This window comes from Bordetella genomosp. 2, assembly GCF_002261345.1.
Taxonomy (GTDB): domain Bacteria; phylum Pseudomonadota; class Gammaproteobacteria; order Burkholderiales; family Burkholderiaceae_B; genus Bordetella_A.
Map to the genome: position 1 here is coordinate 558,010 of NZ_NEVT01000006.1, position 226,214 is coordinate 784,223.

A 226,214-nucleotide genomic window follows, 5' to 3' on the forward strand; every position below is an offset into this window, starting at 1 on the left:
GCGCGTCTTGTGCACCACGGCCAGCAGCGCCCCCATGATGAGCGCCGCGATCGCCACGATGGCCAGCTGCAGCGTGCTCATGCGCGCGCCGCCCAGTTCGAATACCTGCGGCTGCAGCACCTGGGGGAAATTCAGGTAATTGCGGCCCCAGACCATCATGGCGATGTTCTGCAGGATGATGGACACGCCGATGGCGGTGATCAGCGCGGCCAACCGCGGCGCGCGGCGCAGCGGCCGGTAGGCCACGCGCTCGGCGGTCCAGCCCACGGCCATGCAGAGCGGCACCGATACCAGCAGGCCGACGGCCAGCACCGCGAAGGCCGAGACCGAGGGGTCGCCGCCCACCATGGCCGCGGCGACCATGGTGGCCGCCATGGCGCCGATCATGACGACGTCGCCGTGCGCGAAATTGATGAGGCCGATGATGCCGTACACCATCGTGTAGCCCAGCGCGACCAGCGCGTAGACGCTGCCCAGCGTCAGGCCATTGATGAGTTGCTGTATGAAGATGTCCATAGGGGCTCGGAGCCTGCGATCTGCTCACAGAGGGAAAAGCCGCGCCACGCGGACGCAATGGCCGCGCGGCGCCGGTGCTGCGGTGCGGGCGCGACGCGCGCCCGCGAGTGCGAGCCGGCCGCTCAGTTGGCCTGGCTGACCATGGTCTCGACCATTTCCCACTTGCCGTTCTTGACTTCGTAGATGGTGACCGAGATTTCCTTGAGATCGCCCTTGGCGTCGTAGGCGATGTGCTCGCTGGTGGCGCCCTTGCGCTCGAGCTGGGCCAGCTTGGGCAGGTAGTCTTGCGGATCGGCCGAACCGGCCTGCTCGATGGCCGTGATCATGTTCCAGGCGCCGTCGTAGGCATACGGCGCATACACGCCGGGCGCCTTCTTGAAGCGGGCCTCGTAGCGCTGGGCGAAATCCTTGCCGGCCGCCATTTTCTCGAGCGGCACGCCCGCGAGCGAGGCATAGGTGCCGTCGGCGGCATCGCCGGCCAGCTTGATGAAGGTGTCGCTGCGGGTCATTTCGCCCGAGACCAGCGGCGCCTTCAGGCCCAGTCGCACCAGTTGGCGCTTCATGGGGCCGGACTGCGCGTCCAGGCCGCCGTAGAAGATCGCGTCGGGTCCGGCGGCCTTGATGTTGGTCAGGATGGACGTGAAGTCGTTGGCCTTGTCGGTGGTGTACTCGCGGCGCACGATCTCGCCGCCGGCCTTCTTGACCGCCTTCTCGACCTCGTCGGCCAGGCCCTGGCCATAGGCGGTGCGGTCGTCGATGATGGCGACCTTCTTGGCCTTGAGGTTCTCGACGATGAACTTGCCGACCGCCGCGCCTTGCTGCGTGTCGCTGGTCATCATGCGGAACGTGGTGTCGTAGCCCTGGTTGGTGTATTCGGGCGAGGTCGCCATGGCGATCTGCGGCAGGCCGGCTTCGTTGTACACGCGCGAAGCCGGAATGGTGGTACCCGAATTGAAGTGGCCCAGGATGCCGTCGACGTCCTCGTCCACCAGTTGCTGGGCCACCTGCACGGCGGCGCGCGGGTCGGCCTGGTCGTCGCGCGAGACCAGCACGAACTTGGCGACTTCGCCGTCGACCTTGATGCCCTTCTTGTTGGCTTCCTCGAGCGCCATGGTCAGGCCGTTCTGCATGTCTTCGCCATAGTGCGACTGCGGACCGGTCAGCGGCGCGGCGAAGCCCAGTTTGATTTCTTCGGCCTGGACGGCGCCCGCCAGGCAGGCGGCGGCCAGGGCGGCCAGCAAGGCCGGACGGGAAAATGCGGATTTCATGTAAACCCTCCTGTGTGAATGGGGTAACAACCAGGACACGCCGCCGCTTGTGGCGCGGGAGCCCTTTATGAATCGGAATATTAATGTCAACGACCAGCCGCCCGGCGCCTGCCGCGCGGCCGGCCCGGGGTTACCGGAGGCCGGAAAAAGTTGCACCGGATTTTCGGTCAGGTGCAACCCCATGCGCTATTGGCGATAACCCGGTACAACCCGCCCGCTACAGGGCGGCCTTGAAGGACTTGTTCCAGTAGTCCAGGAAACTGGCCTTGGACTCCACCAGCGGCTTGAGGTCATAGGGGTGGATGCGCTCCAGTTCCGCGTCGGTGAAACCCACCCGCTTCTGCAGGTCGGCCGGCAGGCCGGCATTGCGCACGGTGGGCGCATAGCCCATGGCGCGGGCGAAATGCACCTGCCCGGCGGGCTCCAGCATCGCGTTCAGATACTGCCAGGCCGCCTCGTCATTGCGGGCATTGCGCGCCACGGCGGCCTCGAACGTCACGGGGATGGCCCCTTCCTTGGGAATGACGAAGTCCAGCGGCAGGCCGGCGTCCTGCCACTGCAGCGCGCGCGCCTTCCACATGACGGCCATCCAGATCTCGCCGGACTTGAACGCCGCCGCCACGGCCTCGTTGGACGGATAGACCCGCGGCGCGTTCTGCTTGAGCCGGTCCAGGAACTTCTTGCCGGGCTCGAAGCTGTCGGTGCGCTTGGCGCCGCCCACGAACAGGCCGTTGTACAAGTAGAGAATATCGGAAAAGCCGGTGCGGCCCTTGAACGCCGGATCCAGCATGACCTCGAGCGAATCCGGCGGCGAAGGGAATTTCTCGGTGTTGTACACCAGGGTCATCGCGCTGAAGATGTGCGGGATGGAGTACGGCGTCTTGAACTGGTCGTACACTTGCGCCAGGTTGGGCACGCGCTTGGGATCCACGTCCGCCAGCGTGTTCGAGCGCGCCGCGTCGAACATGTCGACCTCGCCCAGCAGCGCCACGTCCATGCTGCCGCGCCGCGAATTGCGCTCGGCGCGCAGCTTGGTCACCCGCGGCACCGCATTGCCGGTGTCAAACACCACATCGATGCCCTGCTTTTCCAGCAGCGGCGAGATGAATTGCTGCAGCAGGCGCTGGTAGTCGCCGCCCCAGGTGCCCACCACCACTTTCGACTCGGCCGCGCCGGCCAGCCCGGGCACGAGGGGCAGCGCGGGGGCCAGCGCCAGCCCGGAGGCGGTCTTCAGGAAGCTGCGTCGATTCAATCCGCTTGGTTTCATGATTTCCCTCTTTGTAGTGTCAACAGGCGGGTCCCTGTTGTTCAACGATGGCGGCGCGCCTCATGGCGCCCTGCCGCCTGGCTCGTCCGGGCAACATCCTGGCTGCGTGGGTTGCATCGGGGCATTCTCGATTCGGCGATACCTCAGGAATATTGGCGGAAACCCGCAAGCGCGGGCGGCGTGGCGCCGGCCGGCGCCAGCGCCACCGGCGCGCCCGGGCCCAGCGCGGCCGCCAGCTCGGCGGGATCGATGTCGCGCGCGATCACGACCACGGCTTCCTGGGCGTCGGCCAGCCGTGCCATGCGGCGCGGCATGCCATAGGTCGTGCCCACCCCCTGCACCAGGATCGGCTCGGCGCAATCGGTCACACGCAGCAGCGCCTTCACCCGCAACAGGCGTTCGCCGCAATAGCCGGCCAGGTCGTCCAGCCACTGTGCGACGTCGTCCCAGGCCACCGGCGCGCGCGCCTGTCCGGCCAGCACGCTGATGCGCGGGTGGCGCTGCGCCGCGCCGGCCGAGGCCGCCAGCGCCTGCGCCGCCAGGCCGGCGGCCGGCTCGCCGGCGACGCCCTCGAATACCTGGCGCAGCATGCCGGCGCGCCCGGCGCCGCCGACCACCTCGGCCAGCGGGTTGAACGCGGCGGCGCGCCGCTGCTGCGCCTGCAGCGCCTGCGGCTCGACCAGGTCGGTCTTGGTCAGCACGATGCGATGGGCTGCCGCCAATTGCGCAGCCGCCTCGTCGAAATGGCGCTCATGGGCGCCGGCCAGGCAGTCGTACGTCGAGACCACCGCCAGCCGGGGCTGGAACGCCGCCAGCACCGGATCGGCCAGCGACGCGATGATGGGGCCGGGGCGGGACAGGCCGCTGGTCTCCAGCACAATGCGCCGCAGCGGCCCGCGCCCCGACGGGCGCGGCGCGTCCAGCAGCGCGGTCACGGTGTCCACCAACCCGCTGCGCAGCGAGCAGCACACGCAGCCGTTGGACAGCATCAGCATGGGCGCCTGGCTGCCGGTGTCGGCCACGATCGCGCCGTCAATGCCGATCTCGCCGGCCTCGTTCACAATGACCCCGGTCTCGCCGGCCTGGTCCTGCCGCAAATAATCCACCAGCAGCGTGGTCTTGCCGCTGCCCAGGAAGCCCGACAGGATGATCAGGTCAACGGACATGGGGCGGACGCCGCGATTCATCGCCGGCCCAGCTGTCGCGCACCATGGCGCGCACATCGGCCAGGAGCTGCTCGGTGTCGTAGACGATGCCCGACTTGATGGTGTACTGCAGCGAGCGCCGCCACTCGACTTGGCCATTGGCGTCGTTCAGGCGCATGGCGCCGGTGCCGTACAGCAGCTTGAAGTCCTGCAGCGGGTTCTGGTCGTGCACCAGCAGGTCGGCGCGCTTGCCTACGTCCACCGAACCGGTGTCCTCGTCCAACCCCATGAGCTCGGCGCCCAGCGAGGTGGCGGCGCGCAGCACCTCCAGCGGATGGAAGCCGGCCTCTTGCAGCAATTCCAGTTCGCGCACCAGCCCGAAGCCGTAGATCTGGAAGATGAAGCCCGAATCGCTGCCGGCGCAGACCCGGCCGCCCAGGTTCTTGTATTCATTGATGAACTGCATCCACAGCCGGTAATTCTGCTTCCACTCGATCTCGTTGGTGGTGCTCCAGCGATACCAGTACGCGCCGTGGCCGCCGCGCTGCGGCTGGAAGTATTTCCAGACCGCGTTCCAGGTGTATTCGTCGTGCCAGTCGGCGCGCCGCGCCCGCATCAGGTCGCGGTTCGCGTCATAGATGTTGAAGGTCGGCACGAAGGTGTGCCCCAGTTCCAGGAACTGCTCCATGACCTCGCGCCACTTGGCGCTGCCGGGCTGGGCGGCCTGCATGAAGGTCTGTCCGGCCAGGGCGAAACGGTAGTATTCGTCGCCGTAGTTGTAGTCGGTGGGAAAGTCCTGCACCACGCGGTTCTCGAACAGCGCCTCGGGCAGGCCGTAATAGTGTTCGGAACTGGTCAGCCCCCAGCGGGCCGATTTCAGCGCGTTGACGCGCGTCACGGCCATCTGCGCATGGTGGCAGCCCGAGCGCAGGCCATGCTTGGCCGCTTCGTCCAGCGCCGCCTGCATCAGGGCCGGCGCCGCGCCGAAGAACTTGATGCCGTCGGCGCCGCGCGCATGGATGCTGCGCACCCACTCGCGCGCCTGGTCCGGCGTGTGGATGGTCTTGACCCGGTCGTTGACGGCCGGGAACACTACGTGCGAAACGATGCGCGGCGCGGCGATCTCGTTGCGCTCGGCCAGGGCGCGCTGCTGGAGCACCCAGCCGAGGCCGTTCATGGCGCCCATCTCGCGCACCGTGGTCACGCCGTGCGCCAGCCACAACTTGTAGATGTAGTCCGCTGGCGGCACCTCGCCGCTCATGGCGTGGTAAGGCGTGCCGATGTGCGCATGGGAGTCGATCAGCCCGGGCGTGACGAACTTGCCGTGGCAATCGATCTCGTGTTCGCCCGGCGGCGGGCGGCGATCCGGGTTGATCGGCTTGCCGGGCGTGCCCACCGCCGCCAGCGCGGCGATGCGTCCGTCCTCGACCACGATGTCGACCGGCCCCCAGGGCGGCGCGCCGGTGCCGTCGATCACGGTGGCGCCGCGCAAGACCAGCCGCTTGAAGGGCCCCGCGCCGCGGTCGCGCCGCGTGGCGGCCGCGGGCGGGTGCCAGCCCTTGGCCGCGTTGACATCGCGCGACTCTTCGCCGGGTTCGCTGTGGGCAAAGGGGTTGTCGAGCGCCATGAGGGATCCTTGGAATGAGGTGGAGGAATCAGCCGATGGACATCAGGCTGGCATTGCCGCCAGCCGCGGCGGTGTTCACGCTGATCGAACGCTCCGCCACCAGTTGCTCCAGCGCATAGGCGGCGCCGGCGGCCAAGGCGTCCGGCGTCAGCCCCTGCACCGCCAGGATCGGGCCGCCGCGGGCGGCGATGCGTTGATTCCAGGCGCGCAGCGCGTCGCCGTCGCCTTCGAACAGGACTCCATGGAACGCTGCCTCGTCGACCGCGTCGTCGGCCAGCAACTCGACCCCGGCCGTCGCGCCGCCCGCGCCCGCCTGCCAGGCGCGGGCGGCCGGCGTATCGAGGAACAGCGCGCGGTTGCCGGTGGCCTGCGCGGCGGCCCATTGCGCCCGCGCGCCCGCCTCGGTGGCGGCCACGCACAGCACCGCGCCGCGCGGCTGCAGCCGATAGGTATTCTGCTCGCCGGTCGGGCCGGGCAAGGTGAAGGTGCGCGGCAAGGGGCCGGCGCCATCGACCCCGGGCGGCAGGCCGGCCGGACGCGTGGCCAGCAGCCGGTACAGGTACAGGGGCCCGCCCGCCTTGGGGCCGGTGCCCGACAGGCCCTCGCCGCCGAAGGGCTGCACGCCCACCACCGCGCCGACGATGTTGCGGTTGACGTACATGTTGCCCGCGTGGACGCGTTCGGTGACGCGGCCGATGGTCTCGTCGATGCGGCTGTGCACGCCGAAGGTCAGCCCGTAGCCGGTGGCGTTGATCTGGTCCAGCACCTGGTCCAGGTCCTCGCGGCGATAGCGCAGCACGTGCAGCACCGGTCCGAACACTTCGCGCGTCAGCTCTTCGAGGCGGTCGATCTCGATCAGCGTGGGCGGCACGAACGTACCGTGCCGGCACTGCGGCCCGATCTCGACCTGGTCGACCCGGTGGCCCGCCGCGCGCATGGCCTCGATATGCCGCAGGATGCCGTCGCGCGCCTCGGCATCGATGACCGGCCCCACATCGGTGGAAAGGCGGTCCGGGTTGCCGACACTGAGCTCGCGCATCGCCCCGCGCAGCATGTGCAGCACATGGTCGGCGCTGTCCTCCTGCAGGCACAGCACCCGCAGGGCCGAACAGCGCTGGCCGGCGGAGTCATAGGCCGAGTTGAGCACATCGAACACGACCTGCTCGGCCAGGGCCGAGGAGTCGACGATCATCGCGTTCTGGCCGCCGGTCTCGGCGATCAGCGGGATGGTGTGGCCGCGGTCGTCCAGGCGGCCGGCCAGGGTGCGGGCGATCAGGCGCGCCACGTCGGTGGAGCCGGTGAACATCACGCCGTCGATGTCCGCGCTGCCCACCAGTTGGGCGCCCACCGTCTCGCCGCGTCCCGGCAGCAGCTGCACCGCGCCGGCGGGCACGCCGGCCGCGCGCAGCACCTGCACCGCCTGCGCGGCGATCAGACTGGTCTGCTCGGCCGGCTTGGCGATCACCGTGTTGCCGGCCACCAGCGCGGCCGCGACCTGCCCGGTGAAGATCGCCATCGGGAAATTCCACGGGCTGATGCACAGCACGGTGCCGAGCGGGCGATGGGTGTCGTTGTTGAATTCGCGCTCGGCCTGGTCGGCGTAATAACGCAGGAAGTCCACGGCCTCGCGCACTTCGGCGATGGCATTGGGCAGCGACTTGCCGGCTTCCCGCACGATCAGGCCGAGCAGCGTCTGCATCCGCTCTTCGAGCAGCTGGGCGGCGCGGCGCAGGCACTGCGCGCGCTCGCCGACCGGCGTGGAATGCCAGATCGGCGCCGTATTCGCCGCCGCGCGCAGCGCCAGCTCGACCTCGTGCGGCTGCGCCTCGATGACATGGCCGACCACGTCGCGATGGTCGGCGGGGTTGCGCACTTCGATGGCCCGGCCGGCATCCCAGGCGCCGTTGCCTTCGCCCAGCATGGGCGCCGCCTGCCATGGCGTGGCGGCGCTGGCCAGCAGTGCCGCCGCCAGCGAGCCCAGCCGGTGTTCATTGGTGAGATCCAGGCCCGCCGAGTTGAGGCGCGCGCCGCTGCCCGGCGCGCCATACAGCTCGCGCGGCAGCGGGATTTTCTCGTGCGGCGCGCCCAGCGGCGTGATGCGCAAGGCCACTTCGACCGGATCCGCCACCAGCTCGTCGACCGGAATATCCTCGTCGCCGATCAGGTTCACGAAGGACGTGTTGGCCCCGTTCTCGAGCAGGCGCCGCACCAGGTAGGCCAGCAGCGTCTCGTGGGTGCCGACCGGCGCATAGATGCGGCACGGCCGGTTCAGCTTGCCTTGCGAGAGCGGCCCCACCACTTCCTCGTACAGGGGCTCGCCCATGCCATGCAGGCACTGGAATTCGTACTGGCCGGGATAATAATTCTGGCCCGCCAGGTGGTACACCGCCGCCAGCGTGTAGGCATTGTGGGTGGCGAATTGCGGGTAGACGGCCTCGGGCGCGCCCAGCAGCTTGCGCGCGCACGCCAGGTACGCGACGTCGGTATAGACCTTGCGCGTGTAGACCGGGTAGCCCTCCAGGCCTTCGAGCTGGGCCTGCTTGATCTCGCTGTCCCAGTAGGCGCCCTTGACCAGGCGCACCATCACGCGGTGGCGGCTGCGGCGCGCCAGGTCGATCACATAGTCGATCACGAACGGCGCGCGCTTCTGGTAGGCCTGCACCACGAAGCCGATGCCGTTCCAGCCTTCGAGCTCGGGCTCGAAGCACAGCGATTCGAGCAGGTCCAGCGAGATTTCCAGCCGGTCGGCCTCCTCGGCGTCGATGTTCAGGCCGACGTCATAGCTGCGCGCCAGCACGGCCAGGGCCTTGACGCGCGGCAGCAGCTCTTCCATGACGCGCTCGCGCTGCGCCCGCGCGTAAGTCGGGTGCAGCGCCGACAGCTTGATGGAAATGCCCGGCCCTTCGTAGATGCCGCGCCCCGCGGCTGCCTTGCCGATGGCGTGGATGGCCTGCTCGTAGGACGCGTAGTAGCGCTCGGCATCCTCGCTGGTGGTGGCCGCCTCGCCCAGCATGTCGTAGGAATAGCGAAAGCCCCGGGCCTCGAGCTTGCGGTTGTTGGCCAGCGCCTCGGAGATGGACTGGCCCGACACGAACTGCTCGCCCATCATGCGCATCGCCAGGTTCACGCCCTTGCGCACCAGCGGCTCGCCGCCCTTGCCGATCAGGCGCGTCAGCGCCCGGGACAACGACTGCTCGCTGTTGACGGCGACCAGCTTGCCGGTCAGCATCAGTCCCCAGGTGGCGGCATTGACGAACAGCGACTGCGACCCGCCCATGTGCGAACGCCAGTCGCCGCGCGCGATCTTGTCGCGGATCAGCGCATCGCGCGTGGCCCGGTCCGGGATGCGCAGCAAGGCCTCGGCCAGGCACATCAGCGCCACGCCCTCCTGGCTGGATAGCGAGAACTCCTGGATCAGCCCCTCCACCCCGCCGCCGCCGCGCTTGTCGCGCAGCGTCTGCACCAGGCGCGCGGCCATGGCGTGGATCTTCTCGGGACTGGGCATGCGCGCCTGCCCCAGCAGCAGCGGCACGCATTCGGGCTCCGGGCGCCGGTAGGCGGCAGTGATGGCCGCGCGCAGCACCGACTGGGGCTGCACGTCCTGCCCGAACTCGAAGAACGGCGGCGTCGGGCTCGGCGGGCTCGACTCGGTGTCGTCGTCGTCGGTTTCCTCTTGCGACAGGTGAGAGATTTCCGCTGGTAGCTGGCCGCGCTCGATTCTGTCGAGATAAGCCAGGAGCGCCTGCTTGTGCAGCCAGTGCGGCGTGCAGTTCAATTGCCGCGCGGCGGCCTTCAGGCGATCGCGCAAGGTGTCGTCCACCTTGACGCCCAGTGTCGTACTGGCCATGATGAATTCAAGTCCTCAGTTCATTGTGAAAAATCTTGCCGTCCTTCATGACCAGCGGGATGCGTTCCCCCTGGCCCAGCAGGCAGGCGACGTCCTGGTATGGGTTGCCGTCGACCACCAGCACATCGGCCAGCGCGCCCGGCACCAGCCGGCCGAGCCGGTCTTCCATGCGCAGCACCTCGGCCGCGATGGTGGTGGCGCTCTGGATCACCTCGTAGGGGGACAGCACCTGGGTGCGGATGCGGAATTCGTCGCTCTGCAGGCGCTGCGACGGCCCCAGCAGGTCGGAGCCGAAACCCATCTTCACGCCGGCGTGCTTGTAGATTTCCAGCGAATGCAGGCCGGCGGTGCGCACGGTGGCGATCTTGGCCACGCTGTCCGGCGGCAGTCCGTATTCGGCGCCCTCGTTGGCCAGCGCCTCGTAGGTGACCAGCGTGGGCACCACATAGGCGCCCTTCTGCGCCATGAAGGCCGCCACGCGCTCGTCGACCAGGTTGCCGTGCTCGATGGTGCGCACGCCCAGCCGGACGGCGCGCTCGATGGCGTCGGCCGTATACGAGTGCGCCATTACGTAGGTCTGGCGGCCGGCCGCCTCCTCGACGATGACGCGGATCTCGTCCTCGGAATAGCCGAACGAGGCGATCGGGTCAGTGGGCGAAGCCACGCCGCCCGATGCCATGATCTTGATCTGGTCGGCGCCCATCTGCAGTTCCTGCCGCACCGCCTTGCGCACGTCCTCGACGCCGTCGGCCACCCGGCCGATGTAGCCGGCGCGGAAACAGCAGCCGCACAGCTCCATCGAGGGCAAATGGTCCGAGCGCGGGCGCGGGTCGCCGTGCCCGCCGGTCTGGCTGAGCGCATGGCCCGAGATGAACAGGCGCGGCCCCGCCACCACGCCCTCTTCCACCGCGCACTTCAGGCCCCAGCCCGCGCCGCCGGCGTCGCGCACGGTGGTGAAGCCACGCCGCAGCATGCCGGCCATGATGGGCACCGCCCGCATCATGACCAGCGCGTCCGGCAACACCCCCTGCGTGCTGAGATTGAGCTGGGTCGCCATGACGTGCGCATGCAGGTCGATCAGGCCCGGCATGAGCGTCTTGCCAGCCACGTCGATGACCTGCGCCGACGCGGCCTGCAACGGCCGGTCGGAGACCTCCTTGACCCGGCCGTCCTCGACCAGCACGTGGAAACCTTCCTGCAGCTCGGGGTTGGCGGGATCGAGCAGCGTGGCGTTCTTGAACAGGACCGCGGTCATCGGAAAATCTCCATGAAGAGAGTGTCAGGCACCCATCGTCTTGACATAGCGGCGATGGATCATCCAGTTCGACAGCAATGCCATGATCAGCGTGACGCAGACCAGCACCAGGGCCAGCGCCGCGCCGAACGGCCAGTTCGAGGCGCGCGCGATCTGGTCGTAGAGGGCCGGCGCCATCATGGTGAGCCCGGTGCCGCCCAGCAGCACCGGGGTGGCATAGGCGTTCATGCAGAGAATGAACACCAGCAGGGTGCCGGCCGCCACGCCGGGCGCGGCGATCGGCAGCACGATGCGGCGGAACGTGGTGAGGAAATCGGCGCCGAGGTTCTGGGCCGCCTCCTCGACCGAGAAATCCATGCCCTCCAGCACGCTCTGCAGGGTCAGGATCATGTACGGCATCACCACCGCGGTCATGCCGATCACCACCGCGGTGGGCGTGTACATGAGCTGCACCGGCTGGTCGACCCAGCCCAGGCCCACCAGCACCGCATTGACCACGCCGGCGTTGCCCAGCGCCACCATCCAGCCGGCCGCGCGCACCACGTTGCCGACCATCAGCGGGAACACCAGCAGGATGATGAACAGGCTCTTGTAGCGGCTCTGCGTCTTGGCCAGGAAGTAGGCGACCGGAAAGCCCAGCACCAGCGCCAGCAGCGTGCACAGGCCCGCCACCCACAAGGTGGTGAAGAGCACGTCGCGGTAGTAGGGGTCGGACAGGAACCGGACGTAGTTCTCCAGCGACAGCCCGGTCTGCATCATTTCGACTGGGTCGAAATGGTTGAAGCTGTAGCGGAACAGCTGCAGGATCGGCACCATGATGATCAGCAGCACCACCAGCGACGCGGGAAACGCCAGCGTCGCGCCAAACAGCCCGCCGCGCCGCCCGTCACGGGAAACCGGATTCATCGCGGCGTCCCTCATTGCGAGAACAGCACGCAATCCGCCGGCGCGAAGCACGCGTGGACGCGCGCGCCCTGCTCCAGCGGCACGTCGCGCGCGGCGCCGTTGACCACGCGGCTGCTGATGGCCTCGCCGCTGTCGAGCCGCACCCGGACTTCCAGCATGGAGCCCAGATAGACGGTGGATTCGATCGTGCCGGCCAGCGCGTTGGCGGCCGTCGCGTCGCGCGCCAGGCGCACGCGCTCGGGCCGCACGCCAAGGTGCCGCGCGCCGTCGCCCACGCCTTCGGCCAGGATCTCGTCGCCCTGCTCGGTGCGGAAGCGGCCGCCGCCCGCCGGCCCGCCGCGGAAGAAATTCATCTTGCCCAGGAAGTCGGCCACGAACAGATTGGCTGGCTTGGCATAGAGCTCTTCGGGCGCACCCAGCTGCTGCACCTTGCCGTCGTGCATGATGGCCATGCGGTCGGCCATCGCCAGGGCCTCCTCCTGGTCGTGGGTGACGAAGATGGTGGTCAGCCCCAGGCGCTGCTGCAGGGCGCGGATCTCCTCGCGCACCTCCAGGCGCAGCTTGGCATCCAGGTTCGACAACGGCTCGTCGAGCAGGAACACCTTGGGTTCGATCGCCAGGGCGCGGGCAATGGCCACGCGCTGCTGCTGCCCGCCCGACAACTGGCGCGGATAACGGTCGCGCAGCTCGGTCATGCGCACCATGTCCAGCACGCGGCGGATGCGGCCGTCGCGTTCGGCGGCCGGGACTTTGTGCATCTCCAGCCCGAACGACACATTCTCGGCCACCGTCATGTGCGGAAACAGCGCATAGCGCTGGAACACCATGCCGGTGCCGCGGCGATGCACCGGCAGCGCCGTCACATCGGTATCGCCGATGCGGATGGCGCCGGCCGTCGGCATGATGAAGCCGGCGATCATGCGCAGCGTGGTGGTCTTGCCGCATCCGCTGGGCCCCAGGAACGCGACCAGCTCGCCGTCGGCGATCTCGAGCGAGAAATCCGCCACCGCCACCGACGCCCCGAATTGCTTCTTCAGCTTTTCCAGTACGACCTTGGCCATTTTCTACACCACCTGACTGAGTTTGACGTAGCGGTCGGTCACCAGCATGATCAGCCCCAGCAGCAGGATCTGCACCGACGACACCGCGGCAATGGTTGGATCCAGCGTGAACTCCAGGTACTGCATGATGGCGATGGGCAGCGTCGTGCTGCCCGGCCCCACCAGCGACAACGACAGTTCCAGGTTCTCGAACGACACGATGAAGCTGAACAACGCCGCGGCCACGATGGCGGGCCGCAGCATCGGCAGCGTGACGCGCAGGAACGCCTGCCGGCCGTTGGCGCCCAGGTTGCGCGCGGCCTCTTCGATGCTCGGGTCCAGCCCCTGCATGCTGGCGGAGACCAGCCGCACCGTCCAGGGGATGGTCAGGCAGACGTGCGCGATCACCAGCCCGCCGTACGTGCCCACGATATCGGTGTCCAGCAGGTTCTCGGCGCGCAGGTAGAACAGGTAGATCGCGATGCCGGCCACGATGCCGGGGATCAGCAGCGGCGACAGCAGCAAGGTGTTGACCCACTGCCGGCCGGCATAGCGGTAGCGGATGATGCCCAGCGCCGCGACCACGCCCATGGCCACGCCGCAGCAGGCGGCCAGCAGGGCCACCTGCAGGCTGAAGATGAAGCCGTCGGCGAAGTCCTGGTTCTCCCAGGCCTTCACATACCATGACAGGGTATAGCCCGAGGGCGGGAAATAAAGAATGGCGTCTTCGAAGAAGCTCAGCCACACCACGAAGAACAGCGGGCACAGCATGAAGCCATACATCAGCAGCACGAACAGCCGGTGCAGCCAGCGTGCCAGCGGCCAGCGGCGCGCCCGGACGGGGGACTGGCGGATGCCCGCAACGCCCGGGCCAATGGAGTGGCTTGCCAAGTTGATTTCCTCGTGTCGGTCGTGCCTGCCGGCGGGTCCGCGCCCGGGGCAACCGAAATACTAAGGAAGATGCAACCCGCTTTGAATTGTGGTTAACCTTTAAGGGTTTACCCTGTTATTTGGTGCAACCCGCCAGTTGCACCTCCGCGCTCGGCGGGCTGGCCTCGCGGCCGCCCGCCTGGATGGCGCTGGCCATGGTGGCGCCCAGCAAGGCGATCGCGCGTTGCTGGGCCTGCACCAGCGGCGCCACGCCCGCGCCGGCGCCCGCGGGGACGGTCACGATGCTGCGGCACGCCAGGGTACTGGCGCCCGCCAGGTGCAAGGGCCGCACGCGCCAGGTGGCGTCGATGCGGGCCGGCCCGCCCTCGATCATGTCGAACCGCTGGACGTCCGCCTGCACGCGCCAGACCGGCGCGCCTTCGGCCGGCTTGATGGTGCGCACGTCCAGCGTGCCCAGGCTGCGCGTCAGCGTATCGGACAAGGCCGCGCCAATTTCGTCGGCCAGCGGCGCGCTCCAGCGGTCGGAATACAGCGGTGTCAGCGATCCGGCGTCGTTGCGCAGCATGATCTGCGGCTGGTCCGCCTGCATGGGCACGGAGACGGGCGCCACCTCGATCAGGTAATTGGCATGCCGGGTGCTGGCCGCCGCGTCGAGCGGCGCCTGCAGCGTGTGGTACCGGGCCGGTGGCGAGCCGCCGCAGCCCGCCAGCGCCGCGCCGAGCGCCAGTGAGGACAGGAGAAGCGGGAGGCGTCGTGTGGGCATGGATCAGTTCCTGGTAGTGCCGATGACCGGATCGTCCGCACGGCCGCGGATCAGCGCTTCGGGATTGGCCTGCAGGTAGTCGGCCAGCGCGCGCAGCGAGCGCGCCGCGCGGCCCAGCTCCTGCATGGCGCTCTCGGCGTTGACCGGCAAGGCGGCGTCGTGGGCCAGCAGCGCGTTGATGTTGTCCAGCGACTTGCGCGCCGCGCGCAGGGTTTCCCGCGCCTCGGGCGCCACCGTCTTGTCCAGGTTGGCCATCAGGCGCGAGGTGCTGGACAGCGTGGTGCGCAGGTCGCGTCCGATCTGGTCGAACGGGATCTTGTCGATCTTGTCGACGATGTTGGTGATCTGCTGCTGCAGTTGCTCGAGATTGCCCGGGATGGTCGGGATCATGATCGGATCCGACATGTGGAATTCGACCGGCTCGGCTTTCGGGAAGTGCTCGAGCACGATGTAGAGCTGGCCGGTCAGCAAGTTGGAGGTGCGCAGCTGGGCGCGCAGGCCGTACTTGATCATCGCGCCCAGCAGGCGTCCGCCGGCCGGATCGCCGGCCTCTTCGGAACGTTCCCGCACCCGGTCATAGACGGGCCCCAGCCGTTCGGGATACAGCACGGCATCGACCATCGCATAGAAGCGCTTCTTGTCGTTGTCGAAGTCGATCGAGATGCGCGAGACCTCGCCCAGCGCGATGCCCTGGAAGTCGATCGTGGCGCCCACCGCCAGCCCGCGCACGGACTGGTCGAAGCGCATGCGGATCGGGAACGGCTCGCCGCCCGGGTTGGCCTTGGCTTCGGTCTCGCTCGGATAGAGCTGGAATTCGCTGCGGGCGGCCGCCGGGTCATTGTCGTTGAGGTTGACGGGCGCGAACGCCACCCCGCCCAGGGCCAGCGACACCAGCGACTGGGTATGCAGCTTCAGCCCGCTGCCGTCGACCGACAGGTCGATGCCGCTGGCATTCCAGAAGCGCGCGCCCTCGGTGACGAACTTGTCATTGGGCGCGTCGATGAAGACCTCGACATTGACCGCCTCGCCGCTCTGGTCGAGCTCGTAGCCGATGACCCGCCCCACCGTGATGCGGCGGAAATACACCGGCGAGCCGATGTCCAGCGACCCCAGGTCGTGGGCCTTGAGGGTGAACCGCTTGCCGTCGCGGTCGTGCGTGACGGGCGGCGGCGTTTCCAGCCCCTGGAACTCGAACTTGGTGGCGGTCGTGGTGGCGCCCGCCCCGTCGGGCGCGTCCACGCCGATGTAGGCCCCCGACAACAGCGTGCCCAGGCCGGACACGCCGCTCAGGCCCAGGCGCGGGCGCACCACCCAGAAATTGGTGCCGTCGGCCGCCAGCCCGGCGGCCTCTTTGGCCAGCCGGGCCCGCACCAGCACCTTGGAGCGGTCCTCATTGAAATTGATGTTCTCGACCATGCCGACCACGACGTCCTTGTAGCGGACCTGCGTCTTGCCGACTTCCAGGCCTTCGGCCGTATTGAAGGATATGGTCACTTCGGGGCCGGCCTGGACCCAGGTGCGCACCACCAGCGACAGGCCGGCCAGCGCGGCCACCACGGGCACCAGCCAGATCCAGGAAATGCGTCGCTGTTTCTTGCGGTTCACTTCCGGAGCATCGATGCCCTGGTCGGGCGGCGGAGTCTGCTCGGCCATATGGGGTGGTCCTTAGTGTTCTTGTGGGGCGGCGCGCGGCCGAGGCGCGGCATCGCGGCGGCCCGCACGGGGCGCCGCCGCGTCATCCTTCGATTCGAGATCCCAGGCCTGGCGCGGATCGAAGCTCATGGCCGCCAGCATGGTCAGGATGACCACCATGCCGAAGGCGCCCGCCGCCGGCCCGGCGGAAATTTCCATCAGCGCGCCGAAGTGGGCCAGCGCCGACAACAATATCACCACGAAGACGTCCAGCATCGACCACTGGCCGATGAACTCGATCATCTCGTACATGCGGGTACGCTGGCGCAGGTTGAAGCGGCTGCGTCGCTGCAGGGCGATCGCCAGGGCGCCGAGCGCGAGGATCTTGGTCAGCGGCACCACGATGCTGGCCACGAAGACGATCAGGGCGATGTCCCAGGAGCCGGTGCGCCAGAGATCGACCACGCCGCCCAGAATGGTGTGGCCGCTGTCGCCGAAGAACACCGACCGGATATGCATGATGGGCAGCACGTTGGCCGGCACGTACAGCACCGCCGCGGCCAGCAACAAGGCCCAGGTGCGGCCCAGCGAGTTCGGCTTGCGGTAGTGCACGACGGCGTCGCAGCGCACGCAATGGTGCGTCGCGCCCTCGTCGTGTACCGGCAGCGCCTGCACCTGGCCGCACACATGGCAGCCGGTGAGGACCTGGCCAGGCTGGCGCAGCGGCACATGCACCGGCGCCACGCCGTTTTCCTCGGCATAGCGCCATATGGCATGGGGCGACAGGCGATCCAGGATCGTGAGCAGCACCGTCAGCGCGCCGAACGCGTACAAGCCGACGTCCGGCTTGACCGCCGCCATGCCGGCCAGCTTCACCACCGACACCACTACGCCCAACAGGAATACCGGCACCATGCACCACGGCCGCAGCAGGCCCAGCAGGCGCATCGCCGGCCGCAACCCGCGCGGCTCCCGTCCGTGCGCCAGCGGCACCAGGACCCATAGCAGCACGCACAATTGCAGCAGCGGCAGCGCGAACCCGGCCAATCCGGTCATGATGGCCGCCGCCGCATAGCCCTGCTGCCAGGTCATGCCGACGGCATCGAGCAGCGAGGCGCGGCTGGTCATGCCCTGCACCGACATACTGATGACGGGATACGCGTTGGCCGCGATGAACACGATCAGCGCGGCCAGCGCAAGCGCCAGCCACGCCGACAGGTTCAGGCGGCTATAGCGCCACAGGACCGTGCCGCAGCGGGCGCAGGAAGCCGTCTCCCCAGGCTGCAATTCGTGCCGGCGGAACACACTGGCGCAGTGCTCGCACGAAATCAGGGGCTGAGGACTCAAGATCAATCGACCAGTTCGACTTCCTGTTTGTCGGGTGCGCCGGAGCCGGACGACTTGCCGGGGCCATCGAACGTGAGACTGACCTTGCCGGCCTCGTCGAGGTCGACCGTGACCGTCCCGCCGTCCGCCAGCTTGCCGAACAGCAGCTCGTCGGCCAGCGCCCGGCGGATGGTGTCCTGGATGAGGCGCTGCATGGGACGCGCGCCCATGAGGGGATCGAAGCCTTCCTTGGCGAGGTGTTCGCGCAGGGCCTCGGTGAAGACGGCTTCGACGCGGCGCTCGTGCAACTGGTCTTCGAGCTGCATCAGGAACTTGTCGACCACGCGCAGGATGATCTCGCGCGACAGCGGCGCGAACGGGATGATCGCGTCGAGCCGGTTGCGGAACTCGGGCGTGAACATGCGGCGGATCTCGGCCATTTCGTCGCCCACGACGCGGCTGTTGGAAAAGCCGATGGCGGGACGGTTGAGCGTTTCGGCGCCCGCGTTGGTCGTCATGATGATGATGACGTTGCGGAAATCGGCCTTGCGCCCGTTGTTGTCCGTCAGCGTGCCGTGGTCCATGACCTGCAGCAGGATGTTGAACACGTCGGGATGCGCCTTCTCGATTTCATCGAGCAGCAGCACGCAGTGCGGCTGCTTGGTGATGGCCTCGGTCAGCAGCCCGCCCTGGTCGAAACCGACGTAGCCCGGCGGCGCGCCGATCAGGCGCGACACCGCGTGGCGTTCCATGTATTCGGACATGTCGAAGCGCAGCAGCTCGACCCCCATGGTGAACGCCAGCTGGCGCGCCACTTCGGTCTTGCCCACGCCGGTGGGGCCGGAAAACAGGAACGAGCCGATCGGGCGGTCCGGCTTGCCCAGCCCGGAGCGCGCCATCTTGATGGCGGCCGACAGGGCCTCGATGGCATTGTCCTGGCCGAACACGACGGTCTTGAGGTCGCGCTCGAGCGTGGCCAGCTTGCTGCGGTCGTCGTTGGACACCGACTGCGGCGGAATGCGCGCAATCTTGGAGACGATGTTCTCGATGTCGATCTTGCCGATGACCTTCTTCTGGCGCGAACGCGGCAGCAGCCGCTGCGCCGCCCCGGCCTCGTCGATGACGTCGATGGCCTTGTCCGGCAGGTGCCGGTCGTTGATGTAGCGCGCCGACAGCTCGGCGGCGGCGCTCAGGGCGGCGGCCGAATAGCGCACGTTGTGATGCTCTTCGAAGCGGCTCTTCAGGCCGCGCAGAATCTGCACGGTCTGCTCGACGCTGGGCTCGGAGACATCGATTTTCTGGAAGCGCCGCGACAGCGCATGGTCTTTCTCGAACACGCCGCGGAACTCGGTGTAGGTGGTGGCGCCGATGCACTTGAGCTGGCCGGAGGACAGGGCCGGCTTGAGCAGGTTGGACGCATCGAGCGTGCCGCCCGAGGCCGAGCCCGCGCCGATCAGGGTGTGGATCTCGTCGATGAACAGGATGGCATCGGGATTGCCGCGGATCTGCTTGAGCACGCCCTTGAGGCGCTGCTCGAAGTCGCCCCGGTACTTGGTGCCGGCCAGCAACGCGCCCATGTCGAGCGCGTACACGTGCGCGGCCTGCAGGATCTCCGGCACCTCGCCGCGGGTGATGCGCCAGGCCAGGCCCTCGGCGATGGCGGTCTTGCCGACGCCGGCCTCGCCGACCAGCAGCGGATTGTTCTTGCGGCGCCGGCACAGCACCTGGATGACGCGCTCGACCTCGTGCTCGCGGCCGATCAGCGGATCGATGCGGCCGGCCAGCGCGGCGGCGTTGAGGTCGTTGGCGTATTGGTCCAGCGGCGATTGGCGCGCCTCGGCGGATTCCTCCATGCCGGGCTGCTCCTTGGGCGTGGCGGCGGACTCCTCCTGCGGCTGCTTGGTGATGCCATGTGACAGGAAATTGACCACGTCCAGCCGCGTGACGCCCTGCTGTTGCAGGTAGTACACGGCATGGGAGTCCTTCTCGCCGAAAATGGCCACCAGCACGTTGGCGCCGGTGACCGGCTTCTTGCCGGTGCCGCCCGCCGACACGTGCATGATGGCGCGCTGGATCACGCGCTGGAAACCCAGCGTGGGCTGGGTGTCCACCTCGGCGCCTGTAGGTATGACCGGCGTGTTCTCGGACACGAACTGACGCAGATTACGGCGCAAGTCATCCAGATTGGCGGCGCAGGCGCGCAGGACTTCCACGGCCGACGCGTTGTCGAGCAGCGACAAAAGCAGGTGCTCGACGGTAATGAATTCATGCCGGGCCGAACGGGCCTCGACAAAAGCCATGTGCAGGCTGACTTCAGGCTCTTGGGAAATCACGCTTCCTCCGTAACGCATCGAAGCGGTCGAAATACACGATTCATATTCTAAGCCGATCAGGGCGTAACACCAGAGATTTCAAAAACCACACGGTCGTATCGGCCTTGCGCATCCATGGCGGTCAATGTGTACCGTCCATTGTGCACCAAGGCCAATTGCAGCGGCGCGGACGGCTCGCCGCGCTGTTTCACGCGGCCGTCCAGCATCCACCATACTTCTCCGCGCGCACCCTGCACGCTTACATCCAGTACTACTTCCTGCCGGCCCGGCACCGGGCGCAGCACCGAGCCGTCGGCCACGCCCTGCAACCGCAACGGCCCGCGCGCCGCATCGGCATAGCCGGCGAAGGTGGGCGGCACCGTCTGGTCCAGCGCCCACGCCGAGCGGGGCTGCGAACATGGCTGCGCCGGCATGCCACCCTGGCGCCAGCCCTGCGGCCAACAGGCGATCACCGGCTGTACGCTGGCCGGCCGCCGGCGCGGCTGCGGCGTCCCGGCCGGCAGGGTCGCCGCGATGTCGCGCAACAGCGGCGCCGCCACGTTGGCCCCGAAAAAACCCGGATTTGGGGTGCCGTCCGGACGCCCGACCCACACCCCGATGGTCCAGCGGTCGGTCACGCCCAACGCCCAGGCGTCGCGGAAACCGAAGCTGGTGCCGGTCTTCCAGGCCAGCCGGCGCCCCGGCGCGCCATCCTGCCAGAGCGGCCGGTCGGGATGCCCGCCGCCCTCGAGAATGTCGCGCACGATCCAGGCCGCGCCTGCGCTCATCATACGGGACTCGACCCGGGGCTGTCCCGGCGCCAGGCGCGGACGGCCGGCCAGCCCGTCGCGCGCCAGGGCGCGGTAGGCGCCGACCAGTTCTTCCAAGGTGGTGCCGGCCCCGCCCAAAATCAAGCTCAGGTTGGGCGCGGCGCCATCCGGCATGCGCAGGCGCACCCCGCCGGCCAGCATGGCGGCGGAGAAACGCGCCGGCCCGACGCGGTCGAGCAAATCGACCGCCGGCACATTCAACGACCGCTGCAGCGCCTGGGCGACACTGACCGGCCCCGAGAATGCCGCCTGGAAATTGCCCGGCGCGTAACCGCCGAACGACAGCGGCGCGTCCAGCAACAGGCTTTCCGAATGGATCAATCCGTCGTCGAGGGCTTGCGCATACAGGAATGGCTTGAGCGTGGACCCCGGCGAACGCACGCCCCGCACCATGTCCACATGCGCGTAGCGGCTGGCATCGGAAAAATCGGCCGAGCCGGCGTAGGCCTTGATTTCCAGCGTATCGTTGTCCATGGCCAGGGCCGCCATCGACACTTTGGGCGGCAGCCCGTCCACCCGGTCGAGCAGCATGCGCTCGACGGTGGCCTGGATATCGGCGTCCAGGGTCGAGGCCACCACCGCCGGGCGCTTGCCGCGGCGTTGCTGGCCGGCCATCAATCGCTGGGCGGCCAGCGGGGCCAGCCAGCGCGCGCGCAGCGGTGGCGCCATGACCGTCTCCAGCTTGGCGTCGGCGATCGCCGCCGCGCTCCAGCCGCGCGCCGCCATGCGGTCCAGCACCTTGTCGCGGGCGGCCTGGGCGGCCTGCGGATGGCGATCCGGCCGCAGCCGGGACGGCGCCTGCGGCAGCGCCGTGAGCAAGGCGGCCTCGGCGCGGCTGAGGTCGCGGGCCGATTTGCCCAGCCACAGGCGCGCGCCCATTTCCACGCCCTCGACGATACCGCCCATCGGCGCATGCGCCAGATAAAGCCCCAGGATTTCGTCTTTGCTGAAATGCCATTCGAGCTGCACCGCCCTGGCGATCTGCAGCAGTTTCGCGGCCGGCGAACGCGACGGCAGCGCGGCCAGGCCCGGGTCGACCAGCCGGGCCACCTGCATGGTCAGTGTCGAGCCGCCGGAAACGATGCGCCCGTGCGCCAGCCATTGCCAGCCGGCGCGCGCCAGCGCCACGGGATTGAATCCCGGGTGCCAATAGAACCAGCGGTCTTCATAGCCGAGCAAGGCTTCCAGGTAGCGCGGCGCGACCTCGCCCGGCGTGACCGGATAGCGCCATACACCGTCGCGGCTGGGATAGGTGCGCAGCGGCGTGCCGTCGGCGGCCACCACCACCGCGGCCGCGCCGCCGCCCGGGGGCGGCAGCGGATACAGCCAGTCCAGCGCCAGCAGCGCCGCGGCGAGGGCCAGGAAGCCGCCCGCCAGCCTGGCCAGCCGGCGGCGCCCGCGTGCGGCCAGCATCAGGGGCGCGTGCCGCGGTCGCGGATCTCGATCGGGCTCCATTGCTCGCCCACGCCACGCAACTCGGGACGGTACATATCCTCGGCCGCGGCCGACGGCACCGCGTAGCGCCCGGGCGTGACCACGCGCGCCATGTAGAAGATATCGACCGCGCCGCGATTGAGCTCGACCGCCGCCACATAGCGGTCGTCGCGGAACTCCCGGTGCTTGATGGCGGAATTGGCCAGCGCGTCGGCCACGCGCGTGCCGCCGATCTCCCAATCCTGCATGTCGGGGCTTTGCGACAGGTTCAGGTTCTCGACTTCGAAACCGGCGGGCACGCGGTCGACCAGCAGCGCGTCCGGCAGCAACTGGTTGGCCGAAGCGCGCAGCTTCACCACGAGCAGGTCGCCCGTGTGCAGCACGCCGCCGTCCCAGGGCCTGCCGTCGGGCGTGTACCAGCTGCGCTGCAGGCGGATTACGTCGCTGCGCGGCGCCGGCGGTTCGCGCCGCGTGCCCTGCAGGTCGAATTCGGCGAACAGGGGCTGGGTGCCGGTATTGGTCAGCCGCAGGGCCGGCAGGTCCGCGCCGCGCAGCGCCAGCGCGCGATCGGCGGCGCCCTGCAGCGCCTGGACGCCGGCCGCCGTGGCCAGCTCGGCCGACCAGGGCGCCTCGGCATCGCCGCCGGCCGCGCGCGCGGCCAGCACCAGCGCCATCTGTTCTTGCGTGGACAGGTAGGAACGGCCCTGCAGCCGGCCGTCCAGCTGCGCCAGCAGGGCTTCCCTGCCCTCGTCCAGCAACCCGTACTGCGCGGCCAAAGCGTAGCTCAGCGCGTAGTCGCGCACCGCGCTGCCGTAGTCGCCCAGCCAGTCGTCGCCATAACCGGCCCGCCCATCGTGCCGGCGGAAGCCGTAGGCCCGCTGCGCCGCCAGGCCGGCGGCCTGCTCCATGCGCCCCGCGTCGCCCATGAGCTGGAACGCCGCGGCGAGCTGGATCAGCGGCAGCGGCGACAGCGCGCGTTCCTGGTAGCGGTCGAGCAATTGCCGCACGGTGGACAGCGGCGCCTGGCGGTCACGCGCCAGCGCCAGGGCCGCGGCGGCGTAGCCCGCGAAGCGCCGATGGTCGTTGCGCAGCGTATCGATATCGTCGCTGGCGATGCGCCCATTCTGCAGGCCGCGCCGCAACCGGTCGGGCCAGGTGCCGAAGCTGCCGGCGCTTTGCTGCAATTGCTCCAGCAGCCATTGGCGCGGACGCGCCAGCGCCGCTTCCGGCACGCTGAAGTCATGGTCGCGCGCGTCCTGCATGAAACCGACCGCATACGCCGTCAGCCAGACATCGCGCGCCGACGCATCGCCCCACAGCGAATAGGCGCCCGCGGCATTGCGCATGCCGGCCAGGCGGGACAGCGCGCCGGCCACTTTCCCGGCCCGTTCCTCGCGGCTATGCGCCGGCAGGCCGAAGCGCTTGCCGTCTTCGTCGCTCACCAGCACCCATGGCAGGGCCGCGCTGATGGTCTGCTCGGTGCAGCCGTACGGATAACCGAGCAGGCGCTCCACCAGCCGCGCGACGTTGATGGGCGGACGATTCGACAGGCTCAGGCTGGCCGTGACCGAATCGGGGTAGTAGCCCGCCAGCGCGTCCGCCCCCGGCGCGAAGCTCTCGCCCGGCGCCAGCCGCAGGCGCCGCACCCGGCTCTCGGCGGCGTGGGCGGGTTGCACTTGCAGGACCGCCTCGCGCACGATGTGCACGGGCTTGGGCCCGCCCGCGCCGTCGACCTGCAGCCGCAATTGCCCCAGCCCGTAGGAGCCGGTGGTAGTGGCGGTGAAGCGCAGAGTGGCGCGCTGCCGGTGCTTGAGCGTGAGCGTGCGGGCGCCGTCGGCGATCGCCAGCGGGTCGAGCGCGCGCAAGTCGACCTTGACCTGCTGGGTGGCGCCGCTCAGGTTCGTGACATCCAGCGCCACGGCGGCCTGGTCGCCCGGCGTCACGAAACGCGGCATGCTGAGCTCGGCCACGATCGGCGCCGCCACCACCATCTCGGCCTCGGCGCTGCCGTATTGCTCGCCGGTGAACGCGACCGCCATCAGCCGCAGCGTGCCGTTGAAGTCCGGCAGGTCCAGCGCGATCTCGGCCTCGCCCCGCTCGTCCAGCGCGACCGGGCCGGAGAACAGGTCCACCAGCTTGACCTTCTTCGGCAGGCTGCGGCTGTCGCCGCGCAGCGCCGCGTCGCCGCCCCATTTCAGCCGCCCGCGGGTGCCGTCCATTTGCTCGATCAGCTTGCCGTACATGTCGCGCAGTTCAGCGGCATAGCGATGCTTGCCAAAGAAGAAATCGAGCGGATCGGGCGTCGCGTACTGGTTGATGTTGAGGATGCCCACGTCGACCGCCGACAGCGTCACGGTGGCGCGCCGGCCCTGCGCGCCGTCCACCTTGACCCGCACGGTCGAGCGCGCCTCGGGCTCGACCTTGGCGGGCGCCGCGATGGCGACGCCGAGCCGGCGCTCGTCGCTGGCGATGGGCAGGAATGTCAGCCCCAGCGCACGGGCCGGCGTAATGCGGTCGCCGGCGCTGCCCGGCCGGAACACCACCGCCGATACGTACAGATCGTGACGCTTCCATGCGGGATCGAGCGCGATCTCGACCGGCGTGCCCGAGGCCTGGACCGGCACCCAGCGCGACCACAGCATGCGGTCCGCCTCGACCGTGATGAGCGCCTGCCCATCGTGCGGCGGCGTGACCGTCAGCTTCACCGTATCGCCGGGCCGGGCCGGCACGCCTTCCAGTTTCATCTGCACCCGATCGGGGCGGTTGCCTACCGCCTCGGCGTCCTGCGCGCCCCAACCCGCATAGAAGCGGTAGCGCAATACCTGGCCGGTCTGCGGATCGGCGATCTCCAGGCGATAGCGGCCCCAGTCCACCGGCAAGGCCAGCGGCGTGCGATCCGGCAGCGCGATCTGGCGCGACTCGACCAGTTCCTCGGTCTCGGTGTAGCCGCTGTTCCAGCCGCGCTGATCGTCATAACGCCAGTAATAGTTCCGGTGCTCGCGATACAGGCGCAACTGCGCCTGCTCCAGCGGCGCCACCTTGCCGGCGGCGTCCACCCGCACGGCTTCGAAGCCGGCCGGCGCGCCTTCCCGCGCCACGTCATCCTCGAACAGGGGACGCACGGCGATAAGCCGGTCGGCCGGCCACACGGAACGCTCCAGGGAGCGCACCACCGGCCGGCCGCCGGATTCCAGCAGGCTGGCCGACAGCCGCACGCGCAGCGGCGAATGCGCCGCGCCGCCCTGCGGATCGATCTGCAGCGCGGCGCGCCCCTCTTCGTCCAGCGTGGATTCGGGGAGTTCTTCGTAGTGCCGCAGCGCATCGTCAGCCACGTCGCCGAAGATGAAGCCAGGCCATTGCTGCGCCAGGGCATAGCGCTCGCGCTTGACCTGGAAGCTGGCCAGCAGGCGATTGCCGGCGGCCGGCGCGCCATACAGGTAATCCCCCTGCACGGCCACTTGCCAGGTTTCGTCGGGCGCCAGCACCGCCTGGCTGGAGTCGAGCCGCAGCTTCATCCGCTCGGGCAGGAATTCCTCGACCTGGAACCACCACGCGGCGTCGGGCGCCCGGGCCGCGGGATCGACCCGCAGCTCGAGCAGCCACTTGCCGGTCTGCGCATCCACCGGCAGCTCGATGGCGTGTTCCACATAGCCGGCCACCTGCGCGGCGGGCTGCCAGAGCTCGCTGCGCACCACGCGGCCGTCCGGCCGCTTCAGGGTCGCGGTCAGCGGCGCGGGCGGCAGCAGGCGGCCATCGGGATCGCGCGGCAGCACCGAGACCCGGAAGGTTTCTCCCGGCCGGTACAGATCGCGGCCGGCATACACGAACAGGTTGGTATTGCGCGCGGGATGGCCGCCGATGTCGTATTCCGACAGGTCCAGTGCCGGCTCGCCCAGCGCCAGCACCGTCAGCTCGCGTCCGCGCACGGCGCGCACCAGGCGCGCATCGGCATGCGCTCCCTCGAAGCGGGCGTGGCCGGACGCGTCGACCGGCGCGCGGGCCAGGACCTTGCCGTTGCCGTCGATCAGTTCGACATCCGCGTCGCCGATGGGCTCGCCGCGGGTCAGCGACACCGCATAGGCCTCGATGCGATCGGGATAGCGGCGCGTGTGCAGGCCGATGTCGCTGACGTAGAAGTACGTCACCTGGTACTCATAGCGGAACCGCCCGGGCTCGCTCATCACCGCCACGTAGATGCCCGGCTGCTGCAGCTCGGCGATGGTTTCGACCGGCAGGAAGGTCACGTGGCGCCGGTTGGGCTTGTCGTCGGTCAGGAAGCGGCCCTGATAGACGCTGGTGGTCAACTGGTGCAGGCGGTCGAGGTCCCAGTTGCTGACCGAGCCCTTGAGGCTGCGGTTGTCGGCATAGCGCCAGGCATCGTCCTCGTCGTCGGCCTCGTCGCTGTCCTCGCCGCCGGCGCCCCGGCCGTAGCCGAGCACATCGTCGAAGAATTCCGGCATGCGCTCCGGGGCCACGCGCAGGAACTGCACGTCGACCTCCGGCATGTTGACCGTGGCCACCGGCAGCCCGCCATTCTGGCCCGCCGGCAGCACCACGCCCCGGCTGGCGAAATAAAACGAAGGCGGCATGGCGTCGGTCTGCACGGCGCACTGCATGTCCGCGCCCAGCGTCGCCCCGCCCTGCGCCGGCAGCGCGGCGCGCAACTGCACCGCGTAGTTGCGCTGCGGCTGCACGTACGGGAAATAAGCCATGCGCGGGTTGTCGCCGACCACCCAGCCGCCTTGGACCGGCTTGCCCTGCGGCGCGGCCGTGCCCGCCTGGCGCGCCACCGGCGCATTGGCGGCGGCCGGGGCCGGCGGGCCGTCCGACGGGGCGACCGCCGCGCCGGTATCGAGCACGCTGAGATAAGAATCCAGGCCGGCCTTGCGGTCGACCGGCTGGCTGAATGTAACGGCCAGTGCCAGGCTGTCGTTGTATTGCCGCGCCTGGCAGTCGACGGCGCTGAAAGGATCGGGCTGGCCCACGGTCGCGGCGGGCAGCGGCGGCGCCGTCCGCGCCGCCGGCGCGGCGGCCGGCTCGGGGGCTCGCGCCGCCGGCGGCGCCGCACCCGGCACGCCGCCGCGTCCGGCCCACCAGCCCAGGCCTACCGCGATGGCGAGCGCCACCGCCGCGATTCCGACCGCCCCACCCCTGTCACTCATGGCTTGCCCCTGTACAGCCAGTTATGGGCGCCTCGCGCCCGATCGACGGGCCGGTTGGTCGCCCGGCCCGCCGCAGATATTAGCGCGCGGTGATGCTGTCCCGGCCGCCGGCTAAACGGGCTCCATGACGCATTGCAGCGGATGCTGGCGCGCCCGCGCGTACTGCGCCACTTGCGCGATGCGCGTGGCCGCCACGTCGCGCGGGTACACCCCACAGGTGCCGCGACCTTCGTGATGGACTTGCAACATGATGCGCGTGGCATCTTCCTGGTTCTTGCCGAAGAACTTCTGCAATACCTTCACCACGAACTCCATCGGGGTGTAGTCGTCATTGAGCAGCACTACCTGGTACATGGGCGGCGGCGCCGTGCGGGCCGGGGCCTTCTCCACGGTCAGGTCGTGCTGGGTATCCACGGTCGAACTCATAGGGCGGCTATTCTATTGAAACAGGGACAGGCATTGCCCGGACTTACCCAAAATTACACGCAGAAATGCGTAGTTTCCATACTTGACGCCGGAAAGAAAAGCAGAGCATTATCCACGCATTCGGGGGCCCTCGTCTGCATCAGGGGCGTCCGGAAGCCGGAAGGTCGCCGGTCCAGGCCGGACTGCCTTCTGTCAACATACGATTCAATGAGGCAGTCCGCATGTCTGATACGACCGCAACCGCCGTCCAAGGGGACAATCCCAAATCGACGGGTACCGTCAAATGGTTCAACGATGCGAAGGGGTTCGGCTTCATTACGCCCGATGACGGCGGTGAAGATCTGTTCGCGCATTTCTCGTCCATTCAGATGAACGGGTTCAAGACCCTGAAAGAAGGCCAGAAGGTGGCTTTCGAGATCATTCAAGGCCCTAAAGGCAAACAGGCGCTGAACATCACGTCGGCCTGACGCCCAGTATCTGTATCGCGCCGCCCGCGTGCCGGACGCCTCCGGTTGCGGGCGGCGTTTTTGCCCGGGCGGGGCACCATGCCCCGCCCTGTTATTTTCCGCTGTTTCGCTGCTTCATGTCGACCCGCCACGCCCCGCCGCCTGCCCGCATTCCCGCCCGGGCCGCCGCGGCCGCCGCCCTGCTCGGCGCCCTGGCCTGCCTGCCCTCCGCCCGGGCGCAAAGCCCGCAAACCGGCCTGCCGGTCACCCAGCTGTCGGCGGGCATCCACATCATCCGCGCCGAAGTGGCGGATACCGAAGCCACGCGCCGCGTCGGGCTGATGCACCGGCAGAGCCTGCCAGGCAACGGCGGCATGCTGTTCGTGTTCGAATCGCCGGACCTGCAGTGCTTCTGGATGCGCAACACGCCGCTGCCGCTGTCGATCGCCTTCATTGCCGACGATGGCTCCATCGTCAATATCGCGGACATGGCGCCGCAGACCGACGATGCCCATTGTTCGGCCCGGCCGGTGCGCTACGCCCTGGAGATGTCGCAAGGCTGGTTCGAAGCGCATGGCATCCAGGCCGGCAACCGGATCGACGGCCTGCCCTGACCCGGTTCGCGCCCGACAAGAAAAAGGGAGCCGCGCGGCTCCCTTTTGCCATGGCGCGGCCGGTCAGACGCGCTCGAGGACCAGCGCGATCCCCTGCCCCACGCCGATGCACATGGTGCACAGGGCGTAGCGGCCGCCGGTGCGGTGCAACTGGTTGATGGCGGTGGTCGCCAGGCGCGCGCCGCTGGCGCCCAGCGGATGGCCCAGCGCAATGGCGCCGCCATTGGGGTTGACGCGCGCATCGTCGTCGGCGATGCCGAGCTGGCGCAGCACCGCCAGGCCCTGGGCGGCGAAGGCTTCGTTCAGCTCGATCACGTCCATCTGGTCCAGCGTCAACCCGGTCAGCTCGAGCACTTTGCGGGTGGCCGGCGCCGGGCCGATGCCCATGATGCGCGGCGCCACGCCGGCGGTGGCCATGCCCACCACGCGGGCGCGCGGCGTCAAGCCATGGCGGGCGGCGCTGCGCTCGTCGGCCAGCAACAGCGCCGCGGAGCCATCGTTCACGCCCGAAGCGTTGCCGGCGGTAACCGAGCCGCCCTCGCGCACCACGCCTTTCAGGCGTGCCAGCGCCTCGAGGCTGGTCTGGCGGGGATGCTCGTCCTTGGACACCACGATGGGGTCGCCTTTCTTCTGGGGGATCGAGACCGGCGTGATCTCGGCGTCGAACACGCCTTCCTCTTGCGCGCGAGCGGTCTTTTCCTGGCTGGCCAGGGCGAACTTGTCCTGGTCTTCGCGGCTGATCTTGAAGTCGTCGGCCACGTTCTCGGCCGTCTCGGGCATGGAGTCGACGCCGTATTGCGCCTTCATGAGCTTGTTGACGAAGCGCCAGCCGATGGTGGTGTCGTAAATGGCCGCGCTGCGCGAGTAGGCGCTGTCGGCCTTGCCCATGACGAACGGTGCGCGGCTCATGCTTTCCACGCCGCCGGCCAGCATCAGGCCGGCTTCGCCGGCGCGGATGGCGCGCGCCGCGGTGCCCACCGCGTCCAGGCCCGAGCCGCACAGGCGGTTGAGCGTGGCGCCCGGCACTTCGATCGGCAGGCCCGCCAGCAGCGAGGCCATGCGGGCCACGTTGCGGTTGTCCTCGCCGGCCTGGTTGGCGCAGCCGAGGATCACGTCGTTCAGCTCCTCCCAGTGCACGCCGGGGTTGCGCGCCATCAGCGCCTTGATGGGCACGGCGGCCAGGTCGTCGGCGCGCACCGGCGCCAGGGCGCCGCCGTAGCGGCCGAAGGGGGTGCGAATGGCATCGCAGATGAAGGCATGCACGGTCATGGATTCAAGCTCGAAAAGAAGAAAAAAAGCTGGATAGCGAACCTATCGATGTTACGCCACCCCGCCCGGGCGTGGCGGGCCGCGGTGCGCAGTCTGTCCGCATATCGGACAGTGTTTGCGCCATGGACACGCCGGCGCGGCTACGGCGCCCCGCGCGCCGCCCGGCCGGTCTCGACCTGGGCCTGGCGGCGGAAGCGCCCGGCGGCGAAATGATAGAACGGCCGCGGGCAGAACTGCCGCGCCACCAGCGACGCGGCCAGCGCGCCGACCAGCAGCCAGAACAGCATCGGCTGGCTGCCGGTCATCTCCATCACGATGACGCTGGAGGTCAGGGGCGACTGCGTGGCGGCGGCCAGGAAGGCCGCCATGGAAATCAGCACCAGCACGCGCCGGTCGATGTCGCCGCCGCTCAATTCCCAGAGGTGCTGCCCGATCCCCGCGCCGGTCGTCAGGGCCGGCGTGAAAATGCCGCCCGGAATGCCAGCCCAGTAGGACACTACCGTGGCGGCCAGCTTGGCCAGGCCGAATGCGGCCGGCCCCTCGGCTTCGCCCGACAGCAGGCCGCCCGCCACGGTGTAGCCGGTGCCGTACACCGTGTTGCCGCTGAGCGCGCCCAGGCAGGCCAGCGCCAGCCCCATGGCAGCGGCGGTCCAGATCGGATGCTGGCGGATCCAGCCGCGCCAGGCCGACGGCGCCACGCCGGAAGCGCCTTTGCTGAGCAGCCGGCCGAAGACCCCGCCGAGCACGCCGTTGACCAGCCCGCAAACCAGCACCCAGAGAACCATGTGGTGCGGCAGCGCCTGCCCGCCGAACGTGCCGAAATAAGGATTGTTGCCCGCCAGCGCGACCACCAGGAAGCCGGCCGCCAGCACGCCGATCAGCACCAGGCGCTGCCAGCGCAGCACCGTGCCGCGGCCGAGTTCCTCGATGGCGAAGATCACGCCGGCCAATGGCGCGTTGAACGCCGCGGCCAGGCCGCCGGCGGCGCCGGCGGCGATCAGCTCATTGGCATGAAAGCCGCGCAGCGGCACTCCATTGCGGCGCCAGAACCGCCCCCAGGCCAGCATCACGGCGGCGCCCACCTGCACCGAAGGCCCTTCCCGGCCGGCGGACGCGCCCGCGGCCAGGCCCAGGAAAGTGAGCGGGATCTTCCACAGGGTCTGGCGCGGCGATACCAGGCTGGACTGCGCCGGCCCCGGCGGCAGCGACAGGGCACCGATGACCTGCGGAATGCCGCTGCCGGCCGCATTGGGCGCCAGGCGCAGGGTCAGCCAGCGCAGCACGGCGAAGGCCAGCGGGATCAGTACGAATGCCAGCCAGCCGTGGCGCGCCGTCCAGGCGCCGTTCCATTCCAGCGCCAGGTCGGCCAGCCAGGCGAACCCCAGCGAGACCAGCGCCACCAGCGCCGCCCCGCCCAGCAGCAGCCCCAGTTGCAGGCTCTTGCGCGACAGCCTGCCCAATTGGCGCAGCTTGCGGCGCGCCAGGCGGCGCGCGCGGGAACCGAGGCGGCGTAACGTATCAGCGGTCGGCATGCGGGACGTGTGGGGCTGGAAAGCCGCTTACCTTAACATCCGGCGCGGCGGCGCGGCCGCGCACGCAAAAACGCCCGGCGCGGGGCCGGGCGTGGCGCGCCTGCGGGCGCTGCGTCGCTCAGGCGAAATTCTTGGCGGCGAAATCCCAGTTCACCAGGGCCCAGAAATTCTCCAGGTACTTCGGACGCGCGTTGCGGTAATCGATGTAGTAGGCGTGCTCCCACACATCACAGGTCAGCAGCGGCTTGTCGGCCGTGGTCAGCGGCGTGGCGGCGTTGCTGGTGTTGACGATGTCGAGCGAGCCGTCCGGCTTCTTCACCAGCCAGGTCCAGCCCGAACCGAAGTTGCCGGCGGCCGACTTGTTGAAGGCTTCCTTGAAGGCGTCGAAGCTGCCCCACTTGGCATTGATCGCATCGGCCAGCGCGCCGCTGGGCGCTCCGCCGGCGTTGGGAGCCAGCGAGTTCCAGTAGAACGTGTGGTTCCAGACCTGGGCCGCGTTGTTGAACACGCCGCCGGACGACTTCTTCACGATGTCTTCGAGCGAGGCGTTCTCGAACTCGGTGCCGGGGATCAGGTTGTTCAGGTTGGTGACGTAGGTCTGGTGGTGCTTGCCGTAGTGAAACTCGAGCGTTTCCTTGGAGATGTGCGGCGCCAGGGCGTCCAGCGCGTAAGGCAGGGGGGGAAGAGTATGTGCCATGTGGGGTTCCTTCTCTGTGTTGAGTGCACGATCAAGCGCACCCATTGTATCGGCAGTTTGCATGGGTGTTTGCGTTAACCCTGATCCGGCGCGGGGTTAACGCCGCCGCCCTCGCCGCGTGCGTCCAGCACCCGGACTTGGGCGCTGCCGTGCGAGAACGTCACGTCCAGCGATTGGCCCTGCGCCAGCACGGCCGCATCCCGCAGGATCCGCCCTTGCTCGTCGCGCACGATGGCATAGCCGCGCGCCAGGGTGTGGCGCGGATCGAGCGCGCGCAAGTGGGCCGCGGCGGCGGCCGCGCGCGCCTGGCTGGCCGCCAGCTGGCGCGCCTGCGCCTGGGCCAGGCGGCGTGCTATCGCATGCAGGCGTTCCGCCGCGCGTGCGGTGTCGGGCACGCAATGCGCCAGCCGTTGCGCCAGCAATCCGGCGCGCGCCGCGCGCCGGCCCTGCGGCCCGCGCCAGGCCGCGACCAGGCGATGGCGCAGGGTATTCAGGCGCTCGGCCTGGTGGGCTAGCCGGCGGGTCGGCGATATCAACTGCGAGGCGGCGCGGTCGAGCCGTTGCGCGGCCTGCTCCAGCCGCCGTTGCTGCCCGCGCGCCAGGCGCTGCGCCGCCTGGCCCACACGGCCGAGCAGCTCCGCGCGCGGCGCGCAGGCCAGCTCGGCGGCGGCGGTGGGCGTGGGCGCGCGCACATCGGCCACGAAGTCCACGATCGTGAAATCGGTTTCGTGCCCTACCCCGCTGATGACCGGAATAGCGCTGGCCGCCACCAGGCGGGCCAACGCTTCATCATTGAAGCTCCACAGATCTTCGATGCTGCCGCCGCCGCGCACCAGCAGCAGCGTATCGACCTCGTTGCGCGCGTTGGCCACCTGCAGCTGGACGGCCAGGCGGGCCGCCGCGTCGGCGCCCTGCACCGGCGCCGGATAGAGAATCACCGGCACCTGCGGCGCGCGCCGGGCCAGCGCCGACAGCACGTCGCGCAGCGCCGCCGCGTGCGGCGAGGTGATCACGCCGATGGCGCGCGGCAGCGCCACGGGCTGGCGCTTGGCGGCGGGGTCGAACAGCCCCTCGGCGGCGAGCTGCTCCTTCAGGCGCAGGAAAGCCTCGTACAGATTCCCCAGGCCGGCGCGCCGCATGGCGTCGGCCTGCAATTGATAGTCGCCGCGCGGCTCATAGAGCGACACGCGCGCGCGCACTTCCACCTGGTCGCCGGCCCGCGGCACGAAACCGACCGCCGAGGCGCGGCTGCGGAACATGACAGTGCGCACGGCGGCGCGGCTGTCCTTGAGGGTGAAGTACCAGTGCCCCGAGGCGGCCTGCGTGAAATTGGAAATCTCGCCGCGAACCCACAATGGCGGGATGTTGCGCTCCAACAATTGGCCCACCGCTTGATTCAACTGGGCAACTGTCATGATATCCCGCGCAAATACGTCGTTTCTTACGGGAAACTGTGCTGTCATAAGGCTTTCCAGGGGGATATCTGTCCACAGGGCTTGTCGCGCGGGCCTCGATGATATCTCAGCGCGGCCCCAACCCGCCGCCTGCCCGCAACGCCAGCAAATTCGTCGCAAGTATTTGTTTTTTTTATAGAAAAAACCCGACCGCCGATGGCCCGCCCGCGGCCAACCCAGCGCAAAACCAGCATTCATCCGTGTTTGGGGGGAGTTCTACACAGAATTATCCACAAAAACTGTGGATAGTTCCGGCGGCCCGGCGGCCTTGCCACGGTCCCGCTCCCCCCGTTACAGTTCGCCCTTGAATCGAGCGCCGCGCACCGCGGCCCTGCCACCGGGAGCCTTTCTCTTGCTGTCCATCATCCGCGAAGCCGGCTGGCCGATCTGGCCGCTGCTCGCCACGTCCCTCCTGGGCCTGGCGCTGATCGTCGAACGCCTGCTGTCGCTGCGCCGCAGCCTGGTGGCGCCGCGCGGGCTGGCCGAGCAGGTCATGGAAATGCAGCGCAACGGCCAGGACAGCCCCGAAGCGCTGGCCCGGCTCGAGCGCAATTCGCCGCTGGGCCGCATCCTCGCCGAAGTGCTGCGCCACCGTAGCCAGCCGCGCGACGACCAGCGCACCGCGGTCGAAGACGTCGGCCGCGCCGTCGCGCACGACCTGAACCGGTACATTCCGGCGCTCGGGACGGTGGCGGTCATCGCCCCGCTCATGGGCCTGTTCGGCACCGTGGTGGGCATGATCGAAATCTTCGGCTCGTACACCCCCAGTGGCGGCGACCCGGCCCAGTTGGCGCGCGGCATTTCCATCGCCCTGTACAACACCGCATTCGGCATCCTGATCGCCATTCCCGCCATGATCGCGCACCGCTACCTGCGCGGCCGCGTCGACACCCTGCTCAACCTCATGGAACAGATCGCCGCGCGCGTGGCGCGCGCCGCCCGTCCGGAGACCCGGCCATGAACTTCCGCGGGGCCCGCGGCGAGCGCGATGATCTCGAGATCAACCTGATCCCCCTGATCGACGTGCTGCTGGTCATCCTCATCTTCCTCGCCGCCACCACCTCGTTCGTCCGCTATACCCAGCTCAAGGTCGCCCTGCCCGAGGCGGCGGTCGAGCAGGACACGCCGCCCGCCATCGAAATCGCCATCAGCCGGGATGGCCGCTATGCGCTCAACGGCACGCTGGTCGACGCCGCCGACCCGTCCGCCATCGCCCAGGCCCTGGCGCTGGCGGCGGCGGGCAAAAGCCAGCCGGTGCTGGTCATCAACGCCGACGCCCAGGCGACCCACCAGTCGGTCGTCAACGTCATGGAAGCCGCCCGCCTGGCGGGCATCGGCCGCGTCAACTTCGCCGCCCAGAACGCCCGGTGACTCCCCCCGCTCCCCGCGCCGCCTTCCCGCAGCGCCACTGGCAACACGATGGCTGGCTGGCGAGGCTGCTGCGGCCGCTGGCCGCCGTGACGCGCTGGCATGTCGAACGGCGGCGCGCCCATTACCTGTCCGGCCGCCGGCCGGCCTACCGCGCCCCCGTGCCGGTGGTGGTGGTCGGCAACATCTACATCGGAGGCACCGGCAAGACGCCGGTGGTCATCGCCACGGTCCAGGCGTTGCGGGCGCGCGGCTGGAACCCGGGCGTCGTGAGCCGCGGCTACGGCACGCGCGTCGGGCCGCAGCCGCGGGTCGGCCAGGGCGAGCTCGATCCCGCCGACTACGGCGATGAGCCCGCGCTGATCGCCCGCGCCACCGGCGCGCCGGTGGCGGTGCACCCGCGCCGGGCGCTCGCGGCCCAGGCGCTGCTGGCCCGGCACCCGCAGGTCGATGTGATCGTTTCCGACGACGGCCTGCAGCACCTGGCGCTGGCGCGCGACGTCGAGATCGTCGTGCAGGACGAGCGCGGCGTCGGCAACGGCCGGCTGCTGCCGGCCGGGCCGCTGCGCGAACCCGCCGCGCGCCTGGGCACGGTGCACGCCGTCATCACGAACCGGCCGCGCGCGCCCGGCGCGCCGGTCGATGCCATTCCGGATGGCGTGCCGCGCCGCGCCGACATGTGGCTCGAGCCGGACGCCGCCCGGCACCTGCAAAGCGACGCCCGCCGGCCGCTCGCCGACTTCGTCCCGGGCGGGGCTTTCGCTGCCGTGGCCGCCGCCGCGGGGATCGGCAACCCGGCGCGCTTTTTCGCCACCCTGCGGGCGGCCGGCATCCGGCCCGACCCCAGCCTGGCCCTGCCCGACCACTACGACTACCGGCGCTCGCCGTTCGACGCCCTGGCCGCCGAGGCCATCCTGATCACCTCCAAGGACGCCATCAAGTGCCGCACGCTCGGCGATGCGCGCCTCTGGGAAGTGCCGGTGCAGGCGCGCTTTTCCGACCCGGCCCTGTTCGACTGGCTGGCCGCGCGGGCCCGCGCGGCCGCCGCCGCGCTGGCCCGCGAAAGCGCCGCCGGCCCGCACAAACTGCTTTAGAATCGCCCCATGGAATCCCGCCTACTCGACATTCTCGTGTGCCCGGTGTGCAAGGGCCGCCTCGACTACGACCGCGCCCAGGCCGAACTGATCTGCCGCGCCGACCGCCTGGCCTATCCGGTGCGCGACGGCATCCCGGTCATGCTCGAGTCGGAAGCCCGCCCGCTCGACGGCGCGCGCCCCGAACCGGCGTGAGCCGCGCCGTGAGCTTCGTCGCCCTGATCCCGGCGCGCATGGCCTCGACGCGCCTGCCCGACAAACCCCTGGCCGACATTGCCGGCAAGCCCATGGTCGTGCGCGTGGCCGAACGCGCCGCCCGTTCGCGCGCCGAGCGGGTCTGCATCGCCACCGACGACGCCCGCGTCGAGCGGGCCGCCGCGGCGCATGGCCACGCCGCCCTGCTGACCCGCGCCGACCACCCCACCGGCACCGACCGCCTGGCCGAGGCGGTCGAGCAGCTCGGCCTGCCCGACGACGCCATCGTGGTCAACGTCCAGGGCGACGAACCGCTGATCGACCCGGCGCTCATCGACGCCGTGGCCGAGTCGCTGCAGGTCCATCCGCAGGCCGACATCGCGACCTGCGCCTGCCCCCTGGCCGACGCCGAGGCCCTGTTCAACCCGAATGTGGTCAAGGTGGTGTGCGGCGCCGACGGACGCGCCCTGTATTTCTCGCGCGCGCCCATTCCCTGGGCGCGCGACGCGCTGGCGGGCGGCCAGCGGCTGCTGGCGCCGGGCCTGCCCGCCCTGCACCACATCGGCCTGTACGCCTACCGGGTCGCCTTCCTGCGGCGCTTCCCGACCTTGCCGCAGGGCGCACTGGAACGCTACGAAGCCCTGGAACAGCTGCGCGCCCTGGAACACGGCCACAGCATCGTCGTGCACCGCACCCCCCAGGCGCCGCAGGCCGGGGTCGACACGCCGGACGACCTGGCGCGCGTGCGAACCCTCTATGCAAATGGGTTATAAGGGGTTTTCCCTTGATCCGCGCGGCCACAACGGCTGCTGCATTGCGGCATAATCGTCCCCGGTCATAAAAATTCCCAATCATTCAGGAGCACCCATGCGTCTCATCCTGCTCGGACCGCCCGGCGCCGGCAAAGGCACCCAGGCCGCATTCGTCACCCAGCACTTCGCGATCCCGCAGATCTCCACCGGCGACATGCTGCGCGCGGCCGTCAAGGCCGGCACGCCGCTGGGACAGGCGGCCAAGAAGGTCATGGACGCGGGCGGCCTGGTGTCCGACGACATCATCATCGGCCTGGTGCAGGATCGCCTGAAGCAACCCGATTGCGCCAACGGCTACCTGTTCGACGGCTTCCCGCGCACCATCCCGCAGGCCGACGCCCTCAAGAACGCCGGCGTGGCGCTCGACTACGTGGTCGAGATCGAGGTCCCCGAACAAGACATCATCGAACGCATGAGCGGCCGCCGCGTGCATCCGGCCAGCGGCCGCAGCTATCACGTGCGCTTCAATCCGCCCAAGGCCGAAGGCCTGGACGACGTCACCGGCGAACCGCTGGTGCAGCGCGACGATGACCGCGAGGAAACCGTGCGCAACCGCCTGGCCGTCTACCAGAAGCAGACGCGCCCGCTGGTCGACTACTACGCCTCGTGGGCCGAGGCCGGCGACGCCGCGGCGCCCAAGTACCGCAAGATCTCCGGCGTGGGCGCCGTCGACGAAATCAAGGCCCGCCTGTTCCAGGCCCTGGCAAGCTGAGCCGGCGCCGCCGCTTTCGCGCGCCGCGGCCCGCCGCGGCGCTCCGTTGAACTCTTCCCGCTCAAAAGAACCGACATGGAAATCGCGAACAAGGTATTCATCGTCACCGGCGGCGCGTCCGGCCTGGGCGCCGGCACGGTGCGCATGCTGGTGGCCAACGGCGCCAAGGTCGTCATCGCCGACCTGCAGGACGAACCCGGCCAGGCGCTGGCCGACGAACTGGGCCAGCGCTACGTGCATTGCGACGTCACCCAGGAAGCCGACGGCCAGCGCGCCGTGGCGGCCGCGCGCGAGCTCGGCGCGCTGTTCGGCCTGGTCAATTGCGCCGGCGTGGCACCGGCCGCGAAGATCGTCGGCAAGAATGGCGCGCACCCGCTCGACCTGTTCCAGAAAGTCGTCTCGATCAACCTGATCGGCAGCTTCAACATGATGCGGCTGGCCGCCGAGGCCATGAGCGCCAACGCGCCGGAACCCACCGGCGAACGCGGCGTGCTCATCAATACCGCATCGGTGGCGGCCTTCGACGGCCAGATCGGCCAGGCGGCCTACGCCGCCTCCAAGGCCGGCGTGGCCGGCATGACCCTGCCCATCGCGCGCGACCTGGCCAAGACCGGCATCCGCTGCATGACCATCGCCCCGGGCATCTTCGGCACCCCCATGATCTTCGGCATGCCCCAGGAGGTCCAGGACTCGCTGGCCGCCAGCATCCCGTTCCCCGCCCGCCTCGGCCGCCCCGAGGACTACGCCAAGCTGGTCCACAGCATCATCACCAACGACATGCTCAACGGCGAAACGATCCGCCTCGACGGCGCGATCCGCATGCCGCCCAAGTAACGCCCTCCGCGCGGCCGCCCGCTCCAGGCCGGCCGCGCGTACTTTCCCGCCTCTCCATGGGTCTGTTCCGCTCGGCCGCCACCGTCAGCAGCTTCACGCTGCTGTCGCGCATTACCGGCCTGGTCCGCGACATCCTGGCCGCGCGCGCATTCGGCGCCGGCCCGCTGACCGACGCTTTCTGGGTGGCGTTCCGCATTCCCAACCTGTTGCGCCGCCTGTTCGCCGAAGGCGCGTTCTCGCAGGCCTTCGTGCCCATCCTGGGGGCGGCGCGCGCCGAGCGCAGCGACGCCGAAGTGCGCACCCTGCTCGACCGCGTGGCGCTGCTGCTGACCCTGGCCCTGATGGCGATCACGCTGTTGGGCATTCTCGCCGCCCCGTGGGTCGTCACCGCCATGGCCAGCGGCCTGCGCGACGCGGCGCGCGGCACCGAATTCGGCGCGGCCGTCTGGATGACGCGGGTGATGTTCCCCTACATCCTCTGCATGTCGCTGGTGGCGTTCGCCTCGGGCGTGCTCAACACCTGGCGCCGCTTCGCGGTGCCGGCCTTCACGCCCATGCTGCTCAACCTGGCCATGATCGCGGCCTGCCTGTGGCTGGCTCCGCGCATGGACGTACCCATCTATGCGCTGGCGCTCGGCGTCATGGTCGGCGGCGTCGCCCAACTGGCCGTGCAGTGGGCGGCGCTGGCGCGCCTCGGCCTGGTCCCGCGGCTGGCCACCAACCTGCGCCAGGCCTGGGGCGACCCCACCGTGCAGCGCATCCTCCGCCAGATGGCGCCCGCCACGCTGGGCGTGTCGGTGGCCCAGATATCCTTGCTCATCAATACCAACATCGCGACCTGGCTGGCGCCGGGCAGCGTGACCTGGCTGTCGTTCGCCGACCGGCTCATGGAGTTTCCCACCGCCCTGCTGGGCGTCGCCCTGGGCACGGTGCTGCTGCCCAGCCTGTCGGCCGCCCACGCGCGGCAGGACGGCGCCGGCTATTCCGCGCTGCTCGACTGGGGGCTGCGGCTGGTGCTGCTGCTGGGCCTGCCGGCCGCGCTCGGCCTGGCGCTGCTCTCCGACGGCCTGGTCGCCACGCTGTTCCACTACGGCGCGTTCCAGGCCCGCGACGTGGAGCAGACCCGCCTGGCGGTGGTGGCCTATTCGGCCGGCCTGATCGGCATCCTGGCAGTGAAGATCCTGGCCCCCGGCTTCTATGCCCAGCAGGACATCCGCACCCCGGTCAAGATCGCCATCATGGTGCTGGTGGCCACCCAGTTGATGAACCTGGCGCTGGTGCCAGCGCTGTCGCACGCCGGCCTGGCCCTGGCCATCGGCCTGGGAGCGACGCTCAACGCGCTGGCGCTGCTGGCCGGGCTGCTGCGGCGCGGCGTTTATCGGCCCGCGCCGGGCTGGGGGCGGTTTGCGCTGCGGCTGCTGCCCGCGCTGGCCGCCCTGGCGGCCGTATTGATCTACACCGACCGGCGGCTGGACTGGCTCGCCCTGCAGGCCCAGCCCGGCCAGCGCGCCCTCTGGCTGGCCGCCGTACTGGCCGCCAGCGCCGCCGCCTATTTCGGGGCGCTGTTCCTGTGCGGCTTCCGCCCGCGCGACTTCGGCCGCCGCCGCGGCTGACCCTTCCGCGCTCCACCGTCGCATCGCGGTTACAACATCACCCAAAATCAAAAAACTGCACGCAAATTATGTAATCTAAAGTAAAAAAAGCATTATTATTTAAGAATGCAATCGCTCGGCAGTCACTCGAGTTCGCTCATGGGGACGGATATCCCTTCCAGCCAGGCGCCGCCGCTGTCAGACCAGGTCATCGACTGGCTGCTGCTGCTGCGCTCTGGACGCGCGACCCAGCACGACTACGCCAATTTCCTGGCCTGGCGCAATGCCGATCCGCGCCACGACAGCGCCTGGCAGCAGCTCACCGGCACGCTCGGCGGCGCGGCGTTCGGCCGGCTGGGCGATGCCTACCCGGCGGCCGGCTACCCGGCCCATCCGCCATCCGTCCCCGCCGAAACGGTGTCGCACACGCGCCGCCGTTTCCTGGGCGGCATCGCGCTGCTGGCCGCGGGCAGCGGCTCGGCCGCCTATGTCGGCAACATGTTCTTCCCGCTCGGCAGCCTGGCATCCGACGCCGCGACGGCCACGGCCGAGCGGCGCCGCTATACCTTGTCCGACCGCAGCGAACTCCTGCTGGATGCGCGCAGCCGGGTCGACCTGACCTTTACCGCCAATTCGCGCCACCTGCGGCTGCAACAGGGCGCCGTGACCGTCACCGCGGCGCCGGACGACCGGCGACCCTTCACCGTACAGACCGCCGAAGGCATGATCCGCTCCTCCGGCAACCGCTACATGGTGCGGCAGCAGCCACACCGCACCCTGGTGGTGGCGCACGACGAGCCCGTCGAAATCGAAACCCTGGCCGGCGCCCGCGACATCCTGCGCCCCGGCCTCGGCGTACGCTTCGACTCCGTGCGCGTGGGCGTGCCGCGCGCCGAGCTGGCCGCCCAGGCCGCCTGGGAACGCGGCATGATCGACGCCCGCGGCCAGCCCCTGGCCGAAATCGTCGAATCGCTACGTCCCTATTACCCCGGCACCTTGCGCGTATCGATGGCCGCGGGCGGCCTGCCCGTTTCCGGCGTGTACCCGCTGGACGACGTCGACGTGACCCTGCAGTCCCTCGAAGACCGCATGCCCATCGACGTATGGCGCTTCATGCGCTGGTTCGTATCGATCGGCGTAGCCTCTGCCTAGGGTCGCTGCGCGGGCGTCTCTGGCCCGCCCCTGGGCTAAAGAGCTTGCAATCCGTTCGATACTTGCTACAATATCGGACTTTGCCGAATTCACTTTAATATCGCAACATGGCCAATACCGCCCAAGCCCGCAAGCGCGCCCGCCAATCGGTCGCGCGCAACAAGCACAATTCCAGCCTGCGCTCGATGCTGCGCACCGCCATCAAGCGCGTTCGCCAATCCATCGCTGCCGGCGACAAGGCGGCGGCCAGCGAAGTGTTCCAGAAAGCCACCAGCGTGATCGATCGCGTGGCCGACAAGAACATCATCCACAAGAACAAGGCCGCTCGCCACAAGAGCCGCCTGGCCGCCGCCATCAAGGCGCTGGCCTGAGCCATTCTGCCGCCCCGCGCGCCGGGGCTGCATGAATACGGCAAAACAAAAGGATGCCCGCGGGCATCCTTTTGTTTTGGATGACTCCCGGGTTCAGCTGGGAAAGGCCTCGCGCAGGGCGAACGTCGCCTGCTTGAAGACTCCCAGGTCGGTGCCCACCGCCACGAAGTGCATGCCCATTTCCAGGTAGCGGCGCGCATCGGCCTGCACGGGCGCCAGGATACCCACCGCCTTGCCCTGCGCGTTGGCGCGTTCGTACAAGTGCCGTATGACTTCCTGCACCTCCGGATGCCCGGGGTTGCCGATATGGCCCAGCGCGGCCGCCAGGTCCGACGGCCCGATGAAAATGCCGTCCACCCCTTCCACCGCGGCGATCTGGTCGACCGCCTCGATGCCGGGCCGGCTTTCGATCTGCAGCAGGACGCAGATATTGTCGTTGATGGTCTGCAGGTAATCCGGCACCGTGCCATACAGGTTGCTGCGCTGCGAGCCCGCCACGCCGCGCATGCCCTGCGGCGGGTAGCGGGTGGCGGCCACGGCGCGCCGCGCGTCGTCGGCCGATTCGACGAACGGGATCAACAGGTTGTAGAAACCGATATCCAGCAGGCGCTTGATCTGCACCGGGTCATTCCACGACGGCCGCCCGACCGGCGCGCTGGCGCTGCCCTGCAGGGCCTGCAGCTGCTGCAGGAACATCGGCACTTCATTGGGCGAGTGCTCGCCGTCGAGCAACAGCCAGTCGTAGTTGGCCAGCCCGGCCACTTCGGCGGTGATATGGCTGGACATGCACATCCAGAAACCAATCAGCCGCTCGCGCGCCAGGATGCGTTGACGGAAACGGTTGGGCAACGGTGAATTCATGGTGAGTCCTTGCGCTGGTGGAATCGGTCAATGGATTTCCGGCTCGCCGGCGGCCGCCTGCGGATGGCCGGTCTGCAGGAAATCGAAATCGCAGCCGGTATCGGCCTGCCCGATGTGTTTCAGGTAGAGCACGCCGTAGCCGCGCTCGAAACGCGGCGGCGGCGCCTGCCAGGCGGCCTTGCGGGCCGCCAGCTCCTGTTCCGACAACTGCACGTCCAGGCGCCGGTTGGGCACATCCAGCGTGATCAGGTCGCCATCGCGCACCAGGGCCAGCGGCCCGCCCACATACGACTCGGGCGCCACGTGCAGGACACACGCGCCGTAGCTGGTGCCGCTCATGCGCGCATCGGAAATGCGCAGCATGTCGCGCACGCCCTGCTTGAGCAGCTTCTGCGGGATCGGCAACTGGCCCCATTCCGGCATGCCGGGCGCGCCCTGCGGGCCGGCATTCTGCAGCACGATCACGCTGTCGGCGTCGACGTCGAGATCGGGGTCGTCGATGCGCGCGGCCATGTCGTTGTAGTCCTTGAAGACCACCGCCCGGCCGGTGTGCGTCTGCAGGCGCGCTTCCATGGCGGGCGGCTTGATCACCGCGCCATCGGGCGCCAGATTGCCGCGCAGCACTGCCAGGCCGTCGCGCTCGACCAGGGCCTGGGCGCGCGAGCGGATCACGTCGTCATTGAACACCCGCGCCCCGGCGATGTTCTCGCCCAGCGTGCGGCCGTCGACCGTTTTCTGCTGCAGGTCGAGCAGGTCGCCCAACTGCACCAACAGGGCGCGCAGGCCGCCGGCGTAATAGAAGTCTTCCATCAGGTACTTGCCGGCCGGCCGCAGGTTGGCCAGCACCGGCGTGCTGCGCGCCAGCCGGTCAAAACGGTCGAGGTCGAGCGGGAAGCCGCAACGGCGCGCCATGGCGATCAAGTGCACCACGGCGTTGGTCGAGCCCGACAGGGCCAGCACGGTGCGCACCGCGTTGTCGAACGAGGCTGCGCTGAGCAGGCTGGAGGGCGTGACGTCTTCCCACACCATCTCGACGATGCGCTTGCCCGACAGGCTCGCCATCTGGGCATGGCGCGAATCCGGCGCGGGGATCGACGAATAGCCGGACAGGCACAGCCCCAGCGCTTCGACGGCCGCCGTCATGGTGGACGCCGTGCCCATGGTCATGCAGTGGCCGGGCGAGCGCGCGATGCCGTCCTCGACCCCCTGCCAGTCGTCCTCGGTGATGTTGCCGGCGCGCAGCTCCGCCCAGTATTTCCAGGTATCGGAGCCGGAGCCCAGCGTCTGGCCGTTCCAGTTGCCGCGCAGCATCGGCCCGGCCGGCACGAAGATGGTGGGCAGGTCCATCGAGGCGGCGCCCATCAGCAGCGCCGGCGTGGTCTTGTCGCACCCGCCCATCAGCACACAGCCGTCGGCCGGGTACGAACGCAGCAGCTCCTCGGTTTCCATGGCCAGCAAGTTGCGGTAGAGCATGGTCGTGGGCTTCTGGAACGGCTCGGACAGGCTCATGGCCGGCATCTCGACCGGAAACCCGCCGGCCTGCCAGATGCCGCGCTTGACCTCCTCGACGCGCTGCTTGAAGTGGCTGTGGCAGGGATTGATGTCGCTCCAGGTATTGATGATGGCGATCACCGGCTTGCCCGCATAGTCGGAGCGGTGATAGCCCATCTGCGCGGTGCGCGAGCGGTGGCCGAAAGAACGCAGGTCCTTGACGCCGTACCAGCGGTGGCTGCGCAGATCCTCGGGGCGCTTGCGCTTGGGTGTGTCGGTCATGATGTAGCGGAGTCCTTCTCTTGTCGTGGTCCGGCGGGCCGCCGGGATGTCGGAGATGCCGTCAGGCGCCCAGCAGATAGGGCACGCCGCCGCGTTCGCACAACGCGCGCAGGCGCTGCTCGAGCGCGGCGGGGATGGGGATGCCGTCGCGCAGGCGGCGCGCGCGCTCGGCGGCCTCGGGCTCGCCGGCCACCAGCACCGGTTGCGCCGGGTCGGCGGCGGGCGTGTCATGCAGCGTGTCGATCACATCGTCCACCTCCTCCTCGAAAGACCCGGAATCGCGGAACGCGTCCGGGTTGAGCGCCAGGAAGAAATGGCCGATATCGTCGGGCTCGCCCGGCCGCCGCACTGCCGCATGGCGCGCCGCCATGGCGCTGCCGCCCAGGGTGCCGCCCAGGATCTGCGCCATGACCGCCAGGCCGTAGCCCTTGTGGCTGCTCATCGCGGCCGTGCCGCCCAGCGGGGTCAGGCCGCCCTCCGGGCGCTCGAAAATGTATTGCATGGCCTGCGCGGCGTCGGTCACGCTGCGTCCCTGGTCGTCGACCGCCCAGCCCTCCGGCAGGGTGCGGCCGTGAAAGTCATACACCTTGACCTTGTTGGCGGCCACCGTGGTGGTGGCCATGTCCAGCACGAACGGCTCGTTCTGCGCGGCCGGCGCGGCGAAGGCCAGCGGGTTGGTGCCCAGCATCGGCGCCGTGCCGCGCGTCGGCACCATGATCAGCGTGGTGGCGCTGCTGGTCACCAGGCCCACGGTGCCGCGCCGCACGGCGATGCGGGCGTAGACGCCGGCCGCGCCGAAATGATGCGAATTGCGCACCGCCACGGCCCCCACGCCGTGCGCCAGCGCCTTGTCGACCGCCAGGTGCATGGCCTGGGCCGCCACCGGGTATCCCAGCCCGCCCATGCCGTCGAGCAGCGCAGTGCAGACCGCATCGCGCACCACCCGCGGCCGCGCATCGATGCGCAGCGTGCCGGCGCGCAGCTTGGCCTCGTACGACGGCAGCATGGAAATGCCGTGTGAATCGATGCCCAGCAGATCCGTCTCGGTCATCAAGTCGGCCGTGGTGGCGGCCAGGTCGTCGGCCATGCCCCAGGCCGCGAGCACCCTGACGATCTGCTCGCGCACCTGCTCGGCGCGCACTCTTGCCACTTCCGTACTACTGCCCTGCACTGCCTGTCTCCTTCGGGTCGCTGCCCGCTGGCCGGCTCCGCTCGCGCGGAGCCGGCTGGTTGTTGTCCTGCCGCGCTACGCCGCCGGGCCTAGTCGCGTTCGCGATCGACCAGCCGGTGCCGGGCCTGGCCCAGGTGGAACTGCATGGCCACGCGCGCCCGTTCGCCGTCCTGTTCGCGGATGGCGCCGAGGATGGCCGCATGCTCGTCGGCCACCCGCTGGGCCCGCTGGCGCGAGCCCGTGCGCGTCAGGCTCAGCGTCAGCCGCATGAAGCCGCTGATCGATTCGTGGATGGATTCGAGCACGCCCAGGTAATAGTCGTTGCCGGTGGCCTGCGCGATGCTGGCATGAAAGGCCAGGTCCGCCTCGGGCGAAACATGGCCGTGCTCGAGCGCCTCGATGAACGCCGCGTGCGCGTCGGCGATCTTGCGCAGTTCGTCGTCGGTGCGCCGCAGCGCCGCCAGGCGCGCCGCATCGCCCTCGAGCGCGACCCGGACTTCCTGTGCGCGCAGATACGCGCCTACGTTCTGCACGTCGCTGAAGGTCTTCAGGCGCGGCGCGGGCTGGTGGCTGACGAACGTGCCGAGGCCCTGGTGGGCCGTGACCAGGCCGTCGGCGCGCAGCCGCAGCAGCGCCTCGCGCACCACCGGCCGCGACACGCCGAAGCGTTCGCAGATTTCGTGCTCGGACGGCAGCTTGTCGCCGACATTGAGACTGCCGTCGGCGATCTGCTCGAAGATCTGGCCATACAGCTGGTCGGCCAGCCGCACGCGCTGGCCGCGCTCCAGGACCAGCGTGCCGGCCTCCGGCGCCGCCGCGGCGGCCGCCGGCGCGCCAGCCGTTTTCTTGCGAATCACCTCACTCCCCTTCTTGTCCGTGCCACGAGACATCTATATACCACTGTGCGGGCCCGGCGGGCGCCGCCGCCGGGCCGGTCAGCCGCCCGGCGCCCCCTGGACGTTGACGTACAAGGCGTAGACCGAATGCGACGAGGCCATGAACAAGCGGTTGCGCGAGGCCCCGCCAAAGCACAGGTTGGCGCAGCGCTCCGGCAGGTGGATGTGGCCGAGCGGCTTGCCGCCCGGCGAAATGACCCGCACCCCGTCCTTGCCCTCGCCCATGCCCCAGCCGCACCACAGATTGCCGTCCGCGTCGCAGCGCATGCCGTCGATGGTGCCGCCCTGCGCGTCCAGGAACACGCGCCCATTGGCGGGACGGCCGTCGCCGCCCAGGTCATAGACGTGAATCAGGCGGTTCGGCGTGGCGCGCCCCTCGACCACGTATAGCAGCTTGCCGTCGGGGGAAAAGCACAGCCCGTTGGTGCCTTTCAGGCCGGTGATCATGGCCTCGCCCCGGCCCGTGGCCGCGTCGATACGGTAGACCGTGTGCGGCAGCTCGGCGACGGCCTTGCGGCCCTCGTAATTGCCGCCGATGCCGAACGGCGGATCCGAGAACCAGATCGACCCATCCGCATGGCAGATGACATCGTTGGGGGAGTTCAGCGGCTTGCCTTCGTAGCTGTCCATCAGCACTGTGATCGAACCGTCGTATTCGGTGCGCGTCACGCGCCGTGTCAGGTGCTCGCAGGTCACCAGCCGGCCCTGCCGGTCGCGCGTATTGCCATTGGCATAATTCGAGGGCTTGCGGAACTCGCTGACGGCGCCAGTTTCCTCTTCCCACTTCATGATGCGGTTGTTCGGGATGTCGCTCCACAGCAGGAAGCGGCCGTCGCCGAACCATACCGGCCCCTCGGCCCAACGCATGCCGGTGGCGATGCGCTCGACGCCGGCATTGAAGAGTCGATAGGCGTCGAAGGCCGGATCGAGGGTCTCGATGGCCGGATCCGGATACGCGGCGGCCGGCTGCCAGGCCAGCGCCCAGCCCGGCAGGGCGGCGGCCGCCGCGGCCATGCCGGCGCCCGCCAGCGCCCGGCGCCGCGCCGAATTGGCCGGCGCGCCGGCCGGCAACGACTGCGAATCTACCTCGGGCATGGATGTCTCCTTGTTGTAATCGTGGCGCGCGCCGGGCCGCCAGCGGCCCGGCCGGCAACGCGGTTCAGGCGGCGACGGCCTCCCGGTCCCATTCCAGCAGCGCGCGCGCCACCGGCGCCACGCGTTCGCGCTCCGCCGCCGACAAGCCGGTGAGCAACGGCAGCATCGGCCCCATGTCGGCCACGCCGGCCAGCGTCACGGCGTCATGCAGCACGCGGATCGGGCTGATTTCGTCGCGGCAGTCCTCCAGCCCCAGGTAGCGCGCGCGCACTTGCTCGGCCTCGTCGAAACGGCCTTCGTGCAGCAGGCGCAGCAGGCGCATGGAACCGCGCGGCGCCACGCATACCGAGCCCGAGGTGAAGCTCTTGAGCCCGAACTGGCGGAAGTGCGTGATGGCCGGACGCTCGCCGATGCCGCTGACCAGCCAGCGCGAATCCACCGCCGCCAGCAGGGCCGACAGGTAAGGGTCGTCGGCCGGATCGTCGCGCACCACGGCGTATTTCAAGGCCACGATGCGGCCCTCTTCGACCAGCCCGGCGACTGTCTGCGGCGCCAGGTAGCCGGACGATTTGAGATACACCACCACCGGCTTGCCCAGCGCGTCGCTGAAGCGGCGGATGCCGTCGGCCAGCCCGGCATCCGTGTACGGGAACGACATGGGCAGCAGCATGGCGGTCGGAAAGGCGCGCGAACGCAGGATGGCCGCCTGGTCGATCAGCTTGCCGTAGTCCGGGCCGGCCGACGGCAGCACCCAGGTGTCGTCGCCGGCGGCCTCGGCCAGGAAGTCGACCAGGCGCGCGTATTCACTGACCGCCACGTTGTAGAAGTTGGCGTTGCCGCCGTACATGACATTGCGCACGCCGCCCTGCTCCAGGTGGCGCAACAGGGCCTTGTTGGCCTCCGTGTCCAGCGACAGGTCGGGCTTGCGCGCCAAGGGCGGCACGGCGATGACGGAACGCTGCAGGTCGGCGGCAGTGACCGGGGTGGTTTTCATGCGGGACTCCTGGAAAGCCTGGGTTATCGGTGAAAGCTTGAAAAAAGTATACTTGGTTGACAAGTAAAAGCTCAATACCTATATTTGTTTTACAAGAAGGATTCGCCCATTGCAAAGATACGCGGCAACGCGCACAGAGGAGGCACGACATGCTTGTCAATTTTTCTGCCCGTCGCCTGCTGGCCGGGCTGGGCGCCGCGGCGGCGCTGCTGGGCGGCGGCGCCGCGACCGCCGCCAACGCCTATCCCGACCGCCAGGTCACTATCCTGGTGCCCTTCCCGGCGGGCGGCACTACCGACATCGCCGCGCGCGTCGTGGCCGCCGAGCTGGGCAAGCAGTGGCAGCAGCCGGTAGTCGTGGAAAATCGCGCCGGCGCCGGCGGCAACGTCGGCACCGCCGAGGCCGCCCGCGCCAAGCCCGACGGCTACACCTTGTTGATGGGCACCGTCAGCACGCATGCCATCAACCAGTCGGTCTACGCGCAATTGCCCTACGATCCGGTGCGCGACTTCACCCCCGTGACCCTGGTGATTCCCGTGCCGAACATCCTGGAGCTCAATCCCGCCTTCGCGGACCGCCACCAGATCCGCTCGGTGGCGGACTTGATCGCCTACCTGAAGGCGAACCCCGGCAAGGTCAACATGGCGTCCACGGGCAACGGCACTTCCACCCATTTGTCGGGCGAGCTGTTCCAGGCCATGACCGGCACCAAGATGACGCACGTGCCCTACAAGGGCAGCAGCCCGGCGCTGACGGACGTCATGAGCGGTTCGGCCGACCTGATTTTCGACAACCTGCCGTCTTCCATGGGGTTCCTCAAAGCCGGCAAGCTGCGGCCGCTGGCAGTCACCACGACCGAGCGCTCGCCGGCGCTGCCGGACGTGCCGACCATGGCCGAGGCCGGCGTGGCCGGCTACGACGCTTCCAGCTGGTTCGGGCTGCTGGCGCCGGCCGGCACGCCGCCGGCCATCGTCGAACAGGTGCAGCGCGACGTGGCCGCGATCCTCAAGCAGCCGGCGGTGCGCGAGCGCTTCGCCGCGCTGGGCGCCGTGCCCTCGGGCAATACGCCGGCGCAGTTCAAGCAGCTCATGGCCGACGAAACCGCCAAATGGGCCAAGGTGGTCGAACAATCCGGGGCCCGGGTCGACTGACCGGGAGCCTCGCCGGGTTTCCCCAAGCCGCCGGAGCGCGTGGCCGGCGGCCTTTCCAACAACACGCGCACCAGGAGACATCGTGAACAAACTGATCTGCGCCATCGCCGCCGCCAGCCTTGCCGTGCTGGGCGGCGCCGCCGCCCACGCGGCGTCCTATCCGGACAAGCCGGTCACCATCATCGTGCCCTTCGTGCCCGGCGGCTCCTCGGACATCACCGCCCGCTCGGTCATGCCAGGCCTGCAGAAGCTCCTCGGCCAGAGTTTTGTGGCCGAGAACAAACCCGGCGCCAACAGCGCCATCGGCGCCCAGGCGCTGGCGCGCGCCCCGGCCGACGGCTACACCATGATGGTCGGCTCGATCGGCACGTTCGCCATCAACGAAGCCCTGTACAAAGAGCTGGCCTACAACCCCAGCAAGGATTTCCAGTACCTGACCCAGGCCGTGCGCAACCCCAATATCCTGGTGGCCCCGCCGTCGTTCCCGCCCAACACCGTGGCGGAACTGGTCGAGTACGCCAAGAAGCATCCCGGCGAAGTGACCTATGCTTCGTCCGGCACGGGCTCCTCGGACCACCTGTCGGCCATCCTGTTCCGCCAGCGCACCGGCACCACCGGCGTGGACGTCCCCTATCGCGGCGGCGCGGCCGCCATCGCGGACCTGCTCGGCGCCCAGGTGAACGTATCGTTCCAGAACCTCGGCGCGGTGCAGAAGCACGTGCTGGCCGGCAAGCTCAAGGCGCTGGCCATCACCGGCGAGGCGCGCGTGCCCGAACTGCCCGACGTGCCCACGCTCGGCGAAGCCGGCATCAAGGACATGGTGGTGTACTCCTGGCAAGGGTTCGCCGTGCCCAAGGGTACGCCGGCGCCCGTGGTCAAGACACTGTCGGACGCGCTGCGCACCACCCTGCGCGAGCCGGACGTCACCAAGACGCTGCAGGGCCTGGGCTTCGAGGTCGTGGCCAGCTCGCCGGAAGAATTCGCCGCATTCCAGCAGGCCGAAGTCAAGCGCTGGAAGGAAGTCATCGCCAAGGGCGGCATCCAGCTGCAGTAGCCTGGCGCGGGGCCGGCGCGGCCAGGCCGCCGCCGCGCCCCCGAATCAAGTAGCATTTGCATTTTCCCACCTCGACTCCGCAACGACATGACCACCAAGCACCGCATTCTCCAGGTCGGCTCCCTGTCCGGCTCTCCTTCGGCCAACCAGCGCCTGGCCGACGGCTACGACGTTCTCGAGCTCTGGAAACATGCCGACCGCAAGGCGGCGCTGGCCGAACACGGCAAGGGCATCACGGCCATGGTCACCTCGGCGTCGATCGGCGCCGACGCTGACCTCATCGCCGCCTTGCCCGACCTGAAGGCGATCTGCAGCTGGGGCGTGGGCTACGAAACCATCGACGTGCAGGCGGCCCGCCAGCGCGGCGTGCTGGTCAGCAACACGCCCGACGTGCTGACCGACTGCGTGGCCGACCTGGCCTGGGGCCTGATGATCGCCGGCGCGCGCCGCATGAGCCTGGGCGACCGCTACGTGCGCGCCGGCCGCTGGGGCCAGGTGCATGGCAGCATTCCGCTCGGCACCCGTGTCAGCGGCAAGAAGCTCGGCATCGTCGGCCTGGGACGCATCGGCCAAGCCATCGCGCGGCGCGGCGACGGCTTCGACATGCAGGTGCGGTATCACAACCGGCGCGAACGCAGCGACGTGCCGTACGGCTACGAAGCCTCGCTGGTGGAACTGGCCCGCTGGGCCGACTTCCTGGTGGTGGCCACTGTCGGCGGCGCCGGCACCCGGCACCTCGTGGACAGCGCTGTCATCGAAGCGCTGGGCCCCAAGGGCGTGATCGTCAATATTGCGCGCGGCCCGGTCATCGACGAGCAGGCCCTGGTGGCGGCCCTCGAAAGCGGCAAGCTCGGCTGCGCCGCGCTCGACGTGTTCGAATACGAGCCCAATGTGCCGGACGCGCTCAAGACCAGCGACAACACCGTGCTGCTGCCGCACATCGGCAGCGCCACCTACGAGACCCGCCTGGCCATGGAAGACCTGATGCTGGAGAACCTGCAGGCCTACTTCCAGACGGGCAAGCTGGTGACCCCGGTCGAGTGACGGGCGCGCGGCCGCCCGGTCGCCGCACAGCAAAAAGCCGCGAATCCCTCGCGGCTTTTTGCTGTGCGGCCCGTCAGACTTCGCGCTCTTCGGTCTTGAGCTTGTTGTCGTGGGCGAAATCCACCACGAACTTGTAGGCCAGCGGTTCCAGGTCGCGCAGGCGCTGGTCGACCACGATGCCGCGCACGCCGTCGATCATGACCGGCAGCACATAGGGCGAATAGGTGAGGTGGCTGCCGGAGGATCCCGGGGGACGGAACTGGGCCATGACACCGGCCAGCCGCTCGGCCCAGTCGCTGGGACGGAACCGGGCGCCACTTTCGGTGACGCCGTGGATAACGAATTGTTTGACGCGATTTGGCATGAATTTTTCACTGCGGACGGCGCGCGCGGATCCCGGATCGGCCGCGCACCAAAGATGCGACCCGCGCCGCGAATTGTATATGATTGGTCTTTTGGCTTCGCCCCTTCGACCATGACACCTCCCACGCACCAGAACGGCCCCTTGCGGCACTTCCTGCAGTTCAAGGACTTTTCCTCCGCCGAGATCGCCTATGTGCTCGAGCGCGCGCGCCTGATCAAGGACAAGTTCAAGCGCTACGAGCCGCATATGCCGCTGCACGACCGTACCCTGGCCATGGTGTTCGAGAAGGCCAGCACCCGCACCCGGGTGTCGTTCGAGGCCGGCATGTACCAGATGGGCGGCTCGGTCATCAACCTGACTTCCAACGACTCGCAGCTTGGCCGCTCCGAGCCCATCGAAGACACCGCGCGCGTCATTTCGCGCATGGTCGACATCGTCATGATCCGCACCTTCGAGCAGACGCGCATCGAACGCTTCGCGGCCCATTCGCGCGTGCCGGTCATCAACGGCCTGACCAACGAATTCCATCCCTGCCAGATCCTGGCCGACCTGTTCACCTACATCGAGCACCGCGGCCCGGTCGCCGGCAAGACCGTGGCCTGGATCGGCGACGCCAACAACATGTCGTACACCTGGCTGCAGGCGGCCGAAATGCTGGGGTTCACCCTGCATGTTTCCACGCCGCCCGGCTACGAGCTCGACGCCGCGCGCGTCGGCCAGCCGCCCGCCGGCGTGCTGCGCCAGTTCGCCGACCCCATCGAGGCCTGCCGCGGCGCCCACCTGGTCACCACCGACGTCTGGACCAGCATGGGCTACGAAGCCGAGAACGACGCGCGCCGCGCCGCCTTCGCCGACTGGTGCGTGGACGCCGAAATGATGGCCGCCGCCGACCCGCAGGCCGTCTTCATGCACTGCCTGCCGGCCCACCGCGGCGAGGAAGTCACCGGCGAAGTCATCGACGGCCCGCAGAGCGTGGTCTGGGACGAGGCCGAGAACCGCCTGCACGTGCAGAAGGCCCTGATGGAATTCCTGCTGCTCGGCCAGATCGACTGAGCTTCCGGCGGCGCCCACACACCTCCCGGTAAAGGTGTCTGACACCCCAGGGGTGTCAGACACCTGCCGGACGATCTCGAACACCCCGCCCCGGGCCTTCCGTCGGTAAAGGTGTCTGACACCCCCAAGGGTGTCAGACACCTGGCGGGACAGTCTCGGGCCGCCTGCCCCAGGCCTTCCGTCCCCCGTCCGCAAAAGCGGTAAAATGCCCGGTCGAACCGCATCGGGCGCGGCACGCTGCCGCCCTGCTCCCGTCAGTCCGTAGGCGCTTTAGATCACACAATGACCACTATTCTCCCCAACCTTCCTGTCGGCCAGAAGGTCGGCATCGCTTTCTCCGGCGGCCTGGACACCAGCGCGGCGCTGCTCTGGATGCGCAACAAGGGCGCCATTCCCTACGCCTATACCGCCAACCTGGGCCAGCCCGATGAATCGGACTACGATGCCATCCCGCGCCGCGCCATGGAATACGGCGCCGAGAACGCCCGCCTGATCGACTGCCGCGCGCAACTGGTGGCCGAGGGCATCGCCGCGCTGCAGGCCGGCGCGTTCCATATCTCCACCGCCGGCATCACGTACTTCAACACCACGCCCATCGGGCGGGCCGTCACCGGCACCATGCTGGTGGCCGCCATGAAGGAAGACGGCGTCAACATCTGGGGCGATGGCAGCACCTACAAGGGCAACGACATCGAGCGCTTCTATCGCTATGGCCTGCTCACCAACCCGGACCTGAAGATCTACAAGCCCTGGCTCGACCAGTTGTTCATCGACGAACTGGGCGGCCGCGCGGAAATGTCCGAGTACATGCGGCAGGCCGGCTTCGACTACAAGATGTCGGCCGAGAAAGCCTATTCGACCGACTCCAACATGCTGGGCGCCACCCACGAAGCCAAGGACCTCGAACACCTGAACTCCGGCATCAAGATCGTCAAGCCGATCATGGGCGTGGCGTTCTGGCGCGACGACGTCGCGGTCAAGGCCGAGGAAGTCACCGTGCGCTTCGAGGAAGGCCAGCCGGTCGCCCTGAACGGCGTCGAATACGGCGATCCGGTCGAGCTGATGCTCGAGGCCAACCGCATCGGCGGCCGCCATGGCCTGGGCATGAGCGACCAGATCGAGAACCGCATCATCGAGGCCAAGAGCCGCGGCATCTACGAAGCCCCGGGGCTGGCGCTGCTGTTCATCGCCTACGAGCGCCTGGTCACCGGCATCCACAACGAAGACACCATCGAACAGTACCGCGAGAACGGCCGCAAGCTGGGCCGCCTGCTGTACCAGGGCCGCTGGTTCGACCCGCAGGCCATCATGCTGCGCGAAACCGCCCAGCGCTGGGTGGCGCGCGCCGTCACCGGCGAAGTCACGGTCGAGCTGCGGCGCGGCAATGACTACTCCATCCTGAACACGGTCTCGAACAACCTCACCTACAAGCCCGAGCGCCTGACCATGGAGAAAGGCGAGTCCACCTTCTCGCCCGCCGACCGCATCGGCCAGCTCACCATGCGCAATCTGGACATCACCGATACGCGCGACAAGCTGTTCACCTACGTGCAGACCGGCTTGCTGGCCCCCTCCAGCGGGGCCGCGCTGCCGCAGCTGAAGGACGCCAAGAAGTAGGCCGCTGCGCCTGGCTCGCGCCATTGAAAAGGGCTCGCCGCTGATCCGGCGAGCCCTTTTTGCTGGGCGCCGCGGCGGCGCGCCCGTGCGTCAGATCTCGACCTGCATCCCCATCTCGACCACGCGATTGGGCGGGATCTTGAAGAACTTGGTGCTGCGCGTGGCGTTGCGCGCCATGAACGAGAACATCGCGCGCCGCCAGGCCAGCATGGCAGGCTTGCGGCCGGCCACCACCGTCTGGCGCGACAGGTAATACGACGTCCGCATGGGGTCGAGGTCGATCTCCGGATACGCCTCGGCCACCTGCCGCAGCACTTCGGGCACATCCGGGTCTTCCTTGAAACCATAGTGCACCACCACCTGCCAGCACGACGGGCTGATCTGCTGCAGCTCGAAGCGCTCTTCCGGCGCCGCATAAGGCACGTCGGCCACCCGTATCGTCAGGAACAGGACGTGCTCGTGCAACACCTTGTTGTGCTTGAGATTGTGCAGCAGCGCCGCCGGCACCACCCCGGGACTCATGGTCATGAAAATCGCCGTGCCCGGCACCCGCGCCGGCGGGAACTCCTCGAGCTGGGCCATGAATTCCTTGAGCGGCTGGCGGTCGCGCTGCTGCAGTTCGGCCAGCAGATGGCGCCCCCGCCGCCAGGTCATCATCAGCGTGAACACCACGATGCCCACCAGCAGGGGCAGCCAGCCGCCTTCGTGGATCTTGAAGATATTGGCGCCGAACAGCAGGATGTCGACCACCAGCAGCACGCCCAGCACGGCCAGCCACACCACCCGCCTGCCGCCCGAAGCGCCGCGCGGCAACACCGAGAACGCCAGGATCGTGGTCGTCAGCATGGTGCCGGTGACGGCGAATCCGTAGGCCGCGGCCAGGTTCTCGGAATCCTGGAACAGGGCCACCAGGATCAGGACGGCGACCAGCAGCAGCGCATTGACCTGCGGCAGGTAGATCTGGCCCTTCTCGACCGCCGACGTGTGCAGGATCTGCATGCGCGGCCAGAAGCCCAGCTGCACCGCCTGGCGCGTCACCGAATACGCGCCGGAAATCACCGCCTGCGACGCCACCACCGTGGCGATGGTGGCCAGCACCACCAGCGGCGCCAGGCCCCATTCGGGCGCCATCAGGAAGAACGGGTTGCGGATCGCCTGCGGTTCGCGCAACAGCAGCGCGCCCTGGCCGAAGTAGCACAGCACCAGCGCCGGCAGCACCATCGCAAACCAGGCGCGGCGGATGGCCGGCCTGCCGAAGTGGCCCATGTCGGCGTAGAGGGCCTCGGCGCCCGTCAGGGCCAGCACCACGGCGCCCAGCAACAGGAAGCTGCCGAGCGGGAACTCGGCGACGAAACGCACCGCCCACATCGGATTGAGCGCGGCCAGCACCTCGGGTGCCTGCCAGATCTGCCAGCCGCCCAGCACCGCCAGCGTGGCGAACCAGAGGGCCATCACCGGGCCGAACAGCTTGCCCATGGCGCCGGTGCCATGCGACTGGATGGCGAACAGACAGACCAGCACCGCCAGCGAAATCGGCACCACCCAGGGATCGAGCGTGTGCGAGACGATGCCGATGCCCTCGATGGCCGACAGCACCGAGATGGCCGGCGTGATCATGCTGTCGCCGTAGAACAGCGAGGCGCCGAATATGCCCAGCACCACCAGCAGCCAGCGCGAGCGCCCTTGGCGGCCACGCACGGCCAGCTCCAGCAGGGCCAGGGTGCCGCCTTCGCCGCGGTTGTCGGCGCGCAGCACCAGCGTCACGTACTTGAACGACACCACCAGCATCAGCAGCCAGAACAGGATCGACAGCACGCCCAGGATGTGGTCGGGCTCGAGGTCGGCAAAGCCGACCAGGCAGGCGCGCAGCGTATACAGCGGACTGGTGCCGATATCGCCGTAGACGACGCCCAGCGCGCCCATCATCAGGGCGGCCTTCGAAGACGGGCCGTGGCCGTGCGGCGCCGCGGCGCCCGGAAGTGTCGGTGTCATGATGCGCGGTCGTGACGGGTCAGTTGCGCCCCTTTGCGGGGGCCGGGAAAGACGACGGACAGGCGGGTGCCGGGATACTCGGGCCGGCTGGTGAGTTTCCACCAGGCGCCGTGGGCGTGGGCGATTTCGCGGACGATCGCCAGGCCGAGGCCCGAACCGCCGGCCGTGCTGCCCGGCGAACGGTAGAAGGCCTCGAACACGCGCTCACGCTCGTCGCGCGGAATGCCGGGGCCGTCGTCCTCGACGGTCAGGGACGGCGGATTCACGCCCACCGTGAGGGTGATGCGGCCGCCCCCCTTGCCGTAGCGCACCGCGTTGTCGATCAGGTTGCCGAGCAGTTCGTCGAGCAGGAGCGGATCGCCGTCGATCCATACCGGGTGGTCGGGCGCGGCCAGGTCGATCTCGAATTGCGCGGCATGCGCATGGGGGATCCATTCGGCGCCGCTGGCGCGCACCCATTCGCACAGGTCGATGCGCACGAAGCTGTCCTGCGGCCGGGCATTGGGATCGGAGCGCGCCAGCACCAGCAGCTGTTGCCCCAGCCGGATCATGCGATCGCTCACCGCCTTGATGCGCTCGGCGCGGGCCCGCACATCGTCCGGCAGCGGCCGCGCCAGCATCAATTCCGATTCCATGCGCAGGCCGCTGAGCGGCGTGCGCAGCTGGTGCGCCGCGTGGCCGATGAAGCGCCGCTGCGCCGCCAGCGAGGCGTCCAGCCGCAGCAGCAAGTCGTTGGTGTGGGTGACCAGCGGCTCGATCTCGACCGGCACGCCCGCCACTTCGAGCGGCTGCATGTCGTCGATGGAACGCTGGCGGATCTCGTCGGAGAGGTGGTTCACCGACCGCAGCCCCGAGCGCACGCCTTGCACGATGACGCCGGCGAACACCGCCACCAGCACGGCCTGGCCGATCACCATCAGCCAGAAGAAGTCCTCGAGCATCCAGCCCGCCATATCGAGCTTGTGGCTGATGACCCAGGTGGCGAGCAGGTCCAGCGCCACCAGCAGCAGGATCGGCGGCAGCAGCCGCAGCACGAGGTAGCGCGCCAGCGAGCCGCGCGGCAGGCTCCAGCGCGCGGCCGACGGCGTGGCGGAATCGCGGGAGGGAGTATCCGGCATGGAAGGAGGCGCCGGCCGGCCGGGAGGGTGCGCGGGCCGGCGCGAGGCGTTCACGCCGGGTCGGCGTCCAGCATGTAGCCGAACCCGCGGACCGTCTGGATACTGGCGCCCGTGCCTTCCAGGCGCTTGCGCAGGCGATAGACGTAGACTTCGACGGCGTTCTCGCTGAAATCGGCGTCCCAGGCGGACAGCGAATTGACGATCTGGCGCTTGGTGACCACGCGGCCGGCGCGGGCCATGAGCATTTCCAGCACGGAGAGCTCGCGCACCGAGAGCGACAGGCGCTGGCCATTGGCGCGCACTTCGCGGCCGACCGTATCGAAAGTGAGCGTGCCGGCCTCGATCAGGGGCTGCGCCTGCCCGGCGCGCCGCCGCCCGAAGGCGCGCACGCGGGCGGCCAGTTCCGGCAGGTCGAAAGGTTTGGTGACGTAGTCGTCGGCGCCGGCGTCCAGCCCGGCCACGCGATCGTCGAGCCCGTCCCGGGCGGTGACGATCAGCACCGGCACCTGGTTGCCGTCATGGCGCAATTCACGCAGCACGTCGAGCCCGCTGCGGCCCGGCAGGTTGAGGTCCAGCAGGAGGAGGTCGTAGGTCTGGCCCGCCAGCGCGCCCAGCACCTTGTCACCGTCGGTGAGCCAGTCGACCGCGTAGCCCTGGTCGGCCAGGAACTCCTGGAGGGCATGCCCCAGGGTCGTGTCGTCTTCGATTACAAGAACTCGCATGCGGCGATTCTAGCGCGAAGACGGCACGGGTGGGTAATGCCCGCCGGCGCTCAGGGCGCCGGCGCGGGCGCGGCGCCCGTGGCCGGCGGATTGGCCGCCGCCGCGCCCGGCGCCCCGGCCTGCGGCGCCGGGGTCGTGATGAAGCCGATGCGCGCCAGTCCGGCCCGTCGCGCCGCCGCCATCACTTTGGCCAGCGTCTCGTAGCGGGTATTCATGTCGGCGCGGATGCGGATCTCGGGCTGCGGCTTGCCCTGCGCCAGCGTCAGGAAGCGGTTGGGCAGGTCTTCCAGCGCCACCGGCTGTTCGTCCAGGAACAGCGTGCCGGCCGGGTCGATGGCCAGGTCCACGCTCTTGGGCTCTTCCTGGATCTGCTCGGCGCTGACCTGCGGCATGTTGATGCGGATCGAGTGCGCCATCAGCGGCGCCGTGATGATGAAGATCACCAGCAGCACCAGCATGACGTCGATCAGCGGCACCATGTTGATCTCCGACACGGTGTGGCTGCCCGAGCCCTTGCTGTCGAAGCTGCCGAAAGCCATTATTGGACTCCCCGGCCGGCCGCGGGCTGGCCCTGGCGGCGTAGCGCGCGCACCTTGCCGTCGGACAGCACGACCTGCTGGCCGGTGCTCAGGAACGCGAACAGATCATGCGCGAATGCGTCGAGGCGCGACAGGAACACCCGGTTGCTGCGCACGAAGGTGTTGTAGGCCAGCACGGCCGGAATGGCGACCGCCAGCCCCAGGCCCGTCATGATGAGGGCCTCGCCCACCGGGCCGGCGATGCGGTTGATGGTCACGCCGTCGGCCAGGCCGATGCCCACCAGCGCGTGGTACACGCCCCACACCGTGCCGAACAGGCCGACGAACGGCGCGGTGGAGCCCACCGAGGCCAGCACCGTCAGGCCGTTCTCGAGCTTGGCGGTCTCTTCGTCGATCACCTTGCGCATGGTGCGCGTCACGAATTCGCCATTGGCGCCGCTTTCCTCGAGCTTGGTGGCGCCGAACTTGGCATGGTGCGCCTGCGCATGCATGGCATGGCTGGTCAGGTGGGAGAACGGATCGCGCGCGCCGTGCGTGACGATCTCATTCTCGACCTGCTCCAGCGAGCTGGAATTCCAGAACTTGTTGAGGAAGTCGGCCGAGCGGCGCCGCATGCGCAGGTTGCTGACGAACTTCACCAGGATCAGGTACCAGGTCACCAGCGACATGATGATCAGGATCGCGAACAGCGTCTTGCCGACGAAATCGCTCTGCGCCACGAAATGCAGGAAACCCATGTCGGCCGGCACGGGCAACGGCGGCGGCGGCAGCGCCGCGGCGGCCTGCTGGGCCGCATCGGCCGCCTGCGACAGCGCCGGCGCGGCTTGATTGACGGCCTCGGCGGCCTGCTGCGCGGCCGGCGCGGCGGAAGCGGCCGGGGCCGCGGCGGCGCCCTGCCCGGCCGGCGCGGTGGCCGCCTGCGCCACCAGGATGGCGTTATGCATAGCGTTGGACATCTCAGTTCCTCATCACGAAATCGAACGGTAATTTGGCTTTGGCCGGATACGCCACGCCATTGCGGGTCAGGGGCTTGAAGCGCGCCTTGCGCGCCGCCGTCAGGGCAGATTCATCGAGCCGCGAGTAGCCCGACGACTGGGCGATCGAGGCCCGCTCGACCAGCCCCTGCGTATTGATTTCCACCAGCACCACGACCCGGCCCTCCTCGCGCAGGCGCTTGGAGACCATGGGATACACCGGCAACGGCCGCCGCCCCAGGTACTCGACGCTGGACACCATGATGGGTTCGTCCGGCGGCGGCCCCTGGCGCGGAGCGGCATTCTGCTGGGCGCCTTCGGGCGCGCCGGTGGGCGGCGTCTCGGGCTTGGGCGGCTCGACCGGCTTCTCGACCTTGGGCTTGGGTTTCGGCTGGGGCTTGGGCTTGGGTTTGGGCTTCGGCTTGGGCTTGGGCGCGGGCTCCGGCGCCTTCTCGACCACCGGCTCGGGTTCCGGCTCGGGCTCGATGACGGGCTCGGGTTCCGGCTCGATCACCGGTTCGGGCTCGGGCTCCGGTTCGGGTTCCGGTTCCGGTTCCGGCGGCGGCTCGGGTTGCGGCGGCTCTTCCGCCTTGGCGACCTGCGGCAGCGGCGCCTCGATCACGCTGACCATCACCGCCTCGGGCTCGAGCAGCTTCGGCGGGCTCTCTTCGGGCATCCAGTAGATTGCCGCCACCACTGCCATGTGCGCCGCCAGCACCGTAAGGCCGGCACCAGCGCGTAAAGCCAGAGAAGACTGCGAAGAAGCGGACCAACCGTGATGGGAACGAGGCATGAATCAGCCGAAATGCATCAATGTCGGCCGGCCGCGCAACCGGCACCACGCCGGGAAACGCCGGGGCCGGCAAATTCCAAGTCCGACATATTATATTAAATGCGAATGATTCGCACATACTTTCTGATCGGCCCGGAAGGCGGATCAATCCTGCGTCCTGCCCGCCCGGTCGATGTGGCCGAGGTCGCGCTGCGGGTCGAGGCGGTCGCGCACCCGCTGCTTGAGCACCTTGGCGTCGGGGAACCCGCCGTCGGCCGTGCGGTCCCAGATCAGGCTGTCGCCGTAATGGATCCGGAACACGCCCCCGGTGCCCGGCGCCAATGTCACCGCGCCGAGATCGGTGCCGAAGGTGGACAGCAGTTCCTGCGCCATCCAGGCGGCGCGCAGCAGCCACTGGCATTGGGTGCAATAGGTAATGGTGATATGGGGAAGCTTCGATTCATTCATGATGTGCTCCGAGCAAGGCCGGCGGGCGCCGCTCGCGGCCGCCCCAGGCGCCAGTATGCGGGCACGCCGGCATGGCGGACAACCGCCCTTGTGCGGCAGCGCAGCAATCGATGCGGATTCGCAATACAATGCGAAGCAGGCGCTCATTCCCCGAGCGCATCCTGCCTGCCCTTGCCCACGGCAGGCGGTCCCGGCCGCGGGCCCCGCCCGTCCAGCCCCACCGCCACCGGTCGGCCTGCGCCGCCCCCTGGTCCTCGATATGTCTGGTAGTTCCGCCAATTCCTTTCTGCGCAACTTGTGCAGCCTGCGCTGGCTGGCCATCGCCGGCCAGGCCGCGACGGTGCTCGTCGCCAGCGAGCTGCTGGACCTGGAACTGCCGCTGGTGCCGCTCTGGAGCGGCGTCGCGGTGCTGGTGGCGTTCAACCTCTATGCCAGCGTGCGCGTGCGCCGCAGCCGCCGCGAAATCGGGCCCGGCACCGCGTTCGCGCATCTGCTCGTGGACATCGCGGTGCTGGCCTGGATGGTCGGCTGGAGCGGCGGCATCCACAACCCGTTCGGCCTGATGTTCCTGATCCTGATCGCGCTGGCCGCGCTGGCGCTGCCGCGCGGATGGGCGCTGGCGGCGGCCCTCGCGTGCCTGGCGGGCTATGCGGCGGCGTCGGTGCTGGGCCAGCCGCTGCAGGGGCACCACGACCCGTACGCGCTGATCCTGTGGGGCATTGCGGTCAGCTTCCTGATCTCGGCCGCGGTGGTGCTGTATTTTTCCACCCGCCTGGCTGCCGACCTGCGCAGCCGCGAACGCGAGCTGGCCGCCCTGCGCGAACGGTTCACCCGCAACGAAGGGATCGTCGCGCTGGCCACGCACGCCGCCGCCATGGCGCACGAGCTCAATACCCCGCTGGCCACCATGACCCTGCTGGCCGACGAGATCGCCGTCCAGGCCCGCACCGAAGAACAGCGCGCCGACGCCGACCTGCTGCGGCAGCTCCTGGCCTTGTGCCGCGAACGCATCCGCAACCTGGCCATGCCCACCGAGGTCGACCTGGTGCGCGTGGTGGGCCAGTGGCGCCTGGTGCGCCCCACCGTCGACCTGCACCGCACGGGCGAACTGCCCGCCACGCTGCGGGTCGAGCCCGCCATCGCGCACCTGATCCAGGCGCTCCTGAACAATGCCGCCGACGCCGGCGAGGCGGTCCAGCACTCGCGCGTGGACCTGCACCTGGAATATCGCGACGGCGCGCTGCAAGGCGAAGTGCGCGACCACGGGCGCGGCTTCGATCCCGACCAGTCCCTTCTGCCCGCCACCAGCTTGTTCCATAGCGGCAAGCCGGGCGGGCTGGGCGTGGGGCTGGCCCTGTCGCACGCCACCGTAGAACAATTGGGCGGCGAAATGACCATGACTGCGGCCGACGGAGGAGGCGCCCGCATTCGCTTTTACTTGCCGCTCGGGCCCCATGCCCGGCGCGGCTCCGGAACACCAGCATGAATCCCACCGACGCCGGCCTCCTCATCGACGACGACGAACTCTATCTGCGCACGCCGCAGCGCAGCCTGGCGCGCCATGGCCTGGAAACCCGCATCGCCACCAGCATCGCCGAGGCCTTGCGCGTGGCCGAGGAAATGCTGCCCGCGTTTGCGCTGGTGGACCTGCGCCTGGGCGAAGACTCGGGCCTGACCCTGATCCGGCCGCTGCGCGCCCTGCGCGCCGACATGCGCATCCTGCTGGTGACCGGCTATGCCAGCGTGGCCACCGCCGTCGAGGCCATCAAGCGCGGCGCCGACGACTACCTGCCCAAGCCCGCCACCGCGCCGATGATCCTGCGCACCCTCGGCCTGGCCAAGGCCGAATCAGTGGCCATCGAATCGACCATGACGCCCCTGCACCGGCTCGAATGGGAGCACATCCAGCAGGCGCTGCACGAATCCGGCGGCAACGTGTCGGCCGCGGCGCGCCTGCTCGGCATGCACCGGCGGTCGCTGCAGCGCAAGCTGGCCAAGAAACCCGGCCCCGAGCGCGACCCGGTACTCGAATGAGCCGCGCCGAGGTGCGACACGTTGTCGCACCCTGCCGGCGGCGCCACCGCAAGCGTCGCCCCGGCTGCGCCGCTATACCTCCCCCGATCCGCCCCTGAATGCGCTGAGTGATGCGACTTTTCGTCGCATCTTTGCGCTGCAACAAACCGATAGCATTGCGCCTTCGCCGCATTTTTGCGCCTGCGCAAGGCACAAGCATGCGATTTCGTTTTGCCACGCCGTGGCAATCCACCCTCAAGGCTGTACGTGAAACACCCCCACTTCGCCACCCTCGGGCGCACGCTCGGTATCGGTGCGCTCATGCTGCTCGGCGGTTGCTCGATGGAAATCCTCAACCCCAAGGGAGACATCGGCGCCCAGGAAAAAACCCTGATTCTGACGGCCCTGGGGCTCATGCTCCTGGTCGTGGTGCCCGTCATCATCATGACGGTGTACTTCGTGTGGAAATACCGCGCCTCGAATACGCAGGCGGTCTACATGCCGCGCTGGGCCCATTCGACCCGCATCGAGGTGGTGGTGTGGACCATCCCCTGCATCATCGTGGCCATCCTGGCCGTGTTGACCTGGCGCTCGTCGCATGCGCTGGACCCCTACCGGCCGATCGAATCGACGGTCGAGCCGGTGAACATCGACGTGGTGTCGCTGGACTGGAAATGGCTGTTCATCTATCCCGATTACGACATCGCCACCGTCAACGAGATCGCCTTCCCGGTGGACGCCCCGGTGCAGTTCCGCATTACCTCCGCCTCGGTGATGAACTCGTTCTTCATCCCGCAGCTCGGCAGCCAGATCTATTCGATGGCGGGCATGGAAACCAAGCTGCACCTGATCGCCCGCGAAGCCGGCACTTACGCCGGGCTCTCCGCCAACTACAGCGGCGGCGGCTTCTCGGGCATGCGCTTCAAGGCCATCGCCACCTCGCAACAGGGTTTCCAGGACTGGATCGACAAGGCCAAGGCGGCCAACAACCCGCTGACGCCGCAAGCCTACGAGGCGCTGGCCGCGCCCAGCACGCATGAAGCCGTCGCGCTGTATTCCAGCACTCCCACGGGGATGTTCGACTACATCATGCACAACCAGATGAGCAAGATGGCCGGGCTCGACCCCGCCACCTGCACGCCCACCTCGAAGAATCTGATCGCAGGAAACAACTGATGTTCGGCAAACTCACTCTGGACGCCGTTCCATACCATGACCCCATCATCCTGGGGACGCTGATCGCCTGCACCGTCCTGGGCATCGCCCTGGTGGGGGGCGATCACCTACTACGGCAAATGGAAGTACTTGTGGACCGAATGGCTGACCAGCGTCGACCACAAGCGCATCGGCGTCATGTACATCATCGTGGCCCTGATCATGCTGTTGCGCGGCTTCGCCGACGCCATCATGATGCGCACCCAGCTGGCCGTGGCCTCGGGCGACTCCACCGGCATCCTGCCGCCGCACCATTACGACCAGATCTTCACCGCCCACGGCGTCATCATGATCTTCTTCATGGCGATGCCTTTCATCACGGGCCTGATGAACATCATCGTGCCGCTGCAGATCGGCGCGCGCGACGTCGCCTACCCGTTCCTGAACTCGCTGAGCTTCTGGCTGTTCGGCGCCGGCGTGGTGCTGATGATGATGTCGCTGTTCGTGGGCGAGTTCGCCGCCACCGGCTGGCTGGCGTATCCGCCGCTGTCGGGCCTGGACTACAGTCCGGGCGTGGGGGTCGATTACTACCTCTGGGCGCTGCAGATATCAGGGCTGGGGACCACGCTCAGCGGCATCAACTTCATCGTGACCATCCTGCGCATGCGCGCGCCGGGCATGAGCCTGATGAAGATGCCGGTGTTCACCTGGACCTCGCTGGTCACCAACGTGCTGATCGTGGCCGCCTTCCCCGTGCTGGCCGCCACCCTGGCGCTGCTGACCGCCGACCGCTACCTGGGCACGCACTTCTTCACGAACGACATGGGCGGCAACGTCATGATGTACGTGAACCTGATCTGGATCTGGGGCCACCCCGAGGTGTACATCCTGATCCTGCCCTGCTTCGGCGCGTTCTCGGAAATTGTCGCCACCTACTCGAAGAAGCCGCTGTTCGGCTACAAGTCGATGGTATACGCCACCGCCGCGATCGGCATCCTGTCGTTCCTGGTCTGGCTGCACCACTTCTTCACCATGGGCGCGGGCGCCAACGTCAACGCGTTCTTCGGCATCATGACGATGATCATCTCGGTGCCGACCGGCGTGAAGATCTTCAACTGGCTGTTCACCATGTACCGCGGCCGCGTGGAAATGACCACGCCGATGCTGTGGACGGTCGGCTTCATGATCACCTTCGTCATCGGCGGCATGACCGGCGTGCTGATGGCCATTCCCGCCGTGTCGTTCGTGCTGCACAACAGCCTGTTCCTGATCGCCCACTTCCACAACGTCATCATCGGCGGCGTGGTGTTCGGCTGCATCGCCGCCATGACGTACTGGTTCCCCAAGGCCTTCGGCTTCAAGCTCAACGAACGGCTGGGCAAGTACTCGTTCTGGTGCTGGCTGGTCGGCTTCTACCTGGCCTTCATGCCGCTCTACATCCTGGGCTTCAAGGGCATGACGCGCCGCCTGAACCATTACGACAACCCGGAATGGCAGCCCTACCTGATCGTGGCCCTGGTGGGCGCGTGCTTCATCGCCGCGGGCATCTGGTTCATGCTGCAGCAGGTGTTCGTCAGCATCCGCGACCGCAAGCAGAACCTGGACACCACCGGCGATCCGTGGGGCGGCCGGACCCTGGAGTGGTCGATTCCCTCGCCCGCCCCGTTCTACAACTTCGCCCACGTGCCGCATGTCGAGCACCTGGACCAGCACTGGGAAAACAAGGAAAAGGGCGTGGCCTACACGCCGCCCGCCAGCTACGAGGACATCCACATGCCGCGCAACACCGGCGCCGGCGTCTACATCGGGGCCTTTGGCCTGGCGATGTGCTTCGGCCTGATCTGGCACATCTGGTGGCTGGCCATCGTCGGCTTCGTCGGCATGATCGGCGCCTTCCTGGTGCGCGCCTATGACCGCGACGTCGATTACTACGTGCCCGCGGCGGAAGTCGAGCGCATCGAATCCGCCCATCTCGCCAACATGCAAAAAGCCGCCTGAGCCATGACCCAAGCTGTAACCGCCCTGCCCCACGGGTCCGGCCACGCCGGACACCACGATGACGGATCCAAGACCGTGTTCGGTTTCTGGATCTACCTGATGAGCGACCTGCTGATCTTCTCGGTCCTGTTCGCCACCTTCGCCGTACTGTCGCAGGCCACCGCCGGCGGCCCTTCCGGCCGCGAACTGTTCGACCTGTCCTTCGTGCTGGTCGAAACCATGCTGCTGCTGATCAGCAGCTTCACCTTCGGCATGGCCATGCTGAACATGCACGCCGGGCGCAAGAACCGCGTGATTGCCTGGCTGTGGATCACGTTCCTGTTCGGGGCGGGTTTCATCGCCATGGAGGTCTACGAGTTCCACCACCTGATCAGCATCGGCGCCGGCCCGCAGCGCAGCGCCTACCTGTCGGCTTTCTTCACGCTGATCGGCACCCACGGCCTGCACGTCACCTTCGGCCTGGTCTGGATCGTGGTCATGATCGACATGCTGCGCCGCCATGGCCTGGACGCCATCAATACGCGCCGCCTGTCGTGCCTGAGCCTGTTCTGGCACTTCCTGGACATCGTCTGGATCTGCGTGTTCACCTTCGTCTATCTCATGGGAGCGCTCTGATGTCGCACGACACTACCGCGGCCGGCCACGGCCACAGCGGCGCCGATCACGGCAGCCTGAAATCGTACCTGGTGGGCTTCGCGATCTCGCTCATCCTGACGTTCGGTTCGTTCGGCCTGGTCATGATGGACGCCGTGCCCCGCTCGGTCGCCCTGCCGGGCATCATCGTCCTGTGCGTGGCGCAGCTGCTGGTGCAACTGGTGTTCTTCCTGCACATGGGCCGCTCGCAGCGCGACAACCTGTCCGCCTTCGTGTTCTCGGTATTCGTGATCGCCATCATCGTGGGCGGCTCGGTCTGGGTGCTGCACAACATGAACGCCAACATGATGCACCCCATGCCGGCGTCCATGGGCGGCTGAACGCGCTGTTTGCGGCCCCCGGGCGGCTCCGGTATACTGCCGGGCTTGCGCAACGGCGGGTCGCCCGCCGCGCGCATCGGGGGGTGCTTAGCTCAGTTGGTAGAGCGGCGCCCTTACAAGGCGTAGGTCACAGGTTCGACCCCTGTAGCACCCACCACCTCCCCCAACGGCGCGCCTCTCGCGCGGCGGGCCACGGCAGACAAGGCACCCAGTGGGTGCCTTTTTGTTTGGCCAGGCTCAGGCCAGCCCGCCGTTGGCGCGCAGCACCTGGCCGTTGATCCAACCCGCATCCGGGCCCGCCAGGAAGCTCACCACCGCCGCGATGTCGTCCGGACGGCCCAGCCGCTCCAGCGGCGGCATGCTGGCGAACTGGGCCAGCTGCGCCTCGGTCTTGCCTTGCAGGAACAGCTCGGTGGCGACCGGCCCGGGCGCCACGGCATTCACCGTGATGCCGCGCCCGCGCAGTTCCTTGGCGTAGACGCGCGTGAATGCCTCGACGGCCGCCTTGGTCGCGTTGTAGATGGCGTAGCCCGGCAGGTTCAGCGCCAGCACCGAGGTCGAGAGATTGATGATGCGGCCGCCGTCGGCCAGGCGGCGCCCGGCTTCACGCAGCATATTGAAGGTTCCGCGCGTATTGATGGCGAAGATCCGTTCGTATTCCTCGTCGCTATGGTCGGCCAGCGGCCGCACCGACAGTACGCCGGCGTTGTTGACCACGACCGCGGCCGGCCCCCAGGCCTGCTCGACCGTCTCGAACAGCGCCGCGACGTCCGCGGGCCGGGCCACGTCGGCCTGCACCGCCATGGCGGCGCCGCCCCCGGCCTCGATCTCGGCCGCCACGGCCTCGGCCGCGCCGGCGTCGCGCGCGTAATTGACGGCCACGGCAAAGCCGTCGCCGGCGAGGCGCCGCGCCACCTCGGCGCCGATGCCGCGCGAGGCTCCGGTGACGACGGCAATTTTCTTCGATTCATTCACAATCATGACGGACTCCTTCCGGGATGCTGAAAAATGCGCGTGCCTGCAATCGGCACGCCCCACGGACCACATCATGATCTTTCTTCAGGCGAAAATAATTACCCTAAAATTGCCAACATTGCTCCATTTGCATCAACACAGCGGGCATGGACCGATTCCAGGAAATGCAGGTCTTCGTACGGATCGCGGAACGCGGCAGCTTCGCGCAAGCCGCCGACGGCCTGCGCATTCCCGCACCACGGTCACCAACCTGCTCAAGCGCATGAAGGAGCGCCTGGCGTGCGCCGTGGCGGCCATGGGGCTGATCCAAGTCCCGCGCTACCGCGTGGCGGAGGAACCGGCAGCTGTCCGCGCGGGTCCGCGTGTTCGCCGAGTGGCTACGCGACGTGTTCGCGCATGCGCGCCAGAGCCGCCCGCCCCGGAAGCATCCCCGCGCAGGCACCGGGTGGCGGGCCGGCATAAACAAAAAGCCCTTGAACGCCGGCGCGAAGCGCCGCTTCAAGGGCTTTTCCGGGTCGCGACGCGAGGCGCCGCGACAGGCCGTCGATTTAGTTGACGGCGTCTTTCAGGGCCTTGCCGGGACGGAACTTCGGCACCTTGGCCTTCTTGATCTTGATGGTTTCGCCGGTGCGCGGGTTGCGGCCCGTGCGGGCGGCGCGGGCCGAGACGGCGAACGTGCCGAAGCCCACCAGCGTGACCGTGCCGCCCTTCTTGAGGGTCGTCTTGACCGCGCCGATCAGGGCGTCAAGCGAACGGCCGGCGGCAGCCTTGGAGATATCTGCCTTGCTGGCGATATGATCGATGAGTTCGGTTTTGTTCATTCAGGTTTACCCCTCACAAGGTATTGGTTCTGTCTGGCGCGGGCTGGCTGCGCACACTGCCGCGACGCCAGCGGACGGCACAACGGACGAGTGGAAATGCTTCTGGGCGATGCCAATCGCAACTGCAAAATTGCTGCGTCGCAGAGGCTCAACACAGCGTGGCTGCCGTTGAGCATCGGCGACGCAGGGATGTATTAGGCCTTGCGCCGCAGCGGCTGTCAAGGGGAAAGCTCGCTGCAAGCCGCGCCAATACTAGCTTTTAGGGCTTTTCGCAATATCGCCGTGGGCCTGCCGCGGCCGACGTGACGTGTGCGCAACGCCAGCGGCGCTCCGGCTCAGACGTCGGCCCACCGGCGCAGCAGGTTGTGATAAACGCCGGTGAGCTGCACGATGGACGGATGCCCCGCGGCGTCCTGGTTCAAGCGCTGGATCGCCACGTCCATCTCGAGCAGCAGGCTGCGCTGGCTGTCTTCCCGCACCAGGCTCTGCATCCAGAAGAAAGCGCTGATGCGCGCCCCCCGCGTGACCGGGTTGACCTTGTGCAGGCTGGTGCCCGGATACAGCACCATGTGCCCGGCGGGCAGCTTGATCGCGCGCGGGCCGTAAGTGTCGTCTACCACCAGTTCGCCGCCGTCGTAGGAATCCGGATCGGAGAAGAACAGCGTGGCCGAGAGGTCGGTGCGCACGCGCTCGGCGCTGCCGGCCACCGTGCGCACCGCATTGTCGACGTGGTAGCCGAACGCCTCGCCGCCCTCGTAGCGATTGAACAGCGGAGGAAAGATCTTGCGCGGCAGCGCGGCCGACATGAACAGATTGTTGGCCGCCAGGCGCTGCAACACCAGCCCGCCCAGTTCCTGGGCCAGCGGATCCTGTTCCGGCAGCTGGCGGTTGCGCTTGACCTGCGCGGACTGCAGCCCGGCCGTCACGCGGCCGTCCACCCAGTCGGCCCGTTCCAGGCGCTGGCGGATCTGCGCCGCCTCGTCGGCGCTGAAGACATCGGCAATTTGTATGAGCATATGCGCCTGCGGAAAATGGGCCGGGCTAAGCCAGGCAGCCCTGCAGCGCCTGGTCGAAGTCGTGCAGCAGGTCGGCCTGGTCTTCGATGCCCACCGACACGCGGATCAGGCTGTCGGCGATCCCCATCTGGGCGCGCCGCTCGGGCCCCATTTCGTAGTAGATGGTATGCGCGGCCGGCAGCGCCAGGCTGCGGGTGTCGCCCAGGTGCGTGGCCACCAGGACGATGCGCAGGCGGTTGAGGAAATCGAAACAATCTACGCCTTCGGCCAGCTCGATGCCCAGCAGGCCGCCATAGCGCTGGCCGAACAATTCGGCGGCGCGCTGGTGTTGCGGATGGCTGGGCAGGCCGGGGTAATGCACCTTGGCCACGCCGGGATGCGCGTCCAGCATGCGCGCCAGCGCCAGGGCATTGCTGCAATGCGCCGCCATGCGCAACGCCAGGGTCTCGGCCCCGATGGCGATGCGGTGCGCCGAATCGGCCGACAGCGTGCCGCCCATGTCGCGCAGGCCCTTCTTCTTGACCTGCAGCAAGCCCCAGCCGGTGGCCGGCCCCTTGCGGTAGCTGTCATGGATGTTGGCGTAGCCGGACCAGTCGTACAGCCCGGTGTCGGTGATCGAGCCGCCCAGCGCGTCGCCGTGGCCGCCGATGTACTTGGACAGCGAGTTCATGACCAGCGAAGCGCCCACCGTGCGCCCCTGGAACAGCCACGGCGAGGTCAGCGTGTTGTCGATCATGTAGACCAGCCCGCGTTCGCGGCACAGGGCTCCGATGCCGGCCAGGTCGGCCAGCTGGGTGCCGGGGTTGGCGATGGTCTCGGTGAACACCATGCGCGTATTGGGGCGCAGCGCGGCCCGCACCTGGGCGGCGTCGGTGGGATCGACATAGCTGACCTCGACGCCCAGCTCCGCCAGCGTGCCCAGCAGGCTGTTGGTATTGCCGAACACGTACTGGCTGGACAGCAGGTGGTCGCCCTTGCGCAGCAGCGTGGTGAACACCGCCGACAGCGCCGCCATGCCGGTGGCGAACGACACGGTGCCCGCGCCGCCTTCCATCTGGCTGATCTTCGCCTCCAGCGCCGCCGTGGTGGGCGTGCCCTGGCGGCTGTAGGTAAAGCCCGCCTTGCCCTGGAACACGGCCGCCAGCTCGCGCGCGTCGCCGTAGGCAAACTCCGACGAGGTGTGGATGGGCTTGTGCACGGCGCCGTGCTCGACGGACTGCCGGCGGTCGGAATGGAGGATCGTGGTGGTGAAGCCGTTCTGGTGCATGATGGGAACAGGTGAAATGGGGCTGGACCGCCGCGGCGCGGCGACGGCGCAAGAGCGTGGAAAGTTTACTCCCGCCGCTGGCGCACGGACTCGTACAGGCAGACGGCGCTGGCCACGCTGACGTTCAGGCTCTCGACCGAGCCCAGCATGGGGATGTTGACCAGCTGGTCGCAGATTTCGCGGGTCAGGCGGCGCATGCCCTCGCCTTCCGCGCCCATTACCCAGGCCATCGGCTGGCGCGCGTCGACCGCATGCAGGCTGTCGCTGGCCTGGTCGTCGGTGCCCACCACCCAGACGCCGCGCTCCTTCAGCGCGCGCAGCGTGCGGGCCAGATTCGTGACCGTAATGTAGGGCACCGTGTCGGCCGCGCCGCAGGCCACGCGCTGCACCGTGCTGTTCAGCCCGACGGCGCGATCGCGCGGCGCCACCACCGCGTGTACGCCGGCCGCGTCGGCGGTGCGCAGGCAGGCGCCCAGGTTGTGCGGGTCGGTCACGCCGTCCAGCACCAGCAGCAGCGCCGGACCTTCGATGGTGTCCAGCACTTCGTCGACGTCGACCGCCAGCAGGCGCTCTTCGGCCAGGGCCACCACGCCCTGGTGGCGGGTGCCGCGGGCCAGGCCGTCCAGGCGTTCGGCCGCCACGGGATGGACACGGCGGCCGGCGCGCTCGGCCTGCTCCAGGAACGCCAGCATGCGCTTGTCGCGGCGCGCCGCCTCGACGTAGATGTCCTTGATCGATTCGGGCGCGTGCCGCAGCCGCGCCACCACCGCGTGAAACCCCGCCAATACTTGGGCCGACGCCATGAATACTCACCTTTCTGGAATGAAATGAAACCGCGGCGCGGTCGCGCCGGCCGGCCGCGCCGCGACAGCGCGGCCGTACCCGCCATGTTACCGCCTGGCAAGCGCGCGCGCCGGCGTTGCAGCCGGCGCCGTCTCAGTGCCGGCCGCGCGCGGGCGCCTTCTTGGCGGGCGCCCGCTTCTTGGCCGGGGCGGCCGGCTTGGCCGCCTTCTTGGCCTGGGCGCGCCGCTGCTTGGCCGTCTGGCCCTTGAGCGCGGCGGGCTTGGGCGCCGCCGCCTTCTTGACCTTGCGCGGTTCGTCCGGATTGCGCGACGCAGCCTTGCGCAGCGCCTCGAAACTGGTGCCCTTGACCAGCCGGAACTCGATGCGGCGCGCTTCCAGGTCGACGCGGGAAACCTGCACCTGCACCTTGTCGGTCAGGCGATAGCGCATGCCGGTACGCTCGCCGCGCAGTTCGTGCAGCGCCTCGTTGAACTGGAAATACTCGCCGCCCAGTTCCGACACATGCACCAGCCCTTCCACGTGCAACGTATCGAGCGTGACGAACACGCCGAAGCTGGCCACGCCGGTGACCGTGCCGCTGAAGTCCTCGCCGACCCGTTCCTTGACGAACCAGCATTTCAGCCAGGCCTCGACGTCGCGCGAGGCCTCGTCGGCGCGCCGCTCGCTGGCGGACAGCAGCAAGCCCAGCTTTTCCCAGGTCGCGTGCTCATGTTCGCGCTGGCTGCGGCCGATCACCAGGGGCTGGTCCTCCAGGCCGGGCACGTAGCGCCGGGCCTGCAGCAGCGCCTTGATGACGCGGTGGGTCAGCAGGTCGGGATAGCGCCGGATCGGCGACGTGAAGTGGCTGTAGGCGGGATAAGCCAGCCCGAAATGGCCGACATTGTCCGGGCTGTAGATGGCTTGCTGCATCGAGCGCAGGCACATCGTCTGCAGCAGCTGGAAATCGGGCCGCCCGCGCACGCTGTCGAGGAACTCGCCGTAGTCCTTGGCCGTGGGCGCGTCGCCGCCGCCCAGCGTCAGGCCCAGGGTGCGCAGGAACTCGCGCAGCGCCGTCAGGCGCTCGGGCGTCGGCCCCTCGTGAATGCGATACAGGCCCGGATGCTTGCTGCGGCTCATGAAATCGGCGGCGCAGGTATTTGCCGCCAGCATGCATTCCTCGATGAGCTTGTGCGCGTCGTTGCGCACCACGCCGACGATCTGCTCGATGCGGCCCAGCTCATTGCAGACGATCTTGGTCTCGACCGTGTCGAAATCGATGGCCCCGCGCTTCTTGCGCTGCTGCACCAGCAACTGGTAGAGCTCGTGCAGGTGGCGCACGTGCGGCATCACCTCCGCCAGCGCATGCGCGACCGGCCCGCCCGGCTGCTGCAGGGCCTCCCAGATCTGCGTGTAGGTGGTGCGCGCATGCGAGTGCATGACGGCGTTGTAGAACTGATAGGCCGAGATCGTGCCCGCCTTGGCGCCCGAGGCCGGGATCACCATGTCGCACACCAGCACCAGCCGGTCCACCTGGGGGTTGAGCGAGCACAGGCCGTTGGACAGCGACTCGGGCAGCATCGGAATGACGCGGCGCGGGAAGTACACGCTGGTGCCGCGCTCGAGCGCGTCGTCGTCCAGCGCATCGTTGGCGGTCACGTAATGGCTGACATCGGCGATGGCGACCAGCAGGCGCCAGCCCGGCCTCTTGCGCTGGCCGCTGCCCAGCTCGACCGGCTCGCAGTACACCGCATCGTCGAAATCACGCGCGTCTTCGCCGTCGATGGTGATGAGCGGCACGTCGCGCAGATCGACGCGATCCTTCAGGTCGGCCTTGCGGACCGCGTCGGGCAGGCGCGCCGCCTGCTTGGCGGCGGCCTCCGAGAACTCGACCGGCACGTCGAACTTGCGCACCGCGATCTCGATCTCCATGCCCGGGTCGTCGATTTCGCCCAGCACCTCGAACACCCGGCCCAGCGGCTGGGTGTGGCGGGTCGGCTGCTCCATGATCTGCACCGACACGACCTGGCCGTGCTGGGCGCCGTTGGTATCGCCCGGCGGTATGAGGATGTCGTGCTTGATGCGCTGGTCTTCCGGCACCACGATGGAGAGGCCGTGCTCGTGCAGGAAGCGGCCCACCAGCTTGTTGGTGCGCCGCTCGATGACCTCGACGATGGTCCCTTCCGGCTTGCCGCGGTACTCGCCGGAGGGCTTGACCAGCACCCGGTCGCCGTGCAGCACCTTGAGCATCTCGCGCGGCGAGAGAAACAGGTCCGGCCCGCCGTCATCGCGCAACAGGAACCCGAAACCGTCGCGATGCCCCTGCACCTTGCCAGCCACGAAGTCCAGCTTGGTGGCCAGCAGCAACACCCCCTTGCGGTTGGGCATGAGCTGGCCGTCGCGCTCCATGGCGCCCAGGCGGCGCTCGAACCCGACCAGGGTGGCCGGCCGTTCGACGCCCATGCGCTGCGCCAGTTCGGCGGGCGACAGCGGCGCCCCCGCGGAGCGCAACGCCTTCAGGATCGCCTCGCGGGAGGGAACGTCCGGGTCGAAGTCTGGGGGCGTTTCGGGCAAGACGAATCCTGATCTGCCGTTGTTATTGTTATTGGAATCTTTATTCGATCGTTTTGCCAAAGTTGAAAATCCTGTATATAATCTTTTGCTTCTGTGGTCTGCCCAAGGCTGATCACTGCAGCAAGGCTGAATGGTAACCCTAGTTTGATGCGTCGCTGATTATTTGCAGCGTATCATACAAAGGCATGAAACTTTGCTCAGCGCCCAGGTGGCGGAATTGGTAGACGCGCATGGTTCAGGTCCATGTGCCGCAAGGTGTGGAGGTTCGAGTCCTCTCCTGGGCACCACGGAATTTCCCGACCCCGGCAATCGCAAGGTTGCCGGGGTTTTCACATTCCGCGCCCGTCACCCACCCTCGCCGTCGCGCGCCATGCGGCTGCCTTCGCGGCGCACATGGTGGCGCTCGTAGCGCGCCTGCCCCATGGCCTCGATCTGCCCCGCCACCAGCGCCTCGAAGGGCGCCAGCAAGGCGTCGAACGCGCGCGGCGCTTCCAGCGCGGCGAGCGCGGCCGCCACCGCCTCGATGGTGGCCAGCGCCTGCGGCAACGCCACGTGCCGCACCCGGTAGCGCGACACCGCGTCCGACGGCACCGTGACCCGCGGCAGCGCCGCCAATTCCGGATTGCCTGCCAGCAATTGGCGCGCCTGGCGCCAGGTGCCGTCGGGCACCACCAGCAGCGTGGGCGTCGCATCGGCCGGCGTCGCCTGCAGCACCGCAGCGTCCGGTCCGGGAAACAACAGCCGCGCCTGGTAGCCGTCGACCCGCCACAGCGCCGGATCATGCCGCGTGCCGACGTGCAGGCTGGCGTTGCGCAGGCCCAGCACGGCCAGGCGCGCGGTATTCAGGGCATGGCGCGACTCGTCGGGGTGCTGCAGCACCAGTATCCGGGTACGGCTGTCGAGCGACGGAATCCGCGCGCAAAGGCAATGCGACTGCGGCCGCAGGCAGCGCGCGCAGGTCGGGCGGCGCCCGGGCGCGGCCGAGTTGCGCCTGTTCTGAAAAGTGTGCATAATGCGCGTCCTCTGATGTTCAAACGCAGTCCGGCAACGGTACCGCGCCCGAGCAACAGCGCCCAGGTGGCGGAATTGGTAGACGCGCATGGTTCAGGTCCATGTGCCGCAAGGTGTGGAGGTTCGAGTCCTCTCCTGGGCACCAATTACATCACCGCGAGCCATCGCGGTGCGCCGGAAACCCCGATCGCTTTCACAGCGTTCGGGGTTTTTCTTTGCCTTCAATTTGCCAGCACCCGGCTCATGGCGACGTGTTCGATGCCGGCCTCGACGAAGGTGTCGCCCTGGGCGCTGAAGCCGTGCGCCTCATAGAAGCCACGGGCGTGGGTCTGGGCATGCAGCAGCAGCATGCGGTGCCCGTCGCCGTGTCCCTGGGCGATCAAGGCATCCAGCACCTGTCCGCCCACGCCGCTGCCGCGGGCGTGCCTGCGCACCGCCATGCGGCCGATATGCCCGTCCGGCAACAGGCGCCCGGTGGCGATGGGTACGCCGTCGGCGCCATAGGCCACCGCGTGCACGGCCAGCGGATCGTCGTCGTCGAGTTCGATGTCGACCGGCACGGCCTGTTCAATGACGAACACCTCATGACGCACGGCGTAGGCGTCCTCGCGCAGGCGTTCCCAGGTTCCCAGGACGATACGGATATCGGGCGTGGCTGGCATGGCGGTCCTCCTGCGGCGATGGCGTCAATGATGGCACAGCCGATTTTCGCAGACCTGGCGCGCCGGCGGAGCCCCCTCCGGGGCGGGTAGAATGTGCGCCTCTTCCAATTCCCGTTGTTTCATGCAAGCCGTCGCCACCGCCGCCCTGCCGGTCTTCGCCCTCATCCTGACGGGCTGGCTGGCCGCCCGCGGCGGGGTACTGGGCCCGGCCGCGACCGACGCGCTCAACCGATACGTAGTCTACCTGTCGCTGCCCGCGCTGCTGTTTCGCGCCATGGCGCAGGCCGATCCCGCACAGATGCACTGGGGCTTCGCCGCCGCCTTCGCCGGCGGCATCGCGGTCACGTTCGCCGCCATCGCCCTGACGCGCCGGCGCTACCGCTCCCTTGCCGATCTGAGCATCGAAGGCCTGGCGGCTTCCTACACCAATGCCGGCTACATGGGCATCCCGCTCTGCCTGGCGCTGCTCGGGCCGGCCAGCCTGGCGCCGGCCGTGATCGCCACCCTGCTGACCGCCTGCGTGCTGTTCGGCGCGGCCATCTCCCTGATCGAATTCGACCAGCACCGCGATCGCAGTCTCGGCGCCACCCTGTACAAAGTGGCACGGGCGCTGGCGCGCAACCCGCTGCTGATCGCGCCGCTGCTGGGCCTGGCCAGCACGCTGTCCGGCGTGGCGGCGCCCGCCGGCCTGGACCGCTACCTGGAGTTGCTCGCGGCATCGGCCAGCCCTTGCGCGCTCGTCACCATCGGCCTGTTCCTGGCCCAGGCCCAGCCCGGCGGCGCGGGCGGCGGAGTCGGCCGGCTGGTGGCGGGCAAGCTGCTGTTGCAGCCGGCCGTCACCGCCATCCTGGCCTTCTTCGTCTTCCCGATGCCGGCCATGTGGGCATGGTGCGCCGTGCTGATGAGCGCGCTGCCCATCGGCACCGGCCCGTTCATGCTGGCCCAGTTGTACGGCCGCGACGCACGCGCCGCGTCGCGCGCCATCCTGCTCTCGACAGTACTATCGGTGCCAACCGTCTCGCTGCTGGTCGCCTGGATCAGCGCCCACCTTCCCTCTTGATTGCCACCGTGCTCCTGCCCGCCGCCATTTTCGTCGCCACCCTGGTCCTGGTCATCTGGCAGCCGCGCGGGCTGGGGATAGGCTGGAGCGCATCGGCAGGCGCCGCGCTTGCCCTGCTGGCGGGCGTGGTGCAGCCGTCCGACATCGTCGCCGTCTGGCACATCGTCTGGAACGCCACGGCCACCTTCATTGCCATCATCATCACCAGCATCATCCTGGACGCGGCCGGCTTCTTCGAATGGGCCGCCCTGCACGTGGCGCGCTGGGGGCGCGGCCGCGGGCACTGGCTGTTCGCGCTCATCGTGCTGCTGGGCGCCGCCGTCTCGGCCCTGTTCGCCAACGACGGCGCCGCGCTGATCCTCACCCCCATCGTCATGGAAATGCTGCTGGCCCTGGGCTTCGGCCCGGGCGCCACGCTGGCGTTCGTCATGGCCGCGGGCTTCATCGCCGACACGGCCAGCACGCCCCTGGTGGTGTCGAACCTCGTGAATATCGTCTCGGCCGATTTCTTCGGCATTGGCTTCGGGTCCTACGCTTCGGTCATGGTGCCCGTCAACTTCGCCGCGGTCGGCGCCACGCTGGCGGTCCTGTTCCTGTTCTTTCGCCGACAGATCCCCGCCCGCTACGACGTCGGGCAGTTGCCGGCGCCGCGCAGCGCCGTGCGCGACCCGGCCACCTTCCGGGCCGGCATGGCGGTGCTGGCGCTGCTGCTGGCCGGCTTCTTCGTGCTCGAGCCGCTCGGCATTCCCGTCAGCGCCATTGCCTGCGCCGGCGCGCTGGCCCTGCTGCTGGTGGCGGGGCGCCAGCACATCGTCGGCACCCGCCGCGTCATGCGCGAAGCCCCCTGGCACATCGTGGTGTTCTCGCTAGGCATGTACCTGGTGGTGTACGGGCTGCGCAACGCCGGGCTGACCGCGCACCTGACCGCGCTGCTGGAGCATTTCGCCGCCCACGGCGTATGGGGCGCGGCGCTGGGCACGGGGCTGGTGACCGCCTTCCTGGCGTCGGTCATGAACAACCTGCCCGCGGTCCTGGTAGGCGCGCTGTCGATCGCCGACACCACCGCCACCGGCGCCGTGCGCGACGCGATGATCTACGCCAATGTCATCGGCACCGACCTGGGACCGAAGATCACGCCCATCGGCAGCCTGGCCACCCTGCTGTGGCTGCACGTACTGGCGCGCAAGGGGCTGCGCATTACCTGGGGCTATTACTTCAAGGTCGGTATCGTGCTGACCCTGCCGGTCCTGCTGGTCACGCTGGCCGCCCTGGCACTGCGCCTGCAATAGGCTTGTTAAATTACCTATAGCTATTAAAAAATCAAAATACTGTAGTTTGAGTTATTTATTTCCGCGCCTAGACTGGTGCAAGACTGCAACCTGCGGCATTGCCGCTTCTTCGCCCATGCCATCCTCCGCCTCTTCTACCCTGCCGTATCCATCGGCCCTCCCGCCGGTCCAGATCAACCGCAAGCCGCTGTGGCTCGCCCTGCTGGCGGTGCTGGCCGGGGCCATCTACCTGGGCCAGGCCGTCGGCTGGCGACAGGGCGCGTTGTGGATCGTCGGCGCCTTGCTGGGGGTCACGCTCTACCACGCCTCCTTCGGCTTCACCCAAGCCTGGCGAGTATTTGTCTCGGACCGCCGCGGCGCCGGACTGCGCGCGCAAATGCTGATGCTGGCCGTCGGCGTGCTGCTGTTCTTCCCGTTTCTGGCGCAAGGCACGCTGTGGGGCCAACCGGTCAGCGGCTTCGTCTCGCCGCCGGGCGTCTCCGTGCTGCTGGGCGCTTTCCTGTTCGGCGTGGGCATGCAACTGGGCGGCGGCTGCGCCTCCGGCACGCTGTTCGCCGTAGGCGGCGGCAATACCCGCATGCTGGTGACCCTGCTGTTCTTCATCATCGGCTCGGTGATCGCCACGGCGCATTTCTCCTGGTGGTCGGCCCTGCCAGCGCTGGCGCCCACGTCGCTGATCAAGAGCTGGGGCCTGCCCGTGGCGCTGGCAGCCAACCTGGCCGTATTCGCCCTGATCGCGTGGCTCACCACCGTGCTGGAAAAGCGCCGCCACGGCCGCGTCATCTCGTTCGCCGCGCGCACCAGCCGGCCGGCCTCGCTGCTGCAAGGGCCCTGGCCGCTGATCTGGGGCGGCGTGGCGCTGGTGATACTGAATTTCGCCACCCTGGCATTGGCCGGCCGGCCCTGGGGCATCACCTCGGCTTTCGCCCTGTGGGGCGCCAAGGCGCTGGATGCGCTGGGCGGCGACCCGGCCTCGTGGGCGTACTGGGCCAAGCAGCAGGCGGCGCTGGCCGCGCCGGTGCGCCAGGACATCACCTCGGTCATGGACATCGGCCTGATGCTGGGCGCGCTGGCGGCGGCGGCCGCGGCCGGCAAATTCGCTCCGGTCTGGAAAGTCCCGGCCCGGTCCCTGGCCGGCGCCGTCATTGGCGGCCTGCTGCTGGGCTACGGCGCGCGCCTGGCCTTCGGATGCAATATCGGCGCCTACTTCAGCGGCATCCTGTCCGGCAGCCTGCACGCCTGGCTGTGGTTGCCGGCGGCGTTCGCGGGCAGCGCACTGGGCGTGCGCCTGCGTCCGCTGTTCGGGCTGGCGGTGGAACGCACGCCCGCCGCGTCCAGCTGCTGAAAAAACCGCCGGCCGCGGCCGGGCCGGCCTGCGCCATCTGGTATGGTTGCCGTCATCCGTATACCGGGAGACGCGCATGGACTGGATAGTAGGCCGATACACCACCTTCTTCCTGGTGCTGCTGGGCGCGGCGATCACCACGCCGCTGGCGCTCGCCGCCTCGCCCTGGTGGCTGTGGGCCGCCGTGCCCCTGTGGCTGCTCGCGCTGCTGGGGCTGTATGACCTGATCCAGGTGCGGCACGCCATCCGCCGCAACTATCCGGTGCTGGGCAACCTGCGCTTCCTGTTCGAATTCATCCGGCCCGAGATCCGCCAGTATTTCCTGGAAGACGACACGCACGCCGCGCCCTTCTCGCGGGCGCAGCGCTCCATCGTCTACCAGCGCGCCAAGCAGGAAATCGACAAGCGGCCGTTCGGCACCCAGGAAGACGTCTACGGCGACCGGTACGAATGGATCAACCATTCCCTGGTGCCGGCGCGCATCGAGGACGCCGACTTCCGGGTGACGGTGGGCGGCCCGGATTGCCGCCAGCCGTATTCGATGTCGGCATTCAACATCTCGGCCATGAGCTTCGGCGCCCTGTCCGCCAACGCCGTCATGGCCCTGAACGAAGGCGCGCGCCAGGGCAATTTCGCGCACGACACCGGCGAAGGCGGCATCAGCCGCTACCATCGCGAGCCGGGCGGCGCGCTGGTCTGGAACATCGGCTCCGGCTACTTTGGGTGCCGCGACGCCAACGGCGCGTTCTCCGAGGAAGCCTTCGCGCGCAACGCCTGTATGCCGCAGGTGAAGATGATCGAGATAAAGCTGTCGCAGGGCGCCAAGCCGGGCCACGGCGGCATACTGCCCGGCAGCAAGGTCACGCCCGAGATCGCCGAGGCGCGCGGCGTGGCGCCGTGGCAAGACTGCAATTCCCCCTCCAGCCACAGCGCCTTCGACTCGCCCGTCGGGCTGCTGCATTTCGTGGCGCGGCTGCGCGAACTGTCCGAGGGTAAGCCGGTCGGATTCAAGTTCTGCATGGGCCATCCCTGGGAGTGGTTCGCCATCGTCAAGGCGATGCTCGAGACCAACATCACGCCGGACTTCATCGTGGTCGACGGCGCCGAAGGCGGCACGGGCGCCGCTCCGGCGGAGTTCGTCGACCACGTCGGCACCCCGCTGCGCGAGGCCCTGCGCCTGGTGCACAACACCCTCATCGGGGTCAACCTGCGCGACCGCATCCGGCTGGGCGCCTCGGGCAAGATCATCACCGCTTTCGACATGGCGCGCGTGATGGCCATGGGCGCGGACTGGTGCAACGCGGCGCGCGGCTTCATGTTCGCGATCGGCTGCATCCAGGCGCAAGCGTGCCACACCGGCAAATGCCCGACCGGCGTGACGACGCAGGACCCCCTGCGCCAGCGCGCGCTGGTGGTGCCGGACAAGGCCCAGCGCGTCGCCCATTTCCATCGCAACACGCTGCACGCGCTGGCGGAATTGCTGCAGGCAGCCGGGCTGACCCATCCGAGTCAACTGCGGCCGCACCACATCGCCCGCCGTATTTCTTCGAGCGAGGTCCGCCTGCTGTCGGCGCTGTTCCCGCAACTCGAACCGGGCGAGCTGCTGCGCGGCGAATTCCGCCATACCGTGTTCAAGGTGGGTTGGTCGATGGCCCGCGCCGACTCGTTCCAGCCGGCCCATGACGTGACGGCGGCACTGGCCGCCATTCACCGGGCCCAGACCGTCGCGGCCTGAGCGCGCCCCTACAGCCAGCGTTCGAACAACCGCGAGAAGAACTCCATGAAACGGTCGTCCGGGCCGCGATCCCGCCAGGCCTGCAGCGTCACGGGCGTCGATTCGGCGACATCGCGGTCGAACAGCGCTTCCATTTCGGCGCCGAATTCCGGCCCCAGGATCACCGCGTTGATCTCATAGTTCAAGGCAAAACTGCGCCAGTCCATATTGCTGGACCCCACCGTCGACCATACGCCGTCGACGACGGCCGTCTTGGCGTGCAGGAGCGCGTCGCGGCGCTCGTAGATCTTCACGCCGGCCTCCAGCAGGCTCTCGTAATGCGAGCGCCCGGCATGGAATACCAGCGACGAGTCGCTGAATCCGGGCAGCACCAAGACCACGTCGACGCCGCGCCGGGCGGCGTTCTCCAGCGCCTCGACGAAGGCTGGGTCGGGCACGAAATACGCCATGGTGATGTGTATGGATTCCTGCGCGCTCTCGAACGCCGACATCAGGGTCAGGTACACCGTATAGCCGTCGCTGCGATCGGGCTGGTTGGCCAGAATGCGCACGGTCAGGCCGCCTGTCGGCTCGAGCTCCGGAAAGAACTCGCGGGGAGCGAGCGGCGGCCCTTTTTGCGACGCCCAGCCCGCCAGCATGACCCGCTCGAGCTCGGCGACCGCCGGCCCGGCGATGCGAATGTGCGTGTCGCGCCATGGCTGCGCGGCGCGGCCCTCGCCGCCTGACGGCGAGCCGGACGAATACACGCTGCTGACGTTGATGCCGCCCAGGTAGCCGACCTTGCCGTCCACCACCAGCAGCTTGCGGTGGTTGCGCTGGTTGGGCGACCAGCCGGCCCGGGCGGCGGCCGGATTGACGGGATTGAAGACCGCCACCTGCACGCCCGCGTCGCGCATGCGGTCGAACAGGGCGTCGGGGGTGCCCAGCGTGCCGACTGCATCGATCATCACTGCGACCGCGGCGCCGCGCCGATGCGCGGCGATCAGCGCGTCGGCGAAGCGCCTGCCCTCTTCGTCATCTTCGAAGATATAGGTTTCCATGTGGACGTAGTGGCGCGCGCTGTCGATCGACTCGAGCATCGCCTGGTAGGTGGCGCGGCCGTCGGCCAGCAGGCGCACCTGATTGCCATGCACCAGCGGCGCGCCGCTGATGGCCTGCTCGACCGCCAGATGCCGTGCGAGAAAATCGCGCGAACGCTGCGGATCAGCATGTGCCACGATATCGCGCCCCTTGCGATAGCTCGCCCAGCCCGAATCGGCCGACTGCCCGGCCTGCGCCTGGCGCACCGCGCGCTCCTGCGCATCCGGCACGCGGGCGCAGGCGGCCAGGCAGGCGCCCAGCGCCAGCCAGAGCAGGCATCGTGCCGCACGCACCGGGCCGCGCGCCAGCATGGCTGTCTCCCGGCCTCAGGGCTGCCACTGCGTCCGGTGCGACACCGTCGTGCGACGCGACGATGGCGCGCGCCGCAGCGGCTCGCGATCGGTCCAGCGCCCGCCGCGCCAGCGGCCGTGCTCGCGGTCGACCTGGAAGCCGCCGGCATCGCGCAACAACGCCATCACGGCCTCTTCTTCATCGGGTTCGACCTGCACCGTCAGCAGCACGGCCTGCTCGGCCGCGGGGATGCTGCTCAGGGCGGCATTGCGCAGCTCTGTCAGACGCCGCCCGGCCCACAGCGCGCCCACGGCCGCGCCGGCGCATGCGCCGAGCACCGCGCCGCCGACCACGGCGAGGTCGCCGCGGCTCAGGAACAATGCGGCGAGCGTGCCCAGCAGGGCCCCGGCCGCCGCCAGGGCGGCCGCGCGCCATGCCACGCCGTACCGCACATCCTCGGCCTGCGCCGCGGGATCTTCGTCCCAGGGCTGCACCCGCCCGGTGCGGCGCCCGCCGCGGAACAGGCTGACCGCCTCTTCGCGAAAACCCTCGGCAAGGAGGGCATGTGCCGCACTTTTTGCCGACGGAACACTATCGAAACGCGCAACGATAATCGACGACATACTGAAAGCCTTGGCATAGTAGTTCTGGACTTTATTCTGCGCGCCCCGCCTGGCGCTGTCCTGTGGTTTCGCAACCAGCAGTAATCCGGTATTTCGGCGCCCGGGCGGGCAATGCATTTTGTGGCGGTTGGCAGGGCGGTGCTTGCTTTTCGTTAAAAACCTTTGCAATCCGCGCACAAGCCTTGACAGTGTCCGCCGGTTGCCGGTCACAATAAGGATCGCTTCTGCAAGGAACCATCGCATGGTCCACCCCCGCAGCATGCTCGCCACCGCGCCGCCGGCCCCCCCCTCGAAGCGCCCTGCCCGGCGCTCCACGAACTGCAAACCGGCCTGCTCGCACCGGCGGCGCACATCGATCCCAAGTTCCTGTACGACACTCTCGGCTCCAGCCTGTTCACCGCCATCACCCAGTTGCCCGAGTATTACCCCACGCGCTGCGAGGCGGAGATCCTGCGCGATCACGGAGCCGCCATTGCCAAGCACGTCGGCGCGGTCGACACCCTCATCGACCTGGGCGCCGGCGATTGCGTCAAAGCCGAACGGCTGTTCGGCGCCCTGCGTCCGCGACGCTACGTGCCGATCGACATTTCGGCCGAGTACCTGCAGACCGCCGTGGCGCGCCTCGAGCACGCCCATCCCGGCCTGGAAATCATCGCGCTCGGACAGGATTTTCACGACGCCCTGGCCTTGCCCGCGCACGTGCCGGCCAGCCGCCGGCTGTTTTTCTACCCGGGTTCGAGCATCGGCAACCTGGACCCCGCGCAGGCGCTTTCGCTGTTGACCCGCATCCGCGCCGAGTGCGCGGGCGGCGGCCTGCTGATCGGCGTCGACCGGGTCAAGCCGCGCCACATTCTCGAACCCGCCTATGATGATGCGCTGCACCTTACGGCCGCCTTCAACCTCAACCTGTTGCGCCACGTGAACGCCTTGCTGGACAGCGATTTCGACGTCCACGACTGGAGCCACGTGGCGCGCTACGACGAAGCGCATTCCCGCATCGAGATGCACCTGCAGGCGCTGACCGACGTGCGCGTCTGCTGGCCCGGCGCACAGCGGCGCTTCTCCAGCGGCGAGCGTATACATACCGAGAATTCGTACAAATACACTGTCGACGCCTTCCGTGACCTGCTGGCCCGCGCCGGCTTTGGCGACATTCAGCACTGGTCGGATTCGCGCGAGTGGTTCTCTGTTTTCAGCGCGCGCGCCTGACCGGCCGCCATTGACCTGCCAGGATGCCCATGGACCCCGCCTGCCTGTTGACCCACCCCGCCCCGCCATGCCAAGAAGGCCTGTCCGGGCTGTCGCAACGCTACGAATGCATACGCGGCCAGACGCTGGCGCTGGCCGAGCCGCTCAGCCCGGAAGACTGCCAGATCCAGTCGATGCCGGACTGCAGCCCGGTGAAATGGCACCTGGCCCATACGACCTGGTTCTTTGAAACCTTCATCATTGCCAGGTTTCAGCCGGAGCGCGCGCCGTTCAATCCGCATTACCGGATGCTGTTCAACTCCTACTACAACGCTGTCGGCGCGCGCCATCCGCGGCCGCAGCGGGGGCTGCTGTCGCGCCCGTCGCTGGCCGAGGTGCTGGCGTACCGGCGCCATGTCGACGCCGCGATGTCGGACCTGCTGGCCCGCCTGGCCGGCGCCGACCCGGAGTTCGACGAACTGGTGGAACTCGGCCTGAACCACGAGCAGCAGCACCAGGAGCTGATCCTCACCGATATCAAGCACGCCCTGTCGCTCAATCCGCTCAAGCCGGCCTATGCCGGCCCGGCCCCGGGCCAGTTGCCCGCGGCCACGGCGGCGGGCTGGACGCGCTATGACGCGGGCCAAGTACGCATCGGCCGCGAGCCGCCCGGCTTCGCCTTCGACAACGAGCGCCCCGCCCATGACATCCTGCTACAGCCCTACTTCCTTGCGGATCGCCTGGTCACGCAGGGCGAGTACCTGGAGTTCATGCTCGACGGCGGCTACCGCCGCCCCGACCTATGGCTGTCGCTGGGGTGGGACCAGGTATGCGCGGACCAATGGCAGGCCCCCTTGTATTGGGAAGGCGGCAGGGACGACTGGCATGTCTTCACCCTGCACGGCATGCAGCCCCTCGATCCGCACGCCCCCGTGACCCACATCAGCTACTTCGAGGCCGACGCCTACGCGCGCTGGGCCCGCGCGCGCCTGCCGCGCGAAGGCGAATGGGAACACGCCGCGCGCAACGCCCCGCGCGGCCACGCCAACCTGCTCGAGACGGGGCATCTGCAGCCGCGCGCGGCGCCGCAGCGCCCGCGCGCGGGCGGGCCGGTCCAGCTGTACGGCGACGCCTGGGAATGGACCAGCAGCGCGTATGACGCCTATCCCGGATTCACGCCGCCGGCCGGGGCCGTCGGCGAATACAACGGCAAGTTCATGTGCAACCAGTACGTGTTGCGAGGCGGCTCCTGTGTCACCCCGGGTGACCACATCCGCGCCAGCTATCGCAACTTCTTTCCCCCGCAGGCCCGCTGGCAGTTCTCCGGCATCCGCCTGGCCCGCGATGCATAGCTTGGCCGCGCACGCACCGAGGTTTGCGCACCGACATAAACCCATGCTAGAATTTATTTCTTCGCTTTTCGAGCACTTTTCAAGAAGCGAAGCCGCAGCGGACGCGATTTCAGCGCCCTTCTGCATGGCGCATTAGCTCAGCCGGTTAGAGCGACGGAATCATAATCCGCAGGTCCCCTGTTCGAATCAGGGATGCGCCACCAAGAAATCCAAGGCCGTTAGTGATGGTGATCACTAACGGCCTTTCCTTTTGGCCGCGCGTACGCCGCATGCCGTTCTCCCCGTTCCGCACCCCAAATGTCCGCCATTTTTGCGCAATGCACAATAGCATCTAGACGGCTATATATCTGATTATTTCTGCGGTGATTTTTTATTTAAACTTACATCTGAGCGCGGGCAAACAGTTACTGCATATTTCGTAACTTTACGCAACGAATCTCGGCGCGCTTTAAACAAGCTCCCGCATCGCCAGCCAGCGCGGAAAGTTGCCGCCCGGGCCAAGCCGCCCCTATGGGAAGCACGAGGGGAAACTTCGCTTTTCCACAACAATAGCGACCCGGCGCGGTCATAAAAAAGTAACAGTGTTGCGAGATTTTCTCCATAAGTGCGATATTTATGCACAAATCATCACACGATCCTGGGGTTTTCGAGCATTTATCGAAACCTGACTGAATGAGACTTGATGAAAATCGAAAAATCCGCCAATGTATGGGGAAAATCAGGAAGAAACAGCGCTGATTTTTACTCGATTGTTTCCAGGTTCGCGATACAACGAGTTACGAAGGTCAATGGGGAGGAATGTCATGCAGTATTCGCACTTCAAACCGTCCGACACTTACGACAGCCGGCTCTGCCCGTCCGAGTTGCGCGCCGCAAAAACGGCCGTAGCTTCCCGGACCATGACCGCCGACTACCTACGACAGCGCAGCACCGAAGAAGAATTGGCGCAGTACGTGCGCGAAAAGTACGCGCGCAAAGATCGCATCTAACCGCCGCTCGGCGGTTCACTTCACCCAAACCGGAATTACGGGCCCGATGGCGGATGATCTCTCCGCCCGGGCGAGATATGCCCGACCGCGCGCAGCGTGACGAGCCCGGATATCCGCCGTTTCACTGGCAAACTGCGGGAGCCAGCATGTGCAGCACTATCGTCCAGAAGTCCGGGCCCATGGATTACATGACAGCCCTGTTTTCCAACATCGGCCGGACACGCCAAGCCAGCATCGCGCGTGACGACGACGCCATCAACGCGCGCCCGCTGGCCATCCATTGCTTCGGCGACACACCCGCGATGGACCGCTTCCACTGGGGTTACGCGCCCAGCTGGTGGAAACGGCGCCCTGTCATGAACGCGCGCCTGGCCGCCCTGCTACGCGGCTCCGCCGTGTGGCGGCCATTACTGGGACAGCGCGTGCTGGTGCCCGCTGACGGCTGGTATCAGCCCATCGGCGCCGACCCGACCGCCAGCCGGTATATCCGCTCTCTCGATGGCAAGCCCATCTACATCGCCGCCCTCACCGCCTGGCGCCCCGGCAACCAGCATGGCGAACAAGACGGGCTGGCGATCGTCACCGACGATATCGCCGACGCCCGCAGCGCGGGCCACGTCCGGCCGGTGGTGCTGCCGGTCCAGGCTGCGCTGGCTTGGGTCGATCCTTCCACCCCGATCATCAACGCGCTGGAACTGGCCTGCACGCCCTGGATGGAATCCACGTTCCAGTGGCAGCCGGCGACCGCCACCTTGCAATAGCGCGAAGCGCCGTCGCCCCGCAAAGGGGCGACGCGGCGGACGGGATCAATGCCTGGGCGGAAAATCGCCGGGCCAGTCCATATCGTCGCCCTGGACTCCCGACACGATGTCGGCGCATACACTCATCGCTATCTCCTTGTGAAGTCCTACGCGATGATGTCGCTCGCAAGCCATGTGCCCGACGCGCCCGCGTCCCAGCCGGAATTCCACACCGTGGCTGGCGCTGCGGCCTCTGCAATTGGGCGACGCGCCCGCCATCCAGCGGATATTTCCCAATGCTGGACGATGCGCCCGTGTGCGCAGCCGGCGCAGCTGATCGGCATGATCTGATGGACGACTCGCAAAACCAACGAGGCTTCTGGCTAGATCCGCGCTGGCGCGGCCAGGGACTCATGCGCGAGCCTGTTGCGCGCCGCCGCACGGCCCCCCCCGCCCGCGCTTAAAGAAAAGCGGCGCGCTGCGGCAACCGTCAGGCGGCCATTCTGAGGTGGCGCTTCGAGATGGGCGCGGGGCGCAGCAAGCTGCTGGGCACGTCGTCGACGAATTCCGCGGGCTCGCAGCGCACACTGACCTGGCCCGGCAGGATCCAGCTCTTGCCGCCCCGGCACTCGGTCACCTGCAGGCGCTGCGCCAGGCGCAGGGCGTCCAATTCGGCCCGGTCGCGACCCGGCCGGACCATATCGCAGAAGCGCGTGAAACTGAACGTGTGGGCGCCCTCGCGCGCGATCACATCCACGCAACCACGAAACTCCCCGAAATCGACTTCATGCACCCGCGGACGGATGGAATAGCTCACCCTGGAAGCAAAGGCGGAAAAAGTATCCATGGCTTGATCTCCCTGATGAAGTACTACGATTCCAGGGTAGAGCAAAAACATGGCGTCGCCGCGCCTGCCTTGCAATCTTTGAAGACGATTACCCAGGGGTTACAGAAATCCATAATTGACTACATCCCCGGGGTCGGGACAGCGAAAAGGTGACGGAACGCCGGCCTCAGCGCTGGCGGGGGGTATCGTCGCCTGAAGCGGCTTGGCCAAAATCCGAGGTGAAGAGATCCCAGCAAGCGATGAACAAGGCCGCCACCAGCGGGCCGATGACAAAGCCGTTCAGGCCGAACAACGCCATGCCGCCCAGCGTGGAGATCAGCACTACATAATCGGGCAGTTTGGTGTCTTTGCCCACCAGTAGCGGGCGCAGCACGTTGTCGACCATGCCGATCACCAGCACGCCGTACAGGATCAGCGTCACGCCTTGCCAGATCGCGCCGGTGACCAGAAAGTACACTGCCACCGGCAGCCAGATGAGCCCCGCGCCGATCGCCGGCAACAACGACAGGAAAGCCATCACGACGCCCCACAGCACGGGGCCCTGGATGCCGAGTATGTAGAAGATCACGCCGCCCAGCGCGCCCTGCACGGCCGCCACGGCAATGTTGCCCTTGACGGTGGCGCGGATGACGGTAGTGAACTTGCGCAACAGGTGCATCTTGTGCCCCTCGCTGAGCGGAATCGCGGCGCGCAGGCGCGCCGACAGCAGCGAGCCATCGCGCAGCAGGAAGAACAGCAAATAGAGCATGATGCCGAAGCTGACCAGGAACTGGAAAGTGTCCTGCCCGATATTGAATGCCTGCGTGGCCAGGAATTGGCTGCCCTGCATCACGCCCGCGGTCAGCTTGTCCTGCAGGCTGGTGATGTCGGCCAGGCCGAACCGCGACAGCATGTCATGCAGCGACGGCGGCAGCGCATCGAGCACCTGCTGGAAGTACAGACCGAAATTCAGGCTGCCGGACTTGACGCGCTGGTAGAGGTTGGCGCCTTCCTGCACCAGCGACCCGGTGATGAAAGTCACCGGCACGATCACCACCAGCAGCACCAGCACCAGCGAGATCAGCGCGGCCAGGTTGCGCCGCTTGACCAGCTTGGCGGCAATGCGCCGGTGGACCGGAGCGAAGATGATGGCCAGGATCGCCCCCCAGAACACGGCCCCGTAGAACGGCCACAGCACCCAGCCGAAAGCGACCGATACCACCACCAGCAACAACAGGAAAATGCGGTAATGCAGGGTAGAGCCGTTCATGTTTGATCCCGTGCGCGGCGGCGGCCGCGTGAGGCGCAATTGTACAAAGCCGGCATTGCAGGCGGGTCAATCCGCCGGCCCGGACGACAGGGCGGCCCGCGCCCGGCCCACGGCCGCCGCATGGCTGTTCAATGCGCCCAGCAGGCGGTTCAGCTCCCGTTGCACGGAAGGATCGCGCACGGCCGCCGCATCGGCGCTCACCAGCATCTGGTCGCGATGCGCGGCGATGAAATCCGCGGCGCGCAAAGCGTCGCCCAGCGCCGCCTCGGCGATCGCGAACCAGCCATCGAGCCGTCCCGCCTCGGCCGTCACGAACCGCTCATAGGCCTGCGCGTAGAGCGGCTGCAGGTCGACCGGCTGCTCGAGCTCGGCGCGCGCGGCGCCGGCTTGCGCCAACGCCTCGTGCAGGGCCGTGCGCGCCTGGGCCAGCGCCTGCTGGTCGTCCCGCAGCGCAGCGCGACGCGCCTGCAGCTGGGCCACCGAATGCAACTGTTCATGCTCGATCGCCTGATGCAGCGTCCGCCTGGCCGCCCGCGCCGCGACCTGGAAGTCGGCCAGCACCGCGTAATGTTCCGCATAGTCGCCGAAAGCGTCGCGCTGCGCCTCGTCCGCCGCCGGCAAGCCGGCGTCCGGCGCCGCCAGCGCCCGCGCACTCAGCCATTGCATGAAGGCGGCGCGCTCTTCGGGCTCTTTATTGACACAGCCGACCAGCAGCAGCCCGGCCAGCAGCAGCAAGATGAATCGGCATACAGCCCGCATGGGTCCCTCCAGGTTGCCGGGCTCCCGCGGCGGCGAGCCCGGCCGGTTCGGAACCTTACCGCAAGTGCGCGCGCCGAAATAGCGCTTATAGGAATTGTTGCCTCGGAAGCGATATGTGACATGGCTGTGGCGCCTGTCCCGCCATGCCCTACAATGCGCGCAAGCCAACCCGCCAGTCCTTTGCCCCCATGAATTCCGACTCCCATACGGCCGCCGATGCCGATGCCCAGGAACCCTGGGGCCATGCCCACCCGGAGTGCCGCGGCGCCAACGCTTTCCTGTTCTTCACGTCCGACCTGGCGCGCACGGTGAACCAGGCGCTGGCCAACGCGCCCCTGGACGATGCCGCGCTGGCCGGCGCTCAACGCGCGGTCGACGCCCTGGTGCAGCGCTACGTCGATATCCAGGCCGCACCGGCGGCATTCAACGGCCAGCGCATCCGCCTGAAGCTCGAGAAGGCTCCCGGCGCCGCCCCACAGGTCGCCCTGGAAATGTCGCCCGACCTGGAAGACCAGATCATCGAAGCGCAGCGCCTGGCCCACCAGCAGGCCGCCCTGCGCCGCTGAACCGCCGCCCTGCGGGGGGGGCAAGCGCGCGGGACTTGACATAACTCGCCCACCCCCATATAATCAATAACTTAGTGCGCAGTTTCGCTGCCAGCCGCTCGATACCACAAAACAAGGCCGGCGCCGCGCACTGACCGGGTCACAACCCTGCGAACCCGCCCCACCCGTACGGTGTCCATACCGGAACATCGCCCCGGGCCGCCCCGCACCCAACCGGGGCCACGAAGCGCCCCGCCCGCCATCCAGCCAGGCATCCGCGACGCCACCGCCAACCGGTCGCGCCCGCCTGCCTGCGCCCCGTTCGCGAGGCGGCGCTGCATTTCCTCATAACCAGAACTCGAAGAGCGAGAAAAACATGAACAACACCATCCACCCCATCACCGCCAAGCACCTGGTGCGCCGCCGGCCGCACAGCAAGCTGGACCAGATGCCGATCCATGTCGGCGACGTGGTGCACCTGCGCCCGGCCGACGGCCCGGAAATCCGCGCCACGGTCATCTACAACGCGCCCATCAATGGCACAGTGACCTACACCACCGACATGGTGCGCCCGCACGGCGCAGGCAACGGCCCCGCCATGCGCATCCGCTTCCGCCACGAGCACGTGCACCGGATCGAACCGCTGCGCCACGCGTAAGTGCGCGGCCGGCAACAGGACGCGTGATAAATTCAGCCTCATCGTCCTTTGCCGCCGCCGCCATGCAGCACACGCGCTCATCCATACGCATCTGGGATCTGCCCACCCGCCTGTTCCATTGGGCCCTTGCCGCCTGTGTCATCGGCGCCTATGTCAGCGTCAAGCTGGGCGGGCTGTATATGGACTGGCATGTGCGCTTCGGGCTTGCAACGCTCGGCCTGATCGTCTTTCGCCTGCTGTGGGGCTTCGTGGGGCCGCGCTATGCGCGCTTCGCCACCTTCCTGCGCGGGCCGGCCGCCATCAAGGCGTACCTGCGCGGCGCAGCGGCGCCGGCGGGCCACAATCCGCTCGGCGCGCTATCGGTCGTGGCGCTGCTGGCCGCGCTGGGCTTCCAGGCGGTCAGCGGCCTGTTCGCCACCGACGACATCATGACGCAAGGGCCGCTCTATGCCCGCGTCGACGAAACGGTGGCCGGCCGCTTGACGTCCTGGCACCATTCCAACGAGTGGATCATCATCGGCCTGGTCGTCCTGCACCTGGCGGCCGTGGCGTGGTACGTGGCGGTGCGGCGCAAGCGCCTGGTGCGGCCGATGATCACTGGCGATGCACGCCCGCAAGACCTGCCCGCCGCGACTTCGCCCGCCGACGACGGCCCGGCCGTCTGGCTGCGCGCCCTGGTCGCGGCCGCCCTGGCGACGGGGCTGGTGCTATGGATACGCTCGCTGGAGATCGTGGCTGATTTCTCGTTCTCGTAGCCCGCGCCGCAACGGCGCATGGGCAAAAAAAACGGCACCGTGCGGTGCCGTTTTTATTGCTGCCACGCCGCTTATTTCTTCTTGCGATAGGAATCGTGGCAGGCCTTGCAGCTTGCGCCCACGTCGCCGAACGCTGCGCGCAGCTGCCCCAGGTCGCCCGAGTCGGCGGCGGCCGACAGCTTGGCCATGTTCTCCTTGAAGCGGTCCTGCTTCTGCTTGAAGCCGGCCGCATCGCTCCAGACTTCGGGCAGAGCATCGCCGCCTTCGGTGCCGGGGCCGAACCCGGCCCAGGGCAGCTCGGACAGCGTGGCCAGGATCTGCACGTTGGCCTTGATCTGTGCCGCGTCGTATGGCGCCTGGCCCTTGACCACCGGCTGCATGCGGCCGAAGTGGGAAGCCATCAGCGTCAGCGCCGACTGCCGGTACTTGATGGCGTCGGCGGGCTTGGCGAACTGCGCCTGGGACGCCGTGGACCACAGCGACATCACGCTGAAACAGGCCGCGGCGGCCAGCAAGGGGAACTGCTTCATGAAGGATCTCCCGGTAGGTACGACAAGACCGGCGCCGCGACAGACGGCGCCGGCAGTGCCGACTATACCTCTCGGGCCAGGCGCGCGGCCAGTCCCACATAGGCGCGCGGCGTCAGCGCGAGCAGCCGCTGCTTGGGCTCGTCGGGCAGCGCCAGGCCGCGCACGAACTCGCGCAAGGCCGCCTCGGTGATGCCCTTGCCGCGCGTCAGCGCCTTGAGCTGTTCGTAGGGCTGGGGCAGCCCGTAGCGGCGCATGACCGTCTGCACCGGCTCGGCCAGCACTTCCCAGCACGCGTCGATGTCGGCGTCGATGGCGGCGGCGTTCACCTCCAGCTTGTCCAGCCCGCGCAGGCAGGAATCCCATGCCACCAGGCTGTAGCCGAACCCCACGCCGAGGTTGCGCAGCACGGTGGAGTCTGTCAGGTCGCGTTGCCAGCGCGACACCGGCAGCTTCTCGGACAAGTGCCGCAGCACCGCATTGGCCAGGCCCAGGTTGCCCTCGGAATTCTCGAAGTCGATCGGGTTGACCTTGTGCGGCATGGTGGACGAGCCGACCTCGCCCTCCTTCAGGCGCTGCTTGAAGTAGCCGAGCGACACATAGCCCCAGATGTCGCGGTCGAGATCCAGCACGATCACGTTGGCGCGCGCCACCGCGTCGAACAGCGCCGCCATCCAGTCGTGCGGTTCGATCTGGATCGTGTGGCGATTCTGGGTCAGCCCCAGGCCCTGCAGCACGCGGGCGCTGAAGGCCGGCCAGTCGATCTCCGGGTAGGCCGACAGGTGGGCGTTGTAGTTGCCGGTGGCGCCATTGAGCTTGGCCAGCGGCTCGACCGCCTCGATGGCGGCGATGGCGCGGCCCAGGCGCGCGGCGACGTTGGCGAATTCCTTGCCCAGCGTGGTGGGGCTGGCCGGCTGGCCATGCGTGCGCGACAGCATGGGCTGGTCGGCGTAAAGGCGCGCCATGTCCTCGAGCTTGCCGGCGATCTGGCGCAGGCGCGGCACGATGACCTCGGCGCGGGCGCGGGTCAGCATCAACGCATGCGAAGTATTGTTGATGTCTTCCGAGGTGCAGGCGAAATGGATGAACTCGGCCGCGCGCGCCAGCTCGGCATCGTCCGCGACCTTTTCCTTGAGCCAGTATTCGACGGCCTTGACGTCATGGTTGGTGGTGCGCTCGATGTCCTTGATGCGGGCGGCGTCGGCTTCGGAGAAGTCACGCACCAGTTGCGCCAGCCGCGCGCGCGCCTCGGCGGAAAACGGCGCCAGCTCGGGCAGGCCGGCGTCGGACAATGCCGCCAGCCATGCCACTTCGACCTCGACCCGGTGGGCCATGAAGCCGGCTTCGGACAGCAGGCCGCGCAACGCGTCCCCGCGCGCGGCATAGCGGCCGTCCAGCGGCGAAAGAGCGTTGAGATGACTGATCTGGTCGGCAATCTGCATGGCGTGGAAACGGAAGTGAATCGATGAAAGGCGGGTGGCGATTTTATCACCCGGGGTAATGTAACAATGTTGGACAAAAGCGTTGCGTGCCGAGAACGTCGCGCGCTTGAGGTGGCCTGTCCCTGTTATACTGCGGCCGCTTTCCGACTTCGCTTGTGGCTTCCATGAAACTGATCGGCTCGCTTACCAGTCCCTATGTTCGAAAAGTGCGGGTCGTCATGGCCGACAAGAAGCTGGACTACCAACTCGAGCTCGAGAACGTCTGGTCTCCCGACACGCAAATCCAGTCCTACAACCCGCTGGGCAAAGTGCCTTGCCTGGTCATGGAAGACGGCGGCGCGCTGTTCGATTCGCGCGTGATCGTCGAATACCTGGACACCCTCTCCCCGGTGGCGCGCCTGATCCCGCAATCGGGACGCGAACGCGCGGCGGTCAAATGCTGGGAAGCCATCGCCGACGGCGTGCTCGACGCCTGCGTCATCATCGTCAAGGAAAACCAGCGCCCCGAGGCGCAGCGCAGCGACGACTGGATCGGCCGCCAATACCGCAAGATCCACGCCGGCCTGGATGCCATGGACAACAGCCTGGGCGAGCAGGCGCACTGCATGGGCGTGAACTACAGCCTGGCCGACATCGCCGTGGGCTGCGCGCTGGGCTATCTGGACCTGCGCTTCGCGTCGCTGGACTGGCGCGCCAACCACCCCAACCTGGCCCGCCACTACGAAAAGCTCGCGGCGCGCCAGTCGTTCATCGACAGCGCCCCGCCGGCCGCCTGAGCGGCCGGGCCGCGCCGCCGCCTCAGAGCGCGAAGGCCTGCCAGGCCTTCGCCAGCATGTACGCCGCCAGCGCGAACAGCAGGCAGGCGAATACCCGCTTCAAGGTCGCAACCGGCAGGCGATGCGCCATGTGCGCGCCGGCCGGCGCGGTGAGCACGCTGGTGGCGACCAGGGCCAGCAGCGCCGGCCAGTAGATGTATCCCAGCATGCCGGGGTACGTCGCCGCGCCCTGGTTCAGGCCCGACACCACATAGCCGACGCTGTTGGCCAGCGCGATGGGAAAGCCCAGCGCCGCCGAAGTCGATACCGCGGCGTGCAGCGCCACGTTGCACCACACCATGAACGGCACCGACAGAAACCCGCCGCCCGCGCCGACCAGCCCGGACAGGAAACCGATGCCGGCGCCCACCGCCGTGGTGCCCGCCACGCCGGGCATCTGGCGCGACGGCTTGGGTTTCTTGTTGCGCAGCATGCTCCACGCCGAATAGCCGACGAAGACGGCGAAGAACAAGGACAGCCAGGCCGTGCTCAGCGCCGCGAACACGGCGCCGCCGGCCAACAGGCCGCCGAGGATGATGCCCGGCGCCATGGCGAACACGATCTTCCATTGGATCGTGCCCTTGCGCTGGTGGGCGCGCACGCTGGAAATGGAAGTGAAGAGGATGGACGTCATCGACGTGGCGATGGCGGCGTGCACCACCAGGTCCTGCGGCATGCCCTTCCAGGCGAACAGCATGGTCAGGAACGGCACCAGCAACATGCCCCCGCCGATGCCCAGCAGGCCGGCCGCGAAACCCACCACGGCACCCAGCGCCAGCAGGCAAACCAACAACGTTACATCCACTTCGCTCTCCTCTTGGTAATGAAACAGGTCCGGACCGCCGCCCCCTCCCCGGGGCGGCCTGGTCAGGCAATGATGCCGCCGCCCAGACAGATGTCGCCGTCGTACAGCACCGCCGACTGCCCGGGCGTCACCGCCCACTGCGGCTGGCCGAAAGATAGCTCGAAAGCGCCGTCGTGGCCGGCGCCCTGCAGCATACAGGCTGCGTCGGCCTGCCGATAGCGCGTTTTGGCTCCATAGCCGCCCGTCGCGGGCGGCCGGCCGGCCACCCAGCTGGCGTCCAGCGCGCGCAGCCGGGCGGACAGCAGCCAGGGGTGGTCGTGGCCTTGCACCACATAAAGCACGTTGTTCTTCAGGTCCTTGCGGGCGACATACCAGGCGTCGGCGGTGCCGTCATCGCGCTGGCGGCCCTTGACGCCGCCGATGCCCAGCCCCTTGCGCTGGCCCAGCGTATAGAACGACAGGCCGTGGTGGCGCCCCACCCGCCGGCCTTCCGGGGTGAGGATATCGCCCGGCTCGGTGGGCAGGTAGCGGTTCAGGAATTCCCGGAACGGCCGCTCGCCGATAAAGCAGATACCGGTGGAATCCTTCTTGGCGGCGTTGTGCAGGCCGATCTCGTGGGCGATGCGGCGCACCTCGGTCTTGTGGAGCTCGCCCAGCGGGAACAGGGTGCGCGACAGCTGTGCCTGGTTCAGGCGGTGCAGGAAATAGCTCTGGTCCTTGGAGGCATCCAGCGCCTTGAGCAACTGGTACTCGCGCCCGTGCGGCCCGGCGATGGCGCGTACCCGCGCATAGTGCCCGGTGGCGATGTGCTCGGCGCCGAGCGTCATGGCGTGGTCCAGGAATGCCTTGAACTTGATCTCGGCGTTGCACAGCACGTCGGGGTTGGGCGTGCGGCCGGCGGAATATTCGCGCAGGAACTCCGCGAAGACGCGGTCCTTGTACTCGGCGGCGAAATTGACGTATTCGAAATCCACGCCGACCACGTCGGCCACGCTGGCCGCGTCGAGCAGGTCCTGGCGCGTGGAGCAGTATTCGGAATCGTCGTCGTCTTCCCAGTTCTTCATGAACAGGCCGACGACCTCGTAGCCTTGCTGCTTGAGCAGCCAGGCGGTGACGGAGGAATCCACGCCGCCCGACATGCCGACGACGACGCGGCCCTTGCCGGAGGATGAACGGGGCGTTACGGAAAACATGATGGCGTTATTTTAGTGCCGCGCCGGTTTCGTCGCCGATGCGCGGCTCGGCGGCCATGGAGACCTCCATGAGCCAGGCGCGGAAGGCCTGCAGGATGGGCAGGCTGGCCTTCTGCTCGGGATAGCACAAGTAATAGCCCTGGCGCGCGCGGATGGGCAGTTGCAGGGCCACCGCCAGGCGGCCGTCGCGCAGCTCTTCCTCGACCAGGCAGCGCGGGATGAGCGCGATGCCGAAGCCGGCCGCCGCGGCCTGCGACAGCAGCGAATATTGGTCGAAGCGCGTGCCTTCGAGGGCGCGCCGCGTATCGCAGCCGGCCTGCTCGAACCAGTCGCGCCACCCTTCCAGCGCCGAGGTATGGTGCAGCAGCGGATAGCGCAGCAGTTCTTCGGGCCGTTCGCACCCGTCCGCGATCAGCCGCGGGCTGCACACCGGCACGACATCGCGTCCCACGATGTAGTCGGCGCCGCTGCCCGGCCAGATGCCGTCGCCGAAGCGCACCGCCGCATCCAGTTCGGGGGTGGAGAAATCGTAGCCTTGCCGGTGCGGCAGGAACTCGACGTGGATGTCCGGCCGCACCCGCATGAACGTGGCCAGGCGCGGGATCAGCCAGCGCGCGCCGAAGGTCGGCATGCAGGTCAGGTGCAAGGTCCCGCCCCGGCCCTGGTGGGCGATCAGTTCGACGGTAGCGGCTTCGATCTGGCCGAGGCCGGCCTGGATTTTCTTGAGATAGCTCTGGCCCGCCTCGGTGAGCACCAGGCCTTGCCTGATTCTCAGGAATAGTTCGACGCCGAGGAAGGCCTCCAGATGTTTCACTTGTTTACTGACCGCGCCCTGGGTCACGCAGAGCTCCTGGGCGGCCCGGGTAAAGCTGCTATGCCTCGCAGCCACTTCGAAAGCCTGGAGGTCGGTCAGGGACGGGCAGAATCGGCGCATGGGAGGACGCAGTCGTCGTAATTACTTACAACTCCTGGCATGAGAAAAAGGAATAGCTTACGGAGAATCTTTCGTTTGCGCAAATAGTTGCGGGCGCACAGAATCTTCAGGTTTGCTGTCCGCATACTCAACTTCCTACAGGGGGAATTCATGCAACGTCGCCATGTCATCCTGGGCTTGACCCTCGCCGCGGCCCTGGCCGCTCCGCTGACCGCCGCCCAGGCGCAAGACGCCTATCCGACCAAGCCCATCCGCCTGGTGGTGCCCTTCCCGCCCGGCGGCACCACCGACATCGTCGGCCGCCTGTTCGCCGACAAGCTCGGCCAGGCGCTGGGCCAGACCGTGGTGGTCGAGAACAAGGCCGGCGCCGGCGGCTCGATCGGCAGCGCGCAGGTCGCCAGCAGCGAGCCCGACGGCTACACGCTGGGCATTGCCACCGTGAGCACGCACGGCATCAATCCCGCCATTTACCACAACCTGCCGTTCGACGCGGAAAAAGACTTCACGCCGATCTCGAACCTGGCCGCCGTGCCCAACATCATGGTGATCAACCCCAAGGTGCCGGCCAAGAACATCAGCGAATTCATCGCGCTGGCCAAGAAAGAACCGGGCAAGCTGGCCTATGCGTCGGCTGGCAACGGTTCGGTGTCGCACATGATGGGCGAGCTGTTCAAGATGGCGTCGGGCACCGACCTGATGCACGTGCCGTACCGCGGCGTGGGCCCGGCGCTCAATGATACGCTGGCCGGCCAGGTCGACGTGCTGTATGACAACCTGCCCTCGTCGCTGCCGCACGTGCAGGCGGGCAAGCTGGTGGCCATGGCCGTCGCCGCGCCCAAGCGCGTGGCCGCGCTGCCGAACGTTCCCACTTTCGCCGAAGCCGGCCTGGAAGCGGTGAATGATTCGTCGTGGTTCGGCCTGGTCGGGCCGGGCAATCTGCCCAAGCCGGTGGTCGACAAGCTGCATGCGGCCGTGGTCGAGGTCAGCGCCGACCCGGCCGTGGTGCAGCGCCTGGAAAGCCTGGGCGCCGCGCCTGTCGCCAATACGCCGGAAGAGTACGCCAAGCAGATCTCGGCCGAGATCGCCAAGAACAAGCGTATCGCCAAAGAAGCCAACGTGAAGATCGACTGATCGATCTGCGGCCCCGCCCGCCGGCAGGGCCGCCCTCCTCTTTTCGTAGCTGTATCGATTCCCCATGCTGATCACCCGCCCCCTGTCGTATCGCCTGGCGCTGCCGGCCCGCTATCCGGAAGACGCCGGCGCCCTGGTGCTGGATTCCCCGCACAGCGGCACCACCTACCCGCCCGATTTCGCGCCTTCGGTACCGTTCGCCGCGCTGCGCACCGCCGAAGACACCTGGGTCGACGACTTGTGGGGCGACGCGGTCGACATGGGCGTGCCGCTCATCGCCGCCGCTTTTCCGCGCGCCTATATCGACGCCAATCGCTCGCCCGAAGAGATCGATCCGCAACTGCTCGCCGAACCCTGGCCGCAGCCGCTGCCGGAGTCGCCCAAGGTGCGCCTGGGCAAGGGCCTGATCTGGCGCATGCTGGACGATGGCACCCCGCTGTACGACCGCAAGCTGAGCCTGGACGAGGTGCGGCATCGCATCGAGGCCTGCTGGAAGCCCTACCACGCCGAGCTGGGCCGCCTGCTGGACCAGGCGCATGCCCGTCACGGCCAGGTCTGGCACATCAATTGCCATTCGATGCCGAGCGTGGCCGGCGCCTACGCGACCGACAAGCCGGGGCTGGTGCATCCCGATTTCGTGCTGGGGGATCGCGACGGCACGACCAGCGACCCGGCCTTCCGCGAGTTCGTGGCCGCCTGGCTGCGCGAGCGCGGCTACGAGGTCAGCGTGAACGACCCCTACAAGGGCGTCGAACTGGTGCGCGCCTTCGGCCGCCCGACCGAAGGCAGGCACAGCCTGCAGATCGAAGTGAATCGCAAACTGTATATGGATGAAGTCTCGCTGCGCCCCTCGGAGGGCTACGGCAAGCTCAAGAACGACCTGCGCGGCCTGACCGCCGCCCTGCTCGACTGGACGCGCGCGCAAACGGCCTGACGCCGGACGTGGGTGCGCACGTGGCCGGCGGCAACGCGCCGGTCCTCTCTGACGCCTTGGCCTTGCCAAGGCGTTTTTTTCTGCCGCCATGACAGCGCGCCGCCATGTGGGGCGCCCCCTCCCGGCATCCGCAAGCCGCGCCCCGCCGATTCGTGTATAACTACGCGAACCTTGGAGGAGAAGCGACGATGCAGATCGGTATACCGCGAGAATCCCGCGAGGGCGAGACTCGTGTCGCAGCAACGCCGGAGACAGTCAAAAAATATATAGGCGCCAAGCATACGGTGGTGGTCGAGCGCGGCGCGGGACTGGCGGCGCGCTATCCCGACGATGCCTATGCCGCTGCCGGGGCCGCCCTGGGCAGCGCGCAGGAAGCGCTGGCTTGCGAACTGGTGCTCAAGGTACGCGCGCCCACGGCCGAGGAACTGCCGGCCATGAAACCGGGCACGGTCCTGGCCGGCATGCTCGACCCCTTCGACACCGACGGGCTGGCGGCGCTGGCGGCGGCCGGCCTCACGGCCTTCGCCCTCGAGGCCGCGCCGCGCATCACGCGGGCGCAGAGCCTGGACGTGCTCTCGTCGCAAGCCAACCTGGCCGGCTACAAGGCGGTGCTGCTGGCGGCCCATCACTACGGGCGCCTGTTCCCGATGATGATGACCGCCGCCGGCACGCTCAAGGCGGCCCGCGTGGTGGTGCTGGGCGCCGGCGTGGCGGGGCTGCAGGCCATCGCCACGGCCAAGCGGCTCGGCGCGGTGGTCGAGGCCTCGGATGTGCGCCCGGCCGCCAAGGAACAAGTCGAATCGCTGGGCGCCAAGTTCATCGATGTCCCGTTCGAGACCGACGAGGAACGCGAAATCGCCCAAGGCACGGGCGGCTATGCGCGCCCGATGCCGCCGGCCTGGATGGCGCGCCAGGCTGCCCTGGTCTCGGAGCGCTGCAAGCAGGCCGACATCGTCATCACCACCGCCCTGATTCCCGGCCGCCCGGCCCCCACGCTGCTGTCGGCGGAGACCGTACAGGCCATGAAGCCCGGCTCGGTGGTGGTCGACCTGGCGGTCGAGCGCGGCGGCAATTGCCCGCTGTCCGAGAAAGGCCAGGTAGTCGAGAAGCACGGCGTGACCCTGGTCGGCCTGGCCAACCTGCCGGCCCTGGTGCCGACCGACGCCTCGGCGCTGTACGCGCGCAACCTGCTCGATTTCCTCAAACTCATCACCGATCCCGACGGCGCGCTGGCCATCAAGCGCGACGACGAGATCGTCGCGGCGTGCCTGGTGTGCGAAGGCGGCAGCGTCATCCGGAGGGCCTAGCCATGGAAGCCATCGATCCCACGCTCGTCAATCTGATCATCTTCGTGCTGGCCATCTACGTCGGCTACCACGTCGTGTGGAACGTCACGCCCGCGCTGCATACGCCCCTGATGGCCGTCACCAATGCGATCTCGGCCATCATCATCGTCGGCGCCATGCTCGCCGCGGCGCTGACCGAGGGCGGCCTGGCCCGCGGCATGGGCGTGGTGGCAGTGGCCCTGGCCGCGGTGAATGTGTTCGGCGGGTTCCTGGTGACGCGCCGCATGCTCGAGATGTTCAAGAAAAAGGACAAGAAGCCCGCCAAGGAGAGCAGCCAATGATCTCGCTGAACGTGGTCACACTGCTGTACCTGGTGGCGTCGGTGTGCTTCATCCAGGCCCTCAAGGGCCTGTCGCACCCCACCACGTCGCGCCTGGGCAACGCCTTCGGCATGGCCGGCATGGCCATCGCCGTGCTCACCACCGCCGCGCTCATCGTGCAACTCGCCCGCGCCGGGACGGCCGGTCCGGGCCTGGGCTGGGTGCTGCTCGGGCTGCTGGTGGGCGGCTCTATCGGCACCTTGATGGCCAAGCGCGTCGAAATGACCAAGATGCCGGAACTGGTGGCCTTCATGCACAGCATGATCGGCCTGGCGGCGGTGGCGATCGCCGTGGCGGTGGTGGCCGAGCCGCACGCGTTCGGCATCGCCGCGCCCGGCGCCGCCATTCCGGTGGGCAACCGGCTCGAGCTCTTCATCGGCACCTTCGTCGGCGCCATCACCTTCTCGGGCTCGGTCATCGCGTTCGGCAAGCTGTCGGGCAAGTACAAGTTCCGCCTGTTCCAGGGCGCGCCGGTGGCGTTTTCCGGCCAGCACCTGCTCAACCTGCTGCTGGCCCTGGCCATGCTAGGCTGCGGCTTCTGGTTCATGGCCACCCAGGACTGGACGCCCTTCATCATCATGACCGCCATCGCCTTCGTGCTGGGCGTGCTGATCATCATCCCGATCGGCGGCGCCGACATGCCGGTGGTGGTTTCCATGCTCAACAGCTACTCGGGCTGGGCGGCGGCCGGCATCGGCTTCTCGCTGAACAACCCCATGCTGATCATCGCCGGCTCGCTGGTCGGTTCGTCGGGCGCGATCCTCTCCTACATCATGTGCAAGGCGATGAACCGCTCGTTCTTCAACGTGATCCTGGGCGGATTCGGCGGCCAGGGCGCGGCCGCCGCCGGCGCGGGCGACGGCCAGCAGCGCAGCGTCAAATCGGGCAGCCCGGACGACGCGGCCTTCCTCATGACCAACGCCGAGACGGTCACCATCGTGCCCGGCTACGGCCTGGCCGTGGCGCGCGCCCAGCACGCGCTGAAGGAGCTGGCCGAGAAGCTCGGCGAAAAAGGCGTGACGGTGAAGTACGCCATCCATCCAGTGGCCGGGCGCATGCCCGGCCACATGAACGTGCTACTGGCCGAGGCCGAGGTTCCGTACGACCAGGTGTTCGAAATGGAGGACATCAACGGCGAATTCGGCCAGACCGACGTGGTGCTGGTGCTGGGCGCCAACGACGTGGTCAACCCGGCCGCCAAGAACGACCCGTCCTCGCCCATCGCCGGCATGCCCATCCTGGAGGCCTACAAGGCGCGCACCGTCATCGTCAACAAGCGCTCGATGGCGGCTGGCTACGCCGGCCTGGACAACGAGCTGTTCTACATGGACCGCACCATGATGGTGTTCGGCGACGCCAAGAAAGTGCTCGAGGAGATGGTCAAGGCCGTCGAGTGAGCCACGCCGCGTCCCGCCGGCCATGCGCCTGCCCGCCCGGGCGAGGCGCACGGCCGGGTTAGCGGCGCAGGCGCTCGTCCACGACTTCGATCCAGTGGCGCACCGGCGTGTCGGTGCCGCTTTGCAGGTGCGACACGCAGCCGATATTGGACGAGACGATCACCGGCGGCGCCTGCGGCGCGATGGCGGCCAGCTTGCGGTCGCGCAGCTCCAGCCCCATGGCGGGGTTGAGCACCGAATACGCCCCCGCCGATCCGCAGCACAAGTGCGCATCGGCGAATGGCTGCAAGTCGAAGCCCAGTTCGCCCAGCAGCCGCTCGCTCAGGGGGCGCAGGCCCTGCCAGTGCTGCAGGGTGCAAGGCGGGTGGAATGCCGCCCGGCCGCCCGGCGCCATGCGCTCGCGCAGCGCCTGGGCGTGCGGCGCGACCACTTCGGCCACATCCTTGACCAGCGCCACGATGCGCGCGGCGCGTTCGGCGTAGCGGGCGTCGTGACGCAGGTGATGGGCGTACTCCCTGACCATCGCGCCGCAGCCCGATGCGTTCATCACGATGGCCTCGACGCCGCCCTGCTCCACCAGCGGCCACCATGCATCGATGTTGGCGCGCATCTGGTCGAGCGCCTGCGCCTGGGCATCGAGATGGAAATTCACGGCCCCGCAGCAACCGGCGCCAGGCGCCAGGCGCGCGCCGATGCCGATGGCATCCAGCACGCGGATGGTCGCCGCGTCGATGGTGGGCATCATGGCCGGCTGCACGCAACCGGCCAGCATCAGTACCTGGCGCGCATGGCGCGAGGGGTCTGGCAGCAGCCCGGGATTGCGCCATGCCGGCACTTTGCGCTTGAGCGCGGCCGGCAGCAGCCCGCGCACCATCTGCCCGGCCCGCATCGCCGGGCCGAACAGCGGTGAATTCAAGCCTTTGCGCAACAAGGCGCGGCGCAGGCGGTCGCCCCAGGGACGCCGCACTTTCTGGTCGACGACATGGCGGCCAATGTCGACCAGGTGCCCGTACTGCACACCGGACGGACAAGTCGTTTCGCAATTGCGGCAGGTCAGGCAGCGATCCAGGTGCTGCTGGGTCGCCAGCGTCGGCTCGGCGCCTTCCAGGACCTGCTTGATCAAATAGATGCGGCCACGCGGGCTGTCCAGTTCATCGCCCAATACCTGGTAGGTGGGACAGGTGGCAGTGCAGAACCCGCAGTGCACGCAGCGGCGCAGGATCGCGTCGGCCTCGCGGCCCATGTCGGTATCGCGCGCCCAGGAGGCGAGATTGGTCTGCATGCTGCGCTATAGCTCCAACACAAGGCGGCCTGGGTTGAACAGCCCCGCCGGGTCCAGTTCCTGCTTGAGGCGCCGGGTGATCGCGGCCACGCCAGGCGCCAGAGGATGAAACACCCCGTCGGCGGGAATGGCCGCGCCGGCGGGCCGGAACAGCGTGGCGTGGCCGCCGAGGCGTTGCGCCGCGTCGCGCAGCGCCTGGGCATCGGCGGCCCCGCTCAGCCAACGCTGGCCACCGCCCCATTCCACCAGGACAGGCAGCCCGAAATCCTGCGCCGGCGCGGTCGGCGGCAGCGCCAATCGCCACAGCGGCAGGCCGCGATTGAAGAACGGGTGGGTCTGTTCGCGCAAGGAGGCCCACCACTGGCCGGCCTCGGCCGCTTCGAGCGCCCGCCCGCCGATGCGCGCCGCGGCGGCCCGCACTGCCGGCGGCGCCCCCGACAAGCGCACCGTCACATGGCCTTCATCGCCCTGCCCGGCGGCGCTCCAGCAGGTGGCCGAGACCGGCAGCGGCTGGCCGCGCCATTGGGCGAACAGCGCCAGCGCCTCGTCCTGGGTGGCCTCGAGCCGCAGGCTGCGTTCCTCGAACGGCCGGGGCAGCACCTTGAGCGAGACTTCCAGTATGGCGCCGAATATGCCATGCGAGCCGGCCAGCAGGCGCGAGACATCGTAGCCGGCCACGTTCTTCATGACTTCGCCGCCGAACGACAGGATGCGCCCCTGCGAGTCGAGCAGCCGCGCTCCCAGCACGAAGTCGCGCACCGCGCCGGCCGCCATGCGGCGCGGGCCGGCCAACCCGGCCGCGACACAGCCGCCGACGGTCGCACCGGCGCCGAAATGCGGCGGCTCGAAGGCCAGCATCTGGCCGTGCTCGGCCAGGGCGGCCTCCAGCGCCGACAGCGGCGTGCCGGCACGCGCGGTCACCACCAACTCGGACGGCTGATAGCTGACAATGCCGCTATAGGCGGTCATGTCCAGCAGGCAATGCCCGTCCTGCGGGGTGACGGGACGATAATTGCCATAGAACGACTTGCTGCCGCCTCCCATGACGAACAGCGGCTTGTGGCCGGCACGCGCCGTCATGACCTGGTCGCACAACTCCGACAGGACGAATTCCATGCGCTTCGTCCCGGGGTCTAAAAGCGCGCCAGTTCGGGAAAGCTCAGTTCGCCGGCATGGACGTGCATCTTGCCGTATTCGGCGCAGCGTGCCAGCGTGGGGATCACCTTTTCGGGATTGAGCAGGCCGGGCGGGTCGAAGGCCCGTTTCACGGCCACGAAAGCATCCAGCTCATCGCGCGAGAATTGCACACACATTTGATTTATCTTCTCCATACCCACGCCGTGTTCACCGGTCAGGGTGCCTCCCACTTTGACGCACAGCTCCAGAATGGCGGCGCCGAATTTCTCCGCCCGCTCGACCTCGTCGGGCTTGTTTGAATCGAACAGGATGAGCGGATGCAGGTTGCCGTCGCCCGCATGGAACACGTTGGCGCAGCGCAAGCCGTATTCGTCTTCCATTTGCTCGATGGCGCCCAGCACGCGCGCCAGGTGGCGGCGCGGAATGGTGCCGTCCATGCAGTAATAGTCGGGCGATACGCGTCCCGCGGCCGGAAAGGCGTTCTTGCGGCCCGCCCAGAACGTCAGCCGCTCGGCCTCGTCGCGCGAGACTTGCAGGCGCGTCGCGCCCGCCTTGCGGAACACCGCCTCCATGTGCTCGATCTCGTGCGCCACCTCTTCGGCGGTGCCATCCGACTCGCACAACAGGATCGCCTGCGCGGCCACGTCGTAGCCTGCGTTGACGAACGGCTCGACCATCTGCACGGCCTGGCGGTCCATCATTTCGAGCCCCGCCGGGATGATGCCGGCGGCAATGATGTCGGTGACCGCCTGCCCGGCCGCCTCGACGCTGGAAAAGCTCGCCATCACCACCCGCGCGCACGCCGGCTTGGGAATCAGCTTGACGGTGACTTCAGTCACGATGCCCAGCATGCCTTCCGAGCCGATGAACAGCGCCAGCAGGTCCAGGCCCGGCGCATCCGGCGCCTCGGACCCCAGTTCGACCACATCGCCGTCGATGGTGACGACCCGCACGGCCAGCACGTTGTGCACGGTCAGCCCGTACTTGAGGCAATGCACGCCGCCCGAATTCTCGGCCACGTTGCCGCCTATGGAACAGGCGATCTGGCTGGACGGATCGGGCGCGTAGTACAGCCCATGGGCGGCCGCCGCCTCGGAAATGGCCAGGTTGCGCACGCCGGGACCGACCACCGCCACGCCGGCGGCGGGGTCGATGCGCTTGATGCGATTGAACTTGGCCAGGCCCATGAGCACGCCCTGCGAATGCGGCATGGCGCCCCCCCGACAAGCCGGTGCCGGCGCCGCGCGCCACCAGCGGCACGTTGAGCCGCTTGCACAAGCGCATGATCGCCACGACCTGCTCTTCGGTTTCCGGCAGCACCACCACGGGCGGCAGCGCGCGATACAGCGACAGGCCGTCGCACTCATAGGGACGGGTATCTTCTTCGCGGTGCAGCACGCAGTGCGCGGGCAGCACGCCCAGCAATGCGTCGACGACCCGGGGTGCGGAAAACGACTGCTCCTCGCGGCCGAGATGAGGTTCGACCAATGAATTCATGAGCGCAACAATAGCGCGTGGCCAGGGTTCGCGGCAGGGCGGATTTACCCGCACCCGCCACGCCGGCGGCCCTTGCCGGGCCGAGCGATCACCAGTTGACGATCTTGCCGGGGTTGAGGATGTTGTTGGGATCGAAGGCGTGCTTGAGGCTGCGCATCAGGGAAAGCGCCTCTTCGCCGTGCTCTTCGGCCATGAACTGCATCTTGTGCAGGCCCACGCCATGCTCGCCGGTGCAGGTGCCGTCGGCCGCAATGGCGCGGCGCACCAAATTGTGATTGATTGTTTCAGATTCTTGCCACTCGGCTTCACTGTCGGGATCCAGCAACATCAGCACGTGGAAATTGCCGTCGCCCACGTGGCCCACGATGGTATAGGGAAAGCTGGCGCGATCGAGTTCGTCCACGGTCTCGCGCACGCAGTCGGCCAGCCGCGAGATCGGCACGCAGACATCGGTGGTGCTGGAACGGCAGCCGGGCCGCAGCTGCAGGCCGGCGAAATAGGCATTGTGCCGCGCCGTCCAGAGCCGGCTGCGGTCCTCCGGGCGTTCGGCCCATTCGAAATCCATGCCGCCATGCTCGGCGGCGATGGCCTGGACCGTCTCGGCCTGCTCCTGCACGCCGGCCGGGCTGCCATGGAACTCGAACACCAGCATGGGCGTCTCGCGCAGCGTGAGCTTGCTGTGCAGGTTGACCGCGCGCACGGCCGCCGCGTCCATGAACTCGACGCGCGCCACCGGCACGCCCATCTGGATGATCTCGATCACGCTCTGCACCGCCTCGTCGAGCGAGGGGAAATTGCACACCGCCGCCGAGACGGCCTCGGGCTGCGGGTACAGCCGCACCGTGACCTCGGTGATGATACCCAGCGTGCCTTCGCTGCCCACGAAGATGCGGGTCAGGTCGTAGCCCGCCGACGACTTGCGGGCGCGGCCCGCGGTGCGCACCACGCGCCCGTCCGCGGTCACCACAGTCAGCGCCACGACGTTTTCGCGCATGGTCCCGTAGCGCACAGCATTGGTGCCCGAGGCGCGCGTGGCGGCCATGCCGCCCAGGCTGGCGTCGGCGCCGGGATCGATCGGAAAGAACAACCCGGTATCGCGGATTTCCTCGTTGAGCTGCTTGCGGGTGACGCCGGCCTGCACGGTGACGGTGAGGTCTTCGGCGTTGACCGCCAGCACGCGGTTCATCTGCGACAGGTCGATGCTGATGCCGCCCTGGATGGCCAGCAGGTGGCCCTCCAGCGAGGACCCCGCGCCGTAGGGGATCAGCGGCACGCGGTGCTCGTTGCACAAGCGGGCCACCGCCGCGACTTCCTCGGTGCTGTGGGCGAATACGACCGCATCCGGCAACATGGGCGGATACGGCGATTCGTCCCGCCCGTGGTGCTCGCGCACGGCGTGCGCGACGGACAGGCGGTCGGCGAACAGTGCGCGCAGGGCCTCCAGGCAGGCAGGCGGGACCGGACGACGCAGGGATTCAGCGGGAGCGTTCATGGCGGGTGGCGAATGAAAGAATCGAATCTTTCATTCTACGCCTTCGTCCGGCTATTTCCCCGCGGTCGCGGCGGCGCGGCGGCGTTCCTTCACGGCTCGCGCCAGCCGCTCGAGCACCGCCACCGAGGTATCCCAGTCGATGCAGCCGTCGGTGATGCTCTGCCCATACACCAGCGGCTCGCCCGGCACCATGTCCTGGCGCCCGCCCAGCAAATGGCTTTCGATCATCACGCCGACGATGCGGGTCTCGCCCGCTTCGAGCTGGCGCGCCACGTCCTCGGCCACCAGCGGCTGGTTCTCCGGTTTCTTGCTGCTGTTCGCATGGCTGGCGTCGATCATCAGGCGCTGCGCCAGGCCCGACTTCGCCATGTCCTGGCAGGCCGCGGCGACGCTGGCCGAGTCGTAGTTCGGGGTCTTGCCGCCCCGCAGGATGACGTGGCAGTCTTCATTGCCCGCCGTGGAGACGATGGCCGAATGCCCGCCCTTGGTGACCGACAGGAAATGATGCGGCTGCGAAGCCGCCTTGATCGCGTCGACGGCAATCTTGACGTTGCCGTCGGTGCCGTTCTTGAAACCCACCGGGCACGACAGTCCGGAAGCCAGCTCGCGGTGAACCTGGCTTTCGGTCGTGCGTGCGCCGATGGCTCCCCAGGACACCAGGTCGGCAATGTACTGCGGCGTGATCATGTCGAGGAATTCGCAGCCGGCCGGCAGGCCCTGGGTATTGATGTCCAGCAGCAGTTCGCGCGCCACGCGGATGCCGCGGTTGATCTCGAAGCTGCCGTCCAGGCCGGGATCGTTGATGAGGCCTTTCCAGCCCACCGTGGTGCGCGGCTTCTCGAAATACACCCGCATGACGATTTCCAGCTCGCCCTGCAGGCGGTCGCGCACCGGCTTCAGGCGGCTGGCGTACTCCAGCGCCGCCTTGGTGTCGTGGATCGAGCACGGGCCGATGACGACGATGAGGCGGTCGTCCATTCCATGCAGGATGCGGTGCATCGCCTGGCGCGCGGCGAAGACCGTTTCGGAAGCCTGCTGGGTGCAGGGAAACTCGCGCATGACATGCGAGGGCGGATTCAGCTCTTTGATTTCGCGGATGCGAAGGTCATCGGTGTTGTGCGACACGGTGTGGCTCCTGGGTTGCCCGCCAGGCTGACGGCACAAAAAAGCCGCCAGGGAGCTGGCGGCTTTTTCGAGGGATTCTTTACGGACTTCAGACTGCGCGCGTCCCTTCCTCCGCCAGCGGCTTCAGAAAACCATAAAAATAAAAGTAAAAAGCGGGGGACGCGAATTTCATGACGAAAGACTCTAGCACAAAAATTCCCGCATCGTCCAGGCAAACCCTTGAATCTGCGCAAATAGCCCTCATCCAGCAAGCATGGCCGACCCCTCATCGCTCATGCGCGGCGCGCGGCGCCTGCTGATTCTGGTCGCGCTGGGCGCCGCCGCCTGGTGGGCCTGGCCGCGCCTGCCGGAACCGTGGCGCGCCCCCTGGCATATGCTGCGGCTTTCCGTGCAGCCCGCGCCGACCGCCCTGCCCGTGCCGGTGGCCGGCGTGGGGCCGGACCAACTGGCCGACACTTGGGGCGCGGCACGCGCGCACGGCCGCCGGCATGAGGGCATAGACATCTTCGCGCCGCGCGGCACCGCGGTCCTGTCCACCACGGAGGGCGTGGTGACCAGGGTGGGAACCAACAACCTGGGCGGCCGCGTCGTATGGGTGCTGGGCCCGGGACGGCAGATGCACTACTACGCGCACCTGGACCGCTACGCCGACGTGGCGCCCGGCAGCCATGTCATGCCGGGCACGCCGCTGGGCTATGTCGGCAATACCGGCAATGCCCGCACCACCCCGCCGCACCTGCACTATGGCATCTACCAGGCCGGCGGCGCGCTCAACCCCTACCCGCTGCTGCGCGCGGCGCGCTAGGAATACCCTACTGCGGCGTCAGGCCGGCGTCGCGGAATACCCTGCCCCATTTATCGATATCGGCATGGATCAGCTGGCCGAACGCCTGCGGCGTGGAGGGCATGGGAGTCAGGCCGCTGGCGGCGAATTGCCGGCGCAGGCCCGGATCGGCCAGCGCTTCGCCCAGCGCGGCGTTGATCTGTTGCACTATCGCGCCGGGCATGCCCGCCGGGCCGGCCATGCCGAACCACACATTCAGGTCGTAATCCGGCAACCCGGCCTCGGCGAGCGACGGGATATCCGGCGCCAGCGGCGAGCGCTGCCTGCTGGTCACGCCCAGGGCCACTACCCGTCCCGCCTGGGCCTGCTGCATGCCGTTGACCATGTCGGCGATCGTGAAATCGATCGTGCCGCCGATCAGGTCGGTCATCGCCTGCGGCACGCCACGGTACGCGACCGGCACGGCGCTGAAGCCGCCCATCGAAACCACCTGCGCGCCGCACAACTGGGCGCTGCCCGAACCGTAGCCGTACGTCAGCTTGCCCGGATTGGCCTTGCCGTATGCCAGCAGTCCCTGCAGATCGCGCACTTGCAATGCATTGCTGGCCACCAGCATGAAGGGCGCTTCGGCGACCGCGCCGATCGGCGTGAAGTCGGTGCGCGGATCGTACGGTAGCGACTTGAAGGCGCTGACATTGCTGGCTCCCGTGCTGACGCCCACCATGAACAGCGTGTAGCCATCCGGTTCGGCGCGACTCGCCGCCACAGTGCCCACGATGCCGTTGGCCCCGGCCCGGTTCTCGATCACGATCGGCTGCCCCAGGCGCGGACCGATGCCCTCGGCGAGCGTGCGCGCGACCACATCGGTAATGCTGCCCGGCGGAAACGGCACTACCAGGCGCACGGGCTTGTCCGGATAGGCATGGGCCGCCAGCGGCAGCGCGCACAGCAGCGCGGCGAACAGGTATCGCATCACGAATCGTCTCCTAGGCGTTGTCATGAGCGGCCCCGCGCGGGGCGAGGCCGCGGCAGACATGCATCCTAGGAACAAAGCCGCGCTGCGGCGATTGCTGTTTATGCGATGGGATATAGCCCGATGTTATGCGGCGCGGCGCGGCGGTGCGGCCACGGCAGCGCCGCCCGCCAAGCGCCGCCGGGGCTCAGGCCGTGCCGCCCACCGTCAGCCCGTCCATGCGCACGGTCGGCATGCCGACGCCGACCGGCACGCTCTGGCCATCCTTGCCGCACGTCCCGACGCCCGAATCGAGCTGCAGGTCGTTGCCGATCAGGCTGACGCGGTTCATGGCTTCCGGACCGTTGCCGATCAGCGTGGCGCCCTTGACCGGATAGGTGACCTTGCCGTTCTCGATCATGTAGGCTTCCGACGCCGAGAACACGAACTTGCCGTTGGTGATGTCGACCTGGCCGCCGCCGAAATTCGCGGCATAGATGCCGTGCTTGACCGACGCGATGATCTCTTCGGGCGGCGTCTCGCCGGCCAGCATGTAGGTGTTGGTCATGCGCGGCATGGGCAGGTGGGCGAACGATTCGCGCCGCCCGTTGCCGGTGGCGGCGGTCTTCATCAGGCGCGCGTTCAGCGTGTCCTGCATGTAGCCGCGCAGGATGCCGTCCTCGATCAGCACGTTGCGCTGGGTGGCGTTGCCTTCGTCGTCGATGTTGAGCGAGCCGCGGCGGTCCGGCAGCGTGCCGTCATCGATCACCGTCACGCCCTTGGAAGCCACGCGCTGGCCGATGCGGCCGGAAAACACGCTCGACCCTTTGCGGTTGAAGTCGCCCTCGAGCCCGTGGCCGACGGCCTCGTGCAGCAGGATGCCCGGCCAGCCGGAGCCCAGCACGACCGTCATTTCGCCGGCCGGCGCCGGGCGCGCCTCGAGGTTGACCAGCGCCTCGTGCACCGCGCGTTCGACATAGCCCTGCAGCACGTCGTCCGTGAAATACCCCAGGCCGGTGCGTCCGCCGCCGCCGGCATGGCCCATTTCGCGGCGGCCGTTGCGCTCGGCGATCACCGTCAGCGACAAGCGCACGAGCGGGCGCACATCAGCGGCCAGGCGGCCGTCGCTGCCCGCCACCAGGATGACGTCGTACTCCGCGCCGAGCCCGGCCATCACCTGGATGACATGCGGATCGCGCGCGCGCGCCATCCGCTCGACGCGCTCGAGCAGGGCCACTTTTTCCGGCGCGCTGAGGGTGGCCAGCGGATCCATGCCGGCATACAGGCTGCGGCCGGCCTCCGGCGGCACTTGCGCCGCCACCTTGACCTTGCCGGCGCCACGCCGGGCGATGCCGCGCACGGTGCGGGCCGATGACAGCAGGGCATCGGGCGACAATGAATCGGAGTAGGCGAAAGCGGTTTTCTCGCCGCTGATCGCCCGCACTCCCACGCCCTGCCCGATGGAAAAGCTGCCGGTCTTGACGATGCCCTCCTCCAGGCTCCAGCCCTCGCTGCGCGTGTACTGGAAATAGAGGTCGGCATAGTCGACCTTGTGAGTGAAGATTTCGCCCAGCGCGCGCGCCATGTCGGCTTCGGTCAGGCCCCACGGGTCGAGCAGCAGCGATTTGGCAGTGGCGAGGGACTGGATATCGGGATCGATCAGTTTCATAAGGTTCCGGTGTCTACAGGACGCGGTGACGCAGGGCGGGCAGCGCGGCGCGGACCTGCGCCAGCCGCTCAGCCTCTATGGTACCGCTGACCACGCCGGGGCCTTCCGGCAATACATCGATGATTTCGCCCCAGGGGTCGACCAGCATGGAGTGGCCCCAGGTGCGGCGGCCATTCGGATGGCGGCCGCCCTGGGCGGCGGCCAGCACATAGCACTGGTTCTCGATGGCGCGGGCGCGCAGCAGCAGTTCCCAATGGGCTTTGCCCGTAGTGTAGGTGAAGGCCGCCGGCACCAGGATCAGGTCCACTGCGCCCAGGGCGCGGTAGAGCTCCGGGAAGCGCAGGTCGTAGCAGACCGACAGGCCGACCCTGCCCCACGGGGCCTCGAAAGCCTGGACGGCGCTGCCCGGGCGGATGGCGATCGACTCGTCATAAGCCTCCTCGCCGCGCTGGAAATTGAATAAATGGATTTTGTCGTAGCGCGCCAGCGATTTACCGTCGGGCCCGTAGACAAAACTGGTATTGAATACCCGCTCCGGATCCGGACAAGCCAGCGGCAGCGTGCCGCCAGCCAGCCAGATACCGTGGCGGGCGGCCTGGCCGGCGAGGAAATCCTGAATCGGGCCTGTGCCAGGCTGCTCCTTTATTTCGAGTTTTTGACGGTCGCCGTGGCCCATGAAGCAAAAATACTCGGGCAGGGAAACCAGTTGCGCGCCGGAACCGGCGGCCTGGGCGATTAATTCGGCAGCCTGCCGCAGATTATCCTCGACCTCGGGCGAGGAAACCATCTGCAACGCCGCGACAGTTACGGAATTCGACCCGGAAATGGCCATTTTTCAATCCTCTGGAATGATATATTTGTCACATAATAATGAATCGGTCCGCTATTTTCTGTATTATTGGCGGACCGCCCTCTATTTCCGCCATACTGCGCGCCTGCTATCGCCATATATGGCCGGCTGAACCATCGAAATATTTACCCAGGACTCACCATGCCTCGCGAAACCTATGCCGCCCTGCAAGCCAAGATAGAAAAAGAAATAACCAAGCTGCAGAAAAAGGCGGAAGCCCTTCAATCCAAACGGCGCAAGCCTGTTATTGCGTCGATCGTCACCTCGATGCGTGAATACAATATAACGCCCGAGGAAATCGCCGCCGCCTTCAGCGGCGCCGCCAAAACGCCCCGCGCCGCGTCCCGCAAGGCCGCCGCGCCGGCCGCCAAGCGCCAGGTGGCACCCAAATACCGCCATCCGGACACCGGCGAAACCTGGAGCGGCCGCGGCAAGGCGCCGCGCTGGCTCACCGCCGAGGAAGCCGAAGGCAAGCATCGCGACAGCTTCCTGATCGCGGAATAATGCCGCACGGCCAGCCGGCCCGCTGACGGCTCCGGTATTTATCCGCCCCGGCCCGCGGGGCCTTGCCCCGGGCGCCGGGCAATATACCGCCCGCGCCGGCCGGGGCCGGGCTAGCGGTCCAGCGGATATTCCACTTCACGTTCCGAGCCATTATTGCCGGGGAAATTGTCGAATATCGCCCGGACCAGATAAGGCATGGTGCGCACCAGGTCTTCGCGCCCCGTGACAATATAAGCGGTGGAACGATAGACCTCGGCGCCGCCGCGTGCCGTATCGTGGATTTCGACGCTCAGCCGGTTACGGTATGCCACGGTGGGCACATCGACCCAATCGGGCCCCCAGTAACCGAAACCGCCGCCCCACCAGCGCGGCCCATAGAAGCCGCCATAACCGCCATAGAAATAAGGGTCGTAGGCGCGCCGCACCATTACCTGCGTCTGCTCGGCACCATACCGGAACGACACCGTGAAGCGCGCGCGCCCGCCGTCGCGGGCCTCTACCAGGCCCGTGGGCCCGATGCCGGCCCGCACCATGTCCTGGTATGCCTGGTATTCGAGATTGCCGGCCTGCCCCGGGGCGGCGTCGACGAACCGGTAGGTTTCTCCCGCGACGCCGGTGGGCCATTGCTGGAACGACGTGACCCGCGCCTGCACCGTCGGCGTAGCGCAACCGCTGAGCAGCGCCGCCGACAAGGCAACCGCGATGCCCGCCCAACGGCACAGGCCGAGCCAGGTTCTGGATGGGGACATGAGCGATTCTCCGGAGTAGCCCATTTGGAAATGGATATTTGACCGAGCGCGCGATCGAAAGTTTTCAACCGGATATTTCGGCCGGCATATGAAGTGATCGCGTGCCACTACAATACGGCATTACCTATATTTTGAACCGATCCGAGCATGCGCACCGAGACGCCTGTAACCGTATATCGCAAGGATTATCAACCCTATCCTTACGCCATTCCAGAAGTCGCCCTGGCATTCGACCTGGATCCGGAATCCACCGAGGTGCGCAGCACCCTGAAAGTGGAGCGCAAGCCCGATGCGCCCGCCGACGCTCCGCTGGTCCTGGACGGCGCCGACCTGGAGCTGGTATCGGTACAGGTCGACGGCCAGCCCTGGCCCGCGTCGCGCTACACGCTGGATGAATCCACCCTAACCCTCACGGGCCTGCCCGCCCGGGCGGCGGTCGAGATCGTCAGCCGCTGCCGGCCCGGCGCCAATTCGACGCTGATGGGCTTGTATGTCTCGGGCGGCAACTTCTTCACCCAGTGCGAGGCCGAGGGTTTCCGGCGCATCACCTGGTTCGCCGACCGGCCCGACGTGATGTCGCGCTATCGCGTCACCCTGCGGGCCGGCGCCGACTACCCGGTGCTGCTGTCCAACGGCAACCTGCTGGCCACGCGCATCCTGCCCGACGGCCGCCAGGAGGCCGAGTGGGAAGACCCCTTCCCCAAGCCCTGCTACCTGTTCGCGCTGGTGGCCGGACGCCTCACGCACCGCGAAACCAAGGTCCGCACGGCATCGGGGCGCGAAGTGCTGCTGCAGGTGTACAGCGACCCGGGCTCGGAAGACCGCACCGAATGGGCGCTCGAATCGCTGGTGCGGGCGTTGCGCTGGGACGAGGCCCGCTTCGGCCTGGAACTGGACCTGGATCGCTTCATGGTGGTCGCCGTGCGCGACTTCAACATGGGCGCGATGGAAAACAAGGGCTTGAACATCTTCAACGCGGCCTACGTGCTGGCCGACCCGCAGACCGCCACCGACGCCAACTACGAGGGCATCGAGGCGGTGGTCGGGCACGAGTATTTCCATAACTGGACCGGCAACCGCGTCACCTGCCGCGACTGGTTCCAGCTGAGCCTGAAAGAAGGCCTCACCGTATTCCGCGACCAGGAATTCACCGCCGACATGATGGCGCGCGGCCTCGAGCCCGGTGCGGCGGCCAGCGCGCGCGCGGTCAAGCGGATCGACGACGTGGTCACGCTGCGCGCGGCGCAATACCCGGAAGACGCCGGCCCGATGGCGCACCCCATCCGCCCCGAGAGCTACCAGGAAATCGGCAATTTCTACACCGCCACCGTGTACGAGAAAGGCGCCGAGGTGATCCGCATGCAGCATACGCTGCTGGGCGAAGCAGGTTTCCGCGCCGGCATGGACGAGTATTTCCGCCGCCACGACGGACAGGCCGTCACCTGCGACGACTTCGTGGCGGCCATGGAGTCGGTCTACCAGCGCCAGCATCCCGGGCGCGACCTGGCGGTGTTCCGCCGCTGGTACCGCCAGGCCGGCACGCCGCGCGTGGCGGTGGCGTTGCACCACGACGCCGCCGCCCGGCGCTGCACCATCACGCTTACCCAGCGCTGCCCGCCGGTAGGGGTGGAAAAGCGCGCGGACGACGGCTATGTCAAGGCGCCGTTCCATATCCCGTTCGCCATCGGCCTGCTGGATCCGCACGGCCGCGCCCTGCCCCTGCGCCAGGGCGACGGCACGGTCGAAACCGCCCTGCTCGAACTGACCGAGGAATCCCGGCAATGGGTGTTCGAGGACATCGATGCCCGGCCGGTGCCGTCGCTGCTGCGCGGTTTCTCGGCGCCGGTCATCGTCGAATACGACTGGACCGATGCCGAACTGGCCTTGCTGTCGGCCCATGACAGCGATCCGTTCGCGCGCTGGGAAGCCGGCCAGGAACTGGCCACCCGCCAGATCCTCGCGCTGGCCGGCCGCCACCAGGCAGGCCAGCCGATGCAGGCCGAGGATGCTTTCATCCAGGCCTGGCGCGCGCTGCTGACCGACCCGGCGCTGGACGCCGGCTACCGCGCCCGCGCCCTGGCCCTGCCCTCGGAAAAAACCCTCGCCGAGCGCATGGAGGCCATCGACCCGCCGGCCCTGGCGGCGGCGCGCGATTACCTGCGTGCCGAACTCGGGCGGCAACTGGCCGCGCAATGGCGCGCCGCGTTCGACCAGAACCAGACGCCGGGCGAGTACAGCCCCGCGCCCGAGCCCGCCGGCAAGCGCGCTCTCAAGAACCTGGCGCTGGCCCACCTGATGGCGGGCGGCGTGGCCGGCGCGCAGGAACTGGCGCAAGCGCAATTCGACCAGGCCGGCAACATGACCGACAGCCTGGCGGCGCTGTCAGCGCTGGTCAACTACGGACAGGACCAGGCGCCCGCGCAGGCGCTGCAGGCCTTCTACACCCGCTGGCAGGACGACCCGCTGGTCATCGACAAATGGTTCACGCTGCAGGCCACCGCCCGCGGCACCGATGTCGACAGGGTGCGCGCCCTGATGGCTCATCCCGCCTTCACGCTGCGCAACCCGAACCGGGCGCGTGCGCTGGTGTTCCAGTTCTGCCTGAACAACGCGCGCGGCCTGCATCGTCCCGACGGCGCCGGCTACGCCTTCTGGGCCGAGCAAGTGCTGGCTCTGGACGCCCTGAATCCCGAGGTCGCCGCCCGCCTGGCGCGCGCCCTCGACAACTGGGCGCGCTTCGTGCCGGCCCTGCGCACGCCCATGCAGCACGCGCTGCAGCGCGTGCGCGAGCACGCCGGCCTGTCGCGCAATGTGCTCGAAATCGTATCGAAGGCGCTGGAATTCGCCGCCTGAATCCCGCCTCCCACAGGCTGCCTACGGAGACCTCTCTTGAAACACAAAACCCTGACTCAATACCTGGTCGAGCAACAACGTTCGGCCCAGGCCCTGGCCCCCGAAGTGCGCCTGCTGATCGAAGTGGTGGCGCGCGCCTGCAAGGCCATCAGCCATGCCGTCAGCAAGGGCGCGCTGGGCGGCGTGCTGGGCAGCCTCGAATCCGAGAACGTCCAGGGCGAAGTGCAGAAGAAGCTGGACGTGCTGTCCAACGAGATCCTGCTCGAAGCCAATGAATGGGGCGGCCACCTGGCCGCGATGGCGTCCGAGGAAATGGAAACCATCCACCTGATCCCCAATCGCTACCCGAAGGGCGAATACCTGCTGTTGTTCGATCCCCTCGACGGCTCATCCAATATCGACGTCAATGTCTCGATCGGCACGATCTTCTCGGTGTTGCGCGCCCCGCATCGCGTGGCCGGCGCCGAGGAGGTCTGCGAACAGGACTTCCTGCAGCCCGGCAACCAGCAGGTGGCCGCCGGCTACGCTGTCTATGGCCCGCAGACCATGCTGGTGCTGACCATCGGCAACGGCGTGGTGGGCTTCACGCTGGACCGCGAAATGGGCTCGTGGGTGCTGACGCACGAGCGCCTGAGCATTCCCGCCGACACCAAGGAATTCGCCATCAACATGTCGAACATGCGCCACTGGGCCCCGCCGGTCAAGCGCTACATCGACGAATGCCTGGCCGGCAAGACCGGCCCCCTGGGCAAGGACTACAACATGCGCTGGGTCGCCTCGATGGTGGCCGACGTGCACCGGATCATGACGCGCGGCGGCATCTTCATGTACCCCTGGGATGCGCGCGAGCCCGGCAAGCCCGGCAAACTGCGCCTGATGTACGAGGCCAACCCCATGAGCATGATCGTCGAACAGGCCGGCGGCGCTGCGATCGACGGCAAGCAGCGCATCCTGGACATCCAGCCCGAGAAGCTGCACCAGCGCGTCAGCGTGATCCTCGGCTCGAAGAACGAAGTCGAGCGCGTCGGCCGCTATCACGCCGAGGAGTAGGCCTGTGGGCTCAGGAGGTGTCTGACACCCGCAGGGTGTCAGACACCTCACCTCGCGGAACACTCCGCGGGCACCCGGCAAAAAACAAGGGGCCAGGCACGGTGACGTGCCTGGCCCCTTGTCGCATCGGGGGGTGTTACTTCACTTCCTCGATGGTCTTCACGTCGTCCTTGTTCATCTGGACCTTGTGGCCGTCTTTTTCGTATTCGTAGAAGCCCGTGTCCTCGTTGTACTCGGGCTCATCGGGCGTGACGACCTGGCTGCCGTCGCGCTTCTCCACCGTCGATGGCGTCGAGCAGCCCGCCAGTACGCCGACTCCGGTCAAGATCAAGGCGAGCGTCGTGGTCTTCAGGTTCATGGGCGTTTTCTCCGTCAGTCTTGAATGAGTTTTCAATGTAGGCCGCGATGCGCGCCCATACCGTGACGGGATGTCTTCAAAATGCATAAGTCTGTAATGACCGTGCCATATGTGGCCGGCGCCTGCGGCGCGGCGCCCGTCCGGGCGCCTGGGGCCGCAAAGCAAAACCCCCGGCCTGCGGGCCGGGGGTCCTGTCGTGTAAACACGCGGCAAACAAGCTTACACTTTGGCATTGGCCTCGATGTAGCGCCGCACCAACTGCGCATCGCAATCGAGCACGGTGACGCGCTGCGGCAATGACTCCAGGTCGGCCAGCGCCGGCGGCGGCGTGACCGGCTTGCCCAGCGCTTCTTCGATGGTGTCGGAGAACTTCGCGGGCAAGGCGGTTTCGAGCACCAGCATCGGCACGCCCGGCTCGACGAACTCGCGCGCCACTTTCACCCCGTCCGCGGTGTGCGGGTCAACCAGCACGCCGGTGGCGTCGTAGGTCGAGCGGATGACGGCCAGCCGGTCGGCGTGGGTGCTGGTGCCGGCCACGAAGCCGTATTGCGACTCGAACGCCGGCCGGTCGGCCGACAGGTCGAAAAAGCCGTCGCGCGCCAGGTCGGCCCACAGGGCCCGCACGCGCTGCGGATCGCGGCCGGTGAGGTCGTACACGAAGCGCTCGAAATTCGAGGCGCGCGAGATATCCATGGAAGGACTGGAGGTCGCGTAGGTGTGCTCGGCCGCCCGCGGCCGGTAGATGCCGGTGCGGAAGAACTCTTCCAGCACGTTGTTCTCGTTGGTGGCCAGCACCAGGCGGCGCACCGGCAGGCCCATGGCCCGCGCGATATGGCCGGACAGGATATTGCCGAAGTTGCCGGACGGCACCGCGAAGGACACTTGCTGGCCCGCCGCGGACGTGGCCCGCAGCCAGCCGTGGAAGTAATAGACGACCTGCGCCGCGATGCGCGCCCAGTTGATCGAATTGACGGCGCCGATGCGATAGCGGGACTTGAAGTCGAGATCGCCGGCCAGCGCCTTGACGATGTCCTGCGCGTCGTCGAACACGCCGCGCACCGCGATGTTGTGGATGTTCTCGTCCTGCAGCGAATACATCTGGGCGCGCTGGAAGGCGCTCATGCGGCCGTGCGGCGAAAGCATGAAGACCGCCACGCCCTGCTTGCCGCGCAGCGCGTATTCGGCCGCCGAGCCGGTGTCGCCGGAGGTGGCGCCCAGGATGTTGAGCGTGGCGCCCCGCTTGGCCAGCACGTATTCGAAGACCTGGCCGAGGAACTGCATGGCCATGTCCTTGAAGGCCAGCGTCGGGCCTTCCGAGAGCCCCAGCAGGTGCAGGCCGCCGTCCAGCGGGCGCAGCGGCACGATGTCTTCGCTGCTGAACACGCCCTGCCGGTACGCCGCGCGCGTCAGGCGGCGCAGGTCGTCGGCCGGGATGTCGGTGGCGAAGCGCGACAAGACCTCGAACGCCAGGTCGGCGTACGACAGGCCGCGCCAGGATTCGAGGGTGTCGGCCGACACCTGCGGCAAGGCCTCGGGGACGGCCAGCCCGCCGTCGGGCGCCAGGCCTTCGAGGAGGATGTCGCTGAACGCTTGCGGCGCCATGCCGCCGCGGGTAGATACGTATTTCATAGGGTTTCCACGCGCAGGCGCGTCACGCTGGAACGCACGAACGGCAACTGCTCGATGCTGCGGATGGCCTGGTCGACATTGCCTTCGACGGCCTGGTGAGTCAGGAAAATGATATCGGCGCCGCCGATGTGCGACGGTTGCTGGATCATCGAGCCGATCGAGATGCCGCGCTCGGCCAGCACCCGCGCGATGTCGGCCAGCACGCCGGGCTGGTCGTCCACGCGCAGGCGCAAGTAATAGGACGTGCTGATCTTTTCGATCGGCAGGATCGCCAGGTCGGACAGCGCGTCGGGCTGGAACGCCAGGTGCGGCACCCGGTTGCCCGGGTCGGCGGTGTGCAGGCGGGTGACGTCGACCAGGTCGGCCACCACGGCGGATGCGGTGGGCTCCTCGCCCGCGCCCTGGCCGTAGTACAGGGTCGGGCCGACGGCATCGCCGCGCACCAGCACCGCGTTCATGGCGCCTTCGACATTGGCCAGCAGGCGCTCGGCCGGTACCAGCGCCGGGTGCACGCGCAGCTCGATGCCGTCGGCGCGGCGCTTGGTGATGCCAAGCAGCTTGATGCGGTAGCCCAGCCGCTCGGCGTGGGCGATGTCCTCCTGGGCGAGCTGCGAAATGCCTTCGATGTAGGCCTTGTCGAACTGCACCGGCACGCCGAACGCCAGCGAGGCCAGCAGGGTGAGCTTGTGGGCGGCATCCACGCCCTCGACGTCGAAGGTGGGATCGGCCTCGGCATAGCCCAGGCGCTGGGCTTCGGCCAGCACGTCGGCGAACGGCAGGCCGCGCGCCCGCATTTCGGAGAGGATGAAGTTGGTGGTGCCGTTGATGATGCCGGCGACCCATTCGATGCGGTTGGCGGTCAGGCCCTCGCGGATGGCCTTGATGATGGGAATGCCGCCCGCCACCGCGGCCTCGAATGCCACCATGACCCCCTGCGCCGAGGCCGCGGCGAAGATCTCATTGCCGTGCTTGGCCAGCAGGGCCTTGTTGGCGGTGACCACATGCTTGCGATGGGCGATGGCGTCGAGCACCAGCTCGCGCGCCAGGGTGTCGCCGCCGATCAGTTCGACCACGATATCCACTTCCGGGTCGCGCACCAGCGCGCGCACGTCGGTATCGACGGCGACGGCATCGCCGACGCGGCTGCGCGCCTTGGCCACGTCGCGCACGGCGACACGGCTGACCTCGATGCGCCGGCCGGCGCGGCGGGCGATTTCCTCGGCGTTGCGGGCCAGCACGCTCCAGGTGCCGCCGCCCACCACGCCGAGCCCGAGCAGGCCGATCTTGATGGGCTTGATCTCGGCCGACGGTCGAGGGGCGCCCGCGGCGGGCAGGGGATGCAGCGTACGTGTAGCGTTTGTCATGTCATTCCAGATACGGCAGGTGTCGGGCGCCTCCGTGGGGAGACACGCAGGTGTCAGACACCCCAGGGGTGTCTGACACCTGGATAGGGACACCTGGGGAAGGTTCTTTACTTTAGCAAGCCATCCTTGCGGAACATGTCCTTGATGCCGCGCACCGCCTGGCGGGTGCGTTGCTCGTTCTCGATGAGGGCGAAGCGCACGTATTCGTCGCCGTACTCGCCGAAGCCGATGCCGGGCGACACCGCCACCTTGGCATCGGACAGCACGCGCTTGGAGAATTCCAGCGAGCCCATGGCCCGGTAGGGTTCGGGGATGTGCGCCCAGATATACATGGAGGCCTTGGGGATCTCCACGTTCCAGCCCGCTTCGTGCAGGCCGCGCGCCAGGACGTCGCGGCGGCTGCGGTACTGCTCGACCACCTCGGCCACGCAGTCCTGGGGGCCGTCCAGCGCGGCGATCGACGCCACCTGGATGGGCGTGAAGGTGCCGTAGTCGTGGTAGCTCTTGATGCGCGCCAGCGCGTTGACCAGTTCGCGATTGCCCACCATGTAGCCGATGCGCCAGCCCGCCATGTTGTAGCTCTTGCTCATGGTGAAGAATTCCACCGCCACGTCGCGCGCGCCGGGCACCTGCATGATGGACGGCGCCACATAGCCGTCGAAGCAGATGTCGGCGTAGGCCAGGTCGTGCACCACCAGGATGTCGTGTTCCTTGGCCAGCGCCACCACGCGCTCGAAGAACGACAGGTCGACGCACTGCGCGGTCGGGTTGCTGGGGAAGCCCAGGATCATCATCTTCGGCTTGGGAATCGATTCGCGCACGGCGCGCTCGAGCTCTTCGAAGAAGTCCACGCCGGGCGTCATGCGCACCGAGCGGATGTTGGCGCCGGCGATCACCGCGCCGTAGATATGAATGGGGTAGCTGGGGTTGGGCACCAGCACCGTGTCGCCGCGGTCCAGCGTGGCCAGCATCAGGTGCGCCAGGCCCTCTTTCGAGCCGATGGTGACGATGGCCTCGGCGTCCGGGTCGAATTCGACCGCGTAGCGGCGCTGGTACCAGTCGCAAATCGCCTTGCGCAGGCGCGGGATGCCCTTGGAAACCGAATAGCCGTGGGTGCTGGGCCGGCTGGAGGCCTCGACCAGCTTGTCGACGATGTGCTTGGGCGTCGGGCCGTCGGGATTGCCCATCGACATGTCGATGATGTCCTCGCCGCGCCGCCGGGCGGCCATCTTGAGCTCGCCGGTGATATTGAACACGTACGGAGGCAGACGCTCGATGCGGGAGAACTTCCTCATGGGGAACGATTCCTTGATGATGGCGGGATGTGACAAGAGGTTTGCAGCGCAGCAAAACTCAGTAATCTAGCGCAAGCGGGCCCGGGCGGCAAATGACGGTATTCCGTCCCCTTTGACCGTGGATACCCTGCAACATGAGCGCATTTCGATGCGCTATGATCGGAATCATAGAGCTGGAGTACTTATTGAAGCTGCACACCGACCCTGCATCGGCCCTTAATACCGTTACCGCCTACGGCGACGGCTATATCGAGGTCAACCAGGTCCGATTTTCCCACGCGGTCGCGTTCGGCCCCGAAGGCGCCGTCACCGAATGGCCGGTCCAGGCCGCCACCGACATCACCGCATCGCTACTGAAGCAGGCTGCCGGCCTGTCCGACGCCCCGCGCGACCCCATGGCATTCCTCGACGCGCCCGAAGGCGCCGCCCGCCAGTCCGGCGGCGGGCCCGAGGTGCTGCTGGTGGGCACGGGCAGCCGCCAGCGGCTGCTGGGCCACGATGTGCTGCGCCCGCTGCTGGCCGCCGGCATCGGCGTCGAGGTCATGGACACCCAGGCCGCGGCGCGCACCTACAACATCCTGATGGCAGAGGGCCGCCGCGTCGTGGTGGCCTTGCTGCCGACCCAAGGAGAATCCCCCGCATGACGCCGCACATAGGCAAACCCGCCCCGCTCTTCACCGCCGAGAGCACCATCGGCCCGATCAGCCTGGAACAATGCCAGGGTCGCGCCGTGGTGCTGTATTTCTATCCCAAGGACAACACCCCGGGCTGCACCACCGAAAGCCAGGATTTCCGCGACCTGCACGCCGACTTCCTGGAGGCCGGCGCGGTGGTGGTGGGCATTTCACGCGATTCGCTGAAATCGCACGAGAACTTCCGCGCCAAGTACGAGCTGCCCTTCCCGCTCATCGCCGACACCGACGAGGCGGTCTGCAACCTGTACGGCGTCATCAAGCAGAAGAATATGTACGGTAAACAGGTGCGTGGCATCGAACGCAGCACTTTCCTCATCGATGCCTATGGCCGGCTGGTGCAGGAATGGCGCGGCGTGAAGGTGCCCGGCCACGCCAGCGAAGTATTGCAGGCTGCCCGCAGCATCGGCTGAATCCGTACCGGAATCACGGAATCATTGTCAGGCGCTATAGCCGGCCCCACAGGAGAATGACCTATATGCCGCTACCGAAGATGCCCACTCGACCCGCAGCCATCCTGACGTTCCCCTCGGGCGAAGCCGCCCGCAGCAAGGCCCGCGCCAGCGCGGCCAAGCCCACGGCCGCGGCGCCGGCCGCCGCGGCGCCGGCCGCCGCGGCCCCGGCAGCCAAGCCGCTGCCGGCCCAGCCCGAGCTCGAAGGCATCAAATCGCAGGCACCGGCCGCCGTCGCGCCGGCTCCCGTCGCGGCGCCCCGCGCCGCCCGCGGCGGCAAGGCATCGACCGCCGGGCGCAAGCCCAAGGCGCGCGCGCAGAGCGCCGTGCGCAAGCTGTTCGTGCTGGACACCAACGTGCTGCTGCACGACCCCACCTCGCTGTTCCGCTTCGAAGAGCACGACATCTTCCTGCCGATGATGACGCTGGAGGAGCTCGACCACCAGAAGAAAGGCATGTCGGAAGTGGCGCGCAATGCGCGCCAGGTCAGCCGCTCGCTGGACGCGCTGGTGCATGACGCCGACCAGCTCGACGAAGGCCTGGAGCTGAGCGCGCTGGGGAACAAGGACGCCACCGGCAAGCTGATGTTCCAGACCACGGCGATCCACAGCACCCTGCCCTCGGACCTGCCGATGGGCAAGGCCGACAACCAGATCCTCGGCGTGGTGCGCGCCCTGCAGGAGAAATTCCCGCAGCGCGAGGTGGTGCTGGTGTCCAAGGACATCAACATGCGCCTGAAGGCGCGCGCCCTGGGCATGGCGGCCGAGGACTACTACAACGACCACGTCCTGGAAGACTCGGACCTGATGTATTCGGGCGTCATGCAGTTGCCCGAGGACTTCTGGAACCGGCACGGCAAGGACGTCGAATCCTGGCAACAGGGCGGCACGACGTTCTACCGCATCCATGGTCCGCTGTGCGCCCAGTTCATGGTCAACCAGTTCGTGTACTTCGAAGGCCAGATGCCCTTGTATGCGCAGGTGCGCGAAGTCAGCGGCAAGACCGCGGTGCTGGCCACCCTGCGCGACTACACCCACGGCAAGAACAATGTGTGGGGCATCACCGCGCGCAACCGCGAACAGAATTTCGCGCTGAACCTGCTGATGAACCCGGACTGCGACTTCGTGTCGCTGCTGGGCCAGGCGGGTACCGGCAAGACGCTGCTCGCCCTGGCCGCCGGCATCACCCAGGTGCTGGAGACCAAGCGCTATACCGAGATCATCATGACCCGGGTGACGGTGCCCGTGGGCGAGGACATCGGCTTCCTGCCGGGCACCGAGGAAGAAAAGATGCTGCCCTGGATGGGTGCGCTGGAAGACAACCTGGACGTCCTGAACATGGGCGACGGCGACGGCGGCGACTGGGGCCGGGCGGCCACCATGGACCTGATCCGTTCGCGCATCAAGGTCAAGTCGCTCAACTTCATGCGCGGCCGGACCTTCCTGAACAAGTACCTGATCATCGACGAGGCGCAGAACCTCACGCCCAAGCAGATGAAGACGCTGGTCACGCGCGCCGGCCCGGGCACCAAGGTGGTCTGCCTGGGCAACGTGGCCCAGATCGACACGCCGTATCTCACCGAGGGCAGTTCCGGCCTGACCTTCGTGGTGGACCGCTTCAAGGGCTGGCCGCACGCCGGGCACGTGACCCTGCAACGCGGCGAACGCTCCCGCCTGGCCGATTACGCGGGCGACGTCCTGTAATGAGCGCGCGGCCGCCCGTCGGCATCACCATGGGCGATGCCGCGGGCATCGGCCCGGAGATCATCGTCAAGGCCTGCGCCCAAGGCCTGAAGGCGCCCGCCGTGGTATATGGCGATGCGGACACCATGCGCCGCGCCGCCGCGCTGCTGGGCGCGCGCCTGGACATCGCCGAGATCGGCGCGGTCAGCCAGGCCAGCGGCGACCCCGGGCGCATCGACGTGATCCCCTGTACGCCGCCGCTGCCCGCCGGCCTGCCGCCCGGGCGCGTCAGCGCGGCCGCCGGCCGCGCCGCCTACGACTGCCTGTGCGCGGCCATCGACGATGCGCAGGCCGGACGCATCCGCGCCATTGTCACGGCCCCGCTGAACAAGCATTCCATGCACCTGGCCGGCATCGACCAGCCCGGCCACACCGAGATCCTGGCCGAGCGCTCGGGCACGGCTGATTTCGCCATGATGCTGGCCAACGACGAATTGCGCGTGCTGCTGGTCACCATCCACATGCCGCTGGCCGCCGTGCCGGCCGCGATCACGGCGCAAGCCGAGGCGCGGGCGATCCGGCTGGCCGACCGGGCCTGCCGCCAGATGGGCATCGAACGGCCGCGCATCGCGGTGGCCGGCTTGAATCCGCATGCCGGCGAGGACGGCAAGTTCGGCCGCGAAGACCTGGATATCATCGCGCCCGCGATCGCCGAGGCGCGCGCCGCCGGCCTGGACGTATCCGGGCCGTGGCCCGGCGACACCGTCTTCATGCGCGCGCGGCGTGGCGAATTCGATATCGTGGTGGCCCAGTATCACGACCAGGGCCTGATACCGGTGAAGTACCCGGGCGTGGACCAGGGGGTCAACGTCACGGTGGGGCTGCCTTTCGTGCGCACCAGCGTGGATCACGGCACCGCGTTCGACATTGCGTGGAAAGGCATGGCCGACCATGCCTCGCTGGTGGCGGCGTTCGACCTGGCCTTGGCGATGACGCCCTGACAAGCGGCGCTTCCCTACGGGAAGCTGAACATGGCCGGCGCGCGGCCCGTCTACAATAGCGCGCTTTGGCTGCCTCGCCGCGGCCGTCCACGCAACGCGCCATGTCCCGCTACGCCCGCTTCCTGCCTGACCGCTTCACGCTTTTTCTCGTCATCACAGTCCTCATCGCCAGCGTGCTGCCCGCCCACGGCAAGGGCATCGTGGCCTTCAGCTGGATCACCAATATCGGCATCGCCCTGCTGTTCTTCCTGCACGGCGCGCGCCTGTCGCGCGATGCCATCGTGGCCGGCATCACCCACTGGCGGCTGCACCTGACCGTATTCTCGGCCACCTTCATCATGTTCCCGCTGCTGGGCGTCGCGCTCAAGCCAGTGCTGCAGCCGCTGGTGACGCCGGAACTCTATACCGGCGTGCTGTTCCTGTGCTGCCTGCCGGCCACCGTGCAATCGGCCATCGCGTTCACCTCGATGGCGCGCGGCAACGTGCCGGCCGCCGTATGCAGCGCGTCGGCGTCCAGCCTGCTGGGCATCTTCCTCACGCCGCTGCTGGTGGGCACGGTGGTGGCCGCCAGCGCCAGCGCGCCGATTTCGTTCGATGCCGTAGGCAAGATCATGCTGCAGCTGCTGCTGCCGTTCGTCCTGGGCCAATTCCTGCGGCGCTGGATCGGCGCCTGGGTGTACCAGCGCAAGGCGCTGTTGAAATTCGTCGACCAGGGCTCGATCCTGCTGGTGGTGTATACGGCCTTCTCCGAAGCGGTCAACGAAGGGCTGTGGCGCGATACGCCCCTGCCCGCGCTGTTGGGCCTGGTGCTGTGCTGCGCGGTGCTGCTGGCCCTGGCGCTGCTGGGGTGCGTGGCGCTGGGCCGGCTGTTCAAGTTCAAGCTGGAAGACCGCATTACCCTGCTGTTCGGCGGCTCGAAGAAAAGCCTGGCCAGCGGCATCCCGATGGCGCAGGTCATTTTCGCCGGCCAGGCGGTCGGCGCCATCGTCCTGCCGCTGATGCTGTTCCACCAGATCCAGCTGATGGTCTGCGCCGTACTGGCGGCCCGCTACGCCAAGCGGCCGCGCTAGCCGCCTTGCCCTGCATGTCGCGTTCGGCAGGTGCCAGACACCCGCCGGGTGTCTGGCACCGAGGGGTAGCCGAGCCGCGCCCACGCAACCCGGCGTGCCGGGGGCGACCTGCCGCGTACGGCGTTCAACCCGCCATCAGCTTGCGCCAGCCGTCCCACCCGAGCCGGCGCAGCGTTTCCATGTTCTTCTCGTAGATTTCCGCGGCATCGGCGAACACCTCGACCGCGCGGTCGATGCTGTCTTCGCGCAACAGGTGCAGGATGGGATGCGGCGACCGGTTGGTGCAGTTCTCGATATCGTCGGGCTCGGTGTCGGCAAACTGGAAGGCGGGATGGAAGGTCGCCACCTGCAGCACGCCGACCAGCCGCATGCGCTTGAGCAGGCGGTCGGACAGGTCGGCAAAATCGTTGAACTCGTAGAAATCGTCGAGCGCGTCCGGCAGGATCAGCAGGGTCGTATCCAGCTGGTCGGGGTCGGCCTGCGACAAGAGCAGCAGCTCGTCTTCCAGGTCGGCCAGCACGCCTTCGGCATCGGTGGCGTCGCTGGCCGCGTAGCGTACCTGGTCTTTCACCTGCACCGCCTTGGCGAAGGGGCACAGGTTCAGGCCGATGACGGCCCGCTCCACCCACAGGCGGGTCTCGTCGATGATGCGCTGGTAGGCGCCTTCGGTATGGATCATGGGCTCAGGCCGGCATGGCCGCCATGGTCTGCGCCACCGCGGCGGTCAGCCGCTTGCCGTACGGAACGTGCAGGAACTCGTTAGGGCCATGCGCATTGGAACGCGGCCCCAGCACGCCGCACACCATGAACTGCGCCTTGGGGAACCCCTGTTGCAGCAGGCTCATGAGCGGGATGGTGCCGCCCTGCCCGATGTAGCCGCAGGGCGCGCCATAGTACTGGCGCGAAGCGGCATCGAGCGCCTGCGTCAGCCACGGCGCCGAGGCGGGCGCATTCCAGCCGGTGGCCGCCCCTTGGTTGGCGTGGAAGATGACCTTGGCGTTGTACGGGGAGTCGGCTTCGAGCAATTGCTTGATTTCCTGCGAGGCCGCCACCGCGTCGATCAGCGGCGGCAGGCGCAGCGACAGTTTGAAGGCCGTGCGCGGGCGCAGCACGTTGCCCGCGCTGGACAGCGGCGGCAGGCCCTCGGCGCCGGTCACCGACAGGGTGGGCCGCCAGGTGCGGTTCAGCAGCGCCTCTTCCGGATGGGTGGTCATGGGCAGCACGAAGCCGCCGTCGGCGCCGCAGCTCCAGGGGAAGCGGCGCCAGACTTCGTCGCCCAGGATGCGCGCGGTCTCGCGCACCTGTTCGCGGCGCTCGGCGGGGATTTCGCAATGCAGGCTCTGCGGCAGCAGGCGCCCGGTGGAGCTGTCTTCCAGGCGGTCGAGCAGGTGGCGCAGGATGCGGAAGCTCGATGGCACCACGCCGCTGGAATCCCCGGAGTGCACGCCTTCGTCGAGCACCTGCACTTCCAGCGTGCCGGATACCATGCCGCGCAGCGAAGTGGTCATCCAGAGCTGGTCGTAATTGCCGGCGCCGGAGTCGAGGCACACCACCAGCGCCACGTTGCCCAGGCGGTCGCGCAGCGCATCGACGTAGGGCAGCAGGTCGTAGCTGCCGGATTCCTCGCAGGTTTCGACGATGCCGACGCAGCGCGGCCGCGGCACGCCCTGCGCATCGAGCGCCATGATGGCGGTCAGCGAAGCGTAGATGGCGTAGCCGTCGTCGGCGCCGCCGCGGCCGTAGAGCTTGCCGTCCTCGTACTTGGGCGTCCAGGGGCCGAGATCGGAGCGCCAGCCGGAGAATTCCGGCTGCTTGTCCAGGTGTCCGTAGAGCAGCACGGTATCGCCGCTGTCGGCGCGCGTGGCCGGCGCGTCGAAGAAGATGACCGGGGTGCGGCCCGGCAGGCGCACCACCTCGAGCTTCAGGCCCGCCACCTTGCGCGCTTCGACCCACTGGGCCGCGTCGCGCACCACCCGCTCGATGTAGGCGTTCTTTTCCCAGTCGGCGTCGAAGGCCGGGCTCTTGGCCGGCACGGCGATGTAGTCGGTCAGGGCCGGAATGATTTCGTCGTCCCACTGCCGGTCGACGAAGGCCTGCAGGGCGTCCGGGTCGAGGGTGGGAGGCAGGGCGTCGTCGGGGATGCGGGCGTTCATGGCGCGGTCCTGTACGGGCAAAACCCGATTTTATGCCCGCCGCGCCAAAAGTGGGGGAACGGCCGCCACCGCCCCCCCATGCAGGCTGCCGCCCTACCCCAGCCAGACGCGCGCGTTGCGGAACATGCGCATCCAGGGGCTGTACGGGCCGCCGCTGTCGGCCGGCCCCCATTGCTGCGGCGCCCACGACATCATCACATTGCGGGTCACGCGCTCGGGGTGCGGCATGATGACGGTGAAGCGGCCGTCGGCGGTGGTGACCGAGGTCTGCCCGCCCGGGCTGCCGTTGGGGTTGAACGGATAGGCCTCGGTGGGTTGGCCGCGATTGTCGATATAGCGCGCCGCCACCAGCACTTTGCCGGCATCGCCCTGCTGGGTGTAGTCGGCATAGCCCTCGCCATGCGCCACCGCCACCGGCACGCGCGTGCCTTCCATGCCGGCGAAGAAGATCGACGGCGAGCCGGCGATCTCGACCAGCGACAGGCGCGCCTCGTATTTCTCGGACTGGTTGCGGGTGAAGCGCGGCCAGTGTTCGGCGCCCGGGATCATGGGCGCCAGCGCGGCCATCATCTGGCAGCCGTTGCACACGCCCAGCGCGAAGGTATCGGGCCGGGCGAAGTACGCGGCGAACTGGTCCGACAGGCGGCCATTGAAGCGGATGGTGCGCGCCCAGCCTTCGCCGGCGCCCAGCACGTCGCCGTAGCTGAAGCCGCCCACCGCCACCAGGCCCTGCATCCCCGCCAGGTCGATGCGGCCGGCCAGCAGGTCGGTCATGTGCACGTCGATGGCGTCGAAGCCCGCGGTATCGAAGGCCCACGCCATTTCCACCTGGCTGTTGCAGCCCTGCTCGCGCAGGATGGCCACGCGCGGGCGCTTGCCGCTGGCGATGAACGGCGCGGCGATGTCTTCCTGGGGGTCGAACGCCACGCGCGGGGCCAGGCCCGGATCGGCGGCGTCGTTCCAGGTGTCGAGCTCCGCCTGCGCGCAGGCGGGATTGTCGCGGCGCGCCATGATGCGGTAGCTGACCTCGCTCCAGGCGCGCCCCAGTTCGGCGCGCGGCTGGCTCCAGACCTTCTTGCCGTCGCGGAAGAACTCGACCGTGTCGGCGTCGTTCAGGCCGCCGATGACGTGCGAATGGGCCGACAGGCCGGCGCCGCGCAGCACCTGCATGACGGCGTCGCGCTGGGCCGCCGGCACCTGGATCACCGCCCCCGCCTCTTCGGAGAACAGCGCCTTCAGCGTCAGCTCGTCGCGCTGCACCGCCACCTGCTCGGGGCGGATCTTGTAGTCGCCCCAGTCGGCCGACTGGGGGTCGAAGGTGAGCATGTCCAGGTTGACCGAGATGCCGGTGCGGCCGGCGAACGCCATCTCGCACAGCGTGGCGAACAGGCCGCCGTCGGAACGGTCGTGGTAGGCCAGCAGCACGCCGGCTTCGGCCAGCGTGCGGATAGTGACGAAGAAGGCGCGCAGATCCTGCGGCGCGTCGATGTCCGGCACGCTTTCGCCGAGCTGGTTGTAAGTCTGCGCCAGGATGGAGCCACCCATGCGGTGGCGGCCGCGGCCCAGGTCGATGAGGATGAGCACGCTGTCGCCGGCGTCGGCGCGCAATTGCGGCGTCAGGCTGGCGCGCACGTCGCCGACCGGCGCGAAGGCGGTCACGATGAGCGAAACGGGCGCTATCACCTGGCGGGCTTCGCCGTCCTGTTCCCAGGTGGTTTTCATGGACAGCGAATCCTTGCCCACCGGGATCGACAGGCCGGTGGCCTGGCACAGCTCGCTGACCGCGGACACGGTGTCATACAGCGCGGCGTCCTGGCCGTCGACGCCGCAGGCGGCCATCCAGTTGGCCGACAACTTGATGTCCTCCAGGCGCGCCACGTCGGCGGCGGCCAGGTTGGTCAGGGCTTCGGCCACGGCCATGCGGCCCGAGGCCGGCGCGTCGAGCACCGCCAGCGGCGTGCGCTCGCCCATGGCCATGGCCTCGCCACGGAACCCTTCGTAGTCGGCCAGCGTGACCGCGCAATCGGCCACCGGCACCTGCCAGGGGCCGACCATCTGGTCGCGGCTGGACAACCCGCCCACGGTGCGGTCGCCGATGGTGATCAGGAACGACTTGTTGGCCACGGTGGGATGGCGCAGCACCCGGTAGGCGGCCTCGGTGAGGTCGATGCCGGCCAGGTCCAGCGGCTCGGACACGCCAGGCTGGCGGCGCACGTCGCGCGTCATGCGCGGCGGCTTGCCGAGAATGACGTCGATCGGCACGTCGACCGGCCGGGTGCCGGCCTGCGGCGCCTCGGCATCGATGCCGGGCAGCCCCTCGCCATCCACCACGCGCAGCTGGCGCGACTCGGTCGCCACGCCCACCACGGCGTACGGGCAGCGCTCGCGCCGCGCGATGGCGTCGAAGCGGTCCAGGTCTTGCGGCAGGATCGACAGCACGTAGCGCTCTTGCGACTCGTTGCTCCAGATCTCGGCCGGCGACAGGCCGGACTCCTCCAGCGGCACGCGCTTGAGGTCGAACACGGCGCCGCGCCCGGCGTCGTTGACCAGCTCCGGGAAGGCATTGGACAGGCCGCCGGCGCCGACGTCGTGGATGGCCAGGATGGGGTTGGCCGCGCCCTGCTGCCAGCAGCGGTCGATGACTTCCTGCGCGCGGCGTTCGATTTCGGGATTGCCGCGCTGGACCGAATCGAAATCCAGTTCGGCCGAATTGCTGCCCATGCTGATGCTGGAGGCGGCGCCGCCGCCCATGCCGATGCGGAAGCCCGGGCCGCCGAGCTGGATCAGCAGCGCGCCGGGCGGGATCACTTCCTTCTTGGTCAGGCCGGCATCGATGCTGCCCAGCCCGCCCGCGATCATGATGGGCTTGTGGTAGCCCCAGCGCGTGCCGCCGGCGGTCTGTTCGTAGCTGCGGAAGTAGCCCAGCAGGTTGGGCCGGCCGAACTCGTTGTTGAAGGCCGCGCCGCCGATGGGGCCGTCGATCATGATGGACAGCGGCGAGGCGATGCGGTCCGGCAGGCCGTGGTGATCGGCTTCCCAGGGCTGCAGCGCGTCGGGAAAACGCAGGTGCGAGACGGTGAAGCCGGTGAGGCCGGCCTTGGGCTTGGAGCCGCGTCCGGTGGCGCCTTCGTCGCGGATCTCGCCGCCCGCGCCGGTGGATGCCCCCGGGAACGGCGCGATGGCGGTGGGATGATTGTGGGTCTCGACCTTCATCAGCGTATGCACGGTGGTGTCGCGGCGCACATAGCGCGCGGCCTCGCCGCCCTGCCCGTCCGCCTGCGGCACGCCGGCCTGGAAGCGCTGCGCGGGGCCGCCTTCCATGATCGCGGCGTTGTCGGAATAAGCCACCACCGTGCCGGCCGGCTGGGCCTTGTGGGTGGCGCGGATCATCCCGAACAGGGTCTCGGATTGCGGCTGGCCGTCGATCACCCACTGCGCGTTGAAGATCTTGTGGCGGCAGTGCTCGCTGTTGGCCTGCGCGAACATCATCAGCTCGACGTCGGTGGGGTCGCGCCCCAGGCTGGCGAACGACTGCGCCAGGTAGTCGATTTCATCTTCGGACAGCGCCAGGCCCAGGCTGGCATTGGCCTCGACCAGCGCCGCGCGGCCCTGCGCCTGGACTGCCACGGTACGCATCGGCTTGCCCTCGAGCGGCTGGAACAGCGCCTGGCCGTCGAAATCGGCGCCCACCACGGTTTCGGTCATGCGGTCGTGCAGGCAGTCGGCCGCCCGCGCCAGCATGGCGCTGTCGAGCGCCTTGGCGCCCAGCAGGCCGCGTTCCGGGACCAGGAAATAGCGCACCCCCCGTTCGATCCGGCGCACCGCCGCCAGCCCGCAGTTGTGCGCGATGTCGGTGGCCTTGCTGGCCCATGGGGAAATGGTGCCCAGGCGCGGAATGACCAGCAGCGCCAGGCTCTTGGCCGGCGCTTCGCCGGCCGCGGTCGTGCCGTAGTCGAGCAGTTGCGCCAATTGCCGCTGCTGGTCGTCGCTCAGGGCGGCGTCGGTGCTGACGAAGTGTTCGTAGCGCGCGGAGATATCGGCGATGGGCAGGCCGGCCTCCTGGAGCCGCGCCAGCAGGCGTTCGCGGCGGAAGGCGGAGAGGACGGAGGAACCGGGCAGATGCTGGACGAGGGACACGATGCGGGCGCCGTTAGAAGTGGAAAGAAGCGAAACGGGGATTTTACCTTTTCAGGGTTTCCCCCGAGCGGCCCCGCAGTGGCCGCGCGCCAGGCACGGCCCCGCCCAGTTACAAAATAATTCCACGGCGCCGGCGGCTTGCATGCCGCAACGCACAAACCAGGCTCCTGGAGAGGCCCTCCCCGGCCGCTGAAAGCCGGAGATGGGCACGACCAACGCGTCGACGCTGCAACGCAGCATGTTGCAAAAGCCCTTCACCCACGGGAAAACACGCACTAACGCACCGCGGCGGTGCGAGTAGGATGCTGCGATCCACGTTTCCGTCCCGCTTTTGCTGTTGCCAATGTCCCGCCCTGACGTCCCCGTCGAACCGGCCGAGCCGGTTGAACCCATCATCCCCGCCGAACCAGATCCCGCCGTAAAAGTCCCGCTGGCCGCGGAGGACTGGCTGGCCGTCATCGTGCTGGCGGTATTGGCGCTGATCACCTTCACCAACGTGCTGGTGCGCTACTTCACCGACCAGTCATTCGCCTGGACCGAGGAAATCTCGATCTTCCTGCTCATCGTGCTGACCATGGCGGGCGGCAGCGCGGCCTTCGTGCGCAACCACCATATCCGCATCGAGGCGGTGGCCGACGGCGGTACGCCGGCGCGCCGGCGCGCGCTGGCGCTGCTGGCCAACAGCGTGGTGCTGCTGTTCTTCATCCTGCTCACCGTCCTCTCGGTGCGCCTGGTGATGGACGAGTACATATACGAGGAAACCTCGCCGGCGATCGGCGTGCCGACCTGGTGGTATTCGATCTGGCTGCCCATTCTGGCCGCGGCGATCGTGCTGCGCACGGCAGGCACGCTGCGTCGCCTGTGGCGGAGCCCGGCCCGATGATCGCCGCCCTGCTGTTCGCGGTTTTCGCGGTCCTGATGGTGATCGGCGTGCCGGTATGCGTGGCGCTCGGCGTGGCCGGCACGCTGGCCATCGTGCTGTCCAACCAGGACGTCGCCTGGTTCGGCCTGCTGGCGGTGCCGCAGAACTTCTATGCCGGGCTGGCCAAGTACCCGTTGCTGGCGATCCCCATGTTCGTGCTGGTGGGATCGATCTTCGACCGTTCCGGCGTGGCGCGCCGCCTGGTGGACCTGGCCATCGCCGTGGTGGGCCGCGGCCCGGGCATGCTGCCGCTGGTGGCGATCGCCGTGGCCATGTTCCTGGGCGGCATCTCGGGCTCCGGCCCGGCCTGCGCCGCCGCGGTCGGCGCGGTGATGATCGCGGCGATGGCGCGGGCCGGCTACCCGGGCCCCTTCTCCGCCTCGGTGGTGGCCGCCGGCGCGGCGACCGACATCCTGATCCCGCCGTCGATCGCCTTCATCATCTATTCGGTGCTGGTGCCCGGCGCATCGGTGCCCGCGCTGTTCGCCGCCGGCATGGTGCCCGGCCTGCTCGCGGGCCTGGCGCTGATCGTGCCGACGGTATGGCTGGCGCGCCGGCACAACATGGGCACGCTGGAAGCCCATTTGCCGCGCCCGCCGTTCTGGGCCAGCCTGCGCCAGGCCAGCTGGGGCCTGGCCGCGCCGGTGCTGATCCTGGGCGGCATGCGCATGGGCTGGTTCACGCCCACCGAAGCCGCCGTGGTGGCGGTGTTCTACGGGCTGTTCGTGGGCATGTGCATCCATCGCACCATCAAGGTCCGCGACCTGTTCGTCATCCTGCGCGAAGCGGCCGAACTGTCGGCGGTGATCATGATGGTGGTGGCGCTGGCCGGCATCTTCGCCTGGGCGCTTTCCACGCTGAGCATCATCGATCCGCTCACCCACGCCATCGTCAATTCGGGGCTGGGCGAATGGGGCGTGCTGGCTCTGCTGATCGCGTTGCTGATGACCATGGGCATGTTCCTGGACGGCATCTCGATTTTCCTGATCTTCGTGCCGTTGCTGATGCCGATCGCCGACGCCTACGGCTGGGATCCCGTCTGGTTCGGCGTGATCCTGACCTTGAAGGTCGCGCTCGGCCAGTTCACGCCGCCGCTGGCGGTGAATCTGATGGTGTCGTGCCGCATCGCGCGCGTGCCCATGGAGTCCACCGTGCCGTGGGTGCTGTGGCTGCTGGGCGCGATGTTCCTGGTGCTGGTCGCCGTGCTGGCGTTCCCGCAACTGGCGCTCTGGCTGCCGCACCGCCTGGGATACTAAGGCCGCGAGGCCGCATTCCATCCAATACCGACAAATGTCATATCGCGAGGAGAAGACCCGATGAAACTACGCAATCTGCTCGGCGCCGCCCTGTGCGCGGCCGCCACGCTGGCCATGGCGCCCGCCCATGCCCAGAACTACAAGTCGGAATACAAGCTGTCCATCGTGGTGGGCACGTCCTTTCCATGGGGCCAGGGCGCGCAGATCTGGGCCGACCTGGTGCGCGAACGCACCGAGGGCCGCATCAACATCAAGGTCTATCCCGGAACGTCGCTGGTGCAAGGCGACCAGACGCGCGAGTTCACGGCCATCCGCCAGGGCGTGATCGACATGGCGGTGGGCTCCACCATCAACTGGTCGCCCCAGGTCAAGCAGCTCAATCTGTTTTCGCTGCCGTTCCTGATGCCCGACTACGCGGCCATCGACGCCCTGGTGCAGGGCGAAGTCGGCCAGGAGCTGTTCAAGGTCATCGAAAAGGCGGGCGTGGTGCCGCTGGCCTGGGGCGAGAACGGCTATCGCCAGCTCAGCAATTCCAAGCATGCGGTGTCCAAGCCGGAAGACCTCAAGGGCATGAAGCTGCGCGTGGTGGGTTCGCCGCTGTACATCGACACCTTCACCGCGCTGGGCGCCAACCCCACCCAAATGAGCTGGGCCGACGCCCAGCCCGCGCTGGCCAGCGGCGCGGTCGACGGGCAGGAAAACCCGCTGTCGATCTATACCGGCGCCAAGCTGTACGACGTGGCGCAGAAGTACCTGACCCTGTGGAACTACGTGGCCGATCCGCTGGTGTTCGTGGTGAATCGCGAAGTGTGGCAATCGTGGTCCGAGCAGGACCGCAAGATCGTGCGGGAAGCGGCGCTCGAGGCCGGCAAGAAAGAGATCGCCATCGCGCGCAAGGGCGTCACCCCGGAAGATCCTTCCTTGCTCAAGGAGATCGAAGGCCACGGCGTGACGGTCACCTCGCTCAGCGAAGCCCAGCACGCCGAGTTCGTGAAAGCCACCAAGCCGGTATACGACAAGTGGAAGTCGCGCATCGGCGAGGACCTGGTCGAACTGGCCGAGAAATCCATCGCGGCCCGCAAGAAATAAGCAGCAGCCCAGGGGAGAACGGCGGCGCGAGCCGCCACCGGAAGGCATGGCGCCAGAACCTTGCCTCCAGCACGGACGCCGATATCGGCGTCCGTGTTTTTTTGGGGCGTCAGGCGTCTGGCGACGGATACTGGACTTCCAGGATGTCCAGCTCCTCGACGCCGCCCGGCGTGCGCAGCACGACCGTGTCGCCCTCGCGCGCCTTGATCAGGGCGCGCGCCACCGGCGATATCCAGCTGATCTTGCCGGCCAGCGGCTCGGCCTCGTCGACCCCCACGATGGTCACGGTGTGGGTCTCGCCCGCCTTGTCCAGGTAAGTGACGGTGGCGCCGAAGAACACCTGGTCGCGGTTGGGCTGCGCGGCCGGATCGACCACTTCGGCGATATCCAGGCGCTTGGTCAGGAACCGCATGCGCCGGTCGATCTCGCGCAGCCGCTTCTTGCCGTAGAGATAGTCGCCGTTCTCGGAACGGTCGCCATTGGAGGCCGCCCACGACACGACCTGCACCACGGCCGGCCGTTCCACATTCATCAGCTGGGCCAGTTCATCGCGCAGGCGCGCATAGCCGCCCGGGGTCATGTAATTGCGGATGCCGGCAGGCAAGGCCTGCGCCTCCGGCAGGTCGTCCTCGTCGTCGCGGTCCGACTCTTTGACAAAAGCCTTGTTCATGGAATTTCAGAACCAGTCGTGCCAGACCGGCTTCAGATCGTCGGGCAGGGGCGGCAAGGCCCCCAGGTCGGCGCGGCTCTCGCGCGGACTGTGGAAATCGGACCCGCGCGAGGCCAGGAACCCGTAGCGTCGCGCCACCTGGGCATAGTGGCGCGCCTCGTCGGGCGTATGGCTGCCGGTCGTGACCTCGATGCCGACGCCGCCGAGCTGCAAGAACTCGTCGAACAGCGCGTCGAACTGGAGGGCGGAATACTTGTAGCGGCCGGGATGCGCGATGACCGCCCGGCCGCCCGCGCCGACGATCCAGCCGACGGCATCGGCCAGCGAGGCCCACTGCATGGGCACGTGGCCCGGGCAGTCGTCGCCCAGGTACTTGTTGAAGACTGTCTGCACGTCGGGGCAATAGCCGGCCTGCACCAGATAGCGCGCGAAATGCGTGCGGCTGACCAATTCCGGATTGCCGGCGAACGGCAGGGCTCCCTCGTAGGCGCCGGGCATGCCCATGTCGGCCAGCCGCTCGCCCATGCGCCGGGCGCGCTCGGCACGGCCGCCGCGCGTCTTGCGCAGCCCAGCGACCAGCGCGGCATCGGCCGCGTCGAACCCCAGGCCGACGATGTGGACCGTCTGGCCAGCCCAGGTGACCGAAACCTCGGTGCCGGTGATGAAGCGCATGCCGAGTTCGCGAGCGGTCGCGCCGGCCTGCGCCAGGCCGCCGACTTCATCGTGGTCGGTCAGCGCCCAGACGTCGACGCCATTGGCGCAGGCGCGCTGGGCCACATCGGCCGGCGACAGGACGCCGTCGGACACGGTGGAATGGCAATGCAGGTCGACATTGGGGACAGCGTTATTCATGCCCCTATTGTAGAGGCCGGCCCACTGCATGGATAGCGGCGCTCAGCCCTGCCCCGTCCCCAGCAGGAAAGCCGCCACCGGCTCGATCTGCTCCTCGTTCATCAGGGTCGGCGCGTGGCCGACCCCCGGGACCTCGTGCAGGCACGCGCGCGGGTTGCGCGCCAGCATTTCGGCGGCGGTCGCCTGGCTCAGCAGGTCCGATTGCGCGCCCCGCACGATCAGCACCGGGCAATCCAGCCCCTCGTACGCGTGCCAGAGGATCTGTTCGCCGGCCGAATAGGCGTCGGCCGTCTCGACCGCGAGCGGCACCGCCAGGTTCAGGTCGTAATGCTTGACCCATTTGCCGCCGCGCTCGACATACACGTGGCGCGCCAGCTCTTCCCACTGCGCGTCGCTATGCGGACCGAAGGTCGCCGACACCTGCCGCACCGCCTGCACGGCCTGTTCGAAGGTGTCGAATTCGCCCGGCTGCCCCACGTACTGGCCGATGCGGCCCAGCGCGGCGGGATCGAGCCGCGGCCCCACGTCGTTGAGCACCAGGCGCTCCAGGCGGATGTCCTGGTCCGCCGGCCAGGCTCCCGGATGCGGACGCGCGCCGCGCATCATGCGCGCATACGCGACCGCGCCGGCCAGCCCCAGGCCGATCAGCCCGCCCATCGAGGTGCCGACCCATGCCAGCGTGGCGGGCCGCAGCCGGGCGATCAGGGTGACCATGTCGGACACATACTGCGGCACGGTATAGCCGGTCGGCGCCACCAGCCAGTCCGACCGGCCGCGCCCCACCACATCGGGGCAGACCACGCGGAAATCGCCCGCCAGCCGGCGCGCCAGGCGGTCGAAGTCGCGCCCGGTGCGCGTCAGGCCGTGCACGCACAGCAGCACCCGGTCGTTGGCCGGGTCGCCCCACTCGCAATAGGCCATGCGATGCAGGCCGGCCGGGCTGGCGCAGGTGACGAAATCGAATCGGGGTTGCAGCATGATGGAGGGCGCTCCGCGAGTGCGACGCAAAAGAGCCCACATCTTATAGCAGCCCGTGTCCCCGCTATGGCGCGGCTGCATGCCAGTAGCGCCGCGCGGCCCGCTGCGCCCGCACCTGCAGCCCCGCCACGCCGGACACGGCCAGCACGGCGCCATCGCGGTCGGTGCGCCAGAATGCCGCGCCGGCCTGCCGCCAGCGGGCCTCGACCGACGCGGCGGGGTGCCGGAAGCGGTTCAGGTAGCCGGCCTGCGCAATCGCGTGCCGGGCGCCCGCCGCGGCCACCAGCGCCGCACTGGATGAGGTGGCGGAACCATGGTGGGGCGCCATGACCACGTCGATGCGCGGCAGATCCGGCGCCAGGCGGCGCTCCTGCGCGGCGCCGATGTCGCCCGGCAACAGCGCCGCATGGGCATGCCCCTCGATCAGCAACACGCAGCTGTCGGCATTGCCCCGCCCCGGCCTGGCGGCGGACTCGGCCGGCGGATGCAGGAACGCGAACCGCACGCCGTCGGCCTGCCATGCCAGGCCCGCTTCGCAGCGCCGCACCGAGCGCGGCAGGGGCGCTGCGGCGGCATCGCCGCCCTGCTTGCGCAGCAGGGCCGGCAGGTCGAACGATGCGTACGAGACGTCCACCGGCAGCGCGGCCAGCACGCTGGCGAGCCCGCCGGCATGGTCCAGGTCGGCATGCGAGACCACCAGCCCGTCCAGCCGCCGGTGGCCGCGGGCGCGCAGGTACGGGGCCACGACGCGCTCGCCAGCATCGGCGGCCTCGCCATGGCGGGGGCCCGTATCGAACAGCCACGCCTGCGTGGCCGTTTCGACCAGCACCGCGCCGCCCTGCCCCACGTCGAGCGCGGCAAGGCTCCAGAACCCGGGCGCGGGGCGTTCGGGTCGCCAGCACAGCAAGGGCAGCATCAGCAACCACCCGGCCGCCCGTGCCGGCCAGCCGGGCGGTTGCAGGGCCCATGCCACCCCCAGCGCCGCCAGCGCCAGCAGCGGCCACGGCGCGGCCGCCACGTCCAGCACCGCCCAGCGCGACGCGCCGATCCAGCCGACTGGGAGCATGGTCCAGTCGAACACCGCATGCCCCAGCCAGCCGGCGGCGCGCGCCGCCCAGTCGAACCCGGGCAGCGCGCCCAGCGCCGCGCACAGCAGCGCCAGCGGCGTCACCACGAAGCTGACCACCGGGATGGCAATGGCGTTGGCCAGCGGCGAGCCGAGCGAGACCTGGTTGAGCAGATGCGCCAGCAAAGGCACCAGGCCCAGCGTAATGGCCGTCTGGACGCGCCCGAACTCGGCCAGCACCCCGCGCAGCCGGATCCGCCAGCCTGGCGCGGCCATGCCGGCCGCCGCCGGCGCAGCCGCCCGCAGCAGGATGGCCACCGCGCCGAACGACAGCCAGAAGCCCGGCGCCAGTGTGGCCCAGGGATCGAGCAGGACCACGGCCGCCGCCGCCAGCGCCAGCACGCGCGACGGCGACAGCGGCAGGCGCGCCATGGCGGCGAGCGCGACCACCGCCAACATGAAAAACGTGCGCCGCGCCGGCACGCCCCACCCCGCCAGCAGGCAATACAGCAGCGCCACCCCGAGCGCCGCCGCCGCGCCCGCCACCTGCGCCGGCAGATACTCCGCCAGGCTCGCGCCGCGCCACCGCGCGCGCCGCCAGAGGGCAGCGGCCAGCATGGCGCCCAGCCCGGCGATCAGCGTGACATGCATGCCGCTGATCGACACCAGGTGGGTGATGCCGCTGCGATTGAAGAGGCGCCAATCCTCGCGTGCCACGCCCGCCTGGTCGCCCATGGCCAGCGCGATCAATACGGGCGCATAGCGGCGTTCGCCCAGGGCGCGCCGCATGCCCGCCCGCACCCGATGGCGGATGCGCTCGATCCAGATGCCGACGTCGAACCGGGCCGGGCCTTCCAGCAGGCGCGGCGTGCCGCGCACCGTGGCGGTCGCGCGGATGCCCAGCGCGAACGCCCGGCCCTCGGCATCGTAGCCATCGCGGTTGCGCAGACCATATGGGCGGCGCAGCACCAGCGCCATCTGCCACACCTGGCCAGGTTCGAGTTCCGGCAAGCTGGCGCCCGCCCCCGGCGCAGGGCGCCAGCTCACCGCCAGCCGCGCCGGGATGCCGGCCGGGCGATCGGGCATGGTGTCGGCCAGGAAGCGCCATTGGCTGCCATCGCCCTGCGGCAGGTCCGCCACGCGCACGACCAGGCGCGACACGGCGTCATGGTGGCGGGCCGCGAGCGCGTCGGCCAGGCGCTCCTGCGCCTGCCAGACGGCGCACGAGATGCCCAGGCTCAGCCCCAGCCAGGTGGCGGCCACCCGCCGCGCCCAGCTCCAGCCGCGGCCGCGCAGCAGCAGCACCGCCGCGCACGCCAATGCGGCCAGCAGCCACGCCAGCAGCCAGGCGCCCGGCTCGGGCAGCGCGGGCAAATGCTGCACCGTCGCCGTGCCGGCGACGATGGCCAACAGGAACAGGCGTCCTACGATGCTCTTCTCCCAAAGTGCACAGCGTAGGACGCGGTACGCGCCGGGATCCGGCGAGTGAATGGAATCACCCATGCGTGGCGGCCGCAGGCGGCCCGCCGGGCGGCTGCCCGGGCCCTATTCCGGGCCGCTACTGTTGCGCGCCCAGGCGCGGCAGGACGCGCCGGGCGTTGGCGCTGGTGGCGCGCGCAATGTCGTCGGCGCCGGCCCCGCGCAGCTGGGCCAGGACGCCGGCAATGCGCGGCAGTTGCGCGGGCGTGTTGCGTCGCTGCGGCGAGTGCAGCCACGCGGGAGGAATATCCGGCGCATCGGTCTCCAGCACCAGGTGCTCCAGCCCCGTCTGCACTGCATGGCGGCGGATCTGCAAGGCGCGCTCGAATGTCATGGCGCCGCCGAGCCCCAGCGCGAAGCCGCGCTCGACGAACGCCGCGGCCTGCTGCGCGCTGCCGTTGAATGCGTGGGCGATCCCGCCCCGCACGCCGGGCCGACGGCGCAGGTATTTCAGCAGGATGTCCTGCGAGCGCCGCACATGCAGCAGCACCGGCAGGTCGAACTCGGCCGCCAGCGCCAGTTGCGCGTCATAGAAGCGTTCCTGGCGGGCCCGCGGCTCGCCCGCGGCGATGTCCTTGACGAAGAAGTCCAGGCCGATCTCGCCAATGGCCACGAAGCGGGGGTCATCCAGGGCGGCGACCACCGCGTCGCGCAGCGCGTCGAGGTCGGCTTCCTGCGCCCGCGCGACATACAGCGGGTGGATGCCCAGCGCGTAGGCGCCGCCCTCGATCTGGTGTGCCAGGTCGCGCACGACGCCGAAATTGGCGCGCTCGACCGCCGGAATCACAATGGCGCCGACCCCGCCAGCCCGCGCGGCGCGGGCCACCTCCAGGCGATCGGCGTCGAATTCAGCGGCATCGAGATGGCAGTGCGTGTCGATCAGCATGGCAAGTCGGGCGGGTCGGACGCCAGGCCCTAGCTCGATACCAGCTGCCCGCGCTCCATCAGCAGTTGGCGGTCGGCCAGGGCGGCCAGTTCGGCATCGTGCGTCACGATAGCAAACGCCGTGCCGGATTCCCGGTTTACCTGAGTCAGCAACTCGAACATCTTGTGCGCCGTGCCGCGGTCCAGGTTCCCGGTGGGTTCGTCGGCCAGCACGCAGGCCGGCCGCGTGACCAGCGCGCGCGCCAGTGCCACGCGCTGGCGTTCGCCGCCGGACAACTGGCCGGGGAAATGCCCTTCCCGCGCCGCCAGGCCCACCAGGGCCAGCACCTTGCGCGCGGCCGCCCGCGCCGTATCGCGGGCCTCGCGGCGCACGATCAGCGGCATGGCGACGTTGTCCAGCGCCGAGAACTCGGGCAGCAGGTGATGGAACTGATACACGAAGCCGAGGCTGCGGTTGCGCAAGGCGCTCTTCTGCCCTTCCGACAGGCCGGCGGCCGCCACGCCATCCACCGTGACCTCGCCCGCGCTCGGCACGTCGAGCAGCCCCAGGATATGCAGCAGCGTGCTCTTGCCCGAGCCGGAGGCACCCACGATGGCCACCATCTCGCCGCGCGCGACGCTCAGGCTGACATTGTCCAGCACCTGGATGCGCGCCGGCCCCTCGTCGTAGGTCTTCACCAGATTGCGGGCTTGCAGCGCCGGCGTATCGCCGGCCGGAGTGAGCAGGGTGTCAGTCATGGCGCAGCACCTGGGCGGGTTGCAGGCGCGAGGCGCGCCAACTGGGATACAGGGTGGCCAGCAGCGACAGCACCAGCGAGGTCACGCCGATGGTGATGATGTCGCCGGATTGCGGGTCGGACGGCAATTCGCTGATGAAGTAGATTTCGCGCGGCAGGAAGTGGATGCCCAGCAGGCCCTCGATGAACGGCACGATCACGCCCACGTTGTAGGCGATCAGCATGCCCCCGAGCACGCCCACCACGGTGCCCACCACCCCGATCAATGCCCCCTGCACCAGGAAGATGCGGGCCACCTCGCCCGGCCCCGCGCCCAGCGTGCGCAGGATGGCGATATCCGACTGCTTGTCCTTGACGGCCATGACCAGCGAGGACAGCAGGTTGAACGCCGCCACCGCGACGATCAGCGCCAGGATCAGGAACATCATGCGCTTCTCGGTCTGCACTGCCGCGAACCAGGTGCGGTTGTTGCGCGACCAGTCGCTGGCCATCACATAGGGCGGCAGGGTCTTGGCCAGGTCGACCGCCACCTGCGGCGCGCGCTGCATGTCGGCCACCCGCAGGCGCACGCCCGCGGTGCCGCTGTCGCGGAACACCCGCGCCGCGTCCTGCGCATCGATGAAGGCCAGGCTGGAGTCATATTCGTAGTGGCCCGACGTGAAGGTGCCCACCACCGTGAACTGGCGCATGCGCGGCGTGAAACCCGCCGGGCTGATCGAACCCTGCGGCGCCAGCATCAGCAGCGTGTCGCCGACCTGCACGCCGAGCGCGCCGGCCAGGTCGCTGCCCAGCACGACACCGAAACTGCCGGGCTTCAGGTCGGCGAGCTTGCCGCTGGACATCTGGCCGGGAATGTCGGATACCTGGCCCTCGGTGGCCGGGTCGATGCCGCGCACCTGTACGCCGCGCAGCGCCTGGCCGCGCGCCAGCATGGCCTGCGCGGCCACGAACGGAGCCGCCCCCTTGACCTCCGGGTTGCGCTCGGCCGCGTCGGCGAACTGGCGCCATTGCTCCAGCACCCGCTCGGGCACGGCGCCGGGGATGTACAGCTCGATGTGCGGCAGCACCGACAACATGCGGTCGCGCACTTCTTTCTGGAAGCCGTTCATCACCGACAACACGACGATCAGCGCGGCCACGCCCAGGGCGATGCCGGCCATCGAGGTGGCCGCGATGAACGAGATGAAGCGATCGCGGCGCCCGCGTCGCTGGCGGATGCGGGCCATGCCCGCGTAGCGGGCGCCGATCCATAGTTCGTAAGGTATTTTCAGCACCTGCGCATTATGGCATTAACGGCGCAGGCGGCCAGCGCCGGGCGCCTTGCGGCGGCGGCCGACCCTGGGACTACAATCGGCGCCATGCTCATTGCCATCCCGGGCGCCCTGCCCCCCCTGCCCGTCGCCGCCGAACTGGCCCGGCTGCTGCCACAGCGCGCGCCGGTGCTGCACGGCTGGCTGCAGGCCGGCGTTGCGCACGTGGCCGCCTTCGATCCGCGCGAACACGGCTGCACGCCCTACGAAGCCTGGCAGCTGGAACGGGCCGGCTACCGGCCGGCGGCCGGCGAACCGCTCGGCGCCGGCCTGGGTCCTTTGCTGGCCGGCCCTGCCGGGGCCGACGGCGAGCCGGTCTGGCTGGCCGAGCTGGCGCATCTTTCGCTGGGCACCGACCAGGCCACCTTGCTCGACCCGGCCACCATGGACCTGCGCGCCGAAGAAGCGGCCGCCCTGCTGGACACGGCCCGGCCTTGCATCGACGCGGCCGGCTTCGCCGCCGACCCGCTGGCGCCGCAGCGCTGGCGGCTGCGCCTGCCCGCCGGACTGGCGCCGCGCACCGTCAGCCCCGCCGCGGTCGCGGGCCAGCCGCTGCGCGACTGGTGGAACCAGGATGCCGCGACGCGTCCCTGGCGCCGCCTGCTCAATGAAATCCAGATGGCGTGGCACGAACACCCCGTCAACGAGGCGCGCGCGGCGCGCGGCGCCCCGCCCGTCAACGCGCTCTGGCTGTACGGCGGCGCCGCGGCCTGGCCGGCCCCGGCCAGCAGCGCCGCGCCGGCCGACATCGCCGGCCAGCTCGAGGCGCCGCATCGCGCCGGTGACTGGGCCGGCTGGCTGGACGCGCTGGCCGAACTGGACCGGCGCCACCTGAAGCCGCTGGCGGAGCGCGCCGGCCTGCCGGCCCGGCCTGTGCAACTGATCCTGCTGGGCGGCGACCGCCGCGCCACCCTGACCCTTAAACCGCGCGGCCGCCTGCTGTCCTGGCTGCCAGCGCCCAAGAAAAACTGGAACGCCTGGTGGTCTCGCCCCGTCTGACTGTCCGCTCACCCGATCCCGACGCCCGCCGCATCCTGGAAGCGGCGGGCATACATCCGCTGCTGGCGCGCCTGTGGGCGGCGCGCGGCGTCACGCATCCCGACCAGACCCGCCTCGCCTGGCCCGCCTTGCTGCCGCCGGCGGGGCTGACCCACGCCGAGCACGCCGCGCGGATCCTGGCCGATGCGATTGCGCGCGGCCAGCGGCTCCTGATCGTGGCCGACTACGATTGCGACGGCGCCACCGCATGCGCCGTGGGCCTGCGCGCGCTGCGGGCGTTCGGCGCCGACGTCGATTTCCTGGTGCCGAACCGTTTCGAGACGGGCTATGGGCTGTCGCCGGCCGTGGTCGAGCTGGCGTGCGCGCACCGCGGCGGCAAGCCGGACCTGATCATCACGGTGGACAACGGCATCGCCAGCGTCGACGGCGTGGCCGCCGCCAATGCGGCCGGCATCGGCGTGGTGGTCACGGATCACCACCTGCCTGGCGACACGCTGCCGGATGCGCTGGCCATCGTCAACCCGAACCAGCCGGGCTGCGGTTTCCCCTCCAAGAACCTGGCCGGGGTGGGCGTCATCTTCTACCTGATGCTGGCGCTGCGCGCCGAACTGCGCCGGCGCGGCGTCTATCCGCCCGACGGCGGGCCGCGCCTGGACGCGCTGGCCGACCTGGTCGCCCTGGGCACGGTCGCCGACGTGGTCAAGCTCGACGGCAACAACCGGCTGCTGGTCACCCAGGGCCTGCAGCGCATGCGCGCCGGGCGCATGCAGCCGGGCGTGCGCGCCCTGTTCGCGGTGGCGGCGCGCGAGCCGCGCAGCGCCTGCGGCTTCGACCTGGGCTTCGCCCTGGGGCCGCGCATCAACGCAGCCGGCCGGCTGGCCGACATGAGCCTCGGCATCGCCTGCCTGACCACCGACGACGAAGCACAGGCCCTCGACATGGCGCGCCAGCTCGACCAGATCAACCGCGAACGGCGCGGCATCGAAGCCGAAATGCGCGAACAGGCGCTGGCGGCCATGGAAGCCGCGGACAACGCCGCGGGCGCCTCGGTCTGCGTATTCGATCCTGGCTGGCACCAGGGCGTGGTGGGCCTGGTGGCCTCGCGCCTGAAAGAGAAGTTCTGGCGCCCCACCCTGGCCTTCGCGCCAGCCGGCGATGACGAAATCCGCGGGTCCGGCCGGTCGATTCCCGACGTACACCTGCGCGACGCGCTCGACCTCGTCTCCAAGCGCCATCCGGGCCTTATCCGCAAGTTCGGCGGCCATGCCATGGCGGCGGGGCTGACACTGGGCCGCGACGATTTCCCCGCCTTCGCGCCGGCCTTCGACGCCGCGGTGCGCGAGCTGACCGGCCGCGATACGTTCGAACCGCTGATCGAGACCGACGGTTCGCTCGAATCGGGCTATGCCAATGCCGACGTCGCCACGCTGCTGCAGCAGCAGGTCTGGGGCGCCGGTTTCGCCGCGCCGCTGTTCCTGGATGAGTTCACCGTGCGCAATCAGCGGCTGGTGGGCGAGAAACACCTCAAGCTGTCGCTCGAGCGCGGCCACCAGCGCTTCGACGCCATCTGGTTCAGCCACCACCAGTCGCTGCCCGAGCGCGTCCAGGTGGCATATCGCCTCGAACCCAATATCTGGAACGGCATGGTGTCGGCCCAGCTGGTCGTCGAGCATGCCGAGTAATCCACGTTAAAATGCTGGGTTTCGCACAATAGCCACCAGGAAGCACCATGGAAGCCGAACGCCAGAACCAGCTCGCCGCCCGCCTTGCCGACTACGCAGAGCGCGAGCAGGCGCTACGGGGGTATCTTTGACTACGATCTGAAGGCCGAACGCCTGCAGGTCGTCAACGCCGAACTCGAAGACCCGGCGGCCTGGAACGACCCCAAGCACGCCCAGGACCTGGGCCGTGAAAAAAAATCCCTCGAAGACGTGGTCGAGACGCTGAGCGCCTTGCGCAGCGGCATCGCCGACTCCCAGGAACTGTTCGAGCTGGCCGCGGCCGACGCCGACGACGCCACGCTCGAGTCGATCGAACGCGATGCCGACGGTTTCCAGCAGCAGCTCGAGGGCCTGGAATTCCGCCGCATGTTCTCCAACCCGGCCGACCCGCTCAATTGCTTCCTGGACATCCAGGCGGGCGCGGGCGGCACCGAAGCGCAGGACTGGGCGTCCATGTTGCTGCGCCAGTACCTGAAGTACGCCGAGCGCAAGGGCTTCAAGGCCGAGGTCCTGGAAGAATCCGAAGGCGAAGTGGCCGGCATCAAGTCCGCCACCATCAAGCTCGAGGGCGAGTACGCCTTCGGCTACCTGCGCACCGAAACCGGCGTGCACCGCCTGGTGCGCAAGAGCCCGTTCGACTCGTCCGGCGGGCGCCATACCTCGTTCGCCAGCGTGTTCGTGTACCCCGAGGTCGACGACTCCTTCGAGATCGAGGTCAACCCGGCCGACCTGCGCGTGGACACCTATCGCGCCAGCGGCGCGGGCGGCCAGCACATCAACAAGACCGACTCGGCCGTGCGCCTGACCCACATCCCGACCGGCATCGTGGTCCAGTACCAGAACGACCGCTCGCAGCACCGCAACCGCGCCGAAGCAATGCAGATGCTGAAATCCAAGCTCTACGAGCTGGAAATGCGCAACCGCATGGCCGAGCAGCAAAAACTCGAGGACTCCAAGACCGACGTGGGCTGGGGCCACCAGATCCGTTCATACGTGCTCGACCAGAGCCGCATCAAGGACCTGCGCACCAACGTGGAAATCTCCAACACCCAGAAGGTCCTGGACGGCGACCTGGACACCTTCATCCAGGCGAGCCTGAAGCAAGGCGTGTGATTCCCGGGGCGCCTGCGGGCGTCCCCATCTCTTTCAGAGGCAAGCGCATGACCGACACGATCGCAATCCTGACCGGCGCCTCGCGCGGCATCGGCGCCGCCCTGGCGCGCGGCCTGGCCCGGCCCGGCACCCGGCTCATCACCCTGGCCCGCCGCGCCGACCCGGAGCTGGCCGCCCACGCCCGCGCGCAGGGCGCCGAACTCGAACAGGTCCAGGTCGACCTGGCCGACCTGGGCGCGGCCGCGCAGGCCGCCGAGCGCATTGCCGCATCCCTGCCCCGCGACGCCGGGCGCTACCTGCTGATCAACAATGCCGGCACCGTGCAGCCGGTGGCCGCCGCCGCCAAACTGGTCGACGGCCCGGCCATCGCCGCCGCATTCAATCTGAATATCTCCGCCGTGATGCTGCTGACCGCCCGGTTCGTGGCGGCCGTGCACGACCTGCAGGCCGACCGCCGCGTGCTGAACATCTCCTCGGGCGCGGGCCGCAACCCCAACGCCGGCTGGGGCGTCTACTGCGCCACCAAGGCCGCCCTCGACATGTACACCCGCGTGCTGAAGCAGGAACAGGGTTCCGGCGGTGTGCGGGCCGTCGCGCTGGCGCCCGGCATCGTCGACACCGACATGCAGCAGGCCATCCGCGCCAGCGACCCGGCCAGTTTCCCGGCGTTGGCCAAGTTCCAGGAGTTCCACGCCACCGGCAAGCTCGCCGCCCCCGCGGCGGTCGCGGCCCGCATCCTCGCCTATCTAGACCGTGACGATTTCGGCACCACCGAAATCGACGACATCCGCAATTACGACTGACCCACCATGACCGACCACTCGCCCGCCCCGGCCGCCCAGGACGAAAACCGCTTGATCGCCGAACGGCGCGCCAAGCTGTCCAAACTGCGCGAAGCCGGCGTCGCGTACCCCAACGACTTCGTGCCGGATGCGCACGCCGCCGACCTGCACCGCCAGTACGGCGAGCAAGACCAGGAGGCCCTGGCCGCGGCCGGCGTGCGCGTCAAGGTGGCGGGCCGCATGATGCTCAAGCGTGTCATGGGCAAGGCCAGCTTCGCCACGGTGCAGGACGGCAGCGGCCGCATCCAGGTCTACCTGGAGCGCGGCACGCTCGGCGAGGAAGCCTACGCCGCGTTCAAGCAGTGGGACATCGGCGACATCATCGCGGTCGAAGGCACCGTCTTCAAGACCAACAAGGGCGAGCTCTCGGTGCATGCCGCCACGGCGCGCCTGCTGTCGAAGTCGCTGCGCCCGCTGCCCGACAAGTTCCATGGCGTGGCCGACCAGGAGCTGCGCTATCGCCAGCGCTATGTCGATCTCATCATGACCGAGGCCACCCGCCGCACCTTCGAGGTGCGCAGCAAGGCCGTGGGCAGCATCCGCCAGGTCATGCTGGACGCCGGCTTCCTCGAAGTCGAGACGCCCATGCTGCACCCGATCCCGGGCGGCGCCGCGGCCAAGCCGTTCGTCACCCACCACAACGCGCTGGACATGGAAATGTTCCTGCGCATCGCGCCCGAGCTCTACCTGAAGCGGCTGATCGTGGGCGGCTTCGAACGCGTGTTCGAAATCAACCGCAACTTCCGCAACGAAGGCGTCAGCCCGCGCCACAATCCTGAATTCACGATGATGGAGTTCTACGCGGCCTATGCGGATTACCGCTGGCTGATGGACTTCACCGAGCAGATCCTGCGCCAGGCGGCCATTGCCGCCACCGGCAGCGCGGTGCTGACCTACCAGGAGCGCGAGCTGGACCTGTCCAGGCCGTTCGACCGCCTCACCATCTGCGAGGCCATCCTGAAGTACACCAGCGGCTATACCCAGGCCCAGCTCGACGACGCCGCCTTCGTGCGCGGCGAACTCAAGAAGCTGGGCGCGGATGTCGACGGCCCGGTGCTGGCGCGCGCGGGCCTGGGCGCCCTGCAGCTGGCGCTCTTCGAAGAGACCGCCGAAGCCCAGCTCTGGAATCCGACCTACATCATCGACTACCCGGTCGAGGTCTCGCCGCTGGCGCGCGCCTCGGACACCCGCCCGGGCATCACCGAGCGCTTCGAGCTGTTCATGACCGGCCGCGAGATCGCCAACGGCTTCTCCGAGCTGAACGATCCGGAAGACCAGGCCGAGCGCTTCCGCGCCCAGGTCGAAGCCAAGGATGCCGGCGACGAAGAGGCCATGTACTACGACGCGGACTACATCCGGGCGCTCGAATACGGCATGCCGCCCACCGGCGGCTGCGGCATCGGCATCGACCGCCTGGTCATGCTGTTGACCGACAGCGCCAGCATCCGCGACGTCATCCTCTTTCCGCACCTGCGGCGCGAAGACTGACGGAACCCGGCCGCCATGCTCGTCAAACTGCTGATCATCGCGGTCTTCATCGTCCTGCTGCTGTATGTCGTCCTGCCCAAGCGGCGCGGCCCCGCAGCGCCGCCCCGCGCGGGACGGCTGATGCTGACGCTGCTGGCCAGCGCAGCGGTGCTGTTGTTCGTCCTGTCGCTGTTCTGCGCCCTGCTCTGGCTGGGCGGGATATCCGGCGCCGTGACGGGCGGCGGCGAGGTGCTGGGCGGCACGGGGCTGCTGCGCATCGCCGGCCTGCTGCTGGTGTTGTCGATTGCCTGCGCGGTTGCCGCGCTGCTGAAACGGCCGCGCTGAATGCGCGGCCGTTGGCCGGTCAGGCCGCGCGCCGCTCCATTGCCTGGGCCCAGCGCCGCGCCACCGACGGCGACGTCGCGCAGATCGCCGATTCCGTCACCACCCGCACGGCCCGCTCCAGCAACTGGATATCGGCCTCGTGCTGGCGCGCCACATGCGGATCCTCAAAGAAGATCACGCGCTGGCACTGGTGCTCGAGCACCAGTTCGGCGATCTGCGCGTCGCCGCCCAGCGGGCCGCTCAAGTAGCGGTGCACCCAGGGACGGTCGGCCGGCCAGCCGCGCGCCCAGGCCAGCTCGTTCAGGCGCGCGCCCGTCGTGCCGGTGGCCACGCGCCGCTCGAACTTCGACAGCAGGTCGAAATGGTCGGCCGCGAAAGCGACCATCTGGTCCTTGAGCGCATCGTGCGAGATCAGCGCCAGGGTGTGGCGCCCGAAATCGAACAGGCGGGACACGGAAGGATCCGGGCGCAGGCCGGCATGCAGGCGCTCCACTTCCATCCACTCGATGGCGCCGGCCAGCGTGGAAATGAACGGCCGCCCGTGCGTGATGCACTGGCGCTTGAGCGCCAGGGCTTCGGGAAAAATGGATGACGGATCGACCGGGTCGATCAGGTAGATGGCGCCGTCGAACGGCGCCTCGCCTTCGCGGCCCTCGGTCACCCGGGCCACCAGCTTCATCAGGCCGCCCTCGCGCCCGTACGGATAGCGGATCAGGCCCGGATAGCCCTGCAGCATGCCCTCGCGCACGATGGCATCGTGCGTGCGCCCCACGGTGTGCAACTGGACGCCGAGCTCGCGGATCGCCGGCGAGCTGGCCCTCAGCCAGGAAAACAGCGCCGCGTCGGGAGTCTCGTGATGCAGGCGGTTGGCCGCCAGGCCGAAGCGCAATCCGGCGGGAGCGGACGCCATGGGTCAGTCCGCCTCGTCGATCCAGGCCATCTGGATGGCCTCCAGGATCTTCTCGCCGCAACGGGCCGGATCGTCGTCGAAGCCGGGCAGCGCCAGCACCCACTCGCGCAGCTGCGTGAAACGCACCGTGTTGGGATCCACGTCCGGGTGCGCATCGGCCAGCGCGGCCGCGATGTCATATGTATCGACCCACTTCATCAATGACCCTCTTTGGCGTGATTGATAGTGTACTTGGGAATCTCGACGGTCAAGTCGGCGTCGGCCACCAGGGCCTGGCAGGACAGGCGCGACGTGGAGCTCAGCCCCCAGGCCTTGTCGAGCAGGTCTTCCTCGTCGTCGGAAGCATCCTCGAGCGAGGAAAAGCCTTCGCGCACGATCACATGACAGGTGGTGCAGGCGCACGACAACTCGCAGGCGTGCTCGATCTCGATGTGATTGTCGAGCAGCACGCGGCAGATCGACTTGCCCTGCGGCGCGTCTTCGATCACGGCGCCGTCGGGGCAGACGTCGGGATGGGGCAATACAGTCAGTTTAGGCATAAGTTCGAGTGGGCGGTTCGGTCAGGCGATTTCGTCCAGCTTGCGGCCGGCCAGGGCGGCGCGGATGCCGCGGTCCATGCGGCGCGCGGCGAATTCCTCGGTGGCGTCCGAGAGGGCCTGGACGGCGGCGCGCACGAGCTCGACATCGGCCGCCTGTTGGGCGGCCTCGGCCTCCCGCAGGCGCTGGTCGACCAGGCGGCGCTCGTCGGCATCGAGCAGGTCGCCGTCGCTGGCCAGGGCGGCGCGCACCGACTCCACCAGCTGGCGCGCCTCGACCTGCTGCTCGCGCAACATGCGCGCCTGCGCATCGCTGTCGGCCTGCGCCACGCTGTCGGCCAGCATGCGGGAGATCTCGTCATCGGACAGCCCATAGGACGGCTTGACCGACACGGCCGCCTCGATGCCGGTGCTCTGCTCGCGCGCCGTGACGCTCAGCAGGCCATCGGCGTCGACCTGGAAGGTCACGCGGATGCGCGCCGCGCCGGCCACCATGGGCGGGATGCCGCGCAGCTCGAAGCGCGCCAGCGACCGGCAATCGGACACCAGGTCACGCTCGCCCTGCACCACGTGCAGGCTCATCGCGCCCTGCCCGTCCTTGAAAGTGGTGAATTCCTGGGCGCGCGCCACCGGGATGGTGCTGTTGCGCGGGATGATGCGCTCGACCAGCCCGCCCATGGTTTCCAGCCCCAGCGACAGCGGGATCACGTCCAGCAACAGCCAGTCCTCGCCGGGCATGCGGTTGCCGGCCAGCAGGTTGGCCTGCAGGGCCGCGCCCAGCGCCACGACCTGGTCCGGATCCAGGTCCACCAGCGGCTCGGTGCCGAACAACTCGCCCACGGCCTGGCGGATCACCGGCATGCGCGTCGCGCCGCCCACCATGACCACGCCCTTGACGTCGGATACCGCCAGCCCCGCGTCGCGCAAGGCGGCCCGGGCGCGCTCCAGCGTGCGACGCACCAGCGGTTCGGCCAGTTGCTCGAACTGCTCGCGCGTCAGCTCCACATCCAGCGCGCGGCCATCCTGCAGGTCGACGCGCAGCGCGGCGGACTGCTCGCTCGACAGCGCCTCGCGCGCCGCCCGGGCGGCCACCAGCACGGCGCGCCGGTCGGCTGCCTCCAGTTGCACGTCGGCGCCCAGGGTGCCGCGGGCGTACTCGGCGATCGCCCAATCGAAATCGTCGCCGCCCAGCGCCGTATCGCCGCCGGTGGCGACCACCTCGAACACGCCCTTGGTCAGGCGCAGGATGGAAATGTCGAAAGTGCCGCCGCCCAGGTCGTAGACGGCATAAGTGCCCTCGGCGGCCTGATCCAGCCCATAGGCAATGGCGGCCGCCGTCGGTTCGTTGAGCAGGCGCAGCACGTTGAGCCCGGCCAGGCGGGCGGCATCGCGCGTGGCCTGGCGCTGGGCATCGTCGAAATAAGCCGGCACGGTGATCACCGCGCCCACCAGGTCGTCGCCCAGCACGTCTTCGGCGCGCTGGCGCAGCACCGCCAGGATCTGCGCCGAGATCTCCACCGGGCTGAGATCGCCCTGCACCGTGCGCAGCCGCACCATGCCGGGAGCATCGACGAATTCGTAGGGGGCCCCGCTGGCGCGCGCTTCCTCGAGCGAACGGCCCATGAAGCGCTTGACCGACACGATAGTGTTGAAAGGGTCGGCCGCCTGCTGGGCCAGGGCCGCTGCGCCGATCACGGCGCGGCCGTCGGCCAGGTAGCGCACGGCGGATGGCAGCAAGGGCCGGCCATCGGCATCGCCCAGCACTTCGGGCGTGCTGCTGCGCACCGCGGCCACCAGGGAATTGGTCGTGCCCAGGTCGATGCCCACCGCAAGCTTGCGCTGGTGCGGCGCGGGCGATTCGCCGGGCTCGGAAATCTGCAATAAGGCCATGATTATGCTTCGGATCGGAAAGCTAGAAACAGTGCGACACCGGCCGCCGGAACCGCGCTAGGCCGGCCGCGCGGCGGCCAGCTCCTGCGCGAGTTTTTCGACGAACATCCATTCGCGCACCTTGATGCCGGCGGCGGCGAAGTCGCGCCGGGTGTCGAGCAATGTAGCCAGCGTGGCGCGCATTTCCTGGCGGGCCTGCTGCAATTCGGCATCGAGCGCGGCGAACGCGGCCGGGTCCTGGCGCGCCTCGTCCAGCATCTCGCGCCATTGCATCTGCTGCATCAGGAAGGCCGGGTCCATGGCGGTGTTGCTTTCGGTCTGCAGGTCCACGCCCGCCTGCTCACACAGGTAGCGGGCCCGCAGCAGCGGATCGCGCAATTGCCGGTAGGCTTCATTGGCGCGCGCGGCCCATTGCATGGCGACGCGGCGCTCGGCCGGGCTGGCGGTGGCATAGCGGTCGGGGTGCACCCGCGCCGCCACGGCGCGCCAGGCCTGCTCGAGCGCCTGGGCATCCAGCTCGAACCGGGGCGGCAGGCCGAACAGGCTGAAATGATCGTCGCCGGCCAAGACCTACACCGTGAACGACTCGCCGCAGCCGCAGGTCGCCTTCTCGTTGGGGTTGCGGAACTTGAAGCCTTCGTTCAGGCCTTCGCGCGCGTAGTCCAGCTCCGTGCCGTCCAGGTAGGCGAGGCTTTTCGGGTCCACGAACACCTTGACGCCAAAGCTTTCGAAGACCAGGTCTTCGGCCGCGGGTTCGTCCACGTACTCGAGTTTGTAGGCCATCCCCGAGCACCCGGTGGTCCGCACGCCCAGGCGCAGGCCCAGGCCCTTGCCGCGCTTCTGCAAGTAGCGTCCGATATGGGACGCGGCCTGTTGGGTCAGGGTGACAGACATATCAGCCCGCCGCGACAGCCGCCGCCGCGGGTTCGGCCTGCGCCGGCGCCGCGTGCTTGTCCTTGTAGTCCTGCACCGCCGCCTTGATGGCGTCTTCGGCCAGGATCGAGCAGTGGATCTTCACCGGCGGCAAAGCCAGTTCCTCGGCGATCTGGGTATTGCGGATGTTGAGCGCCTCGTCCAGCGTCTTGCCCTTGACCCACTCGGTGACCAGCGAGCTGGACGCGATGGCCGAGCCGCAGCCGTACGTCTTGAAGCGCGCGTCTTCGATCACGCCCGACTCGTTGACCTTGATCTGCAGCTTCATCACGTCGCCGCAGGCCGGCGCGCCGACCATGCCGGTACCCACCGAGGCGTCGCCCTTGTCGAACGAGCCCACGTTGCGGGGGTTTTCATAGTGGTCCAGAACTTTGGTGCTGTATGCCATGATGTTTCTCCTGTGTCGATCGCGCGGGCGCTCAGTGCGCGGCCCACTGCACGGTGTTCAGGTCGATGCCGGCCTGGGCCATTTCCCACAGCGGCGACATGTCGCGCAGCTTGCCCACGCGGCTCTTGATGAGTTCGACGGTGAAATCCACTTCCTGCTCGGTGGTGAAGCGGCCCAGCGTGAAGCGGATCGAGCTGTGCGCCAGCTCGTCGTTGCGCCCCAGGGCGCGCAGCACGTAGGAAGGCTCCAGGCTGGCCGAGGTGCAGGCCGAGCCGCTGGAAACGGCCAGTTCCTTGATCGCCATGATCAGCGATTCGCCTTCGACGTAATTGAAGCTGACGTTCAGGTTGTGCGGCACGCGCTGCTCGAGGCTGCCATTCAGGTAGGTTTCCTCGATCTGGGAAAGCCCCGCCCACAGGCGGTCGCGCAACATGCGGATGCGCTCGTTCTCGGTGCCCATTTCCTCGCGGGCCAGGCGAAAGGCTTCGCCCATGCCGACGATCTGGTGGGTGGCCAGCGTGCCGGACCGGAACCCGCGCTCGTGTCCGCCGCCATGCATCTGCGCCTCGATGCGCACGCGCGGCTTGCGCCGCACATACAGCGCCCCGATGCCCTTGGGGCCGTAGGTCTTGTGCGCCGAGAACGACATCAGGTCGACCTTGAGCTTCTGCAGGTCGATCTCGACCTTGCCGGTGGCCTGCGCGGCGTCGACATGGAACACGATGCCCTTGTCGCGGCAGATCTCGCCCAGCGTCTCGATGTCCTGGATGACGCCGATCTCGTTGTTGACCATCATCACCGACACCAGGATGGTGTCCGGCCGCAGCGCCGCCTTGAAGGCATCCAGGTCCAGCAGGCCATCGTCGCGGACGTCCAGGTAGGTGACCTCGAAGCCCTGGCGCTCGAGCTCGCGACAGGTGTCCAGCACCGCCTTGTGCTCGGTCTTGACCGTAATGACGTGCTTGCCGCGCTCGGCGTAGAAATTGGCCGCGCCCTTGATGGCCAGGTTGTCGGACTCGGTGGCGCCGGACGTCCAGATGATTTCACGCGGGTCGGCGTTGACCAGCTTGGCGACTTCCTGGCGGGCGTTCTCGACAGCCTCTTCCGCTTCCCAGCCGAACGAATGGCTGCGCGAAGCGGGGTTGCCGAAGTTGTCGTACAGCCAGGGCACCATCTTTTCGACCACGCGAGGGTCGACCGGCGTGGTGGCGGAATAATCGAGATAGATCGGGCGGGTGGTCATGTGTTGCTACTCCTGCTTATACGGTGGCGTCGGCGGCAATGGCCGAGGCGGTCGAGGCGGACCCGGGAGTGCCCCGTTCCACCCGCACGGCGGTGCAGCCCTGGGCGGCCTTGGACGCCTCCTGCAGCTGCCGCAGGCGCTGCTGATCGACCAGGTCCTGCAGCGACACGGAATCGAGGTAGTCGACCATCTTGCGGTTCAGCGTGGTCCAGAGCTCGTGCGTCATGCACTTGCCGCTCTTGCCGTCGTTGCCGCTGGTGCAATCGTGCTTGCCCCCGCAGCTGGTGGCGTCGAGCGGCTCGTCGACCGCGAAAATGATGTCGGCGACGGTGACGTTGCGCGCCAGGCGGGCCAGCGAGTAGCCGCCGCCGGGGCCGCGCACGCTGTCGACCAGTTCGTGCCGGCGCAGCTTGCCAAAAAGCTGCTCCAGGTAAGAAAGAGAAATATTCTGGCGCTGGCTGATCGCCGCGAGAGTCACCGGACCGCTGTGCTGCCGCATGGCCAGGTCGATCATCGCGGTTACCGCGAAACGCCCTTTGGTAGTGAGCCGCATGGTGGATTCCTGTTGAACGGGCTGGCTGCCCGCAACGTGGGGCAACCAATACCTGAGTAATTACCTCAAGTATAGCAAATTCCCGAGTAATTTGCTAAGTCATCGCACCCGCAAAAAACCGCGCCGTAGCGCGGTTTCTGGAAGCCGGTCCGGACCGGCGATCAAGCGGCCTGGTACTGGGTGGCCCGCTTGCGGACCAGTTCCAGTACGCCTTGACAGGCGTCCTCGAGGTAGTCGAGCACCTTGTCGAACCCTTCCGGGCCGCCGTAGTAGGGATCGGGGACGGTGGCTTCCTCGAACTCGTTGGCGAAGCGCATGAGCAGCATCAGCTTGTGCTGGTAGGCCTTGGGGCACTGCTGCTGCAGCGCGGAAAGGTTGTCCCAGTCCATCGCCAGGATGAGATCGAAATCGCGGGAATCCTCCGCGGTGACCTGGCGGGCTTCGCAGTGATTGATCTCGTAGCCGCGCTTGCGGGCGGCGGCCTGGGCGCGGGCGTCGGGCGCCTCGCCGATGTGGTAGGCATGCGTGCCGGCGGAATCCACCCGCACGACCTCGCTCAAACCGGCGTCGTTCACCAAATGGCGAAAAACGCCCTCTGCGCTCGGCGAGCGACAGATATTACCCATGCAAACGAAAAGTACCTTGGTCATCATGGGTGTAAGTCTGAGGGAAAACCCGGAATATAGCAAGTTTTTTTTGCAATTGCGCAAGCATTTCCCCGCCCGGGCGGCCGATTATTTTTTTATATTAAATCAATAGCTTAAAGCAATAATATGAAGCTAAGAATGAGGTTTTTCCGGCCACTTCCGTAACAATGCCGGCGACTTGACCGCAATGCAGCACGAGCCCCTCTTCCCTAGGCCGCGCCGTCGAGCAACACCCGCTGCTTGAGCGCGTTCAGGGCGTCGCGCGCCGCCGCCGCCTGCTCGAACTCGAGGTTGCGGGCATGGTCCATCATCAGCTTCTCGAGGCGGCGGATTTCGCGCGCCATGGCCTTCTCGTCGGTCAGCAACTGGGGCTCGATGGCGGCCTCCAGGGTGTCGTGTCGTGCCGGCGCGACAATGCCGTCGATGAGCTCGCGCACCGCCTTGTTGACCCCGCGCGCCGTAATGCCGTGCTCGACGTTGAACTGCAGCTGCTTGGTGCGGCGCCGCTCGGTCTCGTCGATGGCGCACTGCATCGAGGCGGTCACGGTATCGGCATACAGGATGGCATGGCCGTTCAGGTTGCGGGCGGCGCGGCCGATGGTCTGGATAAGGCTGCGTTCCGACCGCAGGAAGCCTTCTTTGTCGGCGTCCAGGATCGCCACCAGCGAGACCTCCGGGATGTCCAGCCCCTCGCGCAGCAGGTTGATGCCGACCAGCACGTCGAAGGTGCCCAGGCGCAGGTCGCGGATGATCTCGACGCGCTCGACGGTATCGATATCGGAATGCAGGTAACGGACCCGCACGCCATGCTCGGCCAGGAAGTCGGTGAGGTCCTCGGCCATGCGCTTGGTCAGGGTCGTGACCAGCACGCGCTCCTGCGCCGCCACCCGCAGCTTGATCTCGCCCAGCAGGTCGTCGACCTGGGTGCGGGCGGGCCGCACCTCGACGCGCGGGTCGACCAGGCCGGTGGGCCGTACGACCTGTTCCACCACATTGTCGGAGTGTTCCTGCTCGTACGCGGCCGGGGTGGCCGAAACAAACACGCACTGGCGCATGCGGGCCTCGAACTCCTCGAGCCGCAGCGGACGGTTGTCCAGCGCCGACGGCAGCCGGAACCCATACTGCACCAGTGTTTCCTTGCGCGCCCGGTCGCCGCGGTACATGCCGCCGAGCTGGCCCATGGTGACGTGGCTCTCGTCGATGAACATCAGCGCATCGGCCGGCAGGTAGTCGATCAGGGTCGGCGGCGGCTCGCCCGGCGCGGCGCCGGACAAATGGCGCGAGTAGTTCTCGATACCCTTGCAGAACCCCAATTCCTGCAGCATTTCGAGATCGAAGCGGGTGCGCTGCTCGAGACGCTGCGCCTCGACCAGCTTGCCGTCGGCGGTGAAGAGCTGCAGGCGCTCGCGCAGCTCCTCCTTGATGGTTTCTATGGCGCGCAGCACCGTGTCGCGCGGCGTCACGTAGTGCGAGCCCGGGTAGACGGTAAAGCGGGGCAGCTTCTGGCGCACCCGGCCGGTCAGCGGGTCGAACAGCTCGAGCGCTTCGATCTCGTCGTCGAACAGCGTCAGCCGCAGGGCCAGCTCGGGGCTTTCGGCCGGGAAGATGTCGATCGTCTCGCCGCGCACCCGGAACGTGCCGCGCGTGAAGTCGGCATCGTTGCGGGTGTACTGCATGGCCACCAGGCGCGCCAGGATCTCGCGCCGCGAGATGCGGTCGCCGCTGCGCAGGATCAGCACCATGGCGTGGTAGTCGCCGGGATTGCCGATACCGTAGATGCACGACACCGTGCCGACGATCACCGTATCGCGACGCTCGAGCAGGCTCTTGGTGGCCGACAGCCGCATCTGCTCGATGTGCTCGTTGATGGACGAGTCTTTCTCGATGAAGAGGTCGCGGGTGGGGACGTATGCCTCGGGCTGGTAGTAGTCGTAGTACGAAACGAAATACTCCACCGCGTTCTTGGGAAAGAACTCGCGCATTTCGGCGTACAGTTGCGCGGCCAGGGTCTTGTTGGGGGCCAGCACCAGGGCCGGCCGACCCAGCCGCGCAATGATGTTGGCCATGGTGTAGGTCTTGCCCGAGCCCGTCACCCCCAGCAGGGTCTGGTACATGAGGCCGTCCCGCATCCCCTGGGTCAGGCCTTCGATCGCGGCGGGCTGGTCGCCCGCCGGCGGATACGGCTGGTACAGGTGGAACGGGCTGTCGGGAAAATCGACGAATCCGGGAGCGGTCATGCTAGACTGTCTCAGGGTAAACCCCCCATTATCCACAGCACCGCCGGGTGCGTCCACCTATCGCTTGCGAACCTTCATGAGCTCCCTTTTCGATTCCGTCGAACTTGCGCCGCGCGACCCCATCCTGGGGTTGAATGAACAATACAACGCCGACTCCCGCCCCGGTAAGGTCAACCTGGGCGTCGGCGTGTATTACGACGACGACGGCCGCATCCCGCTGCTGTCCGCCGTCCGCAAGGCCGAGACGGCGCGCATCGAGGCGGCCGCGGCGCGCGGCTATCTGCCCATCGAGGGCATCGCCGGCTACAACAAGGGTGCCCAGACGCTGCTGCTCGGCGCCGACTCCCCGCTGGCGGCCGAAGGCCGCGTCCTGACGGCCCAGGCCCTGGGCGGCACGGGCGCCCTGAAAATCGGCGCCGATTTCCTGCGCCAGCTGCTGCCGCAGGCCAAGGTCCTGATCAGCAATCCCAGCTGGGAAAACCACCGCGCCCTGTTCGAGCGCGCCGGCTTCCCGGTCGACACCTACGCCTACTACGATCCCGCCACGCACGGGCTGGACTTCCAGGGCATGCTGGCCTCGCTGCGGGCCGCCCCGGCCCAGACCGTCGTCGTGCTGCATGCCTGCTGCCACAACCCCACCGGCGTCGACCCCACCGCCGAGCAATGGCAGCAGATCGCCCAGGTCGTCAAGGAACGCAACCTGGTGCCCTTCCTCGACATCGCCTACCAGGGCTTCGGCGCCGGGCTCCAGGAAGACGCCGCGGTGGTGCGCCTGTTCGCCGACCTCGGCCTGACCATGCTGATCAGCTCGTCGTTCTCCAAGTCGTTCTCGCTGTACGGCGAGCGCGTGGGCGCCCTGACGGTCGTGGCCGGCAACCAGGACGAAGCCAAGCGCGTGCTCAGCCAGCTCAAGCGCGTCATCCGCACCAACTACTCCAACCCGCCCACCCACGGCGGCACGGTCGTTTCCACGGTGCTGAACACCCCCGAGCTGTACGCGCTCTGGGAACAGGAACTGGCCGGCATGCGCGACCGCATCCGCCTGATGCGCCAGCAACTGGTCGACAAGATCAAGGCCGCCGGCGCCACCCAGGACTTCAGCTTCGTGCTGCAGCAGCGCGGCATGTTCTCGTATTCCGGGCTCACCGCCGCCCAGGTCGACACGCTGCGCGAAGAGCACGGCATCTACGCCGTCTCGAGCGGCCGGATCTGCGTGGCGGCCCTCAACAGCCGCAACATCGACACCGTGGCCAAGGCCATCGCGGCCGTCCTCAAGCAGTAAACCGGCGGCAGGCGCCCCGCCCCGCCCGCACAGGCCTCCGCAAGGAGGCCTTTTTCATGCCGCGCTCGACCGCCGGCCGGCCCGGCCGAAAGAGCAGGCACTTGCATTTTTGCCGCGGGTCGTCCAGAATCGCCGCTGTATATCCATACAGTTCGAACCGGAATACCGCCATGGCCAGCAAACTCACCGACCGCCAGCAGGAAATCCTCGATCTCATCCGGCAAACGGTCGCGCGTACGGGGTTTCCGCCCACCCGCGCCGAAATCGCCCGGGCGCTGGGCTTCCGCTCTCCCAATGCGGCTGAAGACCATCTCAAGGCCCTGGCCCGCAAAGGCGCCATCGAACTCACCGCGGGCGCCTCGCGCGGCATCCGCCTGAAGGACCCCGCCGCCGAGGCAACGGCCGCCGCCGCGCCCGCCATGGCGGGCCTGGCCGACGCGGTCGGGCGCCTGCTGCTGCCGCTGGTGGGCCGGGTCGCGGCCGGCAGCCCCATCCTGGCGGCCGAACACGTCGAACGCGAAGTCGGGGTCGACGCCGGCCTGTTCGCCCAGGCGCCCGACTATCTCCTGAAGGTGCGCGGCATGAGCATGCGCGACGCCGGCATCCTCGAAGGCGACCTGCTGGCCGTCAAGCGGGCGGCCGAGGCCCGCAACGGCCAGATCGTGGTCGCCCGCCTGGGGGACGACGTCACCGTCAAGCGCCTGCAACGCCACAATGGCCGCATCGAATTGCTGCCCGAAAACCCCGACTTCTCTCCCATCGTGGTCGACGGCACCCAGGAATTCGCCCTCGAAGGCATCGCGGTCGGGCTCATCCGCACCCACGCCCTGCACTGATCCCCGCCCCGCGCGGCGGATGACACAAAAAAGGGTGGCCCGCGGGCCACCCTTTTCCATCGCCGCCAGCCACGCTGGCGGCGCCTGCCTGGCGATCAATGCTTGAACATCGGGTCGCCGGGGGCGCCGGTTTCCGCCGGCTTGGCCACCAGCGCCTCCTTCACCGCCTCTTCCTCGGCCAGCGGCTCGGGCATGCGCTCCAGCGCCATTTCCAGCACCTTGTCGATCCAGCGCACCGGCACGATCTCGAGGTGATTCTTGACGTTGTCCGGAATCTCGGCCAGGTCCTTGACGTTCTCTTCGGGAATCAGCACGGTTTTGATGCCGCCCCGATGCGCCGCCAGCAGCTTTTCCTTCAAGCCGCCGATGGGCAGGACTTCGCCGCGCAGGGTGATCTCGCCGGTCATGGCGACGTCGGCCCGCACCGGAATGCGCGACAGCGCCGACACCATGGCGGTGGTAATGGCGATGCCCGCCGAGGGGCCGTCCTTGGGCGTGGCGCCTTCCGGCACGTGCACGTGCATGTCGTGCTTCTCGAACACGCTGTCGGCAAAACCCAGGCGGCGTGCGCGCGAACGCACCACCGTGCGCGCCGCCTCGACCGACTCCTTCATGACGTCGCCCAGCGAGCCGGTGCGCTGGATGGCGCCCTTGCCCGGCATGTCCGCGACTTCGATGGTGAGCAGGTCGCCGCCGACCTCGGTCCAGGCCAGGCCGGTCACCTGGCCGATCTGGTTTTCCTTCTCGGCCATCCCGAAGGTGTAGCGCCGCACGCCCAGGTAGTTGCTGAGGTTGTCGGCGTCGACATGCACCGGCGCATGAGGCTGCTCAGGCTTGCCCTCGGCCTTGGCCTTGTCGCTTTGCGCGAGCAGTTCCTTGACCACCTTGCGGCAGATCTTGCCCACCTCGCGCTCGAGCGCGCGCACACCCGCTTCGCGCGTGTAGTAGCGCACGATATCGCGCAGCGCGGAATCGTCGACCGTCAGTTCGGCATCCTTCACGCCGTTGTTCTTCATCAGCTTGGGCAGCAGATGGTCGCGGGCGATGTGGATCTTCTCGTCTTCGGTGTAGCCCGACAGGCGGATGACTTCCATGCGGTCCAGCAGCGCCGGCGGGATGTTCAGCGTGTTGCTGGTGGCCACGAACATGACATCGGAGAGGTCGAAATCCACCTCGATGTAGTGGTCCTGGAACGTGTGGTTCTGTTCCGGGTCGAGCACTTCCAGCAGCGCCGAGGACGGATCGCCACGGAAATCCATGCCCAGTTTGTCGATCTCGTCGAGCAGGAACAAGGGATTGCGCACGCCCACCTTGCTCATGTTCTGGAGGATCTTGCCGGGCATCGAGCCGATGTATGTGCGGCGGTGGCCACGGATCTCGGCCTCGTCACGCACGCCGCCCAGCGCCATGCGCACGAACTTGCGGTTCGTCGCGCGCGCGATGGACTGGCCGAGCGAGGTCTTGCCCACGCCCGGAGGGCCCACTAGGCACAGGATCGGCGCCTTGACCTTGTCGACGCGCTGCTGGACGGCCAGGTATTCCAGGATGCGTTCCTTGACCTTTTCCAGGCCGTAGTGGTCGTCGTCGAGCACCGTCTCGGCATTGCCGATGGAGTTGTTGATCTTGCTCTTCTTCTTCCAGGGAAGATTGATGAGCGTATCGATGTAGTTGCGCACCACCGTGGCCTCGGCCGACATGGGCGACATGAGCTTGAGCTTCTTGAGCTCGGCATCGGCCTTCTTGCGCGCTTCTTTGGGCATGTGCGCGGCGATGATCTTCTTTTCGAGCTCTTCGATGTCGGCGCCTTCTTCGCCTTCGCCCAGTTCTTTCTGGATGGCCTTGACCTGCTCGTTCAGGTAGTAGTCGCGCTGGCTCTTCTCCATCTGCTTCTTGACGCGTCCACGGATGCGCTTCTCGACCTGGAGAATGTCGATCTCGGTTTCGAGCTGCGTGAGCAGCCCCTCGAGGCGCTCGGACGTGCCGAGGATCTCGAGCATTTTCTGCTTCTGCTCGAGCTTGAGCGGCAAGTGCGCGGCAATGGTATCGGCCAGGCGGCCGGCATCATCGATGCCCGCCAGCGAGGTGAGGATCTCGGGCGGGATCTTCTTGTTGAGTTTGACGTACTGTTCGAACTGGGCAACGATGGCGCGGCGCAGGGCCTCGGTCTCGGAGCCCTGCACGGCGTCGGGCTCGACCGGCGTCACCTGGCAGACGAAATGCGATTCGGCGTCGTCGATGCTGTCGATGCGGGCGCGTTGCGTGCCTTCGACCAGCACCTTGACGGTGCCGTCGGGCAGCTTGAGCATTTGCAGGATGCCGGCCACGCAACCGATCTCGTAGACGTCGTCGGGCGTGGGGTCGTCCTTGCCGGCGGACTTCTGGGCCACCAGCATGATGCTCTTGCCCGCCTCCATGGCCACTTCCAGCGCCTTGATCGAGCGCGGACGGCCCACGAACAGCGGGATGACCATATGCGGAAACACCACCACGTCGCGCAGCGGCAGCAGCGGCAGGTCGATGGGTTCGGAAGGCAGGGTCTGACTGGCAGACATAGAGGATTCCTTGGTATGACTCGGCGTATCGGGAACGGAATCGCGGGTGCGTGACCCATTTATCCGTGTCGGTTACGTCTGATATGGGAACGATAGCCGAAAAATCAAGCAGCCGGCGCCCGGATGGCGCTCAGAGGCAAAAAAACCCGTTACAAAACGGGTTTTTTGCTGTGTTTTCAAGCGGCTGCGCCGCGCACCTGGTTGCGGGCCGGCTTGTCCGGCGCGGCGGCCTCGTCGGCGTAGATGAGCAGCGGCTTGCCGTCGCTGTCGATGACGTTTTCATCGAGCACCACCCGGCTGACGTTGCCCTGGGAAGGCAGGTCGTACATGGTGTCCAGCAGCGCCGCCTCGATGATGGAGCGCAGGCCCCGGGCCCCGGTCTTGCGCTTGAGCGCCTTGCGGGCGATGGCTTTGAGCGCGCCGGGACGCACGTCGAGCTCGGCGCCTTCCATGGCGAACAGCTTCTGGAACTGCTTGATCAGCGAGTTCTTGGGCTCGGTGAGGATCTGGACCAGCGCGGCTTCGTCGAGCTCGTCCAGGGTGGCCACCACGGGCAGCCGGCCGACCAGTTCGGGGATCAGGCCGAACTTGATCAGATCTTCCGGCTCGACCTCGCTGAACAGCTCGCCCACGCCCCGCTCGGACTTGGCCCGCACGGAGGCGGAGAAGCCGATGCCGGATTTCTCGGTACGGTCGCGGATCACCTTCTCGAGGCCATCGAAGGCGCCGCCGACGATGAACAGGATATTGGTGGTGTCGACCTGGACGAAATCCTGGTTGGGATGCTTGCGCCCGCCCTGCGGGGGCACCGAAGCCACGGTGCCCTCGATGAGCTTGAGCAGCGCCTGCTGCACACCCTCGCCCGAGACGTCGCGAGTGATCGACGGGTTGTCGGACTTGCGCGAGATCTTGTCGATTTCGTCGATGTAGATGATGGCGCGCTGCGCCTTCTCGACCTCGTAGTTGCAGTTCTGCAGCAACTTCTGGATGATGTTCTCGACGTCCTCGCCGACGTAGCCCGCTTCCGTCAGCGTGGTGGCGTCGGCCATCACGAACGGCACGTTGAGCATGCGCGCCAGCGTCTGGGCCAGCAGCGTCTTGCCCGAGCCGGTGGGGCCGATGAGCATGATGTTGCTCTTCGAGAGCTCGACCTCGTCGCCCTTGATCTCGCCGTGGCGGATGCGCTTGTAGTGGTTGTAGACCGCCACCGCCAGCATGCGCTTGGGCAGCGTCTGGCCGATGACGTATTGGTCCAGGAAGGTCTTGATTTCAGCCGGCGTGGGCAGTTCGGACCGTATGGCCGCGCGCGCGGTCGCCTGAGCTTCCTCGCGGATGATGTCGTTGCAGAGGTCGATGCATTCATCGCAGATGAACACCGACGGCCCTGCGATCAGCTTGCGGACTTCGTGCTGGCTCTTGTTGCAGAACGAGCAGTGCAGTACCTTTGCGTCGGCCGATCCCTTTTTTTCAGGCATATGTGTTTCGTATCTCTGGTGAGAACGCGCCCGCCGGGAATCGGCCGGCGCATTCAACGCTTACTCGGACGTGACGGCACCGCACAGGCCCGGGGGATTCCGTTCGACTAGCCCTCGGAACGGGATGCGAGAACCTTGTCCACCAGACCATACGATACCGCATCTTCGGCCGACATGAAGTTGTCGCGCTCGGTGTCCACGGCAATGCGCTCCACGGGCTGGCCGGTATTCTCGGCCAGGATGCGGTTCAGGCGCTCGCGCAGGTCGAGGATCTCGCGGGCCTGGATCTGGATATCGGAAGCCTGGCCCTGGGCGCCGCCCGAAGGCTGGTGAATCATGATGCGGGAATTCGGCAGCGTGAAGCGCTTGCCCTTCTTGCCGGCGGCAAGCAGGAAAGCCCCCATGCTGGCCGCCAGCCCGGTGCACAGCGTCGAGACGTCGGGCTTGACGAACTGCATGGTGTCGAAAATGGCCATCCCGGCGTACACCGACCCGCCCGGCGAGTTGATGTACAGCGAGATGTCCTTGTCGGGGTTCTCCGATTCCAGGAACAGCAATTGCGCCACGATCAGGTTGGCCGTGTTGTCGTTGACCGGGCCGACCAGGAAGATGAGGCGCTCGCGCAGCAGGCGCGAGTAGATGTCGTACGCACGCTCGCCGCGCCCGGACTGCTCGATGACCATCGGGATATATCCCAGGCCAGTGGGCGTGACCGACGACCCGCCGTACATTGCCGCATAGAAATCGGTGAAACGCTGCATGCTTACGCCATCCCCATCAGCTGATCGAAAGGCACCTGCTCTTCGGTGACCTTGGCTTTTTCCAGCACGTGCTGCACCACGTTGTCTTCGAGCACGATGGCTTCGATTTCGGCGCGGCGCTGGCGGTCGGTCAGGTAGTAGCTGACGACCTGCGCGGGCTGCTCGTAATTTTGCGCGAACTCTTCGATGCGCGCGCGCACCTGCTCGGGCTTGGCTTGCAGCTGCGCCTGCTTGACCAGTTCGGACACCAGCAGGCCGAGGCGCACGCGACGCTCGGACTCGGTGGCGAAGGCTTCCGCCGGAATGGGCACCGACTCGGCGTTGGGCACGCCGCGTTGCTTCAGTTCCTCGCGGGCGGCCTGGACGCGGTTCTGCACGTCGCTGTCGACCAGCGCCTTGGGCACGTCGAACTTGCCGGCCTCGACCAGGGCGTCCATGACGCTGGCCTTGGTGCGGCCCTGCGTGCGCGCCTTGACCTCGCGCTCGATGTTGGTGCGGATGTCGGCCTTGAGCTTCTCGACATCGCCTTCCGGCTGGCCGAGCGCCTTGGCGAAATCGCCATTGACCTCGGGCAGCACGCCTTCGGCGACTTCCTTGACCGTGATGGTGAATTCGGCGGTCTTGCCGGCGACTTCCTTGCCTTGGTAGTCGTCCGGGAACTTGAGCGGGAATACCTTGGTTTCGCCCGCCTTCAGGCCTTGGGCGGCCGCCTCGAACTCGGGCAGCATGCGTCCCTGGCCCAGCACGAACGGGAAGTTCTCGGCCTTGCCGCCTTCGAACGGCACGCCGTCGATGGTGCCCGCGAAATCGAGCGTGACGCGGTCTCCATCCTGGGCGGCGCGGCCTTCGCGGGCCTCGTAGGTGGCGCGCTGCTTGCGCAGCACGTCGAGCGTCTGCTGGACTTCCGCGTCGGACACGGCGGTCTCGTAGCGGGTCACGGCCAGCGCGGCCAGATCGGGCACGGCCACTTCGGGATAGACCTCGAAGGTGGCGGTGAAGGCCAGCGTGTCGTCGGCCACGCCTTCGGTCTTCGGTTCGAGCGTGGGCGCGCCGGCGACGCGCAGCTTGGCGCTATCGATGGCCTGCTCGAAGGCACGGCCGACCTGGCCGTTGATCACATCGTAGCGAATGCCGGGGCCGTGGCTGCGCTCGAGCATGGCCAGCGGCGCCTTGCCCGGACGGAACCCGGGCACCTTGGCGGTACGAGCCACGCGCTTCAGCTGCGCCTGGACTTCCTTTTCGACGTCGGCCACCGAAACCGCGAGGTCGACGCGGCGTTCCAGACCAGAGAGGGTTTCAACCACAGGCTGCATCAAAATTTTCCGAGAAATTGGGTGAACGAACGAATAAACAGGGCATTTTACCGGAAAGTTCAAGCCCTCCGCGACAGGCGCAGCCCGCAGCCTGGGGAAGTCCCCAAGGAAGCCGCCCGGCCGGCCCGCGAACCGGGTGCCGCACTGGCCAGGCGCGCGGCGCCCCGACGGCTCGGCGGCCGAATCGAGGCCCCTGGCAGCCCTGCATCGGCGCAGCGCCCCGCGCACGACAAAACGCCCCCATCGGCGCACGGCCGCATGGGGGCGGGAAGCGCGGGCCCGGCCGCGCGAGCGCTAGCTGGTGACCTTGATGTTCTTGGCGCTGGGACCCTTGGGCCCCTGCCCCACATCGAACGTCACGCGCTGGTTCTCCTGCAGCGACTTGTAGCCTTCGCTGCTGATTTCCGAGTAGTGCGCGAAAAGATCCTTGCTGCCGTCATCGGGCGTGATGAAACCGTAGCCCTTTTCAGCGTTGAACCACTTGACGATACCTGTTGCCATGGATGTGTCCTTCAGATAGCGATTGCTCGCGGAGCGACAGGCAGAACGGCAAGCGCGTCGCCAGCCCAGTGTAGGTGCGGCCAATGAAAAACGTCAGATATTGCAAATTGATGCAAATTCGTCGGCGCCGGGCCATGGCGCCGCTCCCCGATATGGCGTCCGGGCAACAAAAAAGCCCCCGCAGGGGCTTTTCGGAGCGCCAGGCCTTACAGGACCTGGATTTTCGTTGCTTGCGGACCCTTGGGACCATTAGCCGTCACAAAGCTGACGCGTTGGTTCTCTTCGAGGGACTTGAAGCCGTTGGCCTGAATTTCGGAAAAATGCGCGAACAAATCCTTGCCGCCTCCTTCCGGAGTAATAAAGCCGTAGCCCTTTTCCGAGTTGAACCACTTAACGACGCCGGTTTCCATACTGTGTTTCCTAGAGATAATGGGCAAATGCCCGGGGTCACGAATCAATCAAGGAGGGGACAGTAGAACAATAACGCTGGCCGGCAAAGGCACTGCACTGATCGAAAATCGCAACGCTTGAGATCGTGTGCCGTCACTATCGTCAGGTTCCCCTCACAAGTCAACATAATCCTCAAAAATACGTGCCAATAATGCAACAAAGCGCAACGGCACGGGGGCGGATTTGGAACTATTCAGGCGCGGGATGGTCCCGCGCGTGTGCGCAGCCCGCGCGCGTCAAGGTTCGAGCGGCAGCCCCAGCAGGTCGAGGGCGGCGTTGTAGGCGTCCGCATCGGCGCACAGGAACACGGCCACATCGCCCGGATTGATGTTGTCGAGCACCTGGTCGACCTGTTCTTGCGCCGTGTCGATCGCATCCACGGCCGCCACATGGATCTCCGCGCCCGCCTCGACCTTCTCGCGCGGGACGATATCGGCCACGGCTTCCAGGTCGGCAACGCCGGTCACCACATAGGCGTCGATGCGCTCGCCATCCAGCGTGGTCTGCAGGGCAAGGCCGCCGGGGATCTCGGCGACTTGGCGACTGGTGATGTCCATGATCGGGGTCCTTTGCATGCGCGGGGACGCGACTATACCAGCCCGGCAGGCGGCGCGCAGCGGCTGGCCGCTGGGCCGCGGCGCGGGATGCTGGTATGGTGCGTCATTCATGGGCGGCCTTTGGGAGGAAACAGCCATGCAACGCGATTTCGACCTTGTGGTCACGATACTGAGCGAACTGCGCGATGCCGACACCGCCGCGATGTCGGAAGCCCACATCGTAACGGCCGTGCACGCCAGCATGCAGGATGCACCGCCCGCGCCATTGATTGCCCACCACCTGGACATCCTGGCCGATGCGGGGCTGATCAAGGCCGCCCTCTCGATGGACGGCAGCCCGCACGAGGCGCACTGGCGCCTGACCTGGAAAGGCTACGATGCGCTCGACCAGCAGGACGGCGACGAAGACGAGGACGAGGACGAGGAAGACGACGACTGAGGCGCCGGCTCAGCCGAGACGGCCGGGGACGCGGCGCGCGAGCCGCTGCTGGCGCACGCGCCGGGCCAGCAGCGTGGCGGCGGTGCCGATGACCAGGAAGAACATGAACGAGGCCACGGCCAGCAGCGCGACCAGCTCGCCCAGGCCGGCGCGCGAGGCCAGCAGGGCCACGGCCGCCAGCACCACCAGGCCGGTCAGGGCCACGCCGGCAAGGCTGCGCGCCACGCTGCCGCAGCGCCCCAGCGCCGCGCCGCTGGCCAGGGCCAGCGCCACCACGGCAGCCATGGCCCAGAAGATGTACTCGTAGTGCTGCACCGCGCCATCCGGCAGGTTGTGGCCGCCCCCGTCAAAGGGAGCGGCCGGGAACTGGTGCGAAGGGCGGGACTCGAACCCGCACACCTGTTACGGCGTCAGGACCTAAACCTGGTGCGTCTACCAATTTCGCCACCTTCGCAAAGCCAAGCCCGGTATTGTAGCTTGCTTGCTAAAATCTTGCGCCATGAACTCGCGCCTCGATGCCCTGCATCCCTATCCCTTCACCAAACTGCGGGCACTGCTCGAATCGGCCGGGCCCGCGCCCGCCGGGTTGGCCCCGATCGACCTGTCCATCGGCGAGCCCAAGCATGCGGCCCCGGCATGCGTGGCGCAAGCGCTGCGCGACAACCTCGCCGGCCTGTCGGTGTACCCCGCCACCAAGGGCGACGCCGCGCTGCGCTCGGCCATCGCCCAGTGGCTGGCGCGCCGCTACAGCATCCCCGCCCCGGACGCCGACACGCAGGTGCTGCCCGTGCTGGGATCGCGCGAAGCGCTCTTCGCGTTCGCGCAGACGGTGATCGACGCCGCCGCGCAGCCCCTGGTGGTGTGCCCCAACCCGTTCTACCAGATCTACGAAGGCGCCGCGCTGCTGGCCGGCGCGCAGCCCTACTACGTCAACGCCGACCCCGCGCGCAACTTCGGCAGCGATTGGCGCAGCGTGCCCGACGACGCCTGGCGCCGCACCGCGCTGGTGTTCGTGTGCTCGCCCGGCAACCCGGCCGGCAACGTCATGCCGCTGGACGACTGGCGCACGCTGTTCGAACTGTCCGACCGCCATGGTTTCGCGATCGCATCCGACGAATGCTATTCCGAGATCTATTTCGACGAAGGCGACCCTCCCCTGGGGGCGCTGCAGGCGGCGCGCCGCCTGGGCCGCGACGATTACAAGAACCTGGTGGTGTTCTCGAGCCTGTCCAAGCGCTCCAACGTGCCGGGGCTGCGTTCCGGATTCGTGGCGGGCGATGCCGCGCTATTGGCGCGCTTCCTGCTGTACCGTACCTATCATGGCAGCGCCATGAGCCCGATCGTCTCGGCAGCGAGCGTCGCCGCCTGGAGCGACGAGACCCATGTCCGCGACAACCGCGCGCTGTATCGCGACAAGTTCGCCGCGGTCGTGCCGCTGCTGCAGCCTGCGCTGGACGTCCAGCTGCCGCAGGCCTCGTTCTACCTGTGGGCGGCCGTACCCGGCCCGGACACGACGTTCGCCCGCGACTTGTACGCCCGTACCGGCGTGACCGTGCTGCCGGGCAGTTTCCTGGCGCGCGAGGCGCACGGCGTCAATCCCGGCCAGGGCCGCATCCGCATCGCGCTGGTGGCGCCCCTGGCGCAATGCGTCGAGGCCGCCAGCCGCATTGCCCACTTTGCCAGCACTACGCTTTGACCAACTTTTTCACTGACTGAGCCGCTATGACTCTCGACCTGCAAACCACTATTGAAAATGCCTGGGAAAACCGGGGCAACCTGTCGCCTGTCGACGCCAGCGCGGAAGTGCGCGAGGCGGTCGAGCAAACCATCGCCGCCCTCGACCTGGGCCGCCTGCGCGTGGCCGAGAAGACCGAGGCCGGCTGGATCGTGCACCAGTGGGTGAAGAAGGCCGTGCTGCTGTCGTTCCGGCTGCAGGACAACGCCGTCATGGGCCAGGCGCCCCTGCAGTTCTACGACAAGGTGCCGCTCAAGTTTTCCGAGTACGGCGACGCCGCATTCAAGCACGGTGGCTACCGCGTCGTGCCGCCGGCCGTGGCGCGCCGCGGCGCCTTCATCGCGCGCAATGTCGTGCTGATGCCCTCCTACGTCAACATCGGCGCCTACGTCGACGAAGGCACCATGGTCGACACCTGGGCCACCGTGGGTTCGTGCGCCCAGATCGGCAAGAACGTGCACCTGTCGGGCGGCGTCGGCATCGGCGGCGTGCTCGAGCCGCTGCAGGCCAACCCGACCATCATCGAGGACAACTGCTTCATCGGCGCGCGTTCCGAAGTGGTGGAAGGCGTGGTGGTCGAGGAGAACTCGGTGCTGGCCATGGGCGTATACCTGTCACAGAGCACCAAGATCTACGATCGCGCCACCGGCAAGATCACCTACGGCCGCGTGCCTGCGGGCTCGGTGGTGGTGCCCGGCTCGCTGCCCGCCGAAGACGGTTCGCACAGCCTGGCCTGCGCCGTCATCGTCAAGCGCGTGGACGCGCAGACTCGCGCCAAGACCAGCATCAACGACCTGCTGAGGGCCTGATGAGCGCCGACAGTGCCGTACTTTCGCTGGTGCGCGAGCTGATCTCCCGCCCCTCGGTGACGCCCGACGACGTCGATTGCCAGATGCTGCTGGCGCAGCGCCTGGAACAAATCGGCTTCCGCTGCGAGACCATCGCGCGCGGCGGCGTCACCAACCTGTGGGCGCGGCGCGGCAAGTCCGCCCCGCTGATCGTGTTCGCCGGCCATACCGACGTGGTCCCCCCCGGCCCGCGCGACAAATGGGACAGCGACCCGTTCGTTCCCACGGAGCGCGACGGCTACCTGTACGGCCGCGGCGCGGCCGACATGAAGAGCTCGATCGCCGCCTTCGTGGTGGCGGCCGAGCGATTCGTGGCGGCCCATCCGCAGCACGAAGGCTCCATCGCCCTGCTGATCACTTCCGACGAGGAAGGCCCGGCGGTCGACGGCACCGTGATCGTGTGCGACGAACTGAAGGCGCGCGGCGAACAACTGGACTATTGCATCGTGGGCGAGCCGACCTCGGGCGACACCCTCGGCGACACCTGCAAGAACGGCCGGCGCGGCTCGCTGTCGGGCCGGCTCACGGTCAAGGGCATCCAGGGGCACGTGGCCTATCCGCACCTGGCGCGCAACCCGGTGCACCAACTGGCGCCGGCGCTGGCCGAGATCGCGGCCACGGAATGGGACCGCGGCAACGAGTACTTCCCACCCACCACCTTCCAGGTGTCCAACCTGCGCGCCGGCACCGGCGCCACCAATGTGGTGCCCGGCGAGGCGGTGGTGCTGTTCAACTTCCGGTTCTCCACCGCCAGCACGCCCGACAGCCTGCAAGCACGGGTGCACGCCATCCTCGACAAGCACGGGCTGGAATACGACCTGGACTGGGAGCTGGGCGGCGAACCTTTCCTGACGCCGCGCGGCCCGCTGACCGACGCGCTGGTCGAGGCGATCCGCGCCGAGACCGGCGTGACGGCCGAACTGTCGACCACCGGCGGCACCTCGGATGGGCGCTTCATCGCCAAGATATGCCCGCAGGTGATCGAGTTCGGCCCCTGCAACGCGACCATCCACAAGGTCAACGAGCGCATCGAGCTGGCTGCGCTGGAGCCGCTCTCGAACATCTACCGCCGCACGCTGGAAAACCTGCTGCTGCCCCGCTGAACCAAGGCCTGTATGCCCTCTTCCGACCGACAAGACCTGCGCACGCTGCGCGACCTGATCCGCTATGGCGTGTCGCGCCTGTGCGAAACGGGCGCAGCGCTGGGGCATGGCAGCGACAACCCGTGGGACGAAGCCGTCTACCTGGTATTGCATGCGCTGCACCTGCCGCTGGACACGCTCGATCCATTTCTGGATGCCCGTGTCCTGCCGCACGAGCGCACCCGCGTACTCGAGCTGCTCGACCGGCGGGTCGCCGAGCGCGTGCCCGCGGCCTACCTGACCGGCGAAGCCTGGCTGCGCGGCCACCGCTTCCAGGTCGACCCGCGCGTCATCGTGCCGCGCTCGCCCATCGCCGAACTGCTGGACCAGGGGCTGGCCCCCTGGGTGGAACCGGCCAACGTCGAAGCGGCGCTCGATATGTGCACCGGCTCGGGCTGCCTGGCGATCCTGGCCGCGCTGGCCTTTCCGCAGGCGCATGTGGACGCGGTGGACGTATCCGCCGACGCGCTGGAAGTGGCGCGCCGCAACGTGGCCGACTATGCGCTGCAAGACCGCCTGGCGCTGCGCCGCAGCGACCTGTTCGACGACTTGCCGGCGCGCGCCTATGACGTCATTGTCTGCAACCCGCCCTACGTGAACAGCGCCTCGATGGCCGACCTGCCGGCCGAGTACCGTCACGAGCCGGCGCTGGCGCTGGCGGGCGGCACCGACGGCATGGACCTGGTGCGGCGCATCCTGCGGGACGCGCCGCGCTACCTGGCGCCCGGCGGCGTGCTGGTGCTGGAGATCGGTCACGAGCGCGAGCACTTCGAGGCGGCCTTCCCGGCGCTGGAGCCGGTATGGCTGGAGACCGAAGCCGCCAGCGACCAGATACTGCTGCTCACCCGCGAGCAACTGGCCCAGGGCCAATGATTTGTAGGATCCGCTTTTCGTGATACGCGCCTCCGGATTGACCCTGCGCCGCGGCACCAAGGTGCTGCTGGAAGACGCGGACTTCGTCGTGCATCCCGGCGAACGCGTCGGCATCGTCGGCAAGAACGGCGCCGGCAAGTCGTCGCTGTTCGCCCTGCTGACCGGCGCGCTGGATCCCGACGCCGGAGGCATCGACCTGCCGGCCGGGTGGCGCATCGCCGGCGTCCAGCAGGAAATCGCCGCCGACGAGCAGCCCGCGCGCGAGTTCGTCATCGATGGCGACGCGCACCTGCGGCGTTTGCAGGCGCAGCGCGCGGCGCTCCAGGACGATCAAGGCACACAGATCGCCGAAACCGAGGCGGCGCTGGTCGAGGCCGGCGCGTGGAGCGCCGCATCGCGCGCCGAACAGCTGCTGGCCGGCCTGGGTTTCAAGCCGGACGAATGGATGCGTCCGGTGGCGAGCTTCTCCGGCGGCTGGCGCATGCGGCTGGCGCTGGCTCGCGCACTCATGGCGCCCTCGGACCTGCTGTTGCTGGACGAACCCACCAACCACCTCGACCTGGACGCCATGCTGTGGCTCGAGAAATGGCTGGCGGCGTATCCCGGCACCGTGCTGCTGATCTCGCACGACACGGAATTCCTCGATGCAGTGGCGCGCGCCATCCTGCATTTCGACCATGGCAAGCTGGTGCGCTATCGCGGCGGCTACCAGGACTTCCTCACCCAGCGCGCCGAGCGCTTGCGCCAGACCAGCCTGGCGCACGAGCGGCAGGCGCGCGAAGCCGCCCGCCTGCGCAGTTTCATCGACCGGTTCAAGGCCAAGGCGACCAAGGCCAAGCAGGCGCAGAGCCGCGTCAAGGCCCTGGCCCGCATGGAAACGCTGGCGCCCCTGCATGCCGAGGCCGGCATCGACATCCGCATCCCTTCGCCCGACCACATGCCGGACCCGCTGCTGGCGCTCGAGCACCTGTCGGCCGGCTATACCGACGCGGCCGGCAACGCGGTGCCGATCCTGCGGGACGTGACACTGATGGTGCGGGCCGGCAGCCGCATCGGCATCCTGGGCGCCAACGGCGCCGGCAAGAGCACGCTGATCAAGACGCTGGCCGAGGAATTGCCGGCCCAGGCGGGCGAGCGGCGCGCCTCGCGCGGGCTGGCGATCGGCTATTTCCACCAGCACCAACTCGACATGCTGGACCTGGATGCCACGCCGCTGGCGCATCTGGCGCGCCTGGCGCCGGACACCCGCGAACAGGAGCTGCGCAACTATCTGGGCGGGTTCGGCTTTTCCGGCGACGCGGCGACCGGCCCCGTAGGCCCCATGTCGGGCGGCGAAAAGGCTCGCCTGGCGCTGGCGCTGATCGTATGGCAGAAGCCCAATCTGCTGCTGCTGGACGAACCCAGCAACCACCTGGACGTCGAAACGCGCGAAGCGCTGGCGACCGCGCTGGCAGAATTCGCCGGCAGCATGCTGCTGGTCTCGCACGACCGGCATCTGCTGCGCACCACGGTCGACAGCTTCTGGATCGTGGCCGACGGCGGCGTGCGCGAGTTCGATGGCGATCTCGAAGACTACCGCGATTGGCTGGCTGCCCGCACCGCCCAGGAAAAAGCCGCCGACACCTTGGCGCGCGACCCCTCCGGCGCGGCCGAACCCGTGAACCGCAAGGCCCAGCGCCGGCTCGAGGCGGAGCAGCGCCAGCGGCTGGCCGCCTTGCGCAAGCCGCTGGAAAGCGAACTGGCCAAGGTCGAGGCAGACATGGAGAAAATCCGCGCGGCGCTGCACAAGCTGGACGATCTCATCGCCGACGCGGACCTGTATTCCGACGCGCGACGCGCCGAGCGCCAGCAAGTCATGGCCGAGCACGGCGACCTGGGCAAGCGCATGGGCGCGCTGGAAGAACGCTGGCTGGAACTGCAGGAAGCGCTCGAGGACATCCAGCAAGCCGGCTAGCGCGCCGCCGGCGCCCGGCCTGCCCGCTTCACTCGCCGAACACGTCGCACACGGTATTGCGCAGCCACTGATTGGCCGGCTCGCGGTGATTGCGCGCGTGCCAGAAGACGTTGATGACCGATTCCGGGATCTTCACCGGGCAAGCCGCGGCCGCCAGGCCGAACGGCTCGCAGGCGCAATCGGCGAAACGCCGCGGCACCACCGCGATCATGTCGGTATTCTGCAGGACCGGACCGACGGCCATGAAATGCGGCACTGTCAGCCGCACCCGCCGCGCAATGCCGCTACGCGCCATGATTTCGTCCACCACGCCATGGCCGGTGCCCTCGGCCAGGATCGCCACGTGCTCGGCGGCCCGGAACTGGCGCAGCGTGACACTGCCGCCCGCCAGCGGATGGCCGCGGCGGAACAGGCATACGTAGGGCTGGCTGAACAGCCGGCGCTGGAAAAAGCCGCTCTTGAGCGCCGGCAGGAACCCCATGGCCAGGTCCATGCGGCCGCGCTCCATCTCGTCGCGCACGTCGATGGAGGTGGTGCGCGCCGTGCGGATGGTGACCTCCGGGGCCAGCCGCCCCAGGTGCTGCATCAAGCGCGGCAGGAAATAGGTTTCGCCCACGTCATTGACGCCGATGACGAAGCCGCGCCGGCTGCCGGCCGGCTCGAAGCGGGTGCGCGCATTCAAGGTGTCGCGGATCGCGTCCAGCGCGCCCGCCAGCGGCCCCGCCAGGCCCTCGGCGTAGGGAGTCGGCACCATGCCGCGCGAGGTGCGCAGGAACAGGTCGTCGCCCAGCAAGCGGCGCAGCCGGTTCAGCGCGTTGCTGACCCCGGGTTGCGACACCCCCAAGCTGGCGGCCGCCGCCGAAACACTGCCGTGCTTGAGCAGGGCGTCGAATACGACCAGCAGGTTGAGGTCGACGTCTTTCAGATCCATGCTTGTCTCCACCATTATTGATTCTGGTGATCTGCCTTATTCACGAAATTCTATTTATTAATTTGTAGGAACGCACGATGATCGCCTCATAACGACACCACACCCTGGAGACACCATGCGCCACCCCGCCCCGCCGGCCACGCCGGCGCAACCCTGTACCCGGGATACCCCATGAACGGCGCCGCGCCCTCTTCCGCCATGCCCGCCTGGCCCGGCGCAGGGTCCAGCCGGATTCCCTTCGGCGTGTATACCGACCCGGCCCTGCACCAGCGCGAAATGGAGCGCTTCTTCTACCAGGGGCACTGGAACTATGTCGGCCTGGAGGCGGAGATTCCGCAGCCGGGCGATTTCCGGCGCACCGCGATCGGCGAACGCTCGGTGATCTTGGTGCGCGACAGCGGCGGCGAGGTGCGGGTGCTGGAGAATGTCTGCGCACACCGGGGCGTGCAATTCTGCCGCGCGCGCGCCGGCAACCGCAGCGAATTCGTCTGCCCCTACCATCAATGGAATTACGACCTGCAGGGCCGCCTGATCGGCGTGCCGCTGCGGCGCGGCGTCAAGCAGGATGGCCGGGTGCAGGGCGGCATGCCGCCGGATTTCGACCCGGCGGAGCACGGGCTGACGCAACTGAAGGTCGCCTGCCGCCATGGGGTGGTGTTCGCGTCGTTCGACCATGGCGTCGAGCCGCTGGAAGAGCTCCTGGGCCCGGACATCCTGCATTATTTCGACCGCGTGTTCGACGGACGCGAGCTGGTCATACACGGCTACAGCCGGCAGCGCATCGCCGGGAACTGGAAACTGATGCAGGAGAACATCAAGGACCCATACCATCCCGGCCTGTTGCACACGTGGTTCGTGACATTCGGCCTGTGGCGGGCGGACAACCGCTCCCAGCTGAAAATGGACCGCCACTTCCGCCATGCGGCAATGATCTCGACGCGCGGCCAGGGTGGCAAGGGCTCGGTCACCCAGGGCGTGGCCAGCTTCAAGGAACAGATGCAGCTCAACGACGACCGCTTCCTGGACATCGTGCCCGAGCCGTGGTGGCAAGGCCCCACGGCGGTGCTCATGACCCTGTTCCCGAGCCTGATCATCCAGCAGCAGGTCAACTCGCTGTCCACTCGCCATATCCAGCCAGTGGGGCACGATGCCTTCGATTTTGTCTGGACCCACTTCGGTTTCGCCGAAGATACGCCAGACATGACGCGCCGGCGCCTGCGCCAGGCGAACCTGTTCGGCCCGGCCGGCTTCGTCTCGGCCGACGACGGCGAAGTCATCGAACTATCGCAGGCCGGTTTCGCGCAGAAGCCGTTCCATCGGGCCGTGGCGGAGCTGGGAGGCTACACGGCGGAGAACACCGACCACATGGTGACGGAAACCCTGATCCGCGGGATGTACGCCTACTGGCGACGGGTGATGGAGGCCTGAATATGATCGATTTCCCGACGTACCAGGCCCTGGCGCGGCTGTATGCCGACTATGCCGCGACGCTCGATGCGGGCGACTGGGCCCAATGGCCGGAATTCTTCGTGGACGATTGCGTCTATCGCATCGTGCCGCGCGAGAATTACGACAACGGCCTGCCGCTGGCCACGCTGGCCTTCGAAAGCAAGGCCATGCTGCAGGACCGCGTCTATGCCATCAGTGAGACGATTTTTCACGATCCGTACTACCAGCGCCATGTCGTGGCCGCCCCCCGCGTGCTGGCGGCGGACGCGGACCAGCTCGAATGCGAGGCCAGCTATGCGGTGTTCCGCACCAAGCCGAGCCAGCCGACCACGGTCTTCAATGTCGGCCGCTACATCGACGTGATCCGCCGCACGCCGCAAGGCCTGAAGTTCGCCAGCCGGCAATGCGTGTTCGACAGCGAGCTGATTGCGAATTCGCTGATCTATCCGCTCTGACACCCTGGGACCCTTGCCGATGACCACTGCCCTCTGGACCCCCGCCCTGCCGCATGGCGAATTGGCCGCCGACGACGTCACGCCCTGGGATGCGGGCGGTCGCGAAATCGCGCTATACGCGGTGGGCGACGCCGTCTATGCCACCGACAATCTCTGCACGCATGGGCTGGCCCGCCTGTGCGACGGCTTCCTGGAAGGTCATGAAATCGAATGCCCGCTGCACCAGGGCCGCTTCGACGTGCGCAGCGGCAAGGCCCTGTGCGCGCCGCTGAAAGAAGATATCAAGACCTATCCCGTGAAAATCGAAGACGGCATGGTCTACGTACAGGTCTGGGGCGAGACTCAGGAATAGGGCCGTTCGCGCCGCTGACGGTGCTGCTCCAGCACCGTATCGATCACCGCGCGCAGGATCGTCGCGGCCAGTTCCGGCGGGACGCCCGCGTCGACGGCCAGCTCGCGGATGCGGGCGAGCTGCTGCTCGACGCGGCGCGGATCACCGGACTCGAGCCCGTGCGCCTGCTTCAGGTCGTCGAGCATGTCGGTGCAACGGAAACGCACCCCCAGCAGCAGCATGATCTGCTGGTCGATCTCGTCGATCTCGGCGCGCAGCGCCTGCAGGTCGGGTTCGGAAGCGTCGCTGCCGGTCATGGCAATCACCCCTGGATGATGTCGAGCTTGGCGATGCCCAGCGCCAGGGTCTTGGCGCCGACATCGCGAAACTGGATCTGCGCCTGGGCGTCCTGACCGGACCCGCTCAGGCCGATGATGGTGCCGTCGCCGAAACGCGCGTGCCGCACCCCCTGGCCAATACGATACTGCCGATCGCCGACGGTGACGCCGCTGGTCACGCCGCGCGGCGGACGCGGCGCGATCGTACCGGTAGGCCGGCGACCGAACGCGTCGCCGTGGCCGCTCCAGGCCGCCGAGGCGCCGAACCCGGCGTGCGCATGACTGCTGCCGGCGCGCGGCGTCAGCCATTTGAGGTGCTGTTCGGGAATCTCGTCGAGGAAGCGCGACCGCATGGCGTAGCGCGTCTGGCCGTGCAGCATGCGGCTCTGCGCCAGGCTGAGATACAGGCGCTGGCGGGCACGCGTGATGGCCACGTACATGAGGCGCCGCTCTTCCTCGAGCCCCGACGGTTCGAGGATGCTGTTCTCGTGCGGAAACAGGCCTTCCTCGAGCCCGGTGATGAACACCGCGTCGAACTCCAGCCCCTTGGCCGCGTGCACCGTCATCAATTGCACGGCATCCTGGCCGGCCTGGGCCTGGTTGTCGCCGGCTTCCAGGGCGGCGTGCGCGAGGAACGCGGCCAGCGGCGTCAGGCCGTCGGGCGGCGTATCGGCGCCAAGGTCGGGCACGACGCCGGCGGGCAAGCCGTCGTAGTTCTCTTCCGAGGCGAACACGGCCGCCGCGGTGATCAGCTCGTTGAGGTTCTCGAGCCGTTCGGCTCCTTCGCGCTCGGTCTTGTAATGGGCGACCAGGCCGCTGGCATCCAGCATGTGCTCGACCAGCTCCGGCAGCGGCAACGCGCGCGACGGCGCCGAACAGGCTGGAATCGAGCTCGCGCGCGGCGTCGGCCAGTTGCTCGAGCGTGCGGGCGCCGATGCCGCGGGTCGGGAAATTGACCACGCGCATCCAGGATGTGTCGTCGTGCGGGTTGGCCATCAGGCGCAGGTAGGCCAGCGCGTGCTTGATCTCCTGGCGTTCGAAGAAGCGCAGGCCGCCGTAGACCTTGTACGGGATGCCGGCCGAGAACAGCGCGTGCTCGAGCACGCGCGACTGCGCGTTGCTGCGATAGAGCACGGCGATTTCGCGGCGCAGGCTGCCTTCGTTGATCAGCGAGCGCACCTCGTCGACCAGCCACTGGGCTTCCATGCCGTCGGACGGCTGCTCGATGACCCGCACGGGCTCGCCTTCGCCCTGCTCGGTCCAGAGGTTCTTGCCCAGGCGGCCATTGTTGTGGCCGATGAGCGCGTTGGCCGAATCGAGGATGTGCCCGTACGAGCGGTAGTTCTGTTCGAGGCGGATGACCGTGCCGCGCGCGTAGTCGCGCTCGAAGTCGGCCATGTTGCCGACATTGGCGCCGCGAAAGGCGTAGATGGACTGGTCGTCGTCGCCCACCGCGAAGATGGATGCCCCGCCGCCGGCCAGCAGCTTGAGCCACTGGTACTGCAGCGTGTTGGTGTCCTGGAACTCGTCGACCAGGATATGGCGGAAGCGCCGCTGGTAATGCTCGCGCACCGGCGCGTTGCGCACCAGCAGTTCGTGGGCGCGCAGCAGCAGCTCGGCGAAATCGACCACGCCTTCGCGCTGGCACTGGGCCTCGTAGAGCTGGTAGATCTCGATCAGGCGTCGCCGGTGGCTGTCGTGGGCCTCGAGATCGCCGGGCCGCTGGCCGTCTTCCTTGGCGCCGTTGATGAAGCGCTGCACGTCGCGCGGCGGGTACTTTTCATCGTCGATGCCGTTGGCCTTGAGCAGGCGCTTGATGGCGGCCAGCTGGTCGGTGGTATCGAGGATCTGGAACGTCTGCGGCAGGCCGGCGTCGCGGTGGTGCGCACGCAGCATGCGGTTGCACAGGCCGTGGAAAGTGCCGATCCAGAGGCCGCGCGTGTCGAGCGGCAACATGGCCGACATGCGCGCCAGCATCTCGCGCGCCGCCTTGTTGGTGAACGTGACGGCCAGCAGGCCAAATGGACTGGCCTGGCCGGTTTGAATCAGCCAGGCCATGCGGGTGGTCAGCACCCGGGTCTTGCCGCTGCCGGCCCCGGCGAGGACCAGGGCATGCTGCGGTTCGAGCGTTACGGCGGCGCGTTGTTCAGGGTTGAGCTGCTCTAGCATCATGCCGCGTAGCGGCTCAGGCGGAGGGCGAATTGCTCGAGCCCGGCGATGCCGCTTTGCTGGGCGCGCTGGCACCAGGCCTGCAAGTCATGCAGCAATTGCTCGCTGCTGGCGCTGGAGCTTTCCCACAGGCGGCCGAGCTCGCGGCGCATCTGGACCAGGGTGGACAGCGAGTGGTGCTGTGCGATGGCGCGGTCGACCTCGGCGCGCTGTTCGGGCTGCAGGACCTCTTCGTTGCGGTGGAGCCAGCGGCGCACGCGCAGCAGGCGCGAGGCGGCCGCGCCGTCCTGGGCGGGCTTGAGCTTGGCCAGTTCCTCGCGGGCGGCGGTCTTGACGATGTCGGCGTAGCGCGCCATGACCTCGTAGCGGTGCGTGATGACGCCCTGCAGGGTGCGCAGGTCGATGGCCTTGACGCTGGATTCGAGCTTGAGCTTGGGGGCTACCTTCTTGACCTTGGCGAGCCCGAAGAACTTCAGCACGCTGATGTAGCACCAGCCGATGTCGAATTCGTACCACTTGGCCGAGAACTTGGCCGAGGTGCCGTGCGCGTGGTGGTTGTTGTGCAGCTCTTCGCCGCCGATGATGATGCCCCACGGAAACACGTTGGTGCTGGTGTCGGGGCTGTTGTAGTTGCGGTAGCCCCAGTAGTGGCCGATGCCGTTGACCACGCCGGCGGCCCAGAACGGGATCCAGGCCATCTGCACGGCCCAGACGGTCAGGCCGATGGCGCCGAACAGGGCCACGTCGATGCCCAGCATGATCATCACGCCCAGCAGGCTGTGCTTGGAATACAGGTTGCGCTCGAGCCAGTCGTCGGGGGTGCCGTGGCCGAACTTGGCCATGGTTTCCTTGTTGGCCGACTCCAGGCGATACAGTTCCGCGCCGCGGAACAGGACTTTCCAGACGCCGAACAGCATGGGCGAGTGAGGATCGCCCTCTTTTTCGCACTTGGCGTGGTGCTTGCGGTGGATGGCGACCCATTCCTTCGTGACCATGCCGGTGGTCATCCAGAGCCAGAACCGGAAGAAGTGCATGACCGCGGGATGCAGGTCGAGGCCGCGATGCGCCTGGCTACGGTGCAGGAAGACCGTGACCGACACGATGGTCACGTGCGTCAGCGCCAGCGTATACAGGACGATCTGCCACCAGGTGGCTTGGGCAAGCCCCCCGGAAAGGAAGGAAAGGAATTGATCCATAAAGCTTTTTTAAGCCTCGCTTGAAGTTGGCAGGCAGTTTAGCCTACCTGGTTTGCTTATGACAGCGTGGTTTCAAAATAGTTTTCAAATCAAGGGCTAAGCCTGTATTTTCGCATCGCGCCAAGCTGGCGTCCATGCGTCATAGATGGGGCCGCCCAGCCCGTTGCACACCCGCGATTGTACGTTTTGCTACACAATCGCTGGCAAAATGCCGGCTGTTCCGTATCGGCCGCGTGCGCCGCCCTGCCCCACCATGCGATTGCCCTCCCGCGCCCGCTTTATCTGTCCCCTTTTGTTGGCGGGCCTGTCGGGCGGCACGGTTGCCCAGCCGGCCCCGGTCGCCGCCGAATTGGCCACGACCGTCGCCGCGGGCCGGGAAATCGTGCTGGCAAGCTACTATGAAGTCCACCCTGGCTCGTGCCGGCCCCTGCGCGCGCCGCTGGTGCGCGTCACCGCCCCGCCCCGGCTGGGCAGCGTCACTGTCGTGCGCAGCCAACAGGTGCCGGTCAAGGCCGGTCGCTGCCAGACCGTGGCGGCGCCGCTGGTGCAGGTGCGCTACCGGGCCAGCCGGTCCGGCACCGATTCGCTGGCCTGGGACGTCGCCTACCAGGACCGCGCCACGGGCACGCAGCGCGCCCGCGCGCAGATCCAGGTGCGGCCGGGCAACAGCGCCCGCTAGGCGGGCTCCGCGTCGGTCCCGGCGGGTTCGACGGCCGGGGCCGGATCGGCCGCGCCCGTTGCCTTCTTGCGCTCGAACACGGCCGCGAAGAAGCCGTCGGTGCCGTGGACATCCGGCCGCAACTGCACATAGGGCCCGCTCAGGCCGAGGCCGGCGCAGCGGTTGGCAAGCAGCGCCGCGCCGTCGACCAGTTCAAAATCGGGATGGCTGGCCAGGAACTGCTCCGCCTGCACCTGGTTTTCCTCGGCCAGCAGGCTGCAAGTCGCATACACCAGGCGTCCGCCTGGCGCGACGCAGCGGGCCGCGCTGTTCAGGATGCGCGTCTGCAGGGCGCCCAACTCGGCCAGGGCTTCCGGATGCTGGCGCCATTTCAGGTCGGGATTGCGCCGCAAGGTGCCGATGCCGCTGCACGGCGCGTCGACCAGCACGCGCTGGGCCTTGCCCGCCAGCCGCTTGACGCGCGCATCGTTCTCGCCGTCGATGGCCACCGGCACCACGTTGGACAGGCCGCTGCGCGCGAAGCGCGGCTTGGCGCGGGCCAGCCGGGCGGCCGAGACGTCGAACGCATACAGGCGGCCGGTCGAACGCATCAGCGCCCCCAGCAGCAAGGTCTTGCCGCCCGCGCCGGCGCAGAAATCGATGATCATTTCGCCGCGGCGCGGCCCCACCAGCAGCGCCAGCAGCTGGCTGCCCTCGTCCTGCACTTCGAGGCTGCCGTTCTCGAATTGCGGCCAGCGATTGACCGCGGGCCGGCCGGCCAGGCGGATGCCCCAGGGCGAATACGGCGTGGGCTGCGGGTCGAAGCGCGCGGCCGGGCCCTCGCGCAGCCCGGCCAGCACGGCGTCGCGCTCGGCCTTGAGCGGGTTGACGCGCAAGTCCAGCGGCGCCGGCCGGTTCAGGGCGGCCATCAGCGCGTCGGCATCGTCCAGGCGCCCCAGGCGCTCGTCCAGCCAGTCCGGCATGCTGGCGCGCACGGCGCGCGGCAGCGCCGCCTGGTCGATGTGGCCGACGCGCTGCAACCATTCGGCCTCGGCCGCGTCCAGCCCGTCGCGCAGGGCGGGCCCGCCCAGGGTGGCGGCCAGCCCCAGGATGGCCAGGCGCCGCGAGGCGGGGCCGACGCCGCTTTCCGAGAGCTGGCGATAGCGGCGCAGGTGCCGCAGGACGTCGTAGACGGCCTCGGCCACCTCGCCGCGATCGCGCGCGCCCAGCGCCGGGTGGGCCCGCAGCCAGTGCGACAGCGCGGCATCGGCCGGGTAGGTCCATTGCAGGATCTCGCCCAGCGCGCGCTGCACCTGGTCGATGCGGATCGCCGCGGGCGGGGTGCGCGGCTGCGCGGCCGGCCCGCCGGCCGGGGGACGGCGGGCGCCGCCGCGCGCCGGCGCGGGGCGGCTGGAGGCGGAGGAGCCGGCGCTGCGGGGCCGGGAGGCGGAATGCTTGCTCATGATTCTTCCAGTGAGGCCGGGGCAACAGCCTCGGCCGGTAAAACTACCAGGGGACGCCGGCGGCTCAGGCCGCGCCGGCCCCCATGAACAGTCGTGGCGGCTCGCCGTCGACCTCGACCCGCTGGTCGGACGTCAGGCGCACCCGGCCTTGCGCCAGCCAGCGCACGGCGGCCGGGTAGACCTGGTGCTCCACGGCCAGCACGCGCCCGGCCAGGGCCTCCGGCGTATCGCCGGCCAGTACCGGCACGCAGCCCTGGGCGATGATCGGCCCGTGATCCAGCACCGGCGTGACGAAATGCACGGTGCAGCCATGCAGGCGCACCCCGGTGGCCAAGGCTTGGGCGTGCGTGTGCAGGCCCGGGAACATGGGCAGCAGCGACGGGTGGATATTCACCAGGCGGCCGGCGTAATGATTGACGAAGGCCGGCGTCAGCACGCGCATGAAACCCGCCAGCAGCACATAGTCCGGCTCATGGCGGTCGATTTCCTGCGCCAGGGCGGTGTCGAAGGCTTCGCGGCTGGGGAAGTCCTTGTGGTACAGCGCGGCCGTGGCGATGCCCTGCTCCTGCGCCCACTGCAGCCCGGCGGCATCCGGGCGGCTGGCGACCACGGCGCGGACTTCGGCCGGCCATGCCTCGTCGCGGCAGGCGCGCACCAGGGCTTGCATATTGCTGCCGCGCCCCGAAATGAGGATGACCAGGCGGCGCGTGGACGAAGGCGATTGCGGCAAGATGAAATATTCCCAGGGCAGACCAACCCAAAATTGTAAACTCTCGGACGTGAAAACCTCGCTGCACCTTTACCGAACCGTGCCGCCTCCCGCGCGGCGCACCCCCTGCGCGCTGACCATCGGCAATTTCGACGGCGTCCACCGGGGCCACCAGGCCATCCTGGCGCGCCTGCGGCAAGCCGCCCAGGAACGTGGGCTGGCGCCCACGGTGATGACCTTCGAACCGCATCCGCGCGAATACTTCGCCACGCTCAACCAGCGTCCGGAGCTCGCCCCCACCCGTATCACGGGCTTGCGCGACAAGCTCGAGGCACTGGCCTGCCAGGGCGTCGCGCGGGTCGTCATCGAGCGTTTCAACGCGCGCCTGGCCGATATGTCCGCCAACGCCTTCATCGAAGACCTGCTGGTGGGCGCCATGCAGACACGCTGGCTGCTGGTCGGCGAGGATTTCCGCTTCGGCCGCAAGCGCAGCGGCGACCTGGACCTGCTGCGCGAGGCCGGCATGGTGCACGGCTTCGAGGTGCAGACCCTGGCCGACATCACCGACCGGCACGGCCACCGGGCGTCCAGCTCGGAGGTCCGCACGGCCCTGGCGGTCGGCGACCTGGCCCGGGCGCAGCACCTGCTCGGCCGTCCGTTCCACATCAGCGGCCATGTCATCCACGGCCAGAAACTGGGCCGCACGCTCGGCTTTCCCACCATGAACCTGCGCGTGGCGCCGCGCTGCGCCGCCCGCTCGGGTATCTATGTAGTGCGGGTCCACGGGCTGGGCGAAAGCGCCCGGCCGGCGGTGGCGAGCCTGGGCGTGCGCCCCACCGTCGAAGACCACGGCCGGGTCCTGCTGGAGGCCCATGTGCTGGATGGCCCCGTCGACGCATACGGTAAACTCGTGCGGGTCGAGTTCCTGCACAAACTGCGGGACGAAGAAAAGTTTCCCGATCTCCCTTCCCTGACTGCCGCCATCGCCGAAGACGCGCGAAACGCGCGCGCCTATTTTGCCGTTCATGGACTATAAAAAGACCCTCAACCTGCCCGATACCCCGTTTCCGATGCGGGGCGATCTCGCCCGCCGCGAACCCGCCTGGGTCGCGCAGTGGGAAGAAAACCACGTCTACCAGGCCATCCGCGCCGCCAGCCGCGGACGCCCGCGCTTCGTGCTGCACGACGGCCCTCCGTATGCCAACGGCGACATCCATATCGGTCACGCGGTCAACAAGATCCTGAAGGACATCATCGTCAAGAGCCGCAACATGGCCGGCTACGACGCCCACTATGTGCCGGGCTGGGACTGCCACGGCATGCCGATCGAAATCCAGATCGAGAAGAAGTTCGGCAAGCACCTGCCCGTCACCGAGGTGCAGGCCAAGGCGCGCGCCTACGCGCTCGAGCAGATCGACCGCCAGCGCAAGGACTTCAAGCGGCTCGGCGTGCTGGGCGAGTGGGACCGCCCGTACCTGACCATGAACCACAGCAATGAGGCCAACGAGATCCGGGCGCTGGGCCGCATTCTGGAAAAAGGCTATGTGTTCCGCGGCCTGAAGCCGGTGAACTGGTGTTTCGACTGCGGCTCGGCCCTGGCCGAGGCCGAGGTCGAGTACGCCGACCGCGTCGACCCGGCGGTGGACGTGGCCTTCCCCTTCGCCGACAAGCCCGGCCTGGCCGCGGCCTTCGGCCTGGACAGCGTGGACGACGGCGCCGTGGTGATCTGGACCACCACGCCCTGGACCATTCCCGCCAACCAGGCGCTGAACATGCACCCCGAGCTGGAGTACGCCCTGGTGCGCGTCACGCCGGCGCCGGCGCACGGCCCGCTGCTGCTGCTGGCGCGCGAACGCGTCGAGGCGTGCCTGAAGGCCTGGGGCCTGGAAGGCGAGGTAATCGCCACCGCGCCGGGCGCCGCGCTGTCCGGCCTGCGCTTCCACCATCCGCTGGCGACCGCCGACGCCGGCTACGCGCGCACCGCGCCGGTCTACATGGGCGACTACGTCACGCTGGACGCCGGCACGGGCGTGGTGCATTCCGCGCCCGCCTACGGCATCGAGGACTTCGTCTCCTGCAAGGCGCACGGGCTGGCCGACGACGACATCATCAGCCCCGTCCTGGGCGACGGCAAGTATGCCGACAGCCTGCCGCTGTTCGGCGGGCTGACCATCTGGGACGCCAACCCGCGCATCATCGAAGCCCTCCAGGGCGCGGGCTCGCTCCTGCACGTGCAGAAGCTGTCGCACAGCTACATGCATTGCTGGCGCCACAAGACCCCGGTCATCTACCGCGCCACCAGCCAATGGTTCGCCGGCATGGACGTCAAGCCGGCCGACGGCGGCCCCACGCTGCGCGAAAGCGCGCTGGCCGGCATCGACGCCACCGCGTTCTACCCGGCCTGGGGCCGGGCGCGCCTGCACGCCATGATCGCCAATCGTCCCGACTGGACGCTGTCGCGCCAGCGCCAGTGGGGCGTGCCCATGGCGTTCTTCGTCCACAAGGAAACCGGCGCCCTGCATCCGCGCACGCCGGAACTGCTCGAACAGGTGGCGCAACGGGTCGAACAGCACGGCATCGAAGCCTGGCAATCGCTCGACCCGCGCGAATTGCTGGGCGATGAAGCCGACCAGTACGAAAAGAACCGCGACACCCTCGACGTCTGGTTCGATTCCGGCACCACCCATGCCACCGTGCTGGGCGGCCGGGACCAGGTGCTGGGCGGCTCGCACGGCGCCGAGCTGGCCTGGCCGGCCGACCTGTACCTGGAAGGCTCGGACCAGCACCGCGGCTGGTTCCATTCGTCGCTGCTGACCGGCTGCATGCTGTTCGGCCAGCCGCCCTACAAGGCGCTGCTGACGCACGGCTTCGTGGTGGACGGCCAGGGCCGCAAGATGAGCAAATCGGTGGGCAACGTGATTGCCCCGCAGAAGGTCTCGGACTCGCTCGGCGCCGAGATCCTGCGCCTGTGGGTGGCCTCGACCGACTATTCGGGCGAACTGTCCATTTCCGACGAGATCCTCAAGCGCGTGGTCGAAGGCTACCGCCGCATCCGCAATACGCTGCGCTTCCTGCTGGCCAACCTGGCCGACTTCGATGCGGTCAACCAGGCGGTGCCGTACGGCGAGCTGTTCGAGATCGACCGCTACGCGCTGGCCATGACGGCGCAGATGCAGGCCGAAGTGCTGGGCCACTACGAACGCTACGATTTCCACCCCGCCGTCTCGCGCCTGCAGACCTTCTGCTCCGAGGACCTGGGCGCGTTCTACCTGGACATCCTCAAGGACCGCCTGTACACCACCGCCGCCGACAGCGCCGCGCGGCGCTCGGCCCAGACGGCGCTGCTGGACATCACCCAGGCGCTGCTCAAGCTGATGGCGCCGATCCTGTCGTTCACCGCCGAGGAGGCCTGGAAGACACTGGCCGATTCGGCCCTGAAGCACCAGGCCGACGCCTCGCGCGTGACCATCTTCACCGAGGTCTATCACGCCCTGCCGCCGTTCGCCGACGCCGATGCGCTGGCCGCCAAATGGAGCCGCCTGCGCGCCATCCGCGCCGATGTGCAGCGCAAGCTCGAAGAAGTGCGCACGGCCGGCGCGATCGGCTCGTCGCTGCAGGCCGAGGTGGACCTGTACGCGGCCGGCGCCGACCACGATTTGCTGGCCAGCCTGGGCGACGACCTGCGCTTCGTCCTGATCGTCTCGCGCGCCAGCGTGCATGCCGGCGAGGGCGAGCTGCGCATCGAGATCGCACCATCCGCGCACAAGAAATGCGAGCGCTGCTGGCATTGGCGCCTGGACGTCGGCAGCGATGCCGACCATCCCGAGATCTGCGGCCGCTGCGTCTCCAACCTGTTCGGCGCGGGCGAACCGCGCGCCAAGGCATAACGCGATGGCGCCCGCCACCGGACAGTCCGCGGCCCGGCCGGGCCGCTCCCCGCGCCCGGCCCATTGGCTCGGCCTGGCGGCCGTGCTGATCGTGCTGGACCAGCTCACCAAGCTGTATTTCGACTCGGCATTCACGTATGGCCAGCGGCTCAACGTATTGCCGGTTTTCGACCTGACGCTGGTGTACAACCGCGGCGCGGCCTTCAGCTTCCTGGCCTCCGAAGCCGGCTGGCAACGCTGGTTCTTCACCGCGCTGGGCATCGTGGCCGCGATCGTCATCGTCTGGCTGCTCCGGCGCAACCAGGACCAGCCGCGCTTCAGCCTGGCCCTCACCCTGATCCTGGGCGGCGCGCTGGGCAACGTGATCGACCGCGTGGCCTATGGCCACGTGATCGACTTCCTGCTGTTCTACTGGAACGACTGGTATTACCCGGCATTCAACCTGGCCGATATCTGCATCACCTGCGGCGCCGTGCTCCTGGTGCTGGACGAACTGCTGCGCGCGCGCTCGGCCCGCAGCCGGTAGGCGACCGTTGGCGCTTAAAATGGCGTTATTCTCATCAACCCCTTGCTGACGGCGCCGCGCGCGCCGGCCCGCCCATGCTCGACCTCGCCCGCAAACGCATCGTCCTCGGCCTGACCGGCGGCATCGCCTGCTACAAGATCGCCGAACTGGTGCGACGCCTGACCGAACAAGGCGCCACGGTCGACGTCGTCATGACCGAGGCCGCCACTCACTTCATCACGCCCGTCACGATGCAGGCCCTGTCGGGTCGACAGGTGTATGTCGATGCCTGGGACGCGCGCATCGCCAACAACATGGCGCACATCGAGCTCACCCGCGGCGCCGATGCCGTGCTGGTGGCGCCGGCCAGCGCCGATTTCATGGCCAAGCTGGCGCACGGCCTGGCCGACGACCTGCTCTCCACGCTGTGCCTGGCGCGCGCCTGCCCGCTACTGGTCGCGCCGGCCATGAACCGCGAGATGTGGGCCAACCCGGCCACCCAGCGCAATGTCGCGCAGCTGCGCGCCGACGGCATCGCCGTGCTGGGCCCGGCGTCGGGCGAGCAGGCGTGCGGCGAGACCGGCGACGGCCGCATGCTGGAAGCCCACGAACTGCTGGCCGACCTGATCGCCTTTTTCCAGCCCAAGGTGCTGGCCGGCCGCCACGTGCTGTTGACGGCGGGGCCCACCTCCGAACCGGTCGATCCGGTCCGCGTCCTGAGCAACCGTTCCTCGGGCAAGACCGGCTATGCGCTGGCCCGCGCCGCGCGCGAAGCCGGCGCCCGCGTCACGCTCGTCACGGGCGCCACTGCCCTGCCCCTGCCGCGCGGCGTCGTCGCGCTGCCCGTCACCACGGCTCGCCAGATGCATGATGCCGTCATGGCCAACGCCCACGACGCCGACGTGTTCATTGCCGTGGCGGCCGTGGCCGACTGGCGCGTCAAGAATGTCAGCAGCCAGAAGCTGAAGAAGACCAGCGAAGGCGGCGGCGCGCCGGTGATGGAGTTCGAGCCCAATCCCGACATCCTGGCCGAAGTGGCCAAGCTGCCCGACGGCCCATGGTGCGTGGGCTTCGCCGCCGAGACCGAAAAGCTCGCCGAGCACGCCGAGGCCAAGCGGGTGCGCAAGGGCATCCCGTTGCTGGTGGGCAATCTGGCGCACAAAGTCATGGATGCCGACACCACCGAACTGGTGCTGTTCGACGCCAACGGCACCCATCCCCTGCCGGCAGGGTCCAAGCTGGATGCGGCGCGCCGGCTGATCGCCGAAATCGCGGCGCGCCTGCCCGCGGCCTGAAGTGGCGCACGCCGGGGCCGGCCGCATGCCTGGCGGATCGGCCCGCGACCCATACCGCCTGTCCGACGTCGACGCCCTGCGCGGTTTCGCGCTGCTCGGCATCCTGGTGGTCAATATCGGCGTCTTCGCCTCCCCCTATTACGGCACGGGCCTGGTCGATCCCGCGTTCGACCGGCCACGGGACCATGTCGTGCTGTGGCTGGTCGCGCTGCTGTTCGAGACGAAGTTCTACTTGCTGTTCTCGTTCCTGTTCGGCTACAGCTTCACCCTGCAGATCGCCGCCGCCGAACGGGCCGGCGCGCCGTTCGCGCCGCGCTTCCGGCGCCGGCTGCTCGGGCTGGCCCTGCTCGGCGCGGCCCATGCCGTATTGCTCTACCAGGGCGATATCCTGTTCGCCTATGCGGTGCTGGGCGCGGTACTGCTGCGGTGGCGCGGGCTGGAGCCCGCGCGCGCGTTGCGGCGGGCCGCCTGGCTGGTGCTGGCCTGTGGCGCCGGCTGGCTGCTGCTGGGCGTGCTGGCGGCCATGGCGCCGGCCGACCCCGCGGACCTGGCCTGGCAACAGGCCGATGTCGCCGCCGCGCTGGCGGCTTACCAGGGCACCATCGCCAGCACCGTGTCGCGCCATCTATATGAATGGCGCACCAGCATGGCATTTGCATTGATCGCCGTCCAGGGGCCTTGCGCGCTGGCGATGTTCCTGGTCGGGCTGGCGGCCGGGCGCCGTGGCCTGCTGGCGGATATCGGCGCCCACGCCCGGCAGTTGCGCCGGGCCGCCTGGGTCGGCTGGCCGGTCGGGCTGGCGGGCGCCGTCGTGTACGCCACCCTGTCGCTGCCGGCGGCGCCGTTCGATGGGGCCATCCTGGGACTGGGCATCGGCCTGTTGAGCGCGCCGTTCCTGACAGCGGCCTACGCGGCCACGCTGTTGCTGTTCCTGCGCACGGGCCCGGGATGCCGCCTGGGCGCCGCCCTGGCGCCCGCCGGGCGCATGGCGCTGAGCAACTACCTGCTGCAATCGCTGGTCTGCGCGTTCATTTTCAAGGCCTATGGATGGCGACTGATCGGCCAGCTATCGCCGCTGGCCGTGCTGGGCATCGCCGCGGCCCTGTTCGCCGCGCAACTGCTTGGCTCGGCGGCCTGGTTGCGCCGCCACGACTACGGGCCGGCCGAATGGCTGCTGCGCGCGCTGACCAACGCCGCCTGGCCGCGCTGGCGCAGCCGCGCCGACGGCCGCTGAGTGGGCCGCTCGTGCGGGCTTCTGGAGCGAACCGCCGCTAGCCGGCGGCCGGGCTGAGCCGGGTGCCGGCCGCGTCGCCGCCCGGCATGATCCGGGCCAGCGCCGCCACCACCGCCAGGGTCAGCAGCACGCGCCCCACGAGGATGATCCAGATATCCGCGCCCAGCGTCAGCAACAAGGCGGTGTCCTCGATCAGCGAATGCGACAGGGAAATCCAGGACAGCGCCAGGAAGCGCGTGCGCGCGGGCAACTGGCGCTTGTCGGCTTCTTCGATGATCAGCGCCCCGCCATAGCTCAGCCCAAGCAGCACCCCGACCGTGGTGACAGGCGCCACGCGCGCATCCAGGCCTGACAGGCGCAGCAACGGCATCAGCACGGCCGTAATGGCGCGGGTCACGCCGGTGCGCTCGAAGATGTCCAACAGCACCAGCAGGGCCACGATGACGCCATAGGTGAGCAGCAGCGACACCGCGGTGCCGCTCAGCCAGCCCAGCAGCCCCCCGGCCTGCGTGTCGGACGCCAGGGCCGAGCTCTGCAGCCATCCCAGCGATACCGGCTCCTGCAGCCAGCCGGCCCACCGGCAGGTCCAGGCCACCGCGGCGCCGTACAGGATGGCGGCCCCGACCCGCAGGCCCGTGGTGGCCCAGAAGCTGGCCCCGGCGCGCCGCACAATGGCCTGCTCCACTGGCAGGCCATGCGCGAACAGCACCATGGAGCACAGTACGCTGAGCTGGGCGGCATTCAGGTCCAGGACGGGCGCGAGCCCGATCAGCGCCGCGATCGCCCCGTAGACCCCGACGCACATCCCCGCGACCCACACGATGCCGGCCTCCGGCGGGAGGTCGAGCAGCCCCATGGCCGGCGCGATGGCGCGTCCCAGCACGTCGACCCAGCCCAGCCATTGCCCCACCTGGACCAGGATCATGATCGGCAACATGACTTTGAGCAGCACCAGGAACAACCGACGGCTGCGACGCCACAAGTTCAGCAGGTAGGACACGACACGGGCTTCCGGAAAATCAGGCAGATGCCAGCATAGAATGGGCGGCCAGAAATAGGCATGCCTTTTATTGCTTAAAAAGAACGTTTATTGTGCAATTGACGGGCTTCCGCACACGAAAATTGCGCCATGGAACTTGATACCTTCGACCATCGCATACTGGCCTTGCTGCAGCGCGATGCCGACCTGTCGAACGCCGCGCTGGCCGACCGCATCGGCCTGTCGCCCTCGGCCTGCCTGCGGCGCGTGGCCCGCCTGAAGCAACACGGCGTCATCCGCCGCATCGTCGCCGTCGTCGACCCGGCCCAGGTGGCGCACGGATTGTCGGCCATCGTCACAGTGGAGTTCGTGCGCCACGGGGCCGCCCACCGGCAGGAATTCATGGCGCGCGTGCGAGCCGAGGCGTCCATCACCCAGTGCTACCTGGTGACCGGCGACATTTCGTGCGTGCTGATCGCCCATCTGCGCGACATGGACGCCTACCTGGCGCTGGCCGAGCGGCTGTTCGAGCAGGACGCCAACGTGGCGGCCTTCTACACCCACATCGTGATGCAGACGATCAAGCACGAGCCCGGGGTCCGGCTCTAGCGCCTGGCCCTAGAGGGCGTGCGGCACACGCGACACCGCGTGCTGCGCCCATTCGGCCAGGGGCAGCGGCGTGCCGCTGTCCAGGATGCGCGCCAGCAATACCTGCATTTGCGGCCAGCCGCCGCGCCCGCTGGGCCAGCGGCGCGGCGTGACGATCCGCCAGGCGCCGTCGGCGCCCCGCTCGGCCATGACGAAGCGGAACGTATAGTAGCCGGCCACCCCCATGCGCAGATCGGTGACCACCAGCGCGTCGTCCAGCACGTCGTAGCGCAGCCAGTCGTTGGTGAACCAGCGCAGGCGCTCATGCAAGGGAGCTTCGGCCAGCACCGCGGCCTGCCCGGGATGCAGCGGCAGGCGCAGCATTTCGGGCGGATCGCGGTCCAGCCAGCCGCTGACCGCTTCGTAGTAATGGCCATCGCCGGTCTTGGCAATGACACGCCAGAGCAAGGTATTGAACGGCATGGGCGTGGCCAGCACGGCGGTAGGCTGCACGCCCTGTTGGCGCAGCGCCTGCTCGACGCGCCGCTCGGCGTGCCAGCGGCCGGCCAGCGACACCCCCAGATAAGCCGTGCTGATCGCCAGTGTCGCGGCCAGGGCCAGGCAGGTCCGGCGCGTGCAGCCCATCAGCGCCGCGGCCGTCACCGCGGCCAGCAGCGGCAGCGTATAGACGGGGTCGATGATGAACACCGCCGACCAGCTCTCCGGGACGCGGTCCAGCGGCCAGAACAGCTGCGTGCCGTAGACCGTGAAGGCGTCCAGCAGTGCGTGCGTGACCAGCACCAGCCACAGGGTCAGCAGCAGGCGCGCGCCGCTGTAGGGCGCGTCCGGCCATCTCTTGCGCACCAGCCAGGCCAGCACGGCCGCCAGTGCGCTCAGGACGAACAGGGAATGGGAGAAGCCGCGGTGATAGGTCATCAGCGACACGGGATCGGGATAGCTGACCAATACGTCGAGATCCGGCACGCTGCCCAGCAGCGCGCCGTACAGGAGCGCCTTGCGGCCCTGATAGCGCCCCAGCAGCGCGCCCTGAATACCGGCGCCCAGCACCGCCTGAGTAAGAGAATCCATGTGGTCCGGCCGGCTCCGAGAGAATGGCTGCGTTCGCGCCGCCGACCCCGCGCGGCGTCCGGGGCGCGGATGGCGACAGGCGTTAAGATACCGCATCGGCTGCCAGCCGTTTTTCCCCACAGGACCCCGATCCATGGCCATCGACGGCGAACCCAAAGACGGCGATTTCGTCCGCTACATCGAGATGCTGAACCGACAGGCCGGCGGCTCGCCCGGCCACGTGCCGCCGCGCCAGCCGCGCGAGGCCCGCCGGCGCCAGCCGGCCGCCGCGCCCGTGCCCGCGCCAGCCGCGCCGGATCCCGCCGTCCCGGATGACAAGCCAGCTCCTACGCTGGCCGCGCGCAGCGGGCAGCGCCGCATCGCCCTGGGCCTGACCATCGCCGGCCTGGTCGCGGCCTGGCACGCGGCGCGCTTGTTCGGCGCAGCGCTGGAACAGCGGCCCGTCGAGATCGACGAGCTGATCCCGGCGATTTTCCTGGCCGTGTGCGCCTTCATGCTGTTCAAGGGCGGCAGCCGCCTGCGCGCCGCCCAGCGCAAGCCGCTGCCCGCGCTGCCGCCGCTGTCCACCCTGCCCGGCGGCCGGAATCGCTCCACCTGAACGGCGCGGCGATCCGCCGCGCGGTGCTAACATTTCGGCCCCACGGCGTGCCGGCCCATCCATATTGCGGAGTGAAAGTGAGCGACATCCAGCCCGGATTGACACCAGCCCAGGCGGCGACCATGCTGAAATTGCAGGACCGCCTCAACAGCATCATCAACCCCGACTGGATCGGCGGCGGCGCGCGCTTCCTGCGCGCCGCGTTCGTGGAGTCGGCCGAGGCGCTCGAGCACCATGGCTGGAAGTGGTGGAAAAAGCAGTCGATCGACCTGCCGCAGGTGCAGATGGAGCTGATCGACATCCTGCACTTCTACCTGTCGCACACGCTGGTGTCGGCCGGCGGGTCCGCCGAGGATGCGGCGCACCTGCTGGTCGCCGACCTGGCCTCGCCCGACGCGATCGCCCTGGACGGCAACACTTACCGGCTGGGCGAGCTCGACGTGCCGATGCTGCTCGAACTGATCGGGGGCCTGGCGGTATGCGGCCGCGCCAGCTACAAGGTGCTGGAATGCACCATGGCGCGCTGCGACCTGTCATGGAACGACGCCTTCACGCAATACGTGTCCAAGAACGTGCTGAACATCTTCCGCCAGGAGCACGGCTACAAGGACGGCACCTACGTGAAGATCTGGCGGGGCGAAGAAGACAACGTCGTGCTGGCGCGCCTGATGGCCGGCCTGGACCCGGCGCGCGCCGATTTCGCCGAGGCGCTGCACGCCGGGCTGCAGCAGGCCTACGCGCAGGCCCGCTGAACCCGCGGGGCCGCTAGGCGGCCTCGATCACCGTCTGCAGGAACTGCTGGGTGCGCTCCTCGCGCGGATTCGAGAACAGCACGCTGGACTCGGCGTCTTCGACGATATTGCCCTGGTCGAAGAACAGCGTGCGATCGGAACTGCGCTCGGCGAAACCCATCTGGTGCGTCACGATGATCATGGTCATGGTGCGCTTGGCGGCCAGGTCGCGCAGGATCTGCAGAATGCCGCCCACCAGTTCCGGATCGAGCGCGGACGTCACTTCGTCGAACAGCATGATCTCCGGATGCATCGCCAGTGCCCGCGCGATGCCGACACGCTGCTTCTGGCCGCCCGAAAGCTGCGCCGGATAGGCGTCCAGCTTGTCGCCCAGGCCCACCAGCTCCAGATAATCGCGCGCGCGCTGGGCGGCTTCATCGCGCGGCACGCGCGATACGTGCACCGGCGCTTCCATCACATTGCCCAGCGCGGTCTTGTGGGGGAACAGGTTGAAATGCTGGAACACCATGCCGATCTTGCCGCGCACGCGCCGTACGTGCGCCGAATTCGGCCCCATCGTGCGCCCCTGGGCGTCGACCCACATGGACTCGTCGTCGATCAGGATCTCGCCGCTGGTGGGGCGGTCCAGCGTCATCAGGAGACGCAACAAGGTCGACTTGCCCGACCCCGACGGCCCGATGATGGAGACGGTCTGGCCGGCCGGGATCTCCAGGTTGATGCCGCGCAGCACTTCCAGCTCGCCGTAGCGCTTGCACAAATTGTTCAGGCGAATGCTCGCGCTCATCGTGTACCTCCGAATTGTTTCAGCCACGCCTCCAGCCGGCGCACGCTCCAGGCCGCCGCCAGGCTCAGCACCAGGAACAGCACGCCCACCAGGGTCAGCGGTTCGGTATAGCGGAAGGTGGCCGAGCCGATGATCTTGCTTTGCTGCAGCACCTCGACCACCGTGATGGCCGACAACAGCGGCGTATCCTTGAACATGGCGACCAGGTAGTTGCCCAGCGCCGGCACCACTGGCGGAATGGCCTGCGGCAGCACCACGCCCACGGCGGTGCGCCAGGGCGACAGGTTCAGCGCGGTGGCAGCCTCCAGCTGGCCGCGCGGCACCGCCTCGATGCCGGCGCGGTAGACCTCGGCGCAATAAGCCGCATAGTGCACGCCCAGCGCCAGGATGCCGGTGGCCAGCGGTGACATCTGTACGCCGGTCTGCGGCAGCACGTAGAACAGGAAGTACATCTGCACCAGCAGCGGCGTGCTGCGCACGAACTCGATCAGCACCGCCACGGGCGCCGATATCCAGCGCAGCCGCACCCGGCGCAGCATCGCCAGCACCAGCCCCAACGTCACCGCGACCAGCATGCCCAGCAGCGTGGCCTGGATGGTGATCACCAGCGCCGAACCGAGCGCCGGCAAGATTTCCCAGGCGAAGCTCCAGTCGAAAATAGGCTTCATCGGACTCGGAACCTCCGCTCCAGCAGGCGGATGCCCGCCGTGATGACCAGCGCCACGGCGAAGTACAGCAGCAGCAACAACAGGAATATCTCAGTCGTGCGCAACGTCTCGGCGCGCAGCATCTGGCCGCGGAAAGTCAGGTCGGTGATGGTGATCAGCGACACCAGCGCGGTATTCTTCAGCAGCTCGATGAACAGATTGCCGGCCGGCGGCAGCATCGCGGGAAACGCCTGCGGCAAGACGATGCGCCGCATGCACTGCGCCGACGTCATGTTCAGCGCCACGGCGGCTTCGCGCTGCCCCGGCGCGACCGCCAGGATCGCGCCGCGCACCACCTCGGCGCCGTAGGCGCCGGCGTTGGCCGCCAGCACGACGATACCCACGGTCACGGCCGGCAGCTTCAGGCCGAACAGCGGCAACACGTAATAGAACCAGAACAGCTGCACCAGCGCGGAAGTGCCGCGGAACACTTCGACATAGACCAGCGCCGGCCAGCTGACCCAACGGTGGGACGACAAGCGCGCCAGGCCGGCGGCCAACGCCAGGGGCACCGCCAGCACGGCGGCGCCCGCGGTAATGCGCAGCGTCACCCATAACCCGTCGAGCAGCGGGGGCAACAGCGTTGCTAAACCTTGCATGGTGGTCGCCACGCCTTACTGGCCGTTCGCCGCGCACAATTTGGCGGCGGTCACGTCGCCGGGCAGCTCTTCCTTGGTGAAGCCGAACGGCTGCACGACCTTGGCGTGCTCCTCCGTGCCGATGAACTTGGCCAGCTCGGCATTGAACGCATCGACGAATTCCTGGTCCTCGGTGCGGAACGCAAATGCGCCGTAGCCGCGCACATTCTTGCCATCGATGACCGGATCCGTGAACGGCTCGGCCTTTTCCAGGTCGCCGGCGGCGGTCTTGTTCATCAGGTCGTTGACGGTCAAGGCCGTGGCGGCGTATGCATCGGCGCGGCCGGCCTGGACGCCCGAGAGGGCGCTGACCACGTCGGGAAACACCACCACGCGGTCGACCGGGATCTCCGATTTGCGGGCGTATTCGCCTTCGATGGCGCCCACCACCACGCCCAGCTTGGCGTCATCCTGCTTGGCGATGTCTTCGTAGCTATGCAGGTTCTTGGGGTTGCCCTTCTGCACCAGAAACGACTGGCCCACGCCATAGGTGGGGTTCGAGAAGGCAACCTGCTGGCAGCGCTCGGGCGTCACGTACATGCCGGCGGCAATGATGTCGAAACGCTTGGCCTGCAGGCCCGGAATCAGCGAGCCGAACTCGGTCAACACCCCTTCCACCTCGTTGATGCCCATGCGCTTGAGCACGACCCGGGCAATCTCCACGGCTTCGCCGGTGATCTGGTTCTTGCTGCTGTCCATGTAGGCGTAAGGCGCTTCGTTGGCATAACCGATGCGGATTTTGCCGGCCGCCTTGGCGGCCTGGAGGGTGCTTTGCTCGGCGGGAGGATTGCCGGCGGCGGGCTTGGCCGCTTCATCATCGGACCCCGAATCGGAGCATGCCGCCATCAGCCCGAGACTCAGTGCCAGTACGGCCCACTTTGTCGTGTTCAGAATGCGTGTCATGCGCCACTCCCTATCAAAATATTATGTACAGAATTAATTCACGCGAAATAGTACGCCAATTAATCATTTCAGCACAAAGTATATAGCGACAAAAAAGGCAGGCCGGCGGCCTGCCCCGAATGAACGCGTCGAGTCGCTGCGCGGAAAGACCGGCTACAGCGGCAGCTGGCCTGCTGTAACGGCGCCGTTACTTGCCCGCGTAGGAGAAGCGGCCGTCGCGTATCACGCCCATGACGCGCGCGCGTTCGTCAAAGCCTTGATGGTCGGTCTTGGAAATGTTGAGCACGCCGTTGGGCACCACCAGGTCACGGGTGTTTTCCAGCGCATCGCGCAGCGCCGCGCGGAATTCCGGAGTGCCGGGCTTGGCCCCCGTCTTCAAGGCGCGGCCCACGGCGGAGTCGAGCAGCATCCAGGCGCCATAGGCGTCGCCGGCGAACTGGGTCAACGTATGCGGGCCATGCTCGGCCTCGTACTTGTCGGCAAAGGCCACGGCCACCTGCTTGACCGGATTGCCGTCGGGCAGTTCGCGCGCCACCACGCCAGGCCCCGTGGGGAACAGCGTGCCTTCCACGTCCTTGCCCCCTACCTGCAGGAACTCCAGCGTGCCGATGCCGTGCGTCTGGTAGATCGGCCCCTTGTAGCCGCGCTCCAGCAGGGTCTTCTGCGGCAATGCGGCCGGCGTGCCCGAGCCCGCGATCAGCACCGCGTCGGGCTTGGCGGCCATGGCCTTGAGCACCTGCCCCATCACCGACGCATCGTTGCGCTGGAAGCGCTCGTGCGCCACCACCTTGATGTCGTTGCCCGCGGCCTTGTTGAATTCGCTCCACCAGCTGTCGCCGTAGGAATCGGCGAACCCGATGAGCGCGACATGCTTGATGCCCTTGCTGCGCATGTCGTCCACCAGCGCCGTGGCCATCAGCGAATCGTTCTGCGGCATCTTGAACGCCCAGCGGCGCTTGGGATCGTCCGCCGGCTCGACGATGACGGCCGACGCCGCCAGCGCGACCATCGGCGTGCCGGTCTCGGCCAGCACGTCCAGGCCGGCCAGCGCCGCCGCGGTGATGTTGGGACCGACGATGGCGTCGACCTTGTCTTCGGAAGTCAGCTTGCGCATGTTCTTGACTGCGCGGCTGACGTCGGTGCCGTCATCCAGCACGATATAACGGGCCGGCTGCCCCCCCAGCGTCGGCGGCCACAGGCGCAGCGCATTGTTGGTCTGGATGCCGATGGCGGCCGCCGGGCCAGTGGTCGAGACGTCGACGCCGATCACGACTTCGGCGCGTGCCGACCAGGACAGCAGGGGCAGGACGATGGCGGCGAGCGCCGCCAGGCGTGGCAGGGAAATGGGCATGGCGAATATCCGCTGGTAGAAGGAATATGGCGATACAGTGACTGCGCCAGGCGCTATTTTGCCCCAGCGGGGCGGCGCCCGTCGCGCGAGTGCGCCTCGTAGACCATGGCGGCCAGGGTCAGGTCCTCGAGCGCGCTGCCCACCGCCTTGAACACGGTGACCTGGCTGGCGGCGGTGCGGCCCGGCGCCTGGCCCGAAATCAAGTCGGCCAGCGTGCCGCGTATCGCCGCCGGCGCCAGCACGCCCGCCTCGAAGGCGGCCAGCAGGTCGCCGGACTTGGTGGGCGCTTCGTCCGTGTCCACATAGACTTCCGTGCCATCGAAGCAGGCCGGATCGGTTTCTTTCATGTCGGGCTTGAAGCTGCCGATCAGGTCCAGGTGCGTGCCGGGGCGCAGCCAGGCGCCCCGCACCAGCGGCTCGGTCGACAAGGTGGCACAGCTGACAATGTCCGCCTGCCGCACCGCCGGCTCGAGCGCCTCCACCGCCTGGGCATCGAACCCCTGGCCCGCGAGCGACGCGGCCAGCGCCCGCGCCCCCTCGGGACGCACATTCCACACCAGGACGCGCTCGATGGGGCGCACCGCGCGCATGGCGGGCGCCAACAGCCCGGCGATCCGGCCCGACCCCACGATGAGCAGCACGCGCGCATCCGGCCGCGCCAGGCAGGAGGCGCCCAGCGCGGCCGCGCCGGCGGTGCGCCACACCGTGACCACGTCGCCGTCGACCTGCGCCAGCGGCACGCCGGTGCGCGCGCTGTACAAGCTATAGACGGCGTGCAGGCCGGGCAGGCCCTGGCGGGTGTTCTCGGGAAAGATATTGATGACCTTGACGCCGAAATAGCCCTGCTCGTTCCAGGCCGGCATGATCAACGAGGTGCCGCGCGCCCCGCCCGACTCGATGCTGTGCACATGGCGCGGCGGCACACTGGCCCCCGCCTGGAAGGCATCGCGCAAGGCGGCGATGACATCGGGAAACGCCAGCGCGCGGCGGGTCTGCTCGGTATCGATGATCAGCATTCAAGGCCTCCGTTGGGAGGCCTATTATCGCCCTGCCGCCGGGCAGCAAAATGCCAGCCCGGAAGCTGGCATTTTGTTCGGCCCTGGGACCGGATCAGCGGCGGCGATCGTGGTAGGCGGAGATGGTGGGATGGACGCGCCGGCCTTCATCCATGGCATGCAGCACTTCGCCGACGGATTCCAGAAAACGGGTGACACCCTGCCTGAAGCGCCGCCAGCCACCCGGCGCTCCGCCCGACGGCTTGCCTGACGCCGCGGCCTTGCGAGTGGAATCTTCCATGACCAACTCCTTGAGAAGAATGAAAGGGAACCACGTCAAGCCATCTTAGACCTCAAATTGCTGCTTCACAACATGTATCGCTATTCAGACGGATTCGTTGTTTATTGAGTACATGCTGGCAGGCAGCCATTCGGAAAGTCCGTCTTTTTCTGCATCGCACCATACGCACCGTAAAAACATCCTCGGCCCCATGGGTTTACTAGACGACCGGTCTAATAGTGGCTAGAGTAGCGCCATGAACCCGCATCCCCCTACCGACGTGCGCCAGCACATCCTCGACGTGGCCCGCCCGCTGCTGCTGGACCGGGGCTATACCGCCGTGGGGCTGGCCGAGATCCTGGCCGCGGCGCAAGTGCCGAAAGGGTCGTTCTATCACTACTTCGGCTCCAAGGACGCATTCGGCCAGGCAGTGCTGGAAAGCTATTTCACCGAATACCTGGCCCATATGGACGTCCTGCTGGCGCAACCCGGCACCGCCGCGCAACGCTTGATGGCCTACTTCATGGACTGGCTCGAGTCCCAGACTGGCGATTCGGCGCAAAGCCGCTGCCTGGTGGTCAAGCTGGGAGCGGAAGTCTGCGACCTATCCGAAAGCATGCGCTCGGCGCTCGAACAAGGCACGCGAACCATCACCGGACGGCTGGCGCGCTGCATCGCAGACGGCCAGGCGGACGGCTCGCTGCCCGCCGCGCCTGAGGCGTCCGCGCTGGCCGTCTCCCTGTACCAGACATGGCTGGGCGCCAGTCTGCTTGCCAAGATCACGCGCGACCGCGCGCCGCTGGCCACCGCCCTGGCCTGCACCCGTCAAGCGCTGGGCCTGTCGTCCGGCGCATGACGCCCCCCTCCCTCTTGGAGCCGTCCCGATGCCGCAAAGCGACAACCTGAACCGCCGTATCCTCCTCGCCGCCCATCCGCGCGGCTTGCCGACGCCGGCCGATTTCCGCCTGGAACAAGCCGCCGTTCCCACGCCTGCGCAAGGCGAGGTGCTGCTGCGCACCCTGTACTTGTCGCTCGATCCGTACATGCGCAACTTGATGGACGAGGTCGGCCCCGCCTATGCCGACGCGGTGCCGCTGGGCCAGCCCATGGTAGGCGGCACCGTCAGCCGCATCGTCGAATCCCGCAACCCGGCTTTTCGCGCCGGCGACCTGGTGCTGGCCGACGCCGGCTGGCAGGATTTCGCGCTGTCGGACGGCGCCGGCTTGCTGCCGTTGCATGGCATGGCCCAGCCCTCGCTGGCGCTGGGCGGCCTGGGCATGCCGGCGTTCACTGCCTATGTCGGCCTGCTCGATATCGGCCAGCCGCAAGCAGGTGAAACGGTAGTGGTGGCGGCCGCCACCGGCGCGGTCGGCTCGGTGGTCGGGCAGATCGCCCGGCTCAAGGGCGCGCGCGTCGTCGGCATCGCCGGCGGCGCCGACAAGTGCCGCTATGCCACGGAGGAGCTCGGCTTCGACGCCTGCCTGGACCGCCGCGACCCGCAACTGGCCGAACGGCTGCGCGCCGCCTGCCCGGACGGCATCGACGTGTATTTCGAGAACGTCGGCGGGGCGGTATTCGATGCGGTCCTGCCCCTGCTGAATATCGGCGCCCGCGTGCCAGTGTGCGGGATCATCGCGCATTACAACGACGAGGCGCCGCCCGCCGGCCCGGACCGCCTGCCGGAAACCATGGCGATCGTGCTGCAACGGCGCATCCGCGTGCAAGGGTTCATCATCCTGGACCATTACGCCGACCGTTTCGAGGCGTTCCGCCGCGACATGACCGAGTGGCTGGACAACGGCCGCATCAAGCTGCGCGAAGACCGCGTGGACGGCCTGGAGAACGCCCCCGCCGCCTTCATTGGGCTGCTCGAGGGCCGCAACTTCGGCAAGCTGATCGTGCGCGTTGCCGACGCCTGACGCCGGCACTGGCGGACGCGGCCCTGGCTAGCCCTGCCCCAGCAGGTCCAGGTCGACCGGCAGGGCGCGGTTCAGGGCCGTCGCCACCTTGACCCGCAGGTCGTTGGTGTGCGCGCGGCGGATTTCGCGCTTGACGTCCAGCAACTGCTGGGGGTGCATGGAAAACTCGGTCAGCCCCAGGCCCAGCAGCAGCCGCGTCAGGCGCGCATCGCCGGCCATCTCGCCGCACACGGCGACCGGCTTGCCGGCGCGCACGCCGGCATTGATGGTATTGGCCACCAGGCGCAAAACGGCGGGATGCAAGGGATCGTACAAACTGGCGACGTCATGGTCGCCGCGGTCGATCGCCAGGGTGTACTGGATCAGGTCGTTGGTTCCGATGGAAAGAAAATCCAGCGCCTGGGCGAACGGCTCGATGGCAATCGCGATGGCCGGCACCTCGACCATGGCGCCCACCTCCAGGCGTTCGGCGTAGGCCTGGCCGCGCGCATCCAGTTCGCGGCGGGCGGCCTCGATGGCGGCCAGGGCCGCCGTGACCTCGTGCATGTGCGTGACCATGGGCAACAGCAGCCGCACATGGCCATGGGCCGAAGCGCGCAGAATGGCGCGCAGCTGCGTGGCGAACATTTCGGGCCGGGCCAGGCAATAGCGGATCGCGCGCTGCCCCAGCGCCGGGTTGGTGGCGACCGTCGCCTCATCGTCCAGTGTCTTGTCGGCGCCCAGGTCGAGGGTACGGATGGTGACGGGCCGGCCGCCCATGATGCGCGCCACCGACGCATAAGCCTGGTATTGCTCTTCTTCGTCGGGCAGGGTCTGGCGCCCCATGAACAGGAACTCGCTGCGGAACAGGCCGATGCCGTCGGCGCCCGCCGCCAGGGCCGCGGCCGCCTCGTCGGGCAGCTCGATATTGGCGTTGAGCACGATGTCGATGCCGTCGAGCGTGACGGCGCGCTCGTCGCGCAACAGCGCCAGCTCGGCGCGCTCCTGCGCGTACGAGACCTGGCGATCGCGATATTCCTGCAGAATGCGCGGCGCCGGGTTGACCAGCACGACGCCCGCGGCGCCGTCGACCACCAGCGTGTCCCCATCGCGCACCAGGTCACGCACGTTGCCCAGCGCGACCACCGCCGGCACGCCCATGCTGCGCGCCACGATCGCGGTGTGCGAGGTGGGCCCGCCGAGGTCGGTGACGAAGGCGGCGAAGCGCCCGCCGCGCAGGCGCAGCATGTCGGCCGGCGAGATGTCGTGCGCCACCACCACCAGCGGGTCGTCGCCGTCCAGATCGCCGGCGTCGGGCAGCATGGCCGAGCTGCCGGACAACACCTGCAGCACGCGCTCGATGACCTGCCGGACATCGGCACCGCGCTCGCGCAGGTATTCGTCCTCCATGGCGTCGAACTGCTCGCCCAGGATCTGCCCCTGGGTAGCCAACGCCCATTCGGCGTTGTAGTGGCGTTCGGCGATCAATGCGGCGGTCTGCTCGGCCAGCAGCGGGTCGGCCAGCAGCAGGCGGTGCACGTTGAGCATGGCCCCCAGTTCGCGCGGCGCATCGGACGGCAGGCTGTCGGCCAGTTGCAGGAGATCGGCCTGGGCGGTGGCCAGCGCCTGCGTCAGGCGCGCGCTCTCGGCGGCGACGTCTTCGGGCGCGATGCGATAGTGAGCGACTTCGAGCGAAGCGGCCCCCATGACGACCGCGCGGCCGATGGCGTAGCCGCGCGCCACGCCCTTGCCGTGCAGGGCCACCACGGCGCAACCCGTTCCCGCCGGTGCGGGAGCGGACGGTTCTGCTGGCGCGTTATTCGTGCTCACCGAATTTGCTGTCGAACAGGTTCTGTATCTCGGAAAGCGCCTGGTCGGCGTCGCCACCCGAGGCTTCGAGCCGGACGGTGACGCCTTGCCCGGCGGCCAGCATCATCACGCCCATGATGCTCTTGGCATTGACTCGCTGCGCGCCGCGGGAGATGAAGATTTCGCTGCCGAACTTGCTGGCCAGTTGCGTCAGTTTGGCGGCCGCCCGCGCATGCAGGCCCAGCTTATTGGAGATGACGATGTCTGAAATAGGCATAGAAATAAAGTGATCACAGCCCGGCATGGCCATTCCCGCCGCGGCATCCGCATGCCGCCTTACGGCCCGTGCCATGCACCGACATAATAGGGCAAAAAACGCCCCGTCAGTCTACCCGCAGACAGCCCTGCACGCCGCCCGCCAGCGCCTTTTCGCGGGTCTCCGCCAAGGTCAGGTGGCGGGACGTCAGCGCCCGCAGCAGCATGGAGGTATTCAGGCCCGCCACCACGCAGCATTGGGTGCCCAGGGCCTGGGCCTCGGACACCGCGCGCTTGGCGGTATTGGCCGGCGTCGCGCCGATCAGGTCGGTCAGCACCAGCACGCCGTCGCCGCTGTCGGCGGCCCGGATGTCGCGCAACAGGGCCGGCGCCGCCTCCTCGGGGGAGTCGTCCGGCTGGATGTCGTGCACGGCCATCTGCACGGCGGCCTCGCCCAGCACGTGTTCGGCGAATTCCCGCATGGCCTGGCCCAGCGGGGCATGCACGACGATGACAATCCCGGTCATGGAAACCCCGCCTTCACGCCGTGGCGCGCTCCAGAGCAGTGGCGAACATGCCGGCGACATCGAAGCCCGTTTGCTCGGCGATCTCGACGAAACAGGTGGGGCTGGTCACATTCACCTCGGTGACGTAATCGCCGATGACATCCAGGCCCACCACCAGCAGCCCGCGTTCGGCCAGGCGCGGCGCCACGATGGCGGCGATCTCGCGGTCGCGCTCGGACAGCGGTTGCGCCACGCCCCTGCCGCCGGCGGCCAGGTTGCCGCGCGTCTCGCCGGCCAGCGGGATGCGCGCCAGCGCATAAGGCACGGCTTCGCCGCCGATCAGCAGGATGCGCTTGTCGCCCTGGACGATCTCGGGAATGTAGCGTTGCGCCATGATCGTGCGCGCGCCGTCGTCGGTCAGGGTTTCCAGAATGGCGTTCAGGTTGGGCTCGACCGCCTGCAGGCGGAAGATGCCCGTGCCGCCCATGCCATCCAGCGGCTTGACGATGACGTCCTGGTGGCGCGCATGGAAGGCCTTGAGGCGGGCCATGTCGCGCGTGACCAGCGTCGGGGCGGCCAGTTCGGAGAACTCGGTAATGGCGAGCTTCTCGGGATGGTTGCGGATCGCCGCCGCATCGTTGAAGACCTTGGCCCCTTGCGCCTGCGCGTACTCGAGCATGTGCGTCGAGTAGACATATTCCATGTCGAACGGAGGGTCTTTGCGCATCAGTACGGCGCCGTACTGCGACAACGGCGCATCCTGGGCCGCGCCGGTGTCGCGCCACCAGTCGTGGCCATGCAGGTCGGCGCCCTCGACCAGCTCGATGGGCGTGGCGCGCACCTGCACCACGCCGTCGTCGATGAAAAGATCGCCCTGCAAAGCCACGCTGAGCGTATGGCCGCGCGCGACAAGCGCGCGCATCATGGCGACCGAACTATCCTTGTACGCCTTCAGGCGGGGCAAGGGATCGATTACGAATAAGACGTGCATTGTGATATCCCGGACGCGCGCCGTGCGGGAACACCGGCGCGCCGAACCGACATCGTAGCGTAAATGGACGCCGGCCGCCGATGCGCGATGCGGCCCGGCCCGCCGGACGCGGGGCGGGCCTGCCGGAGCGGCGCGTCAGCTTGCCGAGTCGCCTTTGCCGGGGCTGCTCTTCTTGCGCGGAGCCAACACCATGACCATCTGGCGGCCTTCCAGCTTGGGCATCGCCTCGACCTGGGCCAACTCGGTCAGGTCGTCGCGCACGCGCTCGAGCACGCGCATGCCCAGTTCCTGGTGGGCCATTTCACGGCCGCGGAAACGCAGCGTGACCTTGGCCTTGTCGCCCTCTTCCAGGAAACGGCGCAAGTTGCGCAGCTTGACCTGATAGTCGCCTTCGTCGGTGGCAGGCCGGAACTTGACTTCCTTGACCTGGATGACCTTCTGCTTGGCGCGGGCTTCAGCCTGCCGTTTTTGTTCCTGGTACTTGAACTTGCCGTAGTCCATCAGACGGCACACCGGGGGATCGGCGTTGGGCGCGATTTCCACCAGGTCCACGTCGGCTTGTTCGGAAAGACGGAAAGCTTCGGCCAGCTTGACGATGCCCAGTTGCTCTCCGTCCAGACCTATCAGGCGCACCTCGGGAACGCGGATTTCACCGTTGATGCGATTGGCTTTTTCAGTGGCGATGTTGACGACTCCTAAAAGATTTAAGTAGCACTGCTTTCGGGTTGAACGACATTGCGGCGCGCGGCGACATCCTCGGCCAGGCGGGCGGCGAAATCATCGAGCGCGATGACGCCCAGATCGAGCCCCCCCAGGCCGCGAACGGCAACCGTGCCATTCTGCTTTTCCTTGTCACCCACGACAAGAATGTACGGAACCTTTTGCAGGCTATGTTCGCGGATTTTACGAGTGATTTTTTCCCCGCGCAAATCCGACTGGACCCTAAAGCCTTGTTTTTTCAGGGTTTGTGTGATTTGTGCCGCATAATCGGCGGAAGGCTCGGAAATGCAGCACACCACCGCCTGCACGGGGGCCAGCCACGGCGGCATCGCGCCTGCGTGGTTTTCGATCAGCATGCCGATAAAACGCTCCAGCGAACCCAGGATGGCCCGGTGCAGCATGACGGGCGCGCGCCGCTGGTCGTTGGCGTCGACATACTCGGCGCCGAGCCGCACCGGCATGGAAAAATCCACCTGGATCGTGCCGCACTGCCAGTGCCGGCCGATGGCGTCCTTGAGCGTGTATTCGATCTTCGGGCCATAGAAAGCGCCCTCGCCCGGGGAAATCTCGAACTCGCAGCCGGTGCGCCGCAGGCTTTCCATCAGCGCGGTCTCGGCCTTGTCCCAGATCTCGTCGCTGCCAATGCGCTTGTCCGGACGGGTCGCCACCTTGTAGAGGACTTCGGTGAAGCCGAAATCGCGGTAGACCTTCTGCAGCAGCGCGGTGAAGTCGGCGCACTCGTCCTGCAACTGGTCCTCGGTACAGAAAATATGGCCGTCATCCTGCGTGAAGCCGCGCACCCGCATCATGCCGTGCAGCGAACCCGACGGCTCGTTGCGATGGCACTGCCCGAATTCGCCGTAGCGCAGCGGCAGCTCACGGTACGAATGCAGCCCGGCGTTGAAGATCTGCACATGACCGGGGCAGTTCATCGGCTTGAGCCCGTACACGCGGTTCTCGGACTCCGTCGTGAACATGTTCTCGCGGTAATTGTCCCAATGGCCGGTCTTTTTCCAGAGCGAGATATCGAGGATCTGCGGCGCCTTGACTTCCTGGTAGCCATTGTCGCGGTAGACGCCCCGCATGTATTGCTCGACTTGCTGCCACAGCGTCCAGCCCTTGGGGTGCCAGAAAATCAGGCCGGGCGCCTCGTCCTGGAAATGGAACAGGTCCAGGTCGCGGCCGATCTTGCGATGATCGCGGCGCTCGGCCTCTTCCAGCATGTGCAGATAGGCTTCCTGCTCTTCCTTGGTGGCCCAGGCGGTGCCGTAGATGCGCTGGAGCATCTCGTTGTTGCTGTCGCCGCGCCAGTAGGCGCCGGCCACCTTCATCAGCTTGAAGACCTTCAGCTTGCCGGTCGACGGCACGTGCGGGCCGCGGCACAGGTCGATGAAATTGCCCTCGCGGTACAGGCTCAGTGTTTCATTGGCCGGGATGGAGGCAATGATCTCCGCCTTGTAGTGTTCGCCGATGCTCTTGAAATACGCCACCGCGTCGTCGCGCGTCCACTCCTCGCGCGTCACGACCTCGTCCTTGCGGGCCAGCTCGGTCATTTTCTTCTCGATGGCGGCCAGGTCTTCGGGCGTGAACGGCCGCTTGTACGAAAAATCGTAATAGAAGCCGTTCTCGATGACGGGGCCGATGGTGACCTGGGCCTCCGGAAACAGCTCCTTCACGGCGTATGCCAGCAGGTGGGCGGTCGAATGGCGGATCAGGTCGAGCCCGTCCGGGTCCTTCGCGGTGACGATGGCCAGCTGGGCGTCGTGCTCGATGCGGAAGCTGGTGTCCACCAGCCTGGCTTCGCCGCCGGGCGGCGTGACGCGGCCGCCCAGCGCGGCCTTGGCCAGCCCGGTGCCGATGGACTGCGCGACCTCGGCGACCGTGACCGGTCCCGGGAACTGACGCTGCGAACCATCGGGCAATGTGATCTGTACCATCGGAAATTTCCTGGCGAAAAAACGACAAACGCGGCTATCAGCCGCGTTTCGTCTGGTTGCTTGTTGAGCCTTACCGTCTGCCTGACACGGCGGAACCCGACACTGGATAAAACTAACGCGACAAGGGGCGGAAGTTTCCGGTCGTAGTTCGGGTCAGGCGAAGCATCATGCTTGGGGGTCATCCGGACGCGGCGCGCAACACGCGCGCCGACCGTCAAACATTGTAGCACTACTGGCCGCCCGCTCCCGGGGGGCCGAGCCGGCCGGCGCGCCATGCGCCTATACGCCGATGGCTCCACCCTGGCAATTGTGCGGGCCCCAAGTCCGAAATGTCTGACACAAGACCAGTCTTATTTATTCAACACTGCCTTAAAACCGCCCCGCTTCTTCAGTACCCTGCGGGTAACACCGCGCCGACGGCGCTGCCGTCTCCTGCCACACGCCATGATCCACCCCTCTTTTTCCGCGACCCCGGCTCCGCCCTCGGTATCCGCCCCGCCCGCTTCCGCGCGGCGCTACCTGCTGCTCTCGCGGCCGCGCCAGCGCCTGCGCGTCGCCATCCTGGACGACCACCCCGTCATCACCCTCGGCGTGGCGGCCTATCTGCGGGCCCAGCCCGATTTCGACATCCTGCACGCCGAAACCACCGCCGACGGCCTGCTCGAAGGCCTGAAGGAACAGCCCTGTGATGTCGCGGTGGTCGATTTCTACCTGCCCAACCAGGCGTGGGACGGCATGAACTTCATCCGCCGCCTGCGCCGCCTGTATCCCGGCCTGGTCGTCATCACGTTCTCGGCCGGCAAGCCGGCCGAAACCGAATACGCCGCCTTCCGGGCCGGCGCGGCCGGCTACCTGCCCAAGACCGCCTCGATGGCGGCGCTGGCCGACGTGATCCGCGCCGCGGCCCACCGGCCGCGCGGCTTCGTCGCCTACGAAGACGGCGCCTTGCGCACCTCGCCGCCACGGCACCCCGACTCGCGCCTGACCACCGCGGAAATCGAAGTCCTGCGCCAGATCGCCCAGGGGCGCTCGGTAACCCAGGTCGCCGCGCGCCTGCTGCGCAGCAAGAAAACCATCAGCACCCACAAGCGGCGGGCCATGCGCAAGCTCGGCCTGGCCGACGACCTGGCGCTCGCCCTTTACCTGAACGAGAAATTCGACCAGAACACCGGCCCGTGAAGCGCATGCTCAACCTGTCCACCGTGCTGGCGTTGTATCCCGATGCCGCCGGCCGCCGGGCGTTCCTCGAGCTGTCGCTGGCCCAGGCCCGGGCCGACCTGGCCGCCATTCGCCAGGCCGTCGCAGCCGGCGACTACGTTGAGGCGCGGCAGCAGACGCATCGCGCCAAGGGCACCGTCAGCTTCCTGGGCACCGATCCCGACGCCATGCGGCACCTCGATGCCCTGACCGCAGCACTGCGGGCCGCGGACCCGGCGCGCATCGCCCTGGCGCACGCCCCGGCGGAGGCCAGCCTGCAGCAGCTCGAAGCCGAACTGCTGCGGCAGCTCGCCGCCATTCCGGCCGCCTGAGCCGGCCTGCCGCGTCAGGCTTCCAGGTGCGGCCGCATCAAGGTCTCGAACCAGTCCAGGAACACCCCCAGGCGCTCGGACCGCTGGCGCCTGTGCGGATACAGCAGCGATATCGGCATGGACGGGGGCCGGTGATCCGGCATGATCTCGACCAGGTCGCCCGATTCCAGCAGATGCCTGACATCGAAGCGCGGTATCTGGATCATGCCCGCGCCCGCCAGGCAGCAGGCAATGTAGCTCTCGGCATTATTCACGATGACCCTGCTGGGCACTTCCATTGCGTGCAGGCCGCCGTTGCCCGCCAGGTATTCCCAGGGCGACTCCCGGCCCGTGCGCGCCGCAGCGTAGCCCACCGACCAGTGGCCCTTGCGCAGGTCCGCCGGCCGCACCGGTTCGCCATGCTCGCGCAGGTATCCGGGGCTGGCGCAATTGATCAAGGCCACCTGCCCCAGCGGCCGCACCACCAGGCTGCTGTCATGCAGCGCGCCAACCCGCACGGCGCAATCGACGCCTTCACGCACCAGGTCGATGGCCCGGTCGGATGAGCCCAGGTATATCTGCAGCGCCGGATGGCTGCGCAGCAGCCCAGGCAGCGCGGGTGCGATCAGCCGCCGGGCGATGCGGCTGGGCACGTCGATATTGAGCCGGCCCGCCACCTGCCGCTGGCTGCCCTGGAACAATTGATCGATATCTTCCAGGTCGGCCAGCAGCGGGCGCAGGCGTTCGAGCAATTGCATGCCGTCGGCGGTCAGTCGAACCTGGCGCGTCGTACGGTGCAACAGGCGCACGCCGACCTGCGCTTCCAGTTGCTGGATGGCGGCGGACACGGACGCGCGCGGCAAACCCAGCCGGTTGGCCGCCTTGATGAAACTGCCCATCTCCGCCACCTGCGCGAAGACGCGATATTGCTGGAATCTGTCCATGCGCTCCGATTATGCGCGGCCGGGCCCATGCGGGCCCCGTTTCGACGCTACCTCCTGCGCCACAGCAGCCACGCCGCCGCCACGGGAATGCCGAACAGCACCGCGTGAATGGGCAGCTCTTCGGCCAGTGAGTAGCCATGCGACAGGCCGGTGGCCAGATTCCAGCATGACGCACCCAGCCAGACCACCGTGAACGCGCCGGCAGCCAGCGTGCGGCGGCTGGCCGGCGCCAGCCGCAGGAACAGCACAGCCAGCACGATTCCCACTGCGATCAGGACCAGGGTGCGCATGTCAACCTCACTTGGTGGTGTAGCCGCCGTTGATCAGGATGGTCTGGCCGGTCATCCACCACGTATCGCTGACCAGGTGCCGGATGAACGGCACGACGTCCTCGATGTGGGTCAGGCCGGTCGGCGTGAAGGGCGATAGCGCCGCGGCAGTCTTGTGGTATGCCACCGCGTCGTCGCTCTCGGCCGGGTAGAAGAAGGGAGTGTCCATGGGACCGGGGCCCACGGCGTTGACCGAGATGCCGCGCGCGCCGAACTCCTTGGCGGCGGCGCGCGTGTAGTGCTCCACGGGCGCTTTGGTGCCCGCGTAGGCGGAATAGAACGGCGTGAAGGCGCCCAGCAGCGAAGTGACCAGGGTCACGACCTTGCCATTGTCATTGACGTGCTTGCCCGCTTCTTTCAGGAAGAAGAACGCCGACTTGCTGTTGATGGCGGTCATCTCGTCGTATTCCGCCTCGGTAATTTCAGTGAAAGGCTTCTTGAGCACCTTGCCGACCGTGTTGATGGCGATGTCGGGCCGGCCCACGGCGGCGATGGTATCGGCGAACAACTTCTCGACCGCGCCTGCCGTGGTCAGGTCGCCTTGCAGCGCGACGGCCTGGGCGCCGGCCGCCTTGACGGCCGCCACGGTGTCATCGGCGGCGGCCTTGGACGCATCGCTGTTGTAATGGACCACGACGGCGCGGGCGCCGTGCCCGGCCAGGTCGCGGGCGATCAGCCCGCCCAGATTCTTCGCGCCGCCGGCGATCAGCGCCACTTTGCCCTTGATGGAATGGTCAGCCATGGAAAGCCTCCTTCAGGTATCGATGGAGCTGCCAGATTAGGTCCACCGGGCGGCGCGATAAACCAGTGAAGTCTGGATAGATTATCCAGAAATGGCGACCAATGAAAGTACCGGGCTCGACGGCCCGGGCCCTGCGGCAATGGCGCGGCGGCGGCGCCCCATGCGCGCCATGGCGGTATGCTTGCATTATGGTCCATTGGCGGCCATCCCGCGCCGCATGGCGATCATTTGCAATACTTGACGAATCCCATGGCAAATATCTCCGACATCAGGCTGCGTCCGCTCGAACGCGGCGACCTGCACTTCGTGCATACCCTCAACAACAACGACGCCATCATGCGCTACTGGTTCGAGGAGCCCTATGAAGCCTATGACGAGCTCGCCGCACTGTACGACCGCCATATCCACGACCAGTACGAGCGCCGCTTCATCATCGAACACGAAAGCGGCAAGCCGGCCGGGCTGGTCGAACTGGTGGAAATCAACTACATCCACCGGCGCGCCGAATTCCAGATCATCGTCGCCCCGGCCTTCCAGGGACGCGGCTACGCCAAGCGCGCCACCCGCATCGCCGCAGGCTACGCCTTCCGGGTGCTCAACCTGCACAAGGTCTACCTGGTCGTGGACAAGGACAACCAGGCAGCCACCCACATCTACCAGGGATGCGGCTTCCAGATCGAGGGCGAGCTGAAAGAGGAGTTCTTCTCCAACGGCCGCTACCGCGACGCCTATCGCATGGCGTTGCTGCAACAGGACTACCTGGCCGCGTACGGCCCAGCGCCGGACGAGGCCTCGGTGCTGCACGACCGCGGCTAGCCGACGACCATGGGCCTGGCTGCCGACTGCCGCGCCTGGGCCGCGCGCCTGAAGCGCGATGCGCTTACCCTCTGGTTCGCGGCGCGCCACCCGCGCACCCCCTGGTACGCCAAGGCCCTGGCGGCATTCGTGGTCGCGTATGCGCTCAGCCCCATCGACCTGATCCCGGACTTCATCCCCGTGCTCGGATTGGTCGACGACGCGCTGCTGCTGCCGGCCCTGATCTGGCTCGCGGTCCGGTTGACACCGGCGGACGTGCTGGCGGCATGCCGGGCCGAAGCCGCGCAATGGCTGGCCAGTTCGCGACAACGTCCCAAGAGTCGCGCCGGCGCCGTTGTCATCGTGGCGCTCTGGCTGGCAGCGGGGTTGGCAGTGCTGTACGGCGTGGCCGCCTGGCGCGGCTGGATCGCGGAATAGGCCGGATGCGTCCATGTGCGCACTCCCTCGGTGGGCCGCGCAAATCCAAAGAATCGTCAAGAATCGCCAATTCTTGCGAATTCAGACACGTTCTGTGGCATTCGGCGGCCGTGTGCATTATCTGATTGCATATGGACGCCGATTTATCGACGCCGGCTTCATTAGACTGGGTCAGGTCGAAACTTCCATTGGCAATCCGATGAAGCTGCTCAACGATACTCAGCGCGTCCAGAGCCTGCGTCCGCGGGTCATCGAAATCGACTACGGCCTGTTCCGCGGGTACGTAGACATCCAGGACCACAGCCCGAACGCCGGCACATCCAGCAAAGCCCAGTATTGCCGCACTGCCGTCCCGTCCCGCGAACTGGCCGAACGCCAGGCACTGGAACTGGCGCGGCGGCTGGGCACCCAAGCCAGGCAGGCCGGCGCATCCACGCACTTGATGTGCGACAGCCTGGGCGACGGCCTGGCGGGCCGGCGCGAGCTCGACGGCATTCCCGCATCGCTGCTGCGGCGAGAGGCCGGCCGCGCGACGGCACGCAAGCACTTGCGCGCCGTGGCCTGATCTGCAGCGCCGGTTCGCCGGCGCTTTTTCATTCCGGCACGCCATTTGCTACGCCCTGCCGCAAGCGGACATTGAACCGACCGCGGTACGACGGGGAACAGACAAATGGCGAAACACCGCCCTTACCGGATCGGCATTTCGGGCTCATATGGCGGCCTCAACCTGGGCGACGAGGCCATACTCGAGAGCATCGTCACGCAACTGCGAGCCAGCACGGCGGCGGAGATCACGGTGTTCTCACGCAACTGCCAGGACACCGAGGCGCGGCACCAGATCGACCGCGCCGTACCCGTACGTGAACTGAGCCGCGAACAGGCCCGCCAGGAAGTCGCGCGCCTCGATGTGTTCATCCTGGGCGGCGGCGGCATCCTGTTCGACGGCGAGGCCGATATTTACCTGCGCGAGGTGCTGCTGGCCAATGAGCTGGGGGTGCCGGTGATGGTCTACGCCGTGAGTGCGGGACCGTTGTCGCGCACTTCCAACCGCGAACTGGTATGCGATGCGCTCAAGTCCGCGGCGGTGATCAGCGTGCGGGACCGGCAAGGTTTCCGCGTGCTGGAGGAAGCCGGCCTGCAACGGGAAATGCACATTACCGCCGACCCCGCCCTGCTGATGAAAGCCCGGCCCTTGCCCAAGACCGCCTTGACGCGCGAAGGGCTGGACCTATCGAGGCGGCGGATCGGATTCTCCGTGCGCGAACCGGGGCCGGCCGCGCCCGGGATCAGCGTCGATCACTATCACGAACTGCTGGCGAATGCGGCTGACTTCATGGTGCAGCGCTTCGACGCCGATGTGGTTTTCATTCCGCTGGAGCGCGGCAACCAGGACCTGCAGCACAGCCATGCCGTGGTGGCGCGCATGCAATACGCCCAGCACGCGACAGTATTGAAGGGCCAGTACAGCGCCGGCCAGTTGATGACCATCATGGGCGGCTTCGAGTTCTGCGTCGGCATGCGGCTGCACTTCCTGATCTTCGCCGCGCTGCAGGGCGTACCGTTCGTGGCGCTGCCGTATGCGTCCAAGGTGACTGGCCTGCTCCAGGCCCTGGACATGGAGACACCGCCCTTGCACGACGTCAGCCCCGGCCAGCTGCTCGCCTCGATCGACCACTCGTGGGACTTCCGGGCCAAGATCCAGAAACACATCCGCCAACGACTGCCGGCGCTGCAGGAACGGGCGCGCGAGAACCATACCCTGCTCATGAACCTGCTCGACAGCCTGGCGCCGGCCGGACCAGGCGAGGAAGAGGACTGACATGCCCATGCTCCAGAAGCCCGCCGCCATGCCGGAACTGACCCTGCCCGCGCGCCGGGCCGGCCTGGCCGCCGAGACCGACGTGCTGGTGGTGGGCGGCGGGCCGTCCGGCATCGGCGCGGCGCTGGGCGCCGCGCGCGCCGGTGCGGATGTGATCCTGGTCGAGCGGTACGGCTTCCTGGGCGGCAACGCCACGGCGGCGCTGGTCATGCCCTTGATGTCGTTCCATACCCAGCGTCCCGTCTTCGAAAAACTGGGCGTGACCAACCTGCTGCCCAACGACCACGGCCCCGGCCATCCGGTCATCGCCGGCGTGCTCAAGGAACTGCTCGAGCGGCTGGTGCAAAGCGGCGGCGCGGTGGCACCCTCGCTCGACACCGGATACGTGGTGCCGTTCGACCCGGAACTGTTCAAATGGGTGGCGCTCGAACTGCTGGACCAGGCCGGCGTCTGCATGCTGTTCCATGCCTTCGCCAGCGGCGTGGTCGGCGATGGCGGGGTCGAAGGCGTGATCTTCGAAACCAAGAGCGGCCCGCTGGTCGTCAAGGCAAAAACCGTGGTCGATTGCACCGGCGACGGCGACATCGCGGCGCTGTCCGGAGCCAGCTATGAAATCGGCCGCGCGACCGACGGCCTGGTCCAGCCCATGACGCTGATGTTCCGCATGGCGGATTTCAATCCGGCGTCCTTCCAGGAGTATGTCCGGCGCAACCCAGCCCAATGGCGCGGCGTGCACGGCTTGTGGGACCTGGTCCAACAGGCCTCCGCCAATGAGGAACTCGACCTGGCCCGGGAAGACATCCTGTTCTTCGCCACGCCCCACCCGCGCGAAGTGAGCGTGAACTCGACCCGTGTGACCCGGGTATTGGGCACGGACGTATGGGACTGGAGCCTGGCCGAATGGGAAAGCCGCCGGCAGATGAACCAGCTGGTGCGCTTCCTGCGCAGATATGTGCCCGGCTTCGAAGAAAGCTATGCGGTGCAGAGCGGCGTCCACGCCGGCGTGCGGGAAACGCGCCGCATCGTCGGCGAATACCAGTTGACCGCCGACGACCTGCTGAACGCGCGCAAATTCCCGGACGCGATCGCGCGCGGCACGTATCCGGTGGACATCCACAACCCCGCCGGCAAAGGCACGACGCTCAGGCGCATTCCGGAAGAAGACGCCTACGACATTCCGCTGCGAGCGCTGATCCCGCAGCGTGTCGACGGGGTGATCGTGGCCGGACGCTGTATTTCGGGCACGCATGAAGCGCATTCTTCATATCGGGTGATGCCCATTGCAATGGCCACCGGCCAGGCGGCAGGCGTATGCGCGGCGACAGCGTCCCGCGCAGGTATCGTGCCGCGGGATGTGCCGGCCGGAGAGGTGCAGGAAGAACTGCGGCGGCAGGGGGCGAATCTGGATCGGACGTGAAGCGCCCTTACCAGGCCATAACGAGCATTGCGCATCAGAAAGAGAGTTATCACTTCCAATCTCTTGCTATAACGATAAGGTCCCAAGCCTGCGCGAACTACCGGCCCCATGGATCTGTACACCGACTACCAGCAGTGGCACACCACCCACTACCAATATGAGGCAGCGGCGGCGCGCCCCGCCGACATGCTGCGTGACGGAATTCATTCCGTACCGCTGGGACGCGGCCTGACCCTGGATTTTCTCTCGTCGGGTTTTGGCAATGCCGCGCTCAATAAGCGCCATTTCCTGGTGATATTCAGGGGCGCCTTGTCTGACAAGACCCGGAAGTCTCCCGCGCCCTATTTCTCTGGCATGGATCTGGGCGACAGGAATCGCCTCCCCGTCCTGTCCGTCGCCGACCCGACTCTGGCGCTCGACCGCAAGCTGACGCTGGCCTGGTATGCCGGCAACGCTATTGCGCCCGACTTGTATGAGCGGATCGCCCGCACTGTCGATGCGATCTCCCGGACAACCGGCAGGACGCCGATCATCGTCGGTGGAAGCGGCGGGGGCTACGCCAGCCTGCAAGCGCTGTCGCGCATCACCACACCCGGCGCGGCCGTGGTCTGGAACCCCCAGACGTCCATCGGCGGCTATTACGCCCGCCATGTCATGCGCTACCTCAGCGTCGCATATCCTGAACAGCCCTGCACGCAGGACAAGCCGAAAAACCGGCAAGCCATCCAGCGGTGCCTGGACAAGTTCATGCCCGCCACGGTCAACCACCTGCCACCCGCAAGCCGGCTTGGCTCGGGCAAGCAACTGGTCTACTTGCAGAATTTCACCGACGCATTCCACCGGCGCGAACACGCCGGGCCCTGGCTCAATGCGCTCCCTTTCACCAGCATAGGCCATGACAAGGTCTTCCTATCGAAGGCTCGCAATATCGTCTTTCTGCCGGGCTCATGGGGAAAGGGCCATGTCGGGCCGCCCGGCGCCGCGCTCGATACGCTCATCCAGAAGATCTCGAACGAAGAAACGCTGCCTGCAATCGCTGAAGGCTACCTGGCCCAGGCCCGGTTTGCCGCGAGCCACCGGTGGCTCGCGGTGGCGCCGCCCCGGCCCTCCGAACTGGACGTGAAGTTCACCCGCCATGGCGCAGAGCTGACGGTCAATGCCACGCCGTCGGCCAGCCTGGGGAAAACCGCGGACTTCCAGTATGCATTCGCTTTGTTGGCGAACCAGAAGGTCACCGCGCGAACCGGCTACACGCCCGGCGCTTCGGCGACGTTTACGTTGCCCGAACAAACCGACGATCTGGAGATCCGCATTGACCTGAAGGATCCGTTCTCGGCACAGGGGTCGGTGACGGTGCGGGTCCCGCAATGAGCATGCAGCCCTGTCCTGAATCTGCCTGCTCTAGCTTGGCGGCCGGCCGAGCGGCAAACAAAAAGCCGCCAAGTCAAAGACTTAAGCGGCTTTCTTGGCCGTGCCGGGCACGGCTTGCAAGTATTCTGGTAGGCGGTATTGGAATCGAACCAACGACCTCTACGATGTCAACGTAGCGCTCTAACCATCTGAGCTAACCGCCTGCAAAGAAGAAAGATTATATAGGGCTTTTATTCGTCGCGCAAGCGTTCGTCGGCCTGACGGACGGCCTCGACCAGCGCGCGGATCTTGTCCGCCGACTTCAGGCCGGGAGCCGTTTCCACGCCGCTGCTGACGTCCACCGCCCAGGGACGGATCGCCTGGATGGTGGCGCCTACATTGGCGGCGTTCAGGCCGCCGGACAGGACGAGCGGCCGCGCCGCTGGGTCGGCTTGCACACCGCCCAGGAGCGCGTGGTCGAAGGCCTGGCCGCTGCCGCCGTAGCCCGCGCTATAGCTGTCGAACAGCCAGGCGGCCGCCTGCCCGTAGGCGCGGCACGCGGCCGCCAGCGTGTCGGGGGTATCCAGCCCCGGGGCGCCGGCGCGGAACGCCCGCATGTAGCGGGCGCCGTGGCGCTCGCATTCCTGCGGGGCTTCGTCGCCGTGGAACTGCAGCAGGTCGGGCCCGACCTGCTCCAGCACCGCGCGCACCTCGGCCGGCTCGGGGTTGACGAACAGGGCCACCACGTCGACGAACGCCGGCACCGTGCGGCGCAACTGCGCGGCCTGGGCCGGCGTGACGTAGCGCTTGCTGCCCGGATAGAACACGAAGCCGATCGCGTCCGCCCCGGCCTGCACGGCCGAGGCGATGTCTGCTGCGCGGGTCAGACCGCAGATCTTGACGCGTGTACGCATGATGCTATTTGAAGGCGGCGGCCGGATCGGCCGCGCTGTCGCCGTAGATGCTGGTGCCGTAGGTGTTGTCGATCTCGATCTTGATAGTACTGGGATCGACGGTGGACTGGCCAGCCTTGTAGTGCATGACCAGGCCGGGGAACAGCATGACCGCGGCCACCATCAGCAGCTGGATCACGATGAACGGCACCGAGCCCCAGTAGATCTGGCCGGTGGTCACCGGCTCGATGCGCTGGCCGGTGACCTTGTCGCGGTAGGCGTCCTTGGGCGCGACCGAGCGCAGGTAGAACAGCGCGAAGCCGAACGGCGGGTGCATGAACGAGGTCTGCATGTTCACCGCCAGCAGCACCCCGAACCAGATCAGGTCGATGCCCATCTTGTCGGCCACCGGCCCCAGCAGCGGCACGATGATGAACGCCAGCTCGAAGAAGTCCAGGAAGAACGCCAGCACGAAGGTCAGCACGCTGACCACGATCAGGAACCCCCACTCCCCGCCCGGCACGCTGGTCAGCAGGTGCTCGACCCACAGGTCGCCGCTCACGCCCCGGAAGGTCAGCCCGAACACCGTCGAGCCCACCAGGATGAACACCACGAAGCACGACAGCTTGGTGGTCGTGTCCATCGCCTGGCGCAGCAGGTCCAGCGTCAGCCGCCGGCGGATCAGCGCCATCACGATCGCGCCCACCGCCCCCATCGCCCCACCCTCGGTCGGCGTGGCGATGCCGATGAAGATCGTGCCCAGCACCAGGAAGATCAGAAACAGCGGCGGGATCATCACGAAGGTCACCCGCTCGGCCAGCGCCGACAGCATGTTCAACCGGAACAGCTTGTTGACGATGGCGATCACGAAGGCCGTCAGCCCCCACAGCAGCAGGCTGAGCACCACCTTCTCGTCGACCGGCGCGTCGGCCTTCTCGATCCACTGCGTGATCAGGTAGGCCGACAGCGCCGAGACCAGCATCAGCACCAGCAGCGAGCGCCCCCCGCGCGAGCCGTTCGGCTCGCGGAAGGCCCGCGCCTCCTCGGGCAGCGCCGGCGCCGACGACGGCTTGAGCACCGACATCACCACGATGTACAGGATGTACGCCCCGGCCAGCAGGAACCCCGGCAGCATCGCCCCGCGGTACATGTCGCCGATCGAGCGGCCCAGCTGGTCGGCCAGGATGATCAGCACCAGCGACGGCGGGATGATCTGCGACAGCGTGCCCGAGGCGGCGATCACCCCCGTGGCCAGCCGCCGGTCGTAGCCGTAGCGCAGCATGATCGGCAGCGAGATCAGCCCCATGGAGATCACCGAGGCCGACACCACCCCGGTCGTCGCCGCCAGCATCGCGCCCACCACCACCACCGCGATGGCCAGGCCCCCGCGCAGCGGCCCGAACACCTGCCCGATCGTCTCGAGCAGGTCCTCGGCCATGCCCGAGCGCTCCAGCACCAGCCCCATCAGCGTGAAGAACGGCACCGCCAGCAGCGTGTCGTTGGCCACGATCCCGAACACCCGCTGCGGCAGCGCCTGGAACAGCGAGGCGTTGAACAGCCCCAGCTCCATGCCCACCAGCCCGTACAGGATCCCGTTGGCCGCCAGCGCGAACGCCACCGGAAAGCCCAGCAGCAGGAACACCACCAGCGTGCCGAACATGATCGGCGCCAGGTTGGCTAGAAAGAATTCCATCATGATCAGCGGCCCTTGTCCTGTTGTTGTTGCAGGGCCGCTTCGCGCGCCTGCGCTTCACGGGCGATCTCCTCGGCCAGTTGCTCCTCGGCGCTCTTGCCCTCGGCGCGCGCCAGCGGGTCCGGCGCCTGCCCGCGCAGGTACCCCACGCACTTGATCAGCCGCGACACGCCCGCCAGCACCAGCAGCGCGAACCCCACCGGGATCAGCAGCTTGACCGGCCAGCGCACCAGCCCGCCCGAGTTCGACGACTGCTCGTTGGACACGTACGAGTCCATGAA

General features: G+C 68.1%; 207 protein-coding genes, 6 tRNA genes and 4 pseudogenes (2 of these 217 only partly in view). 93 read left to right on the forward strand and 124 right to left on the reverse strand.

Annotation, left to right across the window (positions count from 1 at the left end):
- The 17 genes from CAL24_RS12830 to clpS form a co-directional block, all read right to left on the reverse strand.
- Positions 1 to 516 carry the 5' portion of a branched-chain amino acid ABC transporter permease gene (locus tag CAL24_RS12830; RefSeq protein WP_028355839.1) on the reverse strand. 414 nt of this gene lie to the left of the window's left edge, so only the first 516 of its 930 coding nucleotides appear in the window; it begins with the start codon at positions 514 to 516; its stop codon lies beyond the left edge, outside the window.
- Positions 517 to 638: 122 nt separating this feature from the next.
- Complete coding sequence (locus CAL24_RS12835; RefSeq protein ID WP_094806894.1) at positions 639 to 1,784, reverse strand: branched-chain amino acid ABC transporter substrate-binding protein; 1,146 nt, start codon at positions 1,782 to 1,784, stop codon at positions 639 to 641.
- Positions 1,785 to 2,001: 217 nt separating this feature from the next.
- Positions 2,002 to 3,051 carry an ABC transporter substrate-binding protein gene (locus CAL24_RS12840; RefSeq protein WP_094806895.1) on the reverse strand — a complete coding sequence of 350 codons (1,050 nt, stop codon included), beginning with the start codon at positions 3,049 to 3,051 and terminating at the stop codon, positions 2,002 to 2,004.
- Between the two features lie 143 nt (positions 3,052 to 3,194).
- Positions 3,195 to 4,217, reverse strand: coding sequence for a CobW family GTP-binding protein (locus tag CAL24_RS12845; protein WP_094806896.1), 1,023 nt, complete (start codon positions 4,215 to 4,217; stop codon positions 3,195 to 3,197).
- Positions 4,207 to 5,823: an amidohydrolase family protein gene (locus CAL24_RS12850; protein WP_094806897.1), complete on the reverse strand. Its 1,617-nt coding sequence runs from the start codon at positions 5,821 to 5,823 to the stop codon at positions 4,207 to 4,209. Before CAL24_RS12850 ends, CAL24_RS12845 begins: the two co-directional genes overlap by 11 nt.
- Positions 5,824 to 5,851: 28 nt before the next feature.
- Positions 5,852 to 9,670 carry a trifunctional transcriptional regulator/proline dehydrogenase/L-glutamate gamma-semialdehyde dehydrogenase gene (gene putA / locus CAL24_RS12855; RefSeq protein ID WP_094806898.1) on the reverse strand — a complete coding sequence of 1,273 codons (3,819 nt, stop codon included), beginning with the start codon at positions 9,668 to 9,670 and terminating at the stop codon, positions 5,852 to 5,854.
- 7 nt (positions 9,671 to 9,677) lie between these two features.
- A complete protein-coding gene (locus CAL24_RS12860; RefSeq protein WP_094806899.1) occupies positions 9,678 to 10,925 on the reverse strand; it encodes a metal-dependent hydrolase family protein in 1,248 nt (415 codons plus the stop codon).
- A gap of 24 nt (positions 10,926 to 10,949) precedes the next feature.
- Positions 10,950 to 11,831 carry an ABC transporter permease gene (locus tag CAL24_RS12865; RefSeq protein WP_028355833.1) on the reverse strand — a complete coding sequence of 294 codons (882 nt, stop codon included), beginning with the start codon at positions 11,829 to 11,831 and terminating at the stop codon, positions 10,950 to 10,952.
- 11 nt (positions 11,832 to 11,842) lie between these two features.
- The gene (locus CAL24_RS12870; RefSeq protein ID WP_028355832.1) at positions 11,843 to 12,892 is read right to left on the reverse strand and encodes an ABC transporter ATP-binding protein; all 1,050 of its coding nucleotides are present in this window, start codon (positions 12,890 to 12,892) and stop codon (positions 11,843 to 11,845) included.
- A gap of 3 nt (positions 12,893 to 12,895) precedes the next feature.
- Positions 12,896 to 13,654, reverse strand: a complete 759-nt coding sequence (locus tag CAL24_RS12875; protein ID WP_094807266.1) for an ABC transporter permease — start codon at positions 13,652 to 13,654, stop codon at positions 12,896 to 12,898.
- 223 nt (positions 13,655 to 13,877) lie between these two features.
- Entirely contained in the window at positions 13,878 to 14,525 is a 648-nt protein-coding gene (locus CAL24_RS12880) for a PqiC family protein (RefSeq protein WP_028355830.1), read from the reverse strand.
- Positions 14,526 to 14,528: 3 nt separating this feature from the next.
- Positions 14,529 to 16,178 (reverse strand): intermembrane transport protein PqiB, encoded by a 1,650-nt coding sequence (locus tag CAL24_RS12885; RefSeq protein WP_094806900.1) that lies wholly within the window; start codon positions 16,176 to 16,178, stop codon positions 14,529 to 14,531.
- A 12-nt stretch (positions 16,179 to 16,190) separates the two neighbouring features.
- On the reverse strand, positions 16,191 to 17,504 hold the full coding sequence (locus tag CAL24_RS12890; protein ID WP_094806901.1) for a paraquat-inducible protein A: 1,314 nt from the start codon (positions 17,502 to 17,504) through the stop codon (positions 16,191 to 16,193).
- A 2-nt stretch (positions 17,505 to 17,506) separates the two neighbouring features.
- Entirely contained in the window at positions 17,507 to 19,834 is a 2,328-nt protein-coding gene (gene clpA / locus CAL24_RS12895; protein ID WP_094806902.1) for an ATP-dependent Clp protease ATP-binding subunit ClpA, read from the reverse strand.
- 38 nt (positions 19,835 to 19,872) lie between these two features.
- On the reverse strand, positions 19,873 to 22,038 hold the full coding sequence (gene pbpC, locus CAL24_RS12900; protein ID WP_094807267.1) for a penicillin-binding protein 1C: 2,166 nt from the start codon (positions 22,036 to 22,038) through the stop codon (positions 19,873 to 19,875).
- A complete protein-coding gene (locus CAL24_RS12905; protein ID WP_094806903.1) occupies positions 22,038 to 27,221 on the reverse strand; it encodes an alpha-2-macroglobulin family protein in 5,184 nt (1,727 codons plus the stop codon). Before CAL24_RS12905 ends, pbpC begins: the two co-directional genes overlap by 1 nt.
- A gap of 111 nt (positions 27,222 to 27,332) precedes the next feature.
- Positions 27,333 to 27,647 carry an ATP-dependent Clp protease adapter ClpS gene (clpS, locus tag CAL24_RS12910; protein WP_028355825.1) on the reverse strand — a complete coding sequence of 105 codons (315 nt, stop codon included), beginning with the start codon at positions 27,645 to 27,647 and terminating at the stop codon, positions 27,333 to 27,335.
- 221 nt (positions 27,648 to 27,868) lie between these two features.
- On the opposite strand from clpS, the gene CAL24_RS12915 reads away from it, so the two are divergent.
- Both CAL24_RS12915 and CAL24_RS12920 read left to right on the forward strand, forming a co-directional pair.
- Positions 27,869 to 28,114, forward strand: a complete 246-nt coding sequence (locus tag CAL24_RS12915) for a cold-shock protein (protein WP_012249572.1) — start codon at positions 27,869 to 27,871, stop codon at positions 28,112 to 28,114.
- A gap of 116 nt (positions 28,115 to 28,230) precedes the next feature.
- Entirely contained in the window at positions 28,231 to 28,707 is a 477-nt protein-coding gene (locus CAL24_RS12920) for a DUF192 domain-containing protein (protein WP_094806904.1), read from the forward strand.
- Between the two features lie 63 nt (positions 28,708 to 28,770).
- Here CAL24_RS12920 and pcaF read toward each other — a convergent pair whose 3' ends face one another.
- The 4 genes from pcaF to xseA form a co-directional block, all read right to left on the reverse strand.
- A complete protein-coding gene (gene pcaF / locus CAL24_RS12925) occupies positions 28,771 to 29,976 on the reverse strand; it encodes a 3-oxoadipyl-CoA thiolase (protein ID WP_094806905.1) in 1,206 nt (401 codons plus the stop codon).
- 140 nt (positions 29,977 to 30,116) lie between these two features.
- A complete protein-coding gene (locus CAL24_RS12930) occupies positions 30,117 to 31,508 on the reverse strand; it encodes a chloride channel protein (RefSeq protein WP_094806906.1) in 1,392 nt (463 codons plus the stop codon).
- A gap of 118 nt (positions 31,509 to 31,626) precedes the next feature.
- Positions 31,627 to 32,205 carry a superoxide dismutase [Fe] gene (gene sodB, locus CAL24_RS12935; protein ID WP_028355821.1) on the reverse strand — a complete coding sequence of 193 codons (579 nt, stop codon included), beginning with the start codon at positions 32,203 to 32,205 and terminating at the stop codon, positions 31,627 to 31,629.
- A gap of 74 nt (positions 32,206 to 32,279) precedes the next feature.
- Positions 32,280 to 33,668, reverse strand: coding sequence for an exodeoxyribonuclease VII large subunit (gene xseA / locus CAL24_RS12940; RefSeq protein ID WP_028355820.1), 1,389 nt, complete (start codon positions 33,666 to 33,668; stop codon positions 32,280 to 32,282).
- Positions 33,669 to 34,011: 343 nt separating this feature from the next.
- Here xseA and CAL24_RS12945 point away from each other — a divergent pair, with 343 nt between their 5' ends.
- The 10 genes from CAL24_RS12945 (at position 34,012) to rpsT (ending at position 41,789) form a co-directional block, all read left to right on the forward strand.
- Positions 34,012 to 34,620, forward strand: coding sequence for a MotA/TolQ/ExbB proton channel family protein (locus tag CAL24_RS12945; RefSeq protein ID WP_094806907.1), 609 nt, complete (start codon positions 34,012 to 34,014; stop codon positions 34,618 to 34,620).
- The gene (locus tag CAL24_RS12950) at positions 34,617 to 35,030 is read left to right on the forward strand and encodes an ExbD/TolR family protein (RefSeq protein ID WP_028355818.1); all 414 of its coding nucleotides are present in this window, start codon (positions 34,617 to 34,619) and stop codon (positions 35,028 to 35,030) included. The genes CAL24_RS12945 and CAL24_RS12950 overlap by 4 nt, the downstream gene beginning before the upstream one ends.
- Positions 35,027 to 36,121, forward strand: coding sequence for a tetraacyldisaccharide 4'-kinase (gene lpxK / locus CAL24_RS12955; RefSeq protein WP_094806908.1), 1,095 nt, complete (start codon positions 35,027 to 35,029; stop codon positions 36,119 to 36,121). The genes CAL24_RS12950 and lpxK overlap by 4 nt, the downstream gene beginning before the upstream one ends.
- Before the next feature lie 9 nt (positions 36,122 to 36,130).
- Positions 36,131 to 36,316, forward strand: a complete 186-nt coding sequence (locus CAL24_RS12960) for a Trm112 family protein (RefSeq protein WP_028355816.1) — start codon at positions 36,131 to 36,133, stop codon at positions 36,314 to 36,316.
- 8 nt (positions 36,317 to 36,324) lie between these two features.
- Complete coding sequence (gene kdsB, locus CAL24_RS12965; RefSeq protein WP_094807268.1) at positions 36,325 to 37,089, forward strand: 3-deoxy-manno-octulosonate cytidylyltransferase; 765 nt, start codon at positions 36,325 to 36,327, stop codon at positions 37,087 to 37,089.
- Positions 37,090 to 37,183: 94 nt separating this feature from the next.
- Positions 37,184 to 37,840, forward strand: a complete 657-nt coding sequence (gene adk, locus CAL24_RS12970) for an adenylate kinase (protein ID WP_028355814.1) — start codon at positions 37,184 to 37,186, stop codon at positions 37,838 to 37,840.
- A gap of 75 nt (positions 37,841 to 37,915) precedes the next feature.
- Positions 37,916 to 38,674 (forward strand): 3-hydroxyacyl-CoA dehydrogenase, encoded by a 759-nt coding sequence (locus CAL24_RS12975; RefSeq protein WP_028355813.1) that lies wholly within the window; start codon positions 37,916 to 37,918, stop codon positions 38,672 to 38,674.
- 56 nt (positions 38,675 to 38,730) lie between these two features.
- On the forward strand, positions 38,731 to 40,287 hold the full coding sequence (murJ, locus tag CAL24_RS12980) for a murein biosynthesis integral membrane protein MurJ (RefSeq protein ID WP_094806909.1): 1,557 nt from the start codon (positions 38,731 to 38,733) through the stop codon (positions 40,285 to 40,287).
- 138 nt (positions 40,288 to 40,425) lie between these two features.
- Entirely contained in the window at positions 40,426 to 41,418 is a 993-nt protein-coding gene (locus CAL24_RS12985) for a FecR domain-containing protein (protein WP_094806910.1), read from the forward strand.
- A gap of 107 nt (positions 41,419 to 41,525) precedes the next feature.
- Positions 41,526 to 41,789 carry a 30S ribosomal protein S20 gene (gene rpsT, locus CAL24_RS12990; RefSeq protein WP_028355810.1) on the forward strand — a complete coding sequence of 88 codons (264 nt, stop codon included), beginning with the start codon at positions 41,526 to 41,528 and terminating at the stop codon, positions 41,787 to 41,789.
- 93 nt (positions 41,790 to 41,882) lie between these two features.
- On the opposite strand, the gene garL is transcribed toward rpsT, so the two are convergent.
- From garL to CAL24_RS13020, 6 genes are all read right to left on the reverse strand, one after another.
- A complete protein-coding gene (gene garL / locus CAL24_RS12995) occupies positions 41,883 to 42,650 on the reverse strand; it encodes a 2-dehydro-3-deoxyglucarate aldolase (protein WP_094806911.1) in 768 nt (255 codons plus the stop codon).
- 27 nt (positions 42,651 to 42,677) lie between these two features.
- Entirely contained in the window at positions 42,678 to 44,423 is a 1,746-nt protein-coding gene (gene araD, locus CAL24_RS13000; RefSeq protein ID WP_028355808.1) for an L-arabinonate dehydratase, read from the reverse strand.
- A 61-nt stretch (positions 44,424 to 44,484) separates the two neighbouring features.
- Positions 44,485 to 45,564: an Ldh family oxidoreductase gene (locus tag CAL24_RS13005; RefSeq protein ID WP_283162976.1), complete on the reverse strand. Its 1,080-nt coding sequence runs from the start codon at positions 45,562 to 45,564 to the stop codon at positions 44,485 to 44,487.
- 119 nt (positions 45,565 to 45,683) lie between these two features.
- Positions 45,684 to 46,484: a FadR/GntR family transcriptional regulator gene (locus CAL24_RS13010; RefSeq protein WP_094806913.1), complete on the reverse strand. Its 801-nt coding sequence runs from the start codon at positions 46,482 to 46,484 to the stop codon at positions 45,684 to 45,686.
- 45 nt (positions 46,485 to 46,529) lie between these two features.
- Entirely contained in the window at positions 46,530 to 47,585 is a 1,056-nt protein-coding gene (locus tag CAL24_RS13015) for an SMP-30/gluconolactonase/LRE family protein (RefSeq protein ID WP_094806914.1), read from the reverse strand.
- Positions 47,586 to 47,649: 64 nt separating this feature from the next.
- On the reverse strand, positions 47,650 to 48,579 hold the full coding sequence (locus CAL24_RS13020; protein WP_094806915.1) for a dihydrodipicolinate synthase family protein: 930 nt from the start codon (positions 48,577 to 48,579) through the stop codon (positions 47,650 to 47,652).
- Positions 48,580 to 48,728: 149 nt separating this feature from the next.
- Here CAL24_RS13020 and CAL24_RS13025 point away from each other — a divergent pair, with 149 nt between their 5' ends.
- The 3 genes from CAL24_RS13025 to CAL24_RS13035 all read left to right on the forward strand — a co-directional run bounded on the left by CAL24_RS13025 (position 48,729) and on the right by CAL24_RS13035 (position 51,828).
- Positions 48,729 to 49,730 carry a tripartite tricarboxylate transporter substrate binding protein gene (locus CAL24_RS13025; protein ID WP_028355803.1) on the forward strand — a complete coding sequence of 334 codons (1,002 nt, stop codon included), beginning with the start codon at positions 48,729 to 48,731 and terminating at the stop codon, positions 49,728 to 49,730.
- An 82-nt stretch (positions 49,731 to 49,812) separates the two neighbouring features.
- A complete protein-coding gene (locus CAL24_RS13030) occupies positions 49,813 to 50,784 on the forward strand; it encodes a Bug family tripartite tricarboxylate transporter substrate binding protein (RefSeq protein WP_028355802.1) in 972 nt (323 codons plus the stop codon).
- Between the two features lie 87 nt (positions 50,785 to 50,871).
- Positions 50,872 to 51,828: a 2-hydroxyacid dehydrogenase gene (locus tag CAL24_RS13035; RefSeq protein WP_094806916.1), complete on the forward strand. Its 957-nt coding sequence runs from the start codon at positions 50,872 to 50,874 to the stop codon at positions 51,826 to 51,828.
- 73 nt (positions 51,829 to 51,901) lie between these two features.
- On the opposite strand, the gene CAL24_RS13040 is transcribed toward CAL24_RS13035, so the two are convergent.
- Positions 51,902 to 52,192 carry a DUF3579 domain-containing protein gene (locus CAL24_RS13040; protein ID WP_028355800.1) on the reverse strand — a complete coding sequence of 97 codons (291 nt, stop codon included), beginning with the start codon at positions 52,190 to 52,192 and terminating at the stop codon, positions 51,902 to 51,904.
- 111 nt (positions 52,193 to 52,303) lie between these two features.
- Between CAL24_RS13040 and argF the strand changes: the two genes are divergently transcribed.
- Positions 52,304 to 53,245 carry an ornithine carbamoyltransferase gene (gene argF, locus CAL24_RS13045; RefSeq protein ID WP_028355799.1) on the forward strand — a complete coding sequence of 314 codons (942 nt, stop codon included), beginning with the start codon at positions 52,304 to 52,306 and terminating at the stop codon, positions 53,243 to 53,245.
- 282 nt (positions 53,246 to 53,527) lie between these two features.
- Entirely contained in the window at positions 53,528 to 54,862 is a 1,335-nt protein-coding gene (gene argG / locus CAL24_RS13050; RefSeq protein ID WP_094806917.1) for an argininosuccinate synthase, read from the forward strand.
- 90 nt (positions 54,863 to 54,952) lie between these two features.
- On the opposite strand, the gene CAL24_RS13055 is transcribed toward argG, so the two are convergent.
- From CAL24_RS13055 to CAL24_RS13085, 7 genes are all read right to left on the reverse strand, one after another.
- A complete protein-coding gene (locus CAL24_RS13055; RefSeq protein ID WP_028355797.1) occupies positions 54,953 to 56,854 on the reverse strand; it encodes a potassium transporter Kup in 1,902 nt (633 codons plus the stop codon).
- Positions 56,851 to 57,972 (reverse strand): sensor histidine kinase, encoded by a 1,122-nt coding sequence (locus tag CAL24_RS13060; RefSeq protein WP_094806918.1) that lies wholly within the window; start codon positions 57,970 to 57,972, stop codon positions 56,851 to 56,853. The genes CAL24_RS13055 and CAL24_RS13060 overlap by 4 nt, the downstream gene beginning before the upstream one ends.
- 50 nt (positions 57,973 to 58,022) lie before the next feature.
- A complete protein-coding gene (locus tag CAL24_RS13065; protein WP_028355795.1) occupies positions 58,023 to 58,694 on the reverse strand; it encodes a response regulator transcription factor in 672 nt (223 codons plus the stop codon).
- A 50-nt stretch (positions 58,695 to 58,744) separates the two neighbouring features.
- Positions 58,745 to 59,233: an ExbD/TolR family protein gene (locus CAL24_RS13070; RefSeq protein ID WP_028355794.1), complete on the reverse strand. Its 489-nt coding sequence runs from the start codon at positions 59,231 to 59,233 to the stop codon at positions 58,745 to 58,747.
- Positions 59,233 to 60,189: a MotA/TolQ/ExbB proton channel family protein gene (locus CAL24_RS13075; protein WP_028355793.1), complete on the reverse strand. Its 957-nt coding sequence runs from the start codon at positions 60,187 to 60,189 to the stop codon at positions 59,233 to 59,235. Before CAL24_RS13075 ends, CAL24_RS13070 begins: the two co-directional genes overlap by 1 nt.
- 1 nt (position 60,190) lies before the next feature.
- Complete coding sequence (locus CAL24_RS13080) at positions 60,191 to 61,000, reverse strand: energy transducer TonB (RefSeq protein ID WP_028355792.1); 810 nt, start codon at positions 60,998 to 61,000, stop codon at positions 60,191 to 60,193.
- A 144-nt stretch (positions 61,001 to 61,144) separates the two neighbouring features.
- On the reverse strand, positions 61,145 to 61,447 hold the full coding sequence (locus CAL24_RS13085) for a SelT/SelW/SelH family protein (protein WP_028355791.1): 303 nt from the start codon (positions 61,445 to 61,447) through the stop codon (positions 61,145 to 61,147).
- Between the two features lie 259 nt (positions 61,448 to 61,706).
- Here CAL24_RS13085 and CAL24_RS13090 point away from each other — a divergent pair, with 259 nt between their 5' ends.
- The 7 genes and pseudogenes from CAL24_RS13090 to CAL24_RS13120 all read left to right on the forward strand — a co-directional run bounded on the left by CAL24_RS13090 (position 61,707) and on the right by CAL24_RS13120 (position 67,744).
- Positions 61,707 to 62,933, forward strand: a complete 1,227-nt coding sequence (locus CAL24_RS13090; protein ID WP_028355790.1) for an ATP-binding protein — start codon at positions 61,707 to 61,709, stop codon at positions 62,931 to 62,933.
- Positions 62,930 to 63,481: a response regulator transcription factor gene (locus CAL24_RS13095; protein ID WP_094806919.1), complete on the forward strand. Its 552-nt coding sequence runs from the start codon at positions 62,930 to 62,932 to the stop codon at positions 63,479 to 63,481. Before CAL24_RS13090 ends, CAL24_RS13095 begins: the two co-directional genes overlap by 4 nt.
- A gap of 246 nt (positions 63,482 to 63,727) precedes the next feature.
- Positions 63,728 to 64,636: a ubiquinol oxidase subunit II gene (gene cyoA, locus CAL24_RS13100; protein WP_028355788.1), complete on the forward strand. Its 909-nt coding sequence runs from the start codon at positions 63,728 to 63,730 to the stop codon at positions 64,634 to 64,636.
- A pseudogene (gene cyoB, locus CAL24_RS13105) lies at positions 64,636 to 66,613 on the forward strand (cytochrome o ubiquinol oxidase subunit I). The gene cyoA and the pseudogene cyoB overlap by 1 nt, the downstream one beginning before the upstream one ends.
- Positions 66,614 to 66,616: 3 nt before the next feature.
- Positions 66,617 to 67,228, forward strand: a complete 612-nt coding sequence (cyoC, locus tag CAL24_RS13110) for a cytochrome o ubiquinol oxidase subunit III (RefSeq protein ID WP_028355786.1) — start codon at positions 66,617 to 66,619, stop codon at positions 67,226 to 67,228.
- A complete protein-coding gene (gene cyoD, locus CAL24_RS13115; protein WP_028355785.1) occupies positions 67,228 to 67,587 on the forward strand; it encodes a cytochrome o ubiquinol oxidase subunit IV in 360 nt (119 codons plus the stop codon). Before cyoC ends, cyoD begins: the two co-directional genes overlap by 1 nt.
- An 81-nt stretch (positions 67,588 to 67,668) precedes the next feature.
- Positions 67,669 to 67,744: transfer RNA gene (locus CAL24_RS13120), tRNA-Val, on the forward strand.
- Positions 67,745 to 67,824: 80 nt separating this feature from the next.
- Here CAL24_RS13120 and CAL24_RS13125 read toward each other — a convergent pair.
- The gene (locus tag CAL24_RS13125) at positions 67,825 to 68,568 is read right to left on the reverse strand and encodes an SDR family oxidoreductase (RefSeq protein ID WP_028355784.1); all 744 of its coding nucleotides are present in this window, start codon (positions 68,566 to 68,568) and stop codon (positions 67,825 to 67,827) included.
- Between the two features lie 140 nt (positions 68,569 to 68,708).
- Here CAL24_RS13125 and CAL24_RS13130 point away from each other — a divergent pair.
- Positions 68,709 to 68,839, forward strand: a pseudogene (locus CAL24_RS13130) (helix-turn-helix domain-containing protein); the annotation flags it as partial.
- A 271-nt stretch (positions 68,840 to 69,110) separates the two neighbouring features.
- On the opposite strand, the gene CAL24_RS13135 reads toward CAL24_RS13130, so the two are convergent.
- The 5 genes from CAL24_RS13135 to rnr form a co-directional block, all read right to left on the reverse strand.
- A complete protein-coding gene (locus CAL24_RS13135) occupies positions 69,111 to 69,383 on the reverse strand; it encodes an HU family DNA-binding protein (RefSeq protein ID WP_003812968.1) in 273 nt (90 codons plus the stop codon).
- Between the two features lie 335 nt (positions 69,384 to 69,718).
- Positions 69,719 to 70,399 (reverse strand): Fe2+-dependent dioxygenase, encoded by a 681-nt coding sequence (locus CAL24_RS13140; protein ID WP_028355783.1) that lies wholly within the window; start codon positions 70,397 to 70,399, stop codon positions 69,719 to 69,721.
- A 25-nt stretch (positions 70,400 to 70,424) separates the two neighbouring features.
- On the reverse strand, positions 70,425 to 71,666 hold the full coding sequence (locus tag CAL24_RS13145) for a cystathionine gamma-synthase family protein (RefSeq protein WP_094806920.1): 1,242 nt from the start codon (positions 71,664 to 71,666) through the stop codon (positions 70,425 to 70,427).
- A 65-nt stretch (positions 71,667 to 71,731) separates the two neighbouring features.
- Complete coding sequence (gene rlmB / locus CAL24_RS13150; RefSeq protein ID WP_094806921.1) at positions 71,732 to 72,469, reverse strand: 23S rRNA (guanosine(2251)-2'-O)-methyltransferase RlmB; 738 nt, start codon at positions 72,467 to 72,469, stop codon at positions 71,732 to 71,734.
- 133 nt (positions 72,470 to 72,602) lie between these two features.
- On the reverse strand, positions 72,603 to 75,080 hold the full coding sequence (rnr, locus tag CAL24_RS13155) for a ribonuclease R (protein WP_028355780.1): 2,478 nt from the start codon (positions 75,078 to 75,080) through the stop codon (positions 72,603 to 72,605).
- A gap of 142 nt (positions 75,081 to 75,222) precedes the next feature.
- Here rnr and CAL24_RS13160 point away from each other — a divergent pair.
- Positions 75,223 to 75,307 (forward strand) — tRNA-Leu (locus CAL24_RS13160).
- A 58-nt stretch (positions 75,308 to 75,365) separates the two neighbouring features.
- Here CAL24_RS13160 and CAL24_RS13165 read toward each other — a convergent pair.
- Positions 75,366 to 76,031, reverse strand: coding sequence for a tRNA-uridine aminocarboxypropyltransferase (locus CAL24_RS13165; RefSeq protein WP_094806922.1), 666 nt, complete (start codon positions 76,029 to 76,031; stop codon positions 75,366 to 75,368).
- Positions 76,032 to 76,091: 60 nt separating this feature from the next.
- Here CAL24_RS13165 and CAL24_RS13170 point away from each other — a divergent pair.
- Positions 76,092 to 76,176: transfer RNA gene (locus CAL24_RS13170), tRNA-Leu, on the forward strand.
- A gap of 76 nt (positions 76,177 to 76,252) precedes the next feature.
- Here CAL24_RS13170 and CAL24_RS13175 read toward each other — a convergent pair.
- Positions 76,253 to 76,693, reverse strand: coding sequence for a GNAT family N-acetyltransferase (locus tag CAL24_RS13175; protein ID WP_094806923.1), 441 nt, complete (start codon positions 76,691 to 76,693; stop codon positions 76,253 to 76,255).
- Positions 76,694 to 76,814: 121 nt separating this feature from the next.
- Between CAL24_RS13175 and CAL24_RS13180 the strand changes: the two genes are divergently transcribed.
- The 4 genes from CAL24_RS13180 to CAL24_RS13195 all read left to right on the forward strand — a co-directional run bounded on the left by CAL24_RS13180 (position 76,815) and on the right by CAL24_RS13195 (position 82,122).
- Entirely contained in the window at positions 76,815 to 77,753 is a 939-nt protein-coding gene (locus CAL24_RS13180) for an AEC family transporter (protein ID WP_094807269.1), read from the forward strand.
- 8 nt (positions 77,754 to 77,761) lie between these two features.
- A complete protein-coding gene (locus CAL24_RS13185) occupies positions 77,762 to 79,042 on the forward strand; it encodes an arsenic transporter (RefSeq protein ID WP_170947082.1) in 1,281 nt (426 codons plus the stop codon).
- Positions 79,043 to 79,157: 115 nt separating this feature from the next.
- Positions 79,158 to 80,387 carry a YeeE/YedE family protein gene (locus CAL24_RS13190; RefSeq protein WP_028355775.1) on the forward strand — a complete coding sequence of 410 codons (1,230 nt, stop codon included), beginning with the start codon at positions 79,158 to 79,160 and terminating at the stop codon, positions 80,385 to 80,387.
- 76 nt (positions 80,388 to 80,463) lie between these two features.
- The gene (locus tag CAL24_RS13195; protein WP_028355774.1) at positions 80,464 to 82,122 is read left to right on the forward strand and encodes an FMN-binding glutamate synthase family protein; all 1,659 of its coding nucleotides are present in this window, start codon (positions 80,464 to 80,466) and stop codon (positions 82,120 to 82,122) included.
- A gap of 8 nt (positions 82,123 to 82,130) precedes the next feature.
- On the opposite strand, the gene cls is transcribed toward CAL24_RS13195, so the two are convergent.
- Together cls and CAL24_RS24030 are read right to left on the reverse strand one after the other, a co-directional pair.
- Positions 82,131 to 83,513, reverse strand: coding sequence for a cardiolipin synthase (gene cls / locus CAL24_RS13200; RefSeq protein WP_094806925.1), 1,383 nt, complete (start codon positions 83,511 to 83,513; stop codon positions 82,131 to 82,133).
- Positions 83,514 to 83,528: 15 nt separating this feature from the next.
- Entirely contained in the window at positions 83,529 to 84,440 is a 912-nt protein-coding gene (locus CAL24_RS24030; RefSeq protein WP_141218083.1) for a hypothetical protein, read from the reverse strand.
- A gap of 42 nt (positions 84,441 to 84,482) precedes the next feature.
- Between CAL24_RS24030 and egtD the strand changes: the two genes are divergently transcribed.
- The 5 genes from egtD (at position 84,483) to CAL24_RS24160 (ending at position 88,406) form a co-directional block, all read left to right on the forward strand.
- Positions 84,483 to 85,325, forward strand: a complete 843-nt coding sequence (egtD, locus tag CAL24_RS13210) for an L-histidine N(alpha)-methyltransferase (RefSeq protein ID WP_249278559.1) — start codon at positions 84,483 to 84,485, stop codon at positions 85,323 to 85,325.
- Between the two features lie 29 nt (positions 85,326 to 85,354).
- The gene (egtB, locus tag CAL24_RS13215) at positions 85,355 to 86,656 is read left to right on the forward strand and encodes an ergothioneine biosynthesis protein EgtB (RefSeq protein ID WP_094806927.1); all 1,302 of its coding nucleotides are present in this window, start codon (positions 85,355 to 85,357) and stop codon (positions 86,654 to 86,656) included.
- 126 nt (positions 86,657 to 86,782) lie between these two features.
- A tRNA-Met gene (locus tag CAL24_RS13220) sits at positions 86,783 to 86,859 on the forward strand.
- Between the two features lie 600 nt (positions 86,860 to 87,459).
- Complete coding sequence (locus CAL24_RS24155) at positions 87,460 to 87,645, forward strand: hypothetical protein (protein WP_028355770.1); 186 nt, start codon at positions 87,460 to 87,462, stop codon at positions 87,643 to 87,645.
- A gap of 179 nt (positions 87,646 to 87,824) precedes the next feature.
- Entirely contained in the window at positions 87,825 to 88,406 is a 582-nt protein-coding gene (locus CAL24_RS24160; protein ID WP_170947083.1) for an SOS response-associated peptidase family protein, read from the forward strand.
- A gap of 469 nt (positions 88,407 to 88,875) precedes the next feature.
- Here CAL24_RS24160 and CAL24_RS13230 read toward each other — a convergent pair whose 3' ends face one another.
- The 3 genes from CAL24_RS13230 to CAL24_RS13240 form a co-directional block, all read right to left on the reverse strand.
- The gene (locus tag CAL24_RS13230; RefSeq protein ID WP_028355768.1) at positions 88,876 to 89,232 is read right to left on the reverse strand and encodes a hypothetical protein; all 357 of its coding nucleotides are present in this window, start codon (positions 89,230 to 89,232) and stop codon (positions 88,876 to 88,878) included.
- A 166-nt stretch (positions 89,233 to 89,398) separates the two neighbouring features.
- Positions 89,399 to 90,481, reverse strand: a complete 1,083-nt coding sequence (locus CAL24_RS13235; protein WP_028355767.1) for an AI-2E family transporter — start codon at positions 90,479 to 90,481, stop codon at positions 89,399 to 89,401.
- Between the two features lie 66 nt (positions 90,482 to 90,547).
- Entirely contained in the window at positions 90,548 to 91,240 is a 693-nt protein-coding gene (locus CAL24_RS13240) for a DUF3053 family protein (protein ID WP_094806930.1), read from the reverse strand.
- A 188-nt stretch (positions 91,241 to 91,428) separates the two neighbouring features.
- Between CAL24_RS13240 and CAL24_RS13245 the strand changes: the two genes are divergently transcribed.
- The 3 genes from CAL24_RS13245 to CAL24_RS13255 all read left to right on the forward strand — a co-directional run bounded on the left by CAL24_RS13245 (position 91,429) and on the right by CAL24_RS13255 (position 93,198).
- A complete protein-coding gene (locus CAL24_RS13245; protein WP_028355766.1) occupies positions 91,429 to 91,806 on the forward strand; it encodes a hypothetical protein in 378 nt (125 codons plus the stop codon).
- Between the two features lie 355 nt (positions 91,807 to 92,161).
- Positions 92,162 to 92,443 (forward strand): hypothetical protein, encoded by a 282-nt coding sequence (locus CAL24_RS13250; protein WP_038853937.1) that lies wholly within the window; start codon positions 92,162 to 92,164, stop codon positions 92,441 to 92,443.
- 62 nt (positions 92,444 to 92,505) lie between these two features.
- Positions 92,506 to 93,198: a cytochrome b/b6 domain-containing protein gene (locus tag CAL24_RS13255; RefSeq protein WP_094806931.1), complete on the forward strand. Its 693-nt coding sequence runs from the start codon at positions 92,506 to 92,508 to the stop codon at positions 93,196 to 93,198.
- Between the two features lie 71 nt (positions 93,199 to 93,269).
- Here CAL24_RS13255 and CAL24_RS13260 read toward each other — a convergent pair whose 3' ends face one another.
- Positions 93,270 to 93,728 (reverse strand): c-type cytochrome, encoded by a 459-nt coding sequence (locus CAL24_RS13260; RefSeq protein WP_094806932.1) that lies wholly within the window; start codon positions 93,726 to 93,728, stop codon positions 93,270 to 93,272.
- A 62-nt stretch (positions 93,729 to 93,790) separates the two neighbouring features.
- The gene (gene purB / locus CAL24_RS13265) at positions 93,791 to 95,167 is read right to left on the reverse strand and encodes an adenylosuccinate lyase (RefSeq protein WP_028355762.1); all 1,377 of its coding nucleotides are present in this window, start codon (positions 95,165 to 95,167) and stop codon (positions 93,791 to 93,793) included.
- A 164-nt stretch (positions 95,168 to 95,331) separates the two neighbouring features.
- Between purB and CAL24_RS13270 the strand changes: the two genes are divergently transcribed.
- On the forward strand, positions 95,332 to 95,943 hold the full coding sequence (locus CAL24_RS13270; RefSeq protein ID WP_028355761.1) for a glutathione S-transferase: 612 nt from the start codon (positions 95,332 to 95,334) through the stop codon (positions 95,941 to 95,943).
- 22 nt (positions 95,944 to 95,965) lie between these two features.
- Here CAL24_RS13270 and CAL24_RS13275 read toward each other — a convergent pair whose 3' ends face one another.
- The 3 genes from CAL24_RS13275 to gcvA all read right to left on the reverse strand — a co-directional run bounded on the left by CAL24_RS13275 (position 95,966) and on the right by gcvA (position 98,914).
- Positions 95,966 to 96,787: a sulfite exporter TauE/SafE family protein gene (locus tag CAL24_RS13275; protein ID WP_028355760.1), complete on the reverse strand. Its 822-nt coding sequence runs from the start codon at positions 96,785 to 96,787 to the stop codon at positions 95,966 to 95,968.
- A 62-nt stretch (positions 96,788 to 96,849) separates the two neighbouring features.
- On the reverse strand, positions 96,850 to 97,980 hold the full coding sequence (gene mnmA, locus CAL24_RS13280; protein ID WP_028355759.1) for a tRNA 2-thiouridine(34) synthase MnmA: 1,131 nt from the start codon (positions 97,978 to 97,980) through the stop codon (positions 96,850 to 96,852).
- 7 nt (positions 97,981 to 97,987) lie between these two features.
- The gene (gene gcvA / locus CAL24_RS13285; protein WP_028355758.1) at positions 97,988 to 98,914 is read right to left on the reverse strand and encodes a transcriptional regulator GcvA; all 927 of its coding nucleotides are present in this window, start codon (positions 98,912 to 98,914) and stop codon (positions 97,988 to 97,990) included.
- A 150-nt stretch (positions 98,915 to 99,064) separates the two neighbouring features.
- Between gcvA and CAL24_RS13290 the strand changes: the two genes are divergently transcribed.
- The 5 genes from CAL24_RS13290 (at position 99,065) to CAL24_RS13310 (ending at position 104,042) form a co-directional block, all read left to right on the forward strand.
- Positions 99,065 to 100,045: a Bug family tripartite tricarboxylate transporter substrate binding protein gene (locus CAL24_RS13290; protein ID WP_028355757.1), complete on the forward strand. Its 981-nt coding sequence runs from the start codon at positions 99,065 to 99,067 to the stop codon at positions 100,043 to 100,045.
- 64 nt (positions 100,046 to 100,109) lie between these two features.
- Positions 100,110 to 100,979, forward strand: a complete 870-nt coding sequence (locus tag CAL24_RS13295) for an N-formylglutamate amidohydrolase (protein WP_028355756.1) — start codon at positions 100,110 to 100,112, stop codon at positions 100,977 to 100,979.
- Between the two features lie 188 nt (positions 100,980 to 101,167).
- The gene (locus CAL24_RS13300) at positions 101,168 to 102,286 is read left to right on the forward strand and encodes a Re/Si-specific NAD(P)(+) transhydrogenase subunit alpha (RefSeq protein WP_028355755.1); all 1,119 of its coding nucleotides are present in this window, start codon (positions 101,168 to 101,170) and stop codon (positions 102,284 to 102,286) included.
- Between the two features lie 2 nt (positions 102,287 to 102,288).
- Positions 102,289 to 102,606, forward strand: coding sequence for an NAD(P) transhydrogenase subunit alpha (locus CAL24_RS13305; RefSeq protein ID WP_028355754.1), 318 nt, complete (start codon positions 102,289 to 102,291; stop codon positions 102,604 to 102,606).
- Positions 102,603 to 104,042, forward strand: coding sequence for an NAD(P)(+) transhydrogenase (Re/Si-specific) subunit beta (locus CAL24_RS13310; protein WP_094806933.1), 1,440 nt, complete (start codon positions 102,603 to 102,605; stop codon positions 104,040 to 104,042). Before CAL24_RS13305 ends, CAL24_RS13310 begins: the two co-directional genes overlap by 4 nt.
- 58 nt (positions 104,043 to 104,100) lie before the next feature.
- Here CAL24_RS13310 and glcF read toward each other — a convergent pair whose 3' ends face one another.
- The 5 genes and pseudogenes from glcF to aroG form a co-directional block, all read right to left on the reverse strand.
- Positions 104,101 to 105,324, reverse strand: coding sequence for a glycolate oxidase subunit GlcF (gene glcF / locus CAL24_RS13315; RefSeq protein WP_094806934.1), 1,224 nt, complete (start codon positions 105,322 to 105,324; stop codon positions 104,101 to 104,103).
- Between the two features lie 6 nt (positions 105,325 to 105,330).
- A complete protein-coding gene (gene glcE, locus CAL24_RS13320) occupies positions 105,331 to 106,440 on the reverse strand; it encodes a glycolate oxidase subunit GlcE (RefSeq protein WP_094806935.1) in 1,110 nt (369 codons plus the stop codon).
- 17 nt (positions 106,441 to 106,457) lie between these two features.
- Positions 106,458 to 107,958, reverse strand: a pseudogene (locus CAL24_RS13325) (FAD-linked oxidase C-terminal domain-containing protein).
- Positions 107,959 to 108,046: 88 nt separating this feature from the next.
- On the reverse strand, positions 108,047 to 109,450 hold the full coding sequence (locus tag CAL24_RS13330) for an FAD-binding oxidoreductase (protein ID WP_028355749.1): 1,404 nt from the start codon (positions 109,448 to 109,450) through the stop codon (positions 108,047 to 108,049).
- Positions 109,451 to 109,501: 51 nt separating this feature from the next.
- A complete protein-coding gene (gene aroG, locus CAL24_RS13335; protein WP_028355748.1) occupies positions 109,502 to 110,575 on the reverse strand; it encodes a 3-deoxy-7-phosphoheptulonate synthase AroG in 1,074 nt (357 codons plus the stop codon).
- Between the two features lie 253 nt (positions 110,576 to 110,828).
- Here aroG and CAL24_RS13340 point away from each other — a divergent pair, with 253 nt between their 5' ends.
- Positions 110,829 to 111,380 (forward strand): M23 family metallopeptidase, encoded by a 552-nt coding sequence (locus tag CAL24_RS13340; protein WP_249278539.1) that lies wholly within the window; start codon positions 110,829 to 110,831, stop codon positions 111,378 to 111,380.
- Positions 111,381 to 111,387: 7 nt separating this feature from the next.
- Here CAL24_RS13340 and CAL24_RS13345 read toward each other — a convergent pair whose 3' ends face one another.
- The 3 genes from CAL24_RS13345 to CAL24_RS13355 all read right to left on the reverse strand — a co-directional run bounded on the left by CAL24_RS13345 (position 111,388) and on the right by CAL24_RS13355 (position 114,812).
- Positions 111,388 to 112,332 (reverse strand): Bug family tripartite tricarboxylate transporter substrate binding protein, encoded by a 945-nt coding sequence (locus CAL24_RS13345; protein ID WP_170947106.1) that lies wholly within the window; start codon positions 112,330 to 112,332, stop codon positions 111,388 to 111,390.
- Between the two features lie 187 nt (positions 112,333 to 112,519).
- Positions 112,520 to 113,980, reverse strand: coding sequence for a metalloprotease TldD (gene tldD, locus CAL24_RS13350; protein WP_028355745.1), 1,461 nt, complete (start codon positions 113,978 to 113,980; stop codon positions 112,520 to 112,522).
- Positions 113,981 to 113,993: 13 nt separating this feature from the next.
- Positions 113,994 to 114,812, reverse strand: a complete 819-nt coding sequence (locus CAL24_RS13355; protein WP_094806937.1) for a carbon-nitrogen hydrolase family protein — start codon at positions 114,810 to 114,812, stop codon at positions 113,994 to 113,996.
- A gap of 159 nt (positions 114,813 to 114,971) precedes the next feature.
- Between CAL24_RS13355 and CAL24_RS13360 the strand changes: the two genes are divergently transcribed.
- A complete protein-coding gene (locus CAL24_RS13360) occupies positions 114,972 to 115,334 on the forward strand; it encodes an H-NS family nucleoid-associated regulatory protein (protein WP_028355743.1) in 363 nt (120 codons plus the stop codon).
- 110 nt (positions 115,335 to 115,444) lie between these two features.
- On the opposite strand, the gene CAL24_RS13365 is transcribed toward CAL24_RS13360, so the two are convergent.
- A complete protein-coding gene (locus CAL24_RS13365) occupies positions 115,445 to 116,083 on the reverse strand; it encodes a DUF4136 domain-containing protein (RefSeq protein WP_028355742.1) in 639 nt (212 codons plus the stop codon).
- Positions 116,084 to 116,230: 147 nt separating this feature from the next.
- Here CAL24_RS13365 and pepN point away from each other — a divergent pair, with 147 nt between their 5' ends.
- A complete protein-coding gene (gene pepN, locus CAL24_RS13370; protein WP_094806938.1) occupies positions 116,231 to 118,936 on the forward strand; it encodes an aminopeptidase N in 2,706 nt (901 codons plus the stop codon).
- Positions 118,937 to 118,972: 36 nt separating this feature from the next.
- Positions 118,973 to 119,986 carry a class 1 fructose-bisphosphatase gene (locus CAL24_RS13375; RefSeq protein ID WP_094806939.1) on the forward strand — a complete coding sequence of 338 codons (1,014 nt, stop codon included), beginning with the start codon at positions 118,973 to 118,975 and terminating at the stop codon, positions 119,984 to 119,986.
- A gap of 136 nt (positions 119,987 to 120,122) precedes the next feature.
- On the opposite strand, the gene CAL24_RS13380 is transcribed toward CAL24_RS13375, so the two are convergent.
- The 4 genes from CAL24_RS13380 to alaC all read right to left on the reverse strand — a co-directional run bounded on the left by CAL24_RS13380 (position 120,123) and on the right by alaC (position 124,632).
- Positions 120,123 to 120,344 (reverse strand): YgdI/YgdR family lipoprotein, encoded by a 222-nt coding sequence (locus CAL24_RS13380; protein WP_028355739.1) that lies wholly within the window; start codon positions 120,342 to 120,344, stop codon positions 120,123 to 120,125.
- Between the two features lie 219 nt (positions 120,345 to 120,563).
- Complete coding sequence (gene thrC / locus CAL24_RS13385) at positions 120,564 to 121,973, reverse strand: threonine synthase (RefSeq protein ID WP_028355738.1); 1,410 nt, start codon at positions 121,971 to 121,973, stop codon at positions 120,564 to 120,566.
- Entirely contained in the window at positions 121,970 to 123,271 is a 1,302-nt protein-coding gene (locus CAL24_RS13390) for a homoserine dehydrogenase (protein WP_028355737.1), read from the reverse strand. Before CAL24_RS13390 ends, thrC begins: the two co-directional genes overlap by 4 nt.
- Positions 123,272 to 123,444: 173 nt before the next feature.
- Positions 123,445 to 124,632 (reverse strand): alanine transaminase, encoded by a 1,188-nt coding sequence (alaC, locus tag CAL24_RS13395; RefSeq protein ID WP_028355736.1) that lies wholly within the window; start codon positions 124,630 to 124,632, stop codon positions 123,445 to 123,447.
- 185 nt (positions 124,633 to 124,817) lie between these two features.
- Between alaC and CAL24_RS13400 the strand changes: the two genes are divergently transcribed.
- From CAL24_RS13400 to CAL24_RS13420, 5 genes are all read left to right on the forward strand, one after another.
- Positions 124,818 to 125,276 (forward strand): Mth938-like domain-containing protein, encoded by a 459-nt coding sequence (locus tag CAL24_RS13400; protein WP_028355735.1) that lies wholly within the window; start codon positions 124,818 to 124,820, stop codon positions 125,274 to 125,276.
- Entirely contained in the window at positions 125,273 to 125,737 is a 465-nt protein-coding gene (locus CAL24_RS13405) for a peroxiredoxin (RefSeq protein WP_094806940.1), read from the forward strand. The genes CAL24_RS13400 and CAL24_RS13405 overlap by 4 nt, the downstream gene beginning before the upstream one ends.
- 65 nt (positions 125,738 to 125,802) lie before the next feature.
- A complete protein-coding gene (locus CAL24_RS13410) occupies positions 125,803 to 127,479 on the forward strand; it encodes a PhoH family protein (protein ID WP_170947084.1) in 1,677 nt (558 codons plus the stop codon).
- Positions 127,479 to 128,459, forward strand: a complete 981-nt coding sequence (gene pdxA, locus CAL24_RS13415) for a 4-hydroxythreonine-4-phosphate dehydrogenase PdxA (RefSeq protein WP_094806942.1) — start codon at positions 127,479 to 127,481, stop codon at positions 128,457 to 128,459. Before CAL24_RS13410 ends, pdxA begins: the two co-directional genes overlap by 1 nt.
- A gap of 101 nt (positions 128,460 to 128,560) precedes the next feature.
- Positions 128,561 to 129,529 carry a bile acid:sodium symporter family protein gene (locus CAL24_RS13420; protein WP_094806943.1) on the forward strand — a complete coding sequence of 323 codons (969 nt, stop codon included), beginning with the start codon at positions 128,561 to 128,563 and terminating at the stop codon, positions 129,527 to 129,529.
- Positions 129,530 to 129,653: 124 nt separating this feature from the next.
- Here CAL24_RS13420 and CAL24_RS13425 read toward each other — a convergent pair whose 3' ends face one another.
- The 3 genes from CAL24_RS13425 to purL form a co-directional block, all read right to left on the reverse strand.
- Entirely contained in the window at positions 129,654 to 130,208 is a 555-nt protein-coding gene (locus tag CAL24_RS13425) for a DUF1415 domain-containing protein (protein WP_094806944.1), read from the reverse strand.
- A gap of 4 nt (positions 130,209 to 130,212) precedes the next feature.
- Positions 130,213 to 131,682 carry a M20 family metallopeptidase gene (locus tag CAL24_RS13430; RefSeq protein ID WP_028355729.1) on the reverse strand — a complete coding sequence of 490 codons (1,470 nt, stop codon included), beginning with the start codon at positions 131,680 to 131,682 and terminating at the stop codon, positions 130,213 to 130,215.
- Between the two features lie 93 nt (positions 131,683 to 131,775).
- Complete coding sequence (purL, locus tag CAL24_RS13435; protein ID WP_094806945.1) at positions 131,776 to 135,819, reverse strand: phosphoribosylformylglycinamidine synthase; 4,044 nt, start codon at positions 135,817 to 135,819, stop codon at positions 131,776 to 131,778.
- 343 nt (positions 135,820 to 136,162) lie between these two features.
- On the opposite strand from purL, the gene CAL24_RS13440 reads away from it, so the two are divergent.
- The 3 genes from CAL24_RS13440 to CAL24_RS13450 are packed head-to-tail and all read left to right on the forward strand — an operon-like array spanning position 136,163 to position 139,086.
- A complete protein-coding gene (locus CAL24_RS13440; protein WP_094806946.1) occupies positions 136,163 to 136,702 on the forward strand; it encodes a TRAP transporter small permease in 540 nt (179 codons plus the stop codon).
- The gene (locus CAL24_RS13445; RefSeq protein ID WP_028355726.1) at positions 136,699 to 137,997 is read left to right on the forward strand and encodes a TRAP transporter large permease; all 1,299 of its coding nucleotides are present in this window, start codon (positions 136,699 to 136,701) and stop codon (positions 137,995 to 137,997) included. The genes CAL24_RS13440 and CAL24_RS13445 overlap by 4 nt, the downstream gene beginning before the upstream one ends.
- Positions 137,998 to 138,057: 60 nt before the next feature.
- Entirely contained in the window at positions 138,058 to 139,086 is a 1,029-nt protein-coding gene (locus CAL24_RS13450) for a DctP family TRAP transporter solute-binding subunit (protein ID WP_094806947.1), read from the forward strand.
- Between the two features lie 109 nt (positions 139,087 to 139,195).
- Here the strand turns inward: CAL24_RS13450 and greB are convergent, their stop codons facing one another.
- From greB to CAL24_RS13485, 7 genes are all read right to left on the reverse strand, one after another.
- Complete coding sequence (gene greB / locus CAL24_RS13455) at positions 139,196 to 139,756, reverse strand: transcription elongation factor GreB (protein WP_028355724.1); 561 nt, start codon at positions 139,754 to 139,756, stop codon at positions 139,196 to 139,198.
- A 6-nt stretch (positions 139,757 to 139,762) separates the two neighbouring features.
- Positions 139,763 to 140,608 (reverse strand): 3',5'-nucleoside bisphosphate phosphatase, encoded by an 846-nt coding sequence (locus tag CAL24_RS13460; protein WP_028355723.1) that lies wholly within the window; start codon positions 140,606 to 140,608, stop codon positions 139,763 to 139,765.
- Positions 140,609 to 140,650: 42 nt separating this feature from the next.
- Positions 140,651 to 141,586: an alpha/beta fold hydrolase gene (locus CAL24_RS13465; RefSeq protein WP_094806948.1), complete on the reverse strand. Its 936-nt coding sequence runs from the start codon at positions 141,584 to 141,586 to the stop codon at positions 140,651 to 140,653.
- 64 nt (positions 141,587 to 141,650) lie between these two features.
- Complete coding sequence (locus CAL24_RS13470) at positions 141,651 to 144,155, reverse strand: DNA internalization-related competence protein ComEC/Rec2 (protein ID WP_094806949.1); 2,505 nt, start codon at positions 144,153 to 144,155, stop codon at positions 141,651 to 141,653.
- 55 nt (positions 144,156 to 144,210) lie between these two features.
- On the reverse strand, positions 144,211 to 145,017 hold the full coding sequence (locus CAL24_RS13475) for a TatD family hydrolase (protein ID WP_094806950.1): 807 nt from the start codon (positions 145,015 to 145,017) through the stop codon (positions 144,211 to 144,213).
- 29 nt (positions 145,018 to 145,046) lie between these two features.
- On the reverse strand, positions 145,047 to 145,754 hold the full coding sequence (locus tag CAL24_RS13480; RefSeq protein ID WP_094806951.1) for an ABC transporter ATP-binding protein: 708 nt from the start codon (positions 145,752 to 145,754) through the stop codon (positions 145,047 to 145,049).
- A complete protein-coding gene (locus tag CAL24_RS13485) occupies positions 145,747 to 146,979 on the reverse strand; it encodes a lipoprotein-releasing ABC transporter permease subunit (RefSeq protein WP_051439543.1) in 1,233 nt (410 codons plus the stop codon). The genes CAL24_RS13480 and CAL24_RS13485 overlap by 8 nt, the downstream gene beginning before the upstream one ends.
- A 132-nt stretch (positions 146,980 to 147,111) precedes the next feature.
- On the opposite strand from CAL24_RS13485, the gene CAL24_RS13490 reads away from it, so the two are divergent.
- The 6 genes from CAL24_RS13490 (at position 147,112) to CAL24_RS13515 (ending at position 153,550) form a co-directional block, all read left to right on the forward strand.
- On the forward strand, positions 147,112 to 148,062 hold the full coding sequence (locus CAL24_RS13490; protein WP_094806952.1) for a hypothetical protein: 951 nt from the start codon (positions 147,112 to 147,114) through the stop codon (positions 148,060 to 148,062).
- Positions 148,044 to 149,744 (forward strand): single-stranded-DNA-specific exonuclease RecJ, encoded by a 1,701-nt coding sequence (recJ, locus tag CAL24_RS13495; protein WP_094806953.1) that lies wholly within the window; start codon positions 148,044 to 148,046, stop codon positions 149,742 to 149,744. Before CAL24_RS13490 ends, recJ begins: the two co-directional genes overlap by 19 nt.
- Positions 149,745 to 149,791: 47 nt before the next feature.
- Positions 149,792 to 150,896 (forward strand): peptide chain release factor 2 gene (gene prfB, locus CAL24_RS13500; protein ID WP_141218085.1). Its coding sequence is split into 2 segments (ribosomal slippage): positions 149,792 to 149,872 and positions 149,874 to 150,896, totalling 1,104 coding nucleotides; the frame shifts between segments, so codons are not numbered across the junction.
- A 47-nt stretch (positions 150,897 to 150,943) separates the two neighbouring features.
- The gene (locus CAL24_RS13505) at positions 150,944 to 151,699 is read left to right on the forward strand and encodes an SDR family oxidoreductase (protein ID WP_094806954.1); all 756 of its coding nucleotides are present in this window, start codon (positions 150,944 to 150,946) and stop codon (positions 151,697 to 151,699) included.
- A 6-nt stretch (positions 151,700 to 151,705) separates the two neighbouring features.
- Positions 151,706 to 153,226: a lysine--tRNA ligase gene (gene lysS / locus CAL24_RS13510; protein WP_028355713.1), complete on the forward strand. Its 1,521-nt coding sequence runs from the start codon at positions 151,706 to 151,708 to the stop codon at positions 153,224 to 153,226.
- Between the two features lie 15 nt (positions 153,227 to 153,241).
- A complete protein-coding gene (locus CAL24_RS13515; RefSeq protein WP_028355712.1) occupies positions 153,242 to 153,550 on the forward strand; it encodes a hypothetical protein in 309 nt (102 codons plus the stop codon).
- 19 nt (positions 153,551 to 153,569) lie between these two features.
- Here CAL24_RS13515 and CAL24_RS13520 read toward each other — a convergent pair whose 3' ends face one another.
- The 11 genes from CAL24_RS13520 to uvrB all read right to left on the reverse strand — a co-directional run bounded on the left by CAL24_RS13520 (position 153,570) and on the right by uvrB (position 162,887).
- A complete protein-coding gene (locus tag CAL24_RS13520) occupies positions 153,570 to 154,460 on the reverse strand; it encodes a methylglyoxal synthase (protein WP_028355711.1) in 891 nt (296 codons plus the stop codon).
- A 3-nt stretch (positions 154,461 to 154,463) separates the two neighbouring features.
- Positions 154,464 to 154,658, reverse strand: a complete 195-nt coding sequence (gene iscX, locus CAL24_RS13525) for a Fe-S cluster assembly protein IscX (RefSeq protein WP_028355710.1) — start codon at positions 154,656 to 154,658, stop codon at positions 154,464 to 154,466.
- Positions 154,658 to 154,999, reverse strand: coding sequence for an ISC system 2Fe-2S type ferredoxin (gene fdx / locus CAL24_RS13530; protein ID WP_028355709.1), 342 nt, complete (start codon positions 154,997 to 154,999; stop codon positions 154,658 to 154,660). The genes iscX and fdx overlap by 1 nt, the downstream gene beginning before the upstream one ends.
- A gap of 21 nt (positions 155,000 to 155,020) precedes the next feature.
- Positions 155,021 to 156,886 carry a Fe-S protein assembly chaperone HscA gene (gene hscA / locus CAL24_RS13535; RefSeq protein ID WP_094806955.1) on the reverse strand — a complete coding sequence of 622 codons (1,866 nt, stop codon included), beginning with the start codon at positions 156,884 to 156,886 and terminating at the stop codon, positions 155,021 to 155,023.
- A gap of 57 nt (positions 156,887 to 156,943) precedes the next feature.
- A complete protein-coding gene (hscB, locus tag CAL24_RS13540; RefSeq protein WP_028355707.1) occupies positions 156,944 to 157,453 on the reverse strand; it encodes a Fe-S protein assembly co-chaperone HscB in 510 nt (169 codons plus the stop codon).
- 3 nt (positions 157,454 to 157,456) lie between these two features.
- On the reverse strand, positions 157,457 to 157,780 hold the full coding sequence (gene iscA / locus CAL24_RS13545; RefSeq protein WP_028355706.1) for an iron-sulfur cluster assembly protein IscA: 324 nt from the start codon (positions 157,778 to 157,780) through the stop codon (positions 157,457 to 157,459).
- A gap of 1 nt (position 157,781) precedes the next feature.
- Positions 157,782 to 158,207, reverse strand: a complete 426-nt coding sequence (gene iscU, locus CAL24_RS13550) for a Fe-S cluster assembly scaffold IscU (RefSeq protein ID WP_028355705.1) — start codon at positions 158,205 to 158,207, stop codon at positions 157,782 to 157,784.
- Positions 158,208 to 158,238: 31 nt separating this feature from the next.
- Positions 158,239 to 159,450, reverse strand: coding sequence for an IscS subfamily cysteine desulfurase (locus CAL24_RS13555; protein WP_028355704.1), 1,212 nt, complete (start codon positions 159,448 to 159,450; stop codon positions 158,239 to 158,241).
- Positions 159,451 to 159,466: 16 nt separating this feature from the next.
- Positions 159,467 to 160,003: a Fe-S cluster assembly transcriptional regulator IscR gene (iscR, locus tag CAL24_RS13560; protein ID WP_028355703.1), complete on the reverse strand. Its 537-nt coding sequence runs from the start codon at positions 160,001 to 160,003 to the stop codon at positions 159,467 to 159,469.
- A 161-nt stretch (positions 160,004 to 160,164) separates the two neighbouring features.
- Entirely contained in the window at positions 160,165 to 160,656 is a 492-nt protein-coding gene (locus CAL24_RS13565; protein WP_094806956.1) for a low molecular weight protein-tyrosine-phosphatase, read from the reverse strand.
- 203 nt (positions 160,657 to 160,859) lie between these two features.
- On the reverse strand, positions 160,860 to 162,887 hold the full coding sequence (gene uvrB / locus CAL24_RS13570; protein WP_094806957.1) for an excinuclease ABC subunit UvrB: 2,028 nt from the start codon (positions 162,885 to 162,887) through the stop codon (positions 160,860 to 160,862).
- Positions 162,888 to 162,963: 76 nt separating this feature from the next.
- On the opposite strand from uvrB, the gene CAL24_RS13575 reads away from it, so the two are divergent.
- Entirely contained in the window at positions 162,964 to 164,169 is a 1,206-nt protein-coding gene (locus CAL24_RS13575; protein WP_028355700.1) for an amino acid aminotransferase, read from the forward strand.
- A gap of 170 nt (positions 164,170 to 164,339) precedes the next feature.
- Positions 164,340 to 165,005: a transcriptional repressor LexA gene (gene lexA / locus CAL24_RS13580; RefSeq protein WP_028355699.1), complete on the forward strand. Its 666-nt coding sequence runs from the start codon at positions 164,340 to 164,342 to the stop codon at positions 165,003 to 165,005.
- Positions 165,006 to 165,100: 95 nt separating this feature from the next.
- On the opposite strand, the gene lon is transcribed toward lexA, so the two are convergent.
- The 7 genes from lon to CAL24_RS13615 all read right to left on the reverse strand — a co-directional run bounded on the left by lon (position 165,101) and on the right by CAL24_RS13615 (position 172,614).
- On the reverse strand, positions 165,101 to 167,557 hold the full coding sequence (lon, locus tag CAL24_RS13585; RefSeq protein ID WP_028355698.1) for an endopeptidase La: 2,457 nt from the start codon (positions 167,555 to 167,557) through the stop codon (positions 165,101 to 165,103).
- Between the two features lie 176 nt (positions 167,558 to 167,733).
- Positions 167,734 to 169,032 carry an ATP-dependent Clp protease ATP-binding subunit ClpX gene (gene clpX, locus CAL24_RS13590; RefSeq protein WP_028355697.1) on the reverse strand — a complete coding sequence of 433 codons (1,299 nt, stop codon included), beginning with the start codon at positions 169,030 to 169,032 and terminating at the stop codon, positions 167,734 to 167,736.
- Between the two features lie 107 nt (positions 169,033 to 169,139).
- Positions 169,140 to 169,793 carry an ATP-dependent Clp endopeptidase proteolytic subunit ClpP gene (gene clpP, locus CAL24_RS13595; RefSeq protein ID WP_028355696.1) on the reverse strand — a complete coding sequence of 218 codons (654 nt, stop codon included), beginning with the start codon at positions 169,791 to 169,793 and terminating at the stop codon, positions 169,140 to 169,142.
- 2 nt (positions 169,794 to 169,795) lie between these two features.
- A complete protein-coding gene (gene tig, locus CAL24_RS13600; protein ID WP_028355695.1) occupies positions 169,796 to 171,106 on the reverse strand; it encodes a trigger factor in 1,311 nt (436 codons plus the stop codon).
- 294 nt (positions 171,107 to 171,400) lie between these two features.
- Positions 171,401 to 171,607 (reverse strand): cold-shock protein, encoded by a 207-nt coding sequence (locus CAL24_RS13605; RefSeq protein WP_028355694.1) that lies wholly within the window; start codon positions 171,605 to 171,607, stop codon positions 171,401 to 171,403.
- 206 nt (positions 171,608 to 171,813) lie between these two features.
- Positions 171,814 to 172,017, reverse strand: coding sequence for a cold-shock protein (locus tag CAL24_RS13610; RefSeq protein ID WP_028355693.1), 204 nt, complete (start codon positions 172,015 to 172,017; stop codon positions 171,814 to 171,816).
- A gap of 276 nt (positions 172,018 to 172,293) precedes the next feature.
- Positions 172,294 to 172,614 carry a hypothetical protein gene (locus CAL24_RS13615; protein ID WP_028355692.1) on the reverse strand — a complete coding sequence of 107 codons (321 nt, stop codon included), beginning with the start codon at positions 172,612 to 172,614 and terminating at the stop codon, positions 172,294 to 172,296.
- Positions 172,615 to 172,750: 136 nt separating this feature from the next.
- Between CAL24_RS13615 and CAL24_RS13620 the strand changes: the two genes are divergently transcribed.
- The gene (locus CAL24_RS13620; protein ID WP_094806958.1) at positions 172,751 to 173,053 is read left to right on the forward strand and encodes a DUF2513 domain-containing protein; all 303 of its coding nucleotides are present in this window, start codon (positions 172,751 to 172,753) and stop codon (positions 173,051 to 173,053) included.
- A gap of 9 nt (positions 173,054 to 173,062) precedes the next feature.
- On the opposite strand, the gene CAL24_RS13625 is transcribed toward CAL24_RS13620, so the two are convergent.
- Positions 173,063 to 173,368, reverse strand: coding sequence for a hypothetical protein (locus tag CAL24_RS13625; protein WP_419670679.1), 306 nt, complete (start codon positions 173,366 to 173,368; stop codon positions 173,063 to 173,065).
- A 52-nt stretch (positions 173,369 to 173,420) separates the two neighbouring features.
- A tRNA-Leu gene (locus CAL24_RS13630) sits at positions 173,421 to 173,507 on the reverse strand.
- A gap of 45 nt (positions 173,508 to 173,552) precedes the next feature.
- Between CAL24_RS13630 and dapC the strand changes: the two genes are divergently transcribed.
- Genes dapC through CAL24_RS13655 form a run of 5 tightly spaced genes read left to right on the forward strand, consistent with a single transcriptional unit; the run spans position 173,553 to position 179,605 of the window.
- Positions 173,553 to 174,749: a succinyldiaminopimelate transaminase gene (gene dapC, locus CAL24_RS13635; protein ID WP_170947085.1), complete on the forward strand. Its 1,197-nt coding sequence runs from the start codon at positions 173,553 to 173,555 to the stop codon at positions 174,747 to 174,749.
- A gap of 26 nt (positions 174,750 to 174,775) precedes the next feature.
- The gene (gene dapD / locus CAL24_RS13640) at positions 174,776 to 175,597 is read left to right on the forward strand and encodes a 2,3,4,5-tetrahydropyridine-2,6-dicarboxylate N-succinyltransferase (protein WP_028355688.1); all 822 of its coding nucleotides are present in this window, start codon (positions 174,776 to 174,778) and stop codon (positions 175,595 to 175,597) included.
- Positions 175,597 to 176,739, forward strand: coding sequence for a succinyl-diaminopimelate desuccinylase (gene dapE / locus CAL24_RS13645; RefSeq protein WP_028355687.1), 1,143 nt, complete (start codon positions 175,597 to 175,599; stop codon positions 176,737 to 176,739). Before dapD ends, dapE begins: the two co-directional genes overlap by 1 nt.
- A gap of 12 nt (positions 176,740 to 176,751) precedes the next feature.
- Positions 176,752 to 177,651 (forward strand): 50S ribosomal protein L3 N(5)-glutamine methyltransferase, encoded by a 900-nt coding sequence (prmB, locus tag CAL24_RS13650; RefSeq protein WP_094806960.1) that lies wholly within the window; start codon positions 176,752 to 176,754, stop codon positions 177,649 to 177,651.
- Positions 177,652 to 177,670: 19 nt separating this feature from the next.
- Positions 177,671 to 179,605: an ABC-F family ATP-binding cassette domain-containing protein gene (locus CAL24_RS13655; protein ID WP_094806961.1), complete on the forward strand. Its 1,935-nt coding sequence runs from the start codon at positions 177,671 to 177,673 to the stop codon at positions 179,603 to 179,605.
- A 28-nt stretch (positions 179,606 to 179,633) separates the two neighbouring features.
- Here CAL24_RS13655 and CAL24_RS13660 read toward each other — a convergent pair whose 3' ends face one another.
- Entirely contained in the window at positions 179,634 to 180,536 is a 903-nt protein-coding gene (locus CAL24_RS13660) for a LysR family transcriptional regulator (RefSeq protein ID WP_094806962.1), read from the reverse strand.
- Positions 180,537 to 180,707: 171 nt separating this feature from the next.
- Between CAL24_RS13660 and CAL24_RS13665 the strand changes: the two genes are divergently transcribed.
- The 3 genes from CAL24_RS13665 to CAL24_RS13675 are packed head-to-tail and all read left to right on the forward strand — an operon-like array spanning position 180,708 to position 182,792.
- Entirely contained in the window at positions 180,708 to 181,964 is a 1,257-nt protein-coding gene (locus tag CAL24_RS13665) for an aromatic ring-hydroxylating dioxygenase subunit alpha (protein WP_094806963.1), read from the forward strand.
- Positions 181,965 to 181,966: 2 nt separating this feature from the next.
- Positions 181,967 to 182,440, forward strand: coding sequence for an aromatic-ring-hydroxylating dioxygenase subunit beta (locus tag CAL24_RS13670; protein WP_028355682.1), 474 nt, complete (start codon positions 181,967 to 181,969; stop codon positions 182,438 to 182,440).
- 19 nt (positions 182,441 to 182,459) lie between these two features.
- Entirely contained in the window at positions 182,460 to 182,792 is a 333-nt protein-coding gene (locus CAL24_RS13675) for a non-heme iron oxygenase ferredoxin subunit (protein WP_028355681.1), read from the forward strand.
- Here the strand turns inward: CAL24_RS13675 and CAL24_RS13680 are convergent.
- The 3 genes and pseudogenes from CAL24_RS13680 to CAL24_RS13690 form a co-directional block, all read right to left on the reverse strand.
- Complete coding sequence (locus CAL24_RS13680) at positions 182,783 to 183,088, reverse strand: chorismate mutase (protein ID WP_028355680.1); 306 nt, start codon at positions 183,086 to 183,088, stop codon at positions 182,783 to 182,785. The genes CAL24_RS13675 and CAL24_RS13680 overlap by 10 nt on opposite strands.
- Positions 183,089 to 183,093: 5 nt before the next feature.
- Positions 183,094 to 185,281, reverse strand: a pseudogene (locus CAL24_RS13685) (UvrD-helicase domain-containing protein).
- Positions 185,278 to 186,474, reverse strand: coding sequence for a DesA family fatty acid desaturase (locus tag CAL24_RS13690; protein WP_028355678.1), 1,197 nt, complete (start codon positions 186,472 to 186,474; stop codon positions 185,278 to 185,280). Before CAL24_RS13690 ends, CAL24_RS13685 begins: the two are co-directional and overlap by 4 nt.
- Positions 186,475 to 186,727: 253 nt before the next feature.
- Here CAL24_RS13690 and CAL24_RS13695 point away from each other — a divergent pair, with 253 nt between their 5' ends.
- Positions 186,728 to 187,153, forward strand: a complete 426-nt coding sequence (locus tag CAL24_RS13695; protein ID WP_141218086.1) for a hypothetical protein — start codon at positions 186,728 to 186,730, stop codon at positions 187,151 to 187,153.
- Here the strand turns inward: CAL24_RS13695 and CAL24_RS13700 are convergent.
- Both CAL24_RS13700 and purN read right to left on the reverse strand, forming a co-directional pair.
- Positions 187,150 to 188,595: an RsmB/NOP family class I SAM-dependent RNA methyltransferase gene (locus tag CAL24_RS13700; protein WP_051439541.1), complete on the reverse strand. Its 1,446-nt coding sequence runs from the start codon at positions 188,593 to 188,595 to the stop codon at positions 187,150 to 187,152. The genes CAL24_RS13695 and CAL24_RS13700 overlap by 4 nt on opposite strands.
- 64 nt (positions 188,596 to 188,659) lie before the next feature.
- A complete protein-coding gene (gene purN / locus CAL24_RS13705; RefSeq protein WP_432759295.1) occupies positions 188,660 to 189,262 on the reverse strand; it encodes a phosphoribosylglycinamide formyltransferase in 603 nt (200 codons plus the stop codon).
- A 112-nt stretch (positions 189,263 to 189,374) separates the two neighbouring features.
- Between purN and CAL24_RS13710 the strand changes: the two genes are divergently transcribed.
- From CAL24_RS13710 to CAL24_RS13730, 5 genes are all read left to right on the forward strand, one after another.
- The gene (locus tag CAL24_RS13710) at positions 189,375 to 190,340 is read left to right on the forward strand and encodes a bifunctional riboflavin kinase/FAD synthetase (RefSeq protein WP_094806967.1); all 966 of its coding nucleotides are present in this window, start codon (positions 189,375 to 189,377) and stop codon (positions 190,338 to 190,340) included.
- A complete protein-coding gene (gene ileS / locus CAL24_RS13715) occupies positions 190,330 to 193,191 on the forward strand; it encodes an isoleucine--tRNA ligase (protein WP_028355674.1) in 2,862 nt (953 codons plus the stop codon). The genes CAL24_RS13710 and ileS overlap by 11 nt, the downstream gene beginning before the upstream one ends.
- A 4-nt stretch (positions 193,192 to 193,195) precedes the next feature.
- Positions 193,196 to 193,717 carry a signal peptidase II gene (gene lspA / locus CAL24_RS13720; protein WP_094806968.1) on the forward strand — a complete coding sequence of 174 codons (522 nt, stop codon included), beginning with the start codon at positions 193,196 to 193,198 and terminating at the stop codon, positions 193,715 to 193,717.
- Between the two features lie 74 nt (positions 193,718 to 193,791).
- Positions 193,792 to 194,991 carry a bifunctional phosphopantothenoylcysteine decarboxylase/phosphopantothenate--cysteine ligase CoaBC gene (gene coaBC, locus CAL24_RS13725; RefSeq protein WP_028355672.1) on the forward strand — a complete coding sequence of 400 codons (1,200 nt, stop codon included), beginning with the start codon at positions 193,792 to 193,794 and terminating at the stop codon, positions 194,989 to 194,991.
- Between the two features lie 25 nt (positions 194,992 to 195,016).
- Positions 195,017 to 196,225: a DUF418 domain-containing protein gene (locus CAL24_RS13730; RefSeq protein ID WP_094807271.1), complete on the forward strand. Its 1,209-nt coding sequence runs from the start codon at positions 195,017 to 195,019 to the stop codon at positions 196,223 to 196,225.
- A gap of 37 nt (positions 196,226 to 196,262) precedes the next feature.
- Here CAL24_RS13730 and CAL24_RS13735 read toward each other — a convergent pair whose 3' ends face one another.
- Positions 196,263 to 197,225, reverse strand: coding sequence for a nucleoside recognition domain-containing protein (locus CAL24_RS13735; RefSeq protein ID WP_028355670.1), 963 nt, complete (start codon positions 197,223 to 197,225; stop codon positions 196,263 to 196,265).
- Positions 197,226 to 197,354: 129 nt separating this feature from the next.
- On the opposite strand from CAL24_RS13735, the gene CAL24_RS13740 reads away from it, so the two are divergent.
- On the forward strand, positions 197,355 to 197,813 hold the full coding sequence (locus CAL24_RS13740; protein ID WP_028355669.1) for an Lrp/AsnC family transcriptional regulator: 459 nt from the start codon (positions 197,355 to 197,357) through the stop codon (positions 197,811 to 197,813).
- 9 nt (positions 197,814 to 197,822) lie between these two features.
- On the opposite strand, the gene CAL24_RS13745 is transcribed toward CAL24_RS13740, so the two are convergent.
- Entirely contained in the window at positions 197,823 to 198,881 is a 1,059-nt protein-coding gene (locus tag CAL24_RS13745; protein WP_028355668.1) for a metal-dependent hydrolase, read from the reverse strand.
- Between the two features lie 133 nt (positions 198,882 to 199,014).
- Here CAL24_RS13745 and CAL24_RS13750 point away from each other — a divergent pair, with 133 nt between their 5' ends.
- Together CAL24_RS13750 and CAL24_RS13755 are read left to right on the forward strand one after the other, a co-directional pair.
- The gene (locus CAL24_RS13750) at positions 199,015 to 199,479 is read left to right on the forward strand and encodes a hypothetical protein (protein ID WP_094806969.1); all 465 of its coding nucleotides are present in this window, start codon (positions 199,015 to 199,017) and stop codon (positions 199,477 to 199,479) included.
- Positions 199,480 to 199,601: 122 nt separating this feature from the next.
- Positions 199,602 to 200,231, forward strand: coding sequence for a dUTPase (locus CAL24_RS13755; protein WP_038853924.1), 630 nt, complete (start codon positions 199,602 to 199,604; stop codon positions 200,229 to 200,231).
- Between the two features lie 13 nt (positions 200,232 to 200,244).
- Here CAL24_RS13755 and ehuA read toward each other — a convergent pair whose 3' ends face one another.
- From ehuA to CAL24_RS13790, 7 genes are all read right to left on the reverse strand, one after another.
- Positions 200,245 to 201,015 carry an ectoine/hydroxyectoine ABC transporter ATP-binding protein EhuA gene (ehuA, locus tag CAL24_RS13760; protein WP_028355665.1) on the reverse strand — a complete coding sequence of 257 codons (771 nt, stop codon included), beginning with the start codon at positions 201,013 to 201,015 and terminating at the stop codon, positions 200,245 to 200,247.
- Positions 201,012 to 201,683, reverse strand: coding sequence for an ectoine/hydroxyectoine ABC transporter permease subunit EhuD (ehuD, locus tag CAL24_RS13765; RefSeq protein ID WP_094806970.1), 672 nt, complete (start codon positions 201,681 to 201,683; stop codon positions 201,012 to 201,014). Before ehuD ends, ehuA begins: the two co-directional genes overlap by 4 nt.
- A complete protein-coding gene (gene ehuC / locus CAL24_RS13770; RefSeq protein WP_094806971.1) occupies positions 201,680 to 202,321 on the reverse strand; it encodes an ectoine/hydroxyectoine ABC transporter permease subunit EhuC in 642 nt (213 codons plus the stop codon). Before ehuC ends, ehuD begins: the two co-directional genes overlap by 4 nt.
- A 15-nt stretch (positions 202,322 to 202,336) precedes the next feature.
- Positions 202,337 to 203,263 carry an ectoine/hydroxyectoine ABC transporter substrate-binding protein EhuB gene (gene ehuB / locus CAL24_RS13775; RefSeq protein WP_094806972.1) on the reverse strand — a complete coding sequence of 309 codons (927 nt, stop codon included), beginning with the start codon at positions 203,261 to 203,263 and terminating at the stop codon, positions 202,337 to 202,339.
- Positions 203,264 to 203,450: 187 nt separating this feature from the next.
- Complete coding sequence (locus CAL24_RS13780) at positions 203,451 to 204,614, reverse strand: ABC transporter substrate-binding protein (RefSeq protein ID WP_094806973.1); 1,164 nt, start codon at positions 204,612 to 204,614, stop codon at positions 203,451 to 203,453.
- A gap of 53 nt (positions 204,615 to 204,667) precedes the next feature.
- Complete coding sequence (locus CAL24_RS13785) at positions 204,668 to 205,630, reverse strand: ornithine cyclodeaminase family protein (RefSeq protein WP_094806974.1); 963 nt, start codon at positions 205,628 to 205,630, stop codon at positions 204,668 to 204,670.
- 94 nt (positions 205,631 to 205,724) lie between these two features.
- Entirely contained in the window at positions 205,725 to 205,910 is a 186-nt protein-coding gene (locus tag CAL24_RS13790) for a hypothetical protein (protein WP_038853922.1), read from the reverse strand.
- A gap of 235 nt (positions 205,911 to 206,145) precedes the next feature.
- Here CAL24_RS13790 and CAL24_RS13795 point away from each other — a divergent pair, with 235 nt between their 5' ends.
- Together CAL24_RS13795 and CAL24_RS13800 are read left to right on the forward strand one after the other, a co-directional pair.
- Entirely contained in the window at positions 206,146 to 206,745 is a 600-nt protein-coding gene (locus CAL24_RS13795; RefSeq protein WP_094806975.1) for a TetR/AcrR family transcriptional regulator, read from the forward strand.
- A gap of 28 nt (positions 206,746 to 206,773) precedes the next feature.
- Complete coding sequence (locus tag CAL24_RS13800) at positions 206,774 to 207,808, forward strand: NADP-dependent oxidoreductase (RefSeq protein ID WP_094806976.1); 1,035 nt, start codon at positions 206,774 to 206,776, stop codon at positions 207,806 to 207,808.
- Between the two features lie 27 nt (positions 207,809 to 207,835).
- Here the strand turns inward: CAL24_RS13800 and ptsP are convergent, their stop codons facing one another.
- The 6 genes from ptsP to thrS all read right to left on the reverse strand — a co-directional run bounded on the left by ptsP (position 207,836) and on the right by thrS (position 214,005).
- Complete coding sequence (gene ptsP / locus CAL24_RS13805) at positions 207,836 to 209,545, reverse strand: phosphoenolpyruvate--protein phosphotransferase (RefSeq protein ID WP_283162977.1); 1,710 nt, start codon at positions 209,543 to 209,545, stop codon at positions 207,836 to 207,838.
- Between the two features lie 58 nt (positions 209,546 to 209,603).
- Positions 209,604 to 209,873, reverse strand: a complete 270-nt coding sequence (locus tag CAL24_RS13810) for an HPr family phosphocarrier protein (protein WP_012249738.1) — start codon at positions 209,871 to 209,873, stop codon at positions 209,604 to 209,606.
- Between the two features lie 106 nt (positions 209,874 to 209,979).
- Complete coding sequence (locus CAL24_RS13815; protein ID WP_094806977.1) at positions 209,980 to 210,378, reverse strand: PTS sugar transporter subunit IIA; 399 nt, start codon at positions 210,376 to 210,378, stop codon at positions 209,980 to 209,982.
- Between the two features lie 13 nt (positions 210,379 to 210,391).
- Entirely contained in the window at positions 210,392 to 211,348 is a 957-nt protein-coding gene (gene gshB, locus CAL24_RS13820) for a glutathione synthase (RefSeq protein ID WP_094806978.1), read from the reverse strand.
- A 135-nt stretch (positions 211,349 to 211,483) separates the two neighbouring features.
- Positions 211,484 to 212,032 (reverse strand): translation initiation factor IF-3, encoded by a 549-nt coding sequence (gene infC, locus CAL24_RS13825; RefSeq protein ID WP_038853921.1) that lies wholly within the window; start codon positions 212,030 to 212,032, stop codon positions 211,484 to 211,486.
- A 20-nt stretch (positions 212,033 to 212,052) separates the two neighbouring features.
- Positions 212,053 to 214,005: a threonine--tRNA ligase gene (thrS, locus tag CAL24_RS13830; protein ID WP_094806979.1), complete on the reverse strand. Its 1,953-nt coding sequence runs from the start codon at positions 214,003 to 214,005 to the stop codon at positions 212,053 to 212,055.
- Positions 214,006 to 214,449: 444 nt separating this feature from the next.
- Between thrS and CAL24_RS13835 the strand changes: the two genes are divergently transcribed.
- Positions 214,450 to 215,184 carry a response regulator transcription factor gene (locus CAL24_RS13835; RefSeq protein ID WP_038853918.1) on the forward strand — a complete coding sequence of 245 codons (735 nt, stop codon included), beginning with the start codon at positions 214,450 to 214,452 and terminating at the stop codon, positions 215,182 to 215,184.
- A complete protein-coding gene (locus tag CAL24_RS13840; protein ID WP_094806980.1) occupies positions 215,181 to 215,534 on the forward strand; it encodes a hypothetical protein in 354 nt (117 codons plus the stop codon). Before CAL24_RS13835 ends, CAL24_RS13840 begins: the two co-directional genes overlap by 4 nt.
- Positions 215,535 to 215,548: 14 nt before the next feature.
- Here the strand turns inward: CAL24_RS13840 and CAL24_RS13845 are convergent, their stop codons facing one another.
- Genes CAL24_RS13845 through CAL24_RS13855 form a run of 3 tightly spaced genes read right to left on the reverse strand, consistent with a single transcriptional unit; the run spans position 215,549 to position 217,528 of the window.
- Positions 215,549 to 216,457, reverse strand: a complete 909-nt coding sequence (locus CAL24_RS13845) for a LysR family transcriptional regulator (protein WP_028355651.1) — start codon at positions 216,455 to 216,457, stop codon at positions 215,549 to 215,551.
- A 47-nt stretch (positions 216,458 to 216,504) separates the two neighbouring features.
- Positions 216,505 to 216,747, reverse strand: a complete 243-nt coding sequence (locus CAL24_RS13850; protein ID WP_028355650.1) for a hypothetical protein — start codon at positions 216,745 to 216,747, stop codon at positions 216,505 to 216,507.
- Between the two features lie 7 nt (positions 216,748 to 216,754).
- Entirely contained in the window at positions 216,755 to 217,528 is a 774-nt protein-coding gene (locus CAL24_RS13855) for an SDR family oxidoreductase (RefSeq protein ID WP_028355649.1), read from the reverse strand.
- Positions 217,529 to 217,777: 249 nt separating this feature from the next.
- Here CAL24_RS13855 and speG point away from each other — a divergent pair, with 249 nt between their 5' ends.
- From speG to CAL24_RS13885, 6 genes are all read left to right on the forward strand, one after another.
- Positions 217,778 to 218,344, forward strand: coding sequence for a spermidine N1-acetyltransferase (gene speG, locus CAL24_RS13860; RefSeq protein WP_028355648.1), 567 nt, complete (start codon positions 217,778 to 217,780; stop codon positions 218,342 to 218,344).
- 9 nt (positions 218,345 to 218,353) lie between these two features.
- Positions 218,354 to 218,761, forward strand: a complete 408-nt coding sequence (locus CAL24_RS13865) for a YkvA family protein (protein WP_028355647.1) — start codon at positions 218,354 to 218,356, stop codon at positions 218,759 to 218,761.
- Between the two features lie 199 nt (positions 218,762 to 218,960).
- A complete protein-coding gene (locus CAL24_RS13870; protein WP_028355646.1) occupies positions 218,961 to 219,326 on the forward strand; it encodes a hypothetical protein in 366 nt (121 codons plus the stop codon).
- Between the two features lie 105 nt (positions 219,327 to 219,431).
- Positions 219,432 to 220,580: a polysaccharide pyruvyl transferase family protein gene (locus CAL24_RS13875; protein ID WP_094806981.1), complete on the forward strand. Its 1,149-nt coding sequence runs from the start codon at positions 219,432 to 219,434 to the stop codon at positions 220,578 to 220,580.
- Positions 220,581 to 220,587: 7 nt separating this feature from the next.
- Positions 220,588 to 221,997, forward strand: coding sequence for an FAD-dependent oxidoreductase (locus tag CAL24_RS13880; protein ID WP_212591736.1), 1,410 nt, complete (start codon positions 220,588 to 220,590; stop codon positions 221,995 to 221,997).
- A 108-nt stretch (positions 221,998 to 222,105) separates the two neighbouring features.
- The gene (locus CAL24_RS13885) at positions 222,106 to 223,368 is read left to right on the forward strand and encodes a hypothetical protein (protein WP_094806983.1); all 1,263 of its coding nucleotides are present in this window, start codon (positions 222,106 to 222,108) and stop codon (positions 223,366 to 223,368) included.
- Between the two features lie 126 nt (positions 223,369 to 223,494).
- Here the strand turns inward: CAL24_RS13885 and CAL24_RS13890 are convergent.
- From CAL24_RS13890 to CAL24_RS13905, 4 genes are all read right to left on the reverse strand, one after another.
- A tRNA-Val gene (locus tag CAL24_RS13890) sits at positions 223,495 to 223,571 on the reverse strand.
- Positions 223,572 to 223,598: 27 nt separating this feature from the next.
- Positions 223,599 to 224,261 (reverse strand): phosphoribosylanthranilate isomerase, encoded by a 663-nt coding sequence (locus tag CAL24_RS13895; RefSeq protein WP_094806984.1) that lies wholly within the window; start codon positions 224,259 to 224,261, stop codon positions 223,599 to 223,601.
- Between the two features lie 4 nt (positions 224,262 to 224,265).
- Positions 224,266 to 225,933, reverse strand: coding sequence for a TRAP transporter large permease (locus CAL24_RS13900; RefSeq protein ID WP_094807274.1), 1,668 nt, complete (start codon positions 225,931 to 225,933; stop codon positions 224,266 to 224,268).
- 5 nt (positions 225,934 to 225,938) lie between these two features.
- Positions 225,939 to 226,214: the 3' end of a TRAP transporter small permease subunit gene (locus tag CAL24_RS13905; RefSeq protein WP_094806985.1), read on the reverse strand. Its footprint extends 348 nt past the window's final position; the window shows 276 of its 624 coding nt (coding positions 349-624); its start codon lies off the right edge, out of view — the gene reads right to left on this strand; the stop codon is at positions 225,939 to 225,941.

Coding starts and splice junctions, on each gene's coding strand:
- CAL24_RS13895 (WP_094806984.1), bottom strand. CDS start 224,261: ATGCGTACACGCGTCAAGATCTGCGGTCTGACCCGCGCAGCAGACATC.
- CAL24_RS13505 (WP_094806954.1), top strand. CDS start 150,944: ATGACCGACACGATCGCAATCCTGACCGGCGCCTCGCGCGGCATCGGC.
- hscA (WP_094806955.1), bottom strand. CDS start 156,886: ATGGCCTTATTGCAGATTTCCGAGCCCGGCGAATCGCCCGCGCCGCAC.
- CAL24_RS13485 (WP_051439543.1), bottom strand. CDS start 146,979: ATGGCCCGCATCCGCCAGCGACGCGGGCGCCGCGATCGCTTCATCTCG.
- clpS (WP_028355825.1), bottom strand. CDS start 27,647: ATGAGTTCGACCGTGGATACCCAGCACGACCTGACCGTGGAGAAGGCC.
- CAL24_RS13750 (WP_094806969.1), top strand. CDS start 199,015: ATGGCCATCGACGGCGAACCCAAAGACGGCGATTTCGTCCGCTACATC.
- argF (WP_028355799.1), top strand. CDS start 52,304: ATGACACCTCCCACGCACCAGAACGGCCCCTTGCGGCACTTCCTGCAG.
- CAL24_RS13665 (WP_094806963.1), top strand. CDS start 180,708: ATGAACGGCGCCGCGCCCTCTTCCGCCATGCCCGCCTGGCCCGGCGCA.
- CAL24_RS13095 (WP_094806919.1), top strand. CDS start 62,930: ATGAATCCCACCGACGCCGGCCTCCTCATCGACGACGACGAACTCTAT.
- CAL24_RS13855 (WP_028355649.1), bottom strand. CDS start 217,528: ATGGCTGACCATTCCATCAAGGGCAAAGTGGCGCTGATCGCCGGCGGC.
- CAL24_RS13565 (WP_094806956.1), bottom strand. CDS start 160,656: ATGATGACCAAGGTACTTTTCGTTTGCATGGGTAATATCTGTCGCTCG.
- CAL24_RS13035 (WP_094806916.1), top strand. CDS start 50,872: ATGACCACCAAGCACCGCATTCTCCAGGTCGGCTCCCTGTCCGGCTCT.
- CAL24_RS13850 (WP_028355650.1), bottom strand. CDS start 216,747: ATGCGCACCCTGGTCCTGATCGCAGTGGGAATCGTGCTGGCTGTGCTG.
- CAL24_RS13695 (WP_141218086.1), top strand. CDS start 186,728: ATGCGATTGCCCTCCCGCGCCCGCTTTATCTGTCCCCTTTTGTTGGCG.
- glcF (WP_094806934.1), bottom strand. CDS start 105,324: ATGCAGACCAATCTCGCCTCCTGGGCGCGCGATACCGACATGGGCCGC.
- CAL24_RS13795 (WP_094806975.1), top strand. CDS start 206,146: ATGAACCCGCATCCCCCTACCGACGTGCGCCAGCACATCCTCGACGTG.
- CAL24_RS13745 (WP_028355668.1), bottom strand. CDS start 198,881: ATGGATTCTCTTACTCAGGCGGTGCTGGGCGCCGGTATTCAGGGCGCG.
- gshB (WP_094806978.1), bottom strand. CDS start 211,348: ATGCACGTCTTATTCGTAATCGATCCCTTGCCCCGCCTGAAGGCGTAC.
- CAL24_RS13270 (WP_028355761.1), top strand. CDS start 95,332: ATGAAACTGATCGGCTCGCTTACCAGTCCCTATGTTCGAAAAGTGCGG.
- CAL24_RS12875 (WP_094807266.1), bottom strand. CDS start 13,654: ATGTATGGCTTCATGCTGTGCCCGCTGTTCTTCGTGGTGTGGCTGAGC.
- CAL24_RS13800 (WP_094806976.1), top strand. CDS start 206,774: ATGCCGCAAAGCGACAACCTGAACCGCCGTATCCTCCTCGCCGCCCAT.
- CAL24_RS13080 (WP_028355792.1), bottom strand. CDS start 61,000: ATGCCTCGTTCCCATCACGGTTGGTCCGCTTCTTCGCAGTCTTCTCTG.
- CAL24_RS13075 (WP_028355793.1), bottom strand. CDS start 60,189: ATGTCCAACGCTATGCATAACGCCATCCTGGTGGCGCAGGCGGCCACC.
- CAL24_RS12905 (WP_094806903.1), bottom strand. CDS start 27,221: ATGAGTGACAGGGGTGGGGCGGTCGGAATCGCGGCGGTGGCGCTCGCC.
- CAL24_RS12975 (WP_028355813.1), top strand. CDS start 37,916: ATGGAAATCGCGAACAAGGTATTCATCGTCACCGGCGGCGCGTCCGGC.
- CAL24_RS13015 (WP_094806914.1), bottom strand. CDS start 47,585: ATGCCCGAGGTAGATTCGCAGTCGTTGCCGGCCGGCGCGCCGGCCAAT.
- dapC (WP_170947085.1), top strand. CDS start 173,553: ATGAACTCGCGCCTCGATGCCCTGCATCCCTATCCCTTCACCAAACTG.
- CAL24_RS13430 (WP_028355729.1), bottom strand. CDS start 131,682: ATGAACGCCCGCATCCCCGACGACGCCCTGCCTCCCACCCTCGACCCG.
- CAL24_RS13065 (WP_028355795.1), bottom strand. CDS start 58,694: ATGCGAGTTCTTGTAATCGAAGACGACACGACCCTGGGGCATGCCCTC.
- ehuD (WP_094806970.1), bottom strand. CDS start 201,683: ATGAAGCCTATTTTCGACTGGAGCTTCGCCTGGGAAATCTTGCCGGCG.
- CAL24_RS13140 (WP_028355783.1), bottom strand. CDS start 70,399: ATGCTCATACAAATTGCCGATGTCTTCAGCGCCGACGAGGCGGCGCAG.
- pdxA (WP_094806942.1), top strand. CDS start 127,479: ATGAGCGCGCGGCCGCCCGTCGGCATCACCATGGGCGATGCCGCGGGC.
- tldD (WP_028355745.1), bottom strand. CDS start 113,980: ATGAAACTGATCGATCCCGATATCCAGTCCCTCGCCACTGCCAAATCG.
- CAL24_RS13300 (WP_028355755.1), top strand. CDS start 101,168: ATGCAGATCGGTATACCGCGAGAATCCCGCGAGGGCGAGACTCGTGTC.
- lspA (WP_094806968.1), top strand. CDS start 193,196: ATGGCGCCCGCCACCGGACAGTCCGCGGCCCGGCCGGGCCGCTCCCCG.
- murJ (WP_094806909.1), top strand. CDS start 38,731: ATGGGTCTGTTCCGCTCGGCCGCCACCGTCAGCAGCTTCACGCTGCTG.
- CAL24_RS13680 (WP_028355680.1), bottom strand. CDS start 183,088: ATGACCGGCAGCGACGCTTCCGAACCCGACCTGCAGGCGCTGCGCGCC.
- CAL24_RS13885 (WP_094806983.1), top strand. CDS start 222,106: ATGGATCTGTACACCGACTACCAGCAGTGGCACACCACCCACTACCAA.
- CAL24_RS13145 (WP_094806920.1), bottom strand. CDS start 71,666: ATGCACCAGAACGGCTTCACCACCACGATCCTCCATTCCGACCGCCGG.
- CAL24_RS13875 (WP_094806981.1), top strand. CDS start 219,432: ATGGCGAAACACCGCCCTTACCGGATCGGCATTTCGGGCTCATATGGC.
- CAL24_RS13755 (WP_038853924.1), top strand. CDS start 199,602: ATGCTGAAATTGCAGGACCGCCTCAACAGCATCATCAACCCCGACTGG.
- CAL24_RS13165 (WP_094806922.1), bottom strand. CDS start 76,031: ATGCACACTTTTCAGAACAGGCGCAACTCGGCCGCGCCCGGGCGCCGC.
- CAL24_RS13085 (WP_028355791.1), bottom strand. CDS start 61,447: ATGAATGAATCGAAGCTTCCCCATATCACCATTACCTATTGCACCCAA.
- CAL24_RS13555 (WP_028355704.1), bottom strand. CDS start 159,450: ATGACCACCCGCCCGATCTATCTCGATTATTCCGCCACCACGCCGGTC.
- purN (WP_432759295.1), bottom strand. CDS start 189,262: ATGCAAGCCCTGGTGCGCGCCTGCCGCGACGAGGCATGGCCGGCCGAA.
- CAL24_RS12950 (WP_028355818.1), top strand. CDS start 34,617: ATGAACTTCCGCGGGGCCCGCGGCGAGCGCGATGATCTCGAGATCAAC.
- CAL24_RS13480 (WP_094806951.1), bottom strand. CDS start 145,754: ATGACTGACACCCTGCTCACTCCGGCCGGCGATACGCCGGCGCTGCAA.
- CAL24_RS12985 (WP_094806910.1), top strand. CDS start 40,426: ATGGGGACGGATATCCCTTCCAGCCAGGCGCCGCCGCTGTCAGACCAG.
- CAL24_RS13470 (WP_094806949.1), bottom strand. CDS start 144,155: ATGGGTGATTCCATTCACTCGCCGGATCCCGGCGCGTACCGCGTCCTA.
- CAL24_RS12885 (WP_094806900.1), bottom strand. CDS start 16,178: ATGGCCGAGCAGACTCCGCCGCCCGACCAGGGCATCGATGCTCCGGAA.
- CAL24_RS13675 (WP_028355681.1), top strand. CDS start 182,460: ATGACCACTGCCCTCTGGACCCCCGCCCTGCCGCATGGCGAATTGGCC.
- CAL24_RS13780 (WP_094806973.1), bottom strand. CDS start 204,614: ATGCCCATTTCCCTGCCACGCCTGGCGGCGCTCGCCGCCATCGTCCTG.
- CAL24_RS13790 (WP_038853922.1), bottom strand. CDS start 205,910: ATGGAAGATTCCACTCGCAAGGCCGCGGCGTCAGGCAAGCCGTCGGGC.
- CAL24_RS13010 (WP_094806913.1), bottom strand. CDS start 46,484: ATGTCTCGTGGCACGGACAAGAAGGGGAGTGAGGTGATTCGCAAGAAA.
- prmB (WP_094806960.1), top strand. CDS start 176,752: ATGCCCTCTTCCGACCGACAAGACCTGCGCACGCTGCGCGACCTGATC.
- CAL24_RS13490 (WP_094806952.1), top strand. CDS start 147,112: ATGCTCATTGCCATCCCGGGCGCCCTGCCCCCCCTGCCCGTCGCCGCC.
- araD (WP_028355808.1), bottom strand. CDS start 44,423: ATGACCGACACACCCAAGCGCAAGCGCCCCGAGGATCTGCGCAGCCAC.
- CAL24_RS13450 (WP_094806947.1), top strand. CDS start 138,058: ATGAAACTACGCAATCTGCTCGGCGCCGCCCTGTGCGCGGCCGCCACG.
- rlmB (WP_094806921.1), bottom strand. CDS start 72,469: ATGGCGTCGGCCCAAGTATTGGCGGGGTTTCACGCGGTGGTGGCGCGG.
- CAL24_RS13520 (WP_028355711.1), bottom strand. CDS start 154,460: ATGGCGTCCGCTCCCGCCGGATTGCGCTTCGGCCTGGCGGCCAACCGC.
- CAL24_RS13290 (WP_028355757.1), top strand. CDS start 99,065: ATGCAACGTCGCCATGTCATCCTGGGCTTGACCCTCGCCGCGGCCCTG.
- clpP (WP_028355696.1), bottom strand. CDS start 169,793: ATGCAGCGTTTCACCGATTTCTATGCGGCAATGTACGGCGGGTCGTCG.
- CAL24_RS12835 (WP_094806894.1), bottom strand. CDS start 1,784: ATGAAATCCGCATTTTCCCGTCCGGCCTTGCTGGCCGCCCTGGCCGCC.
- CAL24_RS12850 (WP_094806897.1), bottom strand. CDS start 5,823: ATGGCGCTCGACAACCCCTTTGCCCACAGCGAACCCGGCGAAGAGTCG.
- CAL24_RS13700 (WP_051439541.1), bottom strand. CDS start 188,595: ATGAGCAAGCATTCCGCCTCCCGGCCCCGCAGCGCCGGCTCCTCCGCC.
- CAL24_RS13305 (WP_028355754.1), top strand. CDS start 102,289: ATGGAAGCCATCGATCCCACGCTCGTCAATCTGATCATCTTCGTGCTG.
- garL (WP_094806911.1), bottom strand. CDS start 42,650: ATGAATTCACCGTTGCCCAACCGTTTCCGTCAACGCATCCTGGCGCGC.
- CAL24_RS13060 (WP_094806918.1), bottom strand. CDS start 57,972: ATGCCGGATACTCCCTCCCGCGATTCCGCCACGCCGTCGGCCGCGCGC.
- cls (WP_094806925.1), bottom strand. CDS start 83,513: ATGCTGGCGCGCGGCCCGGTGCGTGCGGCACGATGCCTGCTCTGGCTG.
- CAL24_RS13660 (WP_094806962.1), bottom strand. CDS start 180,536: ATGGATCTGAAAGACGTCGACCTCAACCTGCTGGTCGTATTCGACGCC.
- CAL24_RS13425 (WP_094806944.1), bottom strand. CDS start 130,208: ATGATCCATACCGAAGGCGCCTACCAGCGCATCATCGACGAGACCCGC.
- CAL24_RS13475 (WP_094806950.1), bottom strand. CDS start 145,017: ATGCTGATCGACACGCACTGCCATCTCGATGCCGCTGAATTCGACGCC.
- CAL24_RS13345 (WP_170947106.1), bottom strand. CDS start 112,332: ATGCGATACCTGTTCGCCGCGCTGCTGTGCGCGCTGCCGCTGGCGGCC.
- CAL24_RS13405 (WP_094806940.1), top strand. CDS start 125,273: ATGACGCCGCACATAGGCAAACCCGCCCCGCTCTTCACCGCCGAGAGC.
- ehuC (WP_094806971.1), bottom strand. CDS start 202,321: ATGCAAGGTTTAGCAACGCTGTTGCCCCCGCTGCTCGACGGGTTATGG.
- CAL24_RS13355 (WP_094806937.1), bottom strand. CDS start 114,812: ATGGCCATTTCCGGGTCGAATTCCGTAACTGTCGCGGCGTTGCAGATG.
- CAL24_RS13740 (WP_028355669.1), top strand. CDS start 197,355: ATGGAACTTGATACCTTCGACCATCGCATACTGGCCTTGCTGCAGCGC.
- CAL24_RS12860 (WP_094806899.1), bottom strand. CDS start 10,925: ATGACCGCGGTCCTGTTCAAGAACGCCACGCTGCTCGATCCCGCCAAC.
- CAL24_RS13055 (WP_028355797.1), bottom strand. CDS start 56,854: ATGACACCGACACTTCCGGGCGCCGCGGCGCCGCACGGCCACGGCCCG.
- CAL24_RS13865 (WP_028355647.1), top strand. CDS start 218,354: ATGGGCCTGGCTGCCGACTGCCGCGCCTGGGCCGCGCGCCTGAAGCGC.
- pbpC (WP_094807267.1), bottom strand. CDS start 22,038: ATGCTGGCCGCACGCGGGCGCCGCCGGCTGGCCAGGCTGGCGGGCGGC.
- sodB (WP_028355821.1), bottom strand. CDS start 32,205: ATGGCACATACTCTTCCCCCCCTGCCTTACGCGCTGGACGCCCTGGCG.
- CAL24_RS12870 (WP_028355832.1), bottom strand. CDS start 12,892: ATGGCCAAGGTCGTACTGGAAAAGCTGAAGAAGCAATTCGGGGCGTCG.
- CAL24_RS13440 (WP_094806946.1), top strand. CDS start 136,163: ATGTCCCGCCCTGACGTCCCCGTCGAACCGGCCGAGCCGGTTGAACCC.
- rpsT (WP_028355810.1), top strand. CDS start 41,526: ATGGCCAATACCGCCCAAGCCCGCAAGCGCGCCCGCCAATCGGTCGCG.
- CAL24_RS12880 (WP_028355830.1), bottom strand. CDS start 14,525: ATGCCCACACGACGCCTCCCGCTTCTCCTGTCCTCACTGGCGCTCGGC.
- pcaF (WP_094806905.1), bottom strand. CDS start 29,976: ATGACCGTGCATGCCTTCATCTGCGATGCCATTCGCACCCCCTTCGGC.
- cyoC (WP_028355786.1), top strand. CDS start 66,617: ATGACCCAAGCTGTAACCGCCCTGCCCCACGGGTCCGGCCACGCCGGA.
- CAL24_RS13260 (WP_094806932.1), bottom strand. CDS start 93,728: ATGAAGCAGTTCCCCTTGCTGGCCGCCGCGGCCTGTTTCAGCGTGATG.
- CAL24_RS13575 (WP_028355700.1), top strand. CDS start 162,964: ATGAGCTCCCTTTTCGATTCCGTCGAACTTGCGCCGCGCGACCCCATC.
- CAL24_RS13230 (WP_028355768.1), bottom strand. CDS start 89,232: ATGGATACTTTTTCCGCCTTTGCTTCCAGGGTGAGCTATTCCATCCGT.
- CAL24_RS24160 (WP_170947083.1), top strand. CDS start 87,825: ATGGATTACATGACAGCCCTGTTTTCCAACATCGGCCGGACACGCCAA.
- purB (WP_028355762.1), bottom strand. CDS start 95,167: ATGCAGATTGCCGACCAGATCAGTCATCTCAACGCTCTTTCGCCGCTG.
- CAL24_RS13670 (WP_028355682.1), top strand. CDS start 181,967: ATGATCGATTTCCCGACGTACCAGGCCCTGGCGCGGCTGTATGCCGAC.
- CAL24_RS13250 (WP_038853937.1), top strand. CDS start 92,162: ATGAACAACACCATCCACCCCATCACCGCCAAGCACCTGGTGCGCCGC.
- coaBC (WP_028355672.1), top strand. CDS start 193,792: ATGCTCGACCTCGCCCGCAAACGCATCGTCCTCGGCCTGACCGGCGGC.
- alaC (WP_028355736.1), bottom strand. CDS start 124,632: ATGAGGAAGTTCTCCCGCATCGAGCGTCTGCCTCCGTACGTGTTCAAT.
- CAL24_RS12920 (WP_094806904.1), top strand. CDS start 28,231: ATGTCGACCCGCCACGCCCCGCCGCCTGCCCGCATTCCCGCCCGGGCC.
- CAL24_RS13380 (WP_028355739.1), bottom strand. CDS start 120,344: ATGAACCTGAAGACCACGACGCTCGCCTTGATCTTGACCGGAGTCGGC.
- CAL24_RS13330 (WP_028355749.1), bottom strand. CDS start 109,450: ATGAACGCTCCCGCTGAATCCCTGCGTCGTCCGGTCCCGCCTGCCTGC.
- egtB (WP_094806927.1), top strand. CDS start 85,355: ATGGACCCCGCCTGCCTGTTGACCCACCCCGCCCCGCCATGCCAAGAA.
- CAL24_RS13730 (WP_094807271.1), top strand. CDS start 195,017: ATGCCTGGCGGATCGGCCCGCGACCCATACCGCCTGTCCGACGTCGAC.
- pepN (WP_094806938.1), top strand. CDS start 116,231: ATGCGCACCGAGACGCCTGTAACCGTATATCGCAAGGATTATCAACCC.
- uvrB (WP_094806957.1), bottom strand. CDS start 162,887: ATGACCGCTCCCGGATTCGTCGATTTTCCCGACAGCCCGTTCCACCTG.
- CAL24_RS13235 (WP_028355767.1), bottom strand. CDS start 90,481: ATGAACGGCTCTACCCTGCATTACCGCATTTTCCTGTTGTTGCTGGTG.
- iscU (WP_028355705.1), bottom strand. CDS start 158,207: ATGGCATACAGCACCAAAGTTCTGGACCACTATGAAAACCCCCGCAAC.
- CAL24_RS13445 (WP_028355726.1), top strand. CDS start 136,699: ATGATCGCCGCCCTGCTGTTCGCGGTTTTCGCGGTCCTGATGGTGATC.
- thrS (WP_094806979.1), bottom strand. CDS start 214,005: ATGGTACAGATCACATTGCCCGATGGTTCGCAGCGTCAGTTCCCGGGA.
- CAL24_RS13255 (WP_094806931.1), top strand. CDS start 92,506: ATGCAGCACACGCGCTCATCCATACGCATCTGGGATCTGCCCACCCGC.
- argG (WP_094806917.1), top strand. CDS start 53,528: ATGACCACTATTCTCCCCAACCTTCCTGTCGGCCAGAAGGTCGGCATC.
- CAL24_RS13815 (WP_094806977.1), bottom strand. CDS start 210,378: ATGACCGGGATTGTCATCGTCGTGCATGCCCCGCTGGGCCAGGCCATG.
- CAL24_RS12960 (WP_028355816.1), top strand. CDS start 36,131: ATGGAATCCCGCCTACTCGACATTCTCGTGTGCCCGGTGTGCAAGGGC.
- CAL24_RS13870 (WP_028355646.1), top strand. CDS start 218,961: ATGAAGCTGCTCAACGATACTCAGCGCGTCCAGAGCCTGCGTCCGCGG.
- CAL24_RS13785 (WP_094806974.1), bottom strand. CDS start 205,630: ATGCTGATCATCGATACCGAGCAGACCCGCCGCGCGCTGGCGTTTCCC.
- CAL24_RS13515 (WP_028355712.1), top strand. CDS start 153,242: ATGCTCGTCAAACTGCTGATCATCGCGGTCTTCATCGTCCTGCTGCTG.
- CAL24_RS12865 (WP_028355833.1), bottom strand. CDS start 11,831: ATGAATCCGGTTTCCCGTGACGGGCGGCGCGGCGGGCTGTTTGGCGCG.
- CAL24_RS13020 (WP_094806915.1), bottom strand. CDS start 48,579: ATGAAAACCACCCCGGTCACTGCCGCCGACCTGCAGCGTTCCGTCATC.
- CAL24_RS24155 (WP_028355770.1), top strand. CDS start 87,460: ATGCAGTATTCGCACTTCAAACCGTCCGACACTTACGACAGCCGGCTC.
- iscA (WP_028355706.1), bottom strand. CDS start 157,780: ATGTCTGTCACCCTGACCCAACAGGCCGCGTCCCATATCGGACGCTAC.
- lysS (WP_028355713.1), top strand. CDS start 151,706: ATGACCGACCACTCGCCCGCCCCGGCCGCCCAGGACGAAAACCGCTTG.
- CAL24_RS13465 (WP_094806948.1), bottom strand. CDS start 141,586: ATGCTGCAACCCCGATTCGATTTCGTCACCTGCGCCAGCCCGGCCGGC.
- CAL24_RS12915 (WP_012249572.1), top strand. CDS start 27,869: ATGTCTGATACGACCGCAACCGCCGTCCAAGGGGACAATCCCAAATCG.
- lexA (WP_028355699.1), top strand. CDS start 164,340: ATGGCCAGCAAACTCACCGACCGCCAGCAGGAAATCCTCGATCTCATC.
- CAL24_RS13845 (WP_028355651.1), bottom strand. CDS start 216,457: ATGGACAGATTCCAGCAATATCGCGTCTTCGCGCAGGTGGCGGAGATG.
- CAL24_RS13195 (WP_028355774.1), top strand. CDS start 80,464: ATGGACTGGATAGTAGGCCGATACACCACCTTCTTCCTGGTGCTGCTG.
- CAL24_RS12840 (WP_094806895.1), bottom strand. CDS start 3,051: ATGAAACCAAGCGGATTGAATCGACGCAGCTTCCTGAAGACCGCCTCC.
- CAL24_RS13070 (WP_028355794.1), bottom strand. CDS start 59,233: ATGGCTTTCGGCAGCTTCGACAGCAAGGGCTCGGGCAGCCACACCGTG.
- CAL24_RS12845 (WP_094806896.1), bottom strand. CDS start 4,217: ATGTCCGTTGACCTGATCATCCTGTCGGGCTTCCTGGGCAGCGGCAAG.
- tig (WP_028355695.1), bottom strand. CDS start 171,106: ATGCAGCCTGTGGTTGAAACCCTCTCTGGTCTGGAACGCCGCGTCGAC.
- mnmA (WP_028355759.1), bottom strand. CDS start 97,980: ATGTTTTCCGTAACGCCCCGTTCATCCTCCGGCAAGGGCCGCGTCGTC.
- CAL24_RS13690 (WP_028355678.1), bottom strand. CDS start 186,474: ATGGATCAATTCCTTTCCTTCCTTTCCGGGGGGCTTGCCCAAGCCACC.
- CAL24_RS13360 (WP_028355743.1), top strand. CDS start 114,972: ATGCCTCGCGAAACCTATGCCGCCCTGCAAGCCAAGATAGAAAAAGAA.
- CAL24_RS13310 (WP_094806933.1), top strand. CDS start 102,603: ATGATCTCGCTGAACGTGGTCACACTGCTGTACCTGGTGGCGTCGGTG.
- CAL24_RS13175 (WP_094806923.1), bottom strand. CDS start 76,693: ATGCCAGCCACGCCCGATATCCGTATCGTCCTGGGAACCTGGGAACGC.
- CAL24_RS13880 (WP_212591736.1), top strand. CDS start 220,588: ATGCTCCAGAAGCCCGCCGCCATGCCGGAACTGACCCTGCCCGCGCGC.
- CAL24_RS13125 (WP_028355784.1), bottom strand. CDS start 68,568: ATGATTGTGAATGAATCGAAGAAAATTGCCGTCGTCACCGGAGCCTCG.
- iscX (WP_028355710.1), bottom strand. CDS start 154,658: ATGAAGTGGGTCGATACATATGACATCGCGGCCGCGCTGGCCGATGCG.
- CAL24_RS13610 (WP_028355693.1), bottom strand. CDS start 172,017: ATGGAAACCGGCGTCGTTAAGTGGTTCAACTCGGAAAAGGGCTACGGC.
- CAL24_RS13365 (WP_028355742.1), bottom strand. CDS start 116,083: ATGTCCCCATCCAGAACCTGGCTCGGCCTGTGCCGTTGGGCGGGCATC.
- CAL24_RS13090 (WP_028355790.1), top strand. CDS start 61,707: ATGTCTGGTAGTTCCGCCAATTCCTTTCTGCGCAACTTGTGCAGCCTG.
- cyoD (WP_028355785.1), top strand. CDS start 67,228: ATGTCGCACGACACTACCGCGGCCGGCCACGGCCACAGCGGCGCCGAT.
- CAL24_RS13420 (WP_094806943.1), top strand. CDS start 128,561: ATGTCCCGCTACGCCCGCTTCCTGCCTGACCGCTTCACGCTTTTTCTC.
- clpX (WP_028355697.1), bottom strand. CDS start 169,032: ATGCCTGAAAAAAAGGGATCGGCCGACGCAAAGGTACTGCACTGCTCG.
- CAL24_RS13340 (WP_249278539.1), top strand. CDS start 110,829: ATGGCCGACCCCTCATCGCTCATGCGCGGCGCGCGGCGCCTGCTGATT.
- CAL24_RS13240 (WP_094806930.1), bottom strand. CDS start 91,240: ATGCGGGCTGTATGCCGATTCATCTTGCTGCTGCTGGCCGGGCTGCTG.
- dapD (WP_028355688.1), top strand. CDS start 174,776: ATGACTCTCGACCTGCAAACCACTATTGAAAATGCCTGGGAAAACCGG.
- putA (WP_094806898.1), bottom strand. CDS start 9,670: ATGGCCAGTACGACACTGGGCGTCAAGGTGGACGACACCTTGCGCGAT.
- CAL24_RS13605 (WP_028355694.1), bottom strand. CDS start 171,607: ATGGCAACAGGTATCGTCAAGTGGTTCAACGCTGAAAAGGGCTACGGT.
- CAL24_RS13615 (WP_028355692.1), bottom strand. CDS start 172,614: ATGGACATCACCAGTCGCCAAGTCGCCGAGATCCCCGGCGGCCTTGCC.
- CAL24_RS13245 (WP_028355766.1), top strand. CDS start 91,429: ATGAATTCCGACTCCCATACGGCCGCCGATGCCGATGCCCAGGAACCC.
- gcvA (WP_028355758.1), bottom strand. CDS start 98,914: ATGCGCCGATTCTGCCCGTCCCTGACCGACCTCCAGGCTTTCGAAGTG.
- thrC (WP_028355738.1), bottom strand. CDS start 121,973: ATGAAATACGTATCTACCCGCGGCGGCATGGCGCCGCAAGCGTTCAGC.
- CAL24_RS13410 (WP_170947084.1), top strand. CDS start 125,803: ATGCCGCTACCGAAGATGCCCACTCGACCCGCAGCCATCCTGACGTTC.
- CAL24_RS13040 (WP_028355800.1), bottom strand. CDS start 52,192: ATGCCAAATCGCGTCAAACAATTCGTTATCCACGGCGTCACCGAAAGT.
- lon (WP_028355698.1), bottom strand. CDS start 167,557: ATGTCTGCCAGTCAGACCCTGCCTTCCGAACCCATCGACCTGCCGCTG.
- CAL24_RS13460 (WP_028355723.1), bottom strand. CDS start 140,608: ATGAATAACGCTGTCCCCAATGTCGACCTGCATTGCCATTCCACCGTG.
- CAL24_RS13180 (WP_094807269.1), top strand. CDS start 76,815: ATGCAAGCCGTCGCCACCGCCGCCCTGCCGGTCTTCGCCCTCATCCTG.
- adk (WP_028355814.1), top strand. CDS start 37,184: ATGCGTCTCATCCTGCTCGGACCGCCCGGCGCCGGCAAAGGCACCCAG.
- dapE (WP_028355687.1), top strand. CDS start 175,597: ATGAGCGCCGACAGTGCCGTACTTTCGCTGGTGCGCGAGCTGATCTCC.
- speG (WP_028355648.1), top strand. CDS start 217,778: ATGGCAAATATCTCCGACATCAGGCTGCGTCCGCTCGAACGCGGCGAC.
- CAL24_RS13295 (WP_028355756.1), top strand. CDS start 100,110: ATGCTGATCACCCGCCCCCTGTCGTATCGCCTGGCGCTGCCGGCCCGC.
- CAL24_RS13810 (WP_012249738.1), bottom strand. CDS start 209,873: ATGCCTATTTCAGACATCGTCATCTCCAATAAGCTGGGCCTGCATGCG.
- greB (WP_028355724.1), bottom strand. CDS start 139,756: ATGAACAAGGCTTTTGTCAAAGAGTCGGACCGCGACGACGAGGACGAC.
- glcE (WP_094806935.1), bottom strand. CDS start 106,440: ATGGAATTCGTCCTGTCGGAGTTGTGCGACCAGGTCATGACGGCGCGT.
- ehuA (WP_028355665.1), bottom strand. CDS start 201,015: ATGAGCGCGAGCATTCGCCTGAACAATTTGTGCAAGCGCTACGGCGAG.
- clpA (WP_094806902.1), bottom strand. CDS start 19,834: ATGCGTTACGGAGGAAGCGTGATTTCCCAAGAGCCTGAAGTCAGCCTG.
- ehuB (WP_094806972.1), bottom strand. CDS start 203,263: ATGACACGCATTCTGAACACGACAAAGTGGGCCGTACTGGCACTGAGT.
- ileS (WP_028355674.1), top strand. CDS start 190,330: ATGGACTATAAAAAGACCCTCAACCTGCCCGATACCCCGTTTCCGATG.
- iscR (WP_028355703.1), bottom strand. CDS start 160,003: ATGCGGCTCACTACCAAAGGGCGTTTCGCGGTAACCGCGATGATCGAC.
- CAL24_RS13835 (WP_038853918.1), top strand. CDS start 214,450: ATGATCCACCCCTCTTTTTCCGCGACCCCGGCTCCGCCCTCGGTATCC.
- CAL24_RS13900 (WP_094807274.1), bottom strand. CDS start 225,933: ATGGAATTCTTTCTAGCCAACCTGGCGCCGATCATGTTCGGCACGCTG.
- fdx (WP_028355709.1), bottom strand. CDS start 154,999: ATGCCTAAACTGACTGTATTGCCCCATCCCGACGTCTGCCCCGACGGC.
- CAL24_RS13025 (WP_028355803.1), top strand. CDS start 48,729: ATGCTTGTCAATTTTTCTGCCCGTCGCCTGCTGGCCGGGCTGGGCGCC.
- xseA (WP_028355820.1), bottom strand. CDS start 33,668: ATGACAGCACAGTTTCCCGTAAGAAACGACGTATTTGCGCGGGATATC.
- CAL24_RS12930 (WP_094806906.1), bottom strand. CDS start 31,508: ATGCCGACCGCTGATACGTTACGCCGCCTCGGTTCCCGCGCGCGCCGC.
- CAL24_RS13620 (WP_094806958.1), top strand. CDS start 172,751: ATGCAACGCGATTTCGACCTTGTGGTCACGATACTGAGCGAACTGCGC.
- CAL24_RS13135 (WP_003812968.1), bottom strand. CDS start 69,383: ATGAACAAAACCGAACTCATCGATCATATCGCCAGCAAGGCAGATATC.
- CAL24_RS13190 (WP_028355775.1), top strand. CDS start 79,158: ATGCCATCCTCCGCCTCTTCTACCCTGCCGTATCCATCGGCCCTCCCG.